The 230,686-nt window shown below is 61.9% G+C and carries 180 protein-coding genes and 2 tRNA genes (2 of these 182 cut by a window edge); 100 read left to right on the top strand and 82 right to left on the bottom strand.

Annotated features, from left to right (window positions below; all coding sequences use genetic code 11):
- A protein-coding gene (locus AC6IZO_RS12280; protein WP_497805090.1) for a DUF4382 domain-containing protein crosses the window boundary here: on the top strand, nt 1-1,775 show its 3' portion. It extends 187 nt beyond the left edge of the window; only the last 1,775 of its 1,962 coding nucleotides appear in the window; its start codon lies beyond the left edge, outside the window; the stop codon is at nt 1,773-1,775.
- Between the two features lie 177 nt (nt 1,776-1,952).
- Here AC6IZO_RS12280 and AC6IZO_RS12275 read toward each other — a convergent pair whose 3' ends face one another.
- Together AC6IZO_RS12275 and AC6IZO_RS12270 are read right to left on the bottom strand one after the other, a co-directional pair.
- Entirely contained in the window at nt 1,953-3,434 is a 1,482-nt protein-coding gene (locus AC6IZO_RS12275; protein ID WP_497805089.1) for a sigma-54-dependent transcriptional regulator, read from the bottom strand.
- A 164-nt stretch (nt 3,435-3,598) separates the two neighbouring features.
- Nucleotides 3,599-4,666 (bottom strand): sensor histidine kinase, encoded by a 1,068-nt coding sequence (locus AC6IZO_RS12270; RefSeq protein ID WP_497805088.1) that lies wholly within the window; start codon nt 4,664-4,666, stop codon nt 3,599-3,601.
- A 405-nt stretch (nt 4,667-5,071) separates the two neighbouring features.
- Here AC6IZO_RS12270 and AC6IZO_RS12265 point away from each other — a divergent pair, with 405 nt between their 5' ends.
- Nucleotides 5,072-5,761, top strand: coding sequence for a tetratricopeptide repeat protein (locus tag AC6IZO_RS12265; protein WP_497805087.1), 690 nt, complete (start codon nt 5,072-5,074; stop codon nt 5,759-5,761).
- Nucleotides 5,762-5,834: 73 nt separating this feature from the next.
- Here the strand turns inward: AC6IZO_RS12265 and AC6IZO_RS12260 are convergent, their stop codons facing one another.
- Nucleotides 5,835-7,391 carry a tetratricopeptide repeat protein gene (locus AC6IZO_RS12260; RefSeq protein WP_497805086.1) on the bottom strand — a complete coding sequence of 519 codons (1,557 nt, stop codon included), beginning with the start codon at nt 7,389-7,391 and terminating at the stop codon, nt 5,835-5,837.
- A 7-nt stretch (nt 7,392-7,398) separates the two neighbouring features.
- On the opposite strand from AC6IZO_RS12260, the gene AC6IZO_RS12255 reads away from it, so the two are divergent.
- On the top strand, nt 7,399-9,627 hold the full coding sequence (locus AC6IZO_RS12255; RefSeq protein WP_497805085.1) for a tetratricopeptide repeat protein: 2,229 nt from the start codon (nt 7,399-7,401) through the stop codon (nt 9,625-9,627).
- Nucleotides 9,628-9,701: 74 nt separating this feature from the next.
- Here the strand turns inward: AC6IZO_RS12255 and AC6IZO_RS12250 are convergent, their stop codons facing one another.
- From AC6IZO_RS12250 to AC6IZO_RS12240, 3 genes are all read right to left on the bottom strand, one after another.
- The gene (locus tag AC6IZO_RS12250; RefSeq protein ID WP_497805084.1) at nt 9,702-14,270 is read right to left on the bottom strand and encodes a beta strand repeat-containing protein; all 4,569 of its coding nucleotides are present in this window, start codon (nt 14,268-14,270) and stop codon (nt 9,702-9,704) included.
- Nucleotides 14,271-14,809: 539 nt separating this feature from the next.
- A complete protein-coding gene (ccsB, locus tag AC6IZO_RS12245; RefSeq protein WP_497805083.1) occupies nt 14,810-16,219 on the bottom strand; it encodes a c-type cytochrome biogenesis protein CcsB in 1,410 nt (469 codons plus the stop codon).
- A 24-nt stretch (nt 16,220-16,243) separates the two neighbouring features.
- A complete protein-coding gene (locus AC6IZO_RS12240; protein ID WP_497805082.1) occupies nt 16,244-17,812 on the bottom strand; it encodes a cytochrome c biogenesis ResB family protein in 1,569 nt (522 codons plus the stop codon).
- Nucleotides 17,813-18,426: 614 nt separating this feature from the next.
- Here AC6IZO_RS12240 and AC6IZO_RS12235 point away from each other — a divergent pair.
- The 8 genes from AC6IZO_RS12235 (at nt 18,427) to AC6IZO_RS12200 (ending at nt 30,072) form a co-directional block, all read left to right on the top strand.
- Entirely contained in the window at nt 18,427-19,839 is a 1,413-nt protein-coding gene (locus AC6IZO_RS12235) for a cytochrome c3 family protein (RefSeq protein ID WP_497805081.1), read from the top strand.
- 24 nt (nt 19,840-19,863) lie between these two features.
- Complete coding sequence (locus AC6IZO_RS12230) at nt 19,864-21,186, top strand: 6-bladed beta-propeller (RefSeq protein WP_497805080.1); 1,323 nt, start codon at nt 19,864-19,866, stop codon at nt 21,184-21,186.
- Nucleotides 21,187-21,298: 112 nt separating this feature from the next.
- A complete protein-coding gene (locus tag AC6IZO_RS12225; protein ID WP_497805079.1) occupies nt 21,299-22,270 on the top strand; it encodes a hypothetical protein in 972 nt (323 codons plus the stop codon).
- Nucleotides 22,271-22,398: 128 nt separating this feature from the next.
- Nucleotides 22,399-23,442, top strand: a complete 1,044-nt coding sequence (locus AC6IZO_RS12220; RefSeq protein WP_497805078.1) for a peptidylprolyl isomerase — start codon at nt 22,399-22,401, stop codon at nt 23,440-23,442.
- Nucleotides 23,443-23,648: 206 nt separating this feature from the next.
- The gene (locus AC6IZO_RS12215; protein ID WP_497805077.1) at nt 23,649-25,502 is read left to right on the top strand and encodes a hypothetical protein; all 1,854 of its coding nucleotides are present in this window, start codon (nt 23,649-23,651) and stop codon (nt 25,500-25,502) included.
- The gene (locus AC6IZO_RS12210) at nt 25,502-26,581 is read left to right on the top strand and encodes a 6-bladed beta-propeller (protein WP_497809956.1); all 1,080 of its coding nucleotides are present in this window, start codon (nt 25,502-25,504) and stop codon (nt 26,579-26,581) included. Before AC6IZO_RS12215 ends, AC6IZO_RS12210 begins: the two co-directional genes overlap by 1 nt.
- The gene (locus AC6IZO_RS12205) at nt 26,578-28,608 is read left to right on the top strand and encodes a cytochrome c3 family protein (RefSeq protein ID WP_497805076.1); all 2,031 of its coding nucleotides are present in this window, start codon (nt 26,578-26,580) and stop codon (nt 28,606-28,608) included. The genes AC6IZO_RS12210 and AC6IZO_RS12205 overlap by 4 nt, the downstream gene beginning before the upstream one ends.
- Nucleotides 28,609-28,632: 24 nt before the next feature.
- On the top strand, nt 28,633-30,072 hold the full coding sequence (locus AC6IZO_RS12200) for a hypothetical protein (protein WP_497805075.1): 1,440 nt from the start codon (nt 28,633-28,635) through the stop codon (nt 30,070-30,072).
- A 134-nt stretch (nt 30,073-30,206) separates the two neighbouring features.
- Here the strand turns inward: AC6IZO_RS12200 and AC6IZO_RS12195 are convergent, their stop codons facing one another.
- A complete protein-coding gene (locus tag AC6IZO_RS12195) occupies nt 30,207-31,781 on the bottom strand; it encodes a hypothetical protein (RefSeq protein ID WP_497805074.1) in 1,575 nt (524 codons plus the stop codon).
- A gap of 483 nt (nt 31,782-32,264) precedes the next feature.
- On the opposite strand from AC6IZO_RS12195, the gene AC6IZO_RS12190 reads away from it, so the two are divergent.
- Nucleotides 32,265-33,929 carry a tetratricopeptide repeat protein gene (locus AC6IZO_RS12190; RefSeq protein WP_497805073.1) on the top strand — a complete coding sequence of 555 codons (1,665 nt, stop codon included), beginning with the start codon at nt 32,265-32,267 and terminating at the stop codon, nt 33,927-33,929.
- A gap of 28 nt (nt 33,930-33,957) precedes the next feature.
- On the opposite strand, the gene AC6IZO_RS12185 is transcribed toward AC6IZO_RS12190, so the two are convergent.
- The 8 genes from AC6IZO_RS12185 to AC6IZO_RS12150 form a co-directional block, all read right to left on the bottom strand.
- On the bottom strand, nt 33,958-35,457 hold the full coding sequence (locus AC6IZO_RS12185; RefSeq protein ID WP_497805072.1) for a hypothetical protein: 1,500 nt from the start codon (nt 35,455-35,457) through the stop codon (nt 33,958-33,960).
- Nucleotides 35,458-35,581: 124 nt separating this feature from the next.
- The gene (locus AC6IZO_RS12180; protein ID WP_497805071.1) at nt 35,582-36,319 is read right to left on the bottom strand and encodes an SDR family NAD(P)-dependent oxidoreductase; all 738 of its coding nucleotides are present in this window, start codon (nt 36,317-36,319) and stop codon (nt 35,582-35,584) included.
- Nucleotides 36,316-37,638, bottom strand: a complete 1,323-nt coding sequence (locus tag AC6IZO_RS12175; RefSeq protein WP_497805070.1) for an FAD-binding oxidoreductase — start codon at nt 37,636-37,638, stop codon at nt 36,316-36,318. Before AC6IZO_RS12175 ends, AC6IZO_RS12180 begins: the two co-directional genes overlap by 4 nt.
- A 19-nt stretch (nt 37,639-37,657) precedes the next feature.
- Entirely contained in the window at nt 37,658-39,157 is a 1,500-nt protein-coding gene (locus AC6IZO_RS12170; RefSeq protein ID WP_497805069.1) for a UbiA family prenyltransferase, read from the bottom strand.
- Nucleotides 39,158-39,322: 165 nt separating this feature from the next.
- Nucleotides 39,323-40,705, bottom strand: a complete 1,383-nt coding sequence (locus AC6IZO_RS12165; protein WP_497805068.1) for a tetratricopeptide repeat protein — start codon at nt 40,703-40,705, stop codon at nt 39,323-39,325.
- A gap of 224 nt (nt 40,706-40,929) precedes the next feature.
- Nucleotides 40,930-43,224 carry a spermidine synthase gene (locus AC6IZO_RS12160; protein ID WP_497805067.1) on the bottom strand — a complete coding sequence of 765 codons (2,295 nt, stop codon included), beginning with the start codon at nt 43,222-43,224 and terminating at the stop codon, nt 40,930-40,932.
- Between the two features lie 193 nt (nt 43,225-43,417).
- Nucleotides 43,418-45,742, bottom strand: a complete 2,325-nt coding sequence (locus AC6IZO_RS12155) for a tetratricopeptide repeat protein (protein WP_497805066.1) — start codon at nt 45,740-45,742, stop codon at nt 43,418-43,420.
- Nucleotides 45,743-45,902: 160 nt separating this feature from the next.
- On the bottom strand, nt 45,903-46,604 hold the full coding sequence (locus AC6IZO_RS12150) for a tetratricopeptide repeat protein (RefSeq protein ID WP_497805065.1): 702 nt from the start codon (nt 46,602-46,604) through the stop codon (nt 45,903-45,905).
- Nucleotides 46,605-47,415: 811 nt separating this feature from the next.
- Between AC6IZO_RS12150 and AC6IZO_RS12145 the strand changes: the two genes are divergently transcribed.
- The 10 genes from AC6IZO_RS12145 to AC6IZO_RS12100 all read left to right on the top strand — a co-directional run bounded on the left by AC6IZO_RS12145 (nt 47,416) and on the right by AC6IZO_RS12100 (nt 59,399).
- A complete protein-coding gene (locus tag AC6IZO_RS12145) occupies nt 47,416-49,536 on the top strand; it encodes a hypothetical protein (protein WP_497805064.1) in 2,121 nt (706 codons plus the stop codon).
- 115 nt (nt 49,537-49,651) lie between these two features.
- The gene (rfbF, locus tag AC6IZO_RS12140; protein WP_497805063.1) at nt 49,652-50,431 is read left to right on the top strand and encodes a glucose-1-phosphate cytidylyltransferase; all 780 of its coding nucleotides are present in this window, start codon (nt 49,652-49,654) and stop codon (nt 50,429-50,431) included.
- Nucleotides 50,424-51,404, top strand: coding sequence for a GDP-mannose 4,6-dehydratase (locus tag AC6IZO_RS12135; protein ID WP_497805062.1), 981 nt, complete (start codon nt 50,424-50,426; stop codon nt 51,402-51,404). The genes rfbF and AC6IZO_RS12135 overlap by 8 nt, the downstream gene beginning before the upstream one ends.
- Nucleotides 51,397-52,710: a lipopolysaccharide biosynthesis protein RfbH gene (gene rfbH / locus AC6IZO_RS12130; RefSeq protein WP_497805061.1), complete on the top strand. Its 1,314-nt coding sequence runs from the start codon at nt 51,397-51,399 to the stop codon at nt 52,708-52,710. Before AC6IZO_RS12135 ends, rfbH begins: the two co-directional genes overlap by 8 nt.
- A 21-nt stretch (nt 52,711-52,731) precedes the next feature.
- On the top strand, nt 52,732-53,769 hold the full coding sequence (locus AC6IZO_RS12125) for an NAD-dependent epimerase/dehydratase family protein (protein WP_497805060.1): 1,038 nt from the start codon (nt 52,732-52,734) through the stop codon (nt 53,767-53,769).
- A 12-nt stretch (nt 53,770-53,781) separates the two neighbouring features.
- On the top strand, nt 53,782-55,572 hold the full coding sequence (locus AC6IZO_RS12120) for a thiamine pyrophosphate-binding protein (RefSeq protein ID WP_497805059.1): 1,791 nt from the start codon (nt 53,782-53,784) through the stop codon (nt 55,570-55,572).
- 60 nt (nt 55,573-55,632) lie between these two features.
- Nucleotides 55,633-56,736 carry an N-acetylneuraminate synthase family protein gene (locus tag AC6IZO_RS12115; RefSeq protein ID WP_497805058.1) on the top strand — a complete coding sequence of 368 codons (1,104 nt, stop codon included), beginning with the start codon at nt 55,633-55,635 and terminating at the stop codon, nt 56,734-56,736.
- A complete protein-coding gene (locus tag AC6IZO_RS12110) occupies nt 56,736-57,263 on the top strand; it encodes a KdsC family phosphatase (RefSeq protein ID WP_497805057.1) in 528 nt (175 codons plus the stop codon). The genes AC6IZO_RS12115 and AC6IZO_RS12110 overlap by 1 nt, the downstream gene beginning before the upstream one ends.
- A gap of 3 nt (nt 57,264-57,266) precedes the next feature.
- Nucleotides 57,267-58,292 (top strand): glycosyltransferase family 2 protein, encoded by a 1,026-nt coding sequence (locus tag AC6IZO_RS12105; RefSeq protein WP_497805056.1) that lies wholly within the window; start codon nt 57,267-57,269, stop codon nt 58,290-58,292.
- 36 nt (nt 58,293-58,328) lie between these two features.
- Entirely contained in the window at nt 58,329-59,399 is a 1,071-nt protein-coding gene (locus tag AC6IZO_RS12100; protein ID WP_497805055.1) for an FkbM family methyltransferase, read from the top strand.
- A gap of 19 nt (nt 59,400-59,418) precedes the next feature.
- Here AC6IZO_RS12100 and AC6IZO_RS12095 read toward each other — a convergent pair whose 3' ends face one another.
- Nucleotides 59,419-59,907, bottom strand: a complete 489-nt coding sequence (locus AC6IZO_RS12095; RefSeq protein WP_497805054.1) for a GtrA family protein — start codon at nt 59,905-59,907, stop codon at nt 59,419-59,421.
- A 253-nt stretch (nt 59,908-60,160) separates the two neighbouring features.
- Between AC6IZO_RS12095 and AC6IZO_RS12090 the strand changes: the two genes are divergently transcribed.
- The 3 genes from AC6IZO_RS12090 to AC6IZO_RS12080 all read left to right on the top strand — a co-directional run bounded on the left by AC6IZO_RS12090 (nt 60,161) and on the right by AC6IZO_RS12080 (nt 63,894).
- Nucleotides 60,161-60,637, top strand: coding sequence for a hypothetical protein (locus AC6IZO_RS12090; RefSeq protein WP_497805053.1), 477 nt, complete (start codon nt 60,161-60,163; stop codon nt 60,635-60,637).
- A 39-nt stretch (nt 60,638-60,676) separates the two neighbouring features.
- The gene (locus AC6IZO_RS12085; protein ID WP_497805052.1) at nt 60,677-61,732 is read left to right on the top strand and encodes a VWA domain-containing protein; all 1,056 of its coding nucleotides are present in this window, start codon (nt 60,677-60,679) and stop codon (nt 61,730-61,732) included.
- Nucleotides 61,733-61,866: 134 nt separating this feature from the next.
- On the top strand, nt 61,867-63,894 hold the full coding sequence (locus AC6IZO_RS12080) for a glycosyltransferase family 39 protein (protein ID WP_497805051.1): 2,028 nt from the start codon (nt 61,867-61,869) through the stop codon (nt 63,892-63,894).
- 1 nt (nt 63,895) lies between these two features.
- Here AC6IZO_RS12080 and AC6IZO_RS12075 read toward each other — a convergent pair whose 3' ends face one another.
- Both AC6IZO_RS12075 and AC6IZO_RS12070 read right to left on the bottom strand, forming a co-directional pair.
- Nucleotides 63,896-64,429: a hypothetical protein gene (locus AC6IZO_RS12075; RefSeq protein WP_497805050.1), complete on the bottom strand. Its 534-nt coding sequence runs from the start codon at nt 64,427-64,429 to the stop codon at nt 63,896-63,898.
- 152 nt (nt 64,430-64,581) lie between these two features.
- Nucleotides 64,582-66,726: a prolyl oligopeptidase family serine peptidase gene (locus AC6IZO_RS12070; RefSeq protein ID WP_497805049.1), complete on the bottom strand. Its 2,145-nt coding sequence runs from the start codon at nt 66,724-66,726 to the stop codon at nt 64,582-64,584.
- A 275-nt stretch (nt 66,727-67,001) separates the two neighbouring features.
- Here AC6IZO_RS12070 and AC6IZO_RS12065 point away from each other — a divergent pair, with 275 nt between their 5' ends.
- The 3 genes from AC6IZO_RS12065 to AC6IZO_RS12055 all read left to right on the top strand — a co-directional run bounded on the left by AC6IZO_RS12065 (nt 67,002) and on the right by AC6IZO_RS12055 (nt 69,661).
- The gene (locus AC6IZO_RS12065) at nt 67,002-67,928 is read left to right on the top strand and encodes an acyl-CoA desaturase (protein ID WP_497805048.1); all 927 of its coding nucleotides are present in this window, start codon (nt 67,002-67,004) and stop codon (nt 67,926-67,928) included.
- Nucleotides 67,929-68,033: 105 nt separating this feature from the next.
- The gene (locus tag AC6IZO_RS12060; protein ID WP_497805047.1) at nt 68,034-68,951 is read left to right on the top strand and encodes a sensor histidine kinase; all 918 of its coding nucleotides are present in this window, start codon (nt 68,034-68,036) and stop codon (nt 68,949-68,951) included.
- On the top strand, nt 68,948-69,661 hold the full coding sequence (locus tag AC6IZO_RS12055; protein ID WP_497805046.1) for a response regulator transcription factor: 714 nt from the start codon (nt 68,948-68,950) through the stop codon (nt 69,659-69,661). The genes AC6IZO_RS12060 and AC6IZO_RS12055 overlap by 4 nt, the downstream gene beginning before the upstream one ends.
- A 50-nt stretch (nt 69,662-69,711) precedes the next feature.
- Here the strand turns inward: AC6IZO_RS12055 and AC6IZO_RS12050 are convergent, their stop codons facing one another.
- On the bottom strand, nt 69,712-70,326 hold the full coding sequence (locus AC6IZO_RS12050) for a hypothetical protein (RefSeq protein WP_497805045.1): 615 nt from the start codon (nt 70,324-70,326) through the stop codon (nt 69,712-69,714).
- Between the two features lie 107 nt (nt 70,327-70,433).
- Nucleotides 70,434-71,441, bottom strand: a complete 1,008-nt coding sequence (locus AC6IZO_RS12045; protein WP_497805044.1) for a small ribosomal subunit Rsm22 family protein — start codon at nt 71,439-71,441, stop codon at nt 70,434-70,436.
- A 215-nt stretch (nt 71,442-71,656) separates the two neighbouring features.
- Here AC6IZO_RS12045 and AC6IZO_RS12040 point away from each other — a divergent pair, with 215 nt between their 5' ends.
- The 9 genes from AC6IZO_RS12040 (at nt 71,657) to AC6IZO_RS12000 (ending at nt 79,869) form a co-directional block, all read left to right on the top strand.
- A complete protein-coding gene (locus AC6IZO_RS12040; RefSeq protein ID WP_497805043.1) occupies nt 71,657-72,076 on the top strand; it encodes a Crp/Fnr family transcriptional regulator in 420 nt (139 codons plus the stop codon).
- A gap of 396 nt (nt 72,077-72,472) precedes the next feature.
- Entirely contained in the window at nt 72,473-73,981 is a 1,509-nt protein-coding gene (locus tag AC6IZO_RS12035) for a methylmalonyl-CoA carboxytransferase subunit 5S (protein ID WP_497805042.1), read from the top strand.
- Between the two features lie 64 nt (nt 73,982-74,045).
- Nucleotides 74,046-75,623 (top strand): acyl-CoA carboxylase subunit beta, encoded by a 1,578-nt coding sequence (locus AC6IZO_RS12030; RefSeq protein WP_497805041.1) that lies wholly within the window; start codon nt 74,046-74,048, stop codon nt 75,621-75,623.
- A gap of 17 nt (nt 75,624-75,640) precedes the next feature.
- A complete protein-coding gene (locus AC6IZO_RS12025; RefSeq protein ID WP_497805040.1) occupies nt 75,641-75,985 on the top strand; it encodes a hypothetical protein in 345 nt (114 codons plus the stop codon).
- A gap of 24 nt (nt 75,986-76,009) precedes the next feature.
- A complete protein-coding gene (locus tag AC6IZO_RS12020; protein WP_497805039.1) occupies nt 76,010-76,411 on the top strand; it encodes a biotin/lipoyl-containing protein in 402 nt (133 codons plus the stop codon).
- Entirely contained in the window at nt 76,411-76,899 is a 489-nt protein-coding gene (locus AC6IZO_RS12015; RefSeq protein WP_497805038.1) for a VOC family protein, read from the top strand. The genes AC6IZO_RS12020 and AC6IZO_RS12015 overlap by 1 nt, the downstream gene beginning before the upstream one ends.
- 226 nt (nt 76,900-77,125) lie before the next feature.
- Nucleotides 77,126-78,001 carry an SCO family protein gene (locus AC6IZO_RS12010; RefSeq protein ID WP_497805037.1) on the top strand — a complete coding sequence of 292 codons (876 nt, stop codon included), beginning with the start codon at nt 77,126-77,128 and terminating at the stop codon, nt 77,999-78,001.
- A 125-nt stretch (nt 78,002-78,126) separates the two neighbouring features.
- A complete protein-coding gene (locus tag AC6IZO_RS12005; protein WP_497805036.1) occupies nt 78,127-78,687 on the top strand; it encodes a DUF4337 domain-containing protein in 561 nt (186 codons plus the stop codon).
- 516 nt (nt 78,688-79,203) lie between these two features.
- On the top strand, nt 79,204-79,869 hold the full coding sequence (locus tag AC6IZO_RS12000) for a glycine cleavage system protein H (protein ID WP_497805035.1): 666 nt from the start codon (nt 79,204-79,206) through the stop codon (nt 79,867-79,869).
- A gap of 335 nt (nt 79,870-80,204) precedes the next feature.
- On the opposite strand, the gene AC6IZO_RS11995 is transcribed toward AC6IZO_RS12000, so the two are convergent.
- The 5 genes from AC6IZO_RS11995 to AC6IZO_RS11975 all read right to left on the bottom strand — a co-directional run bounded on the left by AC6IZO_RS11995 (nt 80,205) and on the right by AC6IZO_RS11975 (nt 86,176).
- A complete protein-coding gene (locus AC6IZO_RS11995; RefSeq protein ID WP_497805034.1) occupies nt 80,205-80,930 on the bottom strand; it encodes a PASTA domain-containing protein in 726 nt (241 codons plus the stop codon).
- Complete coding sequence (locus AC6IZO_RS11990) at nt 80,930-83,284, bottom strand: penicillin-binding protein 1A (RefSeq protein ID WP_497805033.1); 2,355 nt, start codon at nt 83,282-83,284, stop codon at nt 80,930-80,932. Before AC6IZO_RS11990 ends, AC6IZO_RS11995 begins: the two co-directional genes overlap by 1 nt.
- A gap of 262 nt (nt 83,285-83,546) precedes the next feature.
- Entirely contained in the window at nt 83,547-84,521 is a 975-nt protein-coding gene (locus AC6IZO_RS11985) for an isoaspartyl peptidase/L-asparaginase (RefSeq protein WP_497805032.1), read from the bottom strand.
- 513 nt (nt 84,522-85,034) lie between these two features.
- The gene (locus tag AC6IZO_RS11980; RefSeq protein WP_497805031.1) at nt 85,035-85,700 is read right to left on the bottom strand and encodes a CDP-alcohol phosphatidyltransferase family protein; all 666 of its coding nucleotides are present in this window, start codon (nt 85,698-85,700) and stop codon (nt 85,035-85,037) included.
- Entirely contained in the window at nt 85,700-86,176 is a 477-nt protein-coding gene (locus AC6IZO_RS11975; protein WP_497805030.1) for a GreA/GreB family elongation factor, read from the bottom strand. The genes AC6IZO_RS11980 and AC6IZO_RS11975 overlap by 1 nt, the downstream gene beginning before the upstream one ends.
- 383 nt (nt 86,177-86,559) lie before the next feature.
- Here AC6IZO_RS11975 and AC6IZO_RS11970 point away from each other — a divergent pair, with 383 nt between their 5' ends.
- The gene (locus tag AC6IZO_RS11970; protein ID WP_497805029.1) at nt 86,560-87,684 is read left to right on the top strand and encodes a glycosyltransferase family 4 protein; all 1,125 of its coding nucleotides are present in this window, start codon (nt 86,560-86,562) and stop codon (nt 87,682-87,684) included.
- Nucleotides 87,685-87,761: 77 nt separating this feature from the next.
- Here AC6IZO_RS11970 and AC6IZO_RS11965 read toward each other — a convergent pair whose 3' ends face one another.
- From AC6IZO_RS11965 to AC6IZO_RS11900, 14 genes are all read right to left on the bottom strand, one after another.
- Nucleotides 87,762-89,180 carry an amylo-alpha-1,6-glucosidase gene (locus AC6IZO_RS11965; protein WP_497805028.1) on the bottom strand — a complete coding sequence of 473 codons (1,419 nt, stop codon included), beginning with the start codon at nt 89,178-89,180 and terminating at the stop codon, nt 87,762-87,764.
- Between the two features lie 95 nt (nt 89,181-89,275).
- A complete protein-coding gene (locus AC6IZO_RS11960) occupies nt 89,276-89,980 on the bottom strand; it encodes a hypothetical protein (protein ID WP_497805027.1) in 705 nt (234 codons plus the stop codon).
- 218 nt (nt 89,981-90,198) lie between these two features.
- Nucleotides 90,199-91,860 (bottom strand): SGNH/GDSL hydrolase family protein, encoded by a 1,662-nt coding sequence (locus AC6IZO_RS11955; RefSeq protein ID WP_497805026.1) that lies wholly within the window; start codon nt 91,858-91,860, stop codon nt 90,199-90,201.
- 13 nt (nt 91,861-91,873) lie between these two features.
- Nucleotides 91,874-92,050, bottom strand: a complete 177-nt coding sequence (locus tag AC6IZO_RS11950; RefSeq protein WP_497805025.1) for a DUF5989 family protein — start codon at nt 92,048-92,050, stop codon at nt 91,874-91,876.
- Nucleotides 92,047-93,807, bottom strand: a complete 1,761-nt coding sequence (locus AC6IZO_RS11945; protein WP_497805024.1) for a carbamoyltransferase family protein — start codon at nt 93,805-93,807, stop codon at nt 92,047-92,049. The genes AC6IZO_RS11950 and AC6IZO_RS11945 overlap by 4 nt, the downstream gene beginning before the upstream one ends.
- Nucleotides 93,807-94,316, bottom strand: a complete 510-nt coding sequence (locus tag AC6IZO_RS11940; protein ID WP_497805023.1) for a hypothetical protein — start codon at nt 94,314-94,316, stop codon at nt 93,807-93,809. Before AC6IZO_RS11940 ends, AC6IZO_RS11945 begins: the two co-directional genes overlap by 1 nt.
- A gap of 72 nt (nt 94,317-94,388) precedes the next feature.
- Nucleotides 94,389-96,281 carry a cytochrome c3 family protein gene (locus AC6IZO_RS11935; protein ID WP_497805022.1) on the bottom strand — a complete coding sequence of 631 codons (1,893 nt, stop codon included), beginning with the start codon at nt 96,279-96,281 and terminating at the stop codon, nt 94,389-94,391.
- Nucleotides 96,278-97,375 carry a 6-bladed beta-propeller gene (locus AC6IZO_RS11930; RefSeq protein WP_497805021.1) on the bottom strand — a complete coding sequence of 366 codons (1,098 nt, stop codon included), beginning with the start codon at nt 97,373-97,375 and terminating at the stop codon, nt 96,278-96,280. The genes AC6IZO_RS11935 and AC6IZO_RS11930 overlap by 4 nt, the downstream gene beginning before the upstream one ends.
- Complete coding sequence (locus AC6IZO_RS11925) at nt 97,357-99,180, bottom strand: hypothetical protein (RefSeq protein WP_497805020.1); 1,824 nt, start codon at nt 99,178-99,180, stop codon at nt 97,357-97,359. The genes AC6IZO_RS11930 and AC6IZO_RS11925 overlap by 19 nt, the downstream gene beginning before the upstream one ends.
- A 36-nt stretch (nt 99,181-99,216) precedes the next feature.
- A complete protein-coding gene (locus tag AC6IZO_RS11920; RefSeq protein ID WP_497805019.1) occupies nt 99,217-100,254 on the bottom strand; it encodes a peptidylprolyl isomerase in 1,038 nt (345 codons plus the stop codon).
- A gap of 43 nt (nt 100,255-100,297) precedes the next feature.
- A complete protein-coding gene (locus tag AC6IZO_RS11915) occupies nt 100,298-101,272 on the bottom strand; it encodes a hypothetical protein (RefSeq protein ID WP_497805018.1) in 975 nt (324 codons plus the stop codon).
- Between the two features lie 193 nt (nt 101,273-101,465).
- Nucleotides 101,466-102,671 (bottom strand): 6-bladed beta-propeller, encoded by a 1,206-nt coding sequence (locus AC6IZO_RS11910; protein WP_497805017.1) that lies wholly within the window; start codon nt 102,669-102,671, stop codon nt 101,466-101,468.
- Nucleotides 102,672-102,688: 17 nt separating this feature from the next.
- Nucleotides 102,689-104,098 carry a cytochrome c3 family protein gene (locus AC6IZO_RS11905; RefSeq protein WP_497805016.1) on the bottom strand — a complete coding sequence of 470 codons (1,410 nt, stop codon included), beginning with the start codon at nt 104,096-104,098 and terminating at the stop codon, nt 102,689-102,691.
- Nucleotides 104,099-104,603: 505 nt separating this feature from the next.
- Nucleotides 104,604-104,680: transfer RNA gene (locus tag AC6IZO_RS11900), tRNA-Met, on the bottom strand.
- A gap of 198 nt (nt 104,681-104,878) precedes the next feature.
- Between AC6IZO_RS11900 and kdsB the strand changes: the two genes are divergently transcribed.
- A complete protein-coding gene (gene kdsB, locus AC6IZO_RS11895) occupies nt 104,879-105,604 on the top strand; it encodes a 3-deoxy-manno-octulosonate cytidylyltransferase (RefSeq protein ID WP_497805015.1) in 726 nt (241 codons plus the stop codon).
- 370 nt (nt 105,605-105,974) lie between these two features.
- On the opposite strand, the gene AC6IZO_RS11890 is transcribed toward kdsB, so the two are convergent.
- The 5 genes from AC6IZO_RS11890 to ruvX form a co-directional block, all read right to left on the bottom strand.
- The gene (locus AC6IZO_RS11890; protein WP_497805014.1) at nt 105,975-107,135 is read right to left on the bottom strand and encodes a M48 family metallopeptidase; all 1,161 of its coding nucleotides are present in this window, start codon (nt 107,133-107,135) and stop codon (nt 105,975-105,977) included.
- Between the two features lie 7 nt (nt 107,136-107,142).
- Nucleotides 107,143-108,084, bottom strand: a complete 942-nt coding sequence (locus tag AC6IZO_RS11885) for a DUF4292 domain-containing protein (protein WP_497805013.1) — start codon at nt 108,082-108,084, stop codon at nt 107,143-107,145.
- 60 nt (nt 108,085-108,144) lie between these two features.
- Nucleotides 108,145-109,137: an endolytic transglycosylase MltG gene (mltG, locus tag AC6IZO_RS11880; RefSeq protein ID WP_497805012.1), complete on the bottom strand. Its 993-nt coding sequence runs from the start codon at nt 109,135-109,137 to the stop codon at nt 108,145-108,147.
- 135 nt (nt 109,138-109,272) lie between these two features.
- Nucleotides 109,273-109,656: a GIY-YIG nuclease family protein gene (locus AC6IZO_RS11875; RefSeq protein ID WP_497805011.1), complete on the bottom strand. Its 384-nt coding sequence runs from the start codon at nt 109,654-109,656 to the stop codon at nt 109,273-109,275.
- Nucleotides 109,657-109,772: 116 nt separating this feature from the next.
- Nucleotides 109,773-110,243, bottom strand: a complete 471-nt coding sequence (gene ruvX / locus AC6IZO_RS11870; RefSeq protein ID WP_497805010.1) for a Holliday junction resolvase RuvX — start codon at nt 110,241-110,243, stop codon at nt 109,773-109,775.
- 92 nt (nt 110,244-110,335) lie between these two features.
- Between ruvX and AC6IZO_RS11865 the strand changes: the two genes are divergently transcribed.
- Nucleotides 110,336-111,496 carry an AI-2E family transporter gene (locus tag AC6IZO_RS11865; protein WP_497805009.1) on the top strand — a complete coding sequence of 387 codons (1,161 nt, stop codon included), beginning with the start codon at nt 110,336-110,338 and terminating at the stop codon, nt 111,494-111,496.
- 111 nt (nt 111,497-111,607) lie between these two features.
- Here AC6IZO_RS11865 and AC6IZO_RS11860 read toward each other — a convergent pair whose 3' ends face one another.
- Nucleotides 111,608-112,057 (bottom strand): MarR family winged helix-turn-helix transcriptional regulator, encoded by a 450-nt coding sequence (locus AC6IZO_RS11860; RefSeq protein WP_497805008.1) that lies wholly within the window; start codon nt 112,055-112,057, stop codon nt 111,608-111,610.
- A gap of 236 nt (nt 112,058-112,293) precedes the next feature.
- Here AC6IZO_RS11860 and AC6IZO_RS11855 point away from each other — a divergent pair, with 236 nt between their 5' ends.
- Nucleotides 112,294-113,388, top strand: a complete 1,095-nt coding sequence (locus AC6IZO_RS11855) for an NADH:flavin oxidoreductase/NADH oxidase (RefSeq protein WP_497805007.1) — start codon at nt 112,294-112,296, stop codon at nt 113,386-113,388.
- 83 nt (nt 113,389-113,471) lie between these two features.
- Nucleotides 113,472-114,224, top strand: a complete 753-nt coding sequence (locus tag AC6IZO_RS11850; RefSeq protein WP_497805006.1) for a type 1 glutamine amidotransferase domain-containing protein — start codon at nt 113,472-113,474, stop codon at nt 114,222-114,224.
- 150 nt (nt 114,225-114,374) lie between these two features.
- On the opposite strand, the gene AC6IZO_RS11845 is transcribed toward AC6IZO_RS11850, so the two are convergent.
- The 7 genes from AC6IZO_RS11845 to AC6IZO_RS11815 form a co-directional block, all read right to left on the bottom strand.
- Entirely contained in the window at nt 114,375-114,905 is a 531-nt protein-coding gene (locus AC6IZO_RS11845) for a CarD family transcriptional regulator (RefSeq protein WP_497805005.1), read from the bottom strand.
- 62 nt (nt 114,906-114,967) lie between these two features.
- Complete coding sequence (locus AC6IZO_RS11840; protein ID WP_497805004.1) at nt 114,968-116,464, bottom strand: glycosyltransferase family protein; 1,497 nt, start codon at nt 116,462-116,464, stop codon at nt 114,968-114,970.
- A gap of 140 nt (nt 116,465-116,604) precedes the next feature.
- Nucleotides 116,605-117,813 (bottom strand): threonine ammonia-lyase, encoded by a 1,209-nt coding sequence (ilvA, locus tag AC6IZO_RS11835; RefSeq protein WP_497805003.1) that lies wholly within the window; start codon nt 117,811-117,813, stop codon nt 116,605-116,607.
- A 330-nt stretch (nt 117,814-118,143) separates the two neighbouring features.
- Nucleotides 118,144-119,568: a C45 family autoproteolytic acyltransferase/hydrolase gene (locus tag AC6IZO_RS11830; protein ID WP_497805002.1), complete on the bottom strand. Its 1,425-nt coding sequence runs from the start codon at nt 119,566-119,568 to the stop codon at nt 118,144-118,146.
- Nucleotides 119,569-119,726: 158 nt separating this feature from the next.
- Entirely contained in the window at nt 119,727-121,187 is a 1,461-nt protein-coding gene (locus AC6IZO_RS11825) for a hypothetical protein (protein WP_497805001.1), read from the bottom strand.
- Between the two features lie 4 nt (nt 121,188-121,191).
- Nucleotides 121,192-122,211 carry a 3-deoxy-7-phosphoheptulonate synthase gene (gene aroF / locus AC6IZO_RS11820; RefSeq protein WP_497805000.1) on the bottom strand — a complete coding sequence of 340 codons (1,020 nt, stop codon included), beginning with the start codon at nt 122,209-122,211 and terminating at the stop codon, nt 121,192-121,194.
- A gap of 67 nt (nt 122,212-122,278) precedes the next feature.
- Nucleotides 122,279-122,590, bottom strand: coding sequence for a chorismate mutase (locus AC6IZO_RS11815; RefSeq protein ID WP_497804999.1), 312 nt, complete (start codon nt 122,588-122,590; stop codon nt 122,279-122,281).
- A 211-nt stretch (nt 122,591-122,801) separates the two neighbouring features.
- On the opposite strand from AC6IZO_RS11815, the gene AC6IZO_RS11810 reads away from it, so the two are divergent.
- The 12 genes from AC6IZO_RS11810 to trxA all read left to right on the top strand — a co-directional run bounded on the left by AC6IZO_RS11810 (nt 122,802) and on the right by trxA (nt 136,639).
- The gene (locus AC6IZO_RS11810) at nt 122,802-123,635 is read left to right on the top strand and encodes an HAD-IB family phosphatase (RefSeq protein ID WP_497804998.1); all 834 of its coding nucleotides are present in this window, start codon (nt 122,802-122,804) and stop codon (nt 123,633-123,635) included.
- A gap of 286 nt (nt 123,636-123,921) precedes the next feature.
- A complete protein-coding gene (locus tag AC6IZO_RS11805; protein WP_497804997.1) occupies nt 123,922-124,278 on the top strand; it encodes a PilZ domain-containing protein in 357 nt (118 codons plus the stop codon).
- A 72-nt stretch (nt 124,279-124,350) separates the two neighbouring features.
- The gene (locus tag AC6IZO_RS11800) at nt 124,351-124,788 is read left to right on the top strand and encodes a YkgJ family cysteine cluster protein (protein ID WP_497804996.1); all 438 of its coding nucleotides are present in this window, start codon (nt 124,351-124,353) and stop codon (nt 124,786-124,788) included.
- A 336-nt stretch (nt 124,789-125,124) separates the two neighbouring features.
- Nucleotides 125,125-126,537: an ammonium transporter gene (locus tag AC6IZO_RS11795; protein ID WP_497804995.1), complete on the top strand. Its 1,413-nt coding sequence runs from the start codon at nt 125,125-125,127 to the stop codon at nt 126,535-126,537.
- 63 nt (nt 126,538-126,600) lie between these two features.
- Entirely contained in the window at nt 126,601-126,939 is a 339-nt protein-coding gene (locus AC6IZO_RS11790; protein WP_497804994.1) for a P-II family nitrogen regulator, read from the top strand.
- A 58-nt stretch (nt 126,940-126,997) separates the two neighbouring features.
- The gene (gene glnD, locus AC6IZO_RS11785; RefSeq protein ID WP_497804993.1) at nt 126,998-129,565 is read left to right on the top strand and encodes a [protein-PII] uridylyltransferase; all 2,568 of its coding nucleotides are present in this window, start codon (nt 126,998-127,000) and stop codon (nt 129,563-129,565) included.
- A gap of 344 nt (nt 129,566-129,909) precedes the next feature.
- Nucleotides 129,910-131,130, top strand: coding sequence for a S41 family peptidase (locus tag AC6IZO_RS11780; protein ID WP_497804992.1), 1,221 nt, complete (start codon nt 129,910-129,912; stop codon nt 131,128-131,130).
- A 189-nt stretch (nt 131,131-131,319) separates the two neighbouring features.
- Nucleotides 131,320-132,246, top strand: coding sequence for an alpha/beta hydrolase (locus AC6IZO_RS11775; RefSeq protein WP_497804991.1), 927 nt, complete (start codon nt 131,320-131,322; stop codon nt 132,244-132,246).
- Nucleotides 132,247-132,383: 137 nt separating this feature from the next.
- On the top strand, nt 132,384-133,562 hold the full coding sequence (locus AC6IZO_RS11770; protein WP_497804990.1) for a trans-sulfuration enzyme family protein: 1,179 nt from the start codon (nt 132,384-132,386) through the stop codon (nt 133,560-133,562).
- A gap of 296 nt (nt 133,563-133,858) precedes the next feature.
- Entirely contained in the window at nt 133,859-135,472 is a 1,614-nt protein-coding gene (locus AC6IZO_RS11765; protein ID WP_497804989.1) for a DUF748 domain-containing protein, read from the top strand.
- Between the two features lie 245 nt (nt 135,473-135,717).
- On the top strand, nt 135,718-136,071 hold the full coding sequence (locus AC6IZO_RS11760) for a hypothetical protein (RefSeq protein ID WP_497804988.1): 354 nt from the start codon (nt 135,718-135,720) through the stop codon (nt 136,069-136,071).
- Between the two features lie 238 nt (nt 136,072-136,309).
- Nucleotides 136,310-136,639, top strand: coding sequence for a thioredoxin (trxA, locus tag AC6IZO_RS11755; protein ID WP_497804987.1), 330 nt, complete (start codon nt 136,310-136,312; stop codon nt 136,637-136,639).
- A gap of 192 nt (nt 136,640-136,831) precedes the next feature.
- Here trxA and lexA read toward each other — a convergent pair whose 3' ends face one another.
- Nucleotides 136,832-137,431, bottom strand: coding sequence for a transcriptional repressor LexA (gene lexA / locus AC6IZO_RS11750; RefSeq protein WP_497804986.1), 600 nt, complete (start codon nt 137,429-137,431; stop codon nt 136,832-136,834).
- A gap of 121 nt (nt 137,432-137,552) precedes the next feature.
- Here lexA and AC6IZO_RS11745 point away from each other — a divergent pair, with 121 nt between their 5' ends.
- The 4 genes from AC6IZO_RS11745 to AC6IZO_RS11730 all read left to right on the top strand — a co-directional run bounded on the left by AC6IZO_RS11745 (nt 137,553) and on the right by AC6IZO_RS11730 (nt 144,336).
- On the top strand, nt 137,553-140,036 hold the full coding sequence (locus tag AC6IZO_RS11745; protein ID WP_497804985.1) for a diguanylate cyclase domain-containing protein: 2,484 nt from the start codon (nt 137,553-137,555) through the stop codon (nt 140,034-140,036).
- Nucleotides 140,037-140,125: 89 nt separating this feature from the next.
- Nucleotides 140,126-141,577, top strand: coding sequence for a class I adenylate-forming enzyme family protein (locus tag AC6IZO_RS11740; protein WP_497804984.1), 1,452 nt, complete (start codon nt 140,126-140,128; stop codon nt 141,575-141,577).
- A gap of 193 nt (nt 141,578-141,770) precedes the next feature.
- Complete coding sequence (locus AC6IZO_RS11735; RefSeq protein ID WP_497804983.1) at nt 141,771-142,004, top strand: hypothetical protein; 234 nt, start codon at nt 141,771-141,773, stop codon at nt 142,002-142,004.
- A gap of 250 nt (nt 142,005-142,254) precedes the next feature.
- Entirely contained in the window at nt 142,255-144,336 is a 2,082-nt protein-coding gene (locus AC6IZO_RS11730) for a YncE family protein (protein WP_497804982.1), read from the top strand.
- Nucleotides 144,337-144,434: 98 nt separating this feature from the next.
- Here the strand turns inward: AC6IZO_RS11730 and nusB are convergent, their stop codons facing one another.
- Nucleotides 144,435-144,851 carry a transcription antitermination factor NusB gene (gene nusB, locus AC6IZO_RS11725; protein WP_497804981.1) on the bottom strand — a complete coding sequence of 139 codons (417 nt, stop codon included), beginning with the start codon at nt 144,849-144,851 and terminating at the stop codon, nt 144,435-144,437.
- A 263-nt stretch (nt 144,852-145,114) separates the two neighbouring features.
- Entirely contained in the window at nt 145,115-145,903 is a 789-nt protein-coding gene (locus AC6IZO_RS11720; protein WP_497804980.1) for an enoyl-CoA hydratase-related protein, read from the bottom strand.
- 274 nt (nt 145,904-146,177) lie between these two features.
- Between AC6IZO_RS11720 and AC6IZO_RS11715 the strand changes: the two genes are divergently transcribed.
- The 18 genes from AC6IZO_RS11715 (at nt 146,178) to AC6IZO_RS11630 (ending at nt 170,070) form a co-directional block, all read left to right on the top strand.
- Nucleotides 146,178-147,914: a diguanylate cyclase gene (locus tag AC6IZO_RS11715; protein WP_497804979.1), complete on the top strand. Its 1,737-nt coding sequence runs from the start codon at nt 146,178-146,180 to the stop codon at nt 147,912-147,914.
- A gap of 598 nt (nt 147,915-148,512) precedes the next feature.
- Nucleotides 148,513-148,887 carry a 30S ribosomal protein S12 gene (rpsL, locus tag AC6IZO_RS11710; RefSeq protein ID WP_497804978.1) on the top strand — a complete coding sequence of 125 codons (375 nt, stop codon included), beginning with the start codon at nt 148,513-148,515 and terminating at the stop codon, nt 148,885-148,887.
- Between the two features lie 84 nt (nt 148,888-148,971).
- Entirely contained in the window at nt 148,972-149,442 is a 471-nt protein-coding gene (gene rpsG, locus AC6IZO_RS11705; RefSeq protein WP_497804977.1) for a 30S ribosomal protein S7, read from the top strand.
- 138 nt (nt 149,443-149,580) lie between these two features.
- Nucleotides 149,581-151,683: an elongation factor G gene (gene fusA, locus AC6IZO_RS11700; RefSeq protein WP_497804976.1), complete on the top strand. Its 2,103-nt coding sequence runs from the start codon at nt 149,581-149,583 to the stop codon at nt 151,681-151,683.
- Between the two features lie 89 nt (nt 151,684-151,772).
- Entirely contained in the window at nt 151,773-152,960 is a 1,188-nt protein-coding gene (gene tuf / locus AC6IZO_RS11695) for an elongation factor Tu (RefSeq protein ID WP_497804975.1), read from the top strand.
- 111 nt (nt 152,961-153,071) lie between these two features.
- The gene (gene rpmG, locus AC6IZO_RS11690; RefSeq protein ID WP_497804974.1) at nt 153,072-153,224 is read left to right on the top strand and encodes a 50S ribosomal protein L33; all 153 of its coding nucleotides are present in this window, start codon (nt 153,072-153,074) and stop codon (nt 153,222-153,224) included.
- A 210-nt stretch (nt 153,225-153,434) separates the two neighbouring features.
- Nucleotides 153,435-153,509 (top strand) — tRNA-Trp (locus AC6IZO_RS11685).
- 106 nt (nt 153,510-153,615) lie between these two features.
- A complete protein-coding gene (secE, locus tag AC6IZO_RS11680; protein WP_497804973.1) occupies nt 153,616-153,876 on the top strand; it encodes a preprotein translocase subunit SecE in 261 nt (86 codons plus the stop codon).
- A 35-nt stretch (nt 153,877-153,911) separates the two neighbouring features.
- A complete protein-coding gene (gene nusG, locus AC6IZO_RS11675) occupies nt 153,912-154,562 on the top strand; it encodes a transcription termination/antitermination protein NusG (protein ID WP_497809954.1) in 651 nt (216 codons plus the stop codon).
- A 112-nt stretch (nt 154,563-154,674) separates the two neighbouring features.
- Nucleotides 154,675-155,109, top strand: coding sequence for a 50S ribosomal protein L11 (gene rplK, locus AC6IZO_RS11670; RefSeq protein ID WP_497804972.1), 435 nt, complete (start codon nt 154,675-154,677; stop codon nt 155,107-155,109).
- 119 nt (nt 155,110-155,228) lie between these two features.
- Complete coding sequence (gene rplA, locus AC6IZO_RS11665; protein ID WP_497804971.1) at nt 155,229-155,939, top strand: 50S ribosomal protein L1; 711 nt, start codon at nt 155,229-155,231, stop codon at nt 155,937-155,939.
- Nucleotides 155,940-156,013: 74 nt separating this feature from the next.
- Nucleotides 156,014-156,562: a 50S ribosomal protein L10 gene (gene rplJ / locus AC6IZO_RS11660; RefSeq protein ID WP_497804970.1), complete on the top strand. Its 549-nt coding sequence runs from the start codon at nt 156,014-156,016 to the stop codon at nt 156,560-156,562.
- A 270-nt stretch (nt 156,563-156,832) separates the two neighbouring features.
- Nucleotides 156,833-157,210: a 50S ribosomal protein L7/L12 gene (gene rplL / locus AC6IZO_RS11655; RefSeq protein WP_497804969.1), complete on the top strand. Its 378-nt coding sequence runs from the start codon at nt 156,833-156,835 to the stop codon at nt 157,208-157,210.
- Between the two features lie 953 nt (nt 157,211-158,163).
- Entirely contained in the window at nt 158,164-162,648 is a 4,485-nt protein-coding gene (gene rpoB / locus AC6IZO_RS11650; RefSeq protein WP_497804968.1) for a DNA-directed RNA polymerase subunit beta, read from the top strand.
- Nucleotides 162,649-162,849: 201 nt separating this feature from the next.
- On the top strand, nt 162,850-167,055 hold the full coding sequence (gene rpoC, locus AC6IZO_RS11645) for a DNA-directed RNA polymerase subunit beta' (RefSeq protein WP_497804967.1): 4,206 nt from the start codon (nt 162,850-162,852) through the stop codon (nt 167,053-167,055).
- A gap of 301 nt (nt 167,056-167,356) precedes the next feature.
- Nucleotides 167,357-168,247: a YihY/virulence factor BrkB family protein gene (locus tag AC6IZO_RS11640; RefSeq protein WP_497804966.1), complete on the top strand. Its 891-nt coding sequence runs from the start codon at nt 167,357-167,359 to the stop codon at nt 168,245-168,247.
- Between the two features lie 5 nt (nt 168,248-168,252).
- Nucleotides 168,253-169,731 (top strand): pyruvate kinase, encoded by a 1,479-nt coding sequence (pyk, locus tag AC6IZO_RS11635; protein WP_497804965.1) that lies wholly within the window; start codon nt 168,253-168,255, stop codon nt 169,729-169,731.
- Between the two features lie 24 nt (nt 169,732-169,755).
- Nucleotides 169,756-170,070, top strand: a complete 315-nt coding sequence (locus AC6IZO_RS11630) for a hypothetical protein (protein WP_497804964.1) — start codon at nt 169,756-169,758, stop codon at nt 170,068-170,070.
- 128 nt (nt 170,071-170,198) lie between these two features.
- Here the strand turns inward: AC6IZO_RS11630 and AC6IZO_RS11625 are convergent, their stop codons facing one another.
- The gene (locus tag AC6IZO_RS11625; protein WP_497804963.1) at nt 170,199-171,044 is read right to left on the bottom strand and encodes a rhomboid family intramembrane serine protease; all 846 of its coding nucleotides are present in this window, start codon (nt 171,042-171,044) and stop codon (nt 170,199-170,201) included.
- Between the two features lie 232 nt (nt 171,045-171,276).
- Here AC6IZO_RS11625 and AC6IZO_RS11620 point away from each other — a divergent pair, with 232 nt between their 5' ends.
- The 3 genes from AC6IZO_RS11620 to AC6IZO_RS11610 are packed head-to-tail and all read left to right on the top strand — an operon-like array spanning nt 171,277 to nt 172,294.
- Entirely contained in the window at nt 171,277-171,477 is a 201-nt protein-coding gene (locus AC6IZO_RS11620) for a hypothetical protein (RefSeq protein ID WP_497804962.1), read from the top strand.
- The gene (locus tag AC6IZO_RS11615; protein WP_497804961.1) at nt 171,467-171,886 is read left to right on the top strand and encodes a hypothetical protein; all 420 of its coding nucleotides are present in this window, start codon (nt 171,467-171,469) and stop codon (nt 171,884-171,886) included. Before AC6IZO_RS11620 ends, AC6IZO_RS11615 begins: the two co-directional genes overlap by 11 nt.
- 39 nt (nt 171,887-171,925) lie before the next feature.
- Nucleotides 171,926-172,294, top strand: a complete 369-nt coding sequence (locus AC6IZO_RS11610; RefSeq protein ID WP_497804960.1) for a carboxypeptidase-like regulatory domain-containing protein — start codon at nt 171,926-171,928, stop codon at nt 172,292-172,294.
- Nucleotides 172,295-172,457: 163 nt separating this feature from the next.
- On the opposite strand, the gene AC6IZO_RS11605 is transcribed toward AC6IZO_RS11610, so the two are convergent.
- Nucleotides 172,458-174,305: a 30S ribosomal protein S1 gene (locus AC6IZO_RS11605; protein ID WP_497804959.1), complete on the bottom strand. Its 1,848-nt coding sequence runs from the start codon at nt 174,303-174,305 to the stop codon at nt 172,458-172,460.
- Nucleotides 174,306-174,628: 323 nt separating this feature from the next.
- On the opposite strand from AC6IZO_RS11605, the gene AC6IZO_RS11600 reads away from it, so the two are divergent.
- Entirely contained in the window at nt 174,629-175,117 is a 489-nt protein-coding gene (locus AC6IZO_RS11600; protein WP_497804958.1) for an HIT family protein, read from the top strand.
- Nucleotides 175,118-175,195: 78 nt separating this feature from the next.
- On the opposite strand, the gene AC6IZO_RS11595 is transcribed toward AC6IZO_RS11600, so the two are convergent.
- The 4 genes from AC6IZO_RS11595 to AC6IZO_RS11580 all read right to left on the bottom strand — a co-directional run bounded on the left by AC6IZO_RS11595 (nt 175,196) and on the right by AC6IZO_RS11580 (nt 177,742).
- The gene (locus AC6IZO_RS11595) at nt 175,196-175,639 is read right to left on the bottom strand and encodes a hypothetical protein (RefSeq protein ID WP_497804957.1); all 444 of its coding nucleotides are present in this window, start codon (nt 175,637-175,639) and stop codon (nt 175,196-175,198) included.
- 138 nt (nt 175,640-175,777) lie between these two features.
- The gene (locus AC6IZO_RS11590; protein ID WP_497804956.1) at nt 175,778-176,221 is read right to left on the bottom strand and encodes a GtrA family protein; all 444 of its coding nucleotides are present in this window, start codon (nt 176,219-176,221) and stop codon (nt 175,778-175,780) included.
- Nucleotides 176,218-176,928, bottom strand: a complete 711-nt coding sequence (locus AC6IZO_RS11585; protein WP_497804955.1) for a CDP-alcohol phosphatidyltransferase family protein — start codon at nt 176,926-176,928, stop codon at nt 176,218-176,220. The genes AC6IZO_RS11590 and AC6IZO_RS11585 overlap by 4 nt, the downstream gene beginning before the upstream one ends.
- The gene (locus AC6IZO_RS11580) at nt 176,918-177,742 is read right to left on the bottom strand and encodes a hypothetical protein (RefSeq protein WP_497804954.1); all 825 of its coding nucleotides are present in this window, start codon (nt 177,740-177,742) and stop codon (nt 176,918-176,920) included. Before AC6IZO_RS11580 ends, AC6IZO_RS11585 begins: the two co-directional genes overlap by 11 nt.
- Nucleotides 177,743-177,887: 145 nt before the next feature.
- Between AC6IZO_RS11580 and AC6IZO_RS11575 the strand changes: the two genes are divergently transcribed.
- Nucleotides 177,888-178,784, top strand: coding sequence for a winged helix-turn-helix domain-containing protein (locus AC6IZO_RS11575; RefSeq protein WP_497804953.1), 897 nt, complete (start codon nt 177,888-177,890; stop codon nt 178,782-178,784).
- Between the two features lie 111 nt (nt 178,785-178,895).
- On the opposite strand, the gene AC6IZO_RS11570 is transcribed toward AC6IZO_RS11575, so the two are convergent.
- Together AC6IZO_RS11570 and ligA are read right to left on the bottom strand one after the other, a co-directional pair.
- Entirely contained in the window at nt 178,896-180,638 is a 1,743-nt protein-coding gene (locus AC6IZO_RS11570) for a methyl-accepting chemotaxis protein (RefSeq protein WP_497804952.1), read from the bottom strand.
- Between the two features lie 245 nt (nt 180,639-180,883).
- Complete coding sequence (gene ligA, locus AC6IZO_RS11565; protein WP_497804951.1) at nt 180,884-182,947, bottom strand: NAD-dependent DNA ligase LigA; 2,064 nt, start codon at nt 182,945-182,947, stop codon at nt 180,884-180,886.
- Nucleotides 182,948-183,080: 133 nt separating this feature from the next.
- Here ligA and AC6IZO_RS11560 point away from each other — a divergent pair, with 133 nt between their 5' ends.
- Nucleotides 183,081-183,680: a YqaA family protein gene (locus AC6IZO_RS11560; protein WP_497804950.1), complete on the top strand. Its 600-nt coding sequence runs from the start codon at nt 183,081-183,083 to the stop codon at nt 183,678-183,680.
- A gap of 66 nt (nt 183,681-183,746) precedes the next feature.
- Here AC6IZO_RS11560 and AC6IZO_RS11555 read toward each other — a convergent pair whose 3' ends face one another.
- From AC6IZO_RS11555 to queD, 10 genes are all read right to left on the bottom strand, one after another.
- Nucleotides 183,747-184,784 carry a metal-dependent hydrolase gene (locus AC6IZO_RS11555; RefSeq protein WP_497804949.1) on the bottom strand — a complete coding sequence of 346 codons (1,038 nt, stop codon included), beginning with the start codon at nt 184,782-184,784 and terminating at the stop codon, nt 183,747-183,749.
- A gap of 135 nt (nt 184,785-184,919) precedes the next feature.
- Nucleotides 184,920-185,891, bottom strand: a complete 972-nt coding sequence (locus tag AC6IZO_RS11550; protein WP_497804948.1) for a diacylglycerol/lipid kinase family protein — start codon at nt 185,889-185,891, stop codon at nt 184,920-184,922.
- A 4-nt stretch (nt 185,892-185,895) separates the two neighbouring features.
- On the bottom strand, nt 185,896-186,423 hold the full coding sequence (locus AC6IZO_RS11545; protein WP_497804947.1) for a molybdenum cofactor synthesis domain-containing protein: 528 nt from the start codon (nt 186,421-186,423) through the stop codon (nt 185,896-185,898).
- Nucleotides 186,398-187,114, bottom strand: coding sequence for a DUF4388 domain-containing protein (locus AC6IZO_RS11540; RefSeq protein ID WP_497804946.1), 717 nt, complete (start codon nt 187,112-187,114; stop codon nt 186,398-186,400). Before AC6IZO_RS11540 ends, AC6IZO_RS11545 begins: the two co-directional genes overlap by 26 nt.
- 23 nt (nt 187,115-187,137) lie before the next feature.
- Entirely contained in the window at nt 187,138-187,665 is a 528-nt protein-coding gene (moaC, locus tag AC6IZO_RS11535) for a cyclic pyranopterin monophosphate synthase MoaC (RefSeq protein WP_497804945.1), read from the bottom strand.
- A gap of 13 nt (nt 187,666-187,678) precedes the next feature.
- Nucleotides 187,679-188,935, bottom strand: coding sequence for a molybdopterin molybdotransferase MoeA (locus tag AC6IZO_RS11530; protein WP_497804944.1), 1,257 nt, complete (start codon nt 188,933-188,935; stop codon nt 187,679-187,681).
- Nucleotides 188,936-189,051: 116 nt separating this feature from the next.
- A complete protein-coding gene (locus AC6IZO_RS11525; protein WP_497804943.1) occupies nt 189,052-190,110 on the bottom strand; it encodes a carboxypeptidase-like regulatory domain-containing protein in 1,059 nt (352 codons plus the stop codon).
- 46 nt (nt 190,111-190,156) lie between these two features.
- Nucleotides 190,157-190,858, bottom strand: coding sequence for a 7-cyano-7-deazaguanine synthase QueC (queC, locus tag AC6IZO_RS11520; RefSeq protein ID WP_497804942.1), 702 nt, complete (start codon nt 190,856-190,858; stop codon nt 190,157-190,159).
- Nucleotides 190,859-191,032: 174 nt separating this feature from the next.
- Entirely contained in the window at nt 191,033-191,716 is a 684-nt protein-coding gene (locus AC6IZO_RS11515; protein ID WP_497804941.1) for a 7-carboxy-7-deazaguanine synthase QueE, read from the bottom strand.
- Between the two features lie 149 nt (nt 191,717-191,865).
- On the bottom strand, nt 191,866-192,243 hold the full coding sequence (queD, locus tag AC6IZO_RS11510) for a 6-carboxytetrahydropterin synthase QueD (RefSeq protein WP_497804940.1): 378 nt from the start codon (nt 192,241-192,243) through the stop codon (nt 191,866-191,868).
- A 257-nt stretch (nt 192,244-192,500) separates the two neighbouring features.
- Here queD and AC6IZO_RS11505 point away from each other — a divergent pair, with 257 nt between their 5' ends.
- Nucleotides 192,501-193,013: a YcxB family protein gene (locus AC6IZO_RS11505; protein WP_497804939.1), complete on the top strand. Its 513-nt coding sequence runs from the start codon at nt 192,501-192,503 to the stop codon at nt 193,011-193,013.
- Between the two features lie 32 nt (nt 193,014-193,045).
- On the opposite strand, the gene yoaA is transcribed toward AC6IZO_RS11505, so the two are convergent.
- Nucleotides 193,046-195,061 carry a DNA repair helicase YoaA gene (yoaA, locus tag AC6IZO_RS11500; RefSeq protein ID WP_497804938.1) on the bottom strand — a complete coding sequence of 672 codons (2,016 nt, stop codon included), beginning with the start codon at nt 195,059-195,061 and terminating at the stop codon, nt 193,046-193,048.
- Between the two features lie 95 nt (nt 195,062-195,156).
- On the opposite strand from yoaA, the gene der reads away from it, so the two are divergent.
- Nucleotides 195,157-196,656, top strand: coding sequence for a ribosome biogenesis GTPase Der (der, locus tag AC6IZO_RS11495; protein WP_497804937.1), 1,500 nt, complete (start codon nt 195,157-195,159; stop codon nt 196,654-196,656).
- A gap of 168 nt (nt 196,657-196,824) precedes the next feature.
- On the opposite strand, the gene AC6IZO_RS11490 is transcribed toward der, so the two are convergent.
- The 6 genes from AC6IZO_RS11490 to dacB form a co-directional block, all read right to left on the bottom strand.
- Complete coding sequence (locus AC6IZO_RS11490; RefSeq protein WP_497804936.1) at nt 196,825-198,093, bottom strand: ABC transporter permease; 1,269 nt, start codon at nt 198,091-198,093, stop codon at nt 196,825-196,827.
- A 3-nt stretch (nt 198,094-198,096) separates the two neighbouring features.
- Nucleotides 198,097-199,356, bottom strand: coding sequence for an ABC transporter permease (locus tag AC6IZO_RS11485; RefSeq protein WP_497804935.1), 1,260 nt, complete (start codon nt 199,354-199,356; stop codon nt 198,097-198,099).
- A 183-nt stretch (nt 199,357-199,539) separates the two neighbouring features.
- Nucleotides 199,540-200,856 (bottom strand): methylenetetrahydrofolate--tRNA-(uracil(54)-C(5))-methyltransferase (FADH(2)-oxidizing) TrmFO, encoded by a 1,317-nt coding sequence (trmFO, locus tag AC6IZO_RS11480; protein ID WP_497809952.1) that lies wholly within the window; start codon nt 200,854-200,856, stop codon nt 199,540-199,542.
- A gap of 2 nt (nt 200,857-200,858) precedes the next feature.
- Nucleotides 200,859-201,344: a GNAT family N-acetyltransferase gene (locus tag AC6IZO_RS11475; protein WP_497804934.1), complete on the bottom strand. Its 486-nt coding sequence runs from the start codon at nt 201,342-201,344 to the stop codon at nt 200,859-200,861.
- Nucleotides 201,345-201,376: 32 nt separating this feature from the next.
- Nucleotides 201,377-203,284 (bottom strand): selenocysteine-specific translation elongation factor, encoded by a 1,908-nt coding sequence (gene selB / locus AC6IZO_RS11470; RefSeq protein ID WP_497804933.1) that lies wholly within the window; start codon nt 203,282-203,284, stop codon nt 201,377-201,379.
- Nucleotides 203,285-203,293: 9 nt separating this feature from the next.
- The gene (dacB, locus tag AC6IZO_RS11465; RefSeq protein WP_497804932.1) at nt 203,294-204,847 is read right to left on the bottom strand and encodes a D-alanyl-D-alanine carboxypeptidase/D-alanyl-D-alanine endopeptidase; all 1,554 of its coding nucleotides are present in this window, start codon (nt 204,845-204,847) and stop codon (nt 203,294-203,296) included.
- Between the two features lie 109 nt (nt 204,848-204,956).
- On the opposite strand from dacB, the gene folP reads away from it, so the two are divergent.
- The 13 genes from folP to AC6IZO_RS11400 all read left to right on the top strand — a co-directional run bounded on the left by folP (nt 204,957) and on the right by AC6IZO_RS11400 (nt 221,979).
- Complete coding sequence (gene folP / locus AC6IZO_RS11460) at nt 204,957-205,844, top strand: dihydropteroate synthase (RefSeq protein WP_497804931.1); 888 nt, start codon at nt 204,957-204,959, stop codon at nt 205,842-205,844.
- A gap of 231 nt (nt 205,845-206,075) precedes the next feature.
- The gene (gene ggt, locus AC6IZO_RS11455) at nt 206,076-207,842 is read left to right on the top strand and encodes a gamma-glutamyltransferase (RefSeq protein WP_497804930.1); all 1,767 of its coding nucleotides are present in this window, start codon (nt 206,076-206,078) and stop codon (nt 207,840-207,842) included.
- 274 nt (nt 207,843-208,116) lie between these two features.
- A complete protein-coding gene (locus AC6IZO_RS11450) occupies nt 208,117-209,565 on the top strand; it encodes a deoxyribodipyrimidine photo-lyase (protein WP_497804929.1) in 1,449 nt (482 codons plus the stop codon).
- 302 nt (nt 209,566-209,867) lie between these two features.
- Entirely contained in the window at nt 209,868-210,857 is a 990-nt protein-coding gene (locus AC6IZO_RS11445; protein ID WP_497804928.1) for a spermidine synthase, read from the top strand.
- Nucleotides 210,854-211,456 (top strand): fused MFS/spermidine synthase, encoded by a 603-nt coding sequence (locus AC6IZO_RS11440; protein ID WP_497804927.1) that lies wholly within the window; start codon nt 210,854-210,856, stop codon nt 211,454-211,456. The genes AC6IZO_RS11445 and AC6IZO_RS11440 overlap by 4 nt, the downstream gene beginning before the upstream one ends.
- 141 nt (nt 211,457-211,597) lie before the next feature.
- Nucleotides 211,598-212,911, top strand: coding sequence for an amidohydrolase (locus AC6IZO_RS11435; RefSeq protein ID WP_497804926.1), 1,314 nt, complete (start codon nt 211,598-211,600; stop codon nt 212,909-212,911).
- Entirely contained in the window at nt 212,911-214,242 is a 1,332-nt protein-coding gene (locus AC6IZO_RS11430) for an amidohydrolase family protein (RefSeq protein WP_497804925.1), read from the top strand. Before AC6IZO_RS11435 ends, AC6IZO_RS11430 begins: the two co-directional genes overlap by 1 nt.
- A 288-nt stretch (nt 214,243-214,530) precedes the next feature.
- Nucleotides 214,531-214,776, top strand: coding sequence for an acyl carrier protein (acpP, locus tag AC6IZO_RS11425; protein ID WP_497804924.1), 246 nt, complete (start codon nt 214,531-214,533; stop codon nt 214,774-214,776).
- Nucleotides 214,777-214,895: 119 nt separating this feature from the next.
- Complete coding sequence (gene acpP, locus AC6IZO_RS11420) at nt 214,896-215,141, top strand: acyl carrier protein (protein ID WP_497804923.1); 246 nt, start codon at nt 214,896-214,898, stop codon at nt 215,139-215,141.
- Nucleotides 215,142-215,143: 2 nt separating this feature from the next.
- Nucleotides 215,144-216,382: a beta-ketoacyl-ACP synthase II gene (fabF, locus tag AC6IZO_RS11415; RefSeq protein WP_497804922.1), complete on the top strand. Its 1,239-nt coding sequence runs from the start codon at nt 215,144-215,146 to the stop codon at nt 216,380-216,382.
- A gap of 235 nt (nt 216,383-216,617) precedes the next feature.
- Nucleotides 216,618-217,754: a hypothetical protein gene (locus tag AC6IZO_RS11410; protein WP_497804921.1), complete on the top strand. Its 1,137-nt coding sequence runs from the start codon at nt 216,618-216,620 to the stop codon at nt 217,752-217,754.
- Between the two features lie 40 nt (nt 217,755-217,794).
- Nucleotides 217,795-220,536 (top strand): TonB-dependent receptor, encoded by a 2,742-nt coding sequence (locus AC6IZO_RS11405; RefSeq protein ID WP_497804920.1) that lies wholly within the window; start codon nt 217,795-217,797, stop codon nt 220,534-220,536.
- Between the two features lie 99 nt (nt 220,537-220,635).
- Entirely contained in the window at nt 220,636-221,979 is a 1,344-nt protein-coding gene (locus AC6IZO_RS11400; protein WP_497804919.1) for an MFS transporter, read from the top strand.
- A gap of 80 nt (nt 221,980-222,059) precedes the next feature.
- Here AC6IZO_RS11400 and AC6IZO_RS11395 read toward each other — a convergent pair whose 3' ends face one another.
- On the bottom strand, nt 222,060-223,412 hold the full coding sequence (locus AC6IZO_RS11395) for an amidase (protein ID WP_497804918.1): 1,353 nt from the start codon (nt 223,410-223,412) through the stop codon (nt 222,060-222,062).
- 242 nt (nt 223,413-223,654) lie between these two features.
- Here AC6IZO_RS11395 and shc point away from each other — a divergent pair, with 242 nt between their 5' ends.
- Together shc and AC6IZO_RS11385 are read left to right on the top strand one after the other, a co-directional pair.
- A complete protein-coding gene (gene shc / locus AC6IZO_RS11390; protein ID WP_497804917.1) occupies nt 223,655-225,604 on the top strand; it encodes a squalene--hopene cyclase in 1,950 nt (649 codons plus the stop codon).
- Nucleotides 225,605-225,937: 333 nt separating this feature from the next.
- A complete protein-coding gene (locus AC6IZO_RS11385; protein WP_497804916.1) occupies nt 225,938-229,090 on the top strand; it encodes a TonB-dependent receptor in 3,153 nt (1,050 codons plus the stop codon).
- Nucleotides 229,091-229,282: 192 nt separating this feature from the next.
- Here the strand turns inward: AC6IZO_RS11385 and AC6IZO_RS11380 are convergent, their stop codons facing one another.
- The gene (locus tag AC6IZO_RS11380) at nt 229,283-229,513 is read right to left on the bottom strand and encodes a hypothetical protein (protein WP_497804915.1); all 231 of its coding nucleotides are present in this window, start codon (nt 229,511-229,513) and stop codon (nt 229,283-229,285) included.
- 291 nt (nt 229,514-229,804) lie between these two features.
- Here AC6IZO_RS11380 and AC6IZO_RS11375 point away from each other — a divergent pair, with 291 nt between their 5' ends.
- On the top strand, nt 229,805-230,686 hold the 5' portion of the coding sequence (locus AC6IZO_RS11375; protein WP_497804914.1) for a bifunctional 5,10-methylenetetrahydrofolate dehydrogenase/5,10-methenyltetrahydrofolate cyclohydrolase. It continues 33 nt past the right edge of the window; 882 of the gene's 915 nt are visible here — the first part of the coding sequence; it begins with the start codon at nt 229,805-229,807; its stop codon lies beyond the right edge, outside the window.

The raw sequence follows: 230,686 nt of genomic DNA, 5'->3' as shown, positions 1-230,686 counted from the left end.
GCGTTCAACTGGTGCCACAGGGAGGCGGTACGCCAGTTACGGTCTACACCGCGCCTAGCACCCCACCTGTCGTAAACCTCGTGCAATTGGATTCGCTGGCGGATCTGCTCAGCTCGTCCACAGGCGTGCCATCCGGAACCTATACCTCCGCCAAGCTCACCATCAGCGGCAATCAGGGAGATGTCACGCTGGTGGTTTCCGCCGATCCCGAAGCGGGCTTTCCGGCCGCGGCGGGTTCCACCATTCCCAGCAGCCAGATTGAGATTTTCGGCACGCAGGGGACTTCGCCGAACCTGACTGTGCCGGTCGCCGTCAAGTTCTCCCAGCCCATCGTGGTCTCCGACGGCACCATCACGGCCGTTAATATCGACTTCGATCTCAAACATCCGGCGTTCATCGTCGAGCACACGGATTCCAGCGGCAGCGCAGTCTGGACCGTGAACTTCAACGGCCCAATCCGGGCGCATCCCGTGCCGGACCTGCGCTATCTTCTGCGTCGTGATCCCTACGGACTGGTCAACTCCGTGGCCACGGACAACACCAGCTTTGCGATGACCAAGATTTATCTGGAGCCGGGCGCCACTGCGCCAACACTCTCCACACACACCGAGACGATTCTTGCGGATTCCACCTACGGCACCCTCGTCTATGACGTGGATGCCGGCACCAAGAGCGTGCTGACGAACTTCTCCAGCATCGCCAGCTCGCTGCCCAACAAGTACGTGCGCGTCACTGTTCGGTACCAGTCGAACGGGACGCTGGTGGCGGTGCGCATGTACGTCAGCACCAGTTTTGCCAAGATCTACCTGAGCCCCGAGGGGCATGTGCTGCGTGTGGACCGCACCTACGACGTGATGCGCGTCATGAAGGAGGACGGAACTTCCGTCGCCATACACATCGACGCCAACACGCAGTTCTACTTCCGCGTGCCGCAGGATGGCCTGAAGGATGCCACGCCGATCGGCACCGGCACGGCCTGGTTCGAGGCAAACATCCTGCGCGGCTTCAAGGTTCACGTGGGCGTGCGCGACGTTACGGCCTCCACCTGGTACGCCGATACCGTGGACATTGAGGATGCACGCTTCAGCGGCACCATCACGGCGGCCAACAGCACCGGCTTTACCTACGGACGCCTGTTCTGCACCAGGTCCGACGACTACTCGGTCACGCTGCCGTACATCTCCAGCAGCACGGCCAATGGCACCGACGACAGCGGTGCGGCCATCACCGGCTACAAGTGGTGGAACTTCCAGTACCCGACGCTGCTCAATACCGGCACCACCGCCATCCCGAATTTTGTCGCCGCCACCACGGGCGCGGCCAATTTTGGCGGCACGGTAGGCGCGGTGCGGGCCTTTGGCGAGAGCAATGCCCTCTGGGGGGACCCGGCAAACACGGGCGGCTGGGCGGCCGCATGGACCGTGCTTGATCCGGTGAGGCTGCCGCTGGGCACGGTCAGCAACGCGTGGTCGTCCATCACGAACGGCGGCGTTATTGGCATGACGGTGCCGGGCGGAACCAACGCGGTGAGCATTGTTCTGAGCACCGCCGCCAACGCCGCCACCGTTGTCTACGAGGTGAATCGCAACACCACCACGGGCATGGTCACCATCACCGCGCATGACCTGACGAGCAGCACGGACCTCGCGGCGGTGCAGGCGGCGCTGGTGGTTGGCACACCGGTGAAGGTCTTCGGTGTGCCGCAGGCCGATGGCACGGTGAAGGCCTACACGTTGATGTACTTCACGGGCAGACTCCCCCGCGACGCCTCCTAGAAATCAGTGATGTTCACTCCGGCCGCCGTCGCGCACGGCGGCCTTTTCTTGTGTAGTGAATGACCTTGCAGCATGTTCGTGAATCAGGCGGTGTGAGATGTTCTTGGAAATAGGGGAAGGGGATTCGCGGGAAAGCAGCCGGGGCGCGTCTTTGCGGCGCGCCCCGCACCGGAATGGCTAGCCGACGGGGCTTTCTTCCACGTCCTCGCCGTGCATCAGCCCGAATTTCTTCAGCTTGTAGCGCAACGCATCGCGGCTGATGTCGAGCAGGCGGGCGGCCTGTGTCTGGTTGCCGTTGGATTGTTGCAGCGCCAGATCCACAAGTGCCCGCTCCACTTCTTCGAGCGAGGTGCCGCCCTCCGGAATGGAAAGCTTCGGAAGGCTGCGGCCGTTGGGCAGGGAGGCGGCGGCGCTTTCATTGGCCGTTGCCGGCGTTGCACCCATCGAGGACATCTCAAACGCAGTGAACGCTCCGCCGGAGGAGCCTACCGAGAAGGGCAGGTAGTCCGGACGCAGATATTCCTCATCTTCCAGAATCATGGCCCGTTCGATGGCATTCTTCAACTCGCGGACATTGCCCGGCCAATCGTGCTTCATCAGCAGCTTGCATGTCTGCTCGGTAATGCCCTGCACGCTCTTCTTGAACTTCTTGTTGTAGCGCTCGATGAAGTAGTCCACCAGCGGCTGAATATCTTCCTTGCGTTCGCGCAGCGGCGGCAGAAAGACGCTGATGATGGCCAGGCGGTAATACAAGTCCTGCCGGAAGTTGCCTTCTCGTACGGCGCGTTCCAGGTCGCGGTTGCTGGCGGCGATCACGCGCACATCCACCTGCATGTCTCGCACGCCGCCCACGCGGCGGATCACCTGGTCTTCCAGCACGCGCAGCAGTTTGGCCTGCAGCAGCGGCGAGAGTTCGCCGATTTCATCCAGGAACAGGGTGCCGCCATCGCTGACCTCGAACAGGCCCTTCTTCATCGTTTTGGCGTCGGTGAAGGCGCCGCGCTCGTGTCCGAAAAGCTCGGCTTCCATCAGCGTTTCGGGAATGGCCGAGCAGTTGATGGCGACGAAGGCGTTATTCTGCCGGTTGCTCTGGTAATGGATGGCTTTGGCGATGAGGTCTTTACCGGTGCCGCTCTCGCCCTGGATCAGAATGGTGGTGGCTTCGCTGGCGGCAACCTTGTTGACGAACGTCATCAGCTCGGTCATGCGCTGGCTGACGCCGACCACCTCGTGGTAGCCGGTGCGGCGGCGTACTTCCCCGCGCAGCGTCTCGTTCTCGGCGCGCAACCGCGTGGCTTCCAGCGCGTTGTTCACCGTCACGGAGAGTTCGTCGAAATTCAGCGGCTTGCCCACAAAGTCGTAGGCACCGAGCTTGAGCGCGTGCTTGACGTCTTCCAGTTGCGGGTCGGCGGTAATCATGATGACCGCGCGCGGCGCTGAGTTGGAGGCCTTCATCTGCTCCAACACTTCAATGCCGTTCATGTCCGGAAGGCGCACGTCGAGCAGCAGCAGGTCGGGGGTTTCATTCTGTACCAGACGCAGTGCGGCGGCGCCGTGGTCGGCTTCCAGCACGTGGAAGCCCCAATCCTCGCATTTCTGGCGGAGGGACCAGCGCACCAGTTTCTCGTCATCGACGATCAGTACTTTATCCGAGGGCATCGTTTCTACTACCTACTCTACACGTCCAACCTAAAGATGGGCGACTTGCATTCCCCCGGACCTGCCGGCGCAAGCTGCCGGTGGTCTGGCGGAATACCCCGCCGGATTCATCTTGCGACGCCCGTCTGAGAGCACCAGGCGCCAGTCCTCATCGTTCGTCTGCCCTATCCGCGCGGTTCCAGCGCGACCGAACGATGCTTGGGCAGCGTCACAATAAACCGGCTGCCCTTGCCTGCCCAACTCTGCACTTCAATGTGTCCACCATGATCTTCCACAATTCGCCGCGCCAGGGACAACCCCAGTCCTGTTCCGTTGCCCTTGGTGGTGAAGAAGGGACGGAAGATGTTGGCCAGGATCTCTGGCGGAATCCCTTTGCCGGTATCGGTGACTGAGACCGTAATGGCATCATCGCTGACCCCGAACTCGACGTCCACGGTGCCGCCCTGGTCGCAGGCCTGCACGGCGTTCAACAGCAGGTTCAGGATCACCTGATGAATCTGGCCGGTGTCATGTTCAATCTTGGGCAGCGGCGTCTGCTTGTTGAGCGTAATGATCACGTTGCGCGAGGCTGCCTGCTCGCGCGCAAACATCACCGCATGTTCCACGCCGGCCATCAGGTCGGCAGCCTGGAAGTTGGGAGCCTTGGGCCGCGCGATCTCCAGCAACTCGCTGACGATCCGGTTGATGTGCAGAACCTCGTGCCGCACATCGCCCAGTACGCCGCGGGCAGGGGAATCGGCCGGAAGGTCGCGCCCGACAATCTCAATCACGCCGGCAATGCCGGCCAGCGGGTTGCGAATCTCATGCGCCAGCCCGGCGGCAAGCTCTCCCAGTGTTGCCAGGTGCTCGGCGCGGGACATCTGCGTGCGGTGCAGGCGCTGAATCTCCTCGCGGCTTTCGCGCAGTTGCTGCACCATCTCGTTGAAGCCCCGGCCCAGGTCTCCAAGTTCATCGTTCCGGCTTCCAAAGCTGACGTTGGCACGCAGGTCGCCGTCGCGAACCATGGCCATCTTGTCCTGCAGCTCCAGCATGGGTCGGTGCACCACCACGGCCAGCACCATGAGCATGACCGCACACACGGCAACCGCACCGCCAATGGCGATGACCAAAACAAGGTTGCCCGGTTCGCTAATGGTTAATGAAACCAGCGAGAACAACAACAAGCCGTTGAGCAGCACGGCTGCTACCGGTAGAACCGCTTTGATCTGCCAATTCAGGCGGACTCGACTCACAAAGGCCCTCTTCCGCACGACTGCGGAAACAATCGAGCAATATATGTTTCTTAGATACCCGTTGGCAACTTGATTTTCCCGAGAGTCACTTGCAAGCCCATTCGTCCACCCCGGGGCAAATGGTTCTCATGGGGAGCGCCCGATGCTTTCCGGGTATCCTGCATCTTTAATTCTATTGTAAACGCTCCAGAGTTTGTCGCTTATAGCGGAATCGCGTCTGGCAGCTCCGTATCTTGCTTACAAGACAAGTTTTCTCTGCCTGCACCGACCGCTTTTTTCGGCCCAACTGTGATGATTATCACACAGTGGGGTGTCGGGCGGATTTATCATATTGCACGCTGGAGAACGGGGACACTTGGAACGCAATCGGCGTGGTGCCCGCTTCAGAACTTAAGGATGGATTGAATGGCACAGTCGAACGGGAACAACACTCCTCAAACCTGGACAAGCACGCAAGCCTACATCATGGCGGTCATCAGCCTGCTGGTGGGAGTCGCCGTCGGTTACTTGCTGCGCGGCTCTGCAACCCCCTCCACCCCGGCTCCGACGGCGCAACAGGCCCCGGCCGGCATGGGCGGTGGCATGGGTGGCGCCATGGGCCAGCAGCAGATGCCCAGCCCCGAACAGTTGAAGGCAATGGCCGATAAGCAGGTTGCCCCCCTGCTCGAACAGTTGAAGTCCAAGCCCAATGATCCGGCGCTGCTGGCGCAGGTTGGCAACTTCTACTATGACGCGCAGGTTTTCGATTCAGCGATTGACTATTACAATCGCGCGCTGGCCGCGGACCCGAAGAACTCCAACGTCCGTTGCGACCTGGGAACCAGCTACTTCTACGCCAACCAGATCGACAAGGCCATCAACGAGCTGGACACCGTGCTGAAGCAGGAACCGAACCACGCCAATGCGTTGTTTGATCGCGGCATTGTGAAGTGGCAGGGCAAGATGGATGCCAAGGGCGCCATCGCCGACTGGCAGCTGCTGCTCAAGACCAGCCCGAACTGGGAAGGCGCCGACAAGGTCAAGATGTACATTGCCCAGGCGCAGAAGCACATGAACATCAAGCCGGGCCAGAAGTCTGACAAGCCGGCCATGTAAGCTCGGAGCTTACGCTCCGCAATGAAGAACCCGCGGCCTTGGCCGCGGGTTTTGTTTGTCCACTGATGGGGCGCTATCTTCGGCCCAGCCGCCTGAGCAACGCGTCAATACGCGCTTCAATTTCACGCGAGGGAGACAGCTCCTCGACGGCGATGTAATGCTCCAGCGCCATCTGGTTTTCGCCCAGTGCCTCCTCGCTGTAAGCCAGCGACAGCAGCGCACTCTGCCGGGTGGAAGCAGGGACATTCCGCTGTGCAACGAGTGGTTGCAGCACTGCGATGGCCTCCCGGTATTCGCCCTGCGTTGCGTAAATGCGGCCCAGCCCTTCGCGGGCTTCCATGTTGTGCGGAGCGGCCTTCACCGCGCGCTCGTAGAAGTGCTCGCCGCTGCTGTAAGTGCGTGTTTCAAACACACAGCCCACCACCATCGCCGCCAGCAGCACGCCAACCACAGGTCTGGGAAAGCGTTCCACCACCATCGCCGCCAGCATGGCAAAGCCAACGCTCGGCAGATAAAGATAGCGGTCCTGCACCATCGAGCTGAGCTGCAGGGAGCCAAGATTCAAGGCAGGCAGCAGCGGCACCAGAATGACAAGAACCGCAATGCGTTCATACTGCGAACGCCAAGCAAGGAATAGGAGTCCCGCGAGCACCGGAAGCACAAACAGCAGGCTGAGCGCGTTCGGGGCCAGCTCGCAGAAGCTGCTGAGGCCGACCGGCCAGATCAGGTGCAGGAAGTACTGCCCGAGCATGGCCGGAACGTACAGAATGCTCAGCGGCGTGTCTCGCACCAGCGGTTTGCTGATGCTGCCGAGGATGGCCACACGCAGCAGAAGATAGCCGACTGCAACGCCGACGAACGGGAGCGTCCGCCGCAGGCTGCGCTGGAAATCGTCATACAGGCCGGCAAAGATCACCAGCGGCCAGACGATGGCAGTCTCCTTGAACCCCAAGGCCACGGCAAACAAGAGTAGCGCCACCAATTCGGAGCGTACATCGTCCCGAGCACATAGGCCCAGGCAGCCAATGAGGGCAATGGTCAGGCATGGCTCGGAGATGGCCGAGACCCAGGAAACGACTTCGGCATGGACGGGATGCAAAGCGAACAGCGCCGCCGCAAGCAGCGCGAGCCGCTCCCCCTTCCAACGCCGCACCAGCCAGTAAACGAGAGCGGTCGCCCCCAGGTGGCTGGCCACGAGTGCCAGGTGCCATCCCGGCGTCCACAGGCCAAAGAGGCAATGAATCAGCCGCAGCAGCAGAAGAAAGAGTGGCCGGTAGAAGCGCGCCGCAGCCTCGGGAATCTGTGACCAGAGGTGAGTGGTGAAGTAGCCGGGAACGGCGCTCCAGGACTGCACCCGGGGGTTCTGCACAATCTGCGGATAGTCATCTCCCATGAAAGGGAAACTCAGGGTGAAGGCGAAGGTCAGCCCCGTCACTGCGAGGAGCGCCGCCAGAATCCACTTGTTGCGCAGCATGCCGTAAATTATACGTGAGCAGTTTTGCGCGGCATTCGCGGCGCGGGCCTGCCCGGCGCTTCGGCTAAGATATTCAACGAACCGGATCCATAGAGATTTCCTGCCTATGCAAGCTTCGCGCAATTGGCCTTCCGCCCCGCTGAAGAATCTACTCATCTGCCTTGTGCTGCTCAACGCGCTGTGCGCCGGGTTGCACACGGTTTCCGACCCCGACATGGGCTGGCATCTCGCGACGGGCCGCTGGGTAGTGCAGCACCATGCGATCCCACGCGCCGATGTGCTGACCTTTACTTCAGCGGGCGAGCCGTGGATGTATCCACCCTTTGCCGGAGTCATCTTCTACTCTCTCTTCAGCGCGGGGGGCTATGCGGCGCTGAGCTGGTTCTGCGCGCTGGCCACGCTGGCCGCGTGTGCCTATCTGGTGCGGCGCGGCAGTGCCGTTGGCGCGCTGTTTGCCATGCTGGCCACGCAGTCCATTGCAGCCCGTACAGCGCCGCGAGCCGACGCCTTCAGCACCCTGCTGTTCGTCTTCTTTCTCGGAGAGCTCTGGGCCTGGCATCGTGGCACGCGTGCGCGGCTCTGGCTGCTGCCGGTGCTCATGTTTGCCTGGGTGAACCTGCACCCCGGCTTTGTTGCAGGGCTGGCCGCCCTGCTCGCCTACCTGCTGCTTGAGGCCTGCGAGTTTCCGTTCGCCGGCCGTCGCGCCGCCGCGCTGGAACGCCTGCGCCGCGCGTGGCCCTGGTTGGCTGCTTCGGTGGCGGTGACGCTGCTGAACCCTTGGGGATACAACGTCTACCGCACCGCGATGGTGCTGGGCGGGTTGGTGGCTCCCGGCGCGGGCCGCCTCAACAGCAACCATTTCATCGGCGAGTATCGCGGCGTTCCCATCTCGAGCCACTTGTTGTGGGAGATGCTGGACCTGCGCTACATCGAGAGTGGCTTTGCGTGGTTGCTGCTGGCAGCGATGGTGCTGGTGGTGGTCTGCCTGTGGCGACGCCAGTTTGGCGCCGCGTTGCTGGCAGGCGCCGCGCTCTATGGAACTGTCGCGCACGCGCGCTACATGGGGTTGTTTGTGGTGGCCGTTGCAACGCTGGCACCGGCGGTCTTTGAAGAACTGGGGCAGGCGGAGCAACCCTCGTGGTTGAAGTGGGGCCAGCCGTGGCGCCAGCGTGCCTCCGTGCTTGTTCTGGCGGTGCTGTGCCTGGTGACAGCGCTGCGCACGGCGGACTACGTCAGCAGCCGCACGTACATCGTCGCCAAGTCCGACTGGCGCTTCGGCGCGGGGCTCTCGAACTGGTTCCCGGAGCGTGCTCTGTCGTTTGTGCGCAATCAGAAGTTGCCGGGAAATGTGTACACGGAATACGGACTGGGCAGCTTTGTGGAGTGGACGCTGGGACCGGAGCGCCCCGGCTTCATCGATGGCCGCGGCGACCGCCTGTCGCCCGAACTGGTGGCGCAGCAAAGCTCTCTCAATAGCCTTGCTCCGGACGGCCTCGAATGGCAGGCTGCGGCGGAGCGCTGGAACCTGAACATCATTGTGCTGGCGACCTCCGGCTCGCGGGCGCTGGAGAAGCTGGACCCGGCGGCGTTCTGCCAGAGCCGCAACTGGCGTCCGGTCTACATGGACGAAACAGGAATGGTGCTGCTGCGCAATACTCCGCAGAACCTCCCCTGGCTGCAACGCTCAGGCATCAACTGCATGAACCAGACGTTTCTTCCGCCGCAAGGCGCGTCCCGCACCGCGTTATATGACTTCAACCTGAACGCCGGCGCACTCACGCTTGCCCTGGGACGCGCTCAGGAGTCAGAGCAGCTGCTGATGAGTGCCGCCCGGCAGCAACCATCCAGTCCTTTCCCGCACCAGCTCTTAAGCACGTTGTACCTGCAGTGGAACCGTTTGCCGGAGGCCGAGGAGCAGTGCCGTGCCGCCAGGGACCGCGCACCATTTGACGCCGGTGTGGCTTTCCTGCTGGCAGCCATCTATGAGAGGGAAGGGCGGTTGGCGGAGGCGGCGGAAGTATTGCGGGGAGCGGCGCGAAGTTCGACCAGTCCGCTGGACATCCTCCTGAACCTGACCGAGCTGGAGCTGCGCCAGCAGCATCCGCAGCAGGCTCTCAGCGCCCTGGACAGTGCCGTGAAGGCGAGTCCGTATCGTGAGGGCGGTGAGTCGGCCGCCCCGGGCCTTTATGCCCACATCGCCGAGCTTCGCTCTGAGGCGCAACGGCAGAGCGGAGACTGGAACGCCGCCATCGAATCTCAGAAGCTCGCCGTTCAATTGACCCCGGCGGCGGCGCAGCGCTGGCGGCGGCTGGCGCAGCTGCTGCAGGCCGCAGGACAGTCTGAACAGGCCGCCCGGGCTAATGCGCAGGCTGACGCGCTGCAAACTCACTAATCTCATTCCACAAACTCGCAGACACAAAAAAGCGGCGGAGCCAGAAATTGCTCCGCCGCGTCGTCGTCAGTTGCTTACTTGACTTTGGCCTTCTTGGTGCTCGTCAACGCCAGGGCCGTGGCATAGGTGGTGCCTGGCGTCACGGTCACAACGGCGCTGGTGGAGCCGACATAGCCGGTTGCACCAGCGTAGGTTGCGGTGAAGCTCGCCTGCGTCGTGCCGTAATAGTGCGAGATGGTGCACGAACCGGTCCCGCCGGAAAGCGTCAGCGTGCAGGTGTTGCTGCTGCTCGATGTGTCGGTTACCGTGACCGACCCGGTCGGGGTGCCGGATGTGGCCGCCACGGTGACCGTGAAGGTCAGGTTGTACTTGCCGCTGTTGCCAACGGCTGCGGAATTCACCGAGTTGATGGTCGTCGTGGTGATCTGGCCCGTCAGCGCCGTGCTGGCTGTGGCCGAAGTCGCACTGTTGTAATTGCTGTCCGCAGCCTTGGTGGCGTAGACCGAGCAGGTGCCGGTGTAGCTGTTGGCCGTCAGCGTGGCGCCGCTGAGCGAGCAGCTGCCCGAGGCGAGCGTGTAGGTGACTGCACCTGAGCCGCTGCCGCCCGTTGTGCTGAGCGTTGCAGACGCCATGTAGTTGAGTGTGCTGGGAACCGCCACGGTCAGCGTGGCCTGCGAAGCCTTCACGGCCGTCACGCTGCTGGTTGCGGTGGTGGCGGAAGCGTAGTTGCCATCGCTGGCCTTGATGGCGTAGACCGAGCAGCTTCCGGTGCCGCTCGTCATGGTGATGATGGAGCCGCTGGCCGAGCAGGCGCCCGAAGCATAGTAGGTGACCGCGCCGGAGCCGCTGCCGCCCGTGGTGCCGAGCGTGAAGGAGTTGCCATAGGTCGCGCTGCCGGGTGCACCCGTCAAAGCCAGGTATGCCGGCGTGGCCAGTGTGGCCGCCGTGGTGGTGGTTACCGGCGTGGCGGCCGCGTAGTTCGAGTTGCCAGCCTGCGTGTAGGTGATCGAGCAGGTTCCGGTGCCACTGGTCATGGTCACCGTGGTGCCGCTGATGCTGCACGCGCCGCTGGCGCTGTAGCTCACCGTGAGGTAGACGCTCGAACCAGCATAGACGCTGAACGTGGAGCCGTAGGCAGCGCTGGCGGGCGGCGTGGTGCTGACCGTGATCGTCTGCGAGGTCAGCGAGGCATTGACCGTAACCGCCGCCGAAGTGTTGCTGGCATAGTTGTTGTCCGCGGCCTGCGTGGCAGTGATCGAGCAGGTTCCAGTGCCGCTGGTCATGGTGATATTGGTGCCGCCCACGCTGCACACACCGGAAACACTGTACGAAACGTATCCCGTTCCGCTGCCACCCGTGGTGCTGACGCTGAAGGTGGTGTTGTAGTTGGCCGAGCTGGGCGCGCCGGTCACGGTCAGCGTTGCGGGCGTGGCTTTCACGGCCGTTGTGGACGACTGGATCTGAGTGGCTCCCTGCCAGTTGTTGTCTCCCCACTGCGAGTAGGTGACAGTGCAGGCGTTGGAGCCGCTGCTCATGCCGATCAGCGCGGTGGTAACCCCGCCGGTGGTGGAGCTGCTGGTGATGCTGCATCCGCCGTAGGCATTGATCGTCACCGCCAGGCCGGAAGTCGCGTACGCCGAAACCGTGAATGAGGTGCCGTAGGTGGCGCTGGCAGGCGCAGCCTGGGTGACCACAATGCTTTGCGCGGCCGCCGCGCCCGTGCTGGTGGAAACCGTCGCGGAGGTCGCGGCGGAGTACGTACCGTCGCTGGCCTTCACGGCGTAAACGTAACAAGTGCTCCACGCGGCGGTCACGGTGACCACGCCGGTGGAGGAGTTCACCGTGCAAGCGCCTGACGCATAGTAGGTGACCGCTCCGGAGCCGCTGCCGCCCGTGGTGCCCACCGTAAAGGTCGTGTTCACCGCCGGTTGGTTGGTGGCCATGCCGGACACGCTCAACGTGGCCTGCGTGATCAGCGTGGCGCTGACCGTGCTGGTGACGGCCGGAGCGGCGCTGTAGTTGGTGTCGCCCGCCTGGTTGTAGGTCACGGTGCAGGCCGTGGTGCCGCTCGACATGGTGTACGTGGCGCCATTGTTGGTGCAGCCACCCGAGGAACCATAGGTGACCGCCAGACCCGAACTGGCCGTGGCCGCTACGGTGAACGTGCTGTTGGCGGAGGCAACCGACGGCGCTGGCGTGGTGACCGTGATCGTTTGCGAGGCCTGCGTGATGGTCAGCGTGCCATTGACGAAGCTGAACCCATAATTGGCGGCGGCCAGTGTCCCCTGCGCTGCGGTGATGGTGTAGCTGCCGGCATTTGAGGTCTGCGTGGCCGTGGTGGTCAGTGATGGCGAACCGCTCAGTGCCGCGCTGGTGTCTCCGTTGAGGAAACCGCTGTAGCTGGCCGCGAACGCCGGGTTCGCCGTGTTGTAAACGCGGGAGAGGCCACTCGCCGTGACCGCCACCGAGGCCTTATTGACCGTGAGTGAGACGCTGGCGGTAGCCGCGTCATAGTTGGTCGTATCAGTCGGCGTGAACGTCACGCTCAGCGTCTGCGTTCCGGCACTGAGGACGGTTCCTGCCGTAGGCGAATAGACGAAGGTACCTGCGACGGTGGAAGTGGCGTTGAGCTGTGTTGCGCTCAATGCGGTTCCGTAGGTGATGGCCGCGGGCGCTGCCCAGGTGATGCTCGGCGTCGTCTTTGCGCTGTTAACCGTGTAAGTGTTGCTGACGGCGTTGCTGGTGGCGCGTGTTCCCACCGCGGCGATTGCCGTGATGGTGACGCTGCTGTCGATCACGATTGCGCCGCTGTAGAGCGTCGATGCGGTCGTTGGCGTCGAGCCATCGGTCGTGTAGTAAATGGAGGCGCCGGAAGTCGCGTCCGTGATCGTCACCGAAGAGCCGGCGGTGACGCTGCCGCCCGCCAGGCTGAAGACTGGGTCGAAGATGGCCGTGCCCTGCAACTGGGTTGTTCCACTGGAACTCTGGTGATTGCTGTCGCCATCGTAGTTGGCGGACACAGTCTGTGTGCCACTGCCCACCGCAGAGACCCCGTTCGCAGTGGCCGTTGCAACGTAGGTGATCGTCTGCGCGATGATCGAGCCGGAAGAAGCCTTGTAGTTCGCCGTCAGCAGGTCCTGGATGCCGTCCCCATTGAAATCGCCGGCAAGCACGGCTGCCGGATAAGAGCCGGTCGTGACGGAGCCGGAGGCCGCAAAGGTTCCGTCGCCATTTCCCAGGAGGAAGCTGACGGTGCTTTTGGCATAGTTTGCCGTGGCGAGATCCATGTGGCCGTCGTTGTTGAAGTCGGCTGCCACCAGCGCCATCGGGCCTGCCGCCGTCGTGATCGTGGTTCCCGGGGTAAAGGTTCCGTCGCCATTTCCCAGAAGCACGGTAATGCTGTTGGCTCCGTAATTGCCAACCGCCAGGTCCACCTGCCCATCGCCGTTGAAGTCGGCGGCCACCAACGCGTTGTTGGCCACGTCTGCCGTGTAGCTCTGCCCGGCGGTGAAGGTTCCGTCCCCATTGCCCAGCAGGATGGAGACCACGTAGCTGGCCGGGGTGGTGCGGTTGCAACTGGTCACCGCCAGATCGGTTTTGCCATCGTTGTTGAAATCGGCGGCAACAATACCTTCCGGCGAAGTTGAGTACTGCGGAATGGTGAAGCTGCTGCCCGCCGTGAAGGTCCCGTCCCCGTTCCCCAGCAGAATGGTGACCTGGTAATTGCCGTTGTTGTTGACCACGGCCAGGTCCGGAATGCCGTCGTTGTTGAAGTCCCCGACGGCGATGCCTGCCGCGTAGGCGACGATTGAGCTAGAGGCCGAAGTAAAGGTTCCATCCCCGTTGCCCAGCAGCACGGTGAGCCCGTTCCCGGAAGAGTTGGCAAATGCAATGTCCAGATTGCCGTCGCCATTGAAGTCGGCCACAACTGCGGCTTCTGCATAGGCACCGGCAGAGTACGCCGCCTTCTTTGTGAACGTGCCGCTTCCGCTTCCCAGCATGATGGAAGCAGTTCCGGTAGACGAGAGGTTGGCCGCCGCGTAGTCCAGGATGCCGTCGTTGTTGAAGTCGCCGAGCGCCAGGGCCTGCGAATAGGTATTTCCAACCGGTCCTGCGGTGGTGGCAAAAGAGGCGCTCTTGCTGGCTGCTCCGAGTGTGGCACTCGCCAGAGGATAGTTGTCGTCCGTCGATTGCAGGAAGGAGATCGTTCCCGAAGGTGCAACCGCGCCGGTGCCGGTGACCGTCGCCGTCAACGTGTAATTGCCGGTGCTGCTGCTGCTGGCCACGGAGGTAACGGTTGCCAGCGAAGCGGTGACGTTGATCGTCTGCGTCGATGAAGTGCTCGACGCATAGCTGCCTGTCCCCTTGTAGACCGCATAGACCTGATGCGTTCCGGGCGCCAGCGTGGCCCGGTAGATGGCAGTGCCGGAACGCGCGACCCACACCTTCCCGAGCAGACCGGAATCCTGGCAGCGTGCCGCGGAAGCGTCGCAGAACAGGACCAGTCCAGCCGGAGCGGCATTGCCGCCCGAGGTCACCGTGGCGGTGAAAGTCACCACCGTGCCAACTGAGACGTTGTTGGACGAGACAGCCAGCGCGGTGTTGCTGGCCCCCTGTGCCCACAGGCACGATGCAGAAAGCAATAAAACCGCCAAACACCAGACGGGGGAGGATTTACAGAGGGAACGATCAACTTTCATTCTTGCAGACCACCATTTTCTGGAACTTGATTGCTGGATTGCGGGCCCCACACGGTAACGGTACGTATGAGCTTCAGTATTTCAATTTGAAACACATAATCGCAATCAAGGGAGGGCGCTGCAAGGAATCTGAGGTACCCAGATTGACAGTTACCATCAACAGAGTAACTAGCAGAAAAGTGTTGGACTTGCATAGGAATCTGGAGCGGAAGCTAAACAGTTTTTACATTGATTGTTGTCTATGCATATATCGTATTTGAAGTATTCAATCGAAACTAAAGTAGTAGTCCATACGTGTGCGGTGGTACATGGTGTTGTATGGCTATCTGCATCATTTTGAAGGGACTGTGGAGAATTCTAGGAGGGGGAAAATGGAACAGGGCCTGGACGTCTCCAGGCCCTGCTTGGGTATGAGTGGGGGTATGAAGCGCTTAGGAAGCGCACCGCTGGGGGTGTGCAGGAGCGCACCCCCTAGGACTTGGTTACCCGTTGCTGGCGTATGCGTGCAGGCCCGGCAGCAGGTAGGTCACACCGAAGAAGGTGAAGATCACCACTGCAAAGCCCACAATGGCGAAGTAGGCAGCCCAGCGTCCGCGCATGCCGTGGGTGATGCGGGCGTGAAGGTAGATGCCGTAGACCAGCCAGGTGATGGCGGCCCAGGTTTCCTTCGGGTCCCAGCTCCAGTAGCTGCCCCAGGCCTGATTGGCCCAGTAGGCGCCGGTCGCGATCATCAAGGTCAGCAGCGGGAAGGCCACGCCGATGGTCTTGTAGGTCACGCGGTCGAGCACATCGGACGGCGGCAGCATGCGCTGCAAGTCTTCGCGACGCCACAGCATCAGCAGGTAGAGCAGTCCGGCAAAGATGCCGCCGATCATGCCGGACAGCAGGAACGGGCTGGCAGCCAGAGCCGTCGGAGCCGCGCCCTCGGCATTCAGCGCCGGGTAGACGCCGTTCTTCACGCGCAGGGCGAAGGCAACCACCAGCAGCACCTGGAGAACGATGCTGCCGAACATGGCCTTGTTGGAAGCCGCGTGCAGCGAGTCATTCTTCTGCACCTGGGCCACGATGTACAGCACCAGCGGCACAAACGCCGAGACCATCACCAGCGCCACCAGCCAGCCCAGATCGGGGATGGCGACCATCACGCGCTTGTCGGCGTCGTTGTAGATCTCCTGATGCTTGGTGATGTCGTAAGCAACCACTGCGAACGCACCAGCGCGGAAGCGGATCAGCATGGAGGCGTAGACGCCCGCCATGCCCAGCGAAGTCAGGGCCAGGAAGCTGCGCGTCTGCATCTTGTCCTGGATGAGGAACATGGCTGCCAGCGCGAAGCTGACGGCGCAGGCCGCATAACTCAGCATGGCCAGCGAAACGTGCACGTGCAGCCAGGTGGACTGCAGAGCCGGAACCAGCGGACGGACTTCGCTCGGCATCAGCTGCATCAGGATGACCGAGACCACAGCCAGCGGCATGGTCACCGAGCCGATGATCTTCACCTTGTAAGCCTTTTCGGCCACCAGGGTGAGCAGGGCGACGGTCCACACAAAGCTCAGCAGCATTTCATACAGGTTGCTGAACGGCGGACGTCCGGCGATATACCAGCGATGTCCGGCGGCCACGGTGTTGGCCAGCCACCCGATGGTGGTCGCTGCCGAAGCCAGCTTGACGTACTTTTCAATGCCGGTGACGCCGAATCCCATGTAGAGGGCTCCGGCACCGGCGTAAAACACCAGCGCGAGATAGAGCATGTTGCTCTCGCCATAGACAGGGCCGGGATTGGTCTTCAACCCCAGCATGGCCATAAACAGCAGAAACGCCATGCCCAGCCCAACCATGACCAGCAGCATGTTGCCACCGCTCAGAGCCTGCCGTTCCATACGTGCTTCAGACATCAGATCCTCCAGAAACCTCTCCGCCTAGGCCTTGGCCACGGTGGAGTCTTCATCCTTGCCGGCAGGCGCGCTGCCGCCGTTTAACTCGTTCTTAATTGCAGCCACCAGCTCGTCGAACTGCTGCTGGAAGCGAATCTTATTGCGATTGGCAGTGCCGGCAACCCAGATTGCCGGGCCAACCTTCGGGTCATTGACCACCACGGCCCACACCCGCGTGTGCGACAGAAGCAGAACCATCATCAGGCCCACCACCATCAGCAGCACGCCAGGGAAGATGAGCCACTGGCCGGGCTGATAGCTGACCTGCAGCACGGTTTCCATGGCCAGCTTGCCGTTGATGACCGTCAACTCGACGCCGGTGTTCTTCTCCACGGCCGTGCGGGTCTGATCGAGCAGAAGCCAGACCGGATACTGTGCGCCAGCCTTGGTGATCGTGAATTGCAGTGCCGGGTTCCGCGCCGATTCCGACTTGGTGTGGATCTCGCCATCCTGGATGTAGTACTCAGGAATGAAGCGGGTGAATGCCACCGTGACATCGCCGGAAGTGATCTGCTTACCGGGCGCCAGATCCACCGACTGAGGAGTGCCATCGGGAGTCTTGACGGTGAGCGTGATCGAAGCCAGCTTGCCGCTCTGCCCCATGCCGGACTGGAAGAAGCGGACGCCGCGATAGGTGAGCGGATCATTGACGATGATCTTCTTGCTCAGCATGTCCCGGCCGTTCTCGACCACCGCCAGCTGCGACCAGTACTGCTTGGGCATGCTGGTTTCCTGGCTGAGCATCGACTTGTCGCCGCCCATGCCCGCGGGCATGCCGGTATCTTCCTGCAGTGTCTTCTTGTCCTCGAACTTCATCATTTCGCCGACGGTGTAGTTGACCTGCTTGGCGCCGTCGCAGCGGATGGAGAAGGGCAGCGTGTAGGGAATTTCGACAGCACCCTTGAGAACTGTGTACTTGTTGGTGGTCTCGCCTTCGGTCAGCGACATGGTGCCGCGATAGCCGACCTGCAGATCGAGCAGGTAGCCCAGCATCAGGAACAGCAGGCTGGCGTGCACGACGTAGACAGCGAACTCGGCGATGCGGGCGCGCTCGCTGAACAGACCCACCTCTTCGCCGCTGACTTCGCGCGAAACCTGCATGCCCTTTTTCTGGAACGCGCGCTCGGCGGCTTCCAGTGCCCCATCTTCGCTCGCAACCGGAATCAGGGCGCGGGTGGGAACGCTGGAGCGGAAGTGCGACTCGGCGAACTTGTAAGGACGCGCGTAATAGCGCCACGCATTCGGCCAACGGTCAATGGAGACGAACAAAATACTAAGGATGACCAATCCCAGCAGGGTCACGAAATACCAGGCGTGGTAGATGTCTGTCAGTTGCAGGCGATCCAGCAGGGCCAGGGTGCTGGGAGAATAGGCCCGCTGAATATCGGATACCTCCGATGTAGGACGCTGCAATATCACGGTTCCGACTGCCGAAAACAGGATGACCGTAAGCAGGAGGAAAACCCCGGTCTTTACACTGGCGAAAAACCGGAAGAATTTGTTCCACAGAGAAATCAAAGCCGGACTCCTTGGTTCCGAACGCAAATCTTGCATCTACAGGCAACTGCGTCCCGCATGATACTGGCAGGCATGGTGTCTGGGGATTGGGGATTAGGAATCGAAGGCACAATCCACTGCAGACCATCTCTTCAGCAGCCCAAGCCCCCTTTTGCACGTTACGCGCCATTATAGAGGCAGGTGTTAAATACTTGCCATCATGGCACTTGTGCCGAGTTGGAACCATGCGCGCTGACTCCAGATTGGGTGATTTCGCGCAAGGCGGTGATAAGCATGGCCCACCTCCATGAACAATCGTTTGAGATCTACTTGGCCGACCGTCTGATGGTGAATCGCTGATTTCGTGACTTTTCCCTCTAGATTTTATCAATTCTCCTCCGGTAGTATCCGGATGCAATGAGAGTTTTTCCCTCGTTGCCGCCAGAGGTGTATGCGGGTGGGGAATTTCACGACCCCATCGGGTGCGGACACGCAAGAAAACTCACCTTTGGTAACCAGGATGTGCCGTTTCAGGATTGGAAATGTGGCCGTATCGAAACTGTAAATTTAGTTTTTTTAACCACTTACACATTTTTCCTCTAATCCGGCAAATAGGGCGGGCAGGACGGCGATTGAAATGCTTATCACTCAGCCCGGAGGCAGTAGAAGCGGTGACTTTGGGTCTCAAATCGTTTTCCCTTACGTTGTTGGCAATGGTGCTGTCGGCGACAGCCTTTGCCGGTAAGCACCCGGTTCCGCTGGAGCCCAAGCAGGACCCAGCCACCTGTGCGCAGTGCCACGAGGACAAGACCAAGGGCAAGCATGTTCACTCCGCAATCGCCATGGGGTGTACAAGCTGTCACGAAATCCGCGTGAACAAAGAGACCACCCGCGTAAAGCTGACCACCACCACTACCGTTGCCCTCTGCATCACCTGCCACGCTGACAAGAAGGCCGCCGACATCAAGGGCAAGGTTCACGCCCCGGCCGTCCGCGATTGCATCAAGTGCCACGATCCGCACACCTCGGACAACGCGAACAACCTGAAGAAGGCCGCCAGCGGTGACACCAAGGACACGAACCTGTGCCTCCGTTGTCACACCCAGGGACAGAATGTTCCGAAGGACGGCAGCCGCCACGCCGCACTCGACATGGGATGCGATGCCTGCCATGTGACCCATAAGACGGGCCCCCGCGGCAAGCGCGAGTTTGATGACCACCTGAAGAAGGATGCTCCCGCGTTGTGCGCCGACTGCCACGACCTGAAGGATGCCGAGCTTCTGAAGAAGCACAATGGCCAGCCGTTCGCCACGGCCGACTGCCTGACCTGCCACGACCCGCACCAGTCGACGCAGAAGAAATTGATGAACAAGTTCACCCATGCCGTGTTCGGGCCTGGCCAGTGCGATAGCTGCCATGCTCCGGCCAAGGACGGCAAGGTGGTGCTGACCAGCAAGACGAGCAAGGAACTCTGCCTGACCTGCCACAGCGACAAGCAGGAGCAGATTGAAAAGGCGAAGGTTCAGCATCCGGGCGCGATGGGCGATTGCACGGATTGCCACAACCCGCACGCCGGCACCTCACCGGGCTTCCAGAAGCCGAATGCGGTGGAAGTCTGCTTGAACTGCCACAGCGACATTGCGGAGCAGGGCAAGAAGGCTCACGCGCACCAGCCGGCTTTCGGACAGGGCTGCTATGTCTGCCATGAGCCTCACGGCGGCAACAACCAGCACCTGCTGCGGGCGGATAACTGGTACTCGCTCTGCATGGAGTGCCACGGACCGGACATTCAGCCTGCCAAGCTCGAGAGCGAGCACGCGGTGACGATCTTCGGCGGCAAGGTGAAGTTGCCGGAAGACTACTTCAAGAAGATTGATCCGCTGCCGGTGAAGTACGGAATCGGTCACCCGGTGGAACATCACCCGGTGAAGGACATGATCGATCCGGAATCCGGCAAGGTTCTCAAGTCCGTCAACTGCGCCTCCTGCCATCAGCCGCACTCCGGTAGCCACTCTGGAATGCTGGTGAAGGACCAGGAAAATAACACCGAATTTTGCGCCACGTGCCACAAGACTGTGAACTAGGTACAGGGAAGGGATAAAAGGAAGATGTCAGCTGTTGTCCATACTTCGAGGAATCTGTTCCGGAATCTGCTCGCGCTGGCGCTTGCCTGCAGTATTGTGCTGGCTCCGTCGAGCATGTTCGCGGACAAGAAGAAGAAGGACAAGAGCACGCCTGCCAAGCCCACCGAGTCAGCGCAGCCGGAAAAGAAGTTCAAGACCTTGGACCAGCTCGATTATTCCAAGATCATCTGGCCGAATCCGCCGGCGCCGACGCGGTTGAAGTACCTGAATTACTTCTCTTCACAGCCGCTCGAGAAGATTGAGCCGAAGAAGGAAATCAAGAAGAAGAATTCGTGGATGGAGCGCATGGCCGGTGGCGACGCCATGGCCGATCCGGACGCCAACAAGAAGCACAAGCTGGTTTACGTTCTTTCGAATCCTTACGGCATGGCGGTTGACCGCGCTGGCAAGCTGTACGTAGCTGACAGCAAAGTGGGTGCCATCTTCGTATTCAATACGGAAACCAAAGAGTGCGATCTGATCAAGAGCGGTGACGGAGTTCGCTTCGGTCTCATCATCGGCCTGGCAATGGACGATGACGATACGCTCTATGTTTCGGACGGCGTCTTCCATCGCGTGCTCATCTACGACCACAATCGCAAGTTCGTCACCAGCTTCAATGAGGGCATGACCGAGCCTGCCGGGCTGGCGCTGGATACCGAGAACCGCCAGTTGTACGTGGTGGATACGGCCTCCGATCAGGTTCTGGTTTATGACGCGGACAGCCATAAGCTGATCCGCAAGATCGGCACTCCGGGCAAGGCGCACCGGCTGACCTCACTGGGCGATTTCGGCGTGCCCACCAATGCAGCGGTGGACCGTGACGGCAACCTATATGTGACCGATACCTGGAACGACCGCGTGCAGGTGTTTGATGCGGATGGCAATTTTATCCGCGCCTTCGGAAAGAACGGAGACGGCCCCGGCAAGTTCACGCGGCCCAAGGGAATCGCGATCGATTCGGATGGGCACATCTGGGTTGCGGATGCCGTGCAGGATACGCTCCAGGTGTTCACCGCGGAAGGGCAGTTCCTGATGCGCATGGGCGGCCATGGTGGGTTGCCCGGCAAGTTTTCCTCACTGGCAGGTTTGACGATTGACCGCCAGAACCGCGTGTTTACCTCCGAGATCTATCCGGGGCGCGTGCAGATGTTCCGCTACTTTACGGAAGATGAGGCGAAGGCGCAGTTGGAGCGCCAGAAGGTCGAGGAAGAGGAGCGGCTCAAGAAGAAGGGCAAGACTCCGGCCTCGGCCACGCCGGCGGCAGCCTCCGCAACGGCTGACAAGCCTGCCGAGGAGCCGAAATAAAGGGTTTGATCGCCTTCGGGCGGTCAAGAATTGAAACTCTTCGGGGTTTCAAGAAGTAACAAGCAGTATGCAGTTGGGTTGCATTGCAGTACAAATCAGGAGGTCTTTAAAAATGAAGAAGTTCTTCGTGTTGGCTCTTTGCGTTATGGTCTTCGCGTCGCTCGCGATGGCCCAGACCTACACCCAGGGCACCGGCATCATGGGTGTTGATAAGTTGGGTGCGCACCAGAATGGCGGCCGTGGTTGCACGGGTTGCCACGCTCCTCACAGCGGCGGCGCAGGTGGCGGCGGCAACGCGGCCTCGAGCGCGGCGGCGTTCGGCGATCCGAACTCCGGCGAAGTTGCTCTGTGGGGTCAGGACACCACCCCGTTGTTCAGCTACACGCTCGCCTCTGGCGGCGGCAGCTTCACTGAGACCCTGCCTGCTGGCGATGCCGAAGCTAACGACGCCCAGGGCGAAGTGACCGGCATCATGTTCTGCCTCTCCTGCCACGACGGCAACGTCGCCAAGGGCGGCATGATGACCAACCAGCTGTACGAACAGAAGATCGGCGTTCTGCCCGTGAACGTTTACGGCCCGAACACCATCCCGACCCTGCTTGCCAACGACGGCAGCACCAACAGCTACACCAATGACCACCCGGTGGGTGTCAGCGCCACGCTGGGTGCGGTCCTGGGCTCGAACGCCAACGCGTTCACCCTGTCCGCGACCAACAAGGTCACCTACACCTCCGGCACCAACACGAACTATGACAAGTTCGTGAGCAACTATGGCAACTTCTTCCAGGGTCGCGCGACTCTGGGCTATGCCAGCACCCCGGCTGTGGGCACCTCGTTCGTGCTTTGCATCACCTGCCACACGCCGCACACCATGTACACCTCGACCGGCACCTACGCTGGCGTGAAGGGTACCTACCCGACCTACTTCTTCCTGGTTGCCCCGTACAATCCGGGCTCCCTGGCTTCCAACACCGATGGCACGAAGGCCAGCTCGGCGACCCAGTTCTGCCGCGCTTGCCACTTCACCGGTGCGGGCGGTTCGAACGAAGGCAGCGGCATCTACACCGTTACCACCGCGTTCTAATTGCACCATCGATGTATCCTGTGGGGAGGGAGGAATCTCCCTCCCCATTGTTTGAGTTCACTCTTTTCTGTTCTTGACTGCGCGTCCACCCAGCCAGCGCCAGTTACGATCAAGCCTTACGAGGGATCATGAAGTTTCGTACACTCCTCCACTCCATGCTGCCGGTTCTGCTGGCCCCAATGATGATGGCGCAGATTGTCGCCTCGCATGCTCCTACCAAGATGGCACCGGCGGCGCCCGCCAAGAATGGTCAGCCGACGATGGAGCTCATCAAGGTGCAGGTCACCGGCAAAACAGTGTTGCGCGTGAACGGTCGCGAGCTGACCGACCGCGACCTGCTGCATGAGATGTACGCCCTGTTCCCTTACGCACAGCAGCACGGCGGCTTCCCCAAGTCGCTGGAGAATGAGATTCGCGAAGGCGCCCGGCAAATGCTTGTGTTTGAAGAGCTGGTGTACCAGGAGGGCGAGCGGCGCAAGATGGTGATTGCTCCGCAGCGCATCCGCACCGCTGAGAACGATCTCCGCAAGCAGTTGGGCGGGCAGGATGGGTTCAAGAAGTACGTGCAGGTTGAGTGCAACGGCAACGAACAGGTCCTGAAACAAAGGATCCGCCGCTCCCTGCTGATTGAAGACATGCTGAAGCAGGAGGTCTACAACAAGGCCACTCCTACCGAGGCGCAGCTTCAGGCGTTCTACAACAAGAACATCGCGGCCTTTAAGTACGGCGACAGCATCCACATTCAGACCGTGTCCGTGATTCCTCCGGCCGTGGCCGGCGCCAAGGAAGAGGCCAAGAAGAAGGTGGACAAGGCCTACGCCGAAGCAAAGCACATCAAGACCTACAAGGATTTCGGCCTGATCGCAGAAAAGTATTCGGATGACGATTGGCACGTCCGGATGGGGGACCGCAAGTGGATTGAGACGGCCAAGATGCCGCCGCCCATCACTCAGGCAGCCGCCAAGATGAAGCCCGGCGACATCAGCCCGATCATTCAGTTCGATAACAGCTACACGTTCTTCCGCTTGATTGAGCGCAAGCCCGCCGGCAAGACTCCGTTTGCGCAGGTACGCAAGGAAATGAAGGAAAACCTTCAGAAGAAACGTACCGAAGAACTGCGCGCCCAGCTGAACCAGAAACTGCACAAGGGTGCAAAGATCGAGCAGTTATAGTGAGTGGGAGCAAGGAGTTCTCCTTGCTCCTGCAAATTTCGTTCATCCTCTTTTATCAATATCTAGGGCGACGACTCCGTATTTGGGGGATTTCGCGCGATTCTGTGGGGAATAGCGCAGAAACAGGTCGTTTGTCAGGAGACCAGAAGCTGATATGTAATGGTTTGCAGAGCTTTAAATCTGGTCTCCGAATTGCATAATGGTGTGTGGGAGTCTCTTCGAGTATGTTTCGCTGGAGTGGGCTGATCGTTGTTTTGTTCGGCATGTTCGGGGTCGCGGTCGGCCAGGTGAATCTTGGCCAGTCGACTCAGGTGAGCATGTTCGGCACGATCGGCGGCGGCTATGGTGGAACTTACTCGGATACCGCAGGGAGTTCGAGCCACAGCACCAACCTCACCGCAGACGGCCAGCTTGTCGGGTACTACTTCAATCCCAAATTTCTGAACTTTGATGTACACCCGTACTACGGGCGCACGCAGGAAAGCGTCGGCAGCGTCAGCATTGGCAACTCCAGCGGCGTGAATTCCACCGCCAACATCTTCACCGGCAGCGCGTTTCCCGGTTGGGTGAATTACTCGCGCTCGTTTGATTCGACCGGCCAATATGCCATTCCAGGCTCCACGTCTCTTGTGACGCACGGCAATGGCTCGGGATGGGGCGTTGGATGGGGAGCGTACCTTCCCAACAAGCCCAGCCTCTCCGCCTCGTTCAGCCATTCAACTTCGGACGGCAGCATCGTGGGGATCGACGGCACCACCAGGACGAATTCCAATTCGATCAGCCTGTCGTCGAGCTTTGCCCTGCGCCGCTGGCCGATCAACCTTTCCTACACGCATCAGCAGAACGCATCCACAACGCCGGAAGCGATTACGGGAGTGGGAACAGACGTTCACTCCGGGGGATCGATCTGGCAGGCGAACACGAATCGTCCGGTGAGCTTCCTGCCGGGGGGCAACCTGTCGATTGCCTATACGCACAGTGCCTTCAACTTCAAGACCGCCGAGACGACAGGACTCACCGAAAGCGGAGATAACTCCGCCAACAGCATCACGACGTTTCTGATCTTCCGGCCGGTGAGCAGCGTCTCAGCCAATGCGCAATTTTCTTACAACGATAATGCGCTGGATTCCTCCATCCTGCAGTTGCTCAGCACCGGTACGGCGCTGTCCTCCGGCTCCGCCAATTCTCTGCGCAGCATCACCTACAGCGGCAACCTGAGCTGGAGCGCGCCGAAGAGGATTCTGGTGACGGGCGGCGCCACGCGTTCGCAACAGTTTTACGCCGGGACCGAATACGACTCGACCACGGCTTATGGCAACGTGAGCTATAACTGGACCTCCCTGCTTGGCGGCCTTTACCTGACGGCAGGCATGAACGACGCGGCGAACCAGAATGGAAACACCGGCATGGGGTTCTACGGCACGGCCACCTACGATAAGCGTTTTCATGGGTTCAATTACGTGGCCAACGTCACCTACAACCAGAACACCCAGACGATCGCCTCGTTCATTACCACTTCCGGCGTGAGTTACTCCTCGGCACTGAGCCGGAAGGTGAAGGGCGGAACCTATTGGCACGTCAATTTCCAGGGCGGCCATAGCGCACTTTCGAGCAACGGTGGAAGTACTCACCAGGAGCGCATTTATACCGGTTTCTCCCGCCGTCATCTCTCGGCGAGCGCGTTCTGGGGGCAAACGCATCAGTACTATCTCCAGACCAGTTCAGGGCTGGTTTCATCGGGAACAGACACCTCCTTGCTTGGCGGCACGCTGTCCAGCTTTGATTCCACGAGCTACGGAATTTCCGCTGGCTACAGCCCGCTGAAAAGACTGAGCCTGGTTGCGTCGCTTTCGAAGGAGAAGGGGACCAGCATGAGCCAGTCCACGCTCGTCGGAAACCGTTCCACAGTGGGATACTTGCTGATGCGCTATCGTTTTCGAAAGTTGTACGTCTCTGCCTCATACAGCCGTGTAATGCAAGGGGTAACCACCTCAGGGAACCCGCTGCACCCGGTCAATTCTTATAACTTTGGGATATACCGGGGTATAAAGTTGTTTTGATGAAAGATGAGCGAAAAGGCTGGCTGCGGTGGATCGCCTGTTGTGCGCTAAGCGTTCTTCTCGCCTCTCCCCTTTTTGCGGCTCACGGGAAAGAAAAGACGGTGGCCCCTCCCCCTCCACCAGACATATTGATTGAGGGAGGGCGGAAGCTGGTATATGAAAGCTCTTTTAGCGCCGAGCGGGAGATCCGCAAGACGAAGTTCTGGGGCAAGCTGCTGGATGTAATTGCCGGCGAGCCCGAGATGCACCGGATGATTCGCCCCTATGGGGTTGCGGTCGATTCCCGCGGACGTGCGATTGTCAGCGATCCGGGCGCGCAAGGGGTTCATATCTTCGACTTCGAGCGCCACAAGTACAAGTTCCTGGAGCGAAGCGAAAAACAAAACGACGCCATGGTCGAGCCGCAGTGCGTGACGGTTGACCAGCAGGATACGATTTACGTAACGGACTCGAAGGCGGGAAAGATTTTTGTGTTTTCGCCGGAAGGAAAGTTCGTCCGCACCATTGGCAGCCGGGGCGGGGAAGGATTCTTCAAGCGGCCAACCGGAGTTGCCGTTAACCGTACTGCGGGAAGAATCTACGTCTCGGACACGATGCGGAACAAGGTATTCGCCTTGGACATGGAAGGAAATGTCCTCGGGGAGTTTGGCGGCGAGCAATCCAAGCGCACACAATTTTACTATCCAACGGAACTGCATTTGGATGGCGAGGATTTGCTGGTGGTGGATGCGATGAACTTCCGGGTGCAACGTATCGGAAGCAACGGAGAATTCAAGTCTTCTTTCGGTCCGGACGATGACCGTATTGGCCAGTTCTTCCGCCCCAAGGGAATCGCTGTGGATTCCGAGCATCACTATTACATTCCCGACGCGATGTTGAACCGCGTGCAGATTTTCGATGACAGCGGGCAACTGCTCTATTCTTTCGGAGACGGCGGCGTGAACCCGGGACAATTCCGCATTCCGACGGGGATCTTCATCGATAAGCAGGATCGCATTTTCGTCGTCGATTCCCTGAACCGGCGCGTGCAGGTTTTCAAGTATTTTGCAATGCAGCCGAAACGAGGTGAGCGACAGTGAAGCAGGCATTCTTCGGCGCTGTGCTCAGCCTGGTACTTCTCTCGGCGGCCTTCGCCCAGCAAACCGATATTCTCGGCAGCCATGACTTGCAGCGTTCCACCGGCCCTATTCACGGCAAGCTTTCCGCCTGCCTGTACTGTCATGCGCCGCACTCCGGCAACGGAGGCAGAGCGCTGTGGAGCCAGACGCTTTCCAGGCAGCAGAGCTACACCCTGCCTTCGGGCACAACCAACCAGGTGAACCAGCCGACCTATGGCTCGGTCAGCAACCAATGCCTGAGCTGCCATGATGGAACAGTCGCGCCCGGACAGACGACTCCCTACGGCAAGATCGAGATGAGCGGAAGCATGTCCTCGGTCGACGTGTTCGGAACCGATCTCTCCAGTGTGCATCCGTTCAATTTCACCCTGCCCCTGCAGCAGAGTGCGGACGGAGACCTTCCGCAGACGCTTCTGGATGGAACTGGCACCCTGAATTCAGCGGTGAAGCTGGTGGACAAGAATGTGCAGTGCACGAGCTGCCATGAGCCTCACAACCAGTCCATCGACGCGACGGGCATGTTCCTGGTGGTCGATAACAGTTCTTCGGCTCTGTGTCTGGCGTGCCATTGCGCCGGGCAGACCGGATGCTCCACCACCTCCACGACCACCGGCGCCACCTCCATGCTGCGCAGGCCGGTTGCGTTGTCATCCTCGTCGGCTGATGCGGGAACCACGGCGTCAACCGCAAGTGCAGGTACCCGGAAGCTGCTGGTCAACAATCTGGACGTCTGGAAGCAGAGCGCGCACGCGATGAGCACCAGAATCACGAAGCGCGGCACGGCCATCAACGGGCACGGAACGGTTGGCAAGAGCGGTTGCGGCGCGTGCCATGTGATGCATAACGGCGGCAAGGGAACGATGCTGCTGGTGCAGCCCACCACGGTCAACGCTCTCAGCCTCGATACGAATACCCGGAGCTGCATCACCTGTCATGACGGCGACAGCACGGTTTCGCCGACGCTCCCGAACATCCTGGCGGAATTCAACAAGGCGGGGCATCCGCTGCCCACCGCGTCGAACACGCACCAGACGGGTGAAGCGGCCCTGTTGGACAACAACCGGCACGCCACCTGCGTCGATTGCCACAATCCGCATTCCAGCAAGCCGGTCGATTCCTTCATGACCTCCACCATCCGTCTCTCGCAGAACAACACGACAGGAATCAGCGAGGGAGATGGAAAGACCGTGGTGCAGCCAGCGCAGTATCAGTACCAGACCTGCCTTCGCTGCCATGGCACCAGCGTTGGCAAGCAGACCTTGACCCAGTACGGCTACTTCCCGAACCATGCGGTCAATTCCAGCGAGCTGTTGAATGTGCTCGCCGAATTTGGATCCAGCGCGAAGTCCTCGCATCCGGTGATGCACGACCGTAGCAGCAGCCTGGCTCAGCCCAGCCTGCTGACGAACATGAAGAAGCTGGACGGGCAGACCCTGGGACGCTCGATGGGATCGAGGATCATGTGCAGCGACTGCCACAACAGCGATGACAGCCGCGAATCCGGCGGCAGCGGCCCGAACGGTCCGCATGGTTCCAACTATCCGCACATTCTCGAGCGGCGCTATGAAATGAGCCAGGTCTCGACTGCGGGCGGTGCCGGAACAGCCATTCAGAACCTGTTCCCGAACCCGAATCTGGATGCCTCGTGTTCGTCGCAGCCCTGCGTAAGCCCGTATGCGCTGTGCGCAAAGTGCCACGACCTGACGAAGCTGAATTCGGCGGGAAGCTTCACGGAGCACGCGCGCCATATCAACGACGGGTTCTCCTGCTCGGTCTGCCACACGGCACACGGCGTACCCGCCAGCACCACGTCGGTGTCCGGCGACCGTCTGGTCAGCTTCGATGTGAATGTGGTGGCGGCGTACGAACAGCGGCCCATCACCTACAACCGGGCAACCAACTCGTGCAGCCTTGTGTGCCACGGTCATGCCCATACCGATACGGCGACATCGACGGTCAAGAAGTCGAGCGCGGCGATCATTCGGTAGAGAGAAGAAATGCCTGCCCTCGGGATGAAACTGCGCTCCAGCCAGTTGGCGCGACTGTTGATTTTGCTGGCCCTGTTTGCGGCCGGCGCATTGCTGGAATGCCGGCAGTGGACGGCGCTTGACGATGCAAACGTCTGGTGGAGAATCCGAACCGGCGAGTGGATTCTGCACACACACACGCTGCCGCATCAGGCACTGTTTTCGCGTGCGGCGGAACTCCCCTGGACAGCATCGGCGTGGGGCACCAACGTCCTGATCTCGCTCGGCTTTGCCGTGGCTGGCATTCGGGCGCTCCCGCTTTTTGCCATCATCGCCAGGATGGCCCTGGCGGTTGTGTTGTTCCTGCTGGCAGGCGGGCGTCGGGACAAGCGGTGGCTTCCGGCCGGCATCCTCGCACTGCTGGCACTGTGGATTGCCGGCGCGGCATCCTGCGATCCGGCGGCTGTCAGCATCGTTCTCTATGGAGTTGAACTCCTGCTGCTGCTGCGCGTGCAGCGCACCGGTGATCTCCGCGCGCTGTACGCCATTCCTGTTCTGTTTTTCTTCTGGGCCACCCTGGGGCCGGAGTTTCCGTGGGGGCTGCTTCTGCTGCTGCTCTTCGTGGCGGCCGAGGCCGTTGCACAATGGGTTCCGGCACCGCAAAGCGGTGGACGAATCCCGATGCAGAAGCTGCTTGCCGTATCGGCGGCATCGGTTATCCTCCCGTGCGTTGCACCCTACTCATTCCATCTGTACGCCAATTTCTTCGATGAGCTTTACAGCGCTCCCTTGCTCAAGTACCTGCCGGAGATGCACGCGCTCGGCTTCCGCCAGTCGCGTGACTTTGTGCTGGCGCTGCTGGTGCTGGGCGTCTTCTTCGTGCTGGGGCGTCGCCGGAACCTGTTCCTGATTCTGGCGCTGGTGGTGATGGTTCCGTTCGCATTCCGCTTTCAGCGGGATACCTGGCTGGCGTTGCTGCCGGCCGTCGCTGCCTTTGCCATGCTCTGGCCAGAAGATGAGGAAGAGCCGCGGGCGTCATGCGGTGAGCTGGGGTTGGCGGCAGCCATCTCCGGGATTGCGGTCATTGCGATCGTGGCGGCAACGCTCTCGCCCGCTCAGTTGCAGGAACGCGTGGCCGGAAAATTTCCGGTGCGGGCTGCCGAGTACATTCAGGAGCACAAGCTGTCTGGGCCACTGTTTGAATTGAGCGGGTGGGGTGGGTACGTCATCTTTGCGCTTCCGGACTATCCGGCCGTCATGGATTCCCGCGTGGCAGCCTACGGTGCGGCCGCCTACGAACAGGAAAAGCAGCTATCCACGGGCGAGGCGCCGCTGGATAGTGTTCCGGCGTTCATGGAGTCACGCACACTGCTGCTCCCTGCGGATGCGCCCATGGCGCAGGCACTCATCAGGATTCCGCAGCTTCGTGAGCGCTACAAGGCGGTGTATCAGGATTCTGTCGCCATCGTCTTTGCGGTGCAGTAGCCCCTTCCCACAGCAGGCCCCATCAGTCGCACGACGTAGCCTTCGCCCAACGCATCGTGCGTCTTCCGCTCGCAGTTAGAGTCTTCCGGAAGCTCTTCCACTCTGAGCCGAGCTTCCTGCACTTCCCATCTTCCTCAGTGCTGTCCTCCGGCCTCGACCGGAACGAAGATATCAGCCTGCCCGTCACTGTAGATGCGCCGGTACTCGGGATTGACTGACAACGAGACTGCCAGCGGTTCCTGCGAAGGCAGAAGCACGAACCGCGACTCCTTGAGATAGGGATTCTTCCGGTAGACATCAGATTCGGTCTGCGAGCGCATCAGCATGTCACCCAGTTCGCCGGCATAGAGATCGTTGCGCAGATCGCCCGAGACCGGATACATCGGCAGATACCAGGTGAGAAATCCTCCCCAGCTGAGGTCGTTATACATGGGGCCGGGCGGCAGCGTCTGCCGCAGGTAATTGCAGGCCTTCACGGGGTAGGCCTCGCCGATGGCGCGGTTGAGGCCGCGGGTGGTGAAGTCGACGTTGGTTGCCAGCAGCGCGAAGATCAAAAGCCAGGCTGCGGAAACCGCAGCAATCTCCGTCCAGACCTGCTTTGCGGGACGTGCTTCGTGCTTCGTCGTATTCAGCAGCCGGAAGGAATCAGCGAAGACGAGCATGGCCGTGTAGGAGAGGAACCAGGTATCGCGTATCGTGCGCACGGAGATCACCGTGGCGGCTATCAGCAGCAACAACTGAAAACCGGCGATTCGCTTGCGCGTGCCGAGAATGAAGAAGGCAGCTGCGGTAAACACGAGCGGAAGGTAGTGCTGCCACTGGTTGTAGGGCGTCGGCTGCAATTCCTGAATGGTGGAATAAGTGATGGTGGCGCGGCCGTAATTCAACACGACTTCATACAGGTGGAATGTGTACGGGCCGACGCAGGTGGCGGCCACGCACGCCAGAATCAGCAGGGCGATCTGGAGGGCGGGCAGGCGGGGAGTTTCAAAGTTCTGCTCCAGCCACTGACGTAGTGCCGGGTAGGGTTTTGCCAGCGCGAAAGCAAAGGCTGGAACGAACAGAACGCCCATCAGGAACAAGCCGTAGACGAACTGGATGTGAAGGTTGGCCCAGAGCAGGAACAGAGGCACGAGCCACCAGAGGCGCTTCATGTCTCCGTCGCGCTCGGCATCAAGGAGCATGGTGAGCAGCACGAGAAACGCCGCCATGGAGAAGAACACCGGTCGCGGCATCAGCGAAAAGACGGTCACGAACGAGCCTATGGCCCAGATGCCGAGGGCAACCCAGAAGCTTCGCATGAGGCGGAGCAGCGACCAGAGCAGCGCAAGGGAGACCATGAAGGTTGTTGCGACGCCGTAGAGTCCGAGGCCCATCAGGCCGAACCACGCGAAGGCGCGCGAAACCAGAACCTCCGCTCCCCAGCTGTAGGCAACCCAGGGAAGATTCGCGGCCGTGCGCGAGAGGATGCCGGTGTGCGGAACGCTGCCATGCTGCACAATCCACTGGCCGACAGCCACATGCCAGAAGAGGTCTGGATCAAGCACGGAGGATTTCAGGCTCAGGGAAATCCAGGTGAGCAAGCCGAGCACCGCTGCAAGCGCGGCCAGTTGCACAAAGCGCATCTGGAAGATTTCCTGCACGGTTCCCGCTTCCTGCGAGACAGGTTGCTCCGCGTGCTCTTCCGGGGAGGGACTGTTTTCCTGCATTGTGCTCCTCTGTGTTCCACCGTTCCGTATGCAGATGTCTGGTTGGCGTCACCAAGCCCGCATAGACACCACTGCGTGCGCAAGCCCCGCGCGGCAATCCGCAGAGGCTCGCGGCCTCTTCCTTTGAGCCAACATACACCGTGCGCTCTGCCTCTCGGCTTGCTCCGGTGAAGTGCACGGAGATGGCTCGATCACGAAGGCGCAGGCACTCAATATTATGACAGCACTTGATGTGCCTGAATCGTCTACGGAGGCGCGAGATCCGGAGTATTTCCGCTTGATTGCTGCGCAACAATAGCCTCGGGTGCAAGCAGGTTCGATGAGCCACACAGGAGGCGGCCACCGATGCGGCGGCAAAAAACCTCCATCAATAAATTCGCCGCAACTGAGATAATTCACGCAAGGAGAAATATCCCGTTGTCTCTGCCGGAGCAATCATCCTCACTTGCAAAACGGTGGCGCTCGCTGCTGGAGTTGCCGTGCGTGCCGGAAGCACTGCTATCGCTGCTGACGCTGCTGGTGTACGCGCGGAGCCTGACCCTTGGCTTTGTCTACGACGACCATGGGATGGTCGAGAACCCGACGCCTCTGAACTGGCAGAACATCGTCGCCGCGTTCACAACCGACCTGAGTGGCGATCACGGTTCGAATTTCTACCGGCCGCTGAACCTGATCTGGCAGTGGAGCGTTGCGGCCGTGGCGGGCATGAGCCCTTTGGGCTGGCATCTGAGCGCACTCCTGCTTCATCTGGTGTGTGTGGTGCTGGTCTTCCATCTTGCATGGAGACTGCTGCACCGGCGCGGGCTGGCGCTGTTTGCCGCCGCCGTATTTGCCGTGCATCCCACGCATGTGGAAGCCGTGACCTGGATCTCCGACGCAGCCGATCCGTTGATGACAATCTTCATCCTGCTTTCGGCGCTCGCGTTTCTGCATTGGCTGAAGAGTGGCAGCCCCGCGGCATGGGGCCTCTCGCTGCTTTGTGCGGCGGCATCCTGCTTTGTGAAGGAGATTGGCATCTTCACTCCGGCCTTGCTGCTGGTGTTGGCCCTGTGCGTGGATGAAGACGAGAAGCAGGTGAACCAGCAGTTGTTGCTCATCGCCGGGAGTTCTTTTCTGCTGGTTTCCCTCGGGTTCTTCGCTCTCCGGAGCCAGATTCTGCATGGCTTCGCGCATCCGCTCGCGGAGAATCTGGCGAAGGGACATTGGCTGCTGACGGAGCCTGCGGCGCTCTGGTTCTACCTCTCAAAACTCGTGTTTCCGTACACGCTGGGCCTGTTCTATCCGCTGGGTTTTGTCAGCTCTCCAGCCAGCAGGGAATTTCTGCTGCCCCTGTTGCTGGTCGTGGTGTTCACGGCGGCAACAGCGTGGTTGCTTCTCCGTTTTGCAGGCCGCGGCAAGCTCTGGTTCTGTGTTGTCTGGACGATGGCACCGCTGGCAGCCCCGCTCTATCTGAAGCTATTTGTGCCGTTTGAACTGGTGCACGACCGCTACCTGTACATTCCCAGTATTGCTCTGGCGGTTGCGCTCGCCTGCCTGCTCAAGCCTCGTGCAGAGGAAACGCAGGTTGGCTGGCAGCCCATTGTCATGCTGGTGCTGTTGGTGCTGCTGTCGGCACGGACGGTGACCTACCAGGGGGTATGGAAAGACGACGTCTCACTCTTCCAGCACTCGGTGAAATTGACGCCGCAGTATGACCGGGCGTGGGTCAACCTAGGGGTGGAGATGCTGCAGCGCGGCGACATTGCCAGCGGCAGTGAGATGTTGAAGCGCGCGCTCGAAATTGAGCCGAACAATGCCATGGCATTGTTCGACCTCGGCAACGCGGCGTTCAGCGCCAATGACCTTCCGGCCGCGGAGCGCTATATGCAGCGCGCCATCGCGCTCGAGGGGCGTCCGAAATGGATTGTGGTTCTGGCGCAGGTGGAGTTGAAGGCCGGCAGTCTGCGGAACGCCGAGATTCTGGCGCAGCAGGCGATTGAGATCAATTCCGCGCAGCCCGGCGCACATCTGATGCTGGGAGCGGCGCGGCTGGCGCAAGGCGATGCCGAAACCGCGCGGCGCGAATTCCAGATCGAACTGCAGATGTATCCGCAGAATCAGGCAGCGCTGCAACTGTTGCAGCAGATTCAAGGGCCTTCCGCGCGCTAGCGGCGGAAGCCAGCGCCGGTCCCGATCGTCACTTCCACTGCGGGGGCGGTGCCAGGCGGATGTCGTAGTTGTACTTGTCGGCCTGCAAAGCCTCCATGCACACGGTGGATGGCGTGTTGCTGCAGAAATGCACCTGATACAGCGGCAGATCCTGCGGGGCCACAAGGTGCAGTCCGGCCTGCATGGCGCGGGAGTCATCCTCGTTGTCCACAACGACGGGACTGTCTCTTCTCACGCGAATGCGGAACTGTTCGGAAGCAGGCTCGTAGTTCGCGAAGCTGTAGCACCTGCCGATGCATGCCCGATCCAGAATATGACGCATGGCGATGCGGGAGCCCCGCACTTCCAGCGTGCTGACCACTCGCTGGTGCTGGTCCGGCAGCTTTTGCACGAGCTGGTCCAACTGGGTTTCGACGGTATCGATCCTCGCCGTGTCCCCGAAGTAGAAGCCGAAGAAGACCAGTGCGAATGCGCAGAAGCCCGCGACCTGCCAGCGGAACAGCGGCAGACTGGCGAGCGTGCAACAGGCCAGCAGGGCCGCGAATAGCGAGAGCCGCTCAGGGAGAAAGCCCAAGGCTCCCTGCATGCCGGGCAGAGAGAAGCCCGGCGGCGCGAAGTACACGCTCACCGCCAGGATTGCGTAGAGCGTGCCGGGCAGCGCCGCGCCTTCCAACAACTGGCGTCCGTATCGGGCCACGCAGGTTCCCAGGCACAGAACAAAGAAAAGCAGGAGCGCAACGCACAGGTACCGGTATCGCTCGCCGAACAACACAAACTGATCCACGCCCACCATCCAGGAAGGAGTGGATGGCTCCGCGAGCAGCAGCATATAGCGGTCGATGATGAACTGCCTGATCAGGAAGAACCCGACAATGGAGGCAGCCGCAAGAGGCAGATACCAGCGCCGATCCAACTTGCGTCCAAGCAGAAGGAATGCGAGCGTGAAGACCACCCAGGCGATTCCGAGCGAATGCGCGCGGGAAACCAGTACGAGCAGCACCGCCGCGCCAAAGTAATCTCCCACCCCGCCCCGGAAGGCGAGGGCCAGCGCCCAGAACGACAATGCCGCAGAGAGGTACAGGTTCATGAAGCCCATGTTGAAGACCCAGCCGTAGGTCAGCATCATGAGCAGCGGCGCCACGCTCCACGCGGGCTTGGCCGTCACGCGGGAAACGAAGGCGAACGCTCCCCAGAAAAACAACAGCACGCAGATGGCAACTGCAAGCTTCTCTCCCGCCAGATACCCGAAGATGCGGGTGGTGGAGAGCAGCAGAAGATCGAACAGGACGTTGCTCCACTGCGAAACGGTGTAGAGGCCAGGCGCCTGCCCGTGCGTCACCAGTTCTGCCAGCCACGCGTTGTAGGTGTGGCTGGGGAGGTCGCAGGCTTCCAGATGCCGGTGCCAGAAGACCGGGAGCAGCACGGCTGCGGAGATTGCAACAGCCGCCATCCAGCGCTGCCGCACGGCCTGCACGAAGGCGGCGAGAGACGGGACCCAGCGATCAAATTTCTCTGGATGGATTGGCAAGAGAACTCCTTGAGACGTTGCAGACCCAGTCCGGCTGCATGCTGATTGAGCTTCGCGGATATAGACGCAGATTCAAGCCAGCGAGCGGCACTCCGGATTCATGACAGGGTGCCGCTCGCGAGGATCAGAACTTCATCCGCTTGGCCATAGACTCCGGGATGAGCCGCACTACGGCCATGATCAGCCGCCAGTAGCCGGGAACGTAGATGACCTCGGCATGGCCGCGCTCGATCTCATCGAAGATCCGTCGCCCGACTTTCTCCGGCGTGCTGAAGGCGCGCGTCTGCGGCATGTGGGCGGTCATGGGTGTGGAGACCGGTCCCGGCTTGATGGTGAGGACCCGGACTCCGCTCGCAGTCAGCTTTGCCCGCAGGCCCTGCAGGAATAACGAGAGTGCGCCCTTGGCGGTTCCGTAGACATAGTTCGAGCGTCGGCCGCGGTCGCCGGCCACCGAGGTGATGACGGCGATACAGCCGCCACTCTTCACCGAGCCGGAAAGGCGCGTGAGCAGCGAGACGGCGCTCGTGAAGTTTGTGGTCAGCTCCGAGAGCGCGTAGTCGGCGGAGTTTTCCGCGCGCTCCTGATCGCCGAGCGTTCCATAGGCGAGGAAGATGGTATCGATCTGCGGCGCCTTCGCTGCAATCTGGCTCACCAGTGCGGGGTGAGCCGGAATGTCGGCAAGGTCCGAGCAGAGGCACTCGACGGCCGCCGCGCCACGCGCCGTTAAATCCGCTGCAACCGCCGACAGATGCTCCTGGTTCCGCGCGACAAGCAGAAGCTCTTCCCCCTGGGCCGCCATCAGGCGGCAGACTTCCTGCGCAATTGCAGACGTTGCTCCAAGCACCACAACCTTGCGCTTCATCGGGCTGCCTCTCCGTGCATCCGGCGCCAGAACCCCGATGAAAAATGCGGGTCCACGTAGGGCTCGAACTGGCCCAGCTTCGGATACGAAAGTTCAAACATCGTGCGGTTCATGCGGCCATCCTTGGCAGGGTAGAGCGCTCCGTGGGCGGAGGCAACAATGTGGTCAAGCTGCTCGAACAACTGCAGCGTGCGTTCCCCTCGGAATGGAAAGTCCAGGGCCAGCGTGAGTCCGGGGCGGGGGAACGACATCAGGCCCGGGGACTCCATGCCGCCGAACTTCTTGATGACGCCAAGGAACGAGCCTTCACCGGATTTCGAGATTGCGCCGAGAATTTCCTGAAACGCCTCCGCCTCGCTCTCGGGAACCACGCACTGGTATTGCATCAACCCGCGTCGGCCGTAGATGAGGTTCCAGTCGTTCACCGCATCCAGAGGGTAGAAGAACGGATTGTAGCCGGTTGTGTGGGTGCCGCTCTTGCGGGCGTTCATGGCGTAGTAGAGCGTGTTGAAGGCCTTGACCGTGATGCGGTTCAGCGCGAGCTCCGGAAACGCAAAGGGCACGCGCAGCGCGCTGCTGCTGGCCTTGGCGGGCACCAGTTGGCCGTCTTCCGCATGGTTGCCGCGGTAGAAAATGCCGCGTACATCGCGGCCGGAGAGGCAGTCGATCCAGGCCACCGTGTACTCCACGCCGGCCTGCTCACTGACGGCCGTGATGTGCAGAAACTCGTCCAGTCCGTGGAAGGTCAGCGTGTCCGCCGCAATGTTGCTGCTGGCAATTTTCTTGAGTTGCAGTTCCGCCCACAGGATGACGCCGGTGAGGCCCATGCCGGCCACGGTTGCGGAGAACAATGCTTCATTTTGCGTCCGCGAGCAGACGTGCCGGGTTCCATCGCTCCGCAACAATTCCAGCTGCGTCACATGGCAGCCAATGGTTCCGGCGCAATGGTGATTCTTGCCGTGCACGTCGTTTGCGATGGCGCCGCCCACGGTCACAAACTTCGTGCCCGGGGTCACGGGCAGGAACCATCCACTGGGAATGGCTGCCTGCAGGATGGCCTCCAGCGACATTCCGGCGGCGCAGCGCAGAAGTCCGGTTGCCGTGTCAAAGGACAGGATGCGATTCATCGCGGAGGTGTCGATGAGGTCGCCTCCGTCGTTCAGGCAGGAATCGCCGTAGCTTCGGCCCAGTCCGTAGGCAAGGACGGGCACGGTGGAATCATCGAATCGGCCGAGCTCTTCGGGGGCAGTTGGACGAAGAATCCGGCGATGCAGCGGTGTGTAGTTGCGTCCCCAGGAGTTGTATGAGTGATTTGCCATTGTCCTTCTCTATGAATGCCTAGAATCTCGCGGCGGCTGCTAGCAGAACTGCCGCACCGGCCGCGGCGATGCCGTAGCTTGCAGGGTCGCGCATCGCCAGCGTGACAGGATCCTCGTTCAGTTCTCCGCGATGCGCCTTGAGCCATATACGGCTCACCCAGTAAAGAATCAGCGGACACAACAGCAACAGCAGTTCCGGTCTGCGATACAGCACCGCAACCTCACTGCTGTGGATGTAAATGGTGAGCACCACGATCGCGGAGAAGCAGCTTGCCATTCCAATGCTCATCAGCAGTTCGCGGTCGGCGGGCAGGTAGCTTCGTCCGGAATTCCCGCTTTCTGCCAACTCGCCGTCATGCAGCAGTTCGGAATAACGCTTGGCCATTGCCAGGCTCAGGAAGAAAAACAGCGAGAAACCGAGCAGCCATTGCGAAAGCGGCGTCGCAGTAATCAGAGAGCCGGCCCAGATCCGCACAGAGTAAAAACTGGAGAGAACCAGCACGTCGAGAATGGCGATCTTCTTCAGACGCAGGGAATAGAGCGTCGTGGTCAATGCGTAGACCGCAAGCACGACGATGAATTGCCAATCCAGCAGCGCGGCACCGAGCCCGAACGATACTCCCAACAAGAGGATGGCGACACCCAACCCGCTCGGGAGCGAAAGGCTTCCAGAGGCGAACGGGCGGTTGCGCTTCCAGGTGTGCTCGCGGTCCGACTGCAGATCCAGCAGATCGTTGATGACGTACACACCCGACGCGCAGAAGCTGAACAACATCATGCCCAGCAAGGTGAGCATGACGGGTTGCCACGCGAGCCGATGCGCCAGCACCAGGGCCGTGAAGATCAGGACGTTCTTGCTCCAGTGGTGCACGCGGATGGCGCGCAGCCAGAGCCCGAGGGGCGCGCGCGGGCCAGGAAATACGCCCTGCACGGTGGTTACGGCGGAGACCCTGTTGGCGACTGCTTGTGTGCCCACCACATAGGCACCCGCTGCGGCGCGCCACACCACCATGTCCGCGGGGGAATCGCCGATATAGTCGAACGCACCGCCTGCAAGCACCGTGCGCAGCAGATCTACCTTGGCCTGGCCCTTCATGTTGCGGCCGGGATGAGAGCCATAGACGGCGTCAAAGATGGCGACTGACGACGCCACGCTGTCGGCCAGCGCCTGGTCTGCGGCGGTGACCAGCAGGAGCCGTCTTCCGCGGGCATGCTCTCCGATAAGGAAGGTGAGGACGTCCTGGTTGTAGGGAAGCAGCGCCGGGTTGAGTAAGGTTCTCCGCGCGACCTCGCGCTTCAGCACGGCCTTTCCACCCTTCAGCAGCCAGAAGGGAATCAGGAGCAGGCTCAACGGATTCTGCTTCAGGAGCTGGATGATGCACTCCCAGAGCAGATCGGTCTGAATCAGCGTTCCATCAAGATCAACGCAGAGGGGAATGGACAGCCGCGAAGGACGCGGTTCTTGAGCTTCCGGATTGGCCTGTGGCAAAATCACAGCCTCCCTGAACCATGCGGGCAAGAACGGATCCGGCGGCGCGGAACAACACCCGCGCCCAGCCAGTCTAACCGAGGCCGGAGTGCCGATGTGTGATTCTGGTCACATAACGGGCTCTCCAGCGTCCCCGCGTGCATGGCGGCCAATCCCGGGCTCATGGCTGATGCCGCCACGACGGTGTTGCGGAGCCTACTGCGGCGTTCTTGCGAGATGGCTGACATAAAGATTGTAGTAGTTCCTCGCATTGTCATAGTCGCCACGCTGGTCGTAGTACCGCGCCAGGTTCAAGTAGGCATCGCTGTCGTTCGGGTCGATGGCGATGGCGCGCTGCAACAGGGGCAGAGCCTCCGCGTCGCGGTGCGTGCGCAGATACATTCCAGCCAGGTTCACCAAGGGCAGCGTATTGTTGGGCGCTACTTCAATGCTTCGCTTGTAAAGCGTCTCGTCATCGCGCCAAATCCGGCACTCGCTGGCGGTGACACCGCAGAGCAGCACCGCCACCAGTCCGACGGCAACCGTGCGCGGCGGCGTCAGGTTCACTCTGCGCAACAGCTCGGCGGCGAGCAACGCGAGGCCCACCGTCGGCAGGTAGAGATAACGGTCGTGAACGTACTCGCCCGCCAGCAGGTAACGGATGGCCAGCGCGGGCAACAGCGTCAGCCCGGCCCACAGCGCGGCAAACCGTACGTTCGCCGAGGCCTTCCGCAGGCACCAGACGAGCAGGCCGACACAAGCGGCAACCAGCAGCAGCGGCCACACGGAGCGGATGGTGTGGACGGCATAGCTCATGCTGAGGTGGAAGGGCCAGAGCAGATTCTTCGCATAGAGGAAGAGTACGTCCGGCCAGGTGTAGACCATGTCGGAGATGCTCATGGTTGCCGGGCCGCCTCCGGCAAACGGGCCGAGTGCCTGCCGCCGCATCAACAGGTAAAGCAGCGCGGGAGGCAGGTACGGCACCGAGGCCGCCAGGCTCTCCTTCCAGTTTGTGCGGCTCCAGGCATAGATGAAGATGAGCGCCGGTGCCAGGATGCCTGGCTCTTTGGCAAACATGGCCAGCGTCGCCAGCAGAACGGATGCGAAGGAAATCGCGCCCTTCTTTATCGCAAACAAATAAACGCTGAACAGAAGCAGCACGGTCACCAGCAGGTCCTGCGCGTCGGAAATCCAACAGACAGCTTCCGTGTGGATGGGGTGGATTCCGAACAGAGCGGCCGCCAGCAGTGAGGCGCGGAAGTCTCCCGTGAGCTTGCGGGCAAGCGCGAATACGCCTGCCGTGACCAGAACGTGCAGGAGAACCGATGCCAGGTGCCAGATAGGGCTGACCGGCCCCAGGGCGACGAAGTTCAGGCGCAACCAGAGCAGATAGAGCGGGCGGTAGTACGGAGTCATCTGCCCGGGAAGATGAGCGACCAGGTGGGTGGTGAAGTATCCCGGCACATACGACCAGGCCGTAATCCTCGGATTGATCTCGATCAGCAGATGATCGTCGGAGACCAGCCCGTAGCGCGCGGAAGGCAGGAAGAGCAAGAAGGTGATGATTAAGATTGCGCCAACCTGGAGCTTCTTTGACATAGGCCCAATCATAACTTGGCTGGGGCGCCGCATGGTCTGTGATTCGAGGCGGGGCTGAAAAAGATTGGGCCGTTATCTGGATTTGCCATGATTGTGGTTCGCAAAAAGAATTGGCGCAAGTCGGCCGAGCATGTGTGCCCGGCGGCTTGCGCCATTGTGTGTACGACAAACGAGCGCGAGTGATCTTGCTGGCAACCGGCTACGGTGAGCCGGCTGCTCACGTCTTATCGAATCACCCGGAACAGATCGCTGTAGTCATCCGTCCACAGGACGGGTGCGATTGCGTCCCGCGGTACGACTGCGACGTTTGCCAGCGGAGGCACCATGTCGCGCACGGGGGTGCGGGCAAGGACGACCCAGCAGCTCTCAAAGGTAGCGCCCTGCGGCTGGTTGTAGGCAATCAGCATGTCCACGCCGAACGACTTTGCAATTCCCTGGAGAACCGGAATCAGGTTGATGTGCCGGCTGGTGATGTGGACGGCGATGACGCCCGACACCGGATCGACGCGCCGCCAGTAATACTCGAAGGCTTCGCGTGTGAGCAGGTGAACCGGAATCGCGTCGCCGGAGAAGGCGTCGAGCACGAGCACGTCGTAGGGCTCGGTGCCGGCGGCCACTTCCTGCTCCAGGGAAAGGCGTGCGTCGCCGAGTGAAACGCCTACGCGGGCCGCGGAATTCCGCAGGAACGTGAACATCGGCTGCGGGCCGCTGGCGAGCTTGAGAACATCAGGATTGATCTCGTAATACTGAATGGAGTCGGAGGGGCGGCCATAAGCCGCGAGGGTTCCCACGCCAAGGCCCACAACGCCGACGCGCAACGCGCCTGGCGCGATGGCGCGCTTGGGATGGTTCTCAAGAAGAATTCCGATGCCGGTTCCCGGCCCATAGTAAGAAGTCGGATAGCCGTCCATGGGCGGATACAACTGGATGCCGTGAGTGATCTGTCCGTGCACAAGCTCCAGCGCGGAAGGCTGCCGGAGAACGCTGACCATGCCGTAGAAATTGCGATGGCTCAGCACCAGGTTCTCCCGCGGCTGCGCGGTCCGGTACAAGGCGGCAATGGCAAAGAGCGCCAGCGCGATCACCGCGACCTGCACGAACCGGAAGCTCGACTTCCCGGCGGATTCCTTCTCAAGGATGACCGAACCAAAGCTGACGATGGCTCCGGCCAGCAGCGCCAGCGGGTAGAAGTGCACGCGGCTCAGCGTCGGTGAAAGCTCCGGCAGCCACTGCGTGAGCGCGACCGCCGCCAGCAGGGTGCCGAGAGTGATGCCGATGGGCAGAAGCGGCGTCGACCGCTGCACCCACGAGTTCTTGTCGAGGAACAGGCAGAGCAGGGTCAGCGCAATTCCCAGCGCCAGGGAGATCTGGAATTCGATGAACGACGAGAAGAAGCTCGGAGCAATGATGGCGACGAACAAGCCACCGGCCGCGCCACCGGCGGAGATTGCCAGGTAGAAGGCCGTGAGGCGTTGCGGCTCCGGCTTGAGCAGCACCAACTCGCCGTGGAAGATCATGCAGCCCAGGAAGAGCAGGATGGGCACGCAGATCAGCTCGGCCAGAGCGTTGCCGGTGATCATGACGGCGCAGGTTGCGAACAGGCACACGGCGAATGCCGGATGAAAGACAGCTCGTTTGTACCAGCGGGTGTGGTCGAAGCAGAGAATGAAGCTGAGCAGGTAGGCCGACAGCGGCAGCACCCAAAGCAGCGGGACGGTGGCAACTTCCTGGCAGAGCAGGTTGGTGGTTGCCAGCAGCAGCGCGGAGGCACAGGCTGGAAGCAGGAACCACAGCCAGCCCGCAAACGGAGACCTCGCGGCTTCCGCCTGCGGAGTTTCGGTGACGGCCTCCACGAGTGCCTTGCGGTCTTTGGCCAACACGGCACAGGCCGCGCAGCAGAGTGCGAAGACGCAGAAGGCCGCCGACCACACTTGCCCCTGACGCAGCGTGCCAAGTTTCGGCTCCACGAGGAACGGATAGGTCGCCAGCCCAAGCAGCGAACCCAGATTCGAGATGGAGTAGAGCCGGTAGGTGCGTGCGCCGGCGCCCATGCTGGCAAACCAGCTCTGCAACAGCGGCCCCGTGGTGGACAGCACAAAGAACGGCAGTCCGGCGGAGACCAGTACGACCGATGTGACGGCCAGTACAGGGTTGGCCGCTCCCGCAGGCTTCCACGCCGCGCCGGGCGTGATTGCCGAGGGCCACTTCACGGCCAGTACGGCAATTGCCAGAAGGGCCAGCGCCAGCAGCCCAACGTGCACGTAGACCTGGGTTCGGCGTTCGAGGCGCAAAGCCAGCAGATGCGCATACAGGTATCCGCCGAGCAGAAGCGCCTGGAAGATCAGCATGCTGGTCGTCCAGACGGCTGCCGAGCCGCCGAACCACGGCAGGATGTGCTTGCTCACAATCAACTGCACCTGGAAGAGCAGTGCAGCACTCAGGAAGGAGCAGCAGGCAAACAGCAGCCAGATGCTCTTCGATACAGTTGTGCCCGGATCGCCGTCAACGCGATCAATCAATTTCGTCTCGCTGCCCACTGAACGTCCTCGTATTAGCAGGCCCGCTCAGGAACAGGCCTGCGGAATTCAATTAGGAATCAATCGAAAATGCCCAATTCCTTCGCCGAGACTCTGCCTGACTCCCGGCGTGAACTTTGTACGCGCATCTTTCGCCGCGCATTCCTGATGGGCGCGGGCCTTGCCCGGCGCGCACTCATCGGGGAGACGCTGCCGTCACCCCTGACATGCGTTCCGTGGCGCGTTGCGCCTCTGCGTACCGGCCCTGCCGGTTGTACAGCCCCACCAGCGCGATCCAGTATTCCCGCTGTTCTGGTGCAACACGAACCGCTTCCTCGGCCTGCTCGGTGGCGCGATTGAGATCGCCCGCCGCTTCGTAGGCCACGGTCCGGCCATGCGCGAGATTTGCGTAAAACAGCTTGTCTACCTCAGTGCCATCCGCAGAGCTTTCCTTCGCCGAGGCCTCCGCCTGCTCAAAGGTCTTCAGCGCCTCTCCCGGCTGCCCGGCGTTTGAATAGACAAAGCCGAGCGAAAGCTGGGCGATGTGCGGCTCCGGCGTCAGGTCCACCACCTGCTTCCAGGCCGCAATCGACTCGTTGAATCTGCGTTCGGCGCCGTATATCTCCGCCAGGCGCACCCAAATCCATTGCGCCAGCAGCGCGTTGCTTGGGTGGTCCACGGCGGCCAAGTATTCCTTCTCCGCGTCATTCAATGCGCCGGCCTGTTCCAGAATCTCTCCACGGAGGAAGCGCCCATATGGGCTGTCCGGAAACACGGCCAGCGCGCGGGTGGCGGCGGTATAGGCCTCGGAGTTGCGCCCCAGGGCCATCAGGACATTGGCGGCGTTCAGCCACTGGTTAAAGGCGGCGCTGTTGTTGCCGGCCGGCGCGGTCGCAGGCAGTGGCGCGGTCTCGCAGGAGATCTGCAGCCGCTTCAGCAGCTCCGCGTTCTGCGCGGTCGCACGCACAAACACGACTGAAACTTCATCCATGTAGACGGGTTTCCAGGTTTCGCTCGTGCAGTACTGGCGCAGCAGCGGAAACAATTGCAGCCCGTCAAAGCGGGAGATCGGGACAAGCATCGAGTTGATGTTGTATTGCCCGGCCGTCTCTTTCCATGCGTTTGCGTCAGGCGCTGTCCCCACAAGTTCGGCGCTTTGTCCCACAATCCGTGCCCCGAACGGGTCGCCTCGTCCATCCACGTAGTTTGGGTACTTCGGGCCAAGCCGCCAGGCGACGAAGCCGCCTTCGTTGTAGGTGTTGAAAAGCTGCCCGGGGATACCTTCACGCTCCATGAATTCGGCGGCGCGCGTGGGGAACCACCAGCTCAGGCCCGTGCCGAATTCGGAGATGTCGATCCGTTGCATGTGGTAGCGGTTGGTTGCCAGGTCGGCGCACCAGACGGTGACCAGCAGAACCAATACCGCACAGCCTGAGACAGCGGCAATGCTCCGCGAGCGACGGTCCACGGTTGCTTCTGAAATTGCGTTGACCGCGGAGGAGAGCACCGCGCCCGCAATGATCACGACGATCACGGCGAATAGAACCTGCAATCGCAGATGGCGGAGCGCGAAGAAGGTTGCGCCGCACAGCAGGAGCGCAGCACCAATCTGCCGGCGCAGCAGCGCTACCGGAACGGCAATGGCAACCACGAAGAGCAACAGAACAAAGGAATCCGGACAACGCGGCCAAAGCCCGAACTTGATGAGGTTCCAGCTGAGATGGACAGGAGCCCATTCGGCGATCTGCTGCTTCGAGGTGGTTGCCGCCGCCATCGGCGTCATGAAGTTCAGCAGATGCGAATAGTTCTTCCAGCCCCACGGATTCACGAGGGCCGCAAGCGGAGTCAGCGCGAACCACGGCCACGCGCGGCGGAGGTGCTCCATCGCAGCCTGGCGCTTCGCCGGTTGCAGCATGTCCAGCAGCTCCAGCAGTGCATATCCGCCGAAGAGCGCGATGCCCGAAACCAGCCCGAGGTGCAGGTTCGCCCAGCCTGCGGTCAGTAGGGGCAACAGCCACAAGCGGCCCCGGCCGGTTTCGTAGTGCTCCCAGAGCAGGCTGAAGAATGCAGCGAACAGCACGACGGTGAACATGTCTGCACGCGGCGTTGTGCGGTTTGCGATCAGGGGCACGGCCAGAATTGCAATCGCCGCGGTCCATGCCGTGCCACGCCGCAGCAGCAGAGCAATAGTGGCGACACAGGCCGTAGCTCCCAGCCAAGAGAGAAGTGCGTATCCGCCAAGAGAAAACGCGCCAAGAAAAATCAGACCGGAACCAACCGGGTAGATCCACGGTTGCCCAAGGGCTGTATAGGAGAGAACGTCCGTGGAGGGAATCTGATGGTGCTGCACAATCCAGCGCGCCGTAGCCAGCTGCCAACCAAGGTCAAAATCCGCCACCGTGCGGAGTCCGGCCAGCAGTGCATAGACCAGTGCGGCGGCCGCGGTGACAACAAAAAGTATTCTCCCGGAAGAAAGGCGGCTGCCTTCCACTGGTTGGGGCTTGTGAACTGCGTTTGCCATGAGGCCTCGTCGGTTGCCTGATCCAGCGCAGGGGACGGACTCTGTGAGGCCAACACGAAGGGTATGTTGTTCTCGTCCGGGTTTCTAGTCCCCCTGTTGCAGCAGAGGCGATGCGCTCCGCGTGGAGGCATCGCCTCTTGCTCGATCCCGTCAGCAGAAATTACATTGCCGGGGCGTTTTGCTTGTCGCCGGGGCCCATGGTCTTGTGCTTTTTCACCAGGTCGATCATCTTTTTCACCTGGTCGCGATGCGGATGGTTCGGGTTCGCCTTCAGCAGCTTTTCCCAGCATTCGATGGCGCCCTTGCTGTCGCCCTGCTCGCGCCACTTCAGCACGCCCATGTTGTAGAGGGCGTCCGCAGACTTGGGATCGACCTGGAGGGCCTGGTTGAGGGTGGCCAGAGCCTTGTCGGCATGTCCGCCGTAGTAGTAGGAGTTGGCCAGCCGCGTGAGAATCTCGGCCGTCATCTGCAGCTTTGCAGAACGCTCGTAGTATTCGGCGGAGGCGTCGAACTGGTGAGCCGCGAAGTAGAAGGCGGCAATCTTCTGAATGGTGTCATTGTCGTTGGGCTGCTGTTTCAGCTTCTCCAGCAGAGGTGCCACCTGCTTATCAGCCATCTGCTTCAGCTGATCCGGGGTTGGGGCGCCGCCGGACATGCCGCCCATCTGCCCCATGCCACTGGGGGCCTGCTGCTGAATGGCCGGAGCCGGTGCACTGGGTTGGGACGCCACCGAGCCGCGCACCAGATATCCGACTCCAACTCCAATGACCAGACAGATGATGGACAAAGCGTAGGCCTGGACAGAACTCCACGCATTCTTTGCAGGCTGATTTTCCACGGGCTGATTCTCTGCGTTGCTCATGTTCGTTCAAGGACTCCTAAGGCACCTGAATTCGTTCTGGCTTGAACTCTCGTTGGATCGATTCGGATTACGACCAGAAGAGATTCTAGAACGGGGCTCTCAGTCGGAATCGCAGCCGGAGTGCCAAACCAAGCATATTCAAAAATATAATTATTTCTTAATTTTTCAATGACTTATGTGGCGTGTTTTCTCAAGGTCACAAGCCCCTTGTGCAATTGTGTTGAGGCATATGCCCCGGAAAAGCGGAATTTTACCCACAAATCCTTGGCGGGCTTGCGAATGCCTGCCACTTCAAGGCATCGGTCCGCCTCAATCAGGCCTCGTCCGGGGGATGACTCCCGGCGCGGGTTCTGCCTGCAAACTGCGTGGCAGCAGGGGCGCGGTATTCATGAGTTCGCGTCGGCGCACGGTCGGCTCCCGTGGTGGAATCTGCTCGGTCTGACTTGCCAATGGCGCGTGCAGAGCGGCGGAGAACAGGCGTGCTGCGGGAAAGAAAAACGCGCCACCTTGCCGCCGGTCTGCACCACGAATTGTCCGGCGCAGCGGACCTCCGCCACGAGAGCCAGGGTGGCGGGCATGCGCCGTTCAGCCCGTCAACTCCGCCGTCGACGATCCTTCAAGTCACCGCTAGAATTAGATTTATCTGGAGCGTGTGACAGGCGTCACGTCGCCGGCGGACTGCGTTCTGCGATGATTTCTAAGGCAAATTGTGGCGTTTTGTGCGTTCGCATCCTGGAGAAGTAAGCCCGGCCAGGGGCCACAGGCGGTTGTGGAGAGAGACTGAGCCGATTGTGAGGGTGTTCCCAGCCTGATGCAGACCAATTACATGCTGACTGACCTGGGCGGCTTTCTGGCGTCCGTTCTGGCGTTTCCCCTGTTTCTCGTGGTGCCGGGCGCGGTGCTGGGCTGGCTGCTGGATCTGATGCAGTTCCGCCAGCGGCGGAGCATCACGCAACTGGTGATGAGCGTTCCGCTCTCCATCGCCATCTGCCCCATTCTCATCTTCTGGCTGGGATGCCTTGGCGGCTACACGGCGATTTGGACAGCCTTTGGCCTGATCTGGGCCGCATTCCTCGTGATTGTCGCGCGCAACTTCAGGCAGCTGACGCTGAAGCCCGCCGAGCCGGCGGAGCGGTGGGCCTGGGGCGCGGCCGGCGTCTGGGCACTGATTGCCATCGGCTCGCTGATGCATCTGCAGTTTGGCGGCAAGCTCTTCTTCAGCGATAGCGCGTTTGACTACTGCGTGCGCCAGGCGTTTACCGCTTCGGCCATGCGCGCCATTCCTCCCTCGAACCCGTTTTTTGCCGCGTTTGACGCGGTGCCGCTGCGCTATCACTACTTCTGGATGCTGGTGTGTGCGCTGCCGGCCAAGCTGCTTGGCATTCATCCTTTGCTGGCGCTTTATGGGGGAGCCATCTGGGCGGGGCTGGGCCTGATGGCCGCCATTGCCCTGTATCTGCGCTTCATCGTGCGGGGCGGCTCTACCGTTGCACGCAACGCCGTGCTGGGCGCGGGATTGCTGCTGGTGACCGGGCTGGACCTGATTCCGACGCTCTACGTTCTGCTGCACGAGCACCGCATCCAGACGGATATGGAGTGGTGGAACGTGGTGCAGGTGGCGGGCTGGATGACGTCGCTGCTCTGGGTTCCGCACTATGTGGCATCGCTGGTTGCGGCGCTGGTCGCGCTGCTGCTCATTCATCAGTCGGCCAAGCTGGAGGGTGCGCGGAAGATTGGGCCGGTGGTGGTGGCGGGGCTTGGCTTTGCCAGCTCAACCGGACTGGGCATTTACGTCACGCTGGTGTTCGCGGTCTTCGGCGTCATCTGGACGTTGGTGTGCATCGCAAGGCGCTGGTATGCGGATTTGGTGGCATTGGGCGCCTCCGGAGCAATTGCGATTATTGCCGCGCTTCCTTACCTGGGCCTGGTAAAAGCGGCGGGGACTGCCTCTGCCGCCTCCGCGCAGGAGGCATTCGCAAGGTTTGCAATCCGTCCCTTTACGCTGCTGGGACTGGAGATGCTACGGCATGGTGTGCGGGACCCCAAGTGGTTTGCGCTGGCGAACCTGGTCTCCATGCCGCTGAATTACGCCCTGGAATTTGGGTTCTTTCTTCTTGTGGGCGCGCTCCGTTTTCGCCAACTTCGCGGCAAGGAGCAGGAGCCGGAGCGGGAAGAGCTATTGTGCTGGTCGCTGCTGGGCGCGAGCTTCCTGATCGGATCGTTCGTTGAGTCCACCTCGATCACCAGCAATGACCTTGGCATGCGGGCGATGCTGCCGGCGCAATTCATTCTGCTGTTGTGGTCCGTACCGCTGCTGCAGGACTGGTGGAAGGGCGGAGCGCAGGCCGCGACATGGCTCGTGCGGCGCCTGGTCGTGATCTCGCTGGTGCTGGGCGTTGGGGCGAACATTTATCAACTCGGCCTTCTGCGCTTTGGCCCTATCCTTCTTGATCACAACGCTGCCATCACCGGCTACATGATGCCAACGCAGAATATGGACGGAAATCGCACGCTTGGCATGCGCCAGGCCTTTGATGCGGTGCGTGCGCAGCTACCTCCGCAGGCGCTGGTGCAGGCCAATCCTGCCCGCCAGGATTATGCTTCGCAGCTGCTGTTCGATGACTTTCCTGCCGCTTCCGGGTTGGAGCAGTGCGGCGTGGCCTTTGGCGGAGACGAGCAGAAGTGTCAGCCGGTCTACAACAACTTTGCGCGGCTGTTCCAGGCGCCAGCCCCGCAGGACGACGAGTATCTGGATGATATGTGCCATGCCTTCAAGGTGTCGGCGTTGCTGGTGACCGACACAGACCCGGCGTGGTACGCAAATACCTGGGTGCGCAGCCGTCCCGTAATCTTCACCAGTCCGCATGTGCGTGTGGTACGTTGTGGCGACGCCGCTGCCGCCACACGGGGCGCCTCCACGGGCGGGAACTAGACGGTGTGGAGCGAAGGGCGGCAAGTGCGCGAGAATAGGGTGTTTGAGCACCCGGAAATTGCCCGGGCAACGGTAAAATTGTAACTTCCGGTTTTGTTCAGGTTCAGGAGAAGCTATGAAAGTCGTGATGCTGTGCGGTGGGCTTGGAACGCGTCTGCGTGAGGAGACGGAGTACCGCCCGAAGCCGCTGGTTGAAATCGGTGGTCGCCCGATTCTGTGGCACATCATGAAGCTGTATGCCCATTCGGGGTTCCGCGAGTTCGTGCTCTGCCTCGGCTACCGCGGCAACATGATCAAGGAATACTTCCTGAACTACGAGGCGATGAACAGCGATTTCACCATCGGCCTGGGCCGCAACTCGAACATCGAGTACCACGGCAAGCACGGCGAGCAGGGCTTCAAGGTGACGCTGGCCGAGACCGGCCAGAACTCGATGACCGGCGGCCGCCTCAAGCGGGTGGAGAAGTACATCGACAGCGACACGTTCATGATGACCTACGGCGACGGCGTTGCCGACGTGGACATTCCAGCGCTGCTCGCCTTCCACAAGGCGCACGGCAAGATCGCCACGGTCACTGCGGTTACGCCCAGCTCGCGTTTTGGCGTGGTGCAGACCGATGCCAGCGGACGCGTGACCGACTTCATCGAGAAGCCGCGCACCAGCGGACGGGCCAGCGCGGGGTACTTCGTCTTCAACCGCGAGATCTTTAACTATCTGAGTGGCGATGACTGCGTGCTGGAGCGCGCGCCGCTGGAGAAACTTTCGAAGGAAGGCCAGTTGATGGCCTTCAAGCATGACGGCTTTTTCTACGCCATGGACACCTACCGCGAATACGAATATTTGAACGGACTCTGGGCTGCGAACCAGGCTCCGTGGAAGGTCTGGAATGAGTAACGGATATTGGCAGGACCGCTCGGTTTTTGTGACCGGCGCAAGCGGATTGCTGGGAAGCTGGCTGACGCGCCGGCTGGTGGAGCACGGCGCCAACGTCTGCGTGCTGCTGCGTGACTGGGTTCCGCAGAGTGAGATGGTGCGCCAGGGACTGCTTGAGAAGGTGAACGTCGTGCGCGGAGACATCCGCGACGCCGACCTGCTGGAGCGCACGCTCGGCGAGTACGAGGTGGAGACGGTCTTCCACCTGGCGGCGCAGACCATCGTCGGCATTGCCAACCGCAACCCGGTTTCGACCTTTGAGAGCAACATACAGGGCACGTGGAATGTGCTGGAAGCCTGCCGCCGTTCGCCCAAGGTGAACGCCATTGTCGTGGCCTCCAGCGACAAGGCCTACGGCGACCAGACGGTGCTGCCCTACACGGAAGAGATGCCGCTCCAGGGCCGTCACCCGTACGACGTGAGCAAGAGCTGCACCGACCTGATCACGCAGTCGTACATGACGACCTACAACCTGCCGGTTTCGATTACGCGCTGCGGCAACTTTTACGGCGGTGGCGACCTGAACTGGAACCGTGTTGTGCCGGGCACTGTCCGCAGCATCCTGCGCAATGAGGCGCCCATCATCCGCAGCGACGGCCACTTTGTCCGCGACTACTTCTACATTGAAGATGGCGCGGCGGCCTACATGTTGCTGGCCGAGCGCATGACGCAGGATGAGGCCGTTTGCCGGCAGGCGTTCAACTTCTCCAACGAGGCGCAGATCAGCGTGCTCGATCTGGTGAACGCCATTTTGAAGAAGATGAACAGCAAGCTGGAGCCGGTGATTCTCAATCAGGCGTCGCACGAGATCCGCCACCAGTTTCTGAGTGCGGAAAAAGCACGCCAGCTTTTGAAGTGGTCGCCGGAGTTCTCGCTCGACGAGGGCCTGGAGCGCACCATCGCCTGGTACAAGGAGGCGCTGAGCCGTGAGTAGGGCAGACGAGCTGCGCGAGCAGATTCTTTCGCTGGTGGCCGAGTACTACCTGGAGGCGTTTCCGAAGAAGGAGTTCGAGCCGGGCGTTTCGAACGTGCCGATCTCCGGCCGCGTCTTTGATCAGCGCGAGCTGGAGATGCTGGTGTCATCCTCGCTCGACTTCTGGCTGACGACCGGGCGTTTTGCGGAGACCTTTGAGCGCGAATTCGCCAAGTTTTTCGGGCTGCGCGAGGCGGTGCTGGTCAACTCCGGCTCCTCGGCAAACCTGGTGGCGCTGGCGGCGCTGACCTCGCACAAGCTGGGCGACAAGCGCCTGAAGCCGGGCGACGAAGTCATCACGGTTGCCGCCGGTTTCCCCACCACGGTCAATCCGATCATCCAGTGCGGGCTGGTGCCGGTCTTTGTGGACGCGCACATACCGACTTACAACATTGATGCCACGCAGCTTGAGGCGGCGCTGTCGCCGAAGACGCGCGCCATCATGGCGGCGCACACGCTGGGCAATCCGTTCGACCTGAAGACCATCACTGAGTTCGCGAAGAAGCACGACCTGTGGCTGGTGGAGGATTGCTGCGACGCGGTGGGCGCAAAGTTCGCGGGGCAGATGGCGGGTACATTTGGCGACGTGGCCACCACGAGCTTTTATCCCGCGCACCACATCACCATGGGCGAGGGCGGCTGCGTGCTTACCGATAAGCCACTGCTGCGCACGCTGATTGAGAGCTTCCGCGACTGGGGCCGCGACTGCTGGTGCCAGCCGGGCAAGGACAATACCTGCGGCAAGCGCTTCGACTGGAAGCTGGGCGGACTGCCGCACGGCTACGACCACAAGTACATTTATTCGCACATCGGCTACAACCTGAAGGCCACCGACATGCAGGCCGCTGTCGGCGTGGCGCAGTTGGGCAAGCTGGCGGGCTTTATCGATGCGCGCAAACGCAACTTCGCGCATCTGCATCTCGGCCTTCAGGACCTGCAGGAGTTCTTCATCCTGCCGGAGCCGACGCCGGACTCCGAGCCGAGCTGGTTCGGCTTCCCGCTGCTGCTGCGCGAGGAGACCGGGCTGGATCGCGCGGAACTGATGCGCCGGTTGAACGAGAAGAAGATTGGCACGCGCCAGCTGTTTGGCGGCAACCTGCTGCGGCAGCCCGCGTATGAAGGCATTGCGCATCGTGTGATTGGGCCGCTGACGAACAGCGACCGCATCATGAACCGCGTCTTCTGGATCGGCGTTTACCCGGGACTGACCGGCAAGATGATCGAGTACATGATTGACGCGTTGCATGAAGTGACGCGCGGCAAGTAGGCGCGGAGAACCCGGACAGGCATGAAGCTGGCGCAGGAAGATCTCGAGCAGATGACGTTGCGCGTTGCTCCCGTGTGGAGCGAGGCGCGCGGCAAACGCTTCTTTCTCACCGGCGGTACGGGGTTCTTCGGCTGCTGGCTGCTGGAGAGCTTCTGCCATGCGAACCGCGTGCTCAAGCTCGGCGCGCGCATGACCGTGCTGACGCGCGACGCGGAACGTTTTGCGAAGAAGGCTCCGCATTTGGCGAGTGATGCGGCAGTGGAGTTTGTTGCGGGCGATGTGCGCAGCTTTGAGTTTCCGGCTGGCGCGTTCGATTACGTTCTGCACTGCGCCACCAACACGAGCGGCGATCAGGGCTCGGGGCTGGAGTTCTTTGACACGATTGTGGAAGGCACGCGCCACACGCTGGAGTTTGCGCGGCTGAGCGGCGCAAAGCGGTTTCTGTTGGCCAGCTCCGGCGCGGTTTACGGCACGCAGCCGCCGGAGATTGCGCACGTTGCAGAGGACTTTGCGGGCGCGCCATTGCCGGCGGCCACTCCGCTGGCGATTTACGCCGAAGGTAAGCGCGCGGCCGAGTTGCTCTGCCACTTGTATGCGCAGAGCTACGGAATTGAACCGGCCATCGCGCGGTGCTTTGCCTTCGTGGGGCCGCACCTGCCGCTGGACGCGCACTTCGCCATTGGCAATTTCATTGGCGACCGGTTGCGCGGCGGGCCCATCACGGTCGGCGGAGACGGCACACCTTACCGCTCGTACATGTATGCGGGCGACCTGGCGGTGTGGCTGTGGACGCTGCTGTTCCGTGGCCAGAGTTGCCGCGCCTACAACGTGGGTTCGGATGAAGCGGTGAGCATCCGCGAGCTGGCTCATGCAGTGGCCGACGCGCTGCCGCCGAAGGTTGAAGTCATCATCAAGGGAACGCCCGTGGAGGGCGCAAAGCCCGCGCGCTACGTTCCAAGCATTGAGCGCGCGCGGCATGAGCTGGGCCTGCGCTGCGAGGTGGGGCTGGCGGAGGCAATCCGCCGCACCGCACGCTGGCACGGCGCACAAAAGGATTGAGGAACGAACGAAGTGATCAAGCTTTCTGATTACGTGATGCATTCGCTGGCCGACTGGGGCGTGAAGCACATCTTCCTGGTGACCGGCGGCGGCGCCATGCACCTGAATGACAGCGTGGGCCAGGAAAAACGCATCCACTACATCTGCAACCATCACGAGCAAGCTTCGGCGATGGCCGCCGAGGGCTACGCGCGCATTGCGGGCACGCCGGGCGTTATCAATGTCACCACCGGCCCGGGCGGCATCAACTCGCTCAACGGCGTCTTTGGCGCATGGACCGACTCAATTCCGATGCTGGTGCTCTCCGGACAGGTGAAGCGCCAGACCTGCATGGCCACCGCGGGTGTGCACGGGCTGCGCCAGTTGGGCGATCAGGAAGCCGACATCATCAGCATGGTGAAGGGCATTACCAAGTACGCCGTGCTGGTGGACGATCCGCAGTCGATCCGCTACCACCTGGAGCGCGCCTGGCACCTGGCGCAGAGCGGACGCCCCGGCCCCGTGTGGCTCGATATCCCCGTTGACGTGCAGTCGGCGCAGATTGATGAGACGAGGCTCCGCGCCTACGACCCGGCAGAGGACGCTGTCGCCACCGACGCAGCGAAGCTCGCCGCCGAATGCCGCGAGGTGCTTGAGCGCATCACGCGTGCGGAGCGGCCGGTCATCATGGCCGGAACCGGCGTGCGGCTGGCCAAGGCGCTGCCGGAGTTCGAACATCTCATCCGCATGCTGCGCATCCCGGTCACCACGGCGTGGACGCACGACCTCATCACCGGCGACGACCCGCTCTTCTGCGGACGCCCGGGCACGATTGGCGAGCGCGCCGGAAACTTCACGGTGCAGAACTCGGATCTGGTGCTGGTGCTGGGCTCGCGGCTGAACATTCGTCAGGTGAGCTACAACTGGCAGGCCTTTGCGCGCGGCGCGTTCAAGATTCAAGTGGATGTTGACGCCGCCGAACTGGCGAAGCCGCTGGTGAAACCGGATCTCGGCGTGGTCAGTGACCTGAAGCCGTTCTTGGCCGAGTTGCTGAAGCAGGCGGAGGGCTACAAGGCTCATCACGAGCAGTGGCTGGCGTGGTGCAAGGAGCGCGTGGCGCGCTACCCGGTGGTGCAGGAGCGCCAGCGGCAGAGCGGCCCTCCAATAAATCCGTACCACTTCATGGAGATGCTCTCGGACATGATGGTGGAAGGCGATGCGGTGGTTTGCGGCAATGCCAGCGCCTGCATCCTGCCTTATCAGGTGATGAAGATCAAGCGCGGACAGCGGCTGATTTCCAACTCCGGCTCGGCGTCGATGGGCTATGATCTTCCGGCTGCGATTGGTGTGGCGGCGGCGCGCGAAAGCGGCCGCGTCATCTGCCTGGCCGGTGACGGCAGCCTGCAGATGAACATACAGGAGCTGCAGACGCTGGCGCAGACCAAGCTGCCGGTGAAGGTCGTGGTGCTGAACAATGGCGGGTATCTTTCCATCCGCAGCACGCAGGGCAATTTCTTTGGACGCCTGACGGGAGAAAGTCCGGCGAGCGGGGTTTCCTTCCCTGAGTTTGTGAAAGTGGGCGCGGCGTTCGGGCTGCCGAGCGTGCGCGTGGACCGCGTGAGCGAGATGGACGCAGTGCGCAAGGCGCTGGATGCGCCGGGGCCGGCGCTGATCGAGGTGATGCTCGATCCGGACCAGCAGTTTGAGCCGCGTTCGCGCTCCAAGGCCATGCCGGACGGCACGATTGTTTCGCCGCCGCTGGAAGACATGTATCCGTTCCTTTCGCCGGAAGAACTGGCGGAAAATACGATTTCGAAGAAATAGCAGCAAGCGCGGCCGGGCGCGCCGTGAATCTCAAAAGTTTTTGTGGAAGGTTGATTTCCTATGACTGGTTCTGAAGTTTTCAACGAGTTGTTCGTGCTGGAGTTGGCCAACAACCATCTGGGCAGTCTTGAGCGCGGTCTCAAGATCATCAACGCCTATGGGCAGGTGGTGCGCTTCAACAATGTGCGGGCGGCCATCAAGCTACAGATTCGCGACGTGGACAATTTCATTCACCGCGACTTCCGCGACCGCGAGGACATCCGCTACATCAAGAAGACGCTCGCCACCAAGCTCTCGATCGAACAGTACGCGACGATGGTAAAGGCCGTCCGTGATGCCAACTGCATCACCATGGCCACGCCCTTCGATGAGGAGTCGGTCGATGTCTGCTGCAAGCTCGGCATTCAGCTCATCAAGATCGCCAGCTCCGACCTGAATGACTGGATGCTGATCGAGAAGATTGCCAAGGCGCAGAAGCCCGTGATCGTCTCCACTGGCGGCAGCTCGCTCAAGGACATTGACGACCTGGTGCGCTTCTTCAGCAACCGTCATATTCCGCTGGCCATCAATCATTGCGTCTCGCTTTATCCTTCCGAGGACCACGAACTGGAGATGAACCAGATCGACTTCCTGCGCCAGCGCTACCCGGACCACGTCATCGGCTTCTCCACGCACGAGTACCACGACTGGTGGAACTCGATGCTGGTGGCCTACGCCAAGGGCGCGCGTACCTTTGAGCGTCACATCGATATCGACAGCGACGGCGTGAAGGTTTCGCCCTACTGTTCGCTGCCGGCGCAGGTGGATCAGTGGTTCAAGGCCTTCCATAAGGCGAAGGAATTGTGCGGAGCTCCGGGAACGCAGCGCCGCATGCTGCCCAAGCGCGAGACCGAATACCTGGATGCGCTGGTGCGCGGCGTCTACGCCAAGCGCGACCTGCCTGAGGGCCACGTTCTCAGCGACGAGGATGTGTACCTGGCGGTTCCGCTGCAGAAGGGGCAGATTTCCTGCCGCGAACTGATGCGCGGAGAAGTCCTGCTGGCGCCCATCAAGAAGGATGAGCCGGTGCTGATTGACATCATCGACAGCCCGTACTCGAGCATCGAGTCGCTGAAGGCCACCATTTATGCGCGTGGGCTTGCCCCGAAGCCGGAAGGCAAGTAATGCAGTCGGCAGACTTGGGCAGCGAGGAGCAGATTCGTTTTGATGGGCCGGTTGCGGCCGTCATCTTCGACTTCGACGGCGTGTTCACCGACAATAAGGTGATCCTGACCGACGAGGGGCACGAGGCTGTGCGCTGCGACCGCGGCGACGGCTACGCCATCGGGCAGCTGCGCAAGACCGGCCTGCCGCTGCTGGTGCTCTCCACGGAGAAGGTGCCGATCGTGCGTTTCCGCTGCGAAAAGCTGAAGCTGGAGTGTATTCACGACGTGGACGACAAGGTTCCGGAGTTGAAGAAGTGGCTCGCCTCAAAGGGCGTTGCCCCCGAGCACGCCGTCTATATTGGCAATGACGTGAATGATCTCGGATGCCTGCAACTGGTGGGGCATCCGGTGGCCCCCGCCGATGCCTATCCGGAGGCGAAGGCCGCGGCGAAGCATGTACTGAAGGCCCGCGGCGGTGATGGCGCCGTGCGCGAACTGGCGCACGCCGTGATGGCACACCTCCGGCAGCAGGGCGGAGCGCGGTAGAAGATGAGCGAGGCAGCGAAGGTGAGCGAAAAGACCATCAGCATTCTGACGCCGTGCTACAACGAGGAAGAAAACGTTGTTGAGCTTTACGACCGCGTGCGCGCCGTCATGGTTCAGCTCGGCTATCGCTACGAGCACCTGTTCATCGACAACGCCTCCACGGACAACACGTTTGGCCTGCTGAAGGCGATTGCCGCGCGCGACCACAACGTCAAGGTCATCCGCAACGCGCGCAACTTCGGACACATCCGCTCGCCGCACCATGCGCTGCTGCAGTTGAAGGGTGACTGCGTCATCAGCCTGGTGGCCGACCTGCAGGACCCGCCGGAGATGATCCCCGAGTTCATCAAGAAGTGGGAAGAGGGCTACCCGGTGGTGGTCGGCATCAAGACCAGCAGCGCGGAGAACTCGCTGATGTACTGGATGCGCACCAAGTACTACGAAATGGTGCGCCGCTTCTCGGGCATCAACACGCTGGAGAACTTCACCGGCTTCGGGCTCTACGACCGCAAGGTTGTTGATGTGCTGCGCGGCTTCCACGACCCGTATCCGTACTTCCGCGGCATGATCGCCGAGATCGGCTTCAAGCACGCGGAGATTCCGTTCCATCAGCCGATGCGCATCCACGGCATCACCAAGAACAATTTCTACACGCTGTATGACATGGCAATGCTCGGCATCACCAGCTTGTCCAAGGTGCCGCTGCGGCTGGTGACATTCACGGGCTTTGTCGGCGCGGCGGTTTCCGTGCTTCTGGGCTTTGCTTACCTGATCTACAAGCTGATCTTCTGGAGCCGTTTCACGCTGGGTATGGCGCCGCTGGTGATTGGTGGCTTCTTCCTCGGCTGCGTGCAGCTCATTTCACTCGGCATCATTGGCGAGTACGTAGGCCAGGTGCACACGCTGGTGCAGAACCGCCCGCTGGTGATCGAAGAAGACCGCGTGAATTTTGAATACGGCTTCGGAGAGCCCAGCAAGGAATCATTCCGGTCTCCCCATCCGGAAGAAAATCATAATGGCCGTCCGTAAAGCTAGCATCGGACAGAAACAGGGCAGATGACATCAATGAGCAGCATGGATGCCGGGGCGCAGTATGTCGTTTTTGGGGCAGGGAACCTAGGCCGCAAGGTCGCTGCGGTTCTGCGGAAGAACAACTTCACGGTTGCGGCATTTTGTGACAACGATGCCACGCGCTGGGGAAGTGACCTTGACGGCATTCCTGTCCTCTCCCCGGTGCAGGCCGTGGCGCTGTATCCGAAGGCTGTCTTCATCCTCGCCATCTGGCATCCGAGCCTGCGCGAGGGGATGAGGGATCATCAGCATTTTCTCCAATCGTTGGGGTGCGAGCGCATCCTCACCTTCGTGCATATCTTCTGGGCATTTCCGGATACCGGGTTCTCCAGCTTGTTCTGGACTCGTCCCGAAAAACTTCAGGAATGGCGTTCGCAGGCCGATGAGGCGCGCGCTCTGCTGGACGAGCGCGGACGCCAGGTTTTTGATAGCCAATGGAATTTCCGTCTGCACGGTGACCCTTCATTGCTGCCACCGCCGGAGACGACACCGCAGTACTTTCCGCTCGATTTTCTAAAGCTCGGGGATCGAGAGTGTTTTGTGGATTGTGGCGCCTTCGATGGCGACACTTTGGTCCCGTTCCTGGAGATTACCGGCGGTCAATTCGCGCGCTATCACGCGTTCGAACCCGAGCCCAAGAATCTGTCCGCCTTGCGCGAAACGGTTTCTCGCACCGGTGACGCGGAATCGAAAGTCCTTATTCATCCGTACGCAGTTGGCTCAGAAAGTGCGACCGTAACGTTTGCCTCCGCTGGCGATGGTTCGAGTATTTCAGAGGAAGGCGATTTGACGGTCGATGTAGTGGCTCTGGACTCCTGCTTGCGCGACGAAGACCCCACCTTCATCAAGATGGACATTGAGGGGTTTGAGTTGGATGCATTGGAGGGCGCGGCAAAGACCATTGACCGTTGCCGGCCTACGCTTGCCATCTGTGTGTACCATCGCCCGGAGCATCTCTGGCGCATTCCACTGCAGTTGGCGAAGATGCTGCCGGGCGCGCGCTTGACCATGCGCAGCTACAGGAACGACGGCTTTGATACGGTGTGTTTTTGCTGCCCACGATAGGACGCGCCGGTTGCTGAAGTTAGTTCCGTAGCTCCGAGTCTTCAGGCTGCTTGAATGAGATGTGTTTGTGCCCGAAGAAGCTGACGACGACGGTGATGGCCGTCAGCACCAGTCCGGCGAGATACGGCGCTGAGTGGCCCACCCCCAGCCCGTGCCGCAATGCCGCCAGAATTCCCGGTAACAGCGCCAGCCCCAGCAGCATGTTGCCGCCGTATACGCCCATGCAGCGCAACCACTCGCGCAGGTAGTGTCCCTTGGTCTTGAAGACGAACCACTTGTAGCCGAGGAAGGCGACAGTGATGGCGATCAGGTTGGAGAGCACGCTGGCCAGCATCGTCCGCGCATACATGTTGGGCATGAACGCCAGCAGGTGTGTGATCAGCGCAAACACGCCGTAGCCAAAGGCCGTGTTCCAGGCTCCCACCAGCAGGTAACGCAGAAATTGTGCGGAGGGAAGCCGCCGCAATAACCGGGGGAACAGGCGCGGATTGCTTGGTTCGTTCGTCATTTGCTGCGAGACCGGCGCGATTCACCCAAGGATACCGGGGCAGCTCTGCACGAGTCAAAGCCGTGGCCTTCGCGATTCTGGCCTGGTTGCTGTCGTGCATGCGGGCGCGAAATGGAAGCGGCGCGAACGGTCTTCCCAATCCCGGAACAAGTTGCCCATCTCGCGCGGATGCCGTTTACCTTGTGGATCCGGTCAGCCGTGGAAGCGCTTGAGGGATGGCGCGCGGTTGGACCAGGCGCGCCGGGAGGGCACGATGAGACGGGCTTTGCTGCTGGCGATTCTGATGATGATGCTGACGATGACGGGAACTTTGCTGGCGCAGGGGCGCAACTTCCGCGGCACGGTGGTCCGCATGAGCACAACCCAGTGCATGCCGCAGCATGGTTTTATGGCTACCATGTCCGGACAGCCGCCGATGGTTGCACAGGGCTGCCCCGAGTATGTCGTCGTCAGCGACAAAGTCGTGTACGTCATTGTGGGCCGCAAGCCGGACGAGTTCATTCCCCTGGCGGAGGAGATTCTGTTTCGCGTGCGCAAGGGAGAGGTGCTCGTGCTCTCCGATGATGAAAAGGAGCAATCGCGTTTCAACGTGCGGCAGATGGTGCTGCGTCCGGAGTGGGACCGCGCGCAGGCCCGCCGCGAAATGATGATGCAGGCTGCCGAGCGGAGCCTTGGCGACGCCCGCGGCGCACAACACAATATGCTGCTTCCGGCTTCATCCGAGCAGTAGCCGCACTCTCAGGTGCTGCAAGTTCAAGAAACACTCTTTATGCCAGCCCGCCTCGTGCGGGCTTTGTTGTTGCCCGGTGGCAATGAGGGCGGCGCGGGCTTCGTGACGTACGCCCTCGCCGGTGACTGTGGTAACTCTGCAAAGACTGATCGATCCCATCCCATCAACCGTAATCCAGCAGGAACGGAGGCATACATGTTCCGGCTGTGGATGGTTCTTGAAGTGTTCGTGATCGGCTGCCTGCTTTCGCCCTTGCTGCGCGCGGCCGAGGGTGCGGAGTACACCATACGTTCCGCGACCAGGGAAGTCCGGCTGGTCTTTTCGGCCACCGATGGCGAAGGGAAGCGCATCAGCCAGCTCACGCCGCGCGACGTGGCGGTGGTCGATAACGGCGAGGTGATCCGGCGCTTCCGCAGTTTTCGTGAGGCCTCCGAAGCACCCATCCATCTGGTGATTCTCATCGATGCCAGCGACTCACTCAGCCGGCAGCTGGCGCATGAAGTCGAGGAGACCAAACAGTTCCTTGCCGGGGCGCGCTGGGGCGAGCGTGACCAGGTGTCTGTGCTTGTCTTCGGCGGAACAAGGACCGTGACGCTGTGCCGCCTCAACTGCCGTGAGGCACCGCCGCGGACATTGGATGGATTGACGACTGGCGGGTTGACGCCGTTATGGGATGCGCTGATGGAGGCCGTGGATTTGCTGGAGCAGACGCGCGACAGTGAATCGCGCGCGGCCGTCGTGCTGTTCTCCGATGGTGTGGACAACTACAGCCGCGCTGGCCGCAGCGCGCCACTGATGAAGGCGCAGGCAATGGAGGCCGCCATCTACTCCGTCAATTCGCGCGGGAAGAAAGCGGACGGCAGCGGCGATTGGCCGCTCTATCAGTTGTCCCAGCAGACCGGCGGCGTCTATTACGCACCTGGGCAGGGCACAGCGGAGGCACTGAACACCGCGCTCGAGGACCTGCACGGCGGTTTTATGCTGACCTACGATCTGCCCAACTCGGAGACTGCGGAGCACAGCGTGCGCGTGCTGCCGGCGATGAATCCACGGCTGCAATTGCGCGCACGGCGCGGATATACGGAGCTTCGTTAGTTCGCGCGGAACGCCCTCCGTCACCCCGAGTTGTGACAACCTCACTTGCAGGCGTCTAATGGCAATCTGAGAATCGAGCAGATTCCCCGCGGCGATCTCCGCGTGTCCATAACTCCATGCAAGGGAGAGTTGGGTTGTCCAAGAATGTTCCGTCGATCAAGCACAATGGTTTGAGTCAGGCCCTTTCGCGCGTCATTGCGCCGGTGAGGGATCGGCTGGAACGGCACACCTGGATCGAGCGGTGGCTGCTTCCTGCGCTGTTGTGCTTCGTGATGCTCGCGCAGATGATGAGCAGCATCCCGCGCGTCTCGCAGACTGCGGATGAGGCGACCCATCTCTATGCCGGGTACCGCTACCTGAAGTGTGGCGACCACCTCTTCAGCCCGGAACATCCTCCGCTCGCCAAGGTTGTTGCCGCCGCACCGCTGCTGGCAATGCGCGTGCCAATCAATTGTTCGGTGCCGCCCGGAGATGCGTTCGACCAGTCGGAGGCCGCCCTGTCCTGGTACTACCAGGGCGATTGGGCGAGCAAGATGTTCTGGTCACGCGTCATGATGCTGGCGTTTCCGGCCCTCGCGTTCGTGGCGGCGTGGCTGATGGCGCGCAGGCTGTTTGGTCGGCTTGCTGCCCTCATTGCGAGTCTGCTGCTGATCTTCGAGCCCAGCCTGCTGGCCAATGGCCCCTTGGTGATGACAGATGTGGTGGTAACGGCGCTGCTGCCGATTGCCTGGTACCTGTCGTACCTGTGTCTGAAGAAGCGCACCGTGCCCGCCGTGCTTCTGGCTGGAGTGGCGGTCGGCCTGGCTATGGTTGCGAAACTCTCAGGCTTCATCCTGGTCGCCCTGGTGCCCGCGCTGGCTCTCGCCTATACGTTGTGCTCCGATGAGAAACCGTCGTGGCTGGCTCTCCGGCGCAATGTGTTGCTCTGCCTGGCGATGCTGCTGCTGGCGTGGGCAACGATCTGGAGTGTCTACGGATTCCGTTACACGCTCAGCGCGAACGGTGCATCGCCTGCGTCCCCGGCTGCACAGGACTTTCCCGCCCTGCTGAGTTTTTCAGAAGAACATCATCTGCTACCGCAGGCTTATTTGTCCGGCATCCGCTTTCTGCTGCAGAGCACGAAAAGCGACGTCGTCGATTCTCAATTTCTATTTGGCCACTTCTATACGGAGCACCAGTGGTTCTTCCTGCCTGCTCATGTGCTGGTGCGCAGCACGGTGGGCATGCTGGCCCTCTGCCTGATCGCGCTGGCGGGGTTGGCGCTGCTCTGGAAGAGCCGGAGGAACGAACTGGTCCTGTTGCTCATTCCACTGACGGCAATCGTGGCGGCTTGCGCCCGTTCGACAATGTCCGGCGGCATACGTTATTTTCTGCTCGCGCTTCCGTTCGTCTGCGTCTTGATTGGCGGCGGCTGTGCCTGCCTGTGCCGGCGATGGAAGTGGATTCAGGGAGGCGTCGCGGTCCTGCTCCTGTTCCACGCGGCAAGTTCTCTGCATGCATTCCCGAATTACCTTTCCTATGCGAACGAATGCTTCGGCGGGCCCGCGCGGGCGTACAAGTCGGTCCTGGTCGACACCGGTCAGGGCTTCATCGAACTTCGCAGCTATCTCGCCCGGCATCCCTCAGAACCATGCACTGTGTTTTCCAATTGGCAATGGGATCCGACCGTTTACGGCTTGCCGTGCAAGGCGTACTGGTTCCCATGGAATGAGACGATCCCGACCCATGTGGACGGCACGGTCATTGTGAGCACATGGATGCTCAATGAAACGAGGCCCTGGCTCCATCCCATGGCTGAGTCGTTCCGCCAGGCGGCACCGGTGGCGAGCATCGCGGGCAGCGCCATGCTGGTCTATCGCGGAAGCTTCGACCTCCGCCCCGCAACCGCAATGAGCCTGTACCGGGATGCGCAACTCAGGCTGCTCCGCGGAGAGTCGGGGCCGGCGTTGCAGGACCTGGACCGGGCCGTGGCATTGTCCCCGGAATCATTCCTGATTCTGGTGGGGCGTTCTCATCTCCGTTACGCTCTGGGAGACCTGCCCGGAGCGCTGCAGGATCTGCTCAATGCGGACAGAATTGCGAAGGAGCGTGGCGCCACGGCGGAGCAGATACGCAGCATCGAACAGCAGATTCAGGATCTGCGAAGCCTGCTGATGCGTTGAGCTAGAAACCGGCGACTGTCACGGGATTCTGGCAGGAGTGGATGGCGCGCTGCACGGATTCCAGCAACGCGGTGCCGCCGTCTTCCTGCGCGGTAATGAACAGGTAGGCATCCTGCGAACGGTAGTTGCTGGAGCAATCGAACACGACGCCGTCCGGGCGGCTGCGCTTGCAGGCCACGCTGTGCTGCACGCACTTCTGGTGGTCGCGGCAGCTCAGGGACAATGAGCGGGCATCGGAGCGGAGCTGATAGGTCTCCAGGGCGCCGATAGGGAAACGCACGGTTTCGTCCTGGTCCCAGAATTCGCGCAGGCGGTAATTCGTGTGCACGCGCAACTCCAGCATGCACTGGTCGAGCGACGAGACACGCGTGACCCAGTGCGCCATGCCGCGGCCCATGTCGCGCTCGCCCTCACCTTCCAGCAATTGCGAGAACTTCTGCACCGCCACTTCCAGGCGGGCAGGCGTGGGCTGCTGCGCGGCCATAAAGGTCGCGGACAGCAACAGCACGGTCAGCAGCAGTGTTCTTCTCGTCACATCCGCATGCTACCGCCATTCCCCCGCCGGATTGTCCATTGGAACGCAGGGCGGTATATCAAAGGTCGTACGACGACTGCGTTCCAGATTTGCTGCCGCAGGCAAAACAAAGGCGCGACCCGAAGGCCGCGCCTTTCATGCAGAAGACATCACTACTTCGTGGCAAACGGATTTTCCGCCATGTGCAGGTTCTTTACCAGGAAGGTCCACTCGTCGGCGACTTCTTCGATGGCCTTGCTGATGGGCTTGCCCATGCCGTGCCCAGCCTTGGTCTCCACGCGGATGAGGATGGGCGCGGAGCCAGCCTGCGCAGCCTGCATGGTGGCCGTGAACTTGAAGCTGTGTCCGGGCACCACGCGGTCATCGTGATCGGCGGTGACGACGAAGGTCGGCGGGTACTTCGTCCCCGGCTTGATGTTGTGCAACGGCGAATACTTGTAGATTGCCTTGAATTCCTCGGCGCTGTCCGAGCTGCCGTAGTCGCTCACCCACGCCCAGCCAATGGTGAACTTGTGGAAGCGCAGCATGTCCATGACGCCGACACCCGGCAGCGCTGCGCCGTACAGGTCGGGCCGCTGCGTCATGCAGGCGCCCACCAGCAGGCCGCCGTTGCTGCGTCCTAGGATCGCGAGCTTCGGCGTTGAGGTGTACTTGTTGGCGATGAGCCACTCGGCCGCCGCAATGAAGTCGTCGAAGACGTTCTGCTTTTCGAGCTTCGTGCCGGCCAGGTGCCACTGTTCGCCGTACTCGCCGCCGCCGCGCAGGCTGGGCTGCGCGTACACGCCGCCCATCTCCATCCACACCAGGTTGGCCACGCTGAACGCCGGCGTCAGCGAGATGTTGAAGCCGCCGTAGCCGTAGAGAAGCGTCGGGTTGGTGCCGTCGAGCTTGAGTCCCTTCTTGTAGGTCAGGAACATGGGCACGCGCGTGCCGTCCTTGCTGGCGTAGAAGACCTGCTTGGTTTCGTAGGCCGTGGGATCAAAGTCGACCTTTGGCTGGCGGAAGATGACACTGGTGCCGCTCTTCACGTCGTAGTGGTAGATGGTGAGCGGCGAGGTGAAGCTGGTGTAGGTGTAGAAGGTTTCGTGGTCGTTATTGGTGCCGTGGAAGCCGGCGACCTTACCCATGCCGGGCAGCGTCACGGTGCCGAGCGGCTTGCCTTCGAGGTCGAAGCTGCGCACTTCGCTGTGCGCGTCCTTCAGGTAGCAGGCCAGAAATTTTCCGCCGACGAGAGAGACTTCTTCGAGCGTCGCATCCGACTCGGGGATCAGCGTCTGCCAGTTCGCGTGCTCCGGGTGCTTGATGTCGATAACGATGACGCGGCCGCGCGGCGCATCCAGATCGGTGGAGATGTAGAAGCGCGTGCCGATGTTGTCGAGGTATTCGTAGGCGGCATCAAAGTCGTCGAGCAGCTTCACCACTGGCGCGTCGGGCTTGCTCAGGTCCTTGTAGTAGAGGCGGTTCTTGTGGTCGGTGCCCTGTGAGACGTAGATGATGAGGAAGCGTCCGTCCTCGCTGACGCGGCCGTGGAAGGACATTTCCTTGTTGTCAGGCCGCTCGTAGACGAGTACGTCCTTGTCCTGCGTGGTGCCGACGGCGTGGTAGTAGAGCTTCTGGTAGTAGTTGGCCTCGCGCAGTACGGCCGCGCCCGGCTTGGGTTCGGCGTAACGCCCGTAGAAGAAGCCCTTGTTATCCGCCGTCCAGGAGGCGTCGCTGAACTTGACCCACTTCAGCACGTCGGGCAGGTCCTTGCCGGTCTCCACGTCGCGCACGTGCCACTCCTGCCAGTCGCTGCCGCTGGCGCTGAGTCCGTAGGCCATCAGCTTGCCGTCGTGGCTGATCTCCATGCCATTGAGCGCCACGGTGCCATCGGCGCTGAGCGCGTTCGGGTCCAGCAGCAGGTGCGGCTCACCGTCGAGCTTCGCCATCCAGTAAAGGACGTTCTGGTTCTGCAGGCCGTTGTTGCGCGCGAAGAAGTAGCGGCCGCCATGCACGGAGGCTTCGGCGAAGCGCTCGTAGTTCCACAACTTCGTCATGCGGTCCTTGATGAGCTTGCGCGCTGGAATCTGTTCGAGATAGCCGTAGGTCAGCTTGTTCTCGGCCTCCACCCATGCCTTGGTCTCGGCGGAGTCGGCGTCCTCCAGCCAGCGGTACGGGTCGGCAACCTTGGTGCCGTGGTAGTCATCAACCTGCCCGGAGACGCGGGCGTTCGGGTACTGGTAACCCTTCGACTTACCGCCCTCCGCGGCTGCCGCGCCGGCGCAGAGCAGCAACATGCTGCCAAACAGCAGTGCCATCAATGGAAGTACACCTCTTGTCATGAATTCGCCTCAATGCGGGAGTGCGGAACGTGCTCCGCGGACCAGAACAACAGTGCTTGAAACATACCACCACGCGGCCCAAAACCGAAACCGCGCCTGCCGCGTTGCCAGGAGGAATCTCGCTGTGGAGCGGGGAGCTACGGGATTACACAAGTATTACAGGCTCCCGGCGTCGACTCGGTTAACGTCACCATCAAACCAAGTGGCGCGTGGGGCGCCGCAATTTTGCATTTCCGTTTGAGGTTCTAGGGATGGCAACCGTTTCGGGCAAGTCTGCTCAAGTCAATTGGCTCACCACCGGCGTCATGGTGGTCTTTCACGTTCTCGCCGTGGTGGCTCTTTTCAACTTTGCGTGGAAGCCGTTTTTCTACGCGGTCTTCCTGTGGTGGGTGGCGGGCTCGCTCGGCATCGGCCTCGGCTATCATCGGCTGCTCACACACCGCGGCTACAAAACTCCGCGCTGGGTGGAGTACTTCCTCACCACCTGCGCCACGCTGGCGCTTGAGGGCGGGCCGATCTTCTGGGTGGCCACGCATCGCATTCATCATCAGCTTACGGACAAGCCCGGCGACCCGCACTCGCCCCGCGATGGCAAGTGGTGGTCGCACATGGGCTGGGTGCTGATGGGCAAGGCCATGCACGACGAGGTGGAGACGCTTGCTCCCTACGTGCCCGACCTGCGTCGCGACCGCTTCCACGTCTGGATGAGCAAGTATCACTGGATGACCGAAGTTGTGGTCGGCCTGCTGACCTGGGCCGTGCTTGGATGGAACTACGTGCTGTGGGGCATCTTCCTGCGGACGGTGGTGAACCTGCATACCACCTGGCTGGTGAACTCGGCCACGCATCTGTGGGGCTCGCGCCGCTTTGCCACCGAGGACGACTCCACCAACAACTTCTTCATCGCGCTCCTGACCTTTGGCGAAGGCTGGCACAACAACCATCATGCGCATCCGCAGTCGGCGCGCCACGGCCTTGCCTGGTGGCAGATTGACACCAACTGGTACGTGCTCTGCCTGCTGCGCGCTACGCGGCTCGCGTGGGACATCAAACTGCCGCGTCTCGAAGGGAGCCGCATCCGTGACCTGTGGGCCGCCCCCCAGGTTGAACCCGCAGCCGCAATGCCCGCAGGAATCTCCGTGCGCGAGCCGGAGCCACAAGCCGTCCTCGGCGACTAACGAATCTCTCGGGTGCCCCAGGTTCGCCGCGACGCAATTGGCGAGGCTGACCTGGGACTCCATGCTGCCTGCGTTGGCTCCTCGCGATACAATCCCTCCGTGGCCATGCAGATCACATCCCGGCGCTGGACAATCTTTTTCTTCGTCTTTCTCGGGGTGCTTTCCGCCGGGCTGGCCATCGCGCTCAACACCATCTGGATTGTGCACTGGCGCGAAGTCGGCATGGTGCTGCTGGGCATCTTCTTCTTCGGCTTCATCATTGTCGGCCTCACGCTGAACACCATCTTCCTGGTGCGCGAGGTGCGCCGCAATGAGCAGCATGACAGCTTTATCAACGCCGTTACCCATGAGCTGAAGACGCCCATCGCTTCACTCAAGCTCTACCTGGAAACGCTGCAATCGCGCGAGGTTGACCCCGAGCAGCGCAAGCAGTTCTACCGCATCATGCTGGAGGACACCGACCGCCTGCTCTACACGGTGGAGATGGTGCTGAAGGCGGCGCAGGCCGGCTCCAAGGCGCGGAAGAACTTCCGCCCGGTGCGGCTGGGCACGCTGGCCAAGGAGTGCGTGGAGCTGGCGCGCGTTCGCCACCACATGCCGGAAGCCTACACCTACGTTGAACATGTCTCCGAAGGCGCGATTGTGCTGGGTGACCCGGAAGACCTGCGCACGGCGCTCAACAACCTGCTGGAGAACGCCGCGCGCTACACGCCGCAGGACCCGCACATTGAGGTGGAGCTGCTGGAGAACGGCGACGACTACGATCTGCGCGTGAAGGACAACGGCGTCGGCATTCCGGCCGGAGAGTTGAAGCGCATCTTCCACCGTTTTTACCGCGTGCAGCAGCGCATCAAATCGCACGTCAAGGGTACCGGCCTCGGACTGTTCATTGTGCGCTCGGTGGCCCATCGCCACGGCGGCGCGGCTTTTGCCGAGAGTGAAGGACTTGGCAAGGGCTCGAGGTTCACACTTCGCTTGCCGCGTTTGAAGAGCGCCGGTCTGGCGCGCAAGGAGCAGTCATGAGCCGCCTTCTGGTGGTAGAGGACGAAGCGCACATCGCGCAGGGAGTGAAGTTCAACCTGGAGGCCGAGGGCCACACCGTCACCGCCGTTGAAAGTGGCGAGGCCGCGCTGAAGCAGTTGTTCGACGCGGACGCGCACTTTGACGCCGTGGTGCTCGACGTCATGCTGCCCGGCATCTCAGGCTTTGACGTGGCGGCGCGCCTGCGGGCCGCGCGCAACTTCGTTCCCGTGCTGATGCTGACCGCGCGCAGCCGTCCCGAGGATGTGCTCAAGGGCTTTGAATCCGGCGCCGACGACTACCTGCCCAAGCCGTTCGATCTGTCCATCTTGTTGGCGCGCGTGCGCAGCCTGCTGCGTCGCGGACGCTGGATGCAACCGGCACCGAGTGAGCCTCCTGCGGAAGACCACTACCGCTTCGCCGGGCGTGAACTGGACTTTACGAACCTGCTGCTGACCGCGCCAAATGGCGAGCAGGTGCGCCTGACGCTGATGGAGGCCGACCTGCTCCGCTTCTTCATCAAGCACGCCGGGCGCGCCGTCAGCCGCAAGCAGATTCTCGATGAGGTGTGGGGCCTGCACGAGGACACCGACACGCGCGCCATCGACAACTTTGTGGTGCGCTTGCGCCGATACATCGAAGACGAGCCCGCGCACCCGCACTTCCTCGTCACCGTGCGCGGCGTCGGCTACCGCTTTGAGCCGGAGAAGTGACGGCCGCAGAAAGACTCACGCCGCCAGATTTATCGGGGTTCTTCGTTGGGTCAGTGTGCGCTGCGCCTGTTTCCGCGCAGTTTCCGAATCCGGCCCCCAAGCCCCATCCAAAGGGAAGTGAGCGCCAGCAGCACGAAGTATCCGGCTGCACCGAACCTTCGTACATGCTCAACGACCATTTGTCCTGCGGGGGTTGCCTGAAAGCGATTCAACGCCTCCATGCCAAAGATCATGAGTGCAGCCAGCCCCACCCCTCCGAAGACGCACAGCAGCGCAAGCAACAGCCACCGTCGATAATTGTGCTCGATGACGTCGGTAATTGTGGGATGTGAAAGATCCTCCAGCGTAATGAGGCTCGCCAGATAGCCGGGTTCCTTTACTGCGCTGCGGAGCGCGTCCTCGTACTCGCGCTGCGCGGCCCGTCCGCCATTCTTCTTGGAAGATCGCAGACTGCGCCGAATGAGCGTGGCGACCGTCTCCCAGATTCTCTCCGCCTCTTCGCTATCATTCTGTGACTCGAACGACTCGATCTGTTCTTCGGTAGCTGAGCCATCCAATAACCCGTATTCAAACGTGGAGATTTCGATTCCGTCTACCGCAGCCTGCTCACGTATTTTGCCGACAACGTAGGATGTGGCCTCTCGCGGATCATCAAAGGAGTTCATCGGTCGCTCTTTCGGGAGCTTTGCATAATTGAGAAAGATGCAGAGCTACTGTGCCTGTGCCTATCTTCGTACAAGCGCCACTTGTGGCGTCCAATGCAGAAGGCCGCTTACTCCCACGCGTCGCCCCAGTCGCTCTTCTTCACCTTGCGCCAGGCTTCCTTCTGTGAGCGTGTGACGGTCTTGCGCGCGAGGCCATCGTTGGTGCATAGCTCAAGCTGCGCGTACCCGGCATAGCGCATCGGATGGCGCACAATCCGCGCCTGCGCCCGCGAACATTCCGCGCGGCTTGCCATTACGTAGCTGAACTTTTCATCCTCGTAGCCAAGCTCGCCGAGCTTGAGCCGCCGATGCTCGCCTGTGCGCTCCAGGCGCACAGAGAAGTGGCACCAATCGTCACCTTTCGTTGCCACCGTCTGCTGCGTGCTCGGCTTTCCATTCGCGGCCAGCATCGGGCAGTGCGCTTCCTGCGGACACGGCGCCAGCAGATGCGCGCCGCTCTCCAGCAAAACGCTTCGCGCACGCACCACGTTGGCAAAGCCGACCTTCGTCCCCGGCTCAATCACCAGCAGCCATCCGGAGCAGCACTGCCAGGCGCGGCGCAGCACGCTCTCGGCGCGCGTGCCCAACTCACCCAGGGAGTACGAGAGCACCACAAGGTCGAACTTCTCGGCTGGCAGCGCGGCGTCGAGCGAAGTAGTGTGCCATGCGGCGTTGCGCAGAGCTTCGCTCTCCGCGTGCTGCATGAGCGTGCGGCCCAGTGCAGCAAGCTGTGCGTCGCGTTCCACGCAGACGACGCGCTCCAAGGTCTCGAACTGTGTGGCGGCAGCCCACGACGCGGTTGCCGGTCCCGCGCCAAGGTCGAGCAGCGTGTGCGGGTCAAACTCCGGTGCGAGCGAATGCGCCTGCTCGAGCGCTGCGCCGACAGCGGCGAAGGTGGCGGGCATGCGCACGGCCAGGTAGGCGGCGCGGTCCGCGCCGGTGCGCATGGCGGCCTGCGCAAAATCGGCCTCGCGGTAGCGCGTGCTCAACATGGCGGCCGCATGCGCCAGGGCGCGGGCATCCTGCGTGCCCAGGTGTTCATCAATCGCGTTGCGCAGCTCGGAAGGCAGTCGCATGGTCGTTGCGGAGTAGAAATCCCTTCGTGAAATCTGGAGTGATCGGTGAAGATAGTGTCACAGCAACCTGTGATGCGTATCACATGACGATGTTTATCGCGCTGGTACAAACAAAGTGTACTGGAGCGTTTCTCGTGAACAGTCCTTTCGTGCAACCTGGCACATCTGGAGTCCCCCGTACACCGTTTCAGGCCCCGGCCTCGTTGGCTTCAGCCTTGGAACCCATCGCGCAATCGATTGCGGCCCAGCCCGGCGACTGCGTCATGACCGCCGGAACCCCCGCCGACGGCCTTTACCTGGTCACCAGCGGCACCGTGCGCGCGCATTTGCCCGCCGAAGATGGCCGCGAACTGGTCTGCCGCATTCTCGGTCCCGGCTCGCTGCTCGGATTGCCAGCCGCCATATGTGCCAAGAGCTATCAGTTTACGGCCGAAGCCGTCGATCGCGTCAGCCTTCGCTTTGTGGAAACTGCGGCGTTCAATGAGATGCTGCGCCAGCATCCCGAACTGTGCATGCAGGTGCTGGGCATGATGGGCGATGAGCTGAACCAGCTCCGCCAGACGCAGGAACACATGATGAGCTGCACCAAGACAGACTGCGCGCTGCACGGCGCCTGCACCTGCCAGATCGCCTGAGACCGCAGCGTCCTCGGCGGTCAATATTGAGTCAGTGCGGTGTCCCTGCCCCGCCAAGGTGAAGCCCTGCGGTATCCCCTCAGGGCAGCGTCTCTGATATCTGTGAGGTAATCTCTGCGGTGGTCGTAGTGCCTCGCTGATTACGGCGTGGAGTCATGCGCCGCTCTGCCAAAGTGGTTCATGGAACACTTCTTGCACGATTCATGCGGAATTCATCCGCTTGGGGGCTGGCGCGGAGAAGAAAAATCGGTAAAATTGGATCGATAGATGGCGGTCACGGGCCGAGGTGACTTGTCTCACAGGCTCGCGACTGTTGGGCGCTTACGCTACACATGGCGGAGACCGCAGGAAAGTGGATGCTTCATCCGGACTCTGCCGGAAGGACTCATACTTTTTATGGCTCGTGTGATTGAAGTAACCGATCTCATCCTGCGCGACGCTCACCAGAGTCTGCTGGCCACCCGTATGGCCATGGAAGACATGGTGCCCGTCTGCGAAGACCTCGATAACGCGGGGTACTGGTCCCTGGAGTGCTGGGGCGGCGCCACGTTCGACTCCTGCATCCGCTTCCTCAATGAAGATCCATGGGAACGGCTTCGTCAGTTCCGCAAGCTGCTGCCCAAGACGCGCCTGCAAATGCTGCTGCGCGGCCAGAACCTGCTCGGCTACCGCCATTATGAAGACACGGTCGTCAGCCGCTTTGTGGAGAAGGCCGCTGCAAACGGCATGGACGTCTTCCGCGTCTTTGACGCGCTGAACGACCTGCGCAACCTCCAGACCTCCATCAAGGCCGTGAAGAAGACCGGCAAGCATGCGCAGGGCACCATCAGCTACACGGTCAGCCCGGTACACACCACGCAGGCCTTCGTTGATATGGCGCAGAAGCTGGTCGAGCTTGGCGCCGACTCCATCTGTATCAAGGACATGGCTGGCCTGCTGAAGCCGCAATCCGCGTATGACCTGGTAAAGGGCATCAAGCAGAAGTGCGGCGAAAAGACGCTGGTGCACGTGCACACGCACGCCACCACGGGCGTCACGCTGGTCTCGCTGATGAAAGCCGTGGAAGCCGGTTGCGACATCGTGGACACCGCCGTCAGTTCGCTCTCGCTCGGCCCCGGACACAACCCGACTGAAAGCTTTGTCGAGATGCTGGAAGGCACCGGCTACACCACGCGGCTCGACCTCGAACGCATCCTGAAGGTGAAGCACCACTTCACCAAGATTCGCCCGCGCTACAAGGAATTTCTCTCCGACATCACCGGCGTGGAGACCGAGATATTCAAGAGCCAGATTCCCGGCGGCATGCTCAGCAACATGGAGAGCCAGTTGAAGCAGCAGGGCGCAGGCGACAAGATTCGCGAGGTGCTCGCCGAGGTGCCGAACGTCCGCAAGGATTCCGGCTTCCCGCCGCTGGTGACGCCGTCGAGTCAGATTGTGGGCACACAGGCCGTCTTCAACGTGCTGATGGGCAAGTACAAGGTGCTGACGGGCGAGTTCGCCGACCTGATGCTGGGCTACTACGGCAGCACGCTCGGCCCGAAGGACCCCGAGGTTCTGAAGCTGGCCGAGGCGCACGCCAAGAAGTCCGTCATCACCTGCCGTCCGGCAGACCTGTTGAAGCCCGAGTGGGACCAGCTCCGCGAAGAGGCGTTGGCGCTCGAGGGCTGCAACGGTACGGACGAGGATGTGCTGACCTACGCCATGTTCCCGAAGGTTGCGCCAAAGTTCTTCTCCACCCGCAAGGATGGCCCGAAGAACCTGGGCAAGGACCCGTCGAAGGCCGTGGCCGCACCACCGGCGCCCGCCAAGGATGCAGCGAAGGGCGCTGCGCCGGGCGAGCCGGTCAAGTACGCCGTCACCATCAACGGACAGACGCACACCGTCACGGTCGCGCCCACCGCGTAACGCGGCAGCAACGCACCTCATGTCATGGCCGGCGCGGTTGATCCCCGGCCCGGAGAGCCGAAGAATGGCAAATACTGGAACCACCAAGCACCAACCCAAAACCATGGAGCAGCGCCTTGGCGAACTGCGCGCCCGCAAAGAGAAAATTGTGGAGGGCGGCGGGGCCCAGCGTGTTGAGAAGCAGCACAAGGCCGGCAAGCTGACCGCCCGCGAGCGCATCGAGCACATCGTCGACAAGGACAGCTTCCAGGAGATTGGCGCGTTCGCCAAGCACAACTGCACGCTGTTCGGCATGGAGGGCAAGGAACTGCCCGCCGATGGCGTCGTTACCGGATGCGCCACCATTGATGGCCGCCTCGTGCACATGGCCAGCCAGGACTTCACTGTGGCGGGCGGCGCGGCCGGTGAACTGCACTCGAATAAAGTGGCAGACATGCTTCAGCTTTCGCTGAAGACCGGCACCCCATTCGTCTTTATCAATGATTCGGGCGGCGCACGCGTGCAGGAAGGCATTGGCTCGCTGGCCGGTTACGCCCGCGTCTTCTTCAACAACGTCATGCTCTCCGGCACCGTGCCGCAGATTTCGCTGATCTGCGGGCCGTGTGCGGGCGGCGCGGCCTACAGCCCGGCGTTGACCGACTTCATCATCCAGACCAAGCAGGCGCAGATGTTCATCACCGGCCCGCAGGTCATCAAGCAGGTGACCGGCGAGGTGGTCAGCTCGGAAGAGCTGGGCGGCCCCGTGGCGCAGATGAACAACAGCGGCGTGGTGCACTTCGTGGCCGAAAACGACGATGACGCGCTCTACATCTGCCGCCGTCTGCTCAGCTTCCTGCCCTCGAACAACCTTGAGGACCCGCCGCGCATTGACTTCAACCTGCCGCTCGATCCGAACCCCGAGCTGAACAACATCATCCCGTCCACGGACAAGCAGGCTTACGACGTGCGCGAGATCATCACCCGCGTGGTGGACCAGGGCGACCTGCTGGAAGTGCAGCCCGGCTTTGCGCCCAACGTCGTCATCGGCTTTGCGCGCATGCAGGGACACACCATCGGCATCGTCGCCAACCAGCCGTGTGTGCTCGCCGGTTCGCTCGACATCAATGCCAGCGACAAGGCCGCGCGCTTTGTCCGCTTCTGCAACGCCTTTAACATCCCGATCGTCACCTTCGTCGACGTGCCGGGCTTCCTGCCGGGCGTGCAGCAAGAGTACGGCGGCATCATCCGCCATGGCGCGAAGTTGCTCTTCGCGTATTCGGCCTGCACCGTGCCGCTCATCACCGTGATTCTGCGCAAGGCGTTCGGCGGAGCCTACATTGCAATGGCCTGCCGTGACCTCGGCGCCGACCGCGTGTTTGCGTGGCCGACCGCGCAGGTGGCCGTGATGGGCGCCGAGGGCGCCGCCGAGATCGTCTTCCGCAAGGAGATTGATGGAGCCGAGGACAAGGCCGCCAAGCGCCAGGAACTGATCGACGACTACCGCGAGACGTTCGCCAATCCTTACGTCGCCGCCGGCCGCCGCCTGGTTGACGAGGTGATTGAACCGGCCGACACGCGCCGCGCCATCGCCAAGGCACTTGAATCGCTGGCGGGCAAGCGCGCACTGCGTCCGGCAAAGAAGCACGGGCTGATCCCACTCTAGGGCGAAGGAGATATTTGATGGCTACTGAGAAGAACACTCCCACGCCAACGGTGGAAGCCAACGCGCTGACCGAACAGCTTGCCCAGTTACAGAAGCAGTTGAAGCAACTGGAGAGCACGTTTGCCGCGCGGCTGGAGGCCTTGGAAGCCCGGCTGGGTGCGCCCAAGGCGGCGCAACCGGCACCGGCTGAGGCCGAGTCGATCACACCTGAGTTGCTGGCTGTGATTGCCGCGGCTGTCACCAGCTTCCTTGGCAAAAAGGTGCGCATCCGCTCCGCCCGACAGATCGCAGGCCCCGGCATGAGTCCGTGGGCACAGCAGGGACGCGTCTACGTGCAGGCGTCCCACCACCTCGGCCGCTAGCCCGGGGGAAAGAGAGAGACCAACTTGAAACTGCAAATTGGTATCGACGGAAAGACCTACGAGGTGGAGGTCGAGATTACCGAGGACGACTCGGCACCGCGCCACCCGGCCTACATTCCCCCGGCCGCCGCAGCCGCCGCCATGCCCTCCAGCGTTACGCTGCCGTCGGCTCCCAAGCCGACCGAGCCGGTAAACAACGGCGTGGTGGATGAGTCCAAGGTCTGCCGCAGCCCCATCGCCGGAATGGTGGTGAAGGTGGTGGCACAGGCCGGGCAGAGCATCCAGCCCAACGATCTTCTGATTGTGCTGGAAGCCATGAAGATGGAGACCAACGTGACCGCGCCGATGGCGGGTAAGGTCAAGGCCATCAAGGTCGCCAACGGTGACGGCGTGCAACTGAACCAGGTTCTTGTGGAGTTTGAATAATGAGCACTGATCACGCAATCGAGAACGCAGCGCAGTCGGTTCCGGGCTTCCTGTTCATTGACCACTTTGCCATTGCCGTAAAGCAGGGCGAGCTGGACGCGCAGGTTGCGGCCTACGCACTGCTCGGTTTCCGCGAGATTCACCGCGAGGAAGTGCTTGGCAAGGACCAGGTACGCGAGGCGCTGCTGCAGATTGGCAACGGCCCCAACCTCATCCAGCTTCTTGAGCCGCTCTCGCCGGAGTCTCCGGTGCAGAAGCTGATTGAGAAGAATGGCGGGCGCGGAGGCTTTGCGCACGTCGGCTTCCGGGTGAAGAGTGCCAAGGCCGCTTATGACCAGATGAAGGCTGACGGCTTCAACCTGATCGACGCCGCGCCGCGTCCGGGTTCGCGCGGAACTACCGTGTTCTTCGTGCATCCCAAATCGCGCGCGGAGAACCCGTTCGGCATGCTGCTCGAGGTCGTTGAGGATCCTTCGGCGCAGTACTAGACAGTTTCGCGGCGGACCATGTCGGTAGGGCTTCCGCGGGCACAGGTTTTCATACGCAGTAATCATTTATACTGGGCGCGGCTTTGGCTGCGCCCTTTTCCATTGGGACATCGCCCCACCGGGGGCTTTGCTCGCGCCACGCAATGCCGTTACACTGAGGATATCCGCCGGACAGCTCCCCCTAGGCGCAATTGTGTGCCGCTGCCTGCGGATGGAGGCGATCGGGTTGCGCGCATCAAAGCTGCTTTCGTTCTCTCTGTTCGGTCTGATTCTTGCCCTGCTATGCCTCTCGGCCTGCAAGCCCAAGCCGGTTGAACCGGAGCGCCGCTACCCCATCGAAGGCACCGTCATCTCCATCGACAAGGCCCACCAGCAGGTCACGCTCAAGCACAAGGACATTCCCGGCTTCATGAAGGCCATGACCATGCCCTTCAAGGTGCGCGACCAATGGGCGCTCGACATTCTTGAGCCGGGCGACACCGTCAACGCCACGCTCGTTGTCACCGACGAGGGCGAACTGGAGAACATCTCCATCAACAAAGACCAGCGCCACGCCGACCTGTCCTCGACCTCTGAGGTGCACTTTCCCAACGCTGGCGACCGCGTGCCGGACTTCAAGTTTATTGACCAGGAAGGCCGCAAAAGTTCCATTGCGCACTTCCGCGGACGCCCCGTGGTGCTCACCTTCATCTACACGCGCTGCCCGCTGCCGGATTTCTGCATCCGCATGAGTTCCAACTACGTGCAACTGGCCAAGCAGATGAAGGAGCAGAACCCGCAGGCCTATGCAAAACTGCAACTGCTCTCTCTCAGCATTGACCCGGACTTTGACAAGCCCGCGGTGCTGAAGCAGTACGCCGCAAACTACATGGGCACGCTTGACCCGAAGCTGGAGCACTGGACGCTGGGCGTGGGCACGCCTGACGAGACGCGCAAGGCCGCTGCCTTCTTCGGACTCAGCTACACCAAGAGCGACCTGCAGATCGTTCACGACCTGCGCACCGCCGTGATCGACGCCGACGGACGGCTCGTGGTGCTCTACCGGGGCAATGATTGGAAACCTGCCGACGTCGCTGCCGAACTGGCCAAGCTGCAGAAATAATTTCCTCAGGGGCGGCGCAGAGGTGCCATTTACGCCGCCCGCCGTCACCCTGTAGCCTCTGAAAATCCGGGACACAAACAACGCCAACCTCTGAGCGAGGAATTTCTATTTTTGCGGACGACACGATGAGCGAACACGATTTGGAAGAACTGCAGGAATCCGCCGAGCATGGACACGAACACAAGCAGATGGCCCCGGTCAGCCTGACCATGGCGCTGCTGGCCGTGCTGGTGGCCATCAGCGGACTGCTTGGCCACCGCTCGCACACGGAAGAGACCGTGATGCAAAACCGCGCCACCGACCAGTGGGGCTTTTACCAGGCCAAGCACCAGCGCCGTACCATGGACGAGCACGCCATTGACGATCGGAAACTGACGCTGGCCGCCAAGCCCTCGCCGGAGGCGAAAGAGACCGCCACGGCCCAGAGCGAGAAGTACAAGGAAGAGATCGACCGCTACAAGGACGAGGAGAAGGAGATTCAGGAGAAGGCCCGCGAGTTGGAGGCCGAGGTGGACCTGGTTGCCCGCCGCGCCGACCGCTATGACCTTGGCGAGGCGCTGCTGGAGATCGCGTTGGTCATCACATCCATCACCTTGCTGACCGAGCGCCGCGCCTTCTGGTTCTCCGGCATCGGAGTTGGGCTGCTCGGCCTGCTGGCCGCCGCCTCCGCGCTGCTGGTGCACTGAGAGCGCCGCTCATTATTTTCTAGAGCCAACCGTATTCTTTGCCGGACTCCCGCTCCCAGCGGAGTCCGGCGAAGGCGTTTCGTACAGAATTCTCACTTCCTCCGCAATTTTTCTTAGCCGCTCTGCTCGAGATGGCGACCCGTGCCTGTGCAAAATCTCCGGGGGCGTTGTGTTTCGCAACGATCGATGAAGATTGCAACAGTCGCACTTTCTCCCTCGCAAACTAATGAATTGACGAATGTTGATATTCATCCTGCGCAAACGCTCAAGAATTTGGCGTTGCAAACTTCAACAAAACTACGCGTTGCATTTTTCAGCTTTGGGTTGCAAGCGCGAAGGTCGGCCGCGAATAAAAGCTTTCGCATCAAGGTGTTGCACGGTGAGGCCAAGACGTGGCCCACGTTTGGTGCGCCGCGTGCTTTAACAACGGTCGTACGGACGAGGTGAAGGGAAGCAGAAAGCCCGAGCCAAAAGTCCGAATTCAAAGACACCCGCAGAGCGGGAGAGGTGAGAGCGATGACAGTCATTCTGATGCTTGCGACGTTCGTGATCTTCCTGGTGGCAGAGCGTGTGATGAACAACAAGAAGACGGTCGAAATCCCCGTCTACGCCCGTCCCGAGGCGCGTGAGCCTCGTCTGGCTCCGGCGATGGTGGCCGGCTACATGGTTCCGGAGAATCTCCGCTATCACCAGGGCCACACCTGGGCGCTGAGCGAGAGCCCGAACTTGGTGCGGGTGGGCATCGATGATTTCGCGGCCAAGCTGCTGGGCGATGTGGAAGCGGTTCAGACCCCCACGCGCGGCCAGTGGGTCCGGCAGGGACAGAAGATCTTCGCCTTCCGGCACAACGGCGAGTTGATCGAGTTGGTCTCCCCGATCGAAGGCTCCATCGCCGACGTGAACGAGAGCCTGGCGAAGGCCCCCGAACTGGCGGTGAAAGACAACTACGGCGATGGCTGGCTGGTGACCGTGACTTCTCCCGACGCCAAGACCAACTACCGGAACCTGATGGGCGGCACGCTGGCCCGGGCCTTCACGGAAGATGCGGCGCTGCGGCTTCGCACCAAGGTCCCCAGCCTGGCAACGGCAACCATGAACGACGGCGGCCTGGCGAGCGCCGAACTGAGCAAAGAGATTCCGGCTGAGAAGTACATGGAGACGGTCAAGGAGTTCTTCCTCTAGACCGGATCGCAGGCAAGTGCGGGCCACCCCGCAGGAAAAGCTTCAGCGACGACCTCACCTGTCATCGCACCCCGGACGCCGAAAGGCTCCGGGGTTTTTCCTTTGCGGTGTCATTCCCAATGCCCACGCGCAGGTTCGCAGGTTTGCTTGGCGTGTGCACAACGAATGCACCTGCTGCGTTCATCCCATCTCCTCAAGTTGTCATTCCGACCGCGGCGCCCAAAGGGCGTGGAGTGGAGGAACCTTGTGTTTGTTCTTATGGCGGCGGCAGAAAGACACAAGGTGTTTCGACTCCGCGTCCAACCGCAGGACGCTTCGCTCAACATGACAATTGCTTACTGTGCCGTGCGCTGGAGGGTGAGCTTGACGGCTGCGCCGGGGGAGACGCGCTGGCCGGCAGCGGGCGTCTGCGTGGTCACGACCCAATCGGTGCCAGCCAATGAGCCGTTCGCGCTTCCGGCGCTGACGCTTTCAATCGTCAGCCCGGCCTTTTCAATCAGTGCACGTGCGTCGTTCATACGCATGCCGGCCAGGTCGGGCATCAGCAGCGTGCGCTGTTCGGGCGGCTGCGCCAGCAGCAGGCTCACCTTCGGCGAGGCCACTCCGGCGGCGTTTGGCGCGGGGCTCTGGCCCAGCACGCTGCCGTTGGCGGACTGCTCGTCCGTGATGGTTGCCACCGACCCAAGCTCCAGCCCATGCTGCCGCGCGTTCAACTCGGCGGCGCGCTGGCTCTGGCCCATCAGGTCGGGAATGGTGTGCACCTGCGGGCCAAGGCTCATGGCCAGTTGCACGCGGAAGCCCTTGCGCACGGCGGTTCCCGGCGCAGGCTCCTGTGAGAGCACCATGCCCGCCGGCACCGTCGCGGAATAGAACTTGTCTTCCTCAACCACCTTCACGCCCTTGGAGTCGGCCAGCTTCTGCGCCTCGGCGTAGTTCATGTTGAGGAACGAGGGCACGTTCACCTCGCGGCCGTGGATGGCCAGCCGCATGGTCACCAGGAAGGAGACCATGGCGATCAGCACAAGGATCAGAACGTTCATGATGCCGCGCAGTGTACCCATCAGTGGTCCTCCGGGTCTCCGTGCGGCGGCTGCGCCTTGGCGGCGGGAGCGCTCTTGCCGTTGGCAGGCTTGGGCGGCGCGGGTTTCGCGGCCGGCGGCTGCTTGCCATTGGCGGCTTTATTGTCTGCGGGCTTCGGCGGAGCATTCGGCGCAGGCGCGGCGGCCTGTGATGTGGCGTCTGCCGGTGGAGCAGGTGGCGGAACGCTGCCGGGGAACTGCTCATCGTCGCGCCCGACGATGGCGACCTTCATGAAGTCGATCCACACGGGCAGCGCGGCCATGGCACCGGTCTCCTTGGCACCGAGTGTCTTCTTCTCGTCCAGACCAATCCAGACGCCGCAGGTGATCGAGGGCGAGAAGCCCACGAACCACGCGTCGGTAAAGTCGTTGGTCGTGCCCGTCTTGCCGCCGAACGGATGGTTCAGCTTGCTGGCGGCATAGCCGGTGCCGTGCAGCACCACGCCCTGCAGCATGTCGACCATGGTGCGCGCGGTCTCCACGGAGACGACCTCGCTGGCATTCGGGTAGTTCTCCTCCAGCACGTGTCCGCTGTAGTCGGTGACCTTGCGGATGAAGTGCGGAGCAATGCGCACGCCGTCGTTGGGGAACGTGGAGTAGGCGGCCACCTGGTCAATCAGCGAAACTTCCGCCGAGCCAAGCGCCACGGGCAGGTAGGGCGGTATCTCCTGCTGGATGCCGAAGCGGTGCACGTAGTCGATGACGGTGCGGATGCCGACGCGCTGCGCCAGCCGGATGGCCGGAATGTTGCGCGAGTCGGCCAGCGCGTGCCGCAGCGTGATATTGCCCTGGTACTTGCCGTCATAGTTGTGCGGCGTGTAGGTGCCGCCGCCGCTCGGGAAGCTGACCGGCGCGTCAAGGACCATATCGTCCGGCTTGGCTCCCTGGTCAATGGCGGCTGTGTAGACGTAAGGCTTGAACGAGGAGCCTGTCTGGCGCAAGGCCTGCGTGGCGCGGTTGAATTTTGATTCCTCAAAGTCGCGTCCGCCGACCATGGCGCGAACTTCGCCGGAGGAGTTCTCCACCGCCAGCAGCGCGCCCTGTGTGCCGCTGTCCTGCTCCAGCAGAACGGCGGCGCGGTCCGTCGCGGTGTCCACGCCGGTTACGTGCACGTACACAATGTCGCCAACGGCCAGCACGGCGTTGGGCGTCAGTCCGGTCCAAGCCATGGAGGCCTTGGTGATGCTGGCTGTGTAGCGGCCCAGCTTTACGGTGGCGCCGTTGTTGTTCACCTCGGTGACCATGGCGTGAACGTAGGTGCCGGGCTGGATCGGGTTGTCCCAGTCGGGATGGCTGTAGTCACCCAGCGCAATGCCGGCGGCCACCACGTTATGCAGGCGTCCGCGCCAGCCGTGGCGGCGCTCATAGGCTGCCAGCCCATCGAGCACGCCGCGCGTTGCAGTGTCCTGCCAGTCCAGGTCGAGCGTGGAGTAAACCTTCAGCCCGCCCTCGTGAACTTCGTCGGTGCCGTATTTCTTCTCCAGGTAGCGGCGGACTTCCTCGACAAAGTATGGCGCGCGCCAGTTCGGGTCGCTCTGGATGTGCAGCACGACCGGCGCGGTCTTAGCCTCCATCGCCTGCTCCACGGTGATCTTGCCGTCTTCCAGCATGGCGTTGATCACCAGGTTACGGCGGCGTTGCGCGCGCTCCGGGTTGCCGATGGGCGAATAGGCGCTCGGACCTTTGGGCAGACCGGCCAGCAGCGCGGCTTCTTCCAGCGTCAGGTCCTTGGCGTGCTTGCCAAAGTAGTACTCCGAGCCCGCTTCAAAACCGTAGACGCCGTGGCCGAGAAAAATCTGGTTGGCGTAGAGCGTGAAGATCTGCGGCTTGGTGTAGCGGCGCTCAATCTGTATGGCCAGCATCACTTCCTGCAGCTTGCGCCCGAACTTGCGGTCGGGGTTCAGGAAGAGGTTGCGCGAGAGCTGCATGGTGAGCGTGCTGGCGCCCTGCGCGCGCGAGCCGCTGAGAACGTCTTTGTAAGCCGCGCCCAGGATGCGCCAGAAGTCGACCCCGGCGTGCTTCTCAAAGTCCTTGTCCTCAATGGAGATCACGGCGTCGCGCAGCACCTTGGGGTAGTCGTCATAGGTGGCCACCACGCGGCGCTGCAGGGCGAATGAGCCGATGACCCGGCCGTGTATGTCGTAGACCTCTGTGATGGAGCTGGGGTGGTAGTGCGCCAGGTTGTCCACCTGCGGCAGGTCCGTGTAGTTGATGAACAGGAACCCGGCCACCGCGCCGAGCACGGCAGCCAAGGCCGCGGCCACGCCAAAAAGCACACGTCCCACGTAACGTGGGGACGCGGGAGGGTTCTCGGCAGGCTGGAGCAACGTACTCATCGCGAAATACTGAGGAAAGGCCAGAATAGCACCCGGCGAGGCCCTCGTCGCAATCTCCGGAGGTAGCACTCAAGGTACTGCGGTAACAGGAAGGAATTTCAAAAGGGTGCAAGCCGTTGCGGACGCTTCGGGTACAGTCCCTTCCCTCTGTCATCCTGAACGAGATGCGCAGCCCGGTACGCGCCTGTAGAGGGCGCTGGGTGCCCCAGGTTCGCGCCGTGTTTTCTGGCGCTAACCTGGGAGGCGGAAAATTCGGAAGAGACTAGCGCGGAACTTCGATGCCCGATTTGGCGCTGGCCGCCGAGCGCCACGCCCACGCCATGCGCGGCGTGTTGTGGGCAATGCCCAAGCGTCCCTGGCGGTCAAGCAGGATGATGCCGCCGTGTCCGCTCAGTCGACGCTCCAAAAAGGCGATGGTCTCCGGCGCGACTGCGGCGGGTTCATGCTCGCCGGTCACGTGGTCGCAGGCATGCTTGGCCAGCACCAGCTTCATCATGGGCTCGCCCCATCCGGTGGTGGAAGCCGCTGCGGTATCGTTGTCGGCGTAGCAGCCGCAACCAATCAGCGAGCTGTCGCCCACGCGTCCAGGGGCCTTGTTCAGCGTGCCGCCGGTGGAGGTGGCGCTGGCAATGTTGCCTTGGGCGTCGAGTGCCACAGCGCCGACCGTGTCGTGCGAATCCTTTGCCGGAGCCTTCTCCTGGGGAGCGGCGTCCTGCGGCTCGCTCATGGGCGCTTCGCCGGTGAACTCGGCGGGCGTGGTCAGGTACTGCTGCTCCTGCGCCTTCTGCCAGCGCTCGACCTCGCGCGGCAGCACCAGGTCCGTGTTGTCGCACAGGGCCATGCCGTGCTCAATGGCGAAGTCCTCGGCGCCCTCGGCCACAAAATAGACATGCGGAGATTTTTCGAGGATCAGCCGCGCGGCATGCACCGGGTTCAGAATGCGCTCAACGCAGCCGACCCCACCGGCGCGCAGTGTTCTACCGCACATGATGAGCGCGTCAAGCTGCACGCGTCCGTCGCGGTTGAGAAACGATCCGCGCCCGGCGTCGAAGACCGGATTGTCTTCCATCGAGGCGACGGCGGCCTCCACGGCGTCCAGCGCCGAGCCGCCCTTGGCGAGGGCTTCCCAGCCGGCGGCGCGGGCCTGCTCCACGCCCACAATGTGGGCCTCAACGGCTTCATCAGGAATGGCCCACGCGCCACCATGCACCAGAATGACCGGACTTGCTTTCTCCACAACCAACTCCTTGGACGGGCGCGTACGGCGCCGGTCGCAAACACTTCAGGATAACAGGGGAGAGCGTGCGGGCGTTAGCCTCAGGACGCGAGGCGCGTCCTCACCTCGGGCTGCACCGCGCCTGAATGCGGGCGCGGTCGTCCGGCACTGCGCGCCGTTCCGCGCAGCCCTCGCCGAGGAACGGCCCGGCAGAGACTCCCCGTACAACTCCCCGAGCTGAAGCTCGGGGCTACCCGAACCGCCGTTGCTGCGGTTCATGCGCGATCATTCTCGCGCCGGCCCTTCCTGTTGGAATTGCTGGGTGCCGGGCACAAGGTGTTTCGACTCCGGCGGCCATCCCCGCCGCCTCCGCTCAACATGACAGTAGCTGGTTGCTGGGCAAGGCATAGCCTCACGTCGGAGACGATTCGCATCAAGAACAAGCCATTATGTGTAGGACTGGTGCAGCCTGAGGGGATGAGTTTGTTGATTTGTTGCAGAAGAGATGGAAAGGAGTAAGAACAGCCCGGGCTGCTAGGCGACGGGCTGCTCGTTGGGAGCTTGGGCGGCGGCTTCGGCGGCCAGGCGGCGATCCTTGCCGGTGGTCTCCTCGTAGGTGTAGCGGATGCGGTGGATGACCGTGATGGTGGACATCACCGCCAGCAGCCACAGCACGGGCGCCATGTGGTTCCACAGCGCGCCGATGATCACCAGCACGATGCGCTCCGGACGCTCCATGAAGCCGACCTTGCACTTCGGAATCACGTTTTCAGCGCGGGCACGCGCGTAGCTCACCAGCAGTGAGCTGACCATGACCAGCGCCGTCAGCACGACGTAGGTGTAGCGGTTGGCACGCGCGTAGTAGACCAGCAGTCCGAAGAACAGGGCCACGTCGCTGTAGCGGTCGATGACGGAGTCGAAGAAGCCTCCGAACTCGGTCACCTGGTTCGTGGCGCGCGCCACGCGGCCGTCCACCATGTCAAAAATGCCGGCGCCAATGATCACCAGCCCGGCATAGAAGAACATGCGAGGCTGGTTGTTGTCGGCCGAGGCAAAGCCAAAGAACAGCGCGGCAACAATGTTGATCAGCAGTCCGACGAAGGTGAGCGCGTTGGGCGAAATGCGTGCAAGGGCAAGCCCGTCCACAATCTTGTAGAGGAGCTTGCCGCACACATTGCCAACCGCCGCGGTCCAGGTCATCAGGCGTCCGCCTCGTCGTGGAGCGTGGTCAGTTTCAGAATCTCCATCTCGCGCTTGCCCGTGGGGGTGACGACTTCGGTCGTGTCGCCCGGCTTTTTACCCATCAGGGCGCGGCCAATCGGCGAGGTCGTCGAGATCAAGCCCTTGGTCACATCAGTCTCTTCGCTGGTGACCAGCTTGTAGATGATCTCTTCGTCCTTGGTGGAGTCGTAGACTTTGATGGTGGAACCCAGGGCCGCACGGTCGCGCGGAATGTTGGCCATGTTGACCAGCGAAAGGTCAGCCATGCGCTTCTGGAGCTGGCCCAGGCGGGCGCGCACGAATTCCTGGCGCTGCTTGGCCATGTGATATTCGGCGTTTTCGCTCAGGTCTCCGAGGGCGACTGCCTTCTTGAGTTCCCGCGGGAGCTCGAAATTGAGCTCGTGCTCCAATACATCAATTTCTTCCTGGAGCTTTCTCTTCACGTGTTCGGTCATGGGAATACAAATCCTTCCAGCGGCAATCGGAAGATGAACTTCAAAGCGATCACACCGCTGCGCTAACGCCCGGTAACCTCACGGGCATCTTGTCCGCGTTCCGGTCCTTATGCGTTCCCTGATTATACCGCGAGCCGTGCCGGAGAAAACGCTCCAGCTGCTTACATGCGACGAATCAGTAAGATGCAATTTGCTGCATTCCAGACGCAAATGTTTCAGATTGCACATTCGACTGTTTCCTCGAAGAAGAAGACGTCTCAGGCAGGAAAAAGCAGCAGGTATAATCGTGCCATCTCGCAACGGAAAAACCACTTTAGAACCGGGATGGTTCCACGGCAGCAGTAGTCCCTGGGACAGTACCTGATGAGTGCATTGCCTCCGCAATGAAGATTCTTCTGATCGCCAATTACGAGCCGGACCGGCAGGAGAGCATGCTGCGCTTTGCCGCCCTTCTGCAGGAGCAGTTGACGTCCGCCGGGCACGAGGTGCGCGTGATTCGTCCGCGCGTTCGGGCGGCGGCGCTCCATCCGTCGAACCACGGTCTGGGTAAGTGGCTCGGTTACATCGACAAGCTCCTCCTGTTTCCTCCTGAGTTGCGGAAGGCCGCGACGTGGGCGGATGTCGTTCACATCTGCGATCACTCTAACGCGTCTTACGTGCGCGAGTTACAGCAGGTGCCGCACGTCGTCACCTGTCACGACCTGTTCGCCATTCAGAGCGCTCAGGGGAAGATTGACCGCAACCCTACGCGCTGGACTGGGCGGCGTCTGCAACAGATGATCCTGCGCGGCCTGAAGCAGGCGCAACACATTGTCTGTGTTTCGCAGGCAACGCGTCGCGATGTTCTCAACGACCTGCGTCTGCCGGAAGAACGCGTTTCGGTGATCTTCAACGGACTGAACTATCCCTACACGCCGATGGACCCCGCACAAGCCCGTCAGCGCGCGGAGGCGCTGGGCGTTCATGCGGGAAGGTTCATTCTTCATGTGGGCAACAATTCCTGGTACAAGAACCGTCCCGGCGTCGTGAGGATTTACGCGGAGCTTCTGCGGCAGGCTCCGGATTGCAAGGTCAATTTGTTGATGGTGGGGAAGGAATTCACCCCGGAGCTTCGCGAACTGGTGGAAGCTCACGGATTGCAGGGCCGGATCATGAGCCTGACGAATGTCTCCAACGAGGACCTGCGCGCGCTGTATTCCTGCGCGGAGGCGCTCCTGTTTCCGTCGCTGCAGGAGGGCTTTGGCTGGCCGGTTCTGGAGGCTCAGGCGTGCGGCTGCCCGGTCATCACCACAGGGCGTCCGCCGATGAACGAGGTGGGGGGCGACGCCGCCATCTACATTGATCCTGAGAACATATCCGCAGCCGCCAGCGCGGTTGCCGGGTTTCTCGCAACTCAACGTTCCAGCTTGCGCGAGCAAAGCCTGCAGAATGCCGCCCGCTTCAGTAGCCAGGCGATGGCGGAGAACTACCTCAAGGTCTACGCATCTCTACTGCGGGCGAGAGCCTGATCGCGGTCGCTCAAGCGAACGGATCGGGCACGTCCCCCGCGCCCACTTGTGCTCTGCGGAACGATTCTCCCGCGTAGCTACTGCTTGCGCCGAATCTTGCGCTTGCCGCTGACGCCATCGAGTGCCAGCGTTACCACCAGCGCCGACATGCCAAGGCCCGGCACGCCGAGCGGCTTGCCGCTCTGGCTGTCATAGTGCTCGCTGATGCCGACCTTGAGCGCGTTGTCGATGGTCAGGTCGGCGATGCGCGCGGCCAGCTCCCGGTGCCCGTGCTGTGCCAAGCCCAGCGCAATCTGATAATTCGTCGGCGGCCACACGTCTCCGCGCCAGAAGCCGTCGCTGCGGTAATTCTTGTCGCTGGCGGCCACGGTTGGCACCGGCAGCGGCGTCGCCCAATCCTTGCCAGTCAGTGCCTTCGCCATGCGTGCCGCTTGGTGCTTGGTTGGAACTGGTGTGAACAGCGGCACAAAGCCGCCAACCGTCACCGGCTCCAGCTTCTTCATCGTGCCGCTCTCCAACGCCATGAAGCAGCCGCGCTCCTCGTCCCACATGTGCTCGCGCATGGCGGCTAGGCCCTTCTTCAAACGTTGCTCGCGGCGATGCACCATGGCCGTGTCTCCGGCGGCTCGCGCCAGCGTCGCCAGGCTCTTCTCTGCCAGCAGCAGATACGAGGTGTTGGCCGGGATCAGGATGTTGCCGTACCACAGGCCGTTTTCGCTCGCCGGGCGCTTAGGATGCGTGCGCATCTTCATCGAGTCGAGATCGACCTCGTTGTCGTAGGTCTCATAGCGCGCGCAGGGCAGCGTGCCGTCGTAGCTCCCCACGCAGACCATGCCCACGTCGTCCAGGTCGCGCTCGTGCCAGTACCACTCGTGGAAGGCCTCCAGCGGCGCCAAAGCCGTGCGTACCAGTTCCATGTCGCCAGTGCGGCGCCAGATGCGCTCTACGCCCCAAGCAATCAGCGGCGCCTGCGAGTAAGCCGGATAGGTCTCCCAGTGCTCGCCGTTGAACTCGGCCTTGCCTGTCAGCGGCGCAATGTAGTTGGCGATCATGCCGTGCGCGTAGGCGGGCTTCACGCGGTTCCAGCGCTTCTGAAAGTCCCAGTAATTCTGGTAGACACCGCGCAGGATGTCACGCTGGCCGGGCAGGTAGCTCAACAGGTCGGAGACAAAGACGGTGTCCCACACCCACTGGCCTTCGTAGACTCCGCCGGGCACCAGCCACGCATGTTCCAGCGGCGGTTCCGCCGGGCGAAGTTTGCCCAGCACGCAGTCGTGGTAAGCGTCCACGGTCAGCCGCCACATCTCCGCGTCCGAGCACTCAAAGACTCCGCGCAGCATGCGCTCCACTTCGTCGCGCGCCGGTGCTCCGGCCACAATGTCGACCTTCTGTGTGTCTCCAAACAGGCGCGCGCGCAGCGAAAATGCGGCGGCGGCTTCGGCAATCATGCGCAGAAATGAGCGGCGTGTGAACGGCAGGCGGCGGAGTGTAATCACCCTTCGATTGTAGCGAACAGAGATGGCTGTGCGCGCGGGCAAAACAAAAGGCCGGAGCCGAAGCCCCAGCCGGTGAGAGAGCTTTTTGAGTAGAACTACATCTTCACTTTCTTTTCCTTGGCCTTCACATTCGGGCCGAAGCTGAAGCTGGGGCCCACCGAGATGCGCAGCGTGTTGCGCGGGTGCGCCAGCACGGTGTCAAACAGGAAGGTGTGCACGTAGTCGGCCGAGGCGCGGATTCCCCAGTGCTTGGTGGCGTTCCAGGTAATGCCGCCGCCCACGCCGTAGAAGCGCAGAAAGTCCGCCTGCGCAAGGCTGGGGCCAACCATGTTGGCCGTGGCCATGTAGGCAAAGGTGTCGCCCGCGCGCGGCTTGCCGGTCACCACCTCATGCAGCAGGCCGCACGCCGGACGCACAAAGAACGTGACCTTTTTGAAGTGACGGTAGTTGAGCTGCGGTCCGGCGGTGATGGTGTAGGTGCGCGCGTCATACGGCACATCGAGCACGTAGCCGGGCATGGCATTCAGATACGGAAGGATCTTGGCCTGTTGAGCGGCGTTCAGGTCCTTCAGGCCCAAGGTGCTGCTTCCGTCAAAACGGCTGTAGTCGAGGCCCAGCGAGAGCCAGCGCGTGATGTTGACACCCGCATCCAGGTTGAAGCCCTTCTGGTACAGGGGCATGTCCGGGGTGATGAGGTGCGAATAGCCGGCATAAACCGCGTAGCGGCCAACGTAGTCCTGCTGCGCAAAGGCAGAAACAGCGCACAACAGGATGAAAAAGAACGTGACAATACGTTGCAAGGAGGGGGCTCCGTTCGAAATTGGGGTCGGTGATTTTTCCTACAATGGAACCAGCTTACGCCTCGCAAGCGGGGCGAGGTCCTTCTGAATGAAGGTGTTACAAAGGTATTACGAAATCCGGCGCGTGCAAATGCAAGCCGGAAGAGACGCCTCGGGATTGACGAGGCATCTCTTCCGCCGGTGCGGAGCCTGAGTGGTTCCTGGTGGAGAACGAAGCCTCAGCGGCCGAAGCGGGCCAGCGGCACTCCGTCATAGGGCTGCGCGAGGTGGAACTCCCTGTTCGCCGTGTAGGGGTTCACATCATTCAGCAGGTAGCCGTAATTCAAGTGCAACACCTTGTCCTGCGGCGCGGCTTGGATGGCGCGCTGATAGATGGCGTTCAACTCGATCAGCGATTCCGGAGCCAGCGTCGCGTCCATCTGGACATCCGCCCATTCGCGCTCGTGATTGACCTGCATCGTGAACGGCGGACGCATCAGGCGCTCCAGCATTCCATCGGCAACACGCTTGCGGTCGAAGTTGGTCAGCGCCAGCAATTGATTGCATTCGTCTTCCGAGAGATCCGCTACTGAGGCCGATGGCGAAAGCCTGTGCGCAATGGCCTGGAAGAGCGCCTGCGCAACCAGGTAATTGCCGTGCGGCGTAAAGTGCACGTGCTCGTAGAAGACTTCGTCTCCGGGGATGCGGTCGCGCGACCCGGCGGCCACGGCAGACTCAATATCAACCAGCTGAGTCCTCTGCTGGTTGGCCTGCGCCACATTGCGGATCAATTGGTTGAGCTTCGTGTCGGTGCGGAAGCGCAGAGTGTCCAGATCGCGGGCGGCGCGGAACCTGGCTTCTGCGGCGTCACGGTTGCCAAGCGCAAGCAGCGAGCGTCCCATGCGGAATTCCAGCTCCGCGAAGGTGCCGTCAATGGCCTCTGCCTGCTGGTAGGAGCGGAGCGCTTCCGCCGTCGCGCCGGAGCTTTCCTGCTGCGCGCCCTGCGCAAGCAGCAGGTTGAACTGCTCTAGCTGAGCGCCCGCGAGTCCCGGCTTGTGCGCCGAGGCAAACGGGCCGCAGTCGCGCAGATTGGAGGCGACGGTGGCCAGCAGCACCTCGGCACCGGCATTCTGGCCGACACGAACAATGTCTTCCAGGTTGCTCTGGAAGTTGCTGTACATGGCGGGCATACCCGGGTTGTCGATGCGCACCTGCTGGTTCAGGAACATCTCCATGCCGCCCCATTGGTTGAGCTTGTTGTGGCTTTTGGAGGAGATGGCTTCGGAGAGCAGTTGTCCGAGGCGGGTGGACTTGAGCGCAATGCTGGCGCGGATGAGCGGCCGCGAGAGGGTGTGCCCGGTGAGGACGGTTCCTGGGCCGAAGGGGCCGACAACTTCGTTGTTGCCCATGTAGACGATGAACATGTCCGGCTGATGACGCGCCATGTCCTCGGCGATAGGCAGCACCACGTGCGAATTGATTGCCGTGATGCCGGTGTTGACGACTTCAAACCGCGTCTGGGGAAACCTGGTGCGCAGCATCACTTCCAGGTAGCGGCTGAATCCGTACGAAGGTTCCGGGTCGCCGAACGCCGCAGATTCCCCGAGCACCACGATGCGATATGTGCCAGGCGCTTTCTGCGCGGGAATTGTGTACGGGCGCGGAAGGCGGATCATGTGCTGCGGAAAAAATGTGCTGGCGAAAAAGAGATTGTCACACCAGGCCTGCTCGCCCCGGACAGTGCAGGGAACCATTGCGGTTGTAGCGTGGCCAACCTTGGCCAACCGCAGCCCGCCTTCGACGAGCGCCAGCAGCAGCAGCGGAACCAGCACCACGGTCAGAGCAAGCACCATCCAGTGCGGACGCCGGGCCGCGGCGCTGGAGCAATTCGAGGTCGTCATAGTCTCTTCTTCCCTAGAGTGGGTACATCCACGGCGCCACCGAAGACACCTGGGCCACGGCCAACAGGATGCCGATGACAAGCAGGAGAACGGCCAGCGGTACCAGCCACCAGAGTTTGCGCTCCCAGAGGAACGCAAACAGCTCGCGCACCATGGTGAAGCGGTTTGAAATCTGCCGGAAGAAGCTCATGCCTGTTTCTCCACGCGATGATTGCCGAAGTAAAGAACATCCAATCCGCTTTTGCGGAAGGTGTTGAGTGCGTCCGCCGGACTGGAAACAATCGGCTCACCACGCACATTGAAGCTTGTATTCATCAGCACCGGAACTCCCGTGGCTTCGCCGAAGCGGCTCAGCAGCGCGCTGTAGCGCGGGTTCCACTCGGGGCGCAGGGATTGCAGGCGTCCGGTGCCGAGGTGATTCACCGCCGGAACCCTGGCTCCTGCCTGTTCCTGCCACGGCACCACCATCAGCATGAAGCGCGGCGGATATTGGCGCGCCAGCTCCGGCGAAGCGGAAAACATCTCTGTCACTTTGTCTTCCGGAACCACCGGCGCGAAGGGGCGGAACGGTTCGCGGAACTTGATCTTGGCGTTCACCACGGCCTTCATCTCATCGCGCCGCGGGTCGGCCAGAATGCTGCGGTTGCCCAGCGCTCGCGGACCCCACTCGAATCGTCCCTGTCCCCATCCCAGCACCTTGCCGGAGGTCAGGTCGTCCACCGCGCGCTCAATCAACTTGTCTTCATCGGTGAAGCACTCGCTCCGCAGGCCGGCCAGCGCTTCGGCGGTTTCAGCATCGCTATATTCCCGCCCCAGGTAGGCGTCTTCCATCACAAAGGTTCGAGGCTTGCCCAGCAGCACATGCCAAACGTACTGCGCCGCACCCACCGCGCCGCCGGCATCTCCGGCCGCCGGCTGCACAAACACATTGGTGAAGCCGGACTCGCGGTAGACGCGCGTATTGGCGACGCTGTTGAGCGCCACGCCACCCGCAATGCAGAGGTTCTGCTCGCCGGTGCTGGCGTGCAGGTGGCGCGCAATCTTCAGCTGAGCTTCCTCAGTGAATTGCTGCACGGTGGCCGCCACGTCGGCGTAATGCTGGTTGCGGCGCTTCAAGTCTTCGGGGCCGTCGCCGGTGTCGGCACGGCCGGTCACAAACGCCAGGTCGCGCGGACGCGGCGGGCCAAACAGATCCACTAGCTTCTGCGTGAAGCTCTGATGCGCGGAATATTGATAGGAGAAATACTTCGGGTCAAGCTCCACACTGCCATCGTCATGCAGCGTCACAATGCGCCGCAGCTCATCCCGATAGCGGGGTGCGCCGTAGGGCGCCATGCCCATCAGCTTGTACTCACCCTCGTTTACTTCAAAGCCAAGGAAGGAGGTAAACGTGGAGTAAACCATGCCGAGTGAATTCGGAAAGCGCATTTCGTGTGTCAGGCGAATGCTTCCAGGTGTGGCCGTGGCGACTCCCATCGTCGCGGTGGCCCATTCACCCACGCCATCCACGGTCATCACGGCGGCGCGCTCGAATGGCGAACTGAAGAATGCGCTGGCAGCGTGAGAAAGATGGTGCTCCACAAACAGCACCTTCTCAGGCGTCACGCCCAGTTCTTCCACCACGCGTGCTCGAATCCAGAGCTTCTGCTTCAGCCAGCTCACCGTGCCCTGTTGGAACAGGCTCCATGCGCTGGGCCAGTATTTCAGCGAGCAGGTGAGAAAGCGTTCGAGCTTCAGCAGTGGTTTTTCATGCAGCACCACGTAGTCCAGTTCCTGCGCCTTGATTCCGCCACGCTCCAGGCAGAAGGCGATGGCTCGCTGGGGGAACGAACTGTCGTTCTTCATGCGGCTGAATCGTTCTTCCTGCGCGGCGGCAATCAGTTTGCCGTCCTGCAGCAGGGCCGCGGCTGAATCGTGGTAGTAGCAGGAGATACCGAGGACGTTCATCAGAACGTCCTCCGCGCAGCTTCAATGGTTGCGGGAACCTCGGCACGAGCGCTCCATGCGCTGCCGTTTGTGGTGGAGGCTTCAGCGGAGCGCTGGTAGGCCAGCGCGATCGGCGCAATCAGCAGCAGGTAGCACAGCACCAGCACCAGCCGTACTTCATGGTCGGCCACGGAGCGCGCGAAGGTCTTCCACCGTGTCCACAACGTAGCGGACTTCGTCTCTTCGTGATCTTCAAACTCGCGCATCCCGGCTCCGGTCGTCTTCTGCCTGCCCAGCCGGCCAAACGTGGCGCCCAGCAGCAAAGCCCCCACGAGTGCTCCCGCCGCCAAGCCCAGTCCGCTGCGCGCGGGCAGGAGAAACCATAAGGCTGCCAGTGCTGCGACAACCAGCAGGCTCTCCTCGGGCGTGGCCTCGGCAAGGTCGGTCTTGGCATTCCGGCGCACGGCAATCAACCCAGCCGCGTAGGCCCCCAGTGCCAGCAGCGTCACAATGATCCTTGGCAGCAACATGCGGTTTGGCTCAGGCTCCTTTGTTACTTTGTGCGAGCGCGCTTGTACCACTCAGCCCGCCCGCCGGAAACATCACTTCTTGATCGCCGCGGACACTCCACTTCCTGAGTGGGCGTAGCCGTGGCAGGTGAGCGTGCAGGTGTTCGTGGTGCGGTCATAGGCAACGGGCGCGCTGCCATTCTGGCCCACCACGCGAAGATCGAAGTTCACCAGCCGCTCTCCGGAAATGCTCGCACTGGTCGCTCCCATGCCGTGCGCCGTGTGGCACACCGAGCAGGAGAAGCCCTGATTGATGTGGAGCGAGTGCTTGCTGAAACTGACGTCCGCCAGGATATTGTTCAGGTCGTGGCACTTTGCGCACATCGCATACGGCCCCGTCGCGCTCAGGTCCACCGGCGTGAACAAATTCTGAATGGTGGTGCCCGGCGCGGCGCTGTCCGCCACCTCGCTGTACTTATACGGACGCTCCAGAATGTGATAGTTGCTGGAGCCGTGCGGGCCATTGGGTCCCGAGCCGCCAAACTCGCGATTGTCATCACTGTTGTGACAATCGGTGCATAGAATCCGTGTCCCCATCGCCCGCATGTCCTTGGACATATCCAGGCTCTTCATGTAAGTGCGCAAGCTGGGCTGGGCCAGGGAACTGTTGCGGTCGTGCAGCACCGGGTGGCTCGAAGTCGACGTGCTCTGGAACTCCGAAATCACGTTCAGCGGGTCTCCGCTCAGGACGGCGCGCAGCGGCATGTATCCGAAGGTCGACAGCGTCTGCTTGCCTGCGCTGGAGCCGTGGCATCGCAGGCAGTTCTCATACTGATTGTTCGCCGTGATCAGCAACGATCCATCCGTGGCGTCTACGCCGGAGACGTTGCGCTGCGAGGTGCGAATGGCGGGCGGAAGAGGAAACTCCGTGACCGCCTGCGAGGCGTGCGCGTTGTGGCAGTCGGTGCAGGTGGCGTGGCGGTTGTTGTTCAGGATTGTCGATTCGGCCGCATCGTGCGAACTCGCAGCCGTTCCGCCCGGCAGGGGGTGCGCTGTTTTGGCAAACTCGGCCATGATGTTCGGAGCCGCCGGAGACACCTTGGACGTGCTGCTGTGGCAGGTGACACAGCTCTGTGCAACGGCATCGAGGCTGGTGCTCGCGGGATTTGCCGGTCGCAGCAGCCGCTTCCCCTGCGCATTATGCGGCTTGTGGCAGAGCAGGCACCCATCCTTGGTCATGGTGTCGTAGGAGCCGACGGCCGCGTCACTCGCGGGCGTGTTGGTGGCTACCGCATGGACGCTGTTGGTCCACCCAGCCAGCGGATTCGACTGTCCGCTTACGCTGCGTGACGGATCATGGCAGGACAGGCAAATCCGGCTGAATGAGTTGTCGAGCACCAGAAAATTCGCTGCTGTGTGGTCAATCGACTGCACGTGAGGATTGTGGCAGGAGTTGCACTCGACCTTGCCGGAGATGAGCTTGACCGCATTGGTTGAATCGAGCGTTTTGCTGTTGGTCGTCAGGGACTCGGCCAGGTCCGGGGAGTCCTTCAATGGCGATGCCATGCTGACCGGATGCGAAACCTGCATGTCGGTTCCCAGCAGATCGTAGGTGTACATGTTGCCGGAGGTCTGCATGGTGCCATAGGCGGCGGAGTGCCCCACCGCAACCGTTCCATCATGGCAGCTCAAGCACAGGCTGGTGGACTGGCCTGCAACCGGCTGTGCTCCCGTCTGGTGATAAGTGCTGCTTTGGTAGGGCGCGTAGGTCTGGGTCGACAGCGTCTGGTTCCACAGCGCGACGGTGCCGGTCAGCGAGTGGTGGGGCGCATGGCAGAATGTGCAGCCCAGATTGCCGGGTGCCTGCACCGGCGATTTGCTGCCCAGCGAAAGATCATGCATGCCGAGAACGTCGGCGGATTGTCCGAAGCCCAGGCCGCAGCTTGCGGCCATCAGCACCAAGCCCAAGAGGCGTGCCCGCTTCATTGCTGGCCTCCCTGCGGCGTGTGGTGCTGGCCAAAGTAGTGGAATACCTGAACGCGTGCGTTGAAGGTATCCACGACGTAGATGCGGTCGTTCTTGTCGATGCAGAGTCCGGCAGGGAGTTGGAACTGACCAAGGTTCGTCCCCTTGCCCCCGAAATAGTAGAGAAGATGCCCCTCGGCGTCGAAGACCTGCACCAGTCCGGTGTAGCCATCCACAATGTAGAAGTGTCCTTCAGAGTCGGCGGCGAGCCCCTTGGGGCGGTACAGGTTGCCCAGGCCCAGGCCATACTTGCCAACGGACGACTGATAGTTGCCGAGCGGGTCAAACATCTGGACGCGGAAATTCATGGCGTCCACAACCGCGACCTGCTTGTCTTTCAGCAGGAGTTCGGTCGGCAGGTTGAATTCGCCGTTGGCAATGCCGCTGGTTCCCATGGAGCGCAGGACGTGGCCCTCCATGTCGAGTACAAAAACCTTGTTTCGCAGCGTGTCCGTGACATAGATGCGTTGCGCTGCGGAATCAATGGCGATCCCCGTGGGGCGCTTGAAGAATCCTTCTCCGCGCTTGGAGCTGCCGAGCGTACGCAGGAGTTTACCGCTGGCGTCGAAGACCAGAATCTTGCCCAGTTCGGAATCCGTCACATAAATGCGATCCTGCGCATCGACGGCAACACCCTGGGGCGACTGCATGGGGTCGCGACGGCTGTTGATACGTTCCAGAAACTGGTATTTCTGCTCTTTGAAGTCGAAGATGTGGACGCCACGCGCTCCGGGATCGGTCACAATCAGCCGCTCACGCGAATCCACGGCAATGTCATAAGGCCGTATGAAGTTGTGCTCCTCCGGAGGCCCCAGCACCAGGTTCACAAACTTCTTCCAAACGCTCTTGCGGCTCTGCGCATCGCGTTCGCAATTGAAGGTCCGCTCCCAAACCAGCTTGCGTCCGCCATCCATCAGAATGTCAGGCGGGTGCTCGGCGGTGAAGGCCTTTCCCCGTCCTCCGGCCCAGCAGGTTCCGAGCAGCAGAAGGATTGCGGTCCCCAGCAGGAGACCGCCTCTCCATCCGTTCGTGCGCGCTAGAACAGGTTGAACCATCGGCTGATTCCAAAATAATACGAGTTGGTGATGACGCGGCCCTGTGAGGAAGAACTCAAGAGCTGATTCTGACGCAGCAGACCTGCATTCAGGGTGACCGCGCGGAGTGAATAGTCGAAACGCGCCGTCAGGGTCGAGCTGTCATTCTTCGACTTTGTCGAAGTGCTCGAGGTGTTGCTGCTGCCATAAGTGTAGTTGGCAGTCAGATGCAGTCTGCGCATGGGCGCCGCGGATGCGCCAAAGCCATAATTATGCCCACTGTACAGAATCAGCGAGCTGGTTGGGATCCCTGCCGTGCCGCCGGTTACATCCTGCAGGCCGGAGGCGGTCAGGATGGATGTTCCACTGGAGGTCGAGTAGGTGGCATTGACCGACCACCATCCCCGGCTGAGACTGGAGGAGTATCCGGTGCTCTGGTTCCCGGCGCCAACCTGCTGGCTGAATCCGCTGTGAGCACCGCTGTAGGCGACGCTCCACCGCCAGTGTTCGCCCAGCCGACGTGATCCCTGAACTCTCCAGCGCATGGAGGAAGTCGTGTAGGTGGCCAACAAGGTCTGCACGTTCTGGTCGTAGTCGAAGGCGGTATTCAATTCCCAGTGCTTCAACCGGCGCGTCATGCCAACGCCGCTGGCAAAGCTCAGTCCCGAGTTGCCTTCCTGCGTGGCGGAATCCAGCAATGAGAACGACCAGTTCACTGCGCCGAACAACGGGCGGCGCACCGCTCCACCGACCGTCCCGTTGAAGTAGGTCGCACCGACGTCATGGTTGCTGTAGTGCTGCTGCAGATGGGTGAGCGAGCTGGTGACGAAGATTCCCTTGAATGTATCCCATCCGGCCATCAGGCTGGTGGTCAATGAATTGGTGCGCGTCCCAAGGTTGATGTACGAGGTTGCGCCATCGGTCCCGATCGATTGCCGGTAGGCTTCGTTCAAATTGTCCGTGTAGAAGGCCGTGGCCGCGACGTTGAGCTGGCGCAGGGGATTGATGGACGCGGTGCCGTCCATTGTGTTGAACGTGAACTTGCCGGAACTGATGCCCTGATACCAGCTTTGGTTGTGGTTATGGCTCGCATCGACGGTGAAGGAACCATGCAGGGGAAGTGTATGTGTAGCCTGAAGCCCGAGCCTATCGTTCTTCGTCTGGGAGTCGAGCGTGGTTTCGCCCACCAGGAAGCCCGGCGTGTCGTTATTGTGTGAATTCTTCAGATAGCTTCCGCGCAGGTTAAAGCCCAGCCACTCGTATTGTGAATGCAGGCTCAATGTCTGGTAGTGGCTCTTGCCTTCACCTTCCGTGCCGGTGACCGTGGAGTGCCCATTTCCCCGGGCGTATGAGGCCGTGAACGTCGGCCAATCGGGGAGCAGCGCGCTCCAACTGATCGCCATACCGTTGGTCGTGGCGTCGGAGTTGAGGTGTGATGCGGTCCCGGTTCCGAAATAACTCAGGCTGTTGTTGGTCCGGTCGAATGAGATGGCTCCCGGGAAGCGCGAATCAGGGAGAAACTGCGCGGAGGACAGAACGCCGTCGCTGGCGGTCTGTGTCGCGTCACTGGAGCTTGCCCGGGATTGGTTGTAGTACGGCTGTGCGCGGAATGAAATGAACTTCGGGGAATAGTAGTAACCGGTGAAGGTTCCGCTTCCCGAGAAGCTGACGCTGTGCGCGGAGGAAGTATTTTCCCCGAAGCTTCCTCCGTACCCGAGCGCTGCGCTGGCGCGGCCTTGCAGGTTCAGGTTTTCGCCGACAGAAATCTGCCCCCATGCTGGTGCATACAGCATCAGTAAGGACAACACGGCGACTATTTCACCCACCCTGAAAAACTTCACGCAACCCTCTACCGCAGCCCATTACAGAATTTCGATCCTTGCCCCGGCCTTCAATCTCTTCGCTAGTTCAGAGCGCAATTGTTGGCGCTTGCGATCCGTCAATTCCTTGCGCAGCGAGTCCTTCACTTCCAGGTAAGGCTGTTTGCCGGCCGGCGTGCGCGTAACCAGGCGCACGATCGTGTAGGAGTCGTCCAAGGCGATCAGTCCGCTGACCTGTCCCGGTTTGAGTGTCCGCAGGGCGTTGGCAACCGGCGGCGGAAGCTCGCGTGTCGGCTGCGGCTTGCGGAGTCCCATCTTCACGTGGAAATCGTCGTCGCTCATCTTCTCCGCGACCTGGCCGAACTGCATTTCCGAGGCGGAGCCTTTGGCCTGGCGCAAAGCCTCTTCGGCGCGCTTGCGCGTCGCGTCTGCCGGTTCCTTAACGTGCGGCAGAATGGAAATGCTCTGGATGGACACCGTTTCAGGGTGGGTGAAACGAGGCGCATTCTTGTCGTAATACGTGCGCAATTCAGTGGGTGCGGGCGGAGCCTTCCGGTCCACCTGGGCGTGCAGCGCGTCATCAATCAGAATGGCGCGGCGGATGCGATCACGCAGCACCTTCATGGATCCCTGGCACTCCACCTTCAGATAATTATTGAATTCGTCCGGGCTCTTGAACTGCTGCCGGTAGCTCTTCAGTCCGCTTTCAACGCGCGGCGAGCTCACAACCGCATGACGACGGACCGCATCCTGGTACACAAGCTCTTCAAAGATGATCATGTCCAGCGCGCCACGCCGGATCTGTTCTTCCTGGCCTTTGGGAAAGCCGTTATGTACTTTGGCGTAAGGGAAGATGGCATACATCTCGCGAACCAGGTCTCTCTGTGTGAGAACCTGGCCATTAATGCGCGCAACCGCCGCGTCGGAGACCTTCGGGGGGACGCTCTGCATCAAGCCCTGCTGATGGGAGGCGATTTGAGCGGTAACCGTACCAGCGGCAATCCACAAAATGAAGGCCGCGAACGCGTGCAATTTCATGACAGCTCCTGCTGAAAACTGGAAAATGTGGGGGAGAACCATGTCTCCCCCACAGACCTACATAAATCAGGAGTTCTTTCGACCACTAGAACATCGTGGAAACCGAGTACACACCATTGGCTTCGTTCGACTCGCTAAAGTGGCACTGGCGGCAGAACTGCGTGGTGGAAGCGGCCTGACCGGTTGCATTGGTCTGAGCCGCAACGTTGTACGGGCCACGGACGAAGAAGTAGCTGGTGTAGTGCTTGCTGCCGCCGTCCTTGGCGATCTGCGAGCCGTAGCTGCTGCCATCGGTCGAGGTGTAAACGGTCATCAAGTGCTGATCGTGGCAGGTGGTGCAGACCACGAACGCAGAGTGCGTGCCGTCCGTATTCGCGACGACGCCGTAAGGCTTGCTCCAGCGTCCCGGAGCCAGGGAAGGCCAGCCATAGTTGTCGACGAACTTCGCGTAGTCGCTGCCCGCCGTAACCGAAAGGCCCTTCACCGAGTAGCCGCTCACGGTCTCATCAAAGTACAGACCGTCGCCGGTCTCGATGACGGCCTTCTGGCCCACTGGGTGATCGTTGTTGTAGTTGGCGCCATTGAACGTAGCGGTGGTGCCGTCGGTGCCGAGCAAGGTCGGGATCGGGGTGCTGCCATAAGCCGCAGGCAACAAGCCGGCAACCTGCTCATAGGACTGCTTGTACATCATGTTGGTCGGCGTCAGGCTGCCATCATGGCAGCTCAGGCACATCAACAGGCCACCGGTCTCGGCGTCGCTGATTCCGCCCGTCATGCTGGTCGGCAGAGTTTCGTTGTAGTTGCTGTACGAGGTGACGTCGCCAAACTGGAACGTCTTGCCGTACAGGACCGAGACGTCCTGGCCCCACAGGGCGATATTGCCTGTGGTGGCGTCGGTGGTCGCCTGGCCCGAACCGCGGGCGCCGCTGTGCGGGGTGTGGCAGCCTGCGCAACCACGACCGTTATTCTGGTGCGCACCAAGAACATCAACGTTCTGCAGCTGCGCGTAAACCATGCTCGAACACAGCATGAGCAGGGCCACGAACATAAGTTTCTTCATGATGAATGAAACCTCCTGAGATGAACTGCAACTACGGTACAGATTCACGGGCAAGAGGCGGTTCTTGCGTGTCTCTTGTCGGGCAGGGCGTTGAACGACCTGCTTTGGGTGCGTGAATGCGCCCAAACTTGTACCCGCGCTCCATCAGTTCGAAGGAGGAACAACATTGCGGGGGCCCACTAACTGATCCTGTTTACTCCTTTGACGGCTGCGCCCTTTCGGGCCGCTTCGTCAGTTCGGCATCTCGACGTGCCTTTTCTTCTGCTGCCTGTGCATCGGTGATGTAAAGCAACTGCTGCACACGCCCGGGGTATTGCTCCGAAGTGAACACCCGGTTCTTCTTGTCCACGAAGACCCCGCATAGGGCGGCGAACTGCCCGGGCATATGCCCATGGCCTCCGATGTAGGTCAGCAACTGTCCTTTCCGGTTGAATACCTGGAGACGGTCCTGCATTCCGTCCGTTACCCAGATGTGATCGTCGGAATCAATTGAAATTCCCTTGGGGCGCCCAAAGTCCCCCGGACCGTCACCCGCCTTGCCAAACTGTGTGATGTACTTGCCGTCCGCGGAGAAGACCTCGACGCGATCGTTCATCGTGTCCGTGACGTAAAGGTTTCCATCGCTGTCGACGGCCACCGCGGTTGGCTTGGAGAAATTGCCGGGTGTGGTGAGCTCGTGATTCTTGCCGGTGGTGCCGATCTTGCGGAGCGGCTTCAGCGAATCCACGTCATAGACAAGAACTTGGTCGCGCTCGATATCCGCAATGTAGAGCAGACGGTTTTCGTCATCGATGGCCAGGCCCGCCGGGTTGCCCAGATTCTCAATCTGGCCGATCACCTCGTGCTTCGGGTTGAAGACCAGTACGCGCCGGTATTGGCCATCACTCACGAACAGACGGTCGCCATCGTCAAGGGCCAGGCCGACAATCCGGCCGAACTTCGCATCCTTGCCGTTCTTGATCATCTCAACGTCTTTGCTTTCCGTGTTGAAGATGAAAACAGCGCCCACCTTGGTGTCCGCCACAAACAAACGGTCCTTGCTGTCGACCGACATGCCGTACGGAGCCACCAGCACGAATCGCGGATGCTCTTCCTGCTTCTCTTCCGTCGTCTGGGTGCCGGCGACGCGGTCCATCCATCCAGCCTTTTTCTTTTTCTTGGTCGGAAGATCGGAGACGTCGAGCTTTTCTCCAACCCAGAAGGTTGTGTAACGCACGCGCGTGATGTTGGGCTTTGCGGGCCAGAAGATCTTGGAGAAGTCGATATCCTTGAGAAGATTGACTTGCGTCGGCGCGGGCTTGACGGCTTTCTTCTTCTTGGCGGCGCTCACCGGCAAGGCAACTCCAAGGCACAGCGCCCCTGCCAGCACTACGGAAGTCAACTTTTGCGCGCGATTCATTCCTGCTCCCAGCAACATCAATTTCCTCCGACCGTCACCGTCCGCATCGTCCTGTCCTTGTGGCAGGTATCGCAGAAGGCCATGTTGTTTGCCTGGTCTTTCACCAACAGATTGGGTTGCGCCGAAGCGTGCGGTTGATGACAGTTCATGCAGCCGATATGCACCAGAACCTTTTTGCTGTCGGTGGGGTCCATGCGGTCCTCCACCGGATGCCCAACCGTGGGGTGTCCCAGACCGTAGCGGATCGGCAACCGCACGACCTGATCAAAGTAGTCTTCCGGCAGCTTTACTTTTCCGTTGAAGATCGTGACCACGTGCTGCGCTTCCAACTTGGCCGGCTGGGCCTTGGGCCCGTGGCACTCCAGACAGAGATTGTTGCCTGTTGCGCGCAGTAACTTAGGATTGGAGCCGCCGTGCGGTTCATGGCAGGTGGCACAGCCCTGCACAAACGCAGGCTGGTGCAAATGCGCCTTCTTGTGTTGCTCCGCCTGGTCTGGATGGCAGGTGAGGCAGACATTCACCGCATCCGGCTTGGGGAACCCGGCAGTCTTTCCGGCATGCGCATTATGGCAGTCCGTGCAGTCCCCCATGGCGCCGGGGTGTTGCACCTTGGCGCTCTCGATCATCTTTGCCTTGTCGTCGTGGCACATCAGGCAAAGCTCTTTGCTGGTCTTCTGCGTCAGCGCGACCTTGCCTTCCTTTGCGGGCTCGTGACAGGTCGAGCACGAATCCTTGCCGCCGGCGAAGGGCGCATGCACAAACTTCTGCAGCAGCTTTGGCGAGGCCGACTGGTGCGGATCGTGGCAGGTCAGGCAATTGGAGTTTTCGAAAGGCTGATTGTTATGTGCCAGCTTCAGCTTCGCGTCTGCCGTGTCGTGGCAATCCACGCAGAGCGCCGGCACCGCCTTTGTCAGATGCTTGGCGAACTCCTGCTTGTTCGGGTCGCCAACCTTGTGCACCGTGTGACACGTGTCGCAGCCGGAATCCAGCGCTGCATGCCGGCTGCCGCCCTTGGGAACATCCTGGCCCATCTTGTGGCATTGCAGGCAGAGATTGTCCTTCTTGTCCGCCCCCGAGGTCCCCTTCACCAGGTTGTTCTTGAAGTTGGAGGCGTGGGGATCATGGCAGGTGTTGCAATCGCGCACGGCCGGAGGATGGATGCGGCCCTTCAGCTTTTCTGAATTCTTGTCGGGGTGGCAGGTAAGGCAGAGACCTTGAACGGTGACTTCGGTGAGCTTGATGCGGGTGATGTCATTGTTGACCCGGAGTTCGTGACAGCTGTAGCAGCCGGTTGCAATTGCGGAATGAGTGAATTTTCCTTTGCTCTTGTCGTCGTGACATTCAACGCATTTGCTTTCGGGGGTGTCTTTGGTGAGTGGTACTGGATGTTTGGCCCCGTAGGCCTGTATCGCCAGTCCCAGAATCACAACCAAGACTTCAACCCGGGAAAAGACCGAACTCCGTCGCAAGGTGCCCCCTCACGCGGTACATCACCCGCGTGGACTACATCACTCATTTCTAAGAAAACACTCATGCACCCGGTATACCGCCAGATATCACAGAGCATTTGTGATAGCAGTTTCTTACAAGTGCATGATTCTATAGATAATTAATTCTCGCTTTACGTTCGTTAACATTTCTGGCCGTGGGGGAATACTCGCAGGGGTGGGTAAATAGTCGCGGAAACTCACTCGGCCTTGCCGCTAATGTGCTGACAAAGTGACACTTACGTGCCCGGCTGGATGAGGTAGCCATGCAGCTTGGCGGTGCCTGGTTGAGCGTGGTGTTGATCACATCTTCTATTGTCCGGGGCCGCAGGGCTGGTTGTTCTTCCAGCATTTGGCAGGTGGGGAGGTCTTCTTCTGGTGCTCCAGCAAAACGCACCGGCCATCGACATGGGCGATGTGGAGGAAGTTTTTGGATTTTGGGAGTTGGTAGCGGGGAGTGGATTCGAACCACCGACCTACGGATTATGAGACCGTCGCTCTAACCGACTGAGCTACCCCGCCATCTCGCGAAGGGAATGCCGCGCTGGCGGCATCACACAAATGGCCCGCGAGGGGCCAATTGTGATTCTATGCAGACGGGCGGCGGGTGTCAACGCACAGCGGGTGGAAAAAGGGTCTTGCAGGAGCGGGGAGGCTTCCGGCGCGCAGGCTCGCTGTCTGCGGCTTTTGTTTTGCGCGTGTTTTCACTATGCTTCCGGTGTGAACGTCATCGCCGTGATTCCTGCTCGCCTCGCCTCCACGCGCCTGCCGCGCAAAGCACTGCGCCTCATCGCAGGCAAGCCCATGATCGTCCGCGTGTATGAAGCCGCACGTGCCTGCCCGGGACTGGCCAAGGTCATTGTCGCCACGGATTCGCATGAGATTGAGGCTGTCTGCCGCGAGCACGGCTGTGCGGTGGAGATGACCAGCGCGAGCTGCCGCAGCGGCAGCGACCGCGTCTTTGAGGTAGCGCAGCGCGTGCCGGCAGATGTCTACATCAACGTGCAGGGCGATGAGCCGCTGACGCGCCCCGAGCATCTTGAGTCGCTGATGAACCTGATGTTCAAACCCGGCGTGGAGGTGGGCACGCTGGCCACCCTGTGCAAGCCCGAGGAGATTGCGCAGCCCGGAGCGGTGAAGGTGGTGACGCGCCGCGACGGCCGTGCGCTGTACTTCTCCCGTGCGCCCATTCCGTTCGACCGCGACAAGTCCGGCACCGTGCGCTACCTGAAGCACATGGGCTTCTACGCCTACACATGTTCGGCGCTGGAGCGCTTCTGCCACTGGCCGGAGAGCGAGCTGGAGAAGGCCGAGCGGCTGGAGCAGCTTCGCTTCCTCGATAACGGCGTCGATCTCTGGGTGGCTGAGACGCCCTATGACACCGTCGGCGTGGACACCGAAGACGACCTCGCACGTGTGGAGCAGATCCTGCGCCAGCGCGGGTAAGCCTGTCCTTCTGACGCGGAAATGGCTGGCCCGGAGCATTCAACCCGGCGCGCGAGCAAATTGTGAGTATCTTGCTCCTCACCTCCGACTGCGCCGCGCCTGAACCCGGGCGCGGTTCGCCGACACTTCGCGTCGGCGAGCGCAGCCCTCGCCGAGGAGCAAGACTCTCTTTCTGCCACCACAAAGAGAGCCCCCGGGCTGAAGCCCGGGGCTACCCAGCCAACACAAAAAGCAGATGTCGTCAGTCCAATTGGCGTGCGCGCTGCCTGAAGCCCAGGGCTACCCGCAACAACAAGCTTCTGCCGGCGAGGCAGGGCACTCCCGTCAGCAGCTTCACAAATCTTGAAATCCGAAATTTAGAGAATGAGAGCTATCGTCCGCGGACGCTGCGACCGTATTTGGCGGCCCACTCTTCGGCGGCCTTGATGCGCTTGCTGATGGGCGGATGCGAGTGGAACAGGATTTCCACCCAGCGTGCCGGTTCGCGCTCGGCCAGGTTCTGCGCAGCCAGCTTGTCCATGGCGGTGATGAACGGGCCAACATCGGGGACCGACTTGAAGGCGTAGCGGTCGGCCTGGCGCTCGTGGAAGCGCGAGACGGCGTTCATCAGCGGCAGCAGCACCAGCGACATCACGGTGGTGACCAGCACCACCAGCGGCAGGTTGGCAAAGTCATACTGCTTGTAGTTCGTCAGCCAGTTGTGGGCGTCCATTTCCGTCCAGCGGATGACCAGTTTGATGGCCCAGAAGCCGAGGAACGAGATGAAGGCCTGCACGGCAATGCCAATCACGATGTGCCAGTGCACGTGGTGGCCGAGTTCGTGCGCCAGCACGGCTTCGATCTCGTCATCCGTGTAGTTGGCCAGCAGCGTGTCGCTGACGATGATGCGGCGCGTGCGTCCCAGGCCCATCAGCGCGGCGTTGGCTTTGCGCGATTTCTCCGACAGGTGCCATTCGTAGACGCCGCGAACGCGCGTCTTGGCGCGCTCGCACAACTTCATCAGCCGCTCGCGCAGACCCTCGTTCTTCAGCGACTCAAACGAATAGAAGATAGGGAAGAAGACCACCGGAGCAATCTGTGCCAGAAAGACCGAGATGATGTTGAAGGTGAGCCAGGCAACGATCCACCAGCTCTGGCGCAGGTTGCGCACCATCCAGTAGAAGATTTCGGCAAACAGCGCGCTCAGAACGAAGGTGACGAGGAAGGCTTTGACTTGATCCCACAGCCACGCTCCCAGCCGCTGCGTGGAGAGGCGGTAGCGGTGCTCCAGCCGGAAGCCATACAGGTCCAGCCCGAAGCCGAGCATCTTCATCGACGCCGTGAGAAAAAACACGTAGAACAGCAGCGCCAGCCAGGTGGTGTGTCCGGCCAGCCGCCATGAGAAGTCGCGATAGTCGCCGGTCCAGTCGGTGATGAGCAGCAGCGCCAGAAAGCCCAGCGCGAGGATGGCATCGGCAATGCCAAGGCTGCGGCTGGCGCGGTTATAACGCCGAGCATCGGGGGAATCGGCAAACTTCGCAAGCACTCTCATCGTTTCCTTACTTTTGTGATTGCACGGCGTCTGCCCCCGCCGTGCCGTTGCCGAGCACGGTGACCTGCGCGCCCGTGGGCAGCGGAAGGTCAAACTGGTCCGGCTTCAATTCTTCGTTGAAGGTCAGCTTCACCATGCGGAGAGTGATGGTGTACTCCTCCTGCGGGCGGACGATGGTGATCTCCGCCGGGAAGCTGTTGCCATTGAAATCCTGTTGTGCGCCGTAGGTAGCCTCGGTGGCCAGGTTGCCATGCTGGTCGTAAATGCGCTGGCGGTAGAGCGTCATGGTTTCGCGCTCGTAGTAGAGCCGCCGGTCCAGCCGCCAGGCTCCGTCGCTGCCCCGGTGGATAATGTTCAGCCGGTAGTCGGACTGGGTAAGCGTGCGATGCTTTCGCCCGGTGCCTTCCTCCACGGTACGCGTTCCGGTTTCGAGCACGGCAATTTCGTTCTGCGGGTCCACGGCGCGCGGCAGCACGGCATCATGCAGCACCTGCGGGCGAAGGTTCTCAAGCGGGTTCTTCGAGGGTGTGGTTATTTCGTTGGCGCCGGTGATGAAGCGGTTCTTGGCCGGAATCCAGAGCTTGAAGTGGTCGCCGTCGCTGACCATATCGAAGGCCCGGTTGCGCACCACGGGCACCAGCCCGATGAAGCGGAACATACGCGTCGGCTCGGAGACCAGGATATAGCCGCGGATCTCGGTCAGGTCGGTGACCTTGCCCTTCTTCTCGCCGCCCACGCTGGTGGAGATATCCACCGTGGCGTTCAGCGTGTGGACTCGTTCGGACTGCTGATTCAGGCGCGCAATCAACTCCTCCTGCGCGGCCGATTGCAGCGGCGCGCCGGAGATGCGCGACTGGACCTTGTGCGAACGGAACAAACACGCCGAATTGGTAACCACCGCGAGCAACAGCAGCGCGGTCAGCAGACGGGGAGACAGGGCCATATCCATTCAGATCCGGGAAACAAGCTCTACTTCAGTATATAAGGTCGAGTTTCGCGCGACGCCGCCTTAGTGCTTTGCCACCGCACGGCGGTAGGCCGCCACGTTCTGCTGGTGCTGCTCGTAGGTGGCGCTGAAGCGATGACGTCCGCTGCCGTTGCCCTCGGCCACAAAGTACAGGTAGTTGCTCTGCGCCGGAGACATCGCGGCCTTCAACGAGGCGAGGCCTGGGTTGGCAATCGGCCCCGGCGGCAGCCCTGCAACCTTGTATGTGTTGTAGGGCGAGTCCGCCTGCAGGTCGCTCTGGTGGATGGTGCCGCGATAGCGTCCGGCAAGCTCCGCCGCGTAGACCACGGTGGGATCCGCGCCGAGGGCCATGTTCTGCTTCAGGCGGTTGCTGTAGACGCTGGCCACCATGGGCCGCTCCTCCGCCACTGCCGTCTCCTTCTCCACGATGGAGGCGAGCGTCACCACGCGGTGCACATCGCTGCGCAGGCCGATGGCGGCCGCCTGCTTCTGGAATCGGTGCACCATAACCGCGATGATGTCGCGCATGGTTTGCGCGCGGGTGAATTCGTAGGTGTCTGGGAACAGGTAGCCCTCGAGCGTCTTGGCCTGCGGATCAACCGACTCGATCAACGCGGTGTCATGCTCGGCGAGCTTCAAAAAATCGTCGGCCTTGCCCAGCCCGGCGGCTTCCACAGCCGAGGCAATCTCGAACATGTTGTAGCCCTCGGGCACCACCACGGTGTGGCGCAGAATGTCTCCGCGCACCAGGCGGTCCATCACCTCGAACGAGTTGGCGTCGCGGGTGAAGGCGTATTCGCCGGCCTTGAGCTTGCGGCCAAGCTGCGTGTAATGCAGCAGGCGGAAGGCGTAGGCGTTGCGGATGACTCCCGCCTTCTCCAGAGCGGTGGCAATGGCGCGGCTGCCGGAACCGGCCGGCAGAAGAACAATCGTATTCGGTGCGGGCGGCGCAACGGGCGCCACCAGCGCCCACGCAAGCCAGCCCGCCGCAGCCAGTATGGCCAGCAGGATCAGTCGACCAAGAGCACGAAACATGCTTCTAGTGTAGATGAGCGGACGGCTGCGGCGCAGCTAGCGGGAAAGGTGCCGGAGACTCCCTGCGAAGCAAAAATCCGAAAGACCCCGAAAACAGCAACAAAACTCTGTCATGGCGAGCGCAGGGCGCGCAGGTTACTGCGCGTCCGGAGTCGAGCTACCTTCTGTTTTCATCGGCTTGAACCAGTCTTGTGCCAGATCCAGCCAATGTGGATTTTCCATCTCTATCAGCCACTCCTTTTTGGCGCGGCGCCACTTCTTCAATTGTGTTTCTCGGTCAATTGCCGAGCGGATATCTCCAAAGCGTTCGAGGTAAACGAGGCGAGTGGTGTTGTACCTGGCGGAGAAGCCATCAAGAAGATGATTCTTGTGCTGGAATACTCTCTTTTCAATATTGCTCGTGACACCGATGTAGAGTACCCGGCGGGACGGGCTCTGCATGATGTAGACGTAATAGCGATGTTCGCGCACGGCGGAATATTCCGCGAGAGCGCTCTTTTGCGCCGTGAGTAGAGACACGGCTCTCTGTGACGGCGGGAACAAAAGGTTACTCGACTCCGGACACGCCTGCAGCGTGTCCTTCGCTCGCGATGACAGTGAAGAGAGAATCCTGAAAAGCCAAGAAAAGCAGCTAGCTACTCTTCCTCCCCGTTATCTTCCGGCGGGGGGAAGTTGGCGCGGGCTTCGCGAGCGGAGAGGTAGTTCTGCAGGATGAGCTGGGCGGCCAGCTGGTCCACGGCCCCGGCGCGCTTGCGGATCGACATCTCCGAGGAGCGCAGCACGCGGTTGGCCTCCACCGAGGTCAGCCGCTCGTCCCACAAATGGACGGGCAGGCCGAAGTGCTTCTCAATCATGGTGGCGAACTCGCGCACGAACTCCGACTGGCGGCCTTCGGCGCCCGAGAGGCGCAGCGGCAGGCCCACCACCATCTCGACCACGTGGTACTCGTCGATCACCGCCTGCAAGGCGGCCAGGTCGGTGCGCTTGTTGCGGCGGCGGATCGTTTCCAGGCCCTGCGCGGTAATCCCCAAAAGGTCCGTTACCGCCAGTCCAATCGTTCTGGTACCAACGTCAAGCGAGAGAATGCGCCCGGGAGCGTTTTGCATATCGTCAGAAGCCACAACGCAAGTATAGTCTGAGAACAACAGTGGCCGCCGGGCCGCGCGGTGGTGCGCGCAATGGCGGCTGGGAGCAAGCTATGCCCGAAACCGCCGAGACGCCCAAGCCTACGCAACCCGCAACCGACGCCTCCGCTAAGCCGCCGATGTTCTCCATCGACCGCTCCGGTACCTATGACCGCGAGCGGCGGCTGCTGCTGCGCATGCAGACTTTTGCGCTGGCGGTGCTGGCCACCGGCGCGGTGCTGACGCTGATGTACGTGGCGCGGCCGGTGCTTGTTGTGGTGGCCACCTCGGCGCTGCTGGCCTTTGCGCTGGCTCCTATTGTTTCGGCACTCGAGTACATACATTTTCCCAAGGCCCTGGGCGCGCTGGTGGCCGTGATGCTGCTGCTGGCCGTGCTCTACGGAATTTTTGCCGCCACCTACAGCCAGGCCAATGACTTCATCGACGACCTGCCGAAGTATTCCGGCGAAATCCGCAAGACCGTCCTCAGCTTCCAGCGCAGCGCCGAGAAGCTGAAGAAGACGACCGACTCCGTGCTGCCGCAGGCGCCGGAGGAGAAGCGCGCCCTGGTGGTGAAGCAGAGCAACGGTCTGGCGGACGTGCTGACCGGCGCCGCCAACTTCACGCAGATTCTCGTGCTGGCCAGCTTTGTGCCCTTCCTTACCTACTTCATGCTGAGCGGGCAGGACCACGTGCGCACCGCTACCGTCATGCTCTTCAAGATCGAGCACCGCCATACGGCCTACGTCACGCTGGGCATGATCTCGGCGATGGTGCGAAGTTTCATCGTCGGCAACCTCATCGTTGGGGCGTTTCTCAGCGTCCTCAGCATGATTGTGTTTGCCACCATCGGGCTGCCGTACTTCTACGTCATCGGCGTCATCAGCGGACTGGTGAGCCTAATACCGTACCTGGGGCTGATCCTTGCCATTGTTCCGCCGGTCATTGCCGGGCTGGGGCACATACACTCCAAGGAAGTTTTCATCATCGTCATCACCGTCTTTGTGCTGCACATGTTCGCCCTGAACGTGCTCTACCCGGCGCTGATCGGGCGGCGCATGCAGCTCAACCCGCTGGCGGTGACCATTGCGCTGCTCTTCTGGGGCTGGTTGTGGGGAGCCATGGGGCTGGTGCTGGCGCTGCCCATCACCGCCGGCATCAAGATCGTGCTCGACCACGTGGAGCCGATGCGCGCCATCGGCGCCTGGCTGGGCGAGAGCCTCAACGGCGACTGAGCATCCGCCGAGGCAGAACCATGCCCGGCACATCACCTTGTGTGCAGGCAGAGGCGCCATTGCGCCTGCTTATTTCCCTGATCGAGTGAACTGGGCGGCAGGTAACTGCCGCTAAAGCGTGCCCAGCGCGCTGAGCGCGCGCACCAGTGGCTGCAACTGCGGGTCGCGGCTGGCCTCTTCAAGCGCCTCATGCAGGGCTGCGTCGTGGGTGGGCTGTGCCTGCTTCAGCAGGGCAAAGCCCGCGTCGGTCACATTGGTATAAATGCCGCGTTTGTCGCTTGGGCACAGGAAGCGGGCGAGCAGTCCGCGGTCTTCCAGCCGGGTCACCAGCCGCGTGGTCGCGCTCTGGCTCAACACCACGGCGTCGGCCACCTGCTTCATCTGCAGGTGCCCACCTTGGCCGTTATGCTGGCGGCTCAGCACCGTCAATAAGGAGAACTCGCGGGAACTCAGACCATGCTGGCTCAGCAGGGCGCGCTCCACGTGCGCCTGTATGCGCTCATGCAGCTGGGAGAGCGCACACCATCCCTGGGCAAGAGCCGTCAGCGAAGATTCGGGCATTGCCAGCCTCCTTTCCCGTGCGGAATCAGCCCATTGTAGCGAAATGCTGAATTCCTGACGAATATTATCGGCGCGCGCAATATATATGCGCTTGCAAATATACGGCGTGTGCAAGTATTATAAACCTGTCTGGCGAACCACCCCCGTTGAACGGCCTACGAAAGACCTGCAATTCCGGAAGAAGAAAGAAAGGCTGGCAGGGGGCGGAGCGCCGCAGAACAAGTTGGGAGGAATGGATGCCTGGGTTATTTGATTCGTATTCGTTGAAGGGCGTGACGCTGCGCAACCGCACAGTGGTTTCGCCGATGTGCCAGTACATAGCCGAGGATGGCCTGGCCACGGACTGGCATGATGTTCACTACGCCTCGCTGGCGCGCGGCGGCGCGGGCGCCGTCATTGTGGAGGCCACGGCGGTTTCGCCCGAAGGCCGCATCACGTGGGCCGACCTTGGCCTGTGGAATGACCAGCAGGCGGAACGGCTGGCGCCGGTGATTGCCTCCATACGGAAGTGGGGCGCGGTGCCGGGCATACAGCTCGGCCACGCCGGACGCAAGGCCAGCGCCAACCGTCCGTGGGAGGGTGACGACCATATTCCCGAGGGCCAGCCGCATTCGTGGGAGACCATTGCGTCCTCGGCCATCGCCTTTGGCAACGGCCTGCCGCGCGTGCCTCGTGAGATGACGCTGGCGGACATTGCCCGCGTGCAGGCCGACACCGTCAGCGCCGTTGAGCGTGCCCGCGAGATTGGCGTGCAGTGGCTGCAACTGCACATGGCGCACGGCTACCTGGCGCAGAACTTCTTTTCGCCGCTCTCCAACCAGCGCACCGACCAGTACGGCGGCAGCGCGGAGAACCGCGCCCGCTACCTGCTGGAGACCGTCAAGGCCGTGCGCAAGGTGTGGCCGGAAGATCGTCCGCTGACCGCGCGGCTGGGCGTCATCGAGTTCTATGGCGACGACGAGCAGATGCAGACCGAAGCAATCGACCTGCTGCGCAAGATGAAGCAGGAGGGGCTCGACTTTGTGGACGTCAGCATGGGCTTCAACACGCCGCTGGCCAAGATTCCGTGGGGTGCGAACTTCCTGGTGCCAACCGCCGAGCGCGTACTGCGCGCCACCGGGCTGCCGGGCACTACGAGCTGGTACGTTTCCGGCGCGGAGAATGCCGATGCCATGATTCGCTCTGGCAAGCTCGACGTGATCACCATGGGGCGTCCATTTCTCTCCGACCCGCACTGGCCGTACCACGCAGCCAAGGCGCTTGGCGTGGAAGCGCCGGAGAAGGCGACGCTGCCTGCGTCGTATGCACACTGGCTGGCGCGTTACCGCTAGCAATGGACGCTGCGTGCTTCGCATCGTGTGGACGCGCAGCGCATCTATCTAGGTGTGATGTTCGAGAAAGTGAGGCATTCGAAGTGAGGTTATTCCTGGTTGTATTCGCCCTGGCATTCGGTATGGTGCTGGCGGCTTCGGCGCACACCCGCAAGCCGCGCGTGCTGATGATTGTCACCAGCGCCGACCGGTTTGCCAACGGTGAGCCGACCGGCCTGTGGCTGGAGGAGTTCGCTGTCCCGTACCTGACGCTGGTTCGCGGCGGCGCCGAGGTGACAGTGGTGAGTCCGAAGGGCGGTGCCACGCCGATTGACCCGCGCAGCAAACCCACACCCGAGCAGCAAGCGCAATGGGCGGACGCTGCCAAGGTACTTGAGCACATCACGCCGCTGACGGCCAAGATTCAGGCCAAGGACTTTGACGCCGTCTTTATTCCCGGCGGACACGGTCCGTTGTTTGACCTGGCCAACAGCGCTGAAGTCGCCACGGTGCTCTCCGGTTTTGCCAGCGAAGGAAAGCCGGTGGCGGCGGTCTGCCACGGTCCGGCCGCGCTGGTGGGCGCAAAACTCGCCAACGGCGAGCCGCTGGTGAAGGGCAAGCAGCTCACGGCCTTCAGCGACTCCGAGGAAGTTGCCGTGAAGCTTGAGAAGCTGGTTCCGTTCTCAGTGCAGCAGCGCCTGATCGAACTGGGTGGCCGCTATTCGCAGGGGCCGAACTTCCAGCCCTATGCGGTGCAGGACGGCCAGCTCATCACCGGGCAGAACCCGCCTTCCAGCCAGAAGACCGCCGAGCTGCTGCTGAACGCGCTCCAGAGCGGCAAGGCGGCAGGCAAGTAAACCCATTCAGTCCGCAGTAAACGGTGGCAGTCTCCTTCGGGAGGCTGCCGTCCTGTTTTCGTTCCGTTTGCAGACAAGGCGGCGCAGCAATTTTCTGCGCAGAGCGCGCAGCAGGATCACAAGGCTTGGATTCTCGGGGGGCTAGCGAGGCTAATCTTCGAGGGAGACCACTTCGGGGAAGCGCAGTTTTGCTTTTAGCAGGGCGGTGCGCAGTTCGTCCTCCACCTGCGTCTCCTCCCAGTTGCGGGCCATGGCCAGCTCGCTCACCAGCAGGTAGCGGGCGCGCTCCAGCATCTTTTTCTCACGGAAGCTGAGCGGCTTCTGCTGGTTCAGAATCAGCAGGCCCTTCATCACCACGGCCACTTCCATCAGTGAGCCGGTGCGCATCTTCTCCGAGTTTTCCTTGTAGCGGTACTTCCAGTCGGCGTGGTTCTCGCACTTGCCCTCGGCCATGAACTCGACAATCTTGACCGCCTCAGAGGCCTTGATGACCTTGCGCAGACCGACCGATGCCACGTTCTGGAATGGCACCATCACTTTCAGGCTACTGGATTTGATGCGGAGGAGATAGAAACGCTCGACGGTGACACCGAGAGTGCGGCTGCTGATCTGTTCAATGATGCCTACCCCGTGGTTGGGGTAGACCACCTTATCTCCGATGCTGAAATGAGCCGTGATCATGCGATGCCTGGCCGCGCAGGGCACTCGTAACTACCTCATTATAAGAGCGGTGACGGGAGGGGTCAATCAATGTTCCTGGCCAGCTCTGGCAGCCGCTCAAAAACCTGCCCATCATTGTCATACGAGAAGCGAGGCCGGTAGTGCTGCCAAAGATAGACGCGCAGAGGACGCAGATTGCTGTCCGGGCTTACGGAGTTCTTCGCCCCGGGATACATCATCACCAAGTGCGTGTGGTCGCGCTCCAGGCCGCGGATTATCTGCTGCACCTGTTCGGGCCGGGTGTAGCCGTCCTCCGTGACCCACGGCAGCGGAGAGGGATTCCGGAGTTCGAAGATGAAGTTGAGGGAAACATCTCCAAAGAAAGAGTCATTAGGGCGCAGCAGACTCTGGAATCTCGTCAAATCCTGATACTCGCTCCGCGAAACAACGAGTTTTCCAGTGGGAGTTTCCAGAACAACGTGCGAAGAGCCGTAGGCTCGATACATTTCAAACCCCGCCAGCAGCAGAGCGACAACCAGCACCCAGGACGATCGATTTGCATTGAGGCGCGGAGCAAGCATCGCCAACGCCACAATGCTTCCGAAGCAGGCTGAAACCATCAAACGCTGAGGTTTGGCATAGTGGGCCACGGTCAGGAAGATGGCAAGGCCGAGCGTAGCGTAGAGACCCAGCGCACGGCCGGCAGCAGAATGACGAAGCTGATCTCCACGGCGGCGCAGCGGGCCGGCAACGAATGCGAATGCCGCGAAAACACAGGTTGCCGTGTAGAGGAAGCAGAGAGCAAACGTCGGGTGCTGGAACACCATTCTTGCTTCCAGCAAGCCTGCTTGCGGGGTATTAAGCCCGCGGAACAGTCCGAAATAGTGGAAAGGAAACTCAACGACCGACCAGTACACGGCGTGTGTGCCCGCGCGGTAGCACATCCAGGCGAGCACGGCGGCGGTTGCGGCCAGGAATGAGAGTGCCATCACGGCTGGTGCGCGCCACCGGTTTTCCTGGTGCCAATCCCGCCAGAGCAGCCAGATTGCGATTGCCGCCGCCACAACTACTCCATGGCTGGAGGTGAACACTCCGATGAGCGCCGCCAGCAAGCCCACCAGCGACCAGTGGAATAGCGTGCCAGCCCGAAGCGCCAGCAGCGCCGTCGCCAGAATCAGTGCGGTGCTGAACAGATGATGGGTGCCATCCAGGTACCAGTGCAGGCCGCAGGTCAGAAAGAAGAGCGGTGGGAGCAGGGCTGCTCGGGGCGGAAGCACATTTTTTGCCAGCTCCCAGAGCAATACCGCTATGACGGTGCCGGTGACGAGGATGGTGAGGTTCACAAGGACCAATCTCACGCCGAAGGATCGAAACAGCAGGTAGTACAAACACTCCGTTCCAGGAAGGTTGAACTGGAACAGATCGCGATAGAGGACCTCGCCGCGCAGCATGCGTTGGGCATGCATCGCAAAGATCCAATGATCGTTGCCGACGTTCCGGGGAATCAAAGGCCAGGCAAACAGCCCGGAGTAGAGAAACAGGGCCGAGCCAAGCGTCACGATCAGGCGAAGCCAGTGCACAGGCGACGCCTCAGCCGCCGGTGGCTGGCCGTTTGGCGCGGACTCTAGTCCCAGAGGCTGAATTGGCTGGCTCATGCAAATGTCGGGGGTAATGTCTAGAGTAACACCCCGGAGCCCGGTTACGCCGGAGTGCCTCCCCTCTATTCGATGCGCTCGAACTGGTAACCCGCGCCGCTGAGCGCGGCCATCAGCTTCTGCTGGTGTTCGGCGCCGCGCGTCTCCATCGTCAGGTCAATGGCGGTGTGCCCCAGGTCCACACCGAAGTAGGTGCGGTCGTAGCTGGTCTGCACAATGTTGGCGCGGTGCTCGGCCAGCACGCCGGTCAGCTTATGCAGAGCGCCAGGGTAGTCGGGCAGGTAGACGCGCAGGCGGATCAGCCGTCCGTCGCCGGCCAGGCCGCGCTCGATGATGCGCGAGAGAATCGAAACATCGAGGTTGCCGCCGCTGAGCACGGCGCACACTTTCTTACCGGTAAACGGAATCTTCTCATGCAGCAAGGCCGCTACCGGCGCGGCTCCGGCACCTTCCACCAGCGTTTTTTCGCGCTCCAGCAGCAGAAGAATGGCGCTGGCGATTTCGTCTTCCTCCACGGTCACAATGCCGTCCACATAGCGCTTCACCATCTCGAGCGTGCGCTCCCCGGCGCGGCGCACGGCAATGCCATCGGCCAGCGTGCTCGCCACCGGCAGCGTCACAGCCTCGCCCTGGGCCACTGCGGCCTTCATTGAAGGCAGTCGCGAGGTCTGCACGCCGATGACGTGCACGCGCGGGTTCAGCTCCTTCACCGCGCAGGCCGCGCCGCTGATCATGCCGCCGCCGCCGATGGCGCAGACGAGCACCTCCATGTCCGGACACTGCTCCATCAGCTCCAACCCAAGCGTGCCCTGTCCGGCGATGACGGCGTCATCGTCAAATGGATGGATGAAGGTGCGGCCCTGTTCGGCGGCTCGTCGCAGCGCTTCCTCGCAGGATTCGTCGTAGTTGGCGCCATGCAGCACCACCTCGCCGCCAAAGCGACGCGTGGCCATCACCTTGTTGAGCGGCGTGGCCAGCGGCATCACAATCTCCGCCGCCAGCCCGCGCTGGGTGGCATGGTGGCTCACGGCCTGCGCGTGGTTGCCCGCCGAAGCCGCCACCAGTCCGCGCTTCTTCTCCTCCTCTGTGAGGGTGAGGATCTTGTTCAGCGCGCCGCGCTCCTTGTAGCTGCCGGTGCGCTGCAGGTTCTCGAACTTCAGCCACACCTGGTTGCTTGTCATGCGGGTGAACGAGTGCGACTGCGTGCAGCGCGAAACGGCGATGGAGTCCTGTATGCGCTCGCGTGCCGCCTGTATGTCTTTCAGCGTGACCATTGGGTTCCTCTCGTCGGCCCTCGATTTGAAGTGGCCGCAAAATACGAAAGCCACCATCCGCTTGGCGGGTGGTGGCTTGGCTCGTGTGAACTTGAACTCTGCCTAGTGCGCCTCTCCACCCGCGTGTGCGATCGCAATCGCACGAATAATGGCGATGGTGGAAATTCGAATGGCGGACACGGCGGCGCGGCTGCTGCTGGCAGCAAAGGCGCTCGCGTTGGTGCTTCCGCAATTCATGGCGTAGTTCTTTGATACAGGCAACCGGAGCCGCGCGTCAAGCGTTTCACCGCCTGCCGCCGGCCCTGGGTGCCGAAATGCAAACGCTGCTTCCTACTTCGACGCGTGGTCGGAAACCTTGAAATCCGCCCACGGATTGCCCTTCATGTCGCGCAGAATCGGACGCTGCCACTCGAACTCCGGATGCGCCTTCAGGAATGGTTCGGCCAGAAAGTCCTCGCCGCAGCTGCGCCCGGCGCGTGCGCGGAGTGACATCTTCTTCGCCATCGCGGCGTCAGCCACCTTGGCGTTGACGGCGCCGCCCGGATAAAACGCCTGCCAGTCCCACTCCTTCACGCCGCGCGGAGAAACCTCGATGTGTCCGCAGAGCGCGCGCTCATTGGCGTCTTCTTTGCCTTCAAAGCTGTCAAAGTGATCGGCCAGGAACTGCTCGGCCAGCGTGGCGTCGATGTTGCCCTTGTTCTTCTGCATCAGTTCATCCCAGCGCTTGTGGCGCGCGTTGGGCGAGTTGCCGTGATCGTTCACGTCGAACGGCGCCTCGGCGGCAATCAGCTCCGGGGAGCTCGGGAAGTTCGAACCCACGAAGTAGCCGTCCTTGGTGCGCCACAGCTTGTGCACTTTCAGGCCGAGTTCAAGCTGTGCGACCTCACCGGTACGCGTATCGGCCAGCAGCCAATCGTTGGCATAGCCGCCGTTGTTGCCCGCCAGCATGATCTCCACGTACTTGTCGATGGAGTCGGCGTACTGCATGGCCTTGCGCGCGCGCACAAACTCGGGCACGCCCTTCGGGTCGTAGCCCTCAAATCCGGTGATGGTCGTCTCGGTCACCATCATGCCGGCGGCGTTGATGCCGAAGTCGTCGTCACTGGCAATGACGCCGGGGAAGCCGTCCATGAGCACGCGGTAGCCGTGCGCGGGAACAATGTCAAACATGATGCGCCAGCGCTCGCCGGAGGCAAAGTTCGTCCAGTTGTTATGCGCAATGACCGGCTTGTGGTCCTTGGTCCATGAGCCGGTGGCGACGAAGGCGCTGCAGTTGCCGGGCGCCTTCAGCACCGGGGCTGCGGCGCGCTTCTCCTGCTTATCGACGATGGGAGCGTAGTAGTCGCCGAGTTCTTCCATCAGGTTCAAGGCCACCACGTCCCACAGGTCCATGGCCACGCCGCGCGCCTTCAGACCGTCCGCAATGCCCTGCAACTCCTGCTGGTATTCCTTGTCGATGTGCGGCCACGAGACGGTCTTGGCCGTGGAGCGGAACCAGCTCCAGTCGCGCTTGACCTTGTGCACGTTGTTCAGGCGGACCACCTTGAAGGCGTCTTCGATCTCCGGTGCCAGCAAGTATCCGTGCTGGTAGCCGACCTCGTGCGGCGTGCCCTCCAGATGCAGGTAAATCCAGTGGGCACGCTCGAAGCGGTAAGCCTTCTTCAGCGATGCTTCACTGGTGGTTTTGGTGGCAGCCGCGCAGGGCAGGGTTGCAAAAGCAATCAGGCACAGCAATGCAATACGGCAAAAGCGCATGGTCTCCCCCTTGTGGAATTGGTGCAGGGTAACGCGTGCGCCCGCGAAACGCAACCGGTGCGATGCCAGATCAATTTTCCTGTGAGTGTGCCCGGCCTTCTCATCGCCGGGCAACAATGCCCGGCCTTGTCCTGGGCACACCTTTCGCGAATCTGGTGCTATTCGTCTTCCGGGGAGGCTTTCAGCGCGATGGCTACCGGATGGCCGTCGCCGTGGTCCACAATCTGGTAGAGCGGCAGCTCGTCGGGATGGGGGGAGTATGTGCCGTACTCCATCTCAGCCTCGTCCTCGCTATCGGTGGCAACGATGCCATTGCCGGGTGCGGCGTGGATGCGGAATTGGCGGGCCGTGATTTCGTAGTCGTCATAGAGCCAGCAGCGTTCGATGCAGGCGCGGTCCAGCATGTGCAGTTGCGGAAAGCGCGCCAGGCCCGGATGGATGCCGGAGATGACGCGGCTGTTCGGGGGCAGCTTGGAGACCGCCTGTTCCAGCCGCTGCTCGTAGCGGTTCAACTCCGTCACGTCATGCATATAGCCGCCAAAGTAAACCGCTGCCAGCAGCGTGTAGGCTGCCACCTGCCAGCGGCGCACGGTACAGACGCCCAGCACGGCGCAACTCAGCACGGCGGGGAAGATGCTGATGCGCAGCGGCAGGTAGCCCATCGCGCCCAGCTTCGTGCTGTCGAATTCCGGCGGCAACATCCAGTTGATGAGCATGACCGTCACGCACAGCGTCAGCAGCGTGGCCTGCGCAGTGCGCTCCTCGCGCGTGCTCCTGCGCAGCCAGGCCAAGACCACCGCCACCAGCAACAACGTGTAAAGAACCGCCACAGCAATGGACGTGTTACTGACGGTGATGAACTGCGCTGCGCCACCCGGCACAAAATGGGTTCCCAATGTGTAGGGCGTGAAGTTGACCCGACGGCTGACCAGCGCGAGCGTACCGCCCACGGTTGCCACCGAGAAGGCGCCCAGCCAGACCACGTATCGGGGCTTCAGCGAGCGGGCGAGCCACAGGAACAAGATCAGTCCCGGAGCCGCCGCCGTACCCAGCAGGTGCGCCATGGTGGTGAGTGCGTAGATCGGAGCCAGCAGAAGCAACTCCCAGCCGCGTCCGCGCCAGAACAACGCCACCGCCCAGAAGCACAGCCCGAGCGAGAGGTACATGTTGAAGAAGCCGACGCTGAAGCTCCAGCCCCAGGCGAGCATCATCAGCAGCGGCGTCACGCGCCAGGCCGCGCGGTTGGCGGCGGCGCTGCACAGCGCAAAGGTTCCCCAGAAGAACAGCAGCAGCGCGCCGGAGACTGCAACTTTTTCTCCCACCGGGAAGCCAAAGTGTCCGGTGGCGAACTCCAGCATGCGGTCAAACAGCGTGTTGCTCCACTGCGGTGCAATCCACAGCCCCGGCGCTTTGCCGGCGCGGATGAGCCGCGCGAGCCAGGCGTTGTAGACGTGGCTGCCCAAATCGCCGGCCTGCACCAGACGCTGACACCACGCGGGCAGCAGCAACAGCCCGGAGACGGCACATGCCGCAAGCCAGTTTGCGCGGAGAAAGTTGCCCGAAGCGGCCAGCGCCCCCCGCTCTGCGGAGGGCGCCGGTAATTCGTGTTCGTGTTGCATTGTGCTAGGCAATGCCTCGGCCCACCACCGGCGCGATGGCGCGCATCTGTGACATCAGGATTTCAAACTGCTCCGGACGCAACGACTGCGCACCATCGCTCAGGGCCTTGTCCGGGTTCGGGTGCACCTCGATGATGAGCGCGTCGGCTCCGGCGGCGATGGAGGCCGCAGCCATCGGGGCCACCTTGTCGCGCAGGCCCGTGCCATGCGACGGGTCGGCCGTCACCGGCATGTGCGAGAGCTTGTGCAGGATGGGGATGGCGGCAATGTCCATGGTGTTGCGCGTGAAAGTCTCAAAGGTACGGATGCCGCGCTCGCACAGGATGACGTCATAATTGCCGCCGCTGAGGATGTACTCGCTGGCCAGCAGCAGTTCCTCATAGGTAGCGGCGATGCCGCGCTTCAGCATGACCGGCTTGGTGACTTTGCCGAGTTCGCGCAGCAGGTTGAAGTTCTGCATGTTGCGCGCGCCCACTTGGAAGATGTCGACGTAGGGCAACATTTCCTCGATCTGCGAAATCTCCATGACCTCGCTGATGACCGCCATCTTGTTGGCGTCGGCGGCCTCGCGCATCATTTTCAGGCCTTCCACGCCCAGGCCCTGGAATGCGTAGGGCGAACTGCGGGGCTTGAAGGCGCCGCCGCGCAGCACGCGCGCTCCGGCCTTGGCCACCTGCATGGCGACCGTGAAAATCTGCTCGCGGTTCTCGACCGAGCACGGGCCGGCCATCACCACCACATCGGTGCCGCCAATCTCCACGCCGTTGGGCAGCTTGACGATTGTGCCTTCCGGCCGAAAGCCGCGTCCGGCCAGCTTGTAGGGCGAGGTGATGCGGTGTACGTGGCTGACGCCGGGCAGCACTTCGAGCACGCGCGTATCCACTTCCTTGGTGGCGCCGATCACGCCCAGCACCGTCTGTTCGGAGCCGGTGGAGCGGTGCACGGTGAAGCCCATGTCGGTCAACTGCTCAATAACGTTTTCAATTTCTTTTTCGGTGGCGCGTTCGGCCATTGCCACAATCATGACTGCTATCCCCTCGAAGGTTGCGCTGAACTGCGTACGGAAGTCCCCGGCGCGGCACAGCGCCGGCTCAGGCCTTGCTGCCCTTGCCGTGGTTGCGCTCGGCCTCTTCTTCGGCCAGTTGCTGCTCGCGCTGAATCTTGCGCATGACGTCGATAATGCGCTCGTAGAGCTGGATCAGGTCGGTGCTGGAGAGCGGCCCGTGGTTGTTGCGACGCACGTTGTCGAACACTTCCTGCTCGCGCGTGGGCTCGTAGATAGGCATCTCGGAGTGACGCTTGATCTCTCCGATGCGGCAGACGCACTTGGCGCGCTCATTCAAAAGCTGCACCAGTTGGGCGTCCAGCACGTCGATTCGGTCTCTTTCGTCGGCAAGGCTCATGATGGATCCCGTAGCAGTGACCTTACAGGAAATGGTGTGGCCGGGTCTAGGATGAATCCCCGTATCCAACAGCTTCCAAAGCGGGTAAGCTGCCTGATTCGTTCTGTTTATGCATCCGATACGAGCTTTTCATAATCGCCGGGGCCATCAGGCGAATCAAAAGAAGGTATCCTATAAATGGATAAATATCGGAATGTTCGTTGGAACTGTTATGAGTGAAATGAGAATACAGCGGTATCTGTTTGCAAGTGATTTTGACCAGACCTTGAGCTTCAATGACTCGGGTCAGGTCCTGGCCGAGATGATCGGCATTCCCGCGCATGAGTTTGAGCGCAAGGCGCGCGGCATGGCGCAGCTGAATTTGGTGCAGCAGGGTGGTGAACTCGCCTACCTGTTGCTGCACGACCCTGAATATCGCTCGCGCGTGCGCAAGGACATGCTGAATGAAGTGGGCCGCAAGGTGCGCCTGAAGCCGGGCATCGACCTGCTCTACAAGTCGTTGAGCCAGGAAATTCCGGGCTACGAGTTCGACTTCTACGTGATCTCCGCCGGACCGGTCGAAGTCATCCGCGCGGCGCTCGACGGCATTGTGCCCGCCGACCACGTCTTCGGCACCGAGTTCAAGTACAACGCCAAGGGCGAGATCGAGACCATTCAGCGCGTCACTGCCGGTTACGGCAAGGTGGCGGCGCTTGACCGCCTGCAGCAGGAGCTTTGCATCAGTCCCGACCACATCATCTACGTCGGTGATGGATCGAGCGATGTGCATGTGATGTTGCACGTCAACCGCCGCGACGGATTCACCATCGCCGTCTCGGAGAACCGCTTCCTGGCACCGATCGCCAAGCGGTCCATCCTTGCCGATGACGCCTTCTCGGTCGTCATCCCCATTCTGGAAGAGATCGTGGGATGGAACGCCACGGAGATCCGCTCGTTCTTCAACGAGCACGGCTACCAGATTCAGGAGTGGGAGAAGGTGCACACCGACAAGCTGACGCTTCGCCCCATGCTCGGCGAAGTTGCCGTGGTGGAGAAGGAAAAGTAACCGGATCGAATCGTCATCCGCACAATGCAGGCCCCGCTTTCTTTTTGTGGAAGCGGGGCTTTTGCTTTTTTGCCGAGCCGCGCATTGGGCGATGCTGCCGGACGTGCTGCACGGCGTTCGCCGTTCTCACCCGGTTCCGCGCAGGCTCCGTGAAGATAAGAATTCTGTTAATTCGGCCGGTTCTACTCAAGTGGGGTGGCGTGTTTGCCGTTGACGGCATATAGTGTGTGCAACTCGGAAGTGGTGTGTAATTCTGCACGGAGGCCCGGTTAAAAGGGGAGAGTGCATGGTAGGTGATCCGGCGCGAATCATGGAGAACCAGAAGTATGATCAGGTGCGGCGTTTCCGCCGCATTCCGTCGAACATCACGGTGCACGTTTTTGTCGGTGAGGAAATCACTCCTGCGCGCGGACACGACATCAACGAGGGGGGCATGGCGCTCTACGCGCCGCTCGAACTGGCGATTGGCGCCGAGGTCGGCATCCAGTTTCAGCTTCCCAAATCGCGCAAGCTGCTTGGCGTGCGCGGCGTCATCCGTAACCGCAACGGCTTTCGCTATGGCGTGGAATTCAAGGATCTGACTCCGACGGAAGTCGAGGAGATTCGCCGCGTCGGACAAATCCTCCTCGAACGTCAAAAGTAATTTCCGAGCGTCTCCCAGCCGTAAGCCGTTCCTCCTTCCCGTACTCCTGCGTTTCCCGTTAGCATGCTGTTCATGGAACTGAGCGAGCCAATCCGCTTCGCGTGCCAGCCGGGCTGCCTCAAATGCTGCGAGCGCGAGGGCTTCATCTACGTCTCGGACGAGGATATCGCCCGTCTGGCGGCATTCCTTGGCATGAGCGCGCGGCGGTTTGAAAAGCTGTTTGTCTATCGCACCAAGCACACGGCACGCTTGCGCAAGCCGCACGGCGGACGTTCTCCGCACGCGCAATGCCCGTTCTTGCGTCCCGACGGCTGCTCGGTTCACGAGGCCAAGCCGACCCAGTGCCGCACCTTTCCGTATTGGCCTGAGCTGCTCGGCGACCCCAAGGAGTGGCGCAAGACCGCGGCTTTCTGTCCCGGCATCGGCCAGGGGCCTCTGGTGCAGATTGAGGCTGTTCGCGCCCAGGCCGACGAGATGCGCGCGGCCTTCCCGCGCATGTACGAAGAGTGACGGTTTGCAGGCGGGCTGCGTGTGCCCGCCAAGCAGCCTTTTGATCTGCCACACTTTTGTGCTCAACTACGAGCAGGCCAGCCGCAACCTCCCGCATTTTCAGCGTGAATTGCGGCGATTTCCGGCCATAGTGCGCCCTTATACCCCTCATAAAGAGTTTTGATTTCCCTCACGGCTTGCGGGCAGGTATGAAAGTACAAAGCACCCTTGTATCCTGCCCGCGGAGTTTACCCAGTGGCTCTGTCTTCCGTCTCCGGCAGGTACCGGCGTGCGGCCTCGTGGGGAAACCCCGAACGCTTATCTTGCTTCGTAAGAAATGGAGTCCCGGACTCGCCCATGCGCAAATTTTCACTGAGACTCGTGCTGGTTTTGCTCGTCGCCCTTGCCTGTTGCAGCTGCCTGCTGGCGCAGGCCACCCCGGCCCCTGTTTCTCCGGATGCCCGGCTGGCTGCGCTCGAAAAGAGCGCCGCCGACGCCCGCTTCAACGCCGACAACGCCTGGATGCTGGTCTGCTCGGCCCTGGTGCTGCTGATGACCGGTCCCGGACTGGCCCTGTTCTACGGCGGCCTGGTGCGCAAGAAAAACGTTCTCGGCACCATGATGCAGTCGCTGGCCATGATGGCGATCATCACCGTGGTCTGGGGCGTCATCGGTTATTCGCTCTGCTTCGGCGCGGGCAATTCCTTCATCGGAGGCGTGCACAACATCTGCCTGAAGGGCGTGGGCGCCCTGCCGGACGCCGACTACGCACCGACCATTCCGGCGGCGACCTTCATGGTCTACCAGTTGATGTTTGCCATCATCACCCCGGCGCTCATCACCGGCGCCTTTGCCGAGCGCATGAAGTTCAGTGCCATGGCAGTCTTCCTCACCCTGTGGTCGCTGGTCGTGTATTCGCCGATGGCGCACATGGTGTGGGGCAAGGGAGGCCTGCTGAACGCCGCGCTGGGCGGCAAGATCCCCACACTCGACTTTGCCGGCGGCACCGTGGTGCACATCACCAGCGGCGTCTCGGCCCTGGTGTGCGCGCTGTACATGGGCAAGCGGCTGGGCTATCCCAAGCAGGCCATGCTGCCGCACAGCGTGGTGTTGAGCTTTATTGGCGCCTGCCTGCTGTGGGTTGGGTGGTTCGGCTTCAATGCCGGTTCGGCGCTGAACTCCGGCGCGCTGGCTACCAGCGCTTTTGTGGCCACGCACTTTGGCGCGGCGGCCGCCACGCTGGGCTGGCTGCTGGCTGAGTGGTTGAAGAACGGCAAGCCGAGCGCCCTGGGTGGAATCTCCGGCGCGGTGGCCGGGCTGGTCGGCATCACGCCGGCGGCGGGCTTTGTTACGCCCATGTGGGCGCTGGTGATCGGCTTCATCGTCGGCATCTTCTGCTTCTTCATGGTGGCGGTGGTCAAGTCCAAGTTCGGCTACGATGATTCGCTGGACGCCTTTGGCGTGCACGGCGCGGGCGGAACGATGGGCGCCATCCTGACCGGCGTTTTTGCCGTCAAAGCGATCAACCCGATTTTCGGTGACGGCAAGGCCACGGGCCTGATCGACGGCAACCCGATGCAGGTGCTGAACCAGCTCGGCGGCGTCGCCATTGCCTGGGCGCTGGCCATTGTGGGCACGCTGGTGCTGCTGTTCCTGGTGGACAAGACAATCGGTCTGCGGGTGAGCGAAGAGCACGAAGCGCAGGGCCTGGACCTGTCGCAGCACGGCGAAGAGGGTTACTCGTGGGGCGAAAACGCTCCGGCCAATTAAGCAACCGAAGCAACCTGCCCGCGCCCGTCGCGGAGCCTTACTGAGAGAGAGATTCTTATGGGAATGACGAAGTTGGAAGCAGTCATACAGCCAGCCAAGCTGGACGCGGTGAAGGAAGCCCTGCTCGAAGTGGGCGTGGACGGCATGACCGTGCTGGAAGTGCGTGGCCACGGACGCCAGAAGGGCCACACGGAGTTCTACCGCGGCCGTGAGTACTCGGTCGACCTTCTGCCCAAGCTGAAGCTGGAGATGGTCATCAGCGACGAGCTGGTGGAGCCTGCGGTGCAGGCCATTGTGACCAGCGCGCGCACCGGCAAGATCGGCGACGGTAAAATCTTCCTCAGCAAGATCGATGATGCCATCCGTATCCGCAACGACGAACGGGGGCTGAGCGCTCTGTAGCGCCCTCGGGACCGCAACTATGTGGAGTCAGGTTCGAGCACTTGAGGTCGGCGCCCCCTTGCGCGACTGGTACGCCGCCCAGTGCGACCGCATCCGCGCGCAGTTTGACGCCGACGGCGACGGGCTGGTGGCGATGGCCTCGCGCACCCTGGCCGTGGACGCGCTGATGCTGCGGCTGTGGGAGCAGTACCTGGCCCCGGTGGCCGATTCCAATCAACTGGCAGTGGCCGCGCTCGGTGGATACGGGCGCGGCGCGCTGTTTCCTTCCTCCGACGTTGACCTGCTGTTTCTGTTCGGCACCGAAACGCCCAGCCCCGAGCTGCGCGAAGCCGTGCGCGCCTTCAGTCAGCAGGCCTGGGACCTGCGTTTGCGGCTGAGTCCGAGTTCGCACACGCTGGCGCAGTGCGGCCAGTTCCGCCGCGAAAACACCGAATTCACCGTCTCTCTGCTTGATTGCCGCTACCTTTGCGGCTCGCGCGAGCTTTACGACAAGCTGCATGACGAAGTGGTGCCGCAGCTTGCCGCCCGCGAGCAGAGCGAGCTATCGCAGCGGCTCAGCGAGATCAATGAAGACCGCCACGCCAAGTATGGGCAGACGATCTTCCACCTTGAGCCGAACGTGAAGGAAGGTCCCGGCGGGCTGCGCGACTACAACGTGTCGTGCTGGCTTTCGCAGGTGGCGCACTTCGCGCGCAGCCGCCAGTGGGAGTCTCCCAACGCGAATTGGCCGCAGGATGTGCGTGTCTCCTGCGAGCAGGCCTATCGCTTCCTTTCGAGCGTCCGCTGTTTTCTGCACTATCGCGCCGGACGCGATGAAAACAACCTGAGCTGGGAGGCGCAGGAAGAGGCCGCCGCGCGCGGGCTTGGCCTGGGCGGCACGGCCACCACGCCCGCCGAGTGGATGCGCGCCTACTTCCGCGAAGCGCGCTCGGTCGACCACCTTTCGCGCCAGGTATTGGACGACGTTGCCGCCGCGCAGTCTTCGCTCTACAAGAGCTTCCAGAGCTGGCGCGGGCGCATCTCGAACGCCGATTTCTCGGTGGTCCGCGGCAAGCTGTTTTTGCAGCAGCCTTCGGCCATCGCCGACCCGGATCTGCTGCTGCGGCTGTTTGAGTTCTCCGCGCAGCACGGCATTCCGCTGGCTACCTCCACCGAGCAGCGCGTCAAACAGGTGTTGCCGCAGATTGTGACGGCCCTGGAGCAGGGCAGCGGCTGGTGGATTTATCTGAGCAGCATTCTGACGCGTCCGCACGCGGCCATTGCGCTGCGTGCCATGCAGCAGCTTGGCGTGCTCACGCTGCTCATTCCCGAGTTCCGCTGCGTGGACGCGCTCGTGCTTCGCGACCTATACCACCGCTACACGGTCGACGAGCACAGCTTCATGACCATCGAGAGCCTGCACCAGTTGGCCGCGAGCAAGAACGACGCCGATAAGGGGTTTGCCGAACTGTTCGCCGAACTCGAGCGGCAGGACATTCTGCTGCTGGCGCTGCTGCTGCACGATATTGGCAAGGGCGTGGAGAGCGATGACCACGTGAAGCAGAGCCTCGTGCTGGCGCGTCCGGCGCTGGAGCGGCTGGGGTTGGATGAGCAGGAGCGCGAGACCGTGGAGTTCCTCATCGGCGCGCATCTTGAGATGTCCTCCGCGCTGCGGCGGGATATTTTCGACGTGCCCAACCTGCGCAGCTTTGCCCGCGTGGTCGGCAACACCGAGCGGCTCAAGATGCTGTGCCTGCTCACCTGGGCGGATATACGTTCGGTCAGCCCCGAGGCGCTGACACCCTGGAAGGCCGAGAACATCTACCGCCTTTACATGGCCACGGCCAACGTGCTCAACCGCTCGCTCGACGAGGAGCGCATCCGCGGCGACGCCGAGGCCGAGTCGCACTCCCGCGTGCGCACCCTCGCGCCTGTCTACGGCAAGCGGCTCAAGAATTTTCTGGACGGGCTGCCACAGCGCTACCTCAGCGTGAATTCGGCGCAACAGATCATGCAGCACATTGAGATGGCCTCGCGGCTGCAGTCGGCGCCGGTGCAGACTGCGCTCAAGCGCAATGGCTCGCTGTTCGAGCTGACGCTGGTGACCAAGGACCGCCCGATGATCTTCGCCAACGTCTGCGGTGCGCTTGCCTCCTGGGGCATGAACGTGCAGAAGGCCGACGTCTTCTCGAACGCCTCCGGCGTGGTGGTGGACACCTTCCTGTTCAGCGACCGCTTCCGCACCCTTGAGCTGAACGTGCAGGAGTGGGAGCGCTTCCAGAAGGCGGTGGAGGACGTGATTGACGGCCGCACCACGGTTGAAAAGCTGATGGAGCGTCGCCGTCCGCAGCCGCAGAAGGCGAAGATTGATATTGATACATCCATGAACTTTGATGACGAATCCTCGCCGCACTCCACATTGCTGGAGATCGTCACCCAGGACCGCCCCGGCCTGCTCCACCTCATTTCACGCCGATTCTCGCTCTCCGGCTGCAACATTGAGATTGCGTTGGTGGATACGCAGGGCCAGATGGCCATTGACGTCTTCTACCTGACGCAGAAGGGCGCCAAGCTGACGCCGCAGGAGCAGCAGAAGCTCAAGCGCGTGCTGATTGACGAGCTGGTCAGCGACCAGAGCGTGGCCTGAGAAGATTTTTTCCGGAATTGTGGAGACCTTCGCTAACCGCCCTGTGCCGCTGCCGTCAAAGGTTATATAAGACGACTCCTGAGATCCGGCCCTGACGGGGAACCGGTTGCGCAATTAAGGTGGGCTGGCGATGCATACGCCGGACCCGGCCGGCAGCCAAATCCCTAGCAGGGCCACTATTTTTTGCCCGCGAAGGCTGCGCCGGAGCAACCGCCGGATGCATCCAAAGAGGGAACGGGCAGGGGGAATCGCCGCGGTCACGGGCGCGCGCCTGAGATCAGGGCTGCCTCCAGGCTCTATAATTGCAACAAATTCGCGGAGCCTGTCTCCGCGCCGGATGATTCATGTCCAAGACCGTTAAGACTTCGCTACTGCTCATCACCTTCATCACCCTCGGCTTCGTCGTGGCCGGTGGCGTGGGGGTGAAGGCCGGGAACAAGAACGACGATGGCGCTTATTCGCAACTGCGCGTCTATGACGATGTGCTCAAGCACGTCCGCATTGACTACGTGGATGAGCCGAACCTGCCCAAGGTGACCAACGGCGCCCTGCACGGGCTGCTGGAGGCGCTTGACGCCGATTCCAGCTACCTTGACCCGGCTGAATACAAGACCTACAAGCAGCATGAGAGCGCCAAGGCCGATATCGGCGCGGTGGTCAGCAAGCGCTACGGCTATGCCGCCGTGGTGGCTGTCATTCCGGGCGGCGCTGGCTCCAAGGTCGGCCTTGAGAATGGCGACATTATTGAGGCCATCGAAGGCAAGAGCACGCGCGAAATGTCGCTGGCTGAGATTCACTCGGTGCTTGCCGGTGACGCCGGTACCACAGTCAGTGTGAGCGTGGTGCGTCCGCGCAAGGCGCAGCCGCAGAAGGTCACCATCACGCGCGATCTGCCGAACGTTCCGCCCATGACGGCCAAGATGCTCGACGACCAGGTGGGTTACGTTCGCCTGGACGGCCTGCCGAAGGGCCGCGCGCAGGAGCTGGCTGCCAAGATTCACGAGCTGGAGCGCCAGAACGCCAAGAAGCTCATCATCGACCTGCGCGGCTCCGCCAGCGGCGATGAGGCCGAAGGCGCCGCCGCCGCCAACCTCTTCCTGAACCACGGAGAGCTTGGCTATGTGCAGGGCCAGAAGTTCCCCAAGCAGCAGTTCACGGCCGACCCGAAAAAGGCGATTACCAGCCTGCCGCTGGTGGTGCTGGTGAACCGCACCACGGCCGGTCCGGCTGAACTGATGGCCGCCGCCATTTTGGACAACGCGCGCGGCGACGTGCTCGGCGACAAGACATTCGGTGAAGGCTCCATCCAGAAGACCATCGAGCTTCAGGATGGCTCGGCGCTGATCCTCTCCATTGCCAAGTACTACACGCCCTCGGGCAAGGCAATCCAGGACAACCCGATCACGCCGAACGTGCTGGTGGCCGATGCGACCGACGACTTCATCTCGCCGGACGACGACCTGCAGGCCGAGCCTGACCGCGATCAGCCCAACAAAAAAGACAAGCCCGACGAACAGCTTCGCCGCGCCCTGGAGCTGCTGAAGAACAAGGCCGCCAAGGCCTAGCAGAAATTGCGTAGGTATTTCGCACGGGCGGCTTCGGCCGCCCGTTTTGCTTTTCAGCAGGTTTTACGCGCTCGCTGGCTCGTCTACTAACGGCGGACTCGGGAACTCGCTGGAGCCAGGACACGTATTCTTCAAGAGATGCAGCGACGCCGGCTAATTCGATATAGCGTTCTCCTCCTTTCAGGAGTCTTGGCCTTGGTATGGATAGCCGGAGTATTCCTTGCGGAGGGAGCGCTCCATCCGGGGCGACGCCCGCTCTCCCGGGAAAATGAGCTTCAAGCACGCAACATCGCGGGACGTCATGATTCAACCCTCGCGGATGTTGCGATTTCGGCCCGCGATGGAGCCGTTCTGCGTGCGTGGAGCATCGCCCCGAAGAATAGCGACGGCAATGTCGTGATTCTGCTGCACGGAGTTGGCGATAACCGCTCGGGCATGATTGGTTACGCGGAGTTCTTCCTGAGCCACGGCTTCAAGGTTCTGCTGCCAGACTCGCGGGCACATGGAGCGAGTGGCGGGCAAACCGCCACCTATGGCTTGTTGGAATCGAACGATATTCATCGCTGGGTTGATTGGACTGAAGAGACGCAGCATCCTGGCTGCACCTTCGGGTTTGCAGAGTCGATGGGGGCCGCGCAGTTACTGCAATCGTTGCAGGACGAGCCACGCTTTTGCGCCGTGGTCGCCGAATCACCTTTTTCGAGTTTTCGCGAGATCGCCTACCTTCGCATAGGTCAGTCCTTTCATTGCGGGCCATGGTTGGGCCGCACCATTCTGCGGCCCGTCGTGGAAGCCGCGTTTGCTTATGCGCGATGGAAGTACACGCTGGATTTTGAGCAGGTCTCGCCGGAAGCAGCCGTCATGAAGACGAGAGTTCCCGTTCTGTTGATTCACGGCCTCAGTGATAGCAACATTCCGGTGGTGAATTCGCGACGTATCGCCGCTCGCAATCCTGATGTGGTGCTTTGGGAAGTGCCCAGCGCAGACCACTGTGGCGCCGCCAGCACCACGCCTGGGGAGTTTGATAAGCGTGTGATGCACTGGTTTGCAGGGCACACTGAAACACGAAGAAGCGCAGCAGAACTCGGCGTGGTTCTCAAAGAACCAGTCAGCTAAAGGAGGAGGCGCTCAGGCAATAGTGCAATCGTGTGCACGCTCGCACCCAGCCTGGACGGCGCACTAGCGTTCATCCCGCTCGGCGTTTCTCTCCACATCCTCTTGCGCGCACGCACCGGCTGGCACCACACTGTTGCATGGCCTCCAAGCTTCGTTCAGACTCCACCCGCTGCATTCATTCCGGAGAAGACCGTCACGGGCGCACCCAGCCCATCACCACCGAGATTGCGCAGACTGCGGTTTACGCGCTCAAGAACGTGAACGAGCTGCGCCGCTACGCTGCTGGTGGCTCCGGCATTCATCTCTACACGCGCTACTCGAATCCGACCATCCGCGCCGCCGAGGAGAAGATTGCCGCGCTCGAAGGCGCCGAAGATTGCGTGGTCACCTCCAGCGGCATGTCGGCCATCTTCGCCACGGTGCTGGCGCTCTGCCAGTCGGGCGACGAAGTGGTTTCGATGTACGACGTCTACGGCGGCACGTTGCGCATGTATGAGCAGGTGCTCAAGCGCTGCGGCATCCGGGTAAAGCTGGTGCCGTTCGCCGAACTCGGCCGCATCAGCCGCGCCTTCACCAAGAAGACGAAGCTGGTCTTTATCGAGACGCCGACGAATCCGACGCTGCGCTGCGTGCACATTGAAACCATCGCGTCTGAAGCGCACAAGCGCGGCATCCCCGTGGTGGTGGATAGCACCTTTGCCACGCCCATCCTGCAAAAGCCGCTTGCACATGGCGCGGACGTTGTCGTGCATTCGGCGACCAAGTATCTTGGCGGGCATAGCGACCTGACCGCCGGAGCAGTCTGCGCCAGCAAGGCGCTGGCGGCCTCCGTACGGCAGATGATGATTCTCACCGGCGGCTGCTCTGACCCGGGCGTAGCCTACCTGCTTCTGCGCGGACTGAAGACGCTGGAAGTGCGCGTGGAGCGCGCCTGCGTCAACGCCTTCCACGTTGCGGAATTTCTGGCGCAACATCCGAAGGTCGCGCGCGTCTTCTACCCCGGCCTGCCTGGCGAGGATCAGATGGTCGCCGTGAAACAGATGCGCGACTTCGGCATGATGGTTTCGTTCGACATCAAGGGCGGCGGCCGCGAGGCCGAGCGGTTTATTGACGGGTTGAAGCTCTGGTATCTGGCGGCGAGCCTCGGCGGCGTGGAGTCATCGGTTTCCTATCCGGTGCTGTCGTCGCACATTGGCATGAGTGCCGCGGAGTTGAAGAAGCTTGGTGTCTCGGCGGCGACCGTGCGGCTTTCCGTCGGGCTGGAAGACCCGCAGGAGCTGATTGCCGACCTCGATCAGGCGCTGCGCAAGGCGTAGCGGCAGCGTTGCGGCGAAAGCCACGCGAATCGTGGTTGTCGTATCCATCTCCTCCGATGCGTCATCCTGAGGCCACGCTTTTTGTGGCTGAAGGATCTGCTTCTCGTGTGCTGCGGAAAGCAGGTCCTTCGGTGCTACGCTCCTCACGATGACGCATGGAGAAGGAGAAGCCGCCATGCCGCAGCGGACTTTACAGAAGCCGTTTCACGCGTCACACTGTGTCGCAGTGTTCGGGCAGCCTTGCGGAACTCACTAACTCTCCACACAACCGGCAGTTTGCAGACGAGGCAACTTTCATGCGTAAAGTTCTGATTGCGATCGGTGTTGTGATCATCATCCTGGTGCTGGCCGTCGGCGTGTTGGCCATGTTCGTCGATGCCGACCGCTTCCGCCCCCAGATTGAACAGCAGGCCACACAGGCGCTCGGTCGCCAGGTCACTATTGGCAAGCTGAAGCTGGCGCTGTTCTCCGGCGGCGTCACGGCGGAAGACCTTGCCATTGCCGACGATCCCGCGTACTCCAACCAGCCGTTCGTCACCGCCAAGTCCATGGGCGTGGGCGTGGACTTGGGCGCGCTGATCTTTCATCGCCAGCTCAACGTGCGCTCGTTCACCCTGCATGCGCCCAAGCTGGTGCTGATTGAAAAGCTCGACCCGGCCACGCAGAAGAAGACGTGGAACGTGGAAACCCTGGCGAAGAAGAAGACCGCCGAGCCGGAAGAGAAGCCTGCGGCCAAGACCGAGTTCGCGGTGCAGAAGTTCCTGCTCGACGATGGCGAAGTGGTGTTGAAGCACCTGGCCACGGGCAAAAGCTCCATCTACTCCAAGCTGCGGCTTGAGGCCGATAACGTTTCGCTTACGCAGGCGTTTCCATTCAAGTTCTCCGTGGTACCCGCCGGTGGCGGCAGCGTGGAGGCCAACGGCACTTTCGGCCCCATGGCGGACCAGACCGAGCAGACTCCGCTGAAGGTGGACGTGAAGGTGCGCGACTTGAATATGGCCGCCACGGGCTTCACCGCCGATTCGGCCATCAAGGGCGTTGCCGACCTTGACCTGACACTCAACTCCGACGGCAAGCGCGCCGACGTTACCAGCAAGCTCACCGGCAAGAAGCTCTGCCTTGTCGCCGGCTGCCAGGCCATCGATACGCCCATCATCGCCGAGATGAAGGCCGACTACGGTTTTGCCGACCAGTTGGTGACCGTGCCAAGCGGCGCGGTGAAGATCGGCGGCAGCTCCGCGCAACTGGCCGGCACCATCGACATGAAGGGCACCGACCCCAAGCTCGATATGAAGGTCAATGCCGCAGGCATGGCCGTCAGCGACGTGGAGAAGGCTCTGCCTGCCATCGGCGTTATTCTGCCGAGCGGCGCCAAGCTGGAAGGCGGCACCGCCAACTTGAACGCCGTCGCCAAGGGCGCTGCCAAACAGCTTGTCACCTCTGGACATGTGGCCGTGGTGAACACCAAGGTCACCGGCTACGACCTCGGCACCAAGCTGGCGGTGGTGACCAAGCTGGCAGGCGTCAGTGTGGGCAAGGAGACTGCTATTCAGGAGTTCTCCAGCGACTTTGAGGTCACGCCCTCGCTGACCACCACCAAGAACGTGCTGCTGGTGGTGCCCGGCATCGGTCGCATGACCGGCGACGGCACTATCGACAGCAAGAACCAGTTGAACTACGGCATGAAGGCCTCGGTCGACATCAGCAAGTCGGCCGTCGGCGTGGTGGCTTCGGCGCTCGGCCGCAAGAACACCAATCTCAACGTGCCATTCCACATCACCGGACCCACCAGCAACCCGAGCTTCACGCCCGACGCGGGCAAGATGCTTGGCTCTACCGGCGACACCGCCAAGGACACGGGCAAGAGCGTCCTCGGCGGTCTGGGCGGATTGTTCGGCAAGAAGAAGTAGAAGGGGTCTGGTAGCGATGCAAAGCGAAGCCCCGCCCTGCAGAAGGCGGGGCTTTTGCTTCCACAAACGTGTTGGTTCGGGTGTGTTTGATGCGGGGCACGCAACCTTGTCGTCTCGGCCGGGTTGATGCAGATGTGCCATGCGGTGGTGCCATTGGGGAGTTCTGCGCCGCTGGGCCGGATCCACGCATTAAGGGAACAGGCACGCTGCCGCGAAGGTTTGCGTGGCCGAACAGGAGTGTAAGGATGATGAAGAAGACGTTTGCGATTCTACTGCTGGCGACGCTGGTTGCCGCTACATTGCTGTTGGCTGGCTGCCCGGTCGGCAAGACCGTTGCCGAGATCAACAAGGACCCCATGCGCTACTCCGACAAGGAAGTGGCCGTGCGCGGCGAGGTCGTCTCCTCGTTCGGCGCCATGGGCTCGGGCATCTTCCAGATTGATGACGGCACGGGCCGTCTCTGGGTGCTCAGCTCCAAGTACGGTGTTCCCGCCAAGGGCACCATCGTCGGCGTTGCGGGCACCATTGTTCCCACCCTCACCTTCATGGGCAAAAGCTACGCCACGGTGATGAAGGAAACCCAGCGCCGCAAAATGTAAGTAGAAGTTTTCAAATGGGTTCGGAAGGTTGGGGAGCGTGCCCGCGTGGGGGGAATCCTCCCCCGCAGGGTGCCGGCTCCTCCTGCGCAGCAAGGACTTTGCGCTTTCCACAAGTTACGGGCGGGATGAGTCGGAATCGCGTCCACCTGCATCCATATTGGGTGTTAGCATGAGCAATGCAGTGAACTGACGGGGTCCTGACCGGCATGCCGGTGACCGGATATCGAGCGGAGGATGAATGGCAAGCGACGCAATTTTTGTAGCAACAGACGCCAATTTTGAAAAAGAAGTTCTGCAGTCGGATAGCCCCGTGCTGATCGACTTCTGGGCCACCTGGTGCGGCCCCTGCCGCGCGCTTGCGCCGGTCGTCGACGAGATCGCCAACGAGTACAAGGGCAAGATCAAGGTGGGCAAGATGGACGTGGACAGCAATATGGCCACGCCGCAGCGGTACCGCGTCAGCGGCATCCCCACGCTCATCCTGTTCAAGGGCGGCCAGGTGCAGGCGCAGCTGGTTGGCTTCCGCGGCAAGGACCAGATCACGCAGGAACTCGACCGGGCGCTGTAAGACCGGGTTTCGAAACGTTTCGACAGGTGTCGAAAGGTTTCAGTAGGTTACTGAAAGGCCTCGCGCATGCGAGGCCTTTTGCTTTGCTTGCTGAACTCTGCTGGCGAGGTTTCAGGGGACGCCGTCTCAAAAGGCGGGACTCAACCTATCGAAACTTCCTGAAACCTTCCGAAACTTCTCGAAACCTTGTTCTCAGTACTTCCGCAGGATGGCCACGACGCGGCCTTGCACCCGCACGTTGGCCGCCGGGACCATGATGGGGCTCATGGTGGCGTTGGAAGGTTGCAGCCGCACCATCTCGCCTTCCAGGTAAATGCGCTTCAGCGTGCTTTCCGAGCCGTTGACCAGCGCCACCACAATTTCGCCGTTGTGTGCGGTCTCGGTACGCTCCACCAGCACGTAGTCGCCGTCGACAATGTGTTCGTCTTGCATGCTCTCGCCGGTCACCTGCAGCACATAGACCTCGCGCGAGCGCGTGAAGTCGGTCAGCGAGATGGTTTCCGGCTGCGCCACCTGCTCAATGGGGCGGCCGGCGGCGATGCGGCCCAGCAGTGGAAGTGACTCGGCGCTGGCACGCTTGCGCGGACTGACTATGTCAATGGAACGTGACCGATTGTAATCACGCTTGAGCATCCCCTTCTGCTCAAGGTTGCTGATATGCTTGTGGACGGTTGCCAGCGAACTGAGTCCCAGGGCGTTGCCGATCTCTTCAAACGACGGCGAGTAACCGTTGGACTGAACAAATCCAGCGATGAAGTCGAGTACTTGTTTCTGCCGCCGGGTTATAGCCATGGGGAATTCTTCCTGGCTGAAGTTTCAGCCGCAATATTGTGGCGAATAAAAAGCGAATTGTCCAGCAAAAACAGCCACTTCCCTCAAGTCGGCAGTTGCGAGACAATGGCAACCCAATAACATGGCAGATTTTCTGCGACATCTGGAGCGCGCCGACAAGTACCTGGAAAAGGGAAAGAGCGAAGCCGCGCTTGATGAATTCCTGGAAGCGCTCGAACTGGAGCCCAGCAACGAGCAGGTGCTCAGCCGCGCCGGAGACCTGGCGCTGGCGCTGGGCAACACGCCGCGCGCTGTCGAGCTGCTGAGTTCAGCGTTCAGCCTGTATTTGAGCCAACCCAACCTAACCAAGGCCAGAGTCGCGTATCGCAAGCTGGAACGGTTGAAGTTCTTCGACGCGGATTCCGTCCGCCATTATGCCGAACTGCTGACCAACACCAGCCGCAAGGAAGCGGCGGATACCTTCCAGACCGCCTCCAAGCTGTACCGGCAGAAGTCGATGCCGAAGGAGGCGCTGGAGTGCCTGGCTTCCGCCGTGGAGCTGGCGCCCCGGGCAGATTTGCTGAGGGCGCAGGCCGAGTTGGCGCTGCTTTCCGGACAGAAGCAGTTGGCCTCCACAGCCATGGTTCGCCTGGGCATGCTGCTGGAGAAGGAAGGCGCGGACCCCAGCGAAAGCTACGCCAAGGGCTTTGAGTACGACCCGGAGAATCTTGCGGCCAAGCTTGCCTACGGGCGTGCGCTGGTTGACCGTGGGCGCGCCGAACAGGCCGTGGAGTTGCTGCGTCCGCTGGCAACCTATCCTTCGGCTCCGATGGAAGCCCGTGACCCCTATGCCCGCGCGCTGCTCAGTCTGAACCGCGTGCTTGAGGCCGAGCCTTACCTCTGGGGATTGTTTGAGAGCGATCCAACGCGGCACCTGGAGACGCTGGTGAACGCCATCGGCGGTCTGGTCGCCATGGGAGAAACCGAGCGCGGGCTGGCACTGGCCGAGCGGCTGGAGGAGTATCAGCGTCGTGCCGGGCTCCGCGGTCAGTACATTGAGCAGATGGCGCAGATGGCCGCTACGCGCCGGTTGGGTGCCGAGTTTCTGGAATATTTGGCGCTGCTCTATGACGGTGCCAACCAAGAGCGCGAGTACGGAGAGACCCTGTTCCAGTTGTTCGGCGTTTACTTCGCCGAAGGCAACTATCCCAAGGCCTATGACGCGCTCGACCGCGCCATCGAGGTGGACTGTTACGACGCCCGCCTGAAGAACTGTCTCGATCAGCTTTCCGGCAAGGTGGAGGAGGCGCGACTGGCGAACCTCTATCGCCGCGCCGGGCTGGAGCCCGAGCAGGGGAGCGGCGAGGCCAAGGCTGCCGAGGCCGTGCAGGAAGAAGCTGCGCCTCCGCCCGTCGTGCTGGAAGACCTGATTGTGCAGGGCGAACTCTTCCTGCAATACCAGATGCGCGACCGCGCGGTGGAAAAGATTCGCGAGATTCAGGAGCAGTTTCCGGGCGAGGAGTTGGAAGGCAACGAGCGCTTCCATGACCTGATGCGCAACGCCGGGCTGGCCCATGAGATTGATACCGGAGAAGCCATCCGGCCGGAGACGGGAGATCTGTTCAGCCGCGCCGCCGAGATCGGCCGCCTCATCTCCCAGCAGACCGATGCTCGTGCGCTGATCAGCACGGCGGTCAACGAACTGGGGCACCAGTGGAACCTGAGCCGGTGCATGGGTGTTCTGGGACTGCCGGGGCAAGCCCCAACCGCAGTGGTCGAGTACTGCTCGGTTGGCGTACCCCGCTCGCAGCGTTCCGCAATGGTCAAGCTGGTGGCTGCGGCACAGCAGCTCACCCAGACGCAGCAACTGCTGGCCATCAATGACGTGACGGCCGCCGAACTGGTTTCCGACCTGCGCGCCGAACTCGATGTGCTTGCCATTCGCTCGCTGCTGATGGTTGCCGTCATGGAGGGCGGGCATCCGGGGGGCTGGCTGGTACTGGAGCAGTGCGACATCAAGCGCGCCTGGACCTCGGAGGAGACGGCGAGCCTGCGCTCGCTGGCCGACCAGATTTCCCTTGCCCTGCAGGGCATACGCCTGCGCTCGCTGGTGCGGACGCTGGGCGTCACCGACGAACGCAGTGGGCTGCTGAACCGCGCCAGCTACCTGGACGTGCTGCTGGCAGAAGTTCACCGCAGTCGCACCTCGGGCGCCTGCGTGACTGTCGTGCTGCTGGAGATGCGCCCGGAGAGCCAGATCAACGAAGAGAAGATCAAGGCCATCAGCTCCATCATTCAGGGGCTGCTGCGCGCCACGGCCGTCAATTTCCGCTACGGAGCCAACACGTTAGCCCTGGTGTTGCCGGGCACCACGGCGCGCTCGGCGTCGGCGCTGCTGGCGGAAATCCGCAACTCCGTGCAGAACTCCGCCGACCCATCCCTGGCGGCGCTCAGCATGAGTTCGGTGGTTGCCGAAGCCATCCGTGGCAACAACTTCGAGGAAGAGGACATTGTGACCGAGTTGATCAACCGGGCCGATCGCGCGCTGGCCACAGCACGCAACACGCCGGGCACGGTCTCCATCGTTCTGCCCGATGAGCCGGTTTCCCCATCCGATGGCCAATAGCAGCCGTTGGGATGTCAATCTTCCCCGTCGCGTGGTAAACTTCCTTGCGTTCGTCGTGGAATTACAAAAAAATTACGTTTGGAAGTGACATGTCAAGTAGCGCGATTGTTGAGCGCTTCCGTCAGGCTGCCAGCAAGTTTCCCGACCGCACTGCTTTCACCAGCGGTGACGTGGATGTAAGCTTCCGCAGCCTGGAGCGCAAAGTAGCCTTCTGTGCCAAGCAAATCTCTGAAATTGTGAAGACCGACACCATGGCCATGCTGCTGCCAAACGGCTTGGCGTTCCCTGAACTGCTGCTGGGAGCGCTGTGGGCGGGCAAGTCCGTGGCCGTCATGCCGACCTTGGCTCCCCCGCAGCTGCTGAAGCTGATGATGATGGAGGCCGGTGCACAGGTGGTGGTGACCAGCGAGGAGTTCATCCCCCGTCTGGTGGAAGCGCAGGTGCCGTGCTGGATTGGCAATACCGGCGGTGAACTGGATCCTGCCGAGTTTGCCCCGCGCCCGATGGCGCGCAAGGGCGCCATCATGCTCTACACCAGCGGCACCACGGGACGCCCCAAGACGGTAGAGCTGAGCGAAGAGAACGTGCTGGCCAACATTGACGGCTGCGCCGAGCACATGAACTTTACCGACAAAGAAACCATGATGGCGATCCTGCCGCTGTTCCACGCCTACGGGCTGACGGTGACCGTGCTGCTGCCGGCCACCTACGGCGCCAAGTGCGTCATCGTGGACCGCTTCATCCCGCGTCATGTGTTGCAGTTGATCGAACAGCATCGCGTCTCGTGCTTCATCGCCGTTCCCAGCCAGTTCCGCGTGCTCACCAAGGAGCCGACGCAAATTGACGCCAGCTCGCTGTGGCTGTGCATTGCCGGCGGCGAGCGCCTGCCCGAGCATGTGGCCGAGGACTTCAAGACGCGCTTTGGACGCGAGATTGTGCAGGGCTACGGCGCCACCGAGTCCTCGCCAGTCATCAGCGTGAACCGCCCGGAAAAGAACCGCGTGCTGAGCGTGGGCCAGCCGCTGCCGAACGTGAAAGTCACGGTCCGCGACGAGCAGGACAACATCCTGAATACGGGCGAAATTGGCGAAATCTGCGTGGAAGGCCCCATCGTGATGCTGGGGTACTTCAATGACCGGGACGCCACGGCAAAGAAGATTGTGAACGGCGTGCTGCACACCGGCGACAAGGGACACATCGACGCCGACGGCTTCATCTACCTGGCGGGCCGCGCCGACGACCTGGTGAAGGTCTCCGGCGAGAAGGTCTATCCCTCCGAGGTGGAGCAGGCGCTGGAGTCGATTCCGGGCGTGGACGAGGCGGCGGTGGTTGCGCTGCCTGACGAGCGCCACGGCAACCGTCTGCACGCCTTCGTGCAGTTGAAGCCGGCCTCGCCGCTGAACGCCGACGACCTGCGCGCAAGCTGCCGCGGCAAGCTGGAACTTTACAAGGTCCCGCGCAGCATCAGCTTTGTGGAGCAGATGCCGCGCACCGTCACCGGCAAGACCGACAAGCGCACGCTGGCCGCCACGGCTGTGTAGCGGTTAAACAATTCTGAACAGAGAAGCCCCGCCAAGTGCGGGGCTTTATTTTTTGCGCGCCAGGCGGGGTGCTTGGCTGGCTTCAACCGGCTGAGCGTTGAGCAGAGAAGACGGGCGCCGCCGATGGCGTGCAATCCTCTCGCGCGGGCTTGTCAACGGGCTTATGATATGGGCGCCGCGGGAGGGGCCGCGTATGCAGGCGAGGTCTCAAGGGACGGGCAAGACGGTTCCGGCTTGTCCGGAGTGTGGCACGCGGGAGAGCGTCATCCGCATGGCCAGCTCGCTGACGCCGTTTGAAAAGCCGGACATGAACGAGGATTTCGGCGGTCGCTACTACTGCCAGAAGTGCGCCCATGACTTTGCGCCGGATCTTCCGGAGGAGGCTGAAGAGCCGGCCAACTGGAAGCCGGAGGATTGGAAGGTCTAACTGCTGGCGGCGTGCTGTGCCCGTTGATGGCGAGGCGCGCCGAAGGCGAAGATGCGGGTTCCCGAGATGTGCGCGGGGTGTCGCCCAGGCAGCGGCAAGGGTGTGGTGTGCCGCGGGAAGAAGGGTGTGCCTCGCGCAGCTTGCCGAAAGCAGGTCCAGCCTCTAAACTGAGTGTTTCCGGGCAATTCTACCGCGTCTCCCGACGCGGGGAGGGTACATGCGGTTTCGAGCAACAGGTGCTCTTGTTTCTTTGTTCCTAGCGTTGGCGGCGATGGTGATGATGCCGGGTTGCAGCGGCGGTACTGGCGCGCTGCCGGCATCGGTGACGGTTTCTCCCGCGACGGTGACGGCCAATCGTGGCGAAGTCATATCGCTGTCGGTTTCGGCCAAGACCAGCGGTGGCGCAAGCATTGCCGCTGATTTCAACTTCGTCTCCTCCAACACTGCGCTGGCCACGGTGAATTCCGCCGGCGAGATCTGCGCAGGCACCTGGGATGCGAACGGCATTACCTGCTCGCCCGCCAGCAGCACCGGCACGGCGACCATCGTGATCACCCCGCAGAAGGGCACCGGCACGGCGACCGTCACGGTCTACGTGCATGAGCCGGTGGATTACATCACGGCGGTTGCGCCCTCCAAGTGCGTCAACTCCACGCTGACCACCACGGTGCAGGCTTCGGCCTACAGCAAGGATTCGACGGTGTGCACACGGCTGGGTGAAACGGCTCCCTGCGTGATCCCCAGCGGAACGCTTGGACCGTTCAGTTGGTATGCGAAGGAATCCTCGGTGGTGACCTTCACCAACGCCAACAACAGCACCACGAGCAGTTATGGCATTGCCAAGGCTGCGGTGCCGGGTGAAACGCAGATTTACGCCACGCTAGGCTCACTGTCGAGCCCGTCGGTGACGTTCACCACCTGCCCGATTACATCGCTGACCATCAGCTCCTCGGCCGCCTCCAGCGATGAGATTTCGCTGACCAAGAGCAACACGGCGGCGCTGACGGCGGTGGCGATCGACTCCACCGGCCTTGAGCTGGATGAGACGTACAACCCGGCCATTTCCTGGTTGAGCACCAATACCTACGCGGCAACGGTGACGGAGACGGCGGCCACAACCACAAGTTCGGCGACCACGCTGAATGAAACGGTAACGGCCGTGCATGACTCGTCGGACGCCACCGTGATGTCGGTCTGCATTCCGCCCAGTTGTAACGTCAACCTGAACCAGGTTTACAGCAACACGCTGAAGGTGAAGGTGACCAGCGGCTCGGCCTCCGGCGAGATTTATGCCGGCTCGACCAACAGCAAGAAGCTGATTCCGATCAGCACCACCACCAACACCGTGGGGAACGCGATTACGCTGAACGCCAAGCCGAATTCACTGCTGATGGCGCCCGCGGGCGGCGGCGCGCTGCTCGGGTCGGACACCTACTCGATGGTGATGAGCTCCACCGGCTCCATCACGGCCGTGACGCTGAGCAATTCCTCGGTGAAGGGCAAGGCGCTGGCCATTTCGCCCGATGGACAGACCGGCGTGCTGGAAGATGCCGATGACGGCTACGTCTACCTGATCACGATGTCTTCCGGTGCGGTGACCAAGGCGATCTCGACTCCGAATGGGTTGGTCTCCGCGGCCTACTCGCCGGACGGCTCCACGCTGTGGATGGTGGATGCCACCAACACGATGATCACCTACAACACGACCGACGGCATCATCAAGTACACGGTGGGCGGCACCCCCAACAGCGTGCGTTTCTATGTTGGCGGCCCGGTCGGCTACCTGACGTCGGGAAACAGCATCATCTCCCGTGCTACCTGCGATCCGTCCCAGGTGGTGGACACGCAGACGGGCACCGCGCCCAGCCTGCTGACGCCGCTGCCGGATGCCAGTGGCGTGGCGGCGCTGGACCTGCCGAATGTGGACGTGGTCAGAATGGCCTCGACCCCGACGCAGACCTGCCCGCCGTCGGTTTCGCAGACGATGTCCCAGTATGTGCTGCCGAACGGCGACTCAATCACCGCGAATCAGTTCTACATCACTCCGGATAGCAGCAAGGCGATCATCACCACCTCGAACAGCACCCTGCTGGTGATGGAGCTGAGCGATGGCACGGTCAACAGCGTGACCCCGGCTGTCAGCGCCACATCCTTCTATCAGGGCGGTGCCCTCAGCGACGGCTCGGTGTTTTATGTCGGCGGTAACGACGGCACCGTGCACAAGATCGACCTGAGCAGCTACAAGGACACGCAGCAGATCTCCATTCCCGCGCTGGTGGATACCAACGGCGCGGCTACCACGCCGAACCTGGTTGGTGTTCGCTGGAACTAAGCGGAAACAGACGCCTGTAATAGAAAGCCCTCGACTGAGTCGAGGGCTTTTCTGTTGCGCCACAGTGTGCGCGGAGTCGTGTGGAACAGATATGCCGGTTACTTGGCCGGTGCCAGATCCTTGCTGACGCTATCGAGCACGCCGTTGATGAACTGCACGGACTCAGGCGTGGAGAAGCGGCGGGCAATTTCCAGCGCCTCGTTGATGATGATCGGGCGCGGCGTCTGAGGATAGCCGAGGAACTCGGCAACGCCGGCGCGCAGGATGTTGCGGTCAACGGCGGCCATGCGGTCCATGCGCCAGTGTTCGGCGTGGCGCTCAATCATCTTGTCGATCTCCTCAATGCGCGAGGTGGCCACGCGGAACAGGTCGTCGGCAAAGCCGCGTACGCCTTCGTCAAGATCTTTGCGCTCGGCCCAGAATGTCCTCTGAACCTGGTCGGTGTTCTGCTTGCCCATATCGAACTGGAACAACATCTGGAGCGCGAGTTCGCGCGATTTGCGTCGGGTTCCCATGTCGGGTTGAATCCTTTCTCTGGCGCCGGCGGCGTGCGCTGCGCTCTCTCTGGTGGCGGGGCGATGCTCCGGAAGCGCTCCAGCCGCGGCCTGCGGAGCAGGGTAACCGGCGGCGAGCAGGGGAGACAACAGCCCGCTTTCTCAATTTCTGTTGTATCACAAGCCCTGCTCCGGAGCGTGGCAGAGCATTCGCGACGCAAAGCGCCCGCCAGAAGAGCGTAAGGCGCCCACGGCGGGGCGCCTCTTATCTCTGCTGGAGCAGGTTATTTGCCCTGGAAGTTGGGCGCGCGCTTTTCGAGGAAGGCGCGGGTGCCCTCGGTCTTGTCCTCGGTGGAGCAGCAGAGCGCGAACAGAGCGGCCTCATAGTGAAGGCCTTCGGCGAGCGTCATCTCCATGCCACGGTTGACGGCGTCGAGGCAATAAGCGATCGCCAGCGGCCCGCAGGCGAGAATTTTGGCGGCGATGGCGTGTGCGCGCGGCAGCAGGTCCGCTTGCGCCACCACTTCGTTTACCAGCCCGATTCGCAGCGCCTCCTGCGCGGGAATAGGGTCGCCGCCGAGGAGCATCTGCAGGGCCACGCCCTTGCCCACCAGCCGCGGCAGCCGTTGCGAGCCGCCGTAGCCGGGGATGATGCCGAGCTTAACCTCCGGCTGACCAAACCTGGCGTTTTCGCTGGCCAGCCGCATGGTGCAGGCCAGCGACAGCTCGCAGCCGCCGCCAAGGGCAAAGCCGTTGACGCAGGCGATAACCGGCTTGCCGAGGTTCTCAATCAGGTTGAACAGCTCCTGCCCACGCAGGGCAAACTCGTGGCCGCTCTGCGCCGTGGTGGAGGCCAGTTCGTTGATGTCGGCGCCGGCGACGAAGCTCTTTTCCCCCTCGCCTGTAAGCAGCACCACGCGAATGGAGCGGTCGTCGCGCGCGGCCTCAAAGGCGGTGCGCAGCTCGGCCAGGGTGGCGGCGTTCAGCGCGTTCAGCACCTTGGGGCGCGCAATGGTGATGGTGGCAACGGCTTCGTGCGTCTCGTAGCGAAGGTTCTCGAAGGATGTCGGCATGGTGCAGTCTCCGGTCAAGCATGTCGCAGTGGGGGCGAGCACGGTGTCTCCGGCGGAAGCCCCACATGCTCCGCGGAACCGAGAACTATATCAGCGGCCGCGTCTGGAACCAAGTTGAAGGGGCGGCGGCCTAAACTCCGGTGCGGAAATTGCCGATTTGCTCAGCAGGGAGCCACGGTTGCAGACCGCACCAGGAGGAGTTATTCCTGCATCGGACCACCTTCGCGTTTTCAAGAACCTGAGAAGCCGGACCACGCTGCGGGCCGAAGCCGTTGTGCTGGCGTTGCTGGTGGCGGTGCTGACCGTAGCTGGGGTGGCGGTGCTACAGGCGGCGCTGCATGAGGATGAGATGCGCGACGAACTGGTGGGGCGTTCGCGGGCCGCCATCATTCTTGCCCAGCAGGCGCAGCTGGGGGCGGCCGAGTCGCAGAACGGCGTTCGCGGCTACGCCATGACCCGGGACCCAAAGCTGTTACAGCCCTATCACCACGGGGTCGAGAAATTCATTGCAGCCATGTACAGGTTGAGCATGCTTGTGGAAGAGGACCCACAACTGCGAAGCCAGGTGCAGGACATGGTGGAGAAGTTCGCCGCCTTTCGAGACGGCCCTGCGACGCGCCTGGTATTGAGCCGTCCGGATGAGGCCGAGCAGACCTTGCTGGTGATTGCGACCGACCGCACGATGGAGGAACTGGAGGCTGACGCGCAGAGGTTCGTCAACCTGGAGCAGATCCGGCTGAACCAGCGTGAAAGAGAGAGTCTGGCGGCGGCGCGGCGCGTGCATGTGATCTCGACCGCGCTGTTTTTGCTGGCCGTGGTAGTGGCGGCCGGGGCGGCGTTGCTGGTGGCGTTGCCGCTTAGCCGCAGTCTGCGCGGGTTGACCGGCGCTGCCAAAGCCGTCGCGGGTGGGGACTTCGCCCGCCGCGTCCCATTGACCGGCAACCATGATGTGCGCGAACTGGGCGTGGCCTTCAACACCATGGCGGAGCGGCTGGAGGGCCGGGTGATGCAGGAGACGGTGATGAACCGCTTCCGCGAGATGCTGCACGCGGCGCAGACGCTGGAAGACGCGCGGGCCTGCATCCAGACCTTTGCGCCCCTATGCCTGCCGGAAGCCGAAGGCGTGTTGTATTTGACCAATGACTCGCATCACCTGCTGGAGATGGTGGCAAGCTGGGGCGAAGCGCCCAAGAAGGCCGTGTTCTCCGTCAACGACTGCTGGTCGTTCCGGCTTGGGCGCATGCACCAGATGTCGGACCCGGGCAGTGACCTGCAGTGTGACCACATTCTGAACAAGATGCTGCGGACGGCCTGCATTCCACTACAGGCGCAGGGCGAGGCGGTGGGTCTGCTGGTGCTGGCGCTGCATGAAGCGCAGGTTTCCCGTGTGGCTGAGACGGTGGCCGAGATGCTCTCGCTGACGCTGGCCAACCTGAAGCTGCGCGAGGCCATGCGTCAGCAGGCAACCTGCGACCCGCTGACCGGACTGTTCAACCGCCGCTACTTGGCGGACACCTTCGAGCGTGAGCTGGCGCGCGCGAGGCGCAGCCAGGCCCCGCTGTCGGTGGTGGTCTTCGATGCCGACCACTTCAAGAAGTTCAATGACACGCATGGGCACGGCGCGGGTGACGCCGTGCTGAAGAGCCTGGCGGAGGCCATGCGCGCCTCGGTGCGGGAGAGCGACATTGTGTGCCGCTATGGCGGCGAGGAGTTTGTGGTGCTGATGCCGGAGTGTGACCTGGAAGATGCCGCCCGGCGCGCCAGCTCCGTGCGGACTGCGGTTGAGCAGTTGAGCGTGCGCTTTGAAGGGCAGTTGCTGGGTGCGGTGACGGTCTCGGCCGGAGTTGCAGCCTGTCCTCTGCACGGCTCCACCCCGGATTCGCTGATCAGCGCAGCCGATGAGGCGCTTTACGAGGCCAAGCGGCAGGGGCGGAACCGCGTGGTGGCCGCCAGCGGAGGTAGGCCCAATAGCGAGGGAAAGGTGCAGCCGCTGGATGCCAGCGTGATGTAAACTGAAAGTGCCCCGAATTTGGGGCTTATCCAGCCGAATTTTCCGCCTTCCGGATATCTTTTTCCCTTGTCGCGAACGATTGACGTCTGGCACGCCGCTTGCTATAGTTGAGAGGTTCTGCGAGTCGAATCAGGCTTGCCTGAGCTGACTGCGCTTCTGTGTCTCTGAAAGTTTTGGTTCACAGGAAGTGAAGCCGAGCTGAAGTATTGGCGGAGCTGCAAGGGAAGTAAGACCCGTGAGGTGTGCGAAACACCTGCAGAAAACGGGTTCCCTCGCTGACAAAGAACCTGCGCTTCCTCTTGCGCTATGCGGAGGGTATGCAGGTTCAGGTTGCGAAACGGAGTGCCACCCGCTGCGAAGCGGAGCAAGAGTGCCACCGTCGCCACCTTACATTCAGGAATCCCCAGTTTTCCCAAGCGTGGCCGTCAAGGCTGCGCGGGAAAGAATGGTCTGAGGCGGAATATCCCATCAGACCAGGCCCGACAAGGGTTGTGCGGAGTGCTGGACGCGTGTTCGTCCGGCTTCTGTAGCAAGGCCCCGGCCTTGTGCCGGGTTGTGTGTGGCGCGCTGAGCGCGCCGGAAACAAGGAGCTCGAAGAGTGCCTACGTTTAATCAGTTGGTGCGCAAGGGACGCAAGGCGCCCCGGTACAAGACGGCCAGCCCCGCGCTGCAGGCCTGCCCGCAGAAGCGTGGCGTTTGCACGCGCGTCTACACTCAGACCCCGAAGAAGCCGAACTCGGCTCTCCGCAAGGTTGCGCGTGTTCGCCTGACCAACGGCATCGAAGTGACGACCTACATCCCCGGCGTCGGCCACAACCTGCAGGAGCACTCCATCGTGCTCATCCGCGGCGGCCGCGTGAAGGATCTTCCGGGTGTTCGTTACCACGTTGTCCGTGGCACGCTGGACTCGGTGGGTGTGGCGAATCGCAAGCAGAGCCGCTCCAAGTACGGAGCCAAGCGCCCGAAGTCGTAACAAGTTTCATGAACCCGCCCGCCGGTCCGAGATCTGGCCGCGCGGGAGTAATGGCCGCAAGGCCGTGAAGAGTGAGGAAAGCGAATGCCGAGAAAAGGACATATTGCCAAGCGCGAACCGATGCCGGATCCGGTCTACGGTTCCACCCTGGCGAATAAGTTTGTCAACTCCCTGATGTGGGGTGGCAAGAAGAGCACGGCGCAGGGCATCTTCTACAAGTCGATGAAGGCCCTGGAAGCAAAGGGCGGCGACGAAGCCTTGAAGCTGTTCAAGAAGGCCGTCGAGAACGCCAAGCCGCTGCTCGAAGTCAAGACCCGCCGCGTGGGCGGCGCGAACTATCAGGTTCCGGTCGAAGTCAATCCCGATCGCCGCACTTCGCTGGCGATCCGCTGGTTGATTACCTACAGCCGCCAGCGTCCTGAGAAGGGCATGGTTGACAAGCTGACCAATGAGTTGCTGGACGCCGCCAATGGCAAGGGCGCGGCAATCAAGAAGAAGGACGAAGTACATCGCATGGCGGAGGCAAACAAGGCCTTCGCGCACTACCGCTGGTAAAGGGTAGGATCTGTCCGCCCGGCGGCCTGGAGGCCGTCCGGGCATTCGGACATCGCGTGGACAGGGGCAGCCCGCTGGCTGCTCAACCGCAACCAGCGCAGGCTCCGGCCTCCGCGATGACAAAGGAAAAGTAGAGCCGTGGCACGACAGGTTCCATTAGAGCATTGCAGAAATATCGGCATCATGGCTCACATTGATGCCGGTAAGACGACGACGACCGAGCGCATCCTGTTCTACACCGGCCGCACGCACCGCATTGGCGAAGTGCATGACGGCACGGCGACCATGGACTGGATGGCGCAGGAGCAGGAGCGCGGTATCACCATCACCAGCGCTGCCACCACCTGCTTCTGGAAGCACGTCCGCATCAACATCATCGACACGCCCGGCCACGTCGACTTTACCGCCGAGGTTGAGCGCTCGCTGCGCGTGCTGGACGGCGCGGTTGCGGTGTTTGACGCCGTTCACGGCGTGGAGCCGCAGTCGGAAACCGTGTGGCGCCAGGCTGACAAGTACGGCGTGCCCCGCATCTGCTTCATCAACAAGATGGACAAGATGGGCGCCGACTTTGATCACGCGGTCGACACCATTCGCAAGCGCCTGAACGCCAAGCCGGTCGCCATCCAGATGCCGATCGGTGCCGAAGACAAGTACAAGGGCTGCGTCGACCTGTTCCGCATGAAGGCCATCTTCTGGCATGACGAGACGATGGGCGCGGAATACTCGCTCGAGGAGATCCCCGAAGATTTGAAGAAGAAGGCCGAGAAGCTTCACCAGACGCTGGTTGAAACCATTGTTGAGTGCGATGGCAGCGACGAGCTGATGGAGAAGTGGATCGAAGGCGAAGCGATTGCCCCCGAGGTGCTGGTTGCCTCGCTGCGCAAGAGCGTCATCGCCATGAAGGTCTTCCCTGTGCTGTGCGGAACGGCCTTCAAGAACAAGGGCGTGCAGCCGCTGCTCGACGCCGTGATTGACTTCCTGCCTTCGCCGCTCGACGTTCCTTCCGTGAAGGGCGTTGATCCGGATGACAAGACGAAGGAAGTGGATCGCCACGCCAAGGACGACGAGCCGCTTTCCGCTCTGGCCTTCAAGATCATGACCGACCCGTTCGTCGGCCAGCTGACCTTTATCCGCGTCTACAGCGGCCAGTTGAAGACCGGTGACACCATCTACAACCCGACGAAGCGCCGCTCGGAACGTATTGGCCGCCTGCTCCGCATGCACGCCAACAAGCGCGAAGAAATCAGCGAAGTGCTGGCTGGCGACATCTGCGCCTGCGTGGGCTTGAAGACGGCTTCCACGGGCGACACGCTGTGCGATGAGACCAAGCCGGTCATCCTCGAGTCGATTGAGTTCGCTGCCCCGGTTATCGACGTGGCGGTTGAGCCTAAGACCAAGGGCGACCAGGAAAAGATGGGCGTTGCGCTGAACAAGCTGGCGCAGGAAGATCCGACGTTCCGCGTGCACACCGACCCGGATAGCGGCCAGACGATCATCAGCGGCATGGGCGAGTTGCACCTGGAAATCATCGTTGACCGCATGATGCGCGAGTTCAACGTGCAGGCCAACGTCGGCAAGCCGCAGGTGGCCTACCGCGAAACCATTCGCAAGAAGTCGGAAGCCGAAGGCAAGTACATCCGCCAGACCGGTGGCAGCGGCCAGTACGGACACGTCAAGATCCGTCTGGAGCCGCAGGAGCCGGGCAAGGGCTTCGAGTTCGAGAATGCGATTGTCGGCGGCTCGATTCCGAAGGAGTACATCAAGCCGGTCGAGCAGGGCATCAAGGAAGCCATGGAAGGCGGCGTTCTGGCCGGCTACGAAATGGTGGACGTCAAGGCCGTGCTCTACGATGGCAGCTATCACGAGGTTGACTCGAACGAAATGGCGTTCAAGATCGCCGCGTCGATGGCCTTCAAGGAAGCGGCCCGCAAGGCTTCTCCGGTTCTGCTGGAGCCGGTGATGAACGTGGAAGTGGTTGTGCCGGAAGAGTACATGGGCACGATCATTGGCGACCTGAACAGCCGCCGCGGACGCATCGAGGGTATCGAGCACCGCGCCGGTTCGCAGGTGATCAAGGCGATGGTGCCGCTGGCCGAGATGTTCGGCTACGCGACGACGATGCGCGGCTCGACCCAGGGACGCGCGACCTTCTCGATGCACTTTGCGCGGTACGAAGAAGCACCGCGTTCGGTGGCCGAGGAGATCGTGGCCAAGGTCCAGGGAAAGACGGCCACGAAGTAGGTTTGTGAATTCGGCGGGGCTTCGGCCCCGCAGCAGCAACCAAGGGCTGAGCAGTGCCCGCAACGAAATTCAGGATGGAGCTCTGAGCAATGGCGAAAGAGAAGTTTGACCGCAGCAAACCGCACGTGAACGTGGGCACGATTGGTCATATTGACCATGGCAAGACGACCTTGACGGCGGCGATCACGAAGGTGTTGGCCAAGCACAACCCCGGCATCAAGTTCCGCTCGTTCGACTCGATCGACAACGCGCCGGAAGAGCGGGAGCGCGGCATCACGATTGCGACGGCGCACGTGGAGTATGAGACGGCGAACCGTCACTACGCGCACGTGGACTGCCCGGGCCACGCCGACTACATCAAGAACATGATCACCGGCGCGGCGCAGATGGACGGCGCGATTCTGGTGGTTGCGGCCACCGACGGACCGATGCCGCAGACGAAGGAGCACGTTCTGCTGGCGCGCCAGGTTGGCGTTCCGTACATCGTCGTGTTCCTGAACAAGTGCGACGCGGTTGAGGATCCGGAACTGATCGACCTGGTTGAGATGGAAGTCCGCGAACTGCTGTCGAAGTACCAGTTCCCGGGCGACGATCTGCCGGTGATCCGTGGCAGCGCGCTGGGCGCGTTGAACGGGGAAGAGAAGTGGGAAAAGTCGATCGACGAGCTGATGGAAGCGGTGGACAAGAACGTACCGCTGCCGGCGCGCGCGGTTGACCAGCCGTTCCTGATGCCGATCGAAGACATCTTCTCGATCTCTGGCCGCGGCACGGTTGTGACGGGCCGTATCGAGCGCGGCAAGGTGAAGGTCGGCGAAGAGTGCGAAATCGTTGGCTTCCGCGAGACGCGCAAGACGGTTGTGACGGGCGTCGAAATGTTCAAGAAGCAGCTGGATGAAGGCATGGCGGGGGATAACGCCGGTCTTCTGCTGCGCGGCATTGCGAAGGAAGACGTTGAGCGCGGCATGGTTCTGGCCAAGCCGGGTTCGATCACGCCGCACACGAAGTTCAAGGGCGAAGTTTACGTGTTGTCGAAGGAAGAAGGCGGACGTCACACTCCGTTCTTCAAGGGCTACCGCCCGCAGTTCTACTTCCGCACGACGGACGTTACGGGCGTTGCGGAGCTTCCGGCGGGCACCGAGATGGTGATGCCGGGCGACAACGTACAGCTTCAGGTTGAGCTGATCACTCCGGTTGCCATGGAAAAGGGCCTGCGCTTCGCCATCCGCGAAGGCGGCCGCACCGTCGGCGCCGGTACCATCAGCGAGATCCTGCAGTAACAGTTTTTCTCGGCAGGTGCGGTTCACGCCGCACCTGCTGATTTCCGGGCTCTGCCCCGGACAAGGCCCCGGCAGCCAACTGACGGGGTAATTGAGCAAGGAGTCAGCAACATGCCCCGCGAGATTTGCCAGCTTCAGTGCACTGAGTGCAAGAATAAGAACTACTCGACCACCAAGAACCGCAAGACGACGACTGAGCGTCTTGAGTTCAACAAGTTCTGCCGCAAGTGCCGCAAGCACACCCCGCACAAGGAAGTGAAGTAGGCACCGGATTGACGGCCAGAGCGGTTTTTGCCGCTTGAGCCGTCGGGTGCCGCGCTGAGCGCAGTTGGTTGTGGGTTTGAACGCCCAGACTGCGTGCCGGCGAAGGTGCAGCAATATCTCATTCGGGCGGCGGTGTTTGGGTCGTCCGCCAGGATGAAGGTTCGAGGCGTGTAGCACTCGGACCCTCTCCCGTGAGAGGATTGACAATACAGGGGCGTAGGCTCAACGGTAAACCGGCGGTCTCCAAAACCGTTTTTGGGGGTTCGAATCCCTCCGCCCCTGCCATCGTCCTCCCGGCGAGTTAAGCAGGAAGGCCCGCAGAGGCAGTGGGCTGGTCAGCAGAGTTTGCAGTGAACCCGCGGCGCCCGCGGGTTTCAGACAGGAACTGGAAATGGCGAAGGCAGCAGTAGAGAGCGCGAACGAGAACAGCCTGGTGGCCCGCGTCAAAGGCTGGCCGCAGGGTATCAAGTCCTACTACAGCGACGTGCGCACCGAGATGAAAAAGGTGACCACGCCCACGCGCAAGGAAGTGCAGGGAACCACGGCGGTGGTGATCATCACCGTGTTTGTGTTCGCTGGTTACTTCTGGATTGTGGATGGCGTGGTGGGCAAGGCGCTGGAGGCGGCCCTCCACTTTTTTGAGCGCCGTTAGCAGCCGGTAAACGCGCGGAAGGCGCGTGAGAGATGATGGACGAAACGATAAAGAACGAGAGCACCCCGCAGGAACCGGAAACGAGCGCCACTGGCGCAGCGGCCGAAGCCCCCGCGCAGGCCTCCCCGGCTGGCGATGCTCCCGCCAACCCGAACATGAAGTGGTACATCATCCACGCTTATTCGGGATTTGAGCGCAAGGTGAAGGAATCACTGGAGACGCGCGTGCATGCCTTCGGGTTGGAGAGCAAGATCGGCCGCGTGCTGATCCCGACCGAAGCCGTCACCGAGGTGCGCAACGGCAAGAAGCACACCAGCGAGCGCATGCTCTACGCCGGCTACGTGCTGGTTGAGATGGACATGGACGACAACGTCTGGCACGTGGTGAAGGAAACGCCGCGCGTGACCGGATTTGTGGGCACCGGCCAGCAGCCGACCCCGCTTTCCGAGGACGAAGTCAACCAGATCATCTACCGCGTCCAGGTGGGCAAGGAAAAGCCGAAGCTCAAGGTCAAGTTCGACAAGAACGAGAGCGTTCGCATCAGCGAAGGTCCGTTCGCCACCTTTACCGGTGTGGTCGACGAGGTCAACGAAGACCGCGAGACCCTGAAGGTGATGGTCACGATCTTCGGCCGCTCGACTCCGGTGGAGCTGGAGTTCGGCCAGGTAGAGAAGATTCTCAGTTAATCTTAGCAGTAGGCAGGGTTCAAGTTTGCGGCATCCCTGAACTCGCCCGGACCGAAAATCCTAGGTTCGGGGCTCCGTAAGGAGCGGGAGCCGGAGAAAAGAAAGGTTAACCATGGCAAAGAAAATTACTGGATACGTAAAGCTGCAGGTGGAAGCCGGCAAGGCTACCCCGGCACCCCCGATTGGCCCCGCCCTTGGTCAGGCGCAGGTCAACATCATGGAGTTCTGCAAGCAGTTCAACGCGAAGACGCAGAACAAGGAACTGGCCGGTCTGATCATCCCTGTGGTGATCACGGTTTACAACGACCGCAGCTTTACCTTCATCACCAAGACGCCTCCGGCTGCCATTCTGCTGAAGCGCGCCGCCGGTATCGCCAAGGGCTCCGGCACGCCGAACAAGGACAAGGTTGGCAAGGTGACCGAGAAGCAGGTTCTGGACATCGCGAAGCAGAAGATGCCGGACCTGAACGCCGCCTCGCTCGAAGCTGCCGTGAAGAGCGTGAAGGGCACGGCCCGCTCGATGGGCCTGGAAGTTATCGCCGGTTAAGTTTGCAGGTTTCGAAGGCGTTCCGCCGCGGCTCTCAACGGGCTTAAGGCGGAACGCAGTCGCATAAAACCACGGCCCCCTGCACCCGCAGGGCAAGCGGTGGGAGACAGGAGCAGGAAATGCCTCGTACAGGTGGAAAGAATATTGAGAAGGCGCGCGCCGCGGTTGAAGCGCGTGCATACACGTTGGTCGATGCGGTCGCGCTGCTGCAGAAGGTGAAGTTCGCCAAGTTTGACGAGGGCGTCGATGTGACGTTCCGTCTTGGCGTCGATCCTCGCCACGCCGACCAGATGGTGCGCGGAACCGTGGTTCTGCCCCACGGCCTCGGCAAGAGCAAGAAGGTTCTGGTCATCGCCTCCGGCGAGAAGGTGCGTGAGGCGGAAGCCGCCGGCGCCGACTTCGTGGGCGGCGAGGACATGGTCGAGAAGATCCAGAAGGAAAACTGGACCGACTATGACGCCGTGATTTCGACCCCCGACATGATGAAGTCGGTGGGCCGCCTCGGCAAGGTGCTGGGTCCCCGCGGCCTGATGCCGAACCCGAAGACCGGCACGGTTACCCTGGACGTTGCCAAGGCCATTCAGGAAGTGAAGGCCGGCAAGGTTGAGTTCCGTACCGACAAGACTGCTCTGGTGCACGTGCCGGTGGGTAAGAGCTCGTTCGACGCGCAGAAGCTGGTCGACAACGCCACCACCGTCATCACGGCCGTGGTGAAGGCGAAGCCGCCGGTTGCCAAGGGCAAGTACATCAAGGGCTGCTATCTCAGCTCGACGATGGGCCCCGGCATCCAGGTCGATACGGCTGCGATCGAGGCCGCCAACAAGGCATAAGCGGTTTATCTGGGCGGCGTGACCGCCCCTGCGGAGTTGCTCCGCACCAGACAAGATAAAGAAGGAAAACGGCAATGGCTGTCACCAAGACAAAGAAGATTGAGCAGGTTGATGCGCTGGCAGAGACCCTGAAGGCCGCCAGCAACGGATTCGTGACCGAATACGGCAAGATCACCGTGGCGCAGGACGATCAGTTGCGCCGCGCGGTGCGCGCCGCCGGCGGCAAGTACCAGGTTGTGAAGAACACCCTGGCCATCCGCGCCGCGCAGGGCACTGCGTTTGAAGGCGTGGTGAAGAAGGGCCTGAAGGGCCGCACCTCGATTGCCTATACCTCGGGCGATCCGGTGGCGCTGGCCAAGGCTCTCACCAAGTATGCCAAGGACAACCCGGAACTGACGTTCAAGGCAGGCCTCGTCGAAGGCAAGGCAGTGGACGTGAAGGACATCGAAGCACTGGCGAGCCTGCCGTCGAAGGAAGAGCTGTACAGCAAACTGCTGTTCCTGCTCAACGCTCCGGCGACGCGTCTGGCTTCGGCACTGGCGGGCGTGGGCCGCAACATGGCCATCGTCATCGACCAGGGCGTCAAGGAAAGCAAGTTCAAGGGCGAAGAGGCTCAGGCCTAATCGCCCGACCGGCCCGGAGTATGGGCCGGAACGCAAGGGATCGGGGCCGTCCGCGGTTTGGCGGCTCCAACAGATTCCGTTATGCGTTGTGGAATGTGTCCAGTCCGTTGCCAGAGTCTGGAGTAACGGCAGGGGTCGAGGCGCTGAGCGCCCCGGCAGGCCAAAGTAACGCAGGGACTGCGTGATGGCCGCCTGTAATCCCCGGGAGCACGTGACCACGCGGGACATAACGAAATCACAACGAATAACGAAAACGATTGGAGAATCGAAATGGCTGATTTGGCTGCTCTGAAGGAACAGATTTGTGGTTTGTCGCTGCTGGAAGCTGCGCAGCTGGTGAAGGAACTGGAAGAGACCCTGGGCGTGTCGGCTGCGGCCGCGGCTCCGGTGGTCGTGGCTGGCGGCGCTGCCGCTCCGGCCGCTGCTGCGGAAGAGAAGACTGAGTTCAACGTGATCCTGACCGCCGCTGGCGCCAACAAGATCAACGTGATCAAGGCCGTCCGCGAAGTCACCAGCCTGGGCCTGAAGGAAGCGAAGGACCTGGTTGACGGCGCTCCGAAGCCGATCAAGGAAGGCGTCTCGAAGGAAGAGGCCGAGAAGATCAAGGCCAAGTTCGTCGAGGCTGGCGCCACCGTCGAAATCAAGTAGTTGTGCCCTGTGGGAGCCCGGTCAACCGGCCGGGCTCCTGCCGGTACCATCCCCTGGTTGGCACGGGGTATTCCCGCTGTCAAGAAAAATGTGATCTGAAGCAACATTTTTCCGCTGCTTCGGAGTATTATTTATAGATGTAGTTTGAGCGGCAGTCTGGCTAGGCGTGCGCCGAGCGATCGGGAGCGTCTGCGCCTGACGCCGTTTTGTGGTGTCTACTCCAGGAAGGCGACCCTGGGGATGCAGGGACGCACGGGCTGTTCCGCAGTGTCAGAATAGTTCGCGCGCGAGCGCAACGCAAGCAGCAACGCCAAGGAAGAGGAGCGGTCCTCCCATCGCCGGAGATCGCGGAATTCCCGGGCAGTGAAGTGCGGCCGCCATGCGGAGGCAGGTCGCAGCTCAGAGAAGCACGAAACGGTTCACCCAGATGCGATAGCTCCGCAGCGGGTGGGCTGGGAACAGGCTCTTTCATACTGGCGCGGGAAACGAAGATGCATACGACCGGTGCGCAGCAGCGCCGGCGGCCTGAACGACAGGCCGTACAAGCGAACAAGACGCCGTCCAAGGCGCCTGCAGGGAAGTGTGTCCCTGCGGGCTTTTGACGTGTTCAGAGATTTTTGAAGTAGATGCCGGGCGCGTGCGGTTGCCGAAACCCTTCGCGCGGAATGCCGCCCCGGTGGACGAGCGTCCAAGTTCCTTCCGTTTAATACGCGCCAGCGTAGACAGAGAGCAACAGTAGTCCCGCGGTCCGCGACCGCGGGCGGGCGACACAAAAGCTGCGTCCAGGGCTGGGACGCAGTAAGCGCGGCCCTGCGCCGCGCGTGCCCCGGCGCCACTGCGCCGGACCCGGCAACCACGAGGGAGCTATGTGCTGCAGCATGCTGTCGAGCAATCGGCGGAAAGATCGCAGCCAGCGTCTCGCTTGTGGCAGCAGGCAAATTTGAGGAGTCACAATGGCTGAACAGAAAACAGCGTTTCGCAAACGCCTGGACTTTTCCAAGATTCCGGCAACCATCCGGATCCCGAACCTGATCGAGGTTCAGAAGCGTTCCTATGAACGTTTCCTTCAGATGGACAAGCTGCCAAGCGAGCGCGACGAGGCCGGTTTGCAGGCCGTCTTCCAGTCCGTGTTTCCCATCACGGACTTCCGCAATGTTTCCCAGTTGGAGTTTGTCGACTACCAGATCGGCAACTGGGAGTGCAAGTGCGGACACCTGAAGGGGCTTCATCACCTGCGCACCACGTGCCGTTCCTGCGGATCGACGGTCGTTACCGACCCGTTCCATCCGGGCGACGTGCTCTGCTTGAAGTGCGGCACCTATAACGCCAACACCCCGGATTTCTGCTCCAAGTGCGGCGACCCGGTGGGCATGCAGTTGAAGTACGACGTGCATGAGTGTGAAGAGCGCGGCATGACGTTCAGCGCACCGCTGAAGGTCACCATGCGCCTGACCATCTTCGACAAGGACCCGGAGACCGGCAACAAGACCATCCGCGACATCAAGGAGCAGGAAGTCTTCTTCGGAGACATCCCGCTGATGACCGACAACGGTACGTTCATTGTGAACGGCACCGAGCGCGTCATCGTCAGCCAGTTGCACCGCTCCCCGGGCGTCTTCTTCGAGACGGCCAACAACCACACCTACTTCCTCGGCAAGATCATTCCGTACCGCGGCTCCTGGGTGGAGTTCGAATACGACCAGAAGAACGTGCTCTATGTGCGCATCGACCGCAAGCGCAAGTTCCTGGGCACGATCTTCCTGCGCGCCCTCGGCCTGCGTTCGGATGAAGACATCCTGCGCACGTTCTACACGGTCGACCGCATTGCGCTGAAGGACAACAAGCTGTTCTGGACGCTGGAGCCGGGCGTGGAGCGCCCGACGAACCTGCTCGGAATGAAGCTGGCGCACGCCATCAAGAACAAGGCGGGCGAGGAAATTGGGCATGCCGGCCGCAAGGTCAACGCCAACACCCTGCGCGAGCTGGTGAAGGCCAAGATCGAAGAGATCGAAATCGACGTCGCCGATCTGGAAGGCGCATATGTCGCCAGCGACGTGGTTGACACCAATACCGGCGAGGTTCTGCTGGAGGCCAATGCCGAACTGACCGCGGGCAAGCTCTCGAAGATGCTCGAGGCCGGTGTGACCGACATTCAGGTGTTCTTCCCTGAGCGCGACGACGTGGGCACGATCATTTCGGCCACGCTGCGCCGTGACTCCGTCAAGACGCCGCAGGAAGCCCTGATCGAGATTTACCGCAAGCTGCGTCCGGGTGACCCGCCAACGCTGGATACGGCCACCGCGCTGTTCCACGGCATGTTCTTCGATCCGCGCAAGTATGACTTCTCGGCTGTCGGACGCTTGAAGTTCAACATCAAGCTGTTCGACAACGAAGACGCCACGGACCGCAAGGTGCGCACTCTGGAGCCGGATGATTTCTATGAAACCATCCGCTACCTGCTGAAGCTGCGCAAGAACATCGGCCAGGTGGACGATATCGATCACCTCGGCAACCGCCGCGTGCGCGCCGTGGGCGAATTGATGGAGAACCAGTTCCGCATCGGCCTGGTCCGTATGGAACGCGCCATCAAGGAAAAGATGAGCGTCTACCAGGAAATGTCGACGGCGATGCCGCATGACCTGGTCAACGCCAAGCCGGTCATGGCTGCCATCCGCGAGTTCTTCGGATCCTCGCAGCTGTCGCAGTTCATGGACCAGACGAACCCGCTGTCGGAGATCACGCACAAGCGCCGCCTGTCGGCCCTTGGACCGGGCGGTCTGTCGCGTGAACGCGCTGGATTCGAAGTCCGCGACGTTCACCCGACGCACTACGGCCGTATCTGCCCGATTGAGACGCCGGAAGGTCCGAACATCGGCCTGATCTCGTCGCTGAGCTGCTATGCCCGCATCAATGACTACGGCTTCATCGAGTCGCCCTACCGCAAGGTGAAGGACGGCCGCGTGCTCGACTACGTCACCGTTGTCAACTCCGGTGACAGCGAGCTCCGCGTCGGCGACCATGCCGAGAAGGAAGAAGTTCTCAAGGTCAACGAGGAGCTGCGCTCGCGCAAGAAGAAGCTGGTCGACTACGAGCCGTTCAGCTTCTACCTGTCGGCCTGGGAAGAAGACAAGTGGGTCATCGCGCAGGCGAACGCCGAGCTGGACGAGAAGGGCAACATCATCACTGACCTGGTGAATGCCCGCAAGACCGGCAACTTCATCCTGATCGACAAGAAGGACGTTGAGTACATCGACGTCAGCCCGAAGCAGCTGGTTTCGGTCGCCGCCTCGCTCGTGCCCTTCCTGGAGCACGATGACGCGAACCGAGCCCTGATGGGCGCCAACATGCAGCGCCAGTCGGTTCCGTTGCTGCGTGCGCAGGCACCGATCGTCGGCACCGGCATGGAAGGCGTTACGGCGCGCGACTCCGGCGCCGTGGTGCTGGCCCGCCGCTCCGGCATTGTGGACTCGGTCGACAGCGAGCGCATCATCGTGCGCGTTGAAGGCGAGCACAATCCGACGCAGTTGTCGCGCGAAGTCGGCAGCGACATCTACCAGCTCACGAAGTTCAAGCGTTCGAACCAGAACACCTGCATCAACCAGCGTCCGGTCGTGAAGCGCGGCCAGCGCGTGTTGAAGGGGCAGGTCATCGCCGACGGTCCTTGCACGGACAACGGCGAACTGGCACTGGGACGCAACGTGCTGGTCGCGTTCATTCCGTGGCGCGGCTACAACTTTGAGGACGCCATCCTCGTCTCCGAAAAGATGGTGAAGGAGGATTACTACACCTCCGTTCACATCGAGGAGTTCGAGATTGAAGCGCGCGACACCAAGCTGGGGCCAGAAGAGGTCACGCGCGATATCCCCAACGTTAGCGAAAACGCGCTGCGCGATCTGGACGAGAGCGGCATCATCCGCATCGGAGCCTCGGTGAAGGCCGGAGACATTCTGGTCGGCAAGGTGACTCCGAAGGGCGAGACGCAGCTCACGCCGGAAGAGAAGCTGCTGCGCGCCATCTTCGGCGAAAAGGCCGGCGATGTTCGCGATGCTTCGCTCACGTGCCCTCCGGGCATTGAGGGCACCATCGTCGACGTCAAAATCTTCTCCCGCAAGGGACAGGAAAAGGACGAGCGCGCCAAGCAGATCGAAGGGATGCAGGTTGCACGCCTCGAGAAGAACCTCTCGGACGAAATCCGCATTTTGACCGACGAGCGTTTGAAGCGCTTGGAAGGCCTGCTGGGCGGCAAGGAAGTTCTGGCCGACCTGCACGACGAGCGCACCAACAAGCGCCTGCTGACCAAGGGCCTGATCCTCGACCGCGAGACCATCGAGCGCATCTCGACGCGCAACCTGAAGCGCATCAAGTTCGCCGACAAGGACCCGCGGGTCAACGAGCAGATCGACGAAATCGAAGAGATGACCTCGCGCCAGATCGACGTGCTGCGCAAGATCGTCCGCGAGAAGGTCGACAAGCTGCAGAAGGGCGACGAACTGCCGCCGGGCGTGATCAAGCTGGTCAAGGTCTACATCGCCATGAAGCGCAAGCTGAGTGTGGGCGATAAGATGGCCGGCCGCCACGGTAACAAGGGCGTCATCGCGCGCATCCTGCCGGAAGAGGACATGCCGTACCTCGAGGACGGAACGCCGATGGAGATCGTCCTGAATCCGCTGGGCGTGCCTTCCCGTATGAACGTCGGACAGATCCTGGAAACGCACCTGGGTTGGGCCGGCAAGGAAATCGGCAAGAAGGTGACCGAGATGCTCGAGGAGAACAAGGCCTCCGAGCAGATCCGCGCCGGCTTGAAGAAGCTGTTCGAAGGCATGCCGTTCGTGCCCGAGTTCGACGACCTGGACGAGGAAACGCTGCTGAAGTTCGCCGACGACCTGAAGGACCGCGCCTACTTTGCGACGCCGGTCTTTGATGGCTCCAGGGAAGAGGAGATCAAGGCGCTGTTGGAGCGCTGCGAGCTGCCGACTTCCGGCAAGACGTACCTGTATGACGGCATGACGGGCGAGCGCTTCGAGCAGCCGGCCACCGTCGGGTACATCTACATGCTGAAGCTGTCTCACCTGGTCGACGACAAGATTCACGCGCGTTCGATTGGACCGTACTCGCTGATCACCCAGCAGCCGCTGGGCGGCAAGGCGCAGTTCGGTGGCCAGCGCTTCGGAGAAATGGAAGTGTGGGCGCTGGAAGCTTACGGCGCCGCCCACATCCTCCAGGAGCTGCTCACCGCCAAGTCCGACGACGTGTTTGGCCGCACCAAGATTTACGAGGCCATCGTGAAGGGCGAAGCGGCGATCGAGCCGGGCGTGCCGGAATCGTTCAACGTGCTTATCCGAGAACTGCAGTCGCTCTGCCTTGATGTTGAGTTGATCAAGGTGAAGGAGAACGAGCAGTTGCCGCCGGCTGAGCCCGTGACGGTGGCCGCCGACTAAACGGTTGCACGGGGAGCGCGGAGCCACTGGCACCGCGCCTCCCCGCTTGAGTTCTGAAGAATCGAAGATCCGCACACGGAGCACCCAGGCGCGCGGATCGTGGATTCGGAGACCGGTTCGCCGGTCGCTAGCTGGGAGCCGCAGGCGGTCGCGCAAGACCGCAGGTCCTGAATGCACAGCGGCGTTCAGGAAGGAGGCAATTTGTACCGTTCGAGCCCATTCGATCTCGGCAACAACATCGCGGACTTCGACGCGATCCGGATCAGCGTCGCCTCGCCGGAAAAGATCCGCAGCTGGTCGCACGGCGAAGTCACCAAGCCGGAAACGATCAACTACCGCACCTTCAAGCCGGAGCGCGACGGCCTGTTCTGCGCCCGCATCTTCGGCCCGGTCACCGACTGGGAGTGCTTGTGCGGCAAGTACAAGCGCATGAAGCACCGCGGCGTGATCTGCGACAAGTGCGGCGTGGAAGTCACGCTCAGCAAGGTTCGCCGCGAGCGCCTTGGCCACATCGAGCTGGCATCGCCCTGCTCGCATGTCTGGTTCTTCAAGGGCCTGCCCAGCCGTATCGGCCACATTCTCGATATCTCCCTGCGCGACCTTGAGAGCGTGCTCTACTTCGAGGCCTACGTGGTCGTCGAAGCCGGTGAAGCGCCGGTCAAAGAGCGCGACATCATCAAGGAAGAATCGAAGTTCCGCGAACTCGATCAGCAGTTCCGTCCCACCGGCTTCAAGGCCATGATGGGCGCCGAGGCGATCAAGGAACTGTTGAAGCGCGTTGACACCGAAACGCTTTCCGTCGAGCTGCGCGAAAAGATGCGCAACGAGACCTCTCTGCAGAAGCGGTTGAAGTACGCCAAGCGGCTGAAGGTCACCGAAGCGTTCCGCAAGAGCGGCAACAAGCCGCAGTGGATGATTCTCGACGTGATTCCGGTCATTCCGCCGGAACTGCGCCCGCTGGTTCCACTCGACGGCGGCCGCTTTGCCACGTCGGATTTGAATGACCTGTACCGTCGCGTCATCAACCGCAATAACCGGTTGAAGAAGCTGATGGATCTGCACGCTCCGGAAGTCATCGTGCGCAATGAAAAGCGCATGCTGCAGGAAGCGGTGGACGCGCTGTTCGATAACGGCCGCCGCGGCCGCGTGCTGCGTGGCGCCAACAACCGCCCGCTGAAGTCCCTGAGCGATACGCTGAAGGGCAAGCAGGGCCGCTTCCGTCAGAACCTGCTGGGCAAGCGCGTTGACTACTCGGGCCGTTCGGTCATCGTCGTCGGTCCGGAGTTGAAGCTGCACCAGTGCGGTCTGCCGAAGAAGATGGCGCTTGAGCTGTTCAAGCCGTTCATCTATCACCGCCTGGAGCAGACCGGCCACTGCACCACCATCAAGCAGGCCAAGGAAATGGTGGAGCAGCAGGACCCGATCGTGTGGGACATTCTGGAAGAGGTCATCAAGGACCACCCGGTGATGTTGAACCGCGCTCCAACCCTGCACCGCCTGGGCATTCAGGCCTTTGAGCCGGTGCTGGTGGAAGGCAAGGCCATCAAGATTCACCCGCTCGTCTGCACGGCGTTCAACGCCGACTTCGACGGTGACCAGATGGCTGTGCACATTCCGCTATCTCCGGAAGCGCAGATTGAAGCCAGCGTTCTGATGCTGGCCTCGCACAACATTCTGTCCCCGGCTTCGGGCGCGCCAATCACGGTCCCGACGCAGGACATGGTGCTCGGCATCTACTACCTGACCAAGGCGAAGGTGGATGCCCGCGGCGAAGGCCGCGCGTTCAGCGACATTGAAGAAGTGCTGCTGGCACGCGAGGCCGGCGAGGTGGAGACGCTGACGCCGATCCGCCTGCGCTACACCGGCGAGGTCATCGACCTGACCACCGCGTATGACGATCAGGAGATCATGCACACCGAGCCGGTGACGCTGAGCCGCCAGTTCGTCAACACCACGGTGGGCCGCGCCATCCTGAACGACCGCCTGCGCGCGGCCGCTCCGGAGATGCCGTTCATCAACGGCCTGATCAAGAAGAAGGGCATCGGCCAGCTCGTCAACTACTGCTACCTGCGCTTCGGTCTGGAAACGACCGTGCGCATGCTGGACGAGGTGAAGACCCTCGGCTTCCAGTCGGCCACCCGCTCCGGCCTGTCCATCGGCATCGACGACATGGTCATCCCGGACAGCAAGAAGGGAACGGTCAAGGCCGCGCAGGACGCCCGTATCGCCATTCAGCAGCAGTACCTGGACGGCGCCATCACCAACGGCGAGCGCTACAACAAGGTCATCGAAATCTGGTCGGGCGTCACCGAAAAGGTGGCCGACGAGATGTTCGGCGCCATGAAGCAGCGCGACAAGGAAGGCGTCATCAACCCGATTTACGTGATGGCCGATTCCGGCGCCCGCGGTTCCAAACAGCAGATCCGCCAACTCTCCGGTATGCGCGGCTTGATGGCCAAGCCTTCGGGCGAAATCATCGAGACGCCGATCACGGCGAACTTCCGCGAAGGCCTGACGGTGCTCGAGTACTTCATCTCGACGCACGGCGCGCGTAAGGGCCTGGCCGATACCGCTTTGAAGACGGCCGACTCGGGCTACCTGACCCGCCGACTGGTCGACGTGGCGCAGGACGTGATCATCAGCGAGTACGACTGCGGCACGGTCGACGGCATTTACGTCGGCTCCATCGTCGAGTCCGGTGACATTATCGAGCCGCTGCGCGACCGCATTGTGGGCCGCGTCTCGCTCGAGAAGATCAAGGACTACGAAGGTAACGTGATCGTCGACGTCAACGGCGACATCACGGAGGAAATCGCCATCGCGATTCAGGCTGCCGGCGTTGAGCGCGTCAAGATCCGCTCGGTGCTGACCTGCGAATCGAAGCGTGGCGCCTGCGTGAAGTGCTACGGCCGCAACCTGGCCACCGGTCGCACGGTGGAACTGGGCGAGGCGGTCGGCGTGATCGCCGCGCAGTCCATCGGCGAACCGGGAACGCAGCTCACCATGCGTACCTTCCACATCGGCGGCACGGCGTCGCGAGTCAGCGAGCAGTCGCGCCAGGATGCGAAGAACAACGGCACGGTGCGCTTCATCAACCTGATGACGGTTAAGAGCAAGGCCGGCGACCTGGTGGTGATGAACCGCAACGGCTCCATCGTGGTCATGGACGACAAGGGCCGCGAAAAGGAGCGCTACTCCATCGTGTACGGCGCGCACGTCAAGGTGAACGAAGGCGATCAGGTTCAGGTCGGCCAGTTGCTGGTCGAGTGGGACCCGTACACCTTCTCCATCCTGACCGAAATCGGCGGCACCGTGGCCTTCAAGGATTTGCAGGAAGGCCTGACGCTGCACGAGGAAGTCGACGAAGTCACCGGTCTGTCGCGTCAGGTGGTCATGGATTCGCCGGATGAAAAGCGCCAGCCCGCCATCGTCATCAAGGGCGCCAAGGGCAACAAGCGTTACCTGATGCCTTCACGCGCACACCTGATGGTGGCCGACGGCGACGAGACCTTCCCGGGCGATGTGCTCGCGAAGATTCCGCGCGAATCGACCAAGACCAAGGACATCACCGGCGGTCTGCCGCGCGTGGTGGAACTGTTCGAAGCGCGCAAGCCGCGTGAGACGGCCGTCATGAGCGAGATCGACGGCGAGGTCAAGCTGGGCGAAGTGAGCAAGGGCCAGCGCAAGGTGTACGTGGTGGCCGACGACGGAACGGAAAAGGAATACTCCGTGCCGCGCGGCGTCCACGTGAACGTGCAGGAAGGCGAGCGCATCCGCGCCGGCGAACAGCTGATGGATGGCCCGCTGAACCCGCACGACATTCTGGCCGTGCTCGGCGAGAAGGAACTGCAGGCCTACCTGGTCAATGAGATTCAGGAAGTCTATCGTCTGCAGGGCGTCGCCATCAGCGACAAGCACATCGAGGTCATCGTTCGTCAGATGATGCGGTGGGTGAAGGTCGAGGATGTGGGCGACACCAGCTTCCTGCTCGAACAGCAGGTCGACCGCTTCCGCTTCCGTGAGGAGAACGAAAAGGTCATTGCCAACGGCGGCAAGCCGGCCACCGGCCGTCCGCTGCTGCTCGGCATCACCAAGGCATCGCTCTCCACTGATTCGTGGGTTTCCGCCGCGTCGTTCCAGGAGACCACGCGCGTGCTCACCGAGGCCGCTATCACCGGCTCGGTCGATCACCTGCGCGGCCTGAAGGAAAACGTCATCGTCGGACGCCTGATCCCGGCCGGCACCGGCATGGAGTACTACCGCAACGTGCGGCTGGCTCCGGAGCTGGAAGAAGCAGCCCAGAAGGTGCAGGAAGAGATCAGCCGCGAAAACGAAGAAGCCGAGCGGGCGCTGGAACTGCTGCGCCAGGAAGGCGAGAACGAGCCGGAAGAGCTCAACGCCGACTAAATCCACACGGACCCCGGAAGGCTTCAGGCCGGGGTCCCCAACAGCTTTGCTGTTGGGGTGGAGGAAGGCGAGAACGAGCCGGAAGAGCTCAACGCCGACTAACCGGCGCCGCCAGCCAGGCGGGCAAGCCGCAAGACTCAAAGCCCCGGTGCCAATGTGCACCGGGGTTTCTCTTTGTGTCGCAACGGCAGAATTGCCCGCCGAACCCAACTTCATTCTCCCAACTGGAGCGGCACTCGTTTAGAATCAAGGCGAAAGCTCAGGTGCTCAACAAGGACGTGTGCGGTACCAGACAATCGCGATGGGGAAGTTCCTGAAGCTGTTTCGGATAGCGGTATGGCGGGCGTTTACGCACGACCAGTTCGCCGTGGCCAAAGCCGCGGCTTACTCCGCCATTCTGACCATTTTTCCAGCCGTGCTGGTGCTGGCCAGCATTCTGGCTGCCTCGCACACCACCGCGCAGTTCATCCGCCAGGTGGCGTATTCCATCGGACGCATTCTTCCGGAAGGCACGCAGTCGGCGGTGCTCACCTACTTCCAGGGCAACAAGCCGGTGGGCGCGCGCATGATCGTGCTGACCTCGCTGCTGACGCTCTGGACCGGCTCCGGCGTGATGATCTCCTGGATGGATGGCTTCCATCGTGCCTACCAGATGCCGCGCAGTTGGACGATGACGCAGGAGCGCGTCGTCAGCTTTTTGCTGGTGGTGCTCGCCGGAATCCCAATGGCATTCGTCAGCTTTCTGCTGGCCTTCGGCTACCAGATTGAGATGTGGATGATCCATCGCGGCGGCCATGAATTCGGCCCTTACATTCTGGGTCTCTGGACGGCAATACGCTGGATGATTGCGGCCCTCACGAGCATCGCGGTCATCTCGCTCATCTATCACCACGGCGTGCCGCGCACGCAGCCCTGGCACCGTGTTTTGCCCGGTGCGACGCTGGCGACGCTGCTTTGGTTCGCCTCCACCATTGGCTTCGGCGTCTACCTGCGTCGATTCGCCAACTATAGTTTCGTCTACGGCTCGGTGGGCACGGCCATTGTGCTGCTCATCTGGCTGTACATCGTTTCCCTGGTGGTGCTGGTTGGAGCTGAGTACAACGCCCTGTGCTCGCCGCGCTACCTGTTCGGAAGCTATTCGGAGTTGAAGCCCGATGAGCTTCGCGTGCGCCAGCCGCACATGGAAGATTAGAGATTATGCCTGATACGAACATCTGTAAACCTGCACCCGAGGGCGCGCGTCGCGCCAAGATCGTCTGCACCATCGGCCCGGCATGCAGCTCCGAGGAAAAGATGGCCGAGTTGATGCGCCGCGGCATGGACGTGGCGCGGCTGAACTTCTCGCACGGTACGCACGAGGTGCATGGCGCCAATATCGCCAAGCTGCGCAAAGTGGCGCGCGAACTGGGACGCACCATCTGCATTCTCGGTGACCTGCAGGGGCCGAAGATTCGCACAGGCGCGCTCAAGGATCACCAGAAGGTGATGCTGGAGAAAGGCTCGCGCGTGACCATTACGCCGCGCGAGGTGGAAGGCACGCCGACGCTGCTGGGCACCACGTTCCTCACGCTGGCCAAAGAGGTCACGCCCGGCTCGCGCATCCTGCTCAGCGACGGCAAGCTTTCGCTGGAAGTGGTGGCCGTGAAGGGCGACGACGTGGAGTGCGTCGTCATTGACGGCGGCCTGCTTGGCGAGCATCAGGGTATCAATCTGCCCGGTGCGGTTGTCACCGTGCCCTCGCTGACGGAGAAGGACCTGGAAGACCTGCATTTTGCCGTGGCACAGGGCGTGGACATCATCGCGCTCTCGTTTGTGCGAACCGCCGAGGATGTGCTCCGCACCAAGAAGGAGATCGCCTCGCTCGGGTCGAACACGCCGGTCATCGCCAAGCTGGAAAAACCGCAGGCCATCGAGAACCTGGAAGAGATTCTCGACGTTGCCGACGGCGTCATGGTCGCCCGTGGAGACCTTGGCGTGGAAGTGCTGCCGGAGAAGGTTCCGGTCATTCAGAAGCACATCATTCGCCGCGCGCTCGAACGTCGCCGCCCGGTCATTACCGCAACGCAGATGCTGGAATCGATGATCGAAAATCCGCGGCCCACGCGCGCCGAAGCCAGCGACGTGGCCAACGCCATCTTCGACGGCACAGACGCCGTCATGCTCAGCGGTGAGACCGCCACGGGCAAGTATCCGGGCGAGGCTGTCAGCATGATGGCGCGCATTGTGATTGAGGCCGAAGATCACATGCTGCACAACATGCCGCCCACGCGCCAGCACGTGCCGCACAACCTCACCATTGCTGAGGCCATCTGCGAATCGGTGGCGCACGTGGCCGAGGACCTGAAGCTGCGCGCCATCGCCGTCTTTTCCGAGAGCGGCAACACGGCGCGGCTGATTTCCAAGTACCGGCCGCGGACGCCGGTCTATGCCTTCTCCCACCTGGCCCCGGTGTGCAACCGTATGAACCTTTACTGGGGCGTGCACCCGGTACCGGTCGAGCAGGCTCAGTCGGTTGAGCAGATGATCGCTCTCTCCGAGGGCTACCTGGTCGAGCACGGCGTGGCGCGCAAAGGCGACATCATGGCGATTGCCGCCGGCACGCAGGCCACCACCGGCTCCACGAATTTTATGCGTCTCCGCGAGGTTCTGGCCGCCCCGCCCGCGCAGAAGAAGTAAGATGGTTCACGACAGGAAGAACTGATGCCGAATACTGAAATCCTCTCCCTCGCCGTCCTCAGCCCGTTTGAAGGGCAGGAGGAAGCCACGCAGAAACTGCTGCGCGACTTCTACACCATGATGAGCCAGAAGGGCTACAGCCGTGACATTCTGTACCGCGTGGCCAAACAGCCCGTGCAGTTCGTTCACCTGCGCATCTGGAAGTCGGAAGAGGTTCGCAGCGAGGCGCAGCACGACCCTGACGTCCATCACTTCTGGAAGCAGCTCACCGAGATCTGCGACGTCACCACCACCTATGAGACGTTGCAGCCGGTCTTCTCCACAGTGCCGAAGGGGTAGACGCAAGATTGGTGTGAATTGCCATGCGCGGCGCATCGGCGGCGCGTGGAATCTGCTTCGGAAAAATTGATTGCATGAAAAAGGCGCGGGCCACAGGCCCGCGCCTTTGCATGTCGGAACCCTATTCTCTAATTGACCCAGGGGCCCTGCGAGCCACCGCGTCCGGAGTTGTCGCGGTCGTTGTTGTGCAGGTAGGCGTCATCCTTGCGGTGCTTGTTCATGTAGACCTCAAACTTCTTCTGCGCGCGCTTGCGCTTCCAGCGGTAGTACCAGTTGCGCATGCCGTAGTAGCCCTCGCTGGAGGCAAAGCCCAGGCCGCGTGAGGGCAGGAAGCGCAGGTAAATCCAGCCAAAGAGCATGCCGCCCAGGTGCGCGAAGTTGGCCACGCCACCCGTTTCGCCCAAGGCTCCCACCAGCGCAATGGCAATCCACAGGTACGCCATGTAGCGCGCCTTGATCGAGAATGGGATGGGGAAGAGGAAGACCTCGCGGTCCCCGTAAAGCATGGCAAAAGCGATCAGCAGGCCGTAGATGCCGCCCGAAGCGCCGGCCGTGGGGTGGTTCCAGACGTCGGCCAGAATGGCGAACAGCGGCAGCGGCGCGGCTGTGAGCAGCAGGCGCCCAATCAGCCCAATGGCTATCGTGGAGAGCGAGGCGCCGAGCACGCACCAGAAAAAGAATTCGAGAAAGCGGTTACGCCCCCAGGCGGCCTCAAACTGCGCCCCAAACATCCACAGGGTGAACATGTTGAAGAACAGGTGGCTGAAGCCGATGTGGAAGAATGCATAGGTGACCAGCTGCCACACCGCGCCGTGCAGCACCGCCGGCACGGAGAGGTAGCCGTAGACCTTCATATATGCGGCCAGCGTCCCAAGGCCGACGAGCGGCAGCAGCACCATCAGCGCAAAGACAGCGGTGTTCACGACGATGAGCGCTTTGACTGCCCGCGTGAACGGCGGCAGGCTGAGTGTCATTCCACCACGCATAGCTCTTGTTCCTCGTTCTTTCCTGTCGCTTCCATCGTATCGCGGCGGGGGCCGTGCGCGCGACTGCCGGGGGCGGAAAGCCGATTAGCGTTTGTCAATTGCAATGCGCCGCCCGGGGCCGGAAAAATTTAAGGGAAACTTTACACAATTCCTTGCATGACTCCCCTTGACGCTGCATGCGGGGAGATTCTAAATATAAAAGCGGCATCTGGAGGAAACCATGGTTTTATGCCCCGAGTGCGAGAGCGATCTCGACATTGAAGAAGACGAGCTGGACGAAGGTGAAGTCGTCTCCTGCGCCGAGTGCGGGACAGACTTTGAAGTGGTCGCGGTCGATCCGTTGGAGTTGAGCCGCGTCGCGGATGAAGACGAGGACGAGGAAGACGAAGACGAGGAAGACGAAGAGGAAGGTGAATATTAATCCGCTCCTCATCCCACGGAGCGCGCTGCGTACGACGCTGTGCGCCGTGTTGTTGTGTGCTCTGATGGCGCCGCTGGCCTTGGCGGCCGGCGCGCCGCAAAGCAGCAAGTCAAAGGGCGCGGTGGAACACGTGCCCGACTTTGCCATCATCTTCTGCACCGTGTGGGACGCGCATGACCGCCCGGTCTATGGCGTGCCCGTGCGCCTGCGTCTTGCCAGCGAAAAGAAGTTTCGCGACCAGGCCGTGAGCGATCACCACGGCGAGCTCGGCTTCCACGTCTCCAAGCTGGGTCAGTACGTGTTGCAGGCCGATATCAAGGTTCCCAAAGGAAAGGCGAAGCCCGAGGTGACCATTGACGTCGGTTCGCTCTCCACGCGCTTTGACACCAGCATTCATCTTCCCGAGTAAAGCCGATACAATACAGACGGGCAGCCCGGAGGTCATGGAATGAACGTCTCGAGGAAGTGGTTCGCACTGATTGCGGTGATTGCGTTCGCCTTGGTATCGGTGGCCGCCGCGCAGCTTGACGGCTCGCAGCCCAAGCCCGCACCCGGCACTCGTACCCTTCTTGGTTTTGTCACGGACAAGCAGGACAAGCCCGTGCCGCAGGCCCTGGTCTATTTGAAGAACACCAAGACACAGATGACCAAGACCTACATCGCCGGCCCCGACGGCAGCTACCACTTCCACTCGCTGTCGTTGAACATCGACTACGAAGTGCACGCCGAGAAGGATGGCAAGCGCAGTGACACCAAGACGCTGAGCACCTTCGACACGCGCCCGCAGATTCGCATCAACCTGAAGCTCGATAAGTAGACACACGCGCAGACAAGATTGCGAAGCCGGGCCAAGCGCCCGGCTTTCGTGTGTCTGCACCGATTGTGCTCGGGGCGTGTAGCGGTATGTTCCGGTGCCTTCCGCGGGCAAAAGAAAAGGGCCGCATCGCTGCGGCCCTTTGGAGTTTCTGACTTCCTTCGGCTTACTCGTTCTCGTTCGAACGCTTCCAATCGAGCAGTTCGCCGATGGTGGAAGTGCCGCCGGAGGAGGCAGCGTGCGAGGTGGGATGCTTGTAGGCTTCCACGTCGTCGCGGGTGGCTTCTTCGCCTACTGCACGCAGGCTCAGGCCAACCTTCTTCTCTTCGGGGTTCATCTTGATGATCTTGAACTCAAGCTCGGTACCCGGCTCAAGCGCAACCGGCTGACCGTTGGCGTCGGTGGCCTCGGAGTTGTGGCACAGGCCCTCGACTCCATCGGCAATCTCGACGAACGCGCCGAAGCTCGCCATGCGGAGGACCTTGCCCTTGATCACGTCGCCGATGCGATGCTGATCGAAGAAGGTCTCCCAAACGTCGGGCTGCAGCTGCTTGACGCCGAGCGACAGGCGGCGGTTTTCCGGCTCAATCGCCAGAACCACGGCCTTCACCTTGTCACCCTTCTTCAGCACTTCCGAAGGATGCTTGATGCGCTTGGTCCAGCTCAGGTTGCTGACGTGGACCAGGCCGTCGATACCGTCCTCGATTTCGATGAACGCGCCGAAATCGGTCAGGTTGCGGACCTTGCCCTCGACCACGCTGCCAACCGGGAACTTCTCGTGCAGCGTCTCCCAAGGGTTGGACTCGAGCTGCTTCAGGCCGAGCGAGATGCGGCGCTCGGTCGGGTTCACGTTCAGAACCACGGCCTGCACCTGATCGCCCACGTTCACCAGCTTCGAGGGGTGCTTCATGCGCTTGGACCAGGTCATTTCGCTGACGTGGACCAGGCCTTCGATGCCCTGCTCGAGTTCGATGAACGCACCGTAATCGGTGACGCTGATGACGCGGCCGGCGACATGCGCGCCGATCGGGTAACGCTCGGCGGCGTCAAGCCACGGATCAGGCGTCAACTGCTTGAAGCCGAGCGAAACGCGCTGCTTGTCGCGGTCGAACTTGAGGACCTTCACCTGAATCTGGTCGCCGACCTGGACGAGGTCGCGCGGGTGAGTCAGGCGTCCCCAGCTCATGTCGGTGATGTGCAGCAGGCCGTCGATCCCACCGAGGTCGACGAACGCACCGTAGTCGGTCAGGTTCTTGACCGTACCGGTCAGAACCGAACCCTCGGCCAGGTGCTCCATCGTCAGCTCGCGCTTGGCGGAGATCTCCTCGTCGAGGATCTGCTTGCGGCTGACCACGATGTTGCCGCGCTTCTTGTTGACCTTGATGATGCGGACTTCCAGTTCCTGTCCCTTCAGAGCATCCAGGTTGCGCACCGGGCGAACGTCTACCTGCGAACCGGGCAGGAAGGCGCGGGCGCCCATAATGTCAACGGTGAGACCGCCCTTGATGCGGTCAATCACACGGGCCTTGACGGAGGACTTGTCGTTGTACGCTTTCTCGATTTCGTCCCATGCGTGGAGCCGTTGGGCCTTCTGGTGAGAAAGGTTGACGTACCCTTCCTCGGTGTGGCCCTTCTCGATCATCACGTCGATTTCCTGGCCCGGCTGGAAGGTCACATTGCCTTCATGGTCGGTCACTTCGGCAATCGGCACGACGCCTTCGGACTTGAGTCCGATGTCCACGACAAGGTAGTTCTGGTTGGCGGAGATGACGGTGCCCTTGAGGACGCGGTCCTCATTGGCGGCCAGCTCGCTCTGTTCCTGCTCGAACGATTCGAGTGCGGATGCGAAATCTTCGGTCACAGGCTCTTTTTCGCGGACCGGAGCGGCTGCTGCCGGTTCCACGGAAGTGCTTGCGGTTGTGTCCTGGATGTTTTCGGACTGTTGCGGTTGAGAAGCAGCTTCAGTGTTCTGCTCGGGAGTCTGGAGATCGTTGCGGGTATCTTCGAAGGCCATTAGCGCGCGTCGTTTCTGCCCATCTGGAGAGACAGGCAGCAGGCTGAATTCGGACAGCTGTCAGAATTTCATCTTTTGGATGATGGAGCCCGCTGTCGCGGGCTTGGACATTCCTCAGCGGCCGGATCTATCAGACCTTGCGGTACCGATAGACATCTCTGACTATAGCAATCCGCCGGAAAGAGTGTCAAACGCGCAAGGCGCTAAATTCCATGTTTTGCACCACATTTGGTACAGAAGTTGCTTGACACTTTGGTGAATTTCTCCCGCCCGCTGCGTCACCCATCCTTCAACTTCTCTTCGCCGTTTGGTACCCTGCCCCCATGGACTTTCTTTGGACTCCGTGGCGCTATGCCTACATACACAGCGCCGACAGCGCCACCGGTTGCATCTTCTGCGACAAGCCCGCCGAGCAGGACGACCGGCGCAACTTCATCGTCTACCGGGGCAAGCACTGCTTCATCATTCTGAATGCCTTCCCCTACACCTCCGGGCACGTCATGGTCGTCCCTTACGCCCATCTCGACAAGCTGGAGGATCTGGCTCCAGAGGCCGCGCAGGAGATGTTCTCCCTGGCGCAGAAGGTGGAGAGCGTCCTGCGCAAGCTCTACAAGCCGGACGGCATCAACCTGGGAATGAATATCGGCAAGGCTGCGGGCGCCGGCGTGGCCGGGCACATCCACATGCACATTCTGCCGCGCTGGGTGGGCGACTCCAACTTTATGACCGTGGTGGGCGAGACCCGCGTGGTGCCCGAGCCACTGGAAAGCACCTACGAGCGCATCAAGACCGGGCTGGAGCAGGTGCTGTAAGTCTCGCGCAATTGCTCTCGAAGACAGAAAGGCCCGGAGCTCAGCTCCGGGCCTTGATTCGTGGAATCAAAGAGTTTCCTACTTGCGGTTGGTCTTTGCCGAAGCCGCGTCGATCTGGGTTTCCAGGTCCTTCAGGATCGGCATGGTCTTCGGATCAAGCCCGTCGCGCTGGCTCTTCCACCACAGCGCGGAGCCGTCCTGATGCCCGGCCTCGTAGACCCAAAGCACGTCCTCGTTACCGCGCCGCATCACGACCAGGATAAGTTCGGCCTGTTCCGGGCGGTAGCTCACCGCCCAATGATTCCAGCGCTGGATCTCATTTTGCACCGTAGTGACGGCCTCGCGATCTTCCCAACGTACATCTGGCGATTCCGGCGGTCCATCGTAGGTGGTTATGTAGACGTAGCGCGCGTTTACCAACAGCTGCGACACCGAAGTGGAACCGCTCGCCTTGGTTTGTGCCCCAGCTAGGCCGCACAGGCCTAGCATTAGTAGCCCCAACACGAGATAGCGTCCTTTCATGGTGTCCTCCTTTATCCCCCGACTCATTCGTCTCCTCCTATATTTACGCACCAGGAGGCCGAAGGTTGTGATCCGGCGGAAAAGATTTCCAGCCAATGCTCCTTCGGGAAATGCGCCCTCTGCAAGCTGTTGATTCTGCTAGAACGGCTGTTGCGGTATCTGGCGCGAAGGGAATACCCAGCGTTCGGCCAGCGCGAAGTTGACGACGGCGCAGACGGTGATAGCCACCAGGTTGGCGGCCAGAACCGGCGCGTGCAGCCAGCCAACCAGCAGCTTCATCAGCACAAGGTTGCCCGCGAGCGAGACCGCGCCATTGCCGAGGTGGAAGCGCAGCAACCGCTCGGTGAGCGTGACGTGCATCGGCCGGTGACTTGTGCGCCAGGTGTAGCGCTCATGCCAGACAAAGTTGTGCAGCACGGTCAACTCCACGGCCAGCGCGGTGGCCGGCATATAAGGCACGCCGAGCAGCCGGTGGAACGCCGTGAGCAGCGCCAGTTGCAGCACGATTCCTAGGCCCCCGACGGCGTTGAATTTGAGCCAACGCAGGCCCACGGCGCGCCAGCCATCTGCGCCAACATTCATCGCAGAGGTTCCGCGCGGTAGAGCGCGCGGCCGTGCTGGACTGTGGTGGCCACGGCCATTGCCGACATGCCGAGGGTGGCAATTACTCCGCCCACGTCAAAGAGCAGGAAGCGGTGTCCGAAGAGCGTGGCATAGGGGTGGACCATGAGCGTGATGGTGCCGATGACGAGCAGGATGCGTATTTCGGTGGGGCCGAAGATGCCTTGCGACATCTGGAAGCGCGCGAGCGTGTGCGCGGCCAGGAAGCTCTCCGCCGCCAGCACCAGGAAGCCGAGCAGCATGGCCACCGCAACCTGTGCGTGCACGTAGCCCGAGCAGGCCAGCCCGAGCATGAGCGCAATGGAACCGAGGATGTCGCAGACGTGATCCACATAGAATCCCCAGCGCGGACGCTGCTGGTTGCGAAGGCGGGCCAGCGTGCCGTCCAGACTGTCTCCGAACCAGTTGAGCGCGATGCAGGCGACCACGCCGAGCAGCGCCAGGGGCTGGCGCGACGCCCACGCGTAGCAGGCGCCCGCACCGACCTGCGCCAGTAGGCCCACGGCGGTCAGGTGGTCGGAGTTGACCCATGCGGGCATCTTCGCGGCCAGCCAGAGCAGCGCGCGCTTTTCGAGCGTGGCGGTCAGCGCCTGCTGTACGCGCTCGGCGGAACGGAATGCCGGAGCCGCTGTGGTTGCAGCGGGGAGGATATTCGCTTTACTTGCCATGATTCCTCTTTGCCAGCACCGCCTGCCGCGTGCGGTCGAGCGTGAACTCCAGTGATTCGCGCGGGATGCTGAAGATGAATGGGCCGAGAATGTGGTCGAGCCCGAGCGGCACATCGCGCGTCAGCGAGATGGCCTCGCACTGCACCAGCAGGCCGTCGGGATATTGCGTCCAGCTCCAATAGCTGTTCAGCCGCCACAGGAAGCCGTGATCATCCTGCGGCTCCAGCTCGCGCTCCCTGGAGGTGCCCGCGTGATCCAGTTCGCGAATGCGCGTGCTGCGTGACGCGCTGTAGCCGTGCGCGGCATCAAGCTGCCCATAGCGCACGTCGTAGCGTGAATCGAGGGTGACGGTGATGAGCTTGTGATACTGCATGCGCAAGGTAACCTGTTCGAGGTCGCCGCCCTGATGCTGAGCCTGAGCGCGAACTACCTGCGGCTTGTAGTAGGCAGGGAACTGTGCGGTGTTGCGCAGTACGGCCAGCAACTCGGCGGAGGTTGCGCCCGGAATAAAGGCAGTTGCGCGCCAGTGGTGGATGAGTCCGCCGGGAATTTTCATGCCAGCCGCGTCCTTCTCCACATAGGTGCCGCCGCCATGCACGCGCGGCAGTAGTTCCTGCTGGCGCCCTTGGCCGGCCCAGAGAAACGTGGCGGGCGAGTTGTGCTGCTGGGAGAGGCGGGCCTCCACGCGCTCCACATAGGCATCAAAGGCAGGCGTAGCCCGGCCGGGATCGGCCGCCCATGCGGCTGGCACCACCAGGGCAATCAACAGCAGGCTGAGCGTTAGGCATCGAATTGCGGATTCCCGTTCTTTCATGGCTCCACCCTGCCTCAGATCCGCGCGGTGCGGCAAGTCAAACAGGGGTCAAACAAACATCACCAGCTAACAGGCACAAAACGCGAGAGATAGATCGCTAGGCGCGCTGGCGTTTGTGTGGCCCTGCGGGTACACTCTTGCTCACATGCACGAGGGCACCAACTCGAGGCTCTACCGCTTTGGCCCGTTCGAGGCTGATGAAGGTTCCGGTGAGCTGCGGCGGCAGGGGGTGCGAGTGCGCCTGCCCGCGCAGGCCTTCCGCATACTGGTGTTGCTGCTTCAGGCTTCTGGCGAGCTGGTGACGCGCGAAGCGCTCCAGAGGGAACTGTGGCCGGAGGGCACGTTCGTCGACTTTGAGCACAGCCTGAACTCGGCGATGAACCGCATCCGCGAGGCGCTGTGCGACTCGGCGGCCAAGCCCCGATACATTGAAACCCTGGCGCGGCGCGGCTACCGCTTCATCGCGCCGGTGGAGTGCGTGGCGCGCGCAACACGCGATGCTGAGGACGTCACGGCGCCCCTGCTGCCGCCAGATGCGGAGGCAGCGCCTGCAGTTGAGGCCGAGGTGCCGGTTCCGGCGATGGATCTGCCGCCAGAGTTTGCGTCCAGCATTCTGGCTTCACCCGAGGATTTACCGCACGCTCCGCACCGGCTGGTGCATACGCTGTTTGTGTTGATGCAGTGCATGTACCTGGCGTTCTACGTGGGTGCGCTGGCCAACCTGCCGGAGATTGGCGAGCTGTTCACGGGGCTGCCGTGGCCGCCTCGTCCGGCGATGGCGCTGCTCATCACCACAGCTGCCGTGCTGATCCCCGTGCGCCTGTTCCTGATAGCCGCCAAGCTGTTCAACCCGCCGGGGCTGGTGGCAAAGTTCCTCAAGCTGTTTCCTGTTCTGCTGGTGATGGACGCACTGTGGTCGCTGGCGCCGTTTCTGCTGTTGCACCACATCAACTTCGGGCTGGCGCTGGCAGCCTGCGCCGCTCTGGTTTACTCGCCATTTGCGCAGCGTTCGCTGCTGCTGATGGACGCGCGCTCACGCTGAGCGCGTGGCTTCTCTCCGAACTTTCCATTCATGCATTGACGCAAAGGCAACGGGCCGGCGCATGTCCTATGACATGGTGGCCGGCCCGCGAGTGGCACGTGCGTTGTGAAGCTACTGGTGCAGCGCGGTTCCACCGTGCTGCGCGTATTCAGGCAGGAAGCGCGGCGCGGCATGGTGCTCCCTGCGTGCAGAGGGCGGATGATGCGAGGTCCCATGTTCATCCACCTTGAACTGCGCCAGCATGCGCTCCTGTTCGGCGGCAAGGTTGGAGAGGCTCTCGCAGGCTTTCGCGGCCTCTGTAGCGCCGATGGTGGATTGCGCAATGGTCTTGGCGATCACCTCGGTGCTGCTCTGTATCTGCTCGGCCGCCTTGGCCTGTTCGCTGCTGGCGGAGGCGATGCAGGCGATCATCTCTCCGGCTGAATTGGTGGCATCAATGATGCGCTCCAGTGCCGTGCCCGCCTCACCCGCAATGCGCACGCTGGCATCAACGGTCTCAATGCCGCCGCTCATGGAGGCCACCGCCGCGTCGCTGCCGCGATGGAATTCCTCCACGATCTGCGCAATCTCCTTGGTCGAGCGGGTGGTGCGTTCGGCCAGCTTGCGAACCTCATCGGCTACCACGGCAAAGCCGCGGCCCTGTTCGCCGGCGCGCGCGGCCTCAATGGCGGCGTTCAAGGCCAGCATGTTCGTCTGGTCGGCAATCTCTTCAATGGCCACCACAATCTTGCCAATCTGCTCGGAGTTCGCGCCAAGTTGATTGATCTTCTCAGCCGTATTGCGCACGGCAACCGCAACCGACTGAATGTTCTCCACGGCCTGGCGCACCACGGAGCCGCCTTCTTCGGCCATGCTGCGGGCCTGCTCGGCGGCGTTGGCCGCGCGCTGTGAGTTTTCGCTGACCTCAGCCACCGACGAGGACATTTCGTGGATGGCGGCCGAGACCTGGCTGGCCTGATCGTTCTCGCATTGCGTGATGGCGGCGATTTCCTGCGCGGAAGTCGAAATCTGCTCGCTGGCGCTGGCCAGTTGCGCGTTGCTCCCCGCGATGGTGCTGATGAGCTTCTTGAGCGCCGCCTGCATGTCGTTGATCGAAGTCGTCAGCTGGCTCAGCTCGTCACCGCCATGCGCTTCCAACGGATGGGTGGAAAGATCGCCGTTGGCGATGGTCCGGGCACGCTCCAGCAGCACACCAATGCGGTGCGACATGGAGCCGCTAACGATGAAGGCGATGACCATGGCGCCGATGACCAGCAGCGCACTGGCCGTAATGACGATGAGCACGGCTGCGTCGTCGGCCTCGATCGCCGCCTGTGCTTCTTCCTTGGAAAGTTTGTTCAGGTTTTCCACCAGTTTGTCGATGGGCTTGCGCACGGCGTTGGCCGTGGCGCTGGTGGCGGCGGTGATCGACGCCCGCCGGTTGCGATCGCGCAGGTCGTCCACGGCGATTCTGCTCATCAGGTCGCTCTGGAGTCGCTTGCATTCCGGAAGCTTGGCCAGAATTTCGTCAACCAGTTGTTTGTTCTCCTCATGCTTAAAGCGGGTGCGGATCGCCTTCAGGTCCTCGGCGGCGGCATCGGCACGTCTCCAGATGGCGGCAGAATTTTCCTTAAGGCGCTGCGATTCCGTGGCGTCATCGACGGCAAGGATGTAGCCGCGCAGCGAGGCGTTCGACTGGTTCAAGGCGGATTGCAGCGAGAGAACGGAGCGCTGAATGTTTTCACGGTCTGCGCCACGCTGCTGCAACGTTTCAGCCTCGCGCAGCTTCACAATCGACAGCAAAGAGCAGCAAGCGACGAGCACACCTACGACCGCAAAGGCTGCAATCAGCTTGGCCCGGATGGACAAATTCATAAGGTTTCTCCTGAAAGCATCCCCGCCGGAAGGGAGAAAATTCGCCACGGCGCTTGCGGGAGGCTGGCAGCCATCGACGGGTGGCTCCCCTCGCTCATTGCCCCCATCGGCAAAGTTCAGGATTGATTGGCAGAAACAGAAGAGGAAGAGGTGGTTGATTACGGGTACCGCCCCCGAAACGGCGAAACGCCGATTCGGGAGCACTCCACGCAGAATTCATTCAGGTTTCAGATCGGGAACCGTGGCTACTCGCCGCGCGCCATGCGCTCCATCTCATCTTCGTCAATGACGGAGACGCCAAGTTCGCGGGCCTTCTCCAATTTGGAGCCCGCATCGACTCCGGCCACAACATAGCTCGTCTTCTTGCTGACGGAGCCGCTGACCTTGCCGCCCGCATTCTCGATCAACTTCTTGGCTTCGTCGCGGGTGTGGCGCGCCAGCGTTCCGGTGAGCACGAACGTCTTGCCCTCCAGCGCGGTGCCGCGCTGCTTCATCTCGCCGGTAAACTGCAGCCCCGCCTGGCGCAGACGCTCGACGAGCGCCACATTCTTCTCTTCAAGAAAGAACTCGCGGATGCTCTGCGCGATGCGCGGGCCAACCTCGGTGACTTCTTCCATCTTGGCAAGCGCCGCCGCCTCGTCATCCTCGCGGGCGGCCGCCATCAGCGCGTTGAGCGAGCCGAAGTGCTCTGCCAGCAGCTCGGCCGTGCGCTCGCCCACCATGCGTATGCCGAGGCCGTAGATGACGCGCTCAAGCGGAAGCTGCTTTGATTTTTCGATCTCTGCCAGCAGGTTGTCGGCGGACTTTTCCCCCATGCGCTCGAGTTCAAGCAATTGTTCGCGGCGGAGCGTGTAGATGTCCGCAATGTCGCGCACCATGCCGCGCGAGGTGAGCTGGTCCACGAGCACGTCGCCGAGGCCCTCAATGTTCATGATGCCGCGCGAGGCAAAGTGCAGAACGCTCTCCCGCAGCTTGGCCGGGCAACTGGCGTTCACGCAGCGGTGGTCGGCCTCGCCTTCCACGCGCACCACATGTCCGCCGCACTCCGGGCAGCGCGCGGGCATGTGGAATGTGCCGGTGCCGCGCAGGTGGTCTTTGTCATCGACGCGCGTGACCTTGGGAATGACGTCGCCACCGCGCTCCACCACCACCCAGTCGCCAATGCGCAGGCCCAGCCGCTCGATCTCATCGGCATTGTGCAGCGTGGCGCGGGAGACCGTGGTGCCGCCGATGGAGACCGGTTCGAGATCGGCCACCGGCGTGAGCTTGCCGGTGCGCCCCACCTGCACAAGAATGTTGCGAACCTGGGTGATGCCCGCGCGGGCGGCGAACTTGTAAGCAATTGCCCAGCGCGGAGCCTTGCCGGTGAAGCCGAGCGTGCGCCACAGCGCTACGCGGTTCAGCTTGATGACGACGCCGTCGATCTCGTAGCCGAGCGACTCGCGCAGCTTCTCTACTTTGGTAATGAACTCCATCACGCCGTCAATGGAGCGGACGACCGTACGGTTGGGGTTCACCTTAAAGCCGAGCGCGTGCAGCGCGTCGAGCGCCTCGCTCTGCTCGGCGGAAAAATAGTCTGTGCCCTGGATCAAAAAGTAGGAGTAGAAATCCAGACGGCGCTGGGCGGTAATGTTCGGCTCCAGCACGCGCACGGCTCCGGCGGCGGCGTTGCGCGGATTGGCAAAACTGCTCTGTCCATTGGCCTCGCGTTCCTCATTCATGCGCAGGAATGAGCGCGTGGGCATGATGACTTCGCCGCGGACCTCAAACGTCGCAGGCACGCCCAACTTTTTGCGCGCCTCCTCGCTCACGCGCATGGGCACCGAGCGCACGGTGCGCAGGTTCGGCGTCACATCCTCGCCAATGGCGCCGTCGCCGCGCGTAATGGCCTGCTGGAAGATGCAGTGGCCGTCGTCGCCGGGCGCGTAGCGCAGAGCCATGCTCAGGCCGTCAAGCTTCAACTCGCACTCAAACTCCAGGTCGTTCACGCCTGCAAAATCCTGCGCGCGGCGCGCCCAGTCGCGCAGCTCCTCTTCGCTGTAAGCGTTGTCGAGCGAGAGCATTTGCGCCGAGTGCTCCACCTTTACGAAGCCCTCGCGCGGCTTGCCTCCCACGCGCTGAGTGGGCGAGTCCGGGGTGATGAGTTCGGGGTGCGTGCGCTCCAGCGCCTTCAGCTCGTTCACCAGCTCGTCGAACTCGGCGTCGGTCACCTCCGGCGCGTCCAGAACATAGTAGGCGTGCTCGTGGTGGCGGATCTGTTCGCGAAGGTGCTCGATGTGTTTGCGGACTTGGGCGTCGGCCGTGCTCATGCGGGCATTATAGGGCCTGCGCACAGTGCGTGACACGGCCCCACCCGAGCCGATAGAATTGATTGATACTAGAGACAGGTGTTGGCTTATCAAGACCCTTTTTGCACATTACAAGGCATGGTTCCTGCACATATTGGCGCCGCTCGGCGGCCCGTGGGCCATCTTCCTTGTCTGCCTCGTCGATTCGACCGCGGAAGCCGTGCCGATGGACATACTGTTCGCCGGCTACTGCTACCAGCGCCCTGAGCGCCTGCTGCTGTATTCGGTGCTGGGCGCCATTGGCGGCGCCATCGGCAGCCTCATCCCCTATGCCATCGGCTACAAGGGCGGTGAGCCGCTGCTAGCCAAGCGGATCGGTGCCGAGCGCTTTGCCAAGATCCACAACAACACGGAGAAGTACGGTGACCTGGCGCTGATCGTGCCGGCCTTTATGCCTCCGCCAACGCCGTTCAAGCTTTTCGTTTTTTCGGCGGGCGTGGCGCGCATGGGCATCATCCATTTCTTCGTCGCCATCTTCACCGGACGCCTCATCCGCTTCCTCATCCTCGGCGGCCTGACCGTTGTCTTTGGCCCGGAGATCGTCGAAGTTACCAAGTCGCTGTTCAAGACGCACGCACACGCCACGCTGCTCACGCTGGGCATCCTCGTGCTGATCGGCCTGCTCTGGTTTTTTCGGAAAAAGCTACGCAGAAAAGCTGATGAAGCCGAAGAAGTAGCCACACCTGCGGCGTAATTCAAGTTCAAGAACAGGCTTCAAAGCAAAGGGGTGCGGGTTGAGCCGCACCCCTTGTTTATTTGCCTATCGTCCTTCCGGCGGGCGGAAGCTCTCGGAGACAACCCGCTGCGAGCGGTCGAGCACCACGTACCCGGCAAGCACGTCGCGGCGCTCCAAAGACATAAAGCGCACGTCACGCAGGATGACCTCGGTGCCGCCCTGCGGCTCCGGCATCGACTGCTGCTCCATCAGCGGAAAGCGCGCCCAGTCGTAGTAAACCTGCCCGAGCCGTGTGGCCCGTGCGGCCTTCATCGCCTCGGTCTCTTCCGGCTTGTAATAGGTGACGGCGCGCTCCTGCGGATCGACCTGCGTGTGCAGCGAATCCACCTTCATCGACTGGTAGAACGAATTGGTCTCCACCACGCCATACCACTTGAACGGATTGACCGGAGCGGGGAAGGCGGCCACGCGCGTGGCCTGCTGTCCGTTGTAGAGGAACGACTCGAGCGCCGCCTCGGCGCGGCGGTGCTGATAGTCTCGCACGCCCCACATCAGCACCACGCCCACGAGCGCTGCGATGGCCGCTCCGCGTCCGCGTGGGCCGTGCTCGCGCGCTCCAATCTCGGAGTTCACCAGCCCGAACAGCCACGGCAGGGTAAGCCCGCCGATGAGCAGCACAAGCATGACCGGCTCGATGATGAAAACGATGTCCCAGGCGTACCAGCGGCCGTTGAACGGATACAGCGGCCGCACGCCGTAGTTGTTGGTGAAGTCGAGCAGAATATGGCTGAGCGCGGCCAGGATGGCGCAGAAGTAGAGATAGCCCCAGCGCACCGGAAGCTCGTTCGGCCTTGGCAGGTGCGGACGCCACAGGTGCCAGAGCGCGCGCACGGCCCACACCACGCCCAGCACCAGCGCGGCCACGAACGGTACGCCGATGAGTGTGTGCGTGATGCCGCGATGCTGCGCAAAGCCCGTCACCGGCCCACCGAAATAGGCGACCACGTCGATGTCACCGGCCTCGGCGGCCACGCACATGACGGCGGTGGCCAGCGCGCTCTTGCGGTTGAATCCGCTGCGTCCGAGCGCAGCCCCGGTCAGAAAATGCGTAATGGGTTCCAATGCGTCTCCTGCTGCTGTGATACGTTCCGGCCGAGCGTGCCGTTCACTCCCAGCTCGCCGGGTGCCCCAGGTTCGCCGAGCCAAGCGAGGTTGACCTGGGAGGCATCGGTTTAGCGCCTGTCCCCGGCGTGGCGCTCACTCGGCCGTGGAAGGCATGAGCAAGTTTAGCGCGTCGGGCACCAGCGTGATCTCCGCGGGCATCACCCCGAGCATCTCGCCATCGGCCTGCACGCGGATGCGGTCGAGTGCGCCTTCGAGCGGACGCGCGGTTGCCCGCTGCGCGCGCACGTAGATCACGTCCAGCTCGTCGCCGTCTTTTGTGGGCGTGTCCGTGCGCACCACGCCAAGCATGGCTCCCAGCATGTAGCGGAACATGGCCCATCGCGAGCCTTTGCGCAGCATGGCCAGTTGCAGATAGGGTGCGTCGAGTGATCCGCCAAGACGGAAGCGGCTGAGCAGCCCGCCAAAGGAGCTGACGCGCATGGCCAGCATCTCAAGAAATTGTCCGCAGTGGGTTTCGCCGTTCAGGTTCGTGTATTCCATCTCGAAGGGGACGAAGCCCTTCTTGAAGAGCAAGTGGAAGCCGGCGGTGTAGTAGGCGTAAGGGCCGCGCGCCTGCTTGGCCTTGGCCGAGGAGCGATAGATCAGCTCGGCGTGTACGCCCACGCCGCCGCAGACGGTGAAGTAGCGCGTGACCGCGCCGTAGTTGCAGCGGATGGCGCCGACGGCGATGCGGTGCGGCTCATAGGTGAGCAGGCGGCGCGTGGCGCGCTGCGTGTTGCGCGGCAGGCCAAGGTCGGTGGCCAGCACGTTGCCAGTGCCGAGCGGAATGACGCCCAGCATGGCGGTGGTGCCGACCACGCCCTGCAGGGTGTCAAAGACCGTGCCGTCACCGCCGCAGGCAAAAACGGCATCGCAGCCGCGCTGCAGAATCGCTTCGTGGGCCTGTTTGCCCGCGCTGCCAGCCTGTCGCGTGGCCTCCACGATGACGTCGCCGCCAGTCGAGCGCAGCAGGCGCTCCACCTCGGCCACCTGTTGCCGGCGACGCTCAATGTGCGAGCCGGAAACAGGGTTATAGAGCAGCAGGGCCTTTTGAAATTTGGCCATGGCGCTACTCGCTGGTTCCGGCCGCGATGTGGGCGGTGCGTCCGGCAAGCAGGTCGAGCGCGTGGCGCAGAACGGGCAGCACCGTGCGCAGAGCCTCGACCGCGTCTTTCGGCGCGCCCGGCAGGTTCAACACCATGCAATGCCCGCGCGAGCCACAGACAGCGCGGTTGAGGATGGTCCAGGGCGCATTCTTCACGCATTCGCGGCGGATGTGCTCGGTGACGCCCTCGATGAGCTGGTCGCAGACGGCGCGTGTGGCCTCCGGCGTCACATCGCGCTCGGTAATGCCGGTGCCGCCGGTGGTGATGATCAGGCGCGCCTCGTCGCAGGCCTCGATGATCGCCTCTTGTATCTCGGAGCTTTCATCGGGGACCACGCGCACGCCCGTGATCTGGAAGCCGGCGGTTTCCAGCGCAATGGCCACCGCCGGGCCGCAAAGGTCCGGGCGTGATCCGGTGGAGCTGGTATCGCTGACGGTGATGACCGAGGCTTGGTAGGCGCGAGGTTTATTCGCTATCTCGACGTTGCTCATCCAGCAGGCGCAGTCCTTCCATCAGGATGCCCTGCGTGCTGCGCGTAGTTGTGCGAGCCACAGGGGCCTGGGAGAAGTCTATCCGGAACGTGCCGTTTGTCCATGCCAGCACGGGGTACACAGCTTGGTCCCCGCGCTCGCTGCCCAGTTCGGCATCGTCAATGCGCCCATCGGCGAAGAAGACGCGGCAGGTATCGTTGCCGCTGGCCAGCTCTAGCAGGCAGGTCTTGCGGCCCATTTCGAGCGACTGCATCAGGTCTACAACGCTCATCTGGTCGAGCGTGCCGCGGAAGTCGCGGCTGCCGCGCGTGGCATTCTCCACGCCTAGCCGGTTCAGGATGCGCTTGATGCGGCTGATGGCATCGCCGAGGAAGAATGGTTTTTCAATAACATCGTCCACGCCGCCCTCGCAGCTTTCGGCCGCATGTTCGCGGTCGTGCCGCCCGGCCATCATGACGATGGCCGTGTGCGGCGACTGCTTGCGCATGAACCCGGCGAGCACGCTGCCATTGAGCTTGCCCAGGCGGAAATCGCAGATCAGCAGGTCGGGAGAGACTCCGTCACGCGTGCGCTGGCAGGCTTCCTCCACCGATTCGGCATAGCTCACCTCGGCGAGCGGTGCCAGTTCGCGGCGCAGCATCTGTCCCACAAAACGCGAATCATCGACCAGCAGAACCTGCAACGTAGACATCGTTGTTCACTCCACTGCGGCGGCTACTTCGTGGTCTTGCGCTGGTAAACCCCACTCTTGCCGCCGGTTTTGCTCTCGAGCAGGACCTCGCGGATCACGATGCCTTTGTCGAGCGCCTTGCACATGTCGTAGACGGTCAGAGCGGCCATGCTGGCGGCCATCATCGCTTCCATCTCAACGCCGGTTGGAGCCTGCGTGCGGGCCACGCTCCGAATGGCGATCCCATCCTTGCATGCCTTCAGGCTCACATCAACGTGGCTGAGGGGAATGGGGTGGCACATAGGTATCAGCTCCCATGTCCTTTTGGCCGCCAGGATACCGGCCACCCGGGCAACCTCCAGCGGGTCACCTTTCGGGTTCTCCGGCAGCGCGCGCAGCACCTCGGGCTTCATGGCCACAAATCCGCTGGCCTCGGCGGTGCGCACCGTCTCCTGTTTGCCGGAGACATCAACCATCACGGCGCGGCCCTTGGCGTCATAGTGCGAGAGTTTTCCGGCGGGCTGGTTCTTGCCCGGAACGGACGTCTTCTTCTTGCTGACTTTCTTGTTCACAGACTTTCTCCTACTAGAAATCGAACTCCGGGAAAAGTACCGGAAGGAATTCTCCCTGGGCGAACTGCTCGCGGTCGGGAGCAATGGCCAGGAAACAGTCGGCGCGCGCCGCAGCCGCCATGTCTCCGGAACCCTGCCAGGAAACCGGTGCCACGGTGCAGCCGGTGCCCTCGCCGGAAACAGCACTGGGCAGGAAGCGCGTCAGGCCCGGCGTCACGTGGAGGTTTTCCGCCAGCGGCAGCCAGGTGAAACGCAACGGCGGTACGCCGCGCCCGGCCAGAGCGTAGAGCACCACCCGCGCCAGCGTGGCAAACGTCACATACGAGGAGACCGGGTTGCCGGGCAGTCCAAAGACCGGCACGCGGCGGCCCTTGTGCGTGCAGTGGCAGAAGACCACGGGCTTGCCCGGCTGCAACGCCACGGAACGGAAGTGGAACTCCGCGCCAAATTCCGCCAGCGCCGCCTCCACCACGTCGTGCTTGCCCAAGGAGACGCCGCCGCTGAGCACGACCATGTCGTTTTCAAGGGCTTTGGCCAGTTGCGCGCGGGTATCGTCGAGCGTGTCGCGGGCGATTGGCATCGGAACCGGTTCGCCTCCGGCGCGCGCGATCTGCGCGGCCAGCGACCAGCGGTTGCTGTTGCGGATCTGGAACGCGCTGGGCTGCTCGTCCACGGACACCAGCTCGTCGCCGGTGGTGACGATGCCAACGCGCGGCTTCCGGTAGATCTCAACCGAGGCCTGCCCTGCGGTGGCGGCCATGGCGAGGGCCGTTGCGAACAGTACGGTACCCTGCGTCAGCAGCACATCGCCGGTGTGGGCCTCCGCCCCGCGTGGCACAACATTCGTGCCGGCGGAGAGCGTCCGCTGCGGTTCAAAGGTTTGTTGGTCGAGGGCGCGAGTGTGTTCCACCATCAGGACCGCATCGGCACCCTCAGGCACCGGTGCTCCGGTCATGATGGCGTAGGCGCTCAGGGGTTCTGCCAGTTGCGGAACGCTCAGTGCCCCGGCTGGTATGTCTCCCAGAATGTGGATGCGTCCGCCTTCGGCGGACAATTCGGCGGCGCGAACGGCATAACCGTCGCGCGCGGAACGAGGAAAGGGAGGCAGGTCACGGTCTGCCAGGACAGGGGAAGCCAGCACACGCCCGAAAGCCTGGGCCAGCGGAACCGTTTCGGTCCCAACGGCGGCAATCTCAGCCGCCAACTGCTCAACCGTTGCACGCGCCTGTTGAAAGGGAATTGCGTGCTCCGGCTTCTGAAAATCGTTCATCGCTACCTCGCGCAGCTCACCCCAGCCGCGCGTTTCCAGACTACCCCGCCCGCTTCCTTCCATGCAAAGCAAAAGGGACGGCCGAAGCCGTCCCCTGCAATTCCGGGCGTGAACGCTTACTTCTTGGTGCCCTTCTTCTTGGATTCGCCGAAAGAGGTCTGCACCGAGCTGCCCAATGCAGAGAGCAGGTCTTTTGCCGGCTGTGCGTTCGGTCCGGTCGGCGCCAATTCCAAATACTTCTGGAGCAGTTCGGCCGTGCCCGCCGGGGCGGACATTTTCCCCGTCTTATCGACGGTGGCCTTGGCAAACATGTTTACGGCTTTCTGGTAATAGGCATCGGCTTTGGTCGGGTCGGCGGCAATGGCCTTGTCGAAAGCTTCATTGGCCTGGTCGGTCATGCCGCGGTTGGTCAGCACGGCTCCCAAGTTGAAGTAATACATGCCAGCCTTGGCCGGGTCCACCTTGGCGGCTTCGTTGTACTCGGCGATGGCCTCGTCCACGCGATTCTGTTTGAGCATCGCGGTGCCAAGGTTGTTGTGGTACTCACCCTTGGTCGGTGCCAGTCCAATAGCCAGCTTGTAGTTGGTTTCGGCCTCGGGATACTTCTTCACCTGCAGATAGGCGTCGGCAAGCTGTCCATAGACGATGTCGTGCTTCTTGTCGTCCTGTGCACCCGCCTGCTCCAGCAGCTCCACGGCCTTGTTCCAATCGTTGGCCTTGCGGGCATCTCCGGCAGCCACAAGCAGGGCGTTGATGCCCTTGATCTTGCCCTGTTCCTTGACGGCTGCTTCATATTCCTTGCGCTGCTCCTCGCTGACGCCGGACTTGGCATCGGCCTCCGACCGTTCCTTCTTCATGTCGAAGTCCAAGACATTCTCGTCCATGGAGAGCTGGCGGTTGTTGAGGAACCAGATGACCTTGCCGTCGGCGCCAATCAGGTTGACCTTGTACTTGCCCGGGTTCAGACCCATGGTGAAGTACTCGCCTTTTTTGTCGGTTTTTACCGACATCTTGCGGCCGTTATCGAGGTTGTTGAATTCAACCGTGGCACCCGCGATCGGCTGCCCCGCTTCGTCCTTACAGGTGCCCTTGGCAGTGGTGTTCTGCGCATAGGCAGCCAGAGTGAACAGGGACGCAATGAATGCGAACAGTGCGATTCGTACGATATTTTTCATCTCCGCCTCCAGCGGACACGCCAGAACTTTTTCAGCCGCAGGCCCCTTACCGCCGCGTCTCCCGCGTCAGGTAGGGAAGGGGATCTTCCGCCCCGGCCGCTTCAAACGCCCGCAGGCGCAGCGCGCAGCTCTCACAGACGCCGCAGGCACTGTCCTGCCGACTGTAGCATGACCATGTTAAATCGAAGGGTGCAGAGAGTTCCATACCGAGTTTTACAATCTCCGCCTTGCGCAGGTTGATGAGCGGAGTCTCGATCCGAATACGGCCTTCCTTGGTGCCGGCCTTAATCAGCGCGTTGAACGCCTCGTAGTACTCGGGGCGGCAGTCAGGATAGCCGGAACTGTCCTGCGCCACGGCGCCAATCAGGATGCGCTCGGCGTCCAGAACCTCCGCCCAACTCACCGCAACCGACAGAAAATGCGCGTTCCGGAAAGGAACATAGGTGATCGGCACATGATTGCCAATCTCCGGGCCGGCGGTGGGCACGTTCAGTGCGGAGTCGGTCAGTGCCGAGCCGCCAATCTCGCGCAGCGCGTCATTGCGTACCATCAGGCGGCGCACAATGCCCAGCTGGTCGCAAATGTCGTGGAAGGCTTTCTGCTCGCGTGCTTCCGTGCGCTGCCCATAGCTGACGTGCAGGGCCGCCACCTGCTCCGGACCATCTTCCCGCACGGCTAGCGTGGCGCACACCCCGCTGTCCATGCCGCCGCTCAACACCACCACCGTCTTGGTCTTTCCCAGACTCATGTGCACCCCGTCAGTCGTCAGGAATTTTCGAATTGCCGAATCTTAAGATTTTCGAACTTGAACCCGAAACACGCGGCGAAACTTTCCAAGCTGTCCGGCTCCGAAATTCGAAAATTCCTAAATTCTTAAATCCGAAAATCTATTAAATTTGCACTTCCGTACTTTCAAACTTCCCTACACGCCCTTGACCTGCGGCTCCCAGATGAATTTATGCACCTGGAGCGCCAGCCGGGCGCGCAGACCGTCGGCCAGCATCCACTCGGCGAGCACGCGCGGGTCAAGCGCGCAGTTCTCGGTCGAGCGCGAGCCGGCAGCGTCCTTGCGGAAGGCCGGCGAGAGCAGCAGTTCGCGTCCTGCCTGCTCCAACCCGTGTGCACGAATGAAGTCGCGGGCAAACTCGTAGTCCTCGCGGTTGCTGATCACGAACTTCAATTCGTCGCGCTCGGTCAGAGCCGCCAGGTTCTCCATGCGGAACTTGCCAGCCTCGCCGCTCGCAGGGCACTTCACGTCCACAATCTTGCGGACGGCCTTTGGCACCAGCTCCAGCGGACGCTCGCCGTGGGTCTCCAGCAGGATTTCAAAGCCTTCGGCCAGCAGCGACTGCATCAGTAGCACGGCTTCGGCGGCCTGCAACATCGGCTCGCCGCCGGTCAGTTCCACAAGGTCGCCCGGCTTGGCCAGGCGTTTCACCTCGGCCAGCACCTCATCGACGGTCATCTTCCGTCCGCCGTGGAAGCTGTACTCGGTGTCGCACCAGGCGCAGCGCAGATTGCATCCGGCCAGCCGCACAAAAATGCACGGCCGCCCCGCCTGCGTGGACTCCCCCTGGATCGAGCGGAAGATTTCGATGATCTGCAAGACTGATTTCCCCGGTTGCCGCTGCTGCACGGCCTGATTTGCGAATTTCCGGATTTCAATATTTACGAATTTACTTCTGCGCGAGCCACTGTCCGAAGCCCCATGCGCATTTCAAATTCGAAAATGCCGCAATCCTCAAATCCGAAAATCTACTCGTAATACGTTGCCACGCTGGTATCGGTCTCCCAGATGGTGACCTTCTTCACGCTGACGCGGTCGCTGGTGGACTGCTTCAGGCGCGAGTTGGTCTCGTCGTAAAAGTATTTGGCAAGGTTCTCGGCCGAAGGGTTCAGCCGCGTGAACGGCTCCACGTCATTGATCATCTTGTGGTCCAGATAGTCGATGACGTGCTTCATCACCTGCTTCAACTCCTTGAAGTCGAGCAGCAGTCCGGCCTTGTCGAGCTCGCTTCCGGCCAGGGTGATCTGCACCTTATAGTTGTGGCCGTGCGGATTCTCGCACTTGCCCTTGTAATTGCGCAGGTAGTGGCCCGCGGCGAACGAATCTTCAACGGTTACTTCGTACATGCTTCTCCATGGGCGCGGACGTTCACGCGCAGACGTCGCCGGATGGATTCAAAGATGCCGCACACGAACCCTGGTGCAATCCTCGAACACAGTTTCCGGGCCTGCCGTGCAGCCGGTCCCTTCTTCCTGACGTTGCGCCGGGGCTCCCTCCAAGGGGACACAGCACAGGTCTCAGGAAGCCTGAAACTGCTTCTATTGTATCGCGGCGGAGGGTAGATTAAGGTCAGAGTTTCGACGCGGATGCAGAGTGAACAGGTATGACGATAGATTACGAAATCTCCGAACAGGACTATTTGAACGCGCAGAAGCTTGCGATCAAGACAGCTCCGATGGCAACTGTCCGATGGGCACGCTGGCTTCTGCCTGTTTATTTCATCGGTCTCGGGCTGTTTCTGGTGCACGGGGTTGTGACACAGGGAGATTCGTTCGCACTGATCCCCATGCTCGGCATTTGCACGCTGTCGGGGATAGCAGTCTTTTTCAGTCTGCTTTGGAAACGAAGAAATCAAAGGAAGATTTATAGGAGTTCTGTATCACTGCACGGGCCACTGAAGTTGGTGGCATCGGAGGCGGGGATTGAGGTTCATGGGCCTATTTCCATGGGCCAGGCTGCTTGGTCGATTTTTCGAAATTTCGTTGAGGACGAATCTTCTTTTCTGTTGTGGCAGCATACCCCCATTTTCAATATCGTTCCCAAGCGGCAGCTGTCGGCTGAGACAATCGAGCAATTCCGTGCTTTGCTGGCAGCGAACATTCCTGCAGTGAAGTGATTCTAAAATTCTGAAATTTGAAATTTCTAAAATTATTCGCAGCCGAAGAACTCTTCCACCCGGCGCAGGTCGGTGGTGCGCTGGTAGGGCGGCAGGCTGTTGATGAAGACCTTGCCGTAGGGCTTCTTGAGGATGCGGTTATCCATCAGCGCCAGCAGGCCGCGGTCATGCAGCGAGCGGATGAGCCTTCCGAAGCCCTGCTTCAGGGTGATGACCGCCGAGGGCACCTGGTAGTCGAAGAAAGCATTGCCGCCGGCCTCGTCGAGCGAGTGCACGCGCGCAGCCACCACCGGGTCGGTCGGCACCGCAAACGGCAGCCGGTCGATGATGACGCAGCTCAATTGCTCGCCCTGCACGTCCACGCCCTGCCAGAAGCTTGAAGTGGCGAACAGCACCGCGTGCGGCGTCGCGCGGAACTCCGCCAGCAGCGCGCTGCGCGGCTTGGTGCCCTGCAGCAGCATGGGGAACTCGATCATGGTGGCCAGCCGCTCGAAGATCTGCTGCATCTGCTGGTAGCTGGTGAAGAGGCAGAAGGCGCGTCCGCGCGTGATCTCCAGCAGGCGGCGCATGCGGTCGGCGGCGCGCTCGGCGTAGAGGGCGTCGCGCGGGTCTGGCAGGTCAGGCGGCACGTAGAAGACGGCCTGCTCGGCGTAGTTGTAGTGCGAGGGCACCACCAGCTCGCGCGCGTTCTCCACGCCCACGCGATTCTTGATGTAGTCGAAGCCGCCGGAGACCGACAAAGTTGCCGAGGTGAGCACCACGGTCTCAAAGCGCTGGAAGAGGCTGCGCCGCAGAATGCTGGAGACGTCGATGGGCGTGGCCTGCAAAAAGACGTTCTGCTTTTCAGCGCGTCCACGGCCCTGCGCGCCACGCTTCTCCAGCCAGAAAACGGTGTTGCGGTCTTTGGCTTCCATGATGAAGCCAAGCTCGGCCTTCAACTCGTCGGTGCGGCGGACGAGATTGAAAATCTCGTCGGGCTTCTTGGGCAGCGCGTTCATCTCGGTGAACAGCGTGGTGAGCTGGTTCATCACGCCCGAGTATTCATCGCCATTCTCCTCCAGAAAATCCTGTCGGTTTTCAAAGGCCATGCGGCCCTCGCCGCCGGGCAGGATGCCGAAGAAGAAGTTGGAACGCTCGCGCAGGCGCTGGGCGGCGGAGGTCACCTTGGGCGCCAGCAACTGCTTGTCGCGCAGCGTCACCTCCACGTCGCGCACAAGGTCGTCAATGCGCAGGTTGCTGACGGTGACGCCGAAATACTCGCTGGCCACGTCTTCCAGCTCATGCGCTTCGTCAAAGATGACGGCTTCGGCGTCGGGCAGCACGCCCGCTTCGGTATCCGGCGCGGCCAGCTTCACGGAGAGGTCGGCGAAGAACAGGTGGTGGTTGACGATGATGATGTCGCTCTCGGCCGCGCGGCGCCGCATCTCGGTGATAAAACAGCGGTCGAACTGCTGGCACTTGGAGCCGGTGCAGCGCTCGCTGCGCGCGTCCAGCCGCGGCCACAGGGCGCTGGATTCCGGCAGGCCCTCGATCTCGGCTCGGTCGCCCTGCTCGGTCGTCTTTTCCCACTCGCTGATGGCGCGGAACTGGTCGATCTCCTCCAGCCCGCTCAGGATGGGCACGTTTGTCAGGTCGTAGAGCTTCTGGCGGCACAGGTAGTTGTTACGCCCCTTCATGTAGCAGACGCGCAGGCGCAGCTTGTTGTCCTCGGGTCGGGGGCCGCAGAGCGCCTCGTCGAGGAACGGAACGTCCTTGAAAAACAACTGCTCCTGCAGGTTCTTGGTGCCGGTGCTGAGGATGACCCTTCGCCCGGAGCGCAGCACGGGCAGCAGGTAGGCAAGGGTCTTGCCGGTTCCGGTTCCGGCCTCCACAATCAGGTGGCGACGCTCTTCCAGCGCCTTCTCCACGGCCTGCGCCATGTCGAGCTGGCCGCGGCGGAACTCATACTGCGGGTGGGTTTGCTGCAACACGCCGCCAGGGCCGAAAAACTGGTAGAGCGAGAGCCGCGAAAGGTCCTTGACCGGCGCTGGTTGTGGAGTGGAACTCATCGCGACCTATAATAGAGGACGGAAGCCCGTTTGCGCTTGATCCCGGGCCGCGCTGCGAAGCGCCGCCCCACCCTGAGAGAAGTTTTGTGACCCCTATGGAAGAAACCCAAGACCGCGCCGGCCTGCTGGCCATCGTCGGACGCCCCAACGTGGGCAAGTCCACCCTGTTTAACCGCCTCGTTGGCAAACGCCGCGCCATCGTCGGCGACGAGCCCGGCATCACGCGCGACCGCATCTACGGCGACGTGCGCTGGAATGGCCGCAGCTTCCGCATCGTCGATACCGGCGGCATCATTCCCGAGGACAAAGACCTTATTCCGTCGGAGATTTTCCGGCAGGCTCGCGTGGCGCTGGAAGAAGCCGCTGCGGTGGTGCTCGTGGTCGATTGCCGCACAGAGCTGGCCTCGCCGGACATGGAGTTGGCGCGTCTGCTGCTGCGCACGGGCAAGCCGCTGTTCCTGGCGGTGAACAAGGTCGATTCGCCCAAGCTGGAAGCGCACGCGCAGAGCTTCCGCACACTTGGCCTTCGCGAACTGTACCCGATCTCCGCCGAGCACGGCGATGGCGTGGCTGAACTGCTTGAGGCCGTCATGCAAGTCGTCCCCACGGTTCCGGACAGCCTGCTTGCCGAGAGCGGGCCGGAAGTCCCCACCGATGAAGACGAGAATTTCGACGGGCAGGACGACGAAGCCACCGGCGACATGGGCGACGGGCTTGAGCTCGATCACGCCGAAGAAGTCGGCCCGCCGGCGGAGATTCGCATCGCCATCATCGGCCGCCCGAACGTGGGCAAGAGCACGCTGCTCAACCAGCTCACCGGCACCGCGCGTTCCATCGTTTCGCCCATCGCGGGCACCACGCGCGACGCCGTGGATGAGGTTGTTGAGCGCGAGGGGCAACGCTACCGCTTTGTCGATACCGCGGGCATCCGCCGCAAGGGCAAGACCAAGCTGATGGCTGAAAAACTCTCGGTGGTGATGGCGCGCAAGCACCTCGAAGGCGCCGACGTGGCGCTGATGGTCATTGACGCCACCGAGGGCGTGACGGCGCTCGACGCCAACATTGCCGGCTACGCGCATGAATCCGGCCGCAGCGTCATCATCGTCATCAACAAGTGGGACCTTGTGACCAACGCGCGCACCGATGGCAAAGCTCCGGCAGACAGCCGCATCTTTGAAGAGCAGGCGCGGCGCATGCTGAAGTTCCTGGAATATGCGCCGATGATCTTTATCTCCGCCGCCAGCGGCAAGAACGTGCAGCGCGTGTTTGAGACGCTGCAACTGGTGGCCAGCGAGCGGCGCAAGCGCGTCACCACCGGCGAAATGAACCGCTTCCTGCGCATGGTGGACTTCGAGCGCGCCTCGGTGCCGATGAAGAACAAGGTGAAGATTTTCTATATGACGCAGGCTGCCGTGGCGCCGCCTACGTTCATCCTCTTCACCGACCGCGATGTGCCACTGCATTTCAGCTATCGGCGCTTTCTGGAGAACCAGATCCGCGAGGCCTTTAAGTTCGTAGGCACGCCCATCTGGATCAAGCTGCGCCCGCGCAAACGCCGCGAGTTCGTGCCCAACGCAAAACCGGGGAAGAAGTAAGAAAAGGTTTCATAGGTTTCGAAACGTTTCAGAAGGCTTCAAAAAATGCCCCGCGTTCATCCCTGTTGGATGAGCGCGGGGCATCGTGTTTTCTATGGCTCCGTCAATGCGTCATCCTGAGGAGCGCAGCGACGAAGGATCTGCTTTTTGCGACCTTCCGAAACTCTTTTACTCGCACCGTAAGGCTTCCGCCGGGTCGAGCTTGCTGGCCTTGGCCGCCGGGGCCATGCCGCTCAACACACCCACAATCAGCAGCACAAAGGTCGAGAGCATCACCGTCCCCAGCGAGACGTGCAGGCGAATATCGGCCTTGCCGGATTCGTCCTCATAGAGCGGGCCGAGCAGTGGCAACTGGCCCACGGCCAGCGAGAGCACATAGCTGAGTGCGATGCCGATGACGCCGCCGAGCAGCATCAGCACCAGAGCCTCAGCCAGCATCTGCAGGCGTATGTGAATCTTCCTTGCGCCCAGCGCGCGTCGCAGACCAATTTCACGCACGCGCTCGTCCACGCTCACCAGCATGATGTTCATCACACCCACGCCGCCAATGCCGAGTGTCAGCATGCCGATGAATAGTAGCAACCCCTGCAGGCCGATGGTCAGCCCATCGACAATGCCTTTGACTTCGCCGGGGCCGAACATCTGTATGGCCTTCTTGTCGGTGGGAGAAAAGCCCTGCCGCTGCGCAATGGTGGCTAGCACCTGCTTCTTCGCGTCTTCTTCCAGCGAAGGTGCCACCGGCTCAAAGATCAGCACCTGCGCGTCGCGCGTGTTCCACAGGTCGCCCGCCGTGCTGTAGGGAATCCACACCGAGCTGTCGTCGCTGTCAAAGTAATTGCTGAGCTGGATCTTGGTGTCCATGATGCCGACGACGGTGAAGCGTACGCCGCGGATCAGCACGGTTTCACCCACCGCCGGACGTCCGCTGAATAGGCGCTCCTTGATGCGGTGTCCAAGGAAGACGACGCGCCGCCGCTCGGCCACGTCGCTCGCATTCAGCCACCGGCCTTCGCTTGGAATCTCGCTGCGCATCTCGCCATATTCGGCGCAGACGCCGCGCACCGTGGGGTTCATCACGCGTTCGCCGTACTGCATGGGCAGCTCGCGTACGCTCTCGCGGCACGCATACTTCAGCGAGGTGACGTTGGCCTTCACCAGGTCGAGGTCTTCCTGCTCGAACTTGACGCGATAGCCCGCACGCTGTCCGCCGGGCTGCTCGCTCGTCTGCTGACGGAAGCAGATGACCGGGTTGGGACCGAAGGATTTGAACGCATCCAGCAGTACGCCGCGGAAGGCCGAACCGTAGGCGATGAGCAGCGTGACTGAGGTGATGCCCCAGACAATGCCGAGCATGGTGAGCGCCGAGCGTGTGGGCGAGCGCCGCAGCGCCGTCCAGGCCTCGCGCAGAATTTCGGTGAAGATGCCGCCTCGGTTCATCGCCTAACCTCCCGCCTCGTAGCGCAGCGCTTCAATCGGGTCAATGGAGGCGGCCTTGCTGGCCGGATAGAGCGCCGCCAGGATGGCGATGCCGCCAAGCAGCCCGACCGCGCCTAGTCCCACCGTCCAGGTCGGCATCAGCCCGGCAAAAAACGCGGGCATGGGCAGCAGGTTCACCAGTCCGCACAGGCCAAAGGCAAGTCCCAGCCCCGCGCCGCCGCTAAGGAAGACGATGATCATTGTCTCCAGGAAGAACTGGCGCAGGATGCTGGCGGAGGTTGCGCCCACGGCTTTGCGCACGCCAATCTCACGCGTGCGCTCGCGCACCGCCACCAGCATCACGTTCATTACGCCCAGCCCGCCCAGGAAGAGTGTGGTGACGCCGACGGCGCCGAGAAAATACTTCATGCCGTCGGTCATTTTGGCAAAGGCCTGCGCCTCCTTGATCGTGTCCCAGATGCCGGCGGCTTCCTTGTCCGCCGGGTCGTAGCCGTGCAGGCGCGCCAGCGCGGCCTTCATCTGGCCCTTGCACTCCTCGTGCAACTCCACGCTGCGCGGTGTCACCAACATGCGGTCAATGTTGGTGGGCGTCGACGGCGGCTTGTTCGGGAAGTCCGCGAGCATGACCGGGAAGGGGACGAAGACCTTGTTCACGTCCCAGCCGTCATAGCTGGAGTTCTGCTTCTTGTCCTGCATCACGCCGATGACGAGGTAGGGAATGTTGTTCAGGTAGACGTAGCGGCCGATGGCGCCGCCCTGCGGAAACAACTGCTTGTGAATGTCGCTACCGAGGAAGGCCACGCGGCGGCCCGCGTTCATGTCGTCCCAGTTGTAGAAGCGCCCTTCGGCGACGCCGATGCTGCGGATCTCCTGAAACTCCGGGTAGGCGCCGGTGACGTTGGGGCGCCCGTTGTTGAAGGCCGAGCGCACGGTGATATCGCTCTGTCCCAGCTCGGGCATCACGTACCGGCAGGACGGCGCGTTCTCGCTCACGTAGCGGATGTCCTGGGTGTCGAAGAAGATGCGGCGGCCAGCGCGCGCGCCGCCCGCCTGCAGGCTGGTGCGTCCGGCAAAAACGATCATCAGGTCCTTGGCGAAGGTGGCCTGCTGCTTGGCCTGCCCCTGCCGGAAGCCCTCGCCGGCGGCCACCATCAGCACAATGGAGACGATGCCCCAGGCGATGCCGAACATCGTCAGGAAGGTGCGCAGCTTGTGCGCCCACAGCGTCTGCAGCACGTCTTTGAATAAGTCGGTCAGCGACATCCCGCGCCCTCAGCGGCGCGCGGCGCCTGAACGCGCCCCGCCCGTGTTGGCTGATACGCAGCGAGGGCGTCGGCGGTTCACTCAAAGCGAGGGCTGTTGTACTCTGCGGAAGCCGCAGGGCGCAACAGCCCATTCTTCGATCGTGCTTGAAACTCGAAACTCTGAAACTTGAAACTGAGGGACTTACCGCGTCGCGTCCATCCACGGCCCCAGCGCTTCCAGTGCGCGCTCGCACACCATCTGGTGGCGCACCTTCTTGTCGCGCACGCGGCGCTTGGTGTCCTCGTCAAGCTGCTCCAGCAGGTCAAAGGTGATGTTTGCCGGCTGGAAGTGTTTGGGCTCGGCGTGGCAGATGTAGTGCGTCATGGAGCCGAAGGCCGTGGCGCGTGGCGCCGCCACTGGTTCGCGGTCGAGCGCGAGCGCCGCGGCGGTCACGCCCGCCAGCAGTCCGGTGGCAATGGCCTCCACGTAGCCCTCAACACCGCTGATCTGTCCGGCGAAGAGCACCTTCGGATGCTCGCGCATCTGCAGAGTCTCCTGCAGCAGCGTGGGTGCGTTGATGTAGGTGTTGCGGTGGATTTGCCCGTAGCGCAGGAACTTCGCGTTCTCCAGGCCGGGGATGAGGCGGAAGACGCGCGCCTGGTCGGGAAACTTCATGTGGTTCTGGAAGCCGACGAGGTTGTAGCTGTCGGCGCGCAGGTTCTCCTGCCGCAGTTGCACCACGGCGTAGGGCCAGCGTCCGGTGCGCGGGTCGTCCAGACCCACGGGCTTCATCGGGCCAAAGCGCAGCGTGTCGCGACCGCGGCGCGCAATCTCCTCGATCGGCAGGCAGCCCTCAAAGTAATTGACGTTGTCCCACTCGTGCGCGTCGGCCTGGCGGGCCTCCAGCAGCGCGTCCAGGAAGATGTCGTACTCCTCCTTGGTCATGGGGCAGTTGATGTAGTCGGCCGTGCCCTTGCCGTAGCGCGCGGCCTTGTAGACCTTGCTGCTGTCGATGGAGTCGGCCTCGACGATGGGGCTGATGGAGTCGTAGAAGGAGAGCCGATCGCTGCCGCCGAGCCGCGCAATCTCCTCCGCAAGTGCGTCGCTGGTGAGCGGGCCGCTGGCGATGATGGTGATCTCGTTCTCATCGATGTGCGTGACTTCCTCGCGCACCACGCGGATCTTTGGTTCGCGGGCGATGGCCTCCGTCACCTGCCGCGCAAAGGCCTCGCGGTCCACGGCCAGCGCGTGCCCAGCGGGCACGGCGGTGGTGCGTGCAATCTCCATCAGCAGCGATCCGGCGCGGCGCATCTCTTCCTTCAGCAGCCACGGCGCGGTGTTTTCGCTGTCACTCTTCAGCGAGTTCGAGCACACAAGCTCGGCGAACTGATCCGTCTCGTGCGCCGGAGTCTGCTTCGCCGGGCGCATCTCGTACAACTCCACGTCCACGCCACGCCGCGCGCACTGCCATGCCGCCTCCGGCCCCGCAAGGCCGCCGCCAATCACCTTTACCTTCATGCTCACTTGCCTGCCATCTCCGCCATATTCTTCAAAGCTTCACCGGTCACGCGCATGGGGAGCCACTCCTTCATCCTTCGCGCGCCCAGGCTTTCGTAAAATTCGATCGAAGGCGTGTTCCAATCGAGCACCGCCCACTCAAAGCGTCCGCAGCCTTCGTCGCAGGCCCGCTTTGCCAGATGCAGCAGCAGGGCTTTGCCCACGCCCCTCTTGCGCATCTCCGGCCACACGAACAGGTCTTCCAGGTAGATGCCCTTGCGGCCCGTCCAGGTGGAGTAGTTGTAGAAGTAGAGCGCAAAGCCCGCGGGCTGGCCGTCGAGTTCGGCTATGAGGCACCAGAAGTGCCGCTCCGGCCCGAAGCCCTCACGCAATAAATCTTCTTCCGTGGTCTTCACCGCATTCGGTTCGTGTTCGTACTCAGCCAGCCCGTGTATGAAGCGCAAAATCAGCGCAGCATCTTCCGGCGTGGCCTCTCGAATGGTCAACATCTCTCACCCTTTCAAACTTGAATGGTCGTCCGTTACAGAATCACGCGCTCATCGCCCACGCGGCGCGTCACGCGCTCGCGGTCCAGGTACTCCAGCAGCGGAATGGCGTATTTGCGCGAGATGCCGGTGGCTTCCTTGAAGCTCGAAATGTCGATCTTCGGCGATTTTGCCTTCATCGCGGCGACCTGTTGCTTCAGCAGGGCCAGCGCCTGCGCGTGGAAGACCATCTCCTCGTTGACCTTGATGAGCACCTTGTCGCGCAGCAGCAACGTCACAATCTTCTGCGCGCGCGTGCGGTCAATCTTCAACCCGGCCAGCACTTCCTTCAGTGCCGGAACCTTCAGGCCGGCGGTGGCGAAGGCCGCCTCAATCTGTTTCTTCGACTCGGCTTCATCGTCCTGCATGACCACGCCGCGCCCGGCCATGTGCACCTGCTCGGCGGTGAGCGCCAGCTTCTTTGCCCCGATCAGCGAATTGAGCGTGCCGCTGAACACTTCATCGCCAAGCCCGCTCTTCTCCAGTAACTCCTGCTTGCTGATGCCGGCCACCAGAGGGTTCGCCTTGTGGAAGGCTTCCACCAGTTGCGTCAGCTCATGCTGCGCCGCGCCGAGTGCCTCTGCGCTCAGCAACACGCTGGAAAGCCTGACCAGCGCAATGCGCTTGGCAAGCGCCTCCGCCACGCTTTGCAGCCGGTGCGCACCCCAGCCCGTCTCGTGCACGGCATCTTCCAGCGGCAGCCCACGCAGGGCGCGCCGCGCCACCAGCAGGCGCAGCTTCTCCGCATCATCGGCCGTTGCGAGCTTTGCCAGCAGAGCCGTGCGATTCTCTGACTTGACGCGCTTCATCGGCGCAACATCGGCCACCATGCCGCCGCCAATGGTGATGACCGGCGAGAACTGCCGCAGCACAAAACGATCTCCAGGAGCGGCCGCCACGGGTTGCTCCATTCGCAGTTGCGCCCAGGTCTCCTGCCCAGGCTTCAACTCCGCGCCTTCGTAAAGCACAACCTCCGCCACGGTCTCCGTGGTGTAGAGGTGCAGGTGAACCTTGGCGCGGTCTTTCATCGGGCGCGCGGAGTTCAGCAACGTCACGCGGGCGTCAAAGCGTGCTACGGGCAGCAGCAGGTTGGGTTGCGCCAGTTGCATACCGCGCTCCAGCTCCTCCTGAGGAATGCCCGCCAGATTCAGCGCCGTGCGCTGTCCGGCGCGGGCGCGCTCGCTGGTGTCTCCGTGGACCTGCACGCCGCGCACGCGAATGCGTTTGCGCGCTGGCAGCAGCTCCAATTCCTGTTCCTTGTGGACTTCGCCTGCGATGGTGGTGCCGGTCACGACCGTGCCAAAGCCCTTCATGGTGAAGACGCGGTCAATGGGCAGCCGGTACGGCGCGCGGTCATCCTTGGCGGGCACCTCTCCGGCAATCCGCGCCAACTCCTGACGCAGTTCTTCCAGACCGGTTCCGGCCAGAGCGCTCACGGGCACAATCGGCGCGCCTTCCAGAAAGCTGCCGCGTACAAACTCCTCAACCTCCATGCGCACCACACCGAGCGTGTCCTCGTCCACCAGGTCGCACTTGGTCAGGGCGATGACGCCGCGCGGAACTCGCAGCAGGCGGCAAATATCGAAGTGTTCGCGCGTCTGCGGCTTTACGCCGTCTTCGGCGGAGATGACGAACAGCAGCACGTCAATGCCGCCGACGCCGGCCAGCATGTTGCGCACAAAGCGCTCATGCCCCGGCACGTCCACAAAGCCAAGGCGCACCGGCCCCTGCGGCCCGTTCAGTTCCAGATGCGCGAAACCAAGCTCGATGGTGATGCCACGGCGCTTTTCTTCTTCCAGCCGGTCGGTGTCAATGCCGGTCAGCGCTCGCACCAGCGCGGTTTTGCCGTGGTCGATGTGGCCTGCCGTGCCCACGATTACCGGCTTCATCTTTGTCGCGTCCATGGCTCTATTCTACCGTCCGGCGTCTTCGATGACCGCCTGCACCATCGCGTCAATGACGCCGTTGGCGTTGTGCGCGCTCAGCAGGTGGTTGTTGGCCATGATGCTGAAGACCACGCGCCTGCCCGCCTGCGTCGTCAGGTAGCCGGAGAGCGCGTTGACGTGGCTCATGCTGCCGGTTTTGGCGTGCACGCGCGCGGTCAGCTTGGGATCGGTAAAGCGATGCGCCAGCGTGCCGTCCGCACCGCCCACGGGCAGCGTGTCTTCGTATTGCGCGCCCCAGCTTTGCGCGTGCGCGAACTGCAGCAGCTTCACGGTCGCCGCCGGAGAGACGAGATTCTGCCGCGACATGCCGGAGCCGTCGTAGAAGACGTATTCCTCCGGCGTGACGCCCGCCGTCGCCAGCCATTGCTTCATCGCCGCCAGCCCGCCCGCAAGGCTGCCGCTCGTGCCGCGCTGCTTGCCCACCAGCCGCAGCGTTAGCTCCGCATGCAGGTTCTGGCTCACCTTGTTGATCACCTTCAGGTCGTCCGCGAGCGGCACGGAAACATTCTCGGCCAACACAGTCAAGGTCGGGTGGGAAGGCGCAGGGATCGCTGCTGCGCCATTGGCTCCAGCAAAGGGAAGCACGCTGCGCTCGGCGTGGCGTGTGCGCGTCTTGCCCAGAATGACCACGCCGCGTTGCTCCAACATCTGCCGCAGCATCTGCGCCGAATACAGCGCGGGGTCTTCCAGCGTGAGCAACTCGGTGGTGCCCGCGTCATCCTGCGGAATGGTGCCCCACACGGTGATACGGCGCGAATCGAGTTCGCGGTTCAGGCCCAAGCGCCGCGGGCCGCTCTTTGCGGGCGCGGTCACGAGCTGGTTGTCGATCTCGTAGTAGTCGGTGAACGGCTCCAAGGTCAGGAAGGCGCGGTCGCCCGCGTGGTCACCCGGCGCAATCTTCACGTAGAGCAGGTTGTCATTCAGGCTCAGCGCGCTCACGGCCGCGCCGCTCTCCCACATCAAGTCGTCCTGCGACCAGCCTTCGCCGTAGCGCTCCCAGACGTAGTAGCTGTCGTCGCCGACAATGTCTCCGTCGATGACCTTGATGCCGCGCGCGACCACCGCATCCGCCAGTTGCTGCAGGTGCTGTGCAGGCTGGCCCGGACGCTCCGTTTTGCCGGCGTAGGGAAGAGCGCGGCCACTCAGGTTCGGGTCGCCGCGGCCCACCAGCACCAGGTCGGAATTCACGCGCCCACGGCTGTCGACCGTGCCCGGCGTCTCCGCGGTGGTGCGGTAGACGTATTGAGGACCCACCAGCGCGAAGGCCGCCGCCGTGGTGTAGAGCTTGGTGTTGCTCGCGGGGGTGAACAGCTTTTCGGCGTCATGCTCGTAGAGCACGCGGCCCGTTACCTCGTCCACAAACTTCACGCCCCATTCACCGCGCGCCACGTCGGGAGCGGCCAGCACGGCGTCAATGCGCTTTGCCAGCGGCTTGGGCTTTTCCTTGCGGTCTTTGGCGGTGGCCGCCAGGGCCATCAGCAGAACAAGCAGGCAGGTGAGCAGGGTGCGTGTGCGCGGCATGGTTCCTGCATTCTAACCGGATTCTGCAGTGGCGTATCAGCGAAGGGCGCATGCGCTCTGACACCATCGTGCCTCGAAGTTCCATCGCTCCGGTTGTTAGAATTTCCGCATGCGGCCCCCATTCCAATGGCAACTCGCGCACCGCACGCTCGCGCTCGGAGAAGGCACGATCGTCATGGGCGTGCTCAACGTCACGCCCGACAGCTTCTCCGACGGAGGCCGCTACCTTGATCCGGCTCGCGCCATTGAACATGGCCTGCGTCTGCTTGACGATGGCGCCGGCATTCTCGATATCGGCGGCGAATCCACGCGCCCCGGTTCCGGCCAGCAGCCTGTCACGGCCGCCGAAGAACAGGCGCGCCTGCTGCCGGTGATCGAAGGCATCCTGCGCGAGCGTCCGCAGGCCGTCATCTCCGTCGATACCTACAAGGCCTCGACGGCCGCAGCCGCGCTGGCCGCCGGTGCTGAGATTGTCAACGACGTGAGCGGCGGGCAGTGGGACGCCGCCATGCTGCCGACGCTGGCTGCCACGCCCTGCGGCGCCATCCTGATGCACACGCGCGGGCGTCCCGACGAGTGGCCCACGCTGCCGCCGCTCGACGATCCGTTCGGCGTCACGCTGCGCGGGCTGGAGCAGGTGGCCGCCGCCGCGCTTGCCCTTGGCGTGGAGCGCACGCGCATCGTGCTCGACCCCGGCTTCGGCTTCGGCAAACGGCTGGAACAGAATTACCCGCTGTTTGCGCGCTTTGGTGAGTTTGCCGCGCTCGGGTATCCGCTGCTCAGCGCGCCCTCGCGCAAGTCGTTCCTGGCGCGCACGGTGGCCACGCGGCTCGGCTGTGCAGACCCGTCTTCGCTGCCCGCGTTCTCCCTGCTGCACGCCACACTCGCGGCCGTCACCGCCAGCGTGCTGGCTGGCGCGCACCTTGTGCGCGTGCATGACGTGCGTCCCGCGGTGGAGGCCGTCGCCATCGCCGACGCCATCCTCGCCGCCAAGTAACGCGCTCACGGTCGCAGGTACTTCGCTCATCCGCAAAGCTCCGTGTCCCACTTCTGCCCGCAGTTGGCAGAAGTGGGTGTGCTGCCGCGCGGAGAGAACTCTTCGCGCAATAGTTCCGTGCACCGGTGCTCGAAACTTGAAACTGGAAACTCAAAACTTGAAACCGTCCTCTCTCTCCGTCATAGTTCTTGCAAGCACGCCGCACGCAAAACCATCTGGCAGGGGAATTCCATGAAGTTCATCTCGCTGGCCGCACTCTTGCTCTCCGCTTCCATCGTGTTCGCGCAATCGCCCGCCGTTCCGGGCGCGCAGGCGCCGAAGTCTACGAAGGAGGCGAACCCCGCGCAGGATTCGCACGCGGCCAAGTCCTTCGTCTCCGTGCCCGGCCAGGGACGCTCAATGGTGGTGACCAAGTTTGGCATTGTGGCCGCGCCGCAGTTCCTTGCCTCGCAGGCGGGTGCGCGCATTCTCGAGCAGGGTGGCAACGCCGTGGATGCCGCCATCGCCGCCAACGCCGTGATGGGCGTGGTGCAGCCCTACGTCAACGGCATCGGCGGAGACCTCTTTGCGCTCTATTACGACGCAAAGACCGGCAAGCTCTATGGACTCAATTCCAGCGGTTGGGCGCCAAAGGGCCTCTCCATCGAATACCTGAAGGCGCATGGCGTGGAGAAGATGAACCCCATCGGCGTGGAGACCATTGATGTTCCCGGCGCGGTTGCCGGCTGGGACGCACTGCGTTCGCGCTTTGGCACCATGCCGTTCAGCAAAGTGCTGGCGCCCGCCATTTACTACGCGGAAAACGGCTTCCCGCTCGCCGAGCGCAACGCGCGCTACTGGACGTCCAAGGTATTTCTGAATCAACCGGGCTTCCGCGAAACCTACATGCCCAGCGGCGCGGCGCCAAAACTCGGCGACACGTTCAAGAACCCGGCACTTGCGCACTCGCTGCGCCAGATTGCCGCGCACGGACGCGACGCCTTCTACAATGGCGAGCTGACCGAGGCGATGGTGAAATTCCTGCGCGCGCAGGGCGGCACGCACACGGCGGAGGATTTTCGCGACTTCCAGCCCGAGTGGGTTGAACCGATCTCCACCACCTACCGCGGGTGGAAGGTCTACGAACTGCCGCCGAACGGGCAGGGCATTGCCGCGCTCACCATGCTGAACATCATGGAGCAGTTCCCGCTCGGCAGCCTCAAGCAGAATTCCGCCGAGGCGCTGCACATTGAGATCGAGGCCAAGAAGCTGGCCTATGCTGACATGGTGCACTTCGTCGGCGACCCGCGCTTTACGCCGGTGCCCGTGGCGCAGATGCTCTCGAAGGACCTCGCGAAGAAGCGCGCCGCGCTCATCGACCCGAAGAAAGCCGCCTGCCAGGTCGTGCCCTCCGACATTGAGAAGATGCTGGACGCGCACGGCAACTCCACCATCTATCTCTCCACCATCGACAAAGACGGCAACATCGTTTCGCTCATCCAGAGCAACTTTGGCGGCTACGGCACCGGCATGGTCGCGCCCGGCCTCGGCTTCAGCTTTCAGAACCGTGGCGCGGGCTTCACCCTTGAGCCGGGCCTGCCCAACTCGCTGGCGCCGCGCAAGCGCCCGCTGCACACCATCATTCCGGCCTTCATGGAAAAGGACGGCATGCGCATCGGCTTCGGCATCATGGGCGGCTGGAACCAGGCGCAGGCGCACGCGCAGTTCGTGGCCAACGTCGTCGACTTCGGCATGAACCCGCAGGCCGCGCTCGAAGCCCCGCGCTTCACCAAAAGCAGCTTTGACGGCTGCGACGTGGAGATGGAGGAGACCATTCCGGAGAGCGTGCGCAGCGAACTCACCGCGCGCGGACACCAGATCAAGCTGCTGGAGCCGTACTCGTTCACCGTCGGACAGGGCGAAGCCGTGGTGCGCGACACCGTGCGCGGCGTCAACTTCGCGGGCAGCGACCCGCGCTGCGACGGCGAAGCCATTCCGCAGGGCCCGCCGCTGCCGTAGGCCAGCACTCACGGGGCGCAGAGTAGCGGACGCACAAAACCCAATCTCCACGCGGGCGTCATCCTGAGGAGCGTAGCGACGAAGGATCTGCTGTCGCTCCCTTCGCATGACTGTCGCCCATGCGCACTGCTTTGGCCGCAGTTTTACCCCGGCGAGAAAATCGCGGCCGCGTTTTCACCACGAGTCTTGCGAAGAAACTGTGCGTCGAGAATGGCCGCTCTGCCTGCCCGCAGTTGTGCGAACATGGGCCGAGTACCTTGCACCCGGAGCCCGCTTGCCCGATCTCGACCGCATCCGTGCACAATTCGCCGAGCGCATTCAAGTCCGCCGTGAGGGCGAGCCGTCGCGCGATGGCCGCTGCGTCGTCTACTGGATGCAGCGGGCGCAGCGCGCGCTCGATAACCCCGCGCTCGACGTTGCGGTGGAGCTGGCCAACGCGCTCGCGCTGCCCTGCGTGGTCTTCTTCGCGCCGGTGCCGTATTACCCGCACGCCAACCTGCGCCACTACCGTTTCCTTCAGCAGGGCATTGCGGAGACCGCTTTGCGTTGCCGCCAGCGCAACGTTGGCTTCGTGCTGCGCCGTCATCCGGAGCACAGCCTGCTGCGTTTTGCGGAGGAGGTCGCGGCCGCTATCGTCATCGGCGATGAGAACCCCATGCGCGAGCCTCGCCAGTGGCGCGAGACCGCCGCGCGCAAGCTGCGCGTGCCGCTCTGGACTGTTGACGCCGACGTGCTTGTGCCCTCGCGCCTGTTGCTCAAGGAGCAGTACGCCGCCCGCATCATTCGTCCGCGCCTGCGCGAGCGCCTTGCCCAGTACGCAACCGCCTCCGCGAATCCGCACGCGCATCACTCGTGGCAGCCGCCTGTGGGCCTTGCGCAGTTGCCCGAGGACTACGACATCACGCGCGACTGGCCGCAGCTTGACCGCTCCGTGGGCGAGGTCACGAGCTTTACCGGCGGCACCAGCCACGCGCTGCGCCTGCTTGAGCAGTTTGTGCAGCGCAAGCTCGCGCGTTATCCCGAGCGCCACGGACACCCGGAAGTCGATGGCACCAGCCGCCTCTCGCCCTACCTGCACTTCGGCCACATCGGCCCGCAGACGGTGGTCAGCACCGTCAACGCCTCGTCGGCACCACAGGCGGCCAAGGACGATTTTCTCGACCAGCTCATCACCTGGCGCGAGCTCTCCATCAACTTCGTGCACTTCAATCCGGTCTACGATTCGCTGGAGTGCGGCCCCGACTGGGCGCACCGCACGCTGGCTGCGCACGCCGGCGATCCGCGCCCCGTGGTCTACGCGCGCGACCAGTTTGAGCAGGCCGCCACGCACGACGAGTTGTGGAACGCCGCGCAGCGCCAGTTGCTCCACGCCGGGTGGATGCACAACTACATGCGCATGTACTGGGCCAAGAAGATTCTGGAGTGGTCGCCCTCGCCGGCCGTGGCCTACCAGACCGCCGTCGATTTGAACGATAAGTATCAGCTCGACGGCCGCGATCCGAACGGTTACGCGGGCGTCGCCTGGTCGATGGTCGGCAAGTTCGACCGCCCGTGGTTTGAGCGCGCCATCTTCGGCACCGTGCGCTACATGAGCGGCCCGGCGGCGGCCAAAAAGTTCGACGCCGTCCGCTACCAGCGCCAGATGCTCGCGCTCTCCCATGGCGCGGCCCTCACCAACGCCAACTGGCCCGGCCCCGAGCCGCCGCAGGAGACGCTGTTCTAAAGGTCGCGTCTTCTTGTTTTAAATATGGATTTGTCTCTCTGGAAATGAAGCGAGAGACGTCTTTTGAGCCTTCTAAACAAGTCGCGGTGACTGTGGTCACACCAAATTATTGGGATTGTCACTAAGATGCCGTTTCCCCCACGGTAAGTCTTTTCCGTTCCGCTGTTCAATCCGATGGAAGGAGTTCTGCTCGGCAGGGCTGCGGCAAGATCGCAGCGCACTGCTGAGCATCCCCGGTCATGGTTGAAAGACGCAGTCTTGCAATTCTTGTGCTGATAGTGCTGTGCGCGGCAACACTTCTCGTGAATTCCTGCAAGAAGGGAACGGCTCAGGTCATCGATCCCAGCAAAATGGTCGAGTCGAAGGAGTCTCTCTATAACAACATCTATGTCTACCGTGATGGCCAGTACGTAAACATGGCCTTCGGTATGAATCAGAAGATTTACACGGAGAGCAGTTATAACCCCAAGGACGACCGCGAACTGCCGGTTCCCTACACGCAATACATGACGGCCTCGCTGATGTATCCCGGGAAGATCAATTCCATCCTGGAGATCGGCAGCGGCGGAGGCCGCATCGCCTGGTATCTGCACAAGTTTCTGCCCACGGTTCAGATCACTTCCGTTGAATTGGATCCCGCAGTGCAGGATCTCGCAATCAAATATTTCGGCATCCGCGAGGAACCCAACTTCCATCTCGTAAAGGAGGACGGCCGGCTGTTTCTGGCGCAATCGAAGGAGAAGTATGACGTGATCCTGATTGACGCCTATCGTGGTCCGTTCGTTCCCTTTCATCTCCTGACGCAGGAGTTCTACCAACTGGTGCATGAGCATCTGGTTGCCGGAGGCGTGGTGGCGCAGAACGTGGAGCCTTCCACGATGCTGTTTGATTCCGCAGTGAAGACCTTGAATCGCGTGTTCCCGCAGGTGGAGTTTTACGACGCCAGCGGATCGGGGCACAGCGCACTCACCGGAGAGGATGTGGGCGGCAACGTTGTCGTTATTGCGTACAACGGCGTGCAGCGGAGCAAGGAAGACTTGGAGCAGGCGGCGCACCAGAGAACCACTGCCTTTGGGCTGCGCTACGATCCGGCGAAGATGCTTCGGGATCGATACCTGCTCAAGTCCGTCATGGTGGGGCAGGTCTGGCACCTGGACGTGTTCAATAAGGACGGCTTCGCTACCGGCGGAATTGAGGACAACGCCAAGCTGCTGACAGACGACTTCGCTCCCGTCGATTCACTCAAGTCCATCTCCCGCCATAATGAAAAGCCGAACGGAGCCGCGCGATGAAGGCTCGCTCGCTTGCTCTCTACCTATCCGCCTTCCTCGTGGGCGGAGTGCTCATGGGGTTCGAAATGCTGGGCAGCCGTTATCTGTTCCCGTACTTTGGCGGGGGAATCGGCACATGGGCCGGGCTCATTTCGATGGTGCTGGTTGCGCTGACTCTTGGGTATTTCATCGGCGGCGCTCTGATTGACAAACACCCGTCGCCACGGTTGATCGCGTTCAACGTCGCGGGCGCGGCGTTCTATCTGGCCCTCGTTCCCAAGGCTGCCGATTCGGTCATGCTGGCGATTTTGAATTCCGTCGGCGAAGGCCCTCTCGGAGTGCTCCTCGCATCCTCGGCGCTGCTGTTGCTGCCTCTGACGCTCCTTGGCACGTTGTCGCCGGTGTGCGTGCGTTTGCTTACCGATAATGCCGGAAACACAGGCAAGGTCTCCGGCTCTGTCTATGGCATCTCCACCATTGGCAACGTCTTCGGAACACTGTTCACCACGTTCGTTCTGATCCCCCTGCTTGGCTCGCGGATGATTACCTACGTCTTCGCGCTCGTGCTGTGTGTGTGCAGTGTCATTCTTTTCCTCCAGGAATTGCACGCCACTTCCTGACCGGATTCCGAGCCAGAACCATCAAAGGGATTTCACCTCCACCCGCGCTGGCGGAGGTGAAATCCCCACCCCGCATTTGACCCGCCCGGCGCTTCCTCCTATCATCCCTTCACTTCCTTTTGGTCCGATCCAGGAGATGCAATGAAGAAAATGTGGAAACTGCTGGCGGTCGTGTTTCTTGCCACGGCCGCGGCCTGTGTGGCTTTGGCGCAGGGTAAGCCTGCCGCTCCGGCCACCGGCGGAGACGTGGTCATCCGCAATGCCACGCTGCTGACCGTGACGCATGGCCGCATCGAGCATGGCTCAATTTACGTGAAGGACGGCCGTATCGCGGCCATCGGTGCAAAGGTGGAAGCGCCCGCCGGTGTGCCGGTCATCGATGCCGGCGGCAAGTATGTGACGCCCGGCATCATCGATCCGCATTCGCACATGGCGCTCGATGACGACATCAACGAGGCCACTAGCCCCATCGTCCCGCACATGATGATGAAGGACGCCTTCAACTACACCGACCGCGAGATTTACCGCGCGCTGGCCGGGGGCGTCACCAGTGCGCTGCTGCTGCATGGCTCGGCGGACATGATCGGCGGACAGGCCGTGGTTATCAAGACCAAGTTCGGGCTTGACCGTGACCAGCTTCTGTTCCCCGGCGCGCCGCGCTCCATCAAGTTCGCCAGCGGTGAGAACCCGAAGCGCGTCTTCGGTGCCAAGGGGCAGGCGCCCTCCACCCGCATGGGCAACTTTGAGGTGCAGCGCGAGGCCTTGGTTGAGGCGCAGGATTACATGCGCGAGTGGGACGCTTACAACGCGGCCGTCAAGCGTGGAGACAAGGACGCCAAGCAGCCCAAGCGCGATCTCAAACTCGACGCACTGGCCGACGTTCTGCGCGGAAAAATTCTGGTGCAGATTCACTGCTACCGCTCCGATGAAATGCTGACCGAACTGGCCATGGCCAAGGAGTTCGGCTACAAGGTGCGCGCCTTCCATCACGCGCTGGAGGCCTACAAGATCGCCGACGTGCTCGCCAAGGAAAACGTGGGCATCGCCACCTTCAGCGACTGGTGGGGCTACAAGTATGAAGCGTGGGATGCGATTCCGTGGAACGCTGCCATCGCTCTGCGCAAGGGCGTGCGCGTGGCCATCAAGAGCGATTCGGACGACTACATCCGCCGCCTGAACCAGGAAGCCGCCAAGATTGAGGATTACGGCGGCATCTCCGAGGACGAGGCGCTGAAAATGATCACGCTCACCCCGGCTTGGATCATCGGCGTGGAAGACCGCGTGGGCTCGCTCGACGTGGGCAAGGACGCCGACCTGGTTTTGTGGAGCGACTATCCGCTCGCCACCGCCACCACGCCGGAAAAGGTGTGGATTGACGGGCAACTTTGGTTTGACCGCGCGCTGCCGGGCACGGGCCTTGTGCACACCAGCGCGGTGGATGGGGAGGTGCGCTAATGCAGACGACGAAGAAGATTCTGGCAGTGGCGCTGGCCCTTTGCGCGTGGAGCGCCGGAGCCGTGGCGCAGAAGACAAAGCCTGCGGAGGCGAAGTCCGCCGACGCGAAGCCTGAGGTTGTGGCCATCAAGGGCGGACGCCTGCTGACGGTCTCGCACGGTGTGATTGAGAACGGCGTGCTCGTGCTCGCCGATGGCAAGATCGCCGCCATCGGTGGCCCGTCGACGAAGATTCCCGCCGGAGCAAAGATCGTCGACGCCAAGGGCATGACGGTCTATCCGGGGCTCATCGATTCCGAAACCCACTTGGGGCTGACCGAGATCGAGGCCGACCAGTCGACGAACGATCTGGTGGAGCCGAGCGACAACGTGATGCCGCAGATGCACACCTACGACGCCTTTCACGCGGAAAGCGAGCTGATTCCGGTCGCGCGGCTGAACGGCATCACCAACGCCGTGGTGGCCCCGGCCAGCCGAGACACGCTGCCGGGTCAGGACATTTTTGTGCAACTCGACGGCCAGCATCAGCCCGATTACATCCTTGTGCGCGACCTTGCCCTGCCGTTGAACTTTACCGGCGAGCAGCGCCGCAACGAGAGCTGGGAGCATGCGAAGTTTCCGCAGACGCGCATGGGCATGGCCGCGCAGCTTCGCCAAGCGCTTATCGATGCGCAGGACTACCAGCGCAAGTGGGTCGAGTGGAATGCCAAGAGCGATGCCGACAAGGCCAAAGGGCCGGCCCCCAAGCGCGAGCTGAAATATGAGGCGCTGATTCCTTACCTCGAGGGCAAGAAGTTCGTGGTGCTTGCCGCCAACGAGCCGAGCGATGTGGAAACCGCCGTGGCGCTGGCCGAGGAGTTCCACCTCAAGTTCGTGCTTAACCACCTCACGCACTCCGGCGCGGTGCTTGACCGCATTGCGGCCCTGAAGGTGCCGGTCATCTTCGGGCCAATCTATGACATGCCGAAGTCCGAGGATCGCTATGACGCGGTCTATCGCATTCCGGCGGAGCTCTACAAGCGCGGCGTCAAGGTGGCGCTGGCCAGCTATGACGCGCACAACGTTCGCAACCTGCCTTACGCGGCGGGCTTCGCCGTGGCCTTCGGGCTGCCTTACGAAGAAGCGCTGCGTTCGATCACGCTGACCCCGGCCGAAATCTGGGGCGTGGCTGACCGGCTCGGCTCGCTCGACGTGGGCAAGCAGGCGAATGTTGTTGTTGCCACCGGAGATCCGCTGGACGTCAAGACGCAGGTCAAGCAGGTCTACATTGCGGGCAAGGCGGTTGAGATGAGCAGCCGCCAGACTCGCTTGCGCGATCAGTACAGCCGCTAACCACGCGGGATTCCCATGCGGGCGGGGCCAAGGGCTCCGCCCGTTCCTTTTGCGCGGAATGCAAAATGAATCATCATTCATTCTCAACGGTTTGCAGAGATGTTCGCGGTCATTGACCCCGCTTTCCCCCAACATTTAGGATGAAGGACGAGTGTTTTCCCGTCCGAGCAGACTGCGGTAGGGAATTGCTTTGCGTGGGCGCGGGCAGTTGCACCCTGTTGCGGCTATTTACAGGCCACACAGCCCACCATTACACTGAGCCGGTTTCTAATAGCAGGAGGCGTCCGAATGGCCGCAGTTGAAGATAAGGTTAAGCAGATCATCGTGGAGCAGTTGGGAGTGGACGAGGCTGAAGTCACCGCCACCGCTTCTTTCGTAGACGACCTGGGAGCGGATTCGCTGGATACGGTCGAGTTGGTGATGGCGTTTGAAGAGGCTTTCGACATCGAGATTCCCGACGAGGACGCCGAAAAGATCAAGACCGTGAAGGACGCGGTCGACTACATTACCGAGCACGCCAAGGCCGCAAAGTAAGCGGTTGCGCGCAGCGCCGCCTTGCGCGGCCGCCGGAACAAGATTAAAGTTGCATCCCCCACACGCTGGAGCCGCGGCTCCGGCCCGGCCCGCAGAGGCCGTTGAAAGGAGAAAGCCGAATGGCTTCGGTAGACGAGAAGGTTAAACAGATCATCGTGGAACAGCTTGGCGTGGATGAAGGCGAAGTGACGGCCACTGCATCCTTCGTGGATGACCTGGGAGCGGATTCGCTGGATACGGTCGAACTGGTGATGGCGTTTGAAGAGGCCTTCGACATCGAGATTCCGGACGAGGACGCCGAGAAGATCAAGACCGTGAAAGACGCGGTCGACTACATCACGGCTCACGCCAAAGGCGGTAAGTAAACTTGAAGCGCAGGGTTGTTGTTACCGGACTGGGCCTGATTTGCGGCGTTGGCAACACCACGGAAGCGGTGTGGTCGGCGTTGCTGGCGGGCAAGAGCGGCGTGGGGCGCATCACGTCGTTCGATGCTGAGCAGTTTGCCTGTCAGATCGCCGCCGAAGTCAAGAACTTCGACCCGCTTCAGTTCATCGACAAGAAGGAATCCCGCAAAATGGGCCGCTTCATCCACTTCGCCATCGCGGCGTCGGATGAAGCTATGCAAACCGCCGGCCTGAAGGTGACGCCGGAGATCGCTGAGCGCGTCGGTGTGTTCATCGGCAGCGGCATCGGCGGCTTCGACATCATCGAGCGCGAGCACACCGCGCTGATGCAGGGCGGCCCGCGGAAGATTTCCCCCTTCTTTATTCCTGCGGCCATCGTCAACCTTGCGGCCGGCCAGGTCTCCATCCGTTTTGGAGCCAAGGGGCCGAACGAGGCGACGGCGACGGCCTGCACCACGGGTGCGCATGCCATCGGCGATTCGTTCAAGATCATCCAGCGCGGCGATGCCGATGCGATGATCTGCGGCGGCGCCGAGGCGGCCATCACGCCCATGGGCATCGGCGGCTTCGCAGCCATGCGCGCGCTGTCCACGCGCAATGACGATCCCGAGCGCGCCAGCCGTCCGTGGGACAAGGATCGCGACGGCTTTGTGGTCGGCGAAGGCTCCGGCATTCTGATTCTGGAAGAGCTGGAGTTCGCCAAGGCGCGCGGTGCAAAAATCCTTGCCGAAATCGTTGGCTATGGCATGAGCGGCGATGCGTACCACATCACGGCTCCGGCCCCCGAGCATGAGGGCGGCTTCCGTGTGATGCGCAACGCCATCCATGACGCGGGCATCAAGCCCACTGACATTGGCTACGTCAACGCGCACGGCACTTCCACCGGGATCGGCGACGATCTGGAAGCCAAGGCCATTCGCAATCTGTTCGGCGAGCACCCGATCGCGGTCAGCAGCACCAAGTCCATGACGGGGCACCTGCTGGGCGGCGCGGGCGGTCTTGAGGCCGGCGTGACCGTGCTGGCGCTCCGTGACCAGAAGCTGCCGCCGACCATCAACCTGGAAAACCAGGATGAGGCGACGGCGGGCATGGATTTTGTCCCCAACGTGGCCCGCGATGTGAAGATGGAGTACGCGCTTTCGAATTCGTTCGGATTCGGCGGAACCAACGGCTCGCTGCTGTTCAAGCGCTGGACGGAGTAAGATCCTTACAAATCTTAACGAGCCCCGGTGTATACCGGGGCTTTTGTTTGCAGTCAAAATAGATAGTGGAGCACGGAGTTCGTTCCAGGGCAGTGGAGTCGGCGCTCAGTGCAGTGGGCCACCACGGGAACGAACAGACCTGTAAAGGAATTGCGAAGCGGTTGTGACGGAACCCCCTCCGTCATCCGTCCGCGACTTCGTGCATTTGCTCTCCGCGGAAGGAGCAACATAAGGTATGTTCAGGAATCGAATTGCATCTGCTGGGGTGGGCCTGTTGCTGGCACTGGCCAGCATCTCCGCCTGGGCGCAGGCGCCGGTGGTCAAGCAGCTTGGCACCGTCAAGACCGTCAATGCGACATCTCTGACCGTCAGTCCTGACGCGGGTGGCGCCGATGTCTCGGTGCAACTGGCGGTCGCCACGCGCGTGCGCGCCATTCCTCCCGGAGAAAAAGATCTTACCAAGGCTGTGACCATTACCTCTGCGGATCTCCAGATCGGCGACCGCGTGCTGGTTCGCGCGCGGATGAATGAAGCTGGTTCCGCTCTGGTTGCGCTCGACGTGTTGGCCATGAAGGCCACCGATCTGGCAGCTCGCCATCAAAAGGAGCTTCAGGCCTGGCAGCACGGCATCGGCGGCATTGTGAAGTCGGTCGATGTGGCCACCTCCAGCATCATTGTGGCCACCACCACGGCCACCGGCAGCAAGGATGTGAAGGTTGCGCTCGGCTCCAAGGCGCTCATTCGCCGCTACGCGCCCGGCTCCACGCGCTTTGAGGACGCACAGCTCTCGAAGCTCGATGAAATCCGCGCGGGAGACCAGTTGCGCGCACGCGGCGCGAAGAACGAGGACGGCACGCAGTTCACCGCCGACGAGATTGTCACCGGCGCCTTCCGCAATCTCTCCGGCGTCATCGCCTCCATCGACGCCACAGCCGGTACCATCACCTTCCAGGACCTCGCGACGAAGAAGAGCGTGACCGTCGCCATCACCAAGGATTCGCAGCTCAAGAAGCTGAACCCCATGATTGCGCAGCGCCTGGCGCAGCGCCTCAAGGGCGGAGCACCCGAAGGGCAGGCCGCAGCTTCTCATGCCGCTCCTGCGGGCGAGACCGCAGGCCGCGGTGGCGCACCCGGCAATGGCAATGGCGGAGACCTCCAGCAGATGCTCTCGCGCCTGCCGGCGGCCTCCATCGCCGATCTTCAAAAAGGCGAGGCCGTCATGATCGTGGCCTCGCAGAGCGCCTCGTCCGACAAGGCGACCGTCATCACGCTGCTCAGCGGCGTGGAAGCGCTTTTGACCGCCCCCGGCAACAGCAGCCTGCTTACGCCGTGGAGCCTGAGTGCAGGTGCCGAGGGTGGCGCCAATGAGTAAGGCAATAGGAGTTGGGATGAACCGCTGTGTTCGATGTTCTGTGTTGCTTGTTGTTCTGCTGTGTTTGTTGGCGGTGTTGCCCGTCGCGGCTCAGTCCACTGGGCTGCTTCGCGGACAGGTAACCGATCCTTCCGGCGCGGTTGTGGTTTCGGCAACCGTCACTGCGACCTCTGCTGCCGGGCAGGCTTACACCGGCACCAGTGACAAGCAGGGCGCGTATGTGATCAAGGACCTGCCGCCGGGCAAGTACACGCTCAGCGCGGTGGCCAAGGGCTTCAGCCCGTATCAGCTCACCGACGTCAACGTGCCGGCGGCGCCGCAGCAGCTTGATATTGCCTTTGAAATCGCGGTCAAGTCCGAGCAGGTCACCGTCAGCGACGAGACCAAGGCCGTTTCCGTCGACGCCTCTCAGAACGCTACGCAGACCGTGCTGAAAGATAAGGATCTTGAATCGCTCTCCGACGATCCGGATGAACTGGCGAACGACCTTCAGGCCCTTGCCGGACCTTCCGCCGGGCCCAACGGCGGCCAGGTTTACATTGACGGCTTCAGCAACGGCACGCTGCCGCCCAAGTCGTCCATCCGCGAAATCCGCATCAACCAGAATCCGTTCTCCGCGCAGTATGACCGCCTTGGCTACGGCCGCGTTGAAGTCTTCACCAAGCCCGGCACCGACAAGTGGCACGGGCAGTTCACCTTCGAGGCCAACCCGAAAGCGATCAACGCACTCAATCCCTACATTGGCGACGTGAAGGTGCCCGACTACCTGACCACGCAGTACATGGGCAACGTCAGCGGCTCGCTCAGCAAGAAGGCTTCGCTGTTCTTCAACATCGAGCGCCGCAACATTGATGACAGCTCGGTGGTGAACGCACAGACCGCCACAGACGCCTACACCAATCAGGTGGTGGGGCATCCGCGCACGCGCACCAACTTCAGCCCGCGTCTCGATTACCAGTTGACGCCCACCAACACGCTGACCGCCCGTTACCAGTACCTGCAAAACCACGAGACCAACAATGGCGTCGGCCAGTTGGTGCTTGCCTCGCAGGGCTACAACAGCAGCACCGAGGAGCACACCCTGCAGATCAGCGATACGCAGGTGCTGAGCAACTCGGTCATCAATGAGACGCGCTTCCAGTACATCCGCACGCGTAGCGAGAATGGCGCCATCGGCGCGCTGCCGGCCATCACCGTCGGCGGCTATTTCAATGGCGGCAATAGCGCTGTGCAGCACTTCCAGCAGCTCTACAACCGCTTTGAATTGCAGAACTACACCTCGATGCAGCGCGGCAGGCATTTCATCCGGTTCGGTGGCCGTTTGCGCGTTTCGCGCGACTCCAACCTGGACATGGAGAACTTCAACGGCACGTTCACCTATGACAGCATTGCCGCCTACGAAGCCGGCACACCGAGCCAGTTCAGCATCATCTCCGGCCAGCCGTTGTCGCACATCAACTTCGCGGACGTAGGTTTCTACGCCGAAGACGATTGGAAGCTGCGCCCCAACGTCACCCTCAGCTACGGCCTGCGCTATGAGACGCAGAGCGGCATCAGCGACTACAAAGATTGGTCGCCGCGCATCGGCCTTTCCTGGGGGCTTGGCAGCGCCAAGAGCACTCCCAAGACGGTTGTCCGCGTCGGATGGGGCATGTTCTATGACCGCTTCGGCGAGAGCTATCTGCTGAACGCACAGCGCTACAACGGCGTGACCCTGACGAACTACGTGGTCTCCGATCCGTCGTTCACCACCGTCCCTGCCGATCTTGGCTCGCTGACGACCTCGGCCACGAGCGTTACCACCATCGCCCACAACCTGCGCACGCCCTATACCATGCAGTTTGCCACCAGCCTGGAGCGCCAGTTGGGCAAGATGGGGACCGTTTCGGCCACCTATCTCAACTCCCGTGGCCAACATTCCTTGGTCAACCCAAACATCAACGCGCCTATTGACGGGGTGCGTCCGAACGGTGTGGAGGAGAACATCTTCCAGTACGAGTCTGCGGGCTCCTACAAGCAGAATCAGCTCATCGTGAATTCAAACCTGCGCTTGGGCTCGCGCGTCTCGCTCAACGCCTTTTACATGTTCGGGCACGCCAACGCCATCTCCAGCTCGCCCAGCAATCCATACAACTTCAAGCAGGACTGGGGCCGCTCGTCGTGGGATGTGCACCAGCGCTTCTTCCTCGGCGGCTCCGTGGTGCTGCCATATCTGGTTCGCTTCAGCCCGTTCCTTGTGGCCAACGCCGGTGCGCCGTATAACATCACGCTCGGCCGCGACCTGAACGGCGACACCGTTTACAACGACCGCCCAACTTACGTCGACACCAGCAGCACCAGCACGGTTTCTACGCCGTGCGGAGTGGTGGACCTCAGTCCGAAGAGTGGCCAGAAGGTTATTCCCATCAACTGCGGCACCGGCCCGGCCAACGTCACGTTCAATATGCGTTTAAGCAAAACGTTCGGCATCGGTCCCAAGTTGGCAGGCACGGTCGATAACTCGCAGGCCTCCGGCGGCCCGCAGGGCGGTCCCCGCGGCGGACCGGGCGGCCCAGGAGGCGGCCACGGCCGACCGAACTTCAGCGTGAACAGCGACCGCCGCTATAACCTGACCTTCGCGGTCGGCGTGCGGAACCTGTTCAACACCACCAACTCGGCAACGCCCATCGGCAACCTCAGTTCGAGCCGCTTTGGCCAGTCCATCGCGCTCGCCGGAGGCCCGTTCTCGAGTGGTTCGGCCTACAACCGCCGCATCGAGTTGCAGATGACGTTCGCGTTCTAGGGCGGCGCTGCTCCAATCAGTCAAAGGCCGTCCTCCCGGGGACGGCCTTTTTGCGATGCTCCGTTGCGTTCGGCCCATGCATCCAACTATTGTTCCTTCATGAGCTCCTCCGCCGTCTCCCAGTCCGAGCCGCAAGGCGCAAGCTGGCGCTTCATCATTCGCGCCCTGCGCTCGCGCAACTACCGGCTCTATTTCGGCGGGCAGGGAACCTCGCTTATTGGCACTTGGATGACGCGCATCGCCACCAGTTGGCTGGTTTACCGCCTCACTGGATCGGCCATGCTGCTGGGCATCACGGGCTTTGCCGGTCAGCTTCCCATGTTTCTGCTGGGGCCGTTTGCCGGCGTCTGGGTGGACCGCTGGAACCGCCATCGTGCCCTGGTCTGGACGCAGGCGATTTCGATGGTGCAGTCGCTGCTGCTGGCGTGGCTTGCGCTCAGCGGACGCATCACCATCACGCACATCGTCATTCTCAGTGTGGTGCAGGGTATCGTCAATTCGTTCGACACGCCCGCGCGCCAGTCGTTTCTATCCGAGTTGATTGATGACCGCGCCGATCTTGCCAACGCCATTGCGCTCAACTCGTCGATGGTGAATCTGGCGCGGCTGGTGGGGCCGTCGCTCGCCGGACTGCTGATTGCGCGCTACGGCGAGGGCTACTGCTTCCTGGTCGATGGCGTCAGCTTCATCGCCGTCATCGGTTCGCTGCTGATGATGCACGTTGCTGTGCGTCCGGTGGTGACCAATGGGCGGAGCGTGCGTGCCGACCTCGCCGAGGGGTGGCGTTATGTCTCGGGCTTCGCACCCATTCGTTCCATCCTGCTGCTGCTGGCGGTGGTCAGCCTGGTCGGTATGTCTTACACGGTCGTCATGCCCATCTACGCCTCCACCATTCTGCGCGGTGGCGCGCACACGCTCGGCTTCCTGATGGCGGCCAGCGGCTGCGGCGCCCTGACCGGCGCGCTCATCCTGGCGGCCAGGCGCAATGTTCGCGGCCTGTTGAAGATCATTCCCATCGCCGCTGCGGCGTTTGGCGTCGGCCTCATTCTGCTGGCGCATTCGGCGGCGCTATGGATCTCGCTCGGATTGATGTTCGTGACCGGCTACTCGGTGATGCAGCACATGGCTGTCAGCAACACCATCCTGCAAACCATTGCCGACGACGACAAGCGCGGCCGAGTGATGAGCTACTACACCATGGCGTTTCTCGGCATGACGCCTTTTGGCAGCCTGCTGGCCGGAAGTATCGCCTCGCGCTTCGGCGTGCCTACCACGCTTCTGTTCAGCGGCGTTGCTTGCATCGCGTTTGCCGCCATCTTTGCCTGGAGGCTCGCGGAGATCCGCCGCCTCGTGCGTCCCATCTACCAGCGACTCGGCATTGTGCCGGAGATTGCCACCGGCATCGGCACGGCCGCTGCTTTGCGTTCCGCCTCGGAAGAGTAGGCGTCACGGACGTTTCACGCAGGGTGTCCTCGCGTGCGCGCTCGTGTGCTCCGCGGCGAGTGAGGCCAAGCGTGCACTTTTTAGAGGCGCGGAAGCTCCAGGTGAATCTCCAGGAGTGACGCTATGCGCAGCAGCCGCACATCGGTTCCGGCGGCGGCCACCAGTTGCATGCCCACCGGCAGTCCGTCGCAGACGCCCACTGGCACTGTCACCGCAGGAAGCCCCAGCACGTTGAACGGCCGCGTATTGCGCAGCATTTGCAACTCCACGGCCCGCGCCTCTGGTGTCTCCAGCTCCGCCAGCGTGGGAGGCAGAATCGGCATTGTCGGCATCAGTAGAAAATCCACTTCGTTGAAGATGTGCGCCGCATCCTGACGTTCCTGAGTCAGTTTCAGTGCCAGTTTGCGCATCTGTTCGTCGCTGACTCCTGCGCCTTTTTCAATGCGCGCCAGAGTGCGCAGATCATAGAGTTCGCGTGTGGGGCTGTCTGCGGCAATGCGTTGACGATGCACGCGGTAGGATTCGCCATCGGCCAGTGTGCGGTCGGGGTCGGCATGCAACTCAATCGGAACAGTCTCTGCTCCCAGCGTGCGCACGCGTTCCAGCGTCTGCCGCCAAAGGGCTTCCACCGGCGCGGAGAGATTCTCGCAGAAGCCGGGGTGCGGAATGCCCACGCGCATGCCTGTCAGCACAGGTTCAACATTCTCTGTGTCACTCACCGGTGCAATCGCACGCAGCACGGCCAGAGCGTCGTTGCAGGTGCGGGCAATCGGCCCCACGTGGTCGTAGGATTGCGCCAGCGCCAGTACGCCCTTGGCGCTCACCAGCCCGTAGGTCGGTTTCAGCCCCACCACGCCGCAGCAACTGGAGGGAACACGGATGGAGCCGGCAGTGTCCGTGCCAATGGCTGCCACGCACAACCCGGCGGCCACCGCTGCAGCTGATCCCGACGACGAGCCGCCCGAGGCGTGCGCGAGGTTCCAAGGGTTCCTCACCGCGCCATAGGCGGAGATGGCTCCGGAGCCTCCGTAGGCGACTTCGTGCAGGTTCGTCTTTCCGACGATGACTGCCCCGGCTTCGCGCAGCCTGCGAACCACCGGCGCATCGCTGCCCGCCGGAGCGTCCGAGGCAAAGGCCCGGCTGGCGCCTGTGGTGACCGTGCCCTTCATGTCGATCAGGTCTTTGATGGCCACGGGGATGCCGTGCAGCGGCCCTCGCCAGTTTTCCGATGCAATTTCGCGCTCGGCCTGCGCCGCCGCTTCCATCGCCTCATCGGCGGTGACGGTGATGAACGCGTGGAGTTGCGGATTGAGTCTTGAAATGCGCTCCAGGCAGAGCGCCGTCAGCGCAACCGGGGAGAGTTCGCGCCGCCGCAGTCGCCCGGCCAGTTCCAGCAAGGGAAGAAAAGCGATGTCGTCGTTCAGCGCAGCCATGCGCTGATGCTACCGCGTCGTCCCAATTCTTCGCACTGGAAAGCGCACCCCTTCATCGTTTTGGATGGAATATTTGATGTGGATTCAGTTGCTGATAATTATCTGATAATGAACGCTAATTTAACGAATGATAAATCGACTTAATTTGTAATTAATTCATTAATTATATTGTTTTCAATTATATAAAATTTGTAATTTGCATTGTATTGCATCATGTAATTAAACATGTGTAGACTCTGCACATGGCAAAGTTTGAATGGACACAACCAGCCCTTGGAATGGTCGACACGGCTCCTGCGACGATCAGCGCAGAAGCGCACAAGCTGGAAGAGCAAATTGCGTTGACGGTCGGCAAGGCCGGGGCGGCGCTGCGGGCATTGCAGACTCCGGAAGGCTACTGGTGCGGCGACCTGACCGCGGATTCCACGCTCGAATCCGACTACATCCTGTTGCAGCTCTGGCTCTACCGTCCGGAGGGCGCGGCGTGGAATCCACCGACGCGCCGCCGTGTGGACCGCGCCTGCGAGACCGTACTCAGCAAGCAGTTACCCGATGGCGGCTGGAATATCTATCCCGGTGGCCCCAGCGAGATCAGCGCGTCGGTCAAAGCGTATTCGGCGCTGAAGATCGCAGGCTACGAGGCATCGCATCCGGCGATGATGAAGGCCCGCGAGTGCATTCTGCGGCTGGGCGGCGTGCAGGCCTGCAACAGCTATGTGCGCATCAACCTCAGCCTGTTCGGACTCTTCCCGCGCGAAGCCGTTCCAACCGTGCCGCCCGAACTCATCATGCTGCCCGGCGACATCATCTACGAAATGTCCTCGTGGACGCGCTCGATCGTGATTCCGCTCTCCGTGGTGCAGGCCGCCGGTGGTGTGCGCCCTGTGCCGGACGGCGTCACCATCGATGAGATCTTCAACCCGTCGCGCAAATTTCAAGGGCCGCGTCGGGAGAGTCTCACCATCGTCTTCCGCTACATCGACCAGTTGGTGAAGCTGTGGGAGCGTCGTGGCTCGCGCAACATGCGCGCCAAGGCCCTGCGCGAGTGCGAACACTGGATGCTGGACCGCACGCGCTATACCGAAGGGCTCGGTGCAATCTATCCGGCGATGATGTACTTCATCATGGCGCTCGACAGCCTCGGCTACACCGAGGACCATCCCGATCTCATCGAGGCCAAGCTCCAGTTCGACAACCTGCTGATTGAAACCGAGGACCGCTTCCAGTTCCAGCCCTGCGTCTCACCCGTGTGGGACACGGCGATTACCGCGTTCTCACTGGGAGAAGCCGGGCAGGGAACGCCCGAGGAGCTGACGCGCTGCGCCGACTGGTTGCTGAGCAAGGAGTGCCGCCGCAAGGGCGACTGGAGCGTGAAACGTCCCTACCTGGAGCCTTCAGGCTGGGCCTTTGAATTTGCCAACGAGTATTACCCGGACATCGACGATACGGCGATGGTGCTGCTGGCGCTCTCGCACGCCAAGGCCAGCGATCCTGAGCGTCAGGAACGTGTGAAGACGCGCGCTCTCAATTGGCTGCTCGGCATGCAGTCCAAGGACGGCGGCTGGGCTGCGTTCGACGTGGATAACAACTGGCAGATCCTGAACAAAATTCCTTGGAGCGACCACAACGCGATGCTCGATCCGAGCTGCCCGGACATCACCGGGCGCGTGCTCGAATCACTGGCGCGCAACGGCGTGCCGCCCAGTCATGAGGCCATTCACAAGGGCGTGCACTACCTGCTCGACGTGCAGGAGAAGAACGGCAGTTGGTACGGACGCTGGGGCGTCAACTACATCTACGGAACGTTTCTCGCCATGCGCGGTCTCAAGGCCTCGCGCGCTTCCATGGCCTACCCAGCGGTGCAGAAGGCCGCTCAGTGGATTCGTTCGGTGCAGAACACCGATGGCGGCTGGGGCGAGCACTGCGTCAGCTACAAGAAGCTGCACTACGTGGCAGCGCCGAGCACAGCCTCGCAGACAGCGTGGGCGCTGCTGGGGTTGGCTGCCGCCGGAGACAAGACTTCGCAGGCGGCCAAGCGCGGCGTGGAGTATCTGCTGAAGACGCAGCGCGAGGATGGAACCTGGCATGAGGACCTGGCCACTGGCACCGGGTTCCCCAACGTGTTCTTCCTCGTCTACCACATGTACCGCAACTATTTCCCGGTGCTGGCGCTGGCGGCGATGAAGGCATAACCCACGACAGCGTTTCCGCAGACGGGGAGCGAATCTGCGGAATCGACGCTACGCGTGCGAACCACTGCACCCAGCGCACAAAAAATACCGGCTCCAGATTTGCGCCGAAAAATTGAGAATTTCGGCCACTTTTCGCACAAAAAACAGAGTCGTCGTCACCTTTGTGGCGTCGACTCTGTTTTTTCATCTCTTTATCCTAGGAATTAACAGTTCTGTGTCTCTGCGTTCATCGCAGCTTCACTTGCGTTGCAGAGACTGAAGCGTTGCCCGCTTGTGCGGGCGTACTGCTGTATTTTCACCGGAAACCCCAAAGTTCAACGGAGACTCAATTTCATGCGAAAGTCACTCGCGGCAGGCATTCTGCTTTTGCTGTGCTTGTGCTGCGCGCTGGTCTCGGCCAGCTGGGCGCAGGTCCTGGGTGGAGGCACCATTCAGGGCACCGTCACGGACAGTACGGGCGCGGTTGTTCCTGGCGCCACCGTCACCGTCCGCAATCTCGACACCAATGCGGTTTTGACCACCACCAGCGATACCGCTGGCCTCTTCGTCTTTCCGATTGTGCACGTCGGCAACTATGAAGTGAAGGTTGAAAAGACCGGCTTTGCCGCCACCGTTCTGCCCAGCGTGAACGTCGTGGTTGGTTCCAAGGTGGATCTTCCCTTGGTGTTCCGCGTTGCCGGCTCCAAGGAGCAGGTGACCGTCACCGACGAGACGCCGCTGATTGAAACCCAGCGCACGGCCACCGCAACCTACCTGAACGAAGCCACCGTCAACAGCATCCCGGTCAACGGACGCAACTTCCTCGGCATCGCCCTGCTGACCCCGGCGGTGATCAAGGACCCGGCCCGCGGCGGCGATCTCAGCTTTGCCGGACAGCGCGGCACCTTGAACTCGCTGACCGTTGACGGCGCCGATGACAACCAGGCCTTCTACGGACAGACGGCCGGCCGTACCGGCCAGGCCAGCAAGCCCTATCAGTTCAGCCAGGATTCCGTGCAGGAGTTCCAGGTTGCCACCAACGGCTACTCGGCGGAAATCGGCCGCGCCGGCGGCGGCGTCATCAACGTGGTCACCAAGAGCGGCACCAACAAATTCCACGGCGGAGCGTTCGAGTACTATCGCGATGAATCGATGAACGCCTACGATCCGATTCAGAAGCAGACCTGGTACCTGTCGCATCCGACCACGGGCATTACGGCGCACAAGCCCAAGTACCACTACAACCAGTTTGGCGGCACCCTCGGCGGTCCCATCTGGAAGGACCGCGCGTTCTTCTTCTTCGCCGCCGACAGCCAGCGCAACACCTCGCCCATCATCACCAACTCGACCAGCTCAGTGGCGCTCTCCTCGAACGCCACCACGGCCGCGTTGCAGCAGACGGCAATCAACTACCTGAATCCGCTGACCGGCAATTACGGCCTGGTCAACAATCAGGACACCTACCTGCTGAAGGGCGACGCCTACCTCAACAAGGCCAACCAGGTGAGCGTGCGCTGGAACCACCAGAGCTTCACGGCGGGCAACCAGGAAAACGGCAGCGCCTCAAGCGCTCTGTCGCACACCGGCAACTCGTTCGTCTACACCGACACGATGACCGGCTCGCTGACTTCGACGCTGAGCAGCCGCACCATTAACCAGTTCCGCTTCAACTACCTGAAGGATCGCGAGTACGGCAAGGCCAACGCGAACGGCCCGGAAATCGCCGTCACCGACGGTTCCTACGCGATGAACGTGGGCCGCAACAACTACAGCCCGCGTGAAACCACGGTCCACCAGTACGAGTGGGCAGATAACATCACCTACGCGCTCGGCCGCAACACCTTCAAGACCGGCGCCGACCTCGTCTGGATCAAGGTCTACAACTACTTCCCGGGCTACATGTTCGGCAGCTACACCTTCAACAGCCTCGCCGACCTCGGCTGCGTGCTCAGCGGCGAAACCGCCAGCTACACGCCGACTGGTTGCACCGCGGCCGCCAGCGCCAGCTGGTACTACCAGCAGGCATTCACCAACCTGGGCGGCACGCCGACCACCGGCCCGACCACGCATCCGGACGTCTTTGAGCCGGCCTTTTTCGCGCAGGACGATCTGCGCCTGGCCAAGAACCTGACCGTCAACGTGGGCGTGCGCTGGGACCAGCAGCAGGTGAAGCAGTCCGGCGTTACCAATGCCACCGCGCTGCTTGACGGCTACAACACCGGCTCGCAGCCCATCGGCGGACACCAGTGGGGCCCGCGCCTCGGCTTTGCCTACACGCCGCTCAGCAACAACAAGCTGGTGGTGCGTGGCGGCCTCGGCTGGTTCTACGGCCTCACCAACTCGATGTTCCTCGGCACCTCGCACAGCAACAACGGCGTCAACATCGGCACCGTGAAGTACACGGCCAACCAGATCACCGGGCTGATCTCCACGCCGTATGACGGCACCACGTTCGGCACGCTGGCCGCGGCGCCAACCGGAACCACGGTCACCCCGACCCTGTACGTGATGGATCAGGGCTACCGCAATCCGCGCGTGCAGCAGGCGAACTTCAACGTGGAATACGCACTGGCGAAGGATCTCTCGGTCAGCGTTGGCTACCTCTCGGTGCAGGGCAAGTTCCTGCAGCGCACGGCCGACCAGAACCTGGCCTGGGACCCGACCAACTACACGCTGACCACCTACGCTTCGGCGGGCAACAGCACCACCGCGGGCACGGTGGATCAGGCGTACGGCTACGTGAAGTATCTTGGCACGCGCCCCAACACTGCGTTCCAGCGCATTGCGCTCTTCCAGTCCAACGCCAAGTCCGAATACAACGGTCTGGTGATCGAATTGAAGAAGCGCATGTCGCACCGCTTCATGGCGCAGCTGGCTTACACCTACAGCATCGCGCACGATGACAACCCGGACGCGACTGCCGTGGTCAACGGCTCCGACGACAGCAAGCAGGCCATGTACCCGACCACTCCGCGCTCGGACTGGGGCTTCTCGGGTGCCGACCTGCGTCACCGCCTGACCTTGGGCTACTCGTATGACGCCAACTACCACGTCAAGGGCATCCTCGGCGCGGTGGTCAACGGCTGGTCCACCAGCGGCCTGCTGACGGCGCAGAGCGGCTATGCCTACTCGGCCATGCTGACCGGCAACAACCTGCTGAACACCGGCAACACGTCGAACCTGCGCGTGCCGGGCTCGGTGCGCAACAGCTACCACATGCCGGCCACCTGGTCGCTTGATCCGCGCGTCTCGCGCGACATCAACCTCTATAAGGAATCGGTCAAACTGAGCATCTTTGCCGAAGCCTTCAACCTGTTCAACCACTTCAACGTCACCAGCGTGAAGACCGCCGAATACGCATGGAAGGCGATCAACACCGGCAGCGGCAGCACGTTCAACGGATACCTGCTGCAGAACCGGGCGAACGCCGCGACTGGCTACTTTGGTCTGCCTTCGGGCACCAGCGGCCAGCGCATCCTGCAACTGGGCGCGCGCATCAAGTTCTAACTTGGTGGTGCGCGAAGCAGCGGAGGGCCGGACAATTGTCCGGCCCTTTTCCTTTGCACGTCGTTTTGCGGAAAGCTGTGAGGTAAAGGAAAAGGCCCGCGGCATTCGCGGGCCTCGTGCTTGGTGCTTCGTCATTCACGTGGCGAAGCCGATTCTTGAGAGCGCGAGCGGCGCGCTCTACTGCGCCATGCTCTATTGCACCATCGCGATGCGATCGAGTTCACGTCCGATCACTTCAATCGAGCAACCGGCGTTGCCCACGCGGCAGGCAGCGTCCATGGCGGCCTCGCTGGAGACCGCGTATCCGCGCCCGGCCAGGAACATGCGGAGCAGGTCAGCCGTGTCTCGCGAATCCAGGCCACTCTGCACCAGTTCTATGCGCAGGGCTGCCAACTCCGGAATTGAAAACTTTTCGTCCATCATCACTCACCTCCGGACTCATACCTGGTTAAAGCGTTAGAGTGCGGAGAGAGTTGCGCTGTAACAGGCAATTATTTTCGATGACCTGTTTTCCCCGTGTTTTCCGGCTCACTTACGGCGCATTCATTCCTATGCTTCAATGCGCAGTCAGCCGCCGGAAAGCCACTCCCTAACTGCATACCGTCTCTATCGGTAAGCGACTGAGCGAAGTTGAGCCGAAAGTCTCGGTGCCGCTGGTGAATGAGGGTAAACTGGTAGTTCCCAACTAAGATTCTGCTCAGAGAGGTCGTGCATATGGCGGCAAGGATTCTCGATGGAAAGAAGATCGCGGCGGAAATTCGTGCCGAGCTGGCGGCGGAAGTCCGCGTGTTGAGCGACCACGGACTTCTCCCCGGCCTGGCGGCCGTGCTTGTGGGCCACGATCCGGCGTCGGAGACCTACGTGCGCAATAAGGTGCGCGCCTGCGAAGAGGTCGGTCTCTACAGCGAGAAGATCACTCCGCCGGAGAGCATCACGACCGAGGAACTGCTGAAGATTGTCGACGACCTGAATCATCGCGAGGATATTGACGGCGTGCTGGTGCAGTTGCCGCTGCCCAAGCACATCGACGCCAAGCGCGTGCTCATGGCCGTCGATCCGGCGAAGGACGTTGATGGCTTCCACCCGATGAATGTTGGGTATCTTTCCACCATGCGTCCCGGCCTTGTCTCCTGCACGCCCGCTGGCTGCATGGAGATCCTGCGCCGCAGCGGTATCGAGGTGGAAGGCCGCGAAGCGGTCGTGGTCGGTCGCAGTGACATTGTGGGCAAGCCGGTGGCCATGCTGCTGACCAACGCCAACGCCACCGTCACCATCTGCCACTCGAAGACGCGCAATCTGGCTGAGGTCTGCCGACGCGCGGAGATCCTCATTGCCGCCATCGGCCGCCCAGGCTTCATCACGCCGGAGATGGTGCAGCCCGGCGCAACGGTCATCGACGTCGGCATCAACCGCGTCAGCGACCGCGCGCTGTTTGAGAAGCTGTTTGCCGGTGACACGGCGCGCGAGAAGCAGTTTGCGGAAAAGGGCTCCACGCTGGCCGGTGACGTTCACCCCAAGGCGGCCGAAGTGGCCGGTGCCATGACGCCCGTTCCCGGCGGCGTGGGCCTGCTTACGGTGGCCATGCTGATGGCAAAT

The organism is Oryzophilus luti (assembly GCF_059726245.1).
Note: the sequence above shows the minus strand (reverse complement) of the source record. Positions and strands in the feature narration are given on the sequence as shown.

Coding starts and splice junctions, on each gene's coding strand:
- AC6IZO_RS12275 (WP_497805089.1), bottom strand. CDS start 3,434: ATGCCCTCGGATAAAGTACTGATCGTCGATGACGAGAAACTGGTGCGC.
- AC6IZO_RS12265 (WP_497805087.1), top strand. CDS start 5,072: ATGGCACAGTCGAACGGGAACAACACTCCTCAAACCTGGACAAGCACG.
- AC6IZO_RS12260 (WP_497805086.1), bottom strand. CDS start 7,391: ATGAGTAGATTCTTCAGCGGGGCGGAAGGCCAATTGCGCGAAGCTTGC.
- ccsB (WP_497805083.1), bottom strand. CDS start 16,219: ATGTCTGAAGCACGTATGGAACGGCAGGCTCTGAGCGGTGGCAACATG.
- AC6IZO_RS12240 (WP_497805082.1), bottom strand. CDS start 17,812: ATGCAAGATTTGCGTTCGGAACCAAGGAGTCCGGCTTTGATTTCTCTG.
- AC6IZO_RS12230 (WP_497805080.1), top strand. CDS start 19,864: ATGTCAGCTGTTGTCCATACTTCGAGGAATCTGTTCCGGAATCTGCTC.
- AC6IZO_RS12225 (WP_497805079.1), top strand. CDS start 21,299: ATGAAGAAGTTCTTCGTGTTGGCTCTTTGCGTTATGGTCTTCGCGTCG.
- AC6IZO_RS12220 (WP_497805078.1), top strand. CDS start 22,399: ATGAAGTTTCGTACACTCCTCCACTCCATGCTGCCGGTTCTGCTGGCC.
- AC6IZO_RS12210 (WP_497809956.1), top strand. CDS start 25,502: ATGAAAGATGAGCGAAAAGGCTGGCTGCGGTGGATCGCCTGTTGTGCG.
- AC6IZO_RS12200 (WP_497805075.1), top strand. CDS start 28,633: ATGAAACTGCGCTCCAGCCAGTTGGCGCGACTGTTGATTTTGCTGGCC.
- AC6IZO_RS12195 (WP_497805074.1), bottom strand. CDS start 31,781: ATGCAGGAAAACAGTCCCTCCCCGGAAGAGCACGCGGAGCAACCTGTC.
- AC6IZO_RS12180 (WP_497805071.1), bottom strand. CDS start 36,319: ATGAAGCGCAAGGTTGTGGTGCTTGGAGCAACGTCTGCAATTGCGCAG.
- AC6IZO_RS12175 (WP_497805070.1), bottom strand. CDS start 37,638: ATGGCAAATCACTCATACAACTCCTGGGGACGCAACTACACACCGCTG.
- AC6IZO_RS12165 (WP_497805068.1), bottom strand. CDS start 40,705: ATGTCAAAGAAGCTCCAGGTTGGCGCAATCTTAATCATCACCTTCTTG.
- AC6IZO_RS12155 (WP_497805066.1), bottom strand. CDS start 45,742: ATGGCAAACGCAGTTCACAAGCCCCAACCAGTGGAAGGCAGCCGCCTT.
- AC6IZO_RS12150 (WP_497805065.1), bottom strand. CDS start 46,604: ATGAGCAACGCAGAGAATCAGCCCGTGGAAAATCAGCCTGCAAAGAAT.
- AC6IZO_RS12145 (WP_497805064.1), top strand. CDS start 47,416: ATGCAGACCAATTACATGCTGACTGACCTGGGCGGCTTTCTGGCGTCC.
- rfbF (WP_497805063.1), top strand. CDS start 49,652: ATGAAAGTCGTGATGCTGTGCGGTGGGCTTGGAACGCGTCTGCGTGAG.
- AC6IZO_RS12135 (WP_497805062.1), top strand. CDS start 50,424: ATGAGTAACGGATATTGGCAGGACCGCTCGGTTTTTGTGACCGGCGCA.
- AC6IZO_RS12125 (WP_497805060.1), top strand. CDS start 52,732: ATGAAGCTGGCGCAGGAAGATCTCGAGCAGATGACGTTGCGCGTTGCT.
- AC6IZO_RS12115 (WP_497805058.1), top strand. CDS start 55,633: ATGACTGGTTCTGAAGTTTTCAACGAGTTGTTCGTGCTGGAGTTGGCC.
- AC6IZO_RS12110 (WP_497805057.1), top strand. CDS start 56,736: ATGCAGTCGGCAGACTTGGGCAGCGAGGAGCAGATTCGTTTTGATGGG.
- AC6IZO_RS12105 (WP_497805056.1), top strand. CDS start 57,267: ATGAGCGAGGCAGCGAAGGTGAGCGAAAAGACCATCAGCATTCTGACG.
- AC6IZO_RS12100 (WP_497805055.1), top strand. CDS start 58,329: ATGAGCAGCATGGATGCCGGGGCGCAGTATGTCGTTTTTGGGGCAGGG.
- AC6IZO_RS12095 (WP_497805054.1), bottom strand. CDS start 59,907: ATGACGAACGAACCAAGCAATCCGCGCCTGTTCCCCCGGTTATTGCGG.
- AC6IZO_RS12090 (WP_497805053.1), top strand. CDS start 60,161: ATGAGACGGGCTTTGCTGCTGGCGATTCTGATGATGATGCTGACGATG.
- AC6IZO_RS12085 (WP_497805052.1), top strand. CDS start 60,677: ATGCCAGCCCGCCTCGTGCGGGCTTTGTTGTTGCCCGGTGGCAATGAG.
- AC6IZO_RS12070 (WP_497805049.1), bottom strand. CDS start 66,726: ATGGCACTGCTGTTTGGCAGCATGTTGCTGCTCTGCGCCGGCGCGGCA.
- AC6IZO_RS12065 (WP_497805048.1), top strand. CDS start 67,002: ATGGCAACCGTTTCGGGCAAGTCTGCTCAAGTCAATTGGCTCACCACC.
- AC6IZO_RS12060 (WP_497805047.1), top strand. CDS start 68,034: ATGCAGATCACATCCCGGCGCTGGACAATCTTTTTCTTCGTCTTTCTC.
- AC6IZO_RS12055 (WP_497805046.1), top strand. CDS start 68,948: ATGAGCCGCCTTCTGGTGGTAGAGGACGAAGCGCACATCGCGCAGGGA.
- AC6IZO_RS12050 (WP_497805045.1), bottom strand. CDS start 70,326: ATGAACTCCTTTGATGATCCGCGAGAGGCCACATCCTACGTTGTCGGC.
- AC6IZO_RS12045 (WP_497805044.1), bottom strand. CDS start 71,441: ATGCGACTGCCTTCCGAGCTGCGCAACGCGATTGATGAACACCTGGGC.
- AC6IZO_RS12035 (WP_497805042.1), top strand. CDS start 72,473: ATGGCTCGTGTGATTGAAGTAACCGATCTCATCCTGCGCGACGCTCAC.
- AC6IZO_RS12030 (WP_497805041.1), top strand. CDS start 74,046: ATGGCAAATACTGGAACCACCAAGCACCAACCCAAAACCATGGAGCAG.
- AC6IZO_RS12025 (WP_497805040.1), top strand. CDS start 75,641: ATGGCTACTGAGAAGAACACTCCCACGCCAACGGTGGAAGCCAACGCG.
- AC6IZO_RS12015 (WP_497805038.1), top strand. CDS start 76,411: ATGAGCACTGATCACGCAATCGAGAACGCAGCGCAGTCGGTTCCGGGC.
- AC6IZO_RS12005 (WP_497805036.1), top strand. CDS start 78,127: ATGAGCGAACACGATTTGGAAGAACTGCAGGAATCCGCCGAGCATGGA.
- AC6IZO_RS12000 (WP_497805035.1), top strand. CDS start 79,204: ATGACAGTCATTCTGATGCTTGCGACGTTCGTGATCTTCCTGGTGGCA.
- AC6IZO_RS11995 (WP_497805034.1), bottom strand. CDS start 80,930: ATGGGTACACTGCGCGGCATCATGAACGTTCTGATCCTTGTGCTGATC.
- AC6IZO_RS11990 (WP_497805033.1), bottom strand. CDS start 83,284: ATGAGTACGTTGCTCCAGCCTGCCGAGAACCCTCCCGCGTCCCCACGT.
- AC6IZO_RS11980 (WP_497805031.1), bottom strand. CDS start 85,700: ATGACCTGGACCGCGGCGGTTGGCAATGTGTGCGGCAAGCTCCTCTAC.
- AC6IZO_RS11975 (WP_497805030.1), bottom strand. CDS start 86,176: ATGACCGAACACGTGAAGAGAAAGCTCCAGGAAGAAATTGATGTATTG.
- AC6IZO_RS11970 (WP_497805029.1), top strand. CDS start 86,560: ATGAAGATTCTTCTGATCGCCAATTACGAGCCGGACCGGCAGGAGAGC.
- AC6IZO_RS11955 (WP_497805026.1), bottom strand. CDS start 91,860: ATGACGACCTCGAATTGCTCCAGCGCCGCGGCCCGGCGTCCGCACTGG.
- AC6IZO_RS11950 (WP_497805025.1), bottom strand. CDS start 92,050: ATGAGCTTCTTCCGGCAGATTTCAAACCGCTTCACCATGGTGCGCGAG.
- AC6IZO_RS11945 (WP_497805024.1), bottom strand. CDS start 93,807: ATGAACGTCCTCGGTATCTCCTGCTACTACCACGATTCAGCCGCGGCC.
- AC6IZO_RS11940 (WP_497805023.1), bottom strand. CDS start 94,316: ATGTTGCTGCCAAGGATCATTGTGACGCTGCTGGCACTGGGGGCCTAC.
- AC6IZO_RS11935 (WP_497805022.1), bottom strand. CDS start 96,281: ATGAAGCGGGCACGCCTCTTGGGCTTGGTGCTGATGGCCGCAAGCTGC.
- AC6IZO_RS11930 (WP_497805021.1), bottom strand. CDS start 97,375: ATGGTTCAACCTGTTCTAGCGCGCACGAACGGATGGAGAGGCGGTCTC.
- AC6IZO_RS11920 (WP_497805019.1), bottom strand. CDS start 100,254: ATGGTTCTCCCCCACATTTTCCAGTTTTCAGCAGGAGCTGTCATGAAA.
- AC6IZO_RS11915 (WP_497805018.1), bottom strand. CDS start 101,272: ATGAAGAAACTTATGTTCGTGGCCCTGCTCATGCTGTGTTCGAGCATG.
- AC6IZO_RS11910 (WP_497805017.1), bottom strand. CDS start 102,671: ATGAATCGCGCGCAAAAGTTGACTTCCGTAGTGCTGGCAGGGGCGCTG.
- AC6IZO_RS11890 (WP_497805014.1), bottom strand. CDS start 107,135: ATGAGAGTGCTTGCGAAGTTTGCCGATTCCCCCGATGCTCGGCGTTAT.
- AC6IZO_RS11885 (WP_497805013.1), bottom strand. CDS start 108,084: ATGGATATGGCCCTGTCTCCCCGTCTGCTGACCGCGCTGCTGTTGCTC.
- mltG (WP_497805012.1), bottom strand. CDS start 109,137: ATGTTTCGTGCTCTTGGTCGACTGATCCTGCTGGCCATACTGGCTGCG.
- ruvX (WP_497805010.1), bottom strand. CDS start 110,243: ATGCAAAACGCTCCCGGGCGCATTCTCTCGCTTGACGTTGGTACCAGA.
- AC6IZO_RS11865 (WP_497805009.1), top strand. CDS start 110,336: ATGCCCGAAACCGCCGAGACGCCCAAGCCTACGCAACCCGCAACCGAC.
- AC6IZO_RS11860 (WP_497805008.1), bottom strand. CDS start 112,057: ATGCCCGAATCTTCGCTGACGGCTCTTGCCCAGGGATGGTGTGCGCTC.
- AC6IZO_RS11855 (WP_497805007.1), top strand. CDS start 112,294: ATGCCTGGGTTATTTGATTCGTATTCGTTGAAGGGCGTGACGCTGCGC.
- AC6IZO_RS11845 (WP_497805005.1), bottom strand. CDS start 114,905: ATGATCACGGCTCATTTCAGCATCGGAGATAAGGTGGTCTACCCCAAC.
- ilvA (WP_497805003.1), bottom strand. CDS start 117,813: ATGGTCACGCTGAAAGACATACAGGCGGCACGCGAGCGCATACAGGAC.
- AC6IZO_RS11830 (WP_497805002.1), bottom strand. CDS start 119,568: ATGCGCTTTTGCCGTATTGCATTGCTGTGCCTGATTGCTTTTGCAACC.
- AC6IZO_RS11825 (WP_497805001.1), bottom strand. CDS start 121,187: ATGCAACACGAACACGAATTACCGGCGCCCTCCGCAGAGCGGGGGGCG.
- aroF (WP_497805000.1), bottom strand. CDS start 122,211: ATGATTGTGGCAATGGCCGAACGCGCCACCGAAAAAGAAATTGAAAAC.
- AC6IZO_RS11815 (WP_497804999.1), bottom strand. CDS start 122,590: ATGAGCCTTGCCGACGAAAGAGACCGAATCGACGTGCTGGACGCCCAA.
- AC6IZO_RS11810 (WP_497804998.1), top strand. CDS start 122,802: ATGAGTGAAATGAGAATACAGCGGTATCTGTTTGCAAGTGATTTTGAC.
- AC6IZO_RS11805 (WP_497804997.1), top strand. CDS start 123,922: ATGGTAGGTGATCCGGCGCGAATCATGGAGAACCAGAAGTATGATCAG.
- AC6IZO_RS11800 (WP_497804996.1), top strand. CDS start 124,351: ATGGAACTGAGCGAGCCAATCCGCTTCGCGTGCCAGCCGGGCTGCCTC.
- AC6IZO_RS11795 (WP_497804995.1), top strand. CDS start 125,125: ATGCGCAAATTTTCACTGAGACTCGTGCTGGTTTTGCTCGTCGCCCTT.
- AC6IZO_RS11790 (WP_497804994.1), top strand. CDS start 126,601: ATGACGAAGTTGGAAGCAGTCATACAGCCAGCCAAGCTGGACGCGGTG.
- AC6IZO_RS11780 (WP_497804992.1), top strand. CDS start 129,910: ATGTCCAAGACCGTTAAGACTTCGCTACTGCTCATCACCTTCATCACC.
- AC6IZO_RS11770 (WP_497804990.1), top strand. CDS start 132,384: ATGGCCTCCAAGCTTCGTTCAGACTCCACCCGCTGCATTCATTCCGGA.
- AC6IZO_RS11765 (WP_497804989.1), top strand. CDS start 133,859: ATGCGTAAAGTTCTGATTGCGATCGGTGTTGTGATCATCATCCTGGTG.
- AC6IZO_RS11760 (WP_497804988.1), top strand. CDS start 135,718: ATGATGAAGAAGACGTTTGCGATTCTACTGCTGGCGACGCTGGTTGCC.
- trxA (WP_497804987.1), top strand. CDS start 136,310: ATGGCAAGCGACGCAATTTTTGTAGCAACAGACGCCAATTTTGAAAAA.
- lexA (WP_497804986.1), bottom strand. CDS start 137,431: ATGGCTATAACCCGGCGGCAGAAACAAGTACTCGACTTCATCGCTGGA.
- AC6IZO_RS11745 (WP_497804985.1), top strand. CDS start 137,553: ATGGCAGATTTTCTGCGACATCTGGAGCGCGCCGACAAGTACCTGGAA.
- AC6IZO_RS11740 (WP_497804984.1), top strand. CDS start 140,126: ATGTCAAGTAGCGCGATTGTTGAGCGCTTCCGTCAGGCTGCCAGCAAG.
- AC6IZO_RS11735 (WP_497804983.1), top strand. CDS start 141,771: ATGCAGGCGAGGTCTCAAGGGACGGGCAAGACGGTTCCGGCTTGTCCG.
- nusB (WP_497804981.1), bottom strand. CDS start 144,851: ATGGGAACCCGACGCAAATCGCGCGAACTCGCGCTCCAGATGTTGTTC.
- AC6IZO_RS11720 (WP_497804980.1), bottom strand. CDS start 145,903: ATGCCGACATCCTTCGAGAACCTTCGCTACGAGACGCACGAAGCCGTT.
- rpsG (WP_497804977.1), top strand. CDS start 148,972: ATGCCGAGAAAAGGACATATTGCCAAGCGCGAACCGATGCCGGATCCG.
- tuf (WP_497804975.1), top strand. CDS start 151,773: ATGGCGAAAGAGAAGTTTGACCGCAGCAAACCGCACGTGAACGTGGGC.
- rpmG (WP_497804974.1), top strand. CDS start 153,072: ATGCCCCGCGAGATTTGCCAGCTTCAGTGCACTGAGTGCAAGAATAAG.
- secE (WP_497804973.1), top strand. CDS start 153,616: ATGGCGAAGGCAGCAGTAGAGAGCGCGAACGAGAACAGCCTGGTGGCC.
- nusG (WP_497809954.1), top strand. CDS start 153,912: ATGGACGAAACGATAAAGAACGAGAGCACCCCGCAGGAACCGGAAACG.
- rplK (WP_497804972.1), top strand. CDS start 154,675: ATGGCAAAGAAAATTACTGGATACGTAAAGCTGCAGGTGGAAGCCGGC.
- rplA (WP_497804971.1), top strand. CDS start 155,229: ATGCCTCGTACAGGTGGAAAGAATATTGAGAAGGCGCGCGCCGCGGTT.
- rplJ (WP_497804970.1), top strand. CDS start 156,014: ATGGCTGTCACCAAGACAAAGAAGATTGAGCAGGTTGATGCGCTGGCA.
- rplL (WP_497804969.1), top strand. CDS start 156,833: ATGGCTGATTTGGCTGCTCTGAAGGAACAGATTTGTGGTTTGTCGCTG.
- rpoB (WP_497804968.1), top strand. CDS start 158,164: ATGGCTGAACAGAAAACAGCGTTTCGCAAACGCCTGGACTTTTCCAAG.
- AC6IZO_RS11640 (WP_497804966.1), top strand. CDS start 167,357: ATGGGGAAGTTCCTGAAGCTGTTTCGGATAGCGGTATGGCGGGCGTTT.
- pyk (WP_497804965.1), top strand. CDS start 168,253: ATGCCTGATACGAACATCTGTAAACCTGCACCCGAGGGCGCGCGTCGC.
- AC6IZO_RS11630 (WP_497804964.1), top strand. CDS start 169,756: ATGCCGAATACTGAAATCCTCTCCCTCGCCGTCCTCAGCCCGTTTGAA.
- AC6IZO_RS11625 (WP_497804963.1), bottom strand. CDS start 171,044: ATGACACTCAGCCTGCCGCCGTTCACGCGGGCAGTCAAAGCGCTCATC.
- AC6IZO_RS11620 (WP_497804962.1), top strand. CDS start 171,277: ATGGTTTTATGCCCCGAGTGCGAGAGCGATCTCGACATTGAAGAAGAC.
- AC6IZO_RS11610 (WP_497804960.1), top strand. CDS start 171,926: ATGAACGTCTCGAGGAAGTGGTTCGCACTGATTGCGGTGATTGCGTTC.
- AC6IZO_RS11605 (WP_497804959.1), bottom strand. CDS start 174,305: ATGGCCTTCGAAGATACCCGCAACGATCTCCAGACTCCCGAGCAGAAC.
- AC6IZO_RS11600 (WP_497804958.1), top strand. CDS start 174,629: ATGGACTTTCTTTGGACTCCGTGGCGCTATGCCTACATACACAGCGCC.
- AC6IZO_RS11595 (WP_497804957.1), bottom strand. CDS start 175,639: ATGAAAGGACGCTATCTCGTGTTGGGGCTACTAATGCTAGGCCTGTGC.
- AC6IZO_RS11590 (WP_497804956.1), bottom strand. CDS start 176,221: ATGAATGTTGGCGCAGATGGCTGGCGCGCCGTGGGCCTGCGTTGGCTC.
- AC6IZO_RS11585 (WP_497804955.1), bottom strand. CDS start 176,928: ATGGCAAGTAAAGCGAATATCCTCCCCGCTGCAACCACAGCGGCTCCG.
- AC6IZO_RS11580 (WP_497804954.1), bottom strand. CDS start 177,742: ATGAAAGAACGGGAATCCGCAATTCGATGCCTAACGCTCAGCCTGCTG.
- AC6IZO_RS11575 (WP_497804953.1), top strand. CDS start 177,888: ATGCACGAGGGCACCAACTCGAGGCTCTACCGCTTTGGCCCGTTCGAG.
- AC6IZO_RS11570 (WP_497804952.1), bottom strand. CDS start 180,638: ATGAATTTGTCCATCCGGGCCAAGCTGATTGCAGCCTTTGCGGTCGTA.
- ligA (WP_497804951.1), bottom strand. CDS start 182,947: ATGAGCACGGCCGACGCCCAAGTCCGCAAACACATCGAGCACCTTCGC.
- AC6IZO_RS11550 (WP_497804948.1), bottom strand. CDS start 185,891: ATGGCCAAATTTCAAAAGGCCCTGCTGCTCTATAACCCTGTTTCCGGC.
- AC6IZO_RS11545 (WP_497804947.1), bottom strand. CDS start 186,423: ATGAGCAACGTCGAGATAGCGAATAAACCTCGCGCCTACCAAGCCTCG.
- AC6IZO_RS11540 (WP_497804946.1), bottom strand. CDS start 187,114: ATGTCTACGTTGCAGGTTCTGCTGGTCGATGATTCGCGTTTTGTGGGA.
- AC6IZO_RS11530 (WP_497804944.1), bottom strand. CDS start 188,935: ATGAACGATTTTCAGAAGCCGGAGCACGCAATTCCCTTTCAACAGGCG.
- AC6IZO_RS11525 (WP_497804943.1), bottom strand. CDS start 190,110: ATGAAAAATATCGTACGAATCGCACTGTTCGCATTCATTGCGTCCCTG.
- queC (WP_497804942.1), bottom strand. CDS start 190,858: ATGAGTCTGGGAAAGACCAAGACGGTGGTGGTGTTGAGCGGCGGCATG.
- queD (WP_497804940.1), bottom strand. CDS start 192,243: ATGTACGAAGTAACCGTTGAAGATTCGTTCGCCGCGGGCCACTACCTG.
- AC6IZO_RS11505 (WP_497804939.1), top strand. CDS start 192,501: ATGACGATAGATTACGAAATCTCCGAACAGGACTATTTGAACGCGCAG.
- yoaA (WP_497804938.1), bottom strand. CDS start 195,061: ATGAGTTCCACTCCACAACCAGCGCCGGTCAAGGACCTTTCGCGGCTC.
- der (WP_497804937.1), top strand. CDS start 195,157: ATGGAAGAAACCCAAGACCGCGCCGGCCTGCTGGCCATCGTCGGACGC.
- AC6IZO_RS11490 (WP_497804936.1), bottom strand. CDS start 198,093: ATGAACCGAGGCGGCATCTTCACCGAAATTCTGCGCGAGGCCTGGACG.
- AC6IZO_RS11485 (WP_497804935.1), bottom strand. CDS start 199,356: ATGTCGCTGACCGACTTATTCAAAGACGTGCTGCAGACGCTGTGGGCG.
- trmFO (WP_497809952.1), bottom strand. CDS start 200,856: ATGAAGGTAAAGGTGATTGGCGGCGGCCTTGCGGGGCCGGAGGCGGCA.
- AC6IZO_RS11475 (WP_497804934.1), bottom strand. CDS start 201,344: ATGTTGACCATTCGAGAGGCCACGCCGGAAGATGCTGCGCTGATTTTG.
- selB (WP_497804933.1), bottom strand. CDS start 203,284: ATGGACGCGACAAAGATGAAGCCGGTAATCGTGGGCACGGCAGGCCAC.
- dacB (WP_497804932.1), bottom strand. CDS start 204,847: ATGCCGCGCACACGCACCCTGCTCACCTGCCTGCTTGTTCTGCTGATG.
- folP (WP_497804931.1), top strand. CDS start 204,957: ATGCGGCCCCCATTCCAATGGCAACTCGCGCACCGCACGCTCGCGCTC.
- ggt (WP_497804930.1), top strand. CDS start 206,076: ATGAAGTTCATCTCGCTGGCCGCACTCTTGCTCTCCGCTTCCATCGTG.
- AC6IZO_RS11440 (WP_497804927.1), top strand. CDS start 210,854: ATGAAGGCTCGCTCGCTTGCTCTCTACCTATCCGCCTTCCTCGTGGGC.
- AC6IZO_RS11435 (WP_497804926.1), top strand. CDS start 211,598: ATGAAGAAAATGTGGAAACTGCTGGCGGTCGTGTTTCTTGCCACGGCC.
- AC6IZO_RS11430 (WP_497804925.1), top strand. CDS start 212,911: ATGCAGACGACGAAGAAGATTCTGGCAGTGGCGCTGGCCCTTTGCGCG.
- acpP (WP_497804924.1), top strand. CDS start 214,531: ATGGCCGCAGTTGAAGATAAGGTTAAGCAGATCATCGTGGAGCAGTTG.
- acpP (WP_497804923.1), top strand. CDS start 214,896: ATGGCTTCGGTAGACGAGAAGGTTAAACAGATCATCGTGGAACAGCTT.
- AC6IZO_RS11410 (WP_497804921.1), top strand. CDS start 216,618: ATGTTCAGGAATCGAATTGCATCTGCTGGGGTGGGCCTGTTGCTGGCA.
- AC6IZO_RS11400 (WP_497804919.1), top strand. CDS start 220,636: ATGAGCTCCTCCGCCGTCTCCCAGTCCGAGCCGCAAGGCGCAAGCTGG.
- AC6IZO_RS11395 (WP_497804918.1), bottom strand. CDS start 223,412: ATGGCTGCGCTGAACGACGACATCGCTTTTCTTCCCTTGCTGGAACTG.
- shc (WP_497804917.1), top strand. CDS start 223,655: ATGGCAAAGTTTGAATGGACACAACCAGCCCTTGGAATGGTCGACACG.
- AC6IZO_RS11385 (WP_497804916.1), top strand. CDS start 225,938: ATGCGAAAGTCACTCGCGGCAGGCATTCTGCTTTTGCTGTGCTTGTGC.
- AC6IZO_RS11380 (WP_497804915.1), bottom strand. CDS start 229,513: ATGATGGACGAAAAGTTTTCAATTCCGGAGTTGGCAGCCCTGCGCATA.